Origin of the sequence: Flavobacterium xylosi, from assembly GCF_042787345.1 — a bacterium.
In the GTDB taxonomy this organism is placed as follows: domain Bacteria; phylum Bacteroidota; class Bacteroidia; order Flavobacteriales; family Flavobacteriaceae; genus Flavobacterium; species Flavobacterium xylosi.
This window is the reverse complement of sequence record NZ_JBHZPZ010000009.1, coordinates 1-165,169: the sequence shown is the minus strand read 5'-3', so window position 1 is coordinate 165,169 and position 165,169 is coordinate 1. Positions and strand designations below refer to the sequence as shown.

The 165,169-nt window shown below is 33.2% G+C and carries 138 protein-coding genes, 4 tRNA genes, 1 other RNA gene and 2 pseudogenes; 74 read left to right on the top strand and 71 right to left on the bottom strand.

Features of this window, described 5'->3' with window-relative positions:
• Positions 1–108: pseudogene (locus ACFX5E_RS16250) on the top strand (IS30 family transposase); the annotation flags it as partial.
• 293 nt (positions 109–401) lie between these two features.
• On the opposite strand, the gene thrC reads toward ACFX5E_RS16250, so the two are convergent.
• Genes thrC through thrA form a run of 3 tightly spaced genes read right to left on the bottom strand, consistent with a single transcriptional unit; the run spans position 402 to position 5,146 of the window.
• A complete protein-coding gene (thrC, locus tag ACFX5E_RS09470; RefSeq protein WP_379854958.1) occupies positions 402–1,691 on the bottom strand; it encodes a threonine synthase in 1,290 nt (429 codons plus the stop codon).
• 44 nt (positions 1,692–1,735) lie between these two features.
• On the bottom strand, positions 1,736–2,659 hold the full coding sequence (locus ACFX5E_RS09465) for a homoserine kinase (RefSeq protein WP_379854957.1): 924 nt from the start codon (positions 2,657–2,659) through the stop codon (positions 1,736–1,738).
• Between the two features lie 39 nt (positions 2,660–2,698).
• On the bottom strand, positions 2,699–5,146 hold the full coding sequence (gene thrA / locus ACFX5E_RS09460; protein ID WP_379854956.1) for a bifunctional aspartate kinase/homoserine dehydrogenase I: 2,448 nt from the start codon (positions 5,144–5,146) through the stop codon (positions 2,699–2,701).
• Positions 5,147–5,824: 678 nt separating this feature from the next.
• On the opposite strand from thrA, the gene hutH reads away from it, so the two are divergent.
• From hutH to ACFX5E_RS09445, 3 genes are read left to right on the top strand one after another with little or no spacing between them, the layout of a single operon-like run.
• Positions 5,825–7,339 (top strand): histidine ammonia-lyase, encoded by a 1,515-nt coding sequence (gene hutH, locus ACFX5E_RS09455; protein ID WP_379854955.1) that lies wholly within the window; start codon positions 5,825–5,827, stop codon positions 7,337–7,339.
• A gap of 47 nt (positions 7,340–7,386) precedes the next feature.
• Positions 7,387–8,031: a DUF47 domain-containing protein gene (locus tag ACFX5E_RS09450; protein WP_379854954.1), complete on the top strand. Its 645-nt coding sequence runs from the start codon at positions 7,387–7,389 to the stop codon at positions 8,029–8,031.
• Positions 8,032–8,058: 27 nt separating this feature from the next.
• Complete coding sequence (locus tag ACFX5E_RS09445) at positions 8,059–9,405, top strand: inorganic phosphate transporter (RefSeq protein ID WP_379854953.1); 1,347 nt, start codon at positions 8,059–8,061, stop codon at positions 9,403–9,405.
• Positions 9,406–9,505: 100 nt separating this feature from the next.
• On the opposite strand, the gene ACFX5E_RS09440 is transcribed toward ACFX5E_RS09445, so the two are convergent.
• From ACFX5E_RS09440 to ACFX5E_RS09430, 3 genes are all read right to left on the bottom strand, one after another.
• Positions 9,506–10,015: a DUF421 domain-containing protein gene (locus ACFX5E_RS09440; protein ID WP_379854952.1), complete on the bottom strand. Its 510-nt coding sequence runs from the start codon at positions 10,013–10,015 to the stop codon at positions 9,506–9,508.
• Between the two features lie 18 nt (positions 10,016–10,033).
• Positions 10,034–11,407 (bottom strand): 30S ribosomal protein S6--L-glutamate ligase, encoded by a 1,374-nt coding sequence (gene rimK, locus ACFX5E_RS09435; RefSeq protein ID WP_379854951.1) that lies wholly within the window; start codon positions 11,405–11,407, stop codon positions 10,034–10,036.
• A gap of 139 nt (positions 11,408–11,546) precedes the next feature.
• Positions 11,547–14,093: an ATP-dependent Clp protease ATP-binding subunit gene (locus ACFX5E_RS09430; protein WP_379854950.1), complete on the bottom strand. Its 2,547-nt coding sequence runs from the start codon at positions 14,091–14,093 to the stop codon at positions 11,547–11,549.
• Between the two features lie 256 nt (positions 14,094–14,349).
• Here ACFX5E_RS09430 and gyrA point away from each other — a divergent pair, with 256 nt between their 5' ends.
• The 3 genes from gyrA to ACFX5E_RS09415 all read left to right on the top strand — a co-directional run bounded on the left by gyrA (position 14,350) and on the right by ACFX5E_RS09415 (position 19,738).
• Complete coding sequence (gyrA, locus tag ACFX5E_RS09425; RefSeq protein ID WP_379854949.1) at positions 14,350–16,974, top strand: DNA gyrase subunit A; 2,625 nt, start codon at positions 14,350–14,352, stop codon at positions 16,972–16,974.
• Positions 16,975–17,021: 47 nt separating this feature from the next.
• Complete coding sequence (locus tag ACFX5E_RS09420) at positions 17,022–18,290, top strand: tetratricopeptide repeat protein (protein WP_379854948.1); 1,269 nt, start codon at positions 17,022–17,024, stop codon at positions 18,288–18,290.
• Positions 18,291–18,673: 383 nt separating this feature from the next.
• On the top strand, positions 18,674–19,738 hold the full coding sequence (locus tag ACFX5E_RS09415) for a hypothetical protein (protein ID WP_379854947.1): 1,065 nt from the start codon (positions 18,674–18,676) through the stop codon (positions 19,736–19,738).
• Positions 19,739–19,760: 22 nt separating this feature from the next.
• Here ACFX5E_RS09415 and ACFX5E_RS09410 read toward each other — a convergent pair whose 3' ends face one another.
• Both ACFX5E_RS09410 and ACFX5E_RS09405 read right to left on the bottom strand, forming a co-directional pair.
• On the bottom strand, positions 19,761–20,522 hold the full coding sequence (locus ACFX5E_RS09410; protein WP_379854946.1) for a C40 family peptidase: 762 nt from the start codon (positions 20,520–20,522) through the stop codon (positions 19,761–19,763).
• 72 nt (positions 20,523–20,594) lie between these two features.
• Positions 20,595–21,773 carry an acetyl-CoA C-acyltransferase gene (locus ACFX5E_RS09405; protein WP_379854945.1) on the bottom strand — a complete coding sequence of 393 codons (1,179 nt, stop codon included), beginning with the start codon at positions 21,771–21,773 and terminating at the stop codon, positions 20,595–20,597.
• Positions 21,774–22,003: 230 nt separating this feature from the next.
• Here ACFX5E_RS09405 and ACFX5E_RS09400 point away from each other — a divergent pair.
• The 3 genes from ACFX5E_RS09400 (at position 22,004) to ACFX5E_RS09390 (ending at position 22,276) form a co-directional block, all read left to right on the top strand.
• Positions 22,004–22,087: transfer RNA gene (locus tag ACFX5E_RS09400), tRNA-Ser, on the top strand.
• Positions 22,088–22,104: 17 nt separating this feature from the next.
• Positions 22,105–22,179, top strand: a tRNA-Pro gene (locus ACFX5E_RS09395).
• A gap of 23 nt (positions 22,180–22,202) precedes the next feature.
• Positions 22,203–22,276 (top strand) — tRNA-Arg (locus ACFX5E_RS09390).
• Positions 22,277–22,728: 452 nt separating this feature from the next.
• Here ACFX5E_RS09390 and ACFX5E_RS09385 read toward each other — a convergent pair.
• Positions 22,729–22,938, bottom strand: coding sequence for a hypothetical protein (locus ACFX5E_RS09385; RefSeq protein WP_379854944.1), 210 nt, complete (start codon positions 22,936–22,938; stop codon positions 22,729–22,731).
• 147 nt (positions 22,939–23,085) lie between these two features.
• Between ACFX5E_RS09385 and ACFX5E_RS09380 the strand changes: the two genes are divergently transcribed.
• From ACFX5E_RS09380 to ACFX5E_RS09360, 5 genes are all read left to right on the top strand, one after another.
• Positions 23,086–23,763, top strand: coding sequence for a response regulator transcription factor (locus ACFX5E_RS09380; protein ID WP_379854943.1), 678 nt, complete (start codon positions 23,086–23,088; stop codon positions 23,761–23,763).
• Complete coding sequence (locus ACFX5E_RS09375; protein WP_379854942.1) at positions 23,756–25,024, top strand: sensor histidine kinase; 1,269 nt, start codon at positions 23,756–23,758, stop codon at positions 25,022–25,024. The genes ACFX5E_RS09380 and ACFX5E_RS09375 overlap by 8 nt, the downstream gene beginning before the upstream one ends.
• Positions 25,025–25,095: 71 nt before the next feature.
• Complete coding sequence (locus ACFX5E_RS09370) at positions 25,096–27,504, top strand: TonB-dependent receptor (RefSeq protein WP_379854941.1); 2,409 nt, start codon at positions 25,096–25,098, stop codon at positions 27,502–27,504.
• A gap of 120 nt (positions 27,505–27,624) precedes the next feature.
• Positions 27,625–27,843 (top strand): hypothetical protein, encoded by a 219-nt coding sequence (locus tag ACFX5E_RS09365; protein ID WP_379854940.1) that lies wholly within the window; start codon positions 27,625–27,627, stop codon positions 27,841–27,843.
• 232 nt (positions 27,844–28,075) lie between these two features.
• Positions 28,076–28,732, top strand: a complete 657-nt coding sequence (locus tag ACFX5E_RS09360; protein WP_379854939.1) for a M15 family metallopeptidase — start codon at positions 28,076–28,078, stop codon at positions 28,730–28,732.
• On the opposite strand, the gene ACFX5E_RS09355 is transcribed toward ACFX5E_RS09360, so the two are convergent.
• The 9 genes from ACFX5E_RS09355 to tsaD all read right to left on the bottom strand — a co-directional run bounded on the left by ACFX5E_RS09355 (position 28,733) and on the right by tsaD (position 38,063).
• Positions 28,733–29,299: a hypothetical protein gene (locus tag ACFX5E_RS09355; RefSeq protein WP_379854938.1), complete on the bottom strand. Its 567-nt coding sequence runs from the start codon at positions 29,297–29,299 to the stop codon at positions 28,733–28,735.
• A gap of 2 nt (positions 29,300–29,301) precedes the next feature.
• On the bottom strand, positions 29,302–30,483 hold the full coding sequence (locus ACFX5E_RS09350) for a THUMP-like domain-containing protein (protein ID WP_379854937.1): 1,182 nt from the start codon (positions 30,481–30,483) through the stop codon (positions 29,302–29,304).
• Positions 30,484–30,485: 2 nt separating this feature from the next.
• Positions 30,486–31,577 (bottom strand): AI-2E family transporter, encoded by a 1,092-nt coding sequence (locus ACFX5E_RS09345; RefSeq protein ID WP_379854936.1) that lies wholly within the window; start codon positions 31,575–31,577, stop codon positions 30,486–30,488.
• A gap of 75 nt (positions 31,578–31,652) precedes the next feature.
• Positions 31,653–32,603 (bottom strand): zinc metalloprotease, encoded by a 951-nt coding sequence (locus ACFX5E_RS09340; protein ID WP_379854935.1) that lies wholly within the window; start codon positions 32,601–32,603, stop codon positions 31,653–31,655.
• A gap of 205 nt (positions 32,604–32,808) precedes the next feature.
• On the bottom strand, positions 32,809–33,759 hold the full coding sequence (locus tag ACFX5E_RS09335) for a zinc metalloprotease (RefSeq protein ID WP_379854934.1): 951 nt from the start codon (positions 33,757–33,759) through the stop codon (positions 32,809–32,811).
• Positions 33,760–34,290: 531 nt separating this feature from the next.
• Entirely contained in the window at positions 34,291–35,238 is a 948-nt protein-coding gene (locus ACFX5E_RS09330; protein WP_379854933.1) for a zinc metalloprotease, read from the bottom strand.
• A 425-nt stretch (positions 35,239–35,663) separates the two neighbouring features.
• Entirely contained in the window at positions 35,664–36,302 is a 639-nt protein-coding gene (locus ACFX5E_RS09325; protein WP_379854932.1) for a DUF4159 domain-containing protein, read from the bottom strand.
• A gap of 27 nt (positions 36,303–36,329) precedes the next feature.
• Complete coding sequence (locus ACFX5E_RS09320; protein ID WP_379854931.1) at positions 36,330–37,037, bottom strand: 16S rRNA (uracil(1498)-N(3))-methyltransferase; 708 nt, start codon at positions 37,035–37,037, stop codon at positions 36,330–36,332.
• A 3-nt stretch (positions 37,038–37,040) separates the two neighbouring features.
• Positions 37,041–38,063, bottom strand: coding sequence for a tRNA (adenosine(37)-N6)-threonylcarbamoyltransferase complex transferase subunit TsaD (gene tsaD, locus ACFX5E_RS09315; protein WP_379854930.1), 1,023 nt, complete (start codon positions 38,061–38,063; stop codon positions 37,041–37,043).
• 206 nt (positions 38,064–38,269) lie between these two features.
• Here tsaD and ACFX5E_RS09310 point away from each other — a divergent pair, with 206 nt between their 5' ends.
• The 4 genes from ACFX5E_RS09310 (at position 38,270) to ACFX5E_RS09295 (ending at position 46,045) form a co-directional block, all read left to right on the top strand.
• The gene (locus ACFX5E_RS09310; protein ID WP_379854929.1) at positions 38,270–42,706 is read left to right on the top strand and encodes a translocation/assembly module TamB domain-containing protein; all 4,437 of its coding nucleotides are present in this window, start codon (positions 38,270–38,272) and stop codon (positions 42,704–42,706) included.
• A 313-nt stretch (positions 42,707–43,019) separates the two neighbouring features.
• Positions 43,020–44,006 carry a 6-phosphofructokinase gene (pfkA, locus tag ACFX5E_RS09305; protein WP_379854928.1) on the top strand — a complete coding sequence of 329 codons (987 nt, stop codon included), beginning with the start codon at positions 43,020–43,022 and terminating at the stop codon, positions 44,004–44,006.
• 75 nt (positions 44,007–44,081) lie between these two features.
• Positions 44,082–45,086, top strand: coding sequence for a type I glyceraldehyde-3-phosphate dehydrogenase (gene gap, locus ACFX5E_RS09300; protein WP_379854927.1), 1,005 nt, complete (start codon positions 44,082–44,084; stop codon positions 45,084–45,086).
• Between the two features lie 107 nt (positions 45,087–45,193).
• The gene (locus ACFX5E_RS09295; protein WP_379854926.1) at positions 45,194–46,045 is read left to right on the top strand and encodes an N-acetylglucosamine kinase; all 852 of its coding nucleotides are present in this window, start codon (positions 45,194–45,196) and stop codon (positions 46,043–46,045) included.
• Positions 46,046–46,174: 129 nt separating this feature from the next.
• Here the strand turns inward: ACFX5E_RS09295 and ACFX5E_RS09290 are convergent, their stop codons facing one another.
• A complete protein-coding gene (locus tag ACFX5E_RS09290) occupies positions 46,175–46,555 on the bottom strand; it encodes a RidA family protein (RefSeq protein ID WP_379854925.1) in 381 nt (126 codons plus the stop codon).
• Positions 46,556–46,688: 133 nt separating this feature from the next.
• Entirely contained in the window at positions 46,689–49,436 is a 2,748-nt protein-coding gene (locus ACFX5E_RS09285) for a putative LPS assembly protein LptD (RefSeq protein WP_379854961.1), read from the bottom strand.
• An 82-nt stretch (positions 49,437–49,518) separates the two neighbouring features.
• Here ACFX5E_RS09285 and ACFX5E_RS09280 point away from each other — a divergent pair, with 82 nt between their 5' ends.
• From ACFX5E_RS09280 to ACFX5E_RS09220, 13 genes are all read left to right on the top strand, one after another.
• Complete coding sequence (locus ACFX5E_RS09280) at positions 49,519–50,688, top strand: N-acetylmuramoyl-L-alanine amidase family protein (protein WP_379854924.1); 1,170 nt, start codon at positions 49,519–49,521, stop codon at positions 50,686–50,688.
• A gap of 50 nt (positions 50,689–50,738) precedes the next feature.
• Positions 50,739–51,587: an N-acetylmuramoyl-L-alanine amidase family protein gene (locus tag ACFX5E_RS09275; protein ID WP_379854923.1), complete on the top strand. Its 849-nt coding sequence runs from the start codon at positions 50,739–50,741 to the stop codon at positions 51,585–51,587.
• On the top strand, positions 51,520–51,897 hold the full coding sequence (locus tag ACFX5E_RS09270; protein ID WP_379854922.1) for a hypothetical protein: 378 nt from the start codon (positions 51,520–51,522) through the stop codon (positions 51,895–51,897). Before ACFX5E_RS09275 ends, ACFX5E_RS09270 begins: the two co-directional genes overlap by 68 nt.
• Before the next feature lie 50 nt (positions 51,898–51,947).
• Complete coding sequence (locus ACFX5E_RS09265) at positions 51,948–52,913, top strand: MlaD family protein (RefSeq protein ID WP_379854921.1); 966 nt, start codon at positions 51,948–51,950, stop codon at positions 52,911–52,913.
• Positions 52,914–52,918: 5 nt separating this feature from the next.
• Positions 52,919–54,256 (top strand): 4Fe-4S dicluster domain-containing protein, encoded by a 1,338-nt coding sequence (locus ACFX5E_RS09260; protein WP_379854920.1) that lies wholly within the window; start codon positions 52,919–52,921, stop codon positions 54,254–54,256.
• 81 nt (positions 54,257–54,337) lie between these two features.
• Positions 54,338–55,129: a (Fe-S)-binding protein gene (locus ACFX5E_RS09255; RefSeq protein WP_379854919.1), complete on the top strand. Its 792-nt coding sequence runs from the start codon at positions 54,338–54,340 to the stop codon at positions 55,127–55,129.
• Positions 55,130–55,185: 56 nt separating this feature from the next.
• A complete protein-coding gene (locus ACFX5E_RS09250) occupies positions 55,186–55,668 on the top strand; it encodes an ABC transporter ATPase (protein WP_379854918.1) in 483 nt (160 codons plus the stop codon).
• Positions 55,669–55,681: 13 nt separating this feature from the next.
• Positions 55,682–58,672: a glycoside hydrolase family 3 N-terminal domain-containing protein gene (locus ACFX5E_RS09245; RefSeq protein ID WP_379854917.1), complete on the top strand. Its 2,991-nt coding sequence runs from the start codon at positions 55,682–55,684 to the stop codon at positions 58,670–58,672.
• A 159-nt stretch (positions 58,673–58,831) separates the two neighbouring features.
• Positions 58,832–59,452: a phosphatase PAP2 family protein gene (locus tag ACFX5E_RS09240; RefSeq protein WP_379854916.1), complete on the top strand. Its 621-nt coding sequence runs from the start codon at positions 58,832–58,834 to the stop codon at positions 59,450–59,452.
• A gap of 42 nt (positions 59,453–59,494) precedes the next feature.
• Entirely contained in the window at positions 59,495–60,694 is a 1,200-nt protein-coding gene (locus tag ACFX5E_RS09235) for an MFS transporter (protein ID WP_379854915.1), read from the top strand.
• Positions 60,678–62,696, top strand: coding sequence for a heavy metal translocating P-type ATPase (locus tag ACFX5E_RS09230; RefSeq protein WP_379854914.1), 2,019 nt, complete (start codon positions 60,678–60,680; stop codon positions 62,694–62,696). The genes ACFX5E_RS09235 and ACFX5E_RS09230 overlap by 17 nt, the downstream gene beginning before the upstream one ends.
• Positions 62,697–62,761: 65 nt before the next feature.
• Positions 62,762–63,895: an N-acetyl-alpha-D-glucosaminyl L-malate synthase BshA gene (gene bshA, locus ACFX5E_RS09225; RefSeq protein ID WP_379854913.1), complete on the top strand. Its 1,134-nt coding sequence runs from the start codon at positions 62,762–62,764 to the stop codon at positions 63,893–63,895.
• 37 nt (positions 63,896–63,932) lie between these two features.
• Positions 63,933–64,358 carry a protease complex subunit PrcB family protein gene (locus tag ACFX5E_RS09220; RefSeq protein ID WP_379854912.1) on the top strand — a complete coding sequence of 142 codons (426 nt, stop codon included), beginning with the start codon at positions 63,933–63,935 and terminating at the stop codon, positions 64,356–64,358.
• 51 nt (positions 64,359–64,409) lie between these two features.
• Here ACFX5E_RS09220 and ACFX5E_RS09215 read toward each other — a convergent pair whose 3' ends face one another.
• From ACFX5E_RS09215 to ACFX5E_RS09175, 9 genes are all read right to left on the bottom strand, one after another.
• Positions 64,410–64,895, bottom strand: a complete 486-nt coding sequence (locus ACFX5E_RS09215) for a hypothetical protein (RefSeq protein WP_379854911.1) — start codon at positions 64,893–64,895, stop codon at positions 64,410–64,412.
• A gap of 155 nt (positions 64,896–65,050) precedes the next feature.
• The gene (locus ACFX5E_RS09210; protein WP_379854910.1) at positions 65,051–65,368 is read right to left on the bottom strand and encodes a hypothetical protein; all 318 of its coding nucleotides are present in this window, start codon (positions 65,366–65,368) and stop codon (positions 65,051–65,053) included.
• A 147-nt stretch (positions 65,369–65,515) separates the two neighbouring features.
• Complete coding sequence (locus ACFX5E_RS09205) at positions 65,516–67,336, bottom strand: BamA/TamA family outer membrane protein (protein WP_379854909.1); 1,821 nt, start codon at positions 67,334–67,336, stop codon at positions 65,516–65,518.
• Positions 67,337–67,369: 33 nt separating this feature from the next.
• Entirely contained in the window at positions 67,370–68,590 is a 1,221-nt protein-coding gene (locus tag ACFX5E_RS09200) for an AI-2E family transporter (protein WP_379854908.1), read from the bottom strand.
• Between the two features lie 188 nt (positions 68,591–68,778).
• Positions 68,779–69,315: a mechanosensitive ion channel domain-containing protein gene (locus ACFX5E_RS09195; RefSeq protein ID WP_379854907.1), complete on the bottom strand. Its 537-nt coding sequence runs from the start codon at positions 69,313–69,315 to the stop codon at positions 68,779–68,781.
• Between the two features lie 6 nt (positions 69,316–69,321).
• A complete protein-coding gene (locus tag ACFX5E_RS09190) occupies positions 69,322–69,906 on the bottom strand; it encodes a Maf-like protein (RefSeq protein ID WP_379854906.1) in 585 nt (194 codons plus the stop codon).
• On the bottom strand, positions 69,899–70,819 hold the full coding sequence (locus ACFX5E_RS09185; protein WP_379854905.1) for a geranylgeranylglycerol-phosphate geranylgeranyltransferase: 921 nt from the start codon (positions 70,817–70,819) through the stop codon (positions 69,899–69,901). The genes ACFX5E_RS09190 and ACFX5E_RS09185 overlap by 8 nt, the downstream gene beginning before the upstream one ends.
• A 75-nt stretch (positions 70,820–70,894) precedes the next feature.
• Positions 70,895–71,422, bottom strand: coding sequence for a KdsC family phosphatase (locus ACFX5E_RS09180; protein ID WP_379854904.1), 528 nt, complete (start codon positions 71,420–71,422; stop codon positions 70,895–70,897).
• Positions 71,406–72,179 carry a Rossmann-like and DUF2520 domain-containing protein gene (locus ACFX5E_RS09175; RefSeq protein WP_379854903.1) on the bottom strand — a complete coding sequence of 258 codons (774 nt, stop codon included), beginning with the start codon at positions 72,177–72,179 and terminating at the stop codon, positions 71,406–71,408. Before ACFX5E_RS09175 ends, ACFX5E_RS09180 begins: the two co-directional genes overlap by 17 nt.
• A 201-nt stretch (positions 72,180–72,380) precedes the next feature.
• Here ACFX5E_RS09175 and ACFX5E_RS09170 point away from each other — a divergent pair, with 201 nt between their 5' ends.
• Positions 72,381–75,590, top strand: a complete 3,210-nt coding sequence (locus tag ACFX5E_RS09170; RefSeq protein ID WP_379854902.1) for a cytochrome c biogenesis protein CcsA — start codon at positions 72,381–72,383, stop codon at positions 75,588–75,590.
• A gap of 237 nt (positions 75,591–75,827) precedes the next feature.
• Here ACFX5E_RS09170 and ACFX5E_RS09165 read toward each other — a convergent pair whose 3' ends face one another.
• The gene (locus ACFX5E_RS09165; RefSeq protein ID WP_379854901.1) at positions 75,828–76,613 is read right to left on the bottom strand and encodes an anti-sigma factor; all 786 of its coding nucleotides are present in this window, start codon (positions 76,611–76,613) and stop codon (positions 75,828–75,830) included.
• The gene (locus tag ACFX5E_RS09160) at positions 76,613–77,143 is read right to left on the bottom strand and encodes an RNA polymerase sigma factor (protein ID WP_379854900.1); all 531 of its coding nucleotides are present in this window, start codon (positions 77,141–77,143) and stop codon (positions 76,613–76,615) included. Before ACFX5E_RS09160 ends, ACFX5E_RS09165 begins: the two co-directional genes overlap by 1 nt.
• Before the next feature lie 230 nt (positions 77,144–77,373).
• On the opposite strand from ACFX5E_RS09160, the gene ACFX5E_RS09155 reads away from it, so the two are divergent.
• From ACFX5E_RS09155 to ACFX5E_RS09140, 4 genes are all read left to right on the top strand, one after another.
• The gene (locus ACFX5E_RS09155; protein WP_379854899.1) at positions 77,374–78,024 is read left to right on the top strand and encodes a DUF4331 family protein; all 651 of its coding nucleotides are present in this window, start codon (positions 77,374–77,376) and stop codon (positions 78,022–78,024) included.
• Between the two features lie 25 nt (positions 78,025–78,049).
• Positions 78,050–78,649: a DUF4331 family protein gene (locus tag ACFX5E_RS09150; RefSeq protein WP_379854898.1), complete on the top strand. Its 600-nt coding sequence runs from the start codon at positions 78,050–78,052 to the stop codon at positions 78,647–78,649.
• Between the two features lie 100 nt (positions 78,650–78,749).
• Positions 78,750–80,045 (top strand): tetratricopeptide repeat protein, encoded by a 1,296-nt coding sequence (locus ACFX5E_RS09145; RefSeq protein ID WP_379854897.1) that lies wholly within the window; start codon positions 78,750–78,752, stop codon positions 80,043–80,045.
• A 358-nt stretch (positions 80,046–80,403) separates the two neighbouring features.
• A complete protein-coding gene (locus tag ACFX5E_RS09140; protein ID WP_379854896.1) occupies positions 80,404–80,991 on the top strand; it encodes a glutathione peroxidase in 588 nt (195 codons plus the stop codon).
• A 188-nt stretch (positions 80,992–81,179) separates the two neighbouring features.
• On the opposite strand, the gene ACFX5E_RS09135 is transcribed toward ACFX5E_RS09140, so the two are convergent.
• Positions 81,180–82,130 carry a tRNA dihydrouridine synthase gene (locus tag ACFX5E_RS09135; protein WP_379854895.1) on the bottom strand — a complete coding sequence of 317 codons (951 nt, stop codon included), beginning with the start codon at positions 82,128–82,130 and terminating at the stop codon, positions 81,180–81,182.
• A gap of 92 nt (positions 82,131–82,222) precedes the next feature.
• The gene (locus ACFX5E_RS09130) at positions 82,223–82,720 is read right to left on the bottom strand and encodes a GNAT family N-acetyltransferase (protein WP_379854894.1); all 498 of its coding nucleotides are present in this window, start codon (positions 82,718–82,720) and stop codon (positions 82,223–82,225) included.
• Positions 82,721–82,815: 95 nt separating this feature from the next.
• Between ACFX5E_RS09130 and menD the strand changes: the two genes are divergently transcribed.
• The gene (menD, locus tag ACFX5E_RS09125; protein ID WP_379854893.1) at positions 82,816–84,477 is read left to right on the top strand and encodes a 2-succinyl-5-enolpyruvyl-6-hydroxy-3-cyclohexene-1-carboxylic-acid synthase; all 1,662 of its coding nucleotides are present in this window, start codon (positions 82,816–82,818) and stop codon (positions 84,475–84,477) included.
• A gap of 101 nt (positions 84,478–84,578) precedes the next feature.
• The gene (locus ACFX5E_RS09120; protein ID WP_379854892.1) at positions 84,579–84,920 is read left to right on the top strand and encodes a DUF2853 family protein; all 342 of its coding nucleotides are present in this window, start codon (positions 84,579–84,581) and stop codon (positions 84,918–84,920) included.
• A 171-nt stretch (positions 84,921–85,091) separates the two neighbouring features.
• Here ACFX5E_RS09120 and ACFX5E_RS09115 read toward each other — a convergent pair whose 3' ends face one another.
• Complete coding sequence (locus ACFX5E_RS09115; protein WP_379854891.1) at positions 85,092–86,444, bottom strand: M28 family metallopeptidase; 1,353 nt, start codon at positions 86,442–86,444, stop codon at positions 85,092–85,094.
• 306 nt (positions 86,445–86,750) lie between these two features.
• Positions 86,751–89,366, bottom strand: coding sequence for an ATP-dependent chaperone ClpB (gene clpB, locus ACFX5E_RS09110; protein ID WP_379854890.1), 2,616 nt, complete (start codon positions 89,364–89,366; stop codon positions 86,751–86,753).
• Between the two features lie 142 nt (positions 89,367–89,508).
• Between clpB and ytxJ the strand changes: the two genes are divergently transcribed.
• Entirely contained in the window at positions 89,509–89,898 is a 390-nt protein-coding gene (gene ytxJ, locus ACFX5E_RS09105; RefSeq protein ID WP_379854889.1) for a bacillithiol system redox-active protein YtxJ, read from the top strand.
• A gap of 86 nt (positions 89,899–89,984) precedes the next feature.
• Here ytxJ and ACFX5E_RS09100 read toward each other — a convergent pair.
• Positions 89,985–90,269: pseudogene (locus tag ACFX5E_RS09100) on the bottom strand (argininosuccinate lyase); the annotation flags it as partial.
• Between the two features lie 150 nt (positions 90,270–90,419).
• On the opposite strand from ACFX5E_RS09100, the gene ACFX5E_RS09095 reads away from it, so the two are divergent.
• Positions 90,420–92,024 (top strand): energy transducer TonB, encoded by a 1,605-nt coding sequence (locus ACFX5E_RS09095; RefSeq protein ID WP_379854888.1) that lies wholly within the window; start codon positions 90,420–90,422, stop codon positions 92,022–92,024.
• An 82-nt stretch (positions 92,025–92,106) separates the two neighbouring features.
• On the opposite strand, the gene argH is transcribed toward ACFX5E_RS09095, so the two are convergent.
• From argH to fahA, 12 genes are all read right to left on the bottom strand, one after another.
• Positions 92,107–93,387, bottom strand: a complete 1,281-nt coding sequence (argH, locus tag ACFX5E_RS09090; protein WP_379854887.1) for an argininosuccinate lyase — start codon at positions 93,385–93,387, stop codon at positions 92,107–92,109.
• 145 nt (positions 93,388–93,532) lie between these two features.
• Entirely contained in the window at positions 93,533–94,633 is a 1,101-nt protein-coding gene (locus tag ACFX5E_RS09085; RefSeq protein WP_379854886.1) for a M20 family metallo-hydrolase, read from the bottom strand.
• A 125-nt stretch (positions 94,634–94,758) separates the two neighbouring features.
• Positions 94,759–95,544 (bottom strand): acetylglutamate kinase, encoded by a 786-nt coding sequence (argB, locus tag ACFX5E_RS09080; RefSeq protein ID WP_379854885.1) that lies wholly within the window; start codon positions 95,542–95,544, stop codon positions 94,759–94,761.
• A complete protein-coding gene (locus ACFX5E_RS09075; RefSeq protein ID WP_379854884.1) occupies positions 95,534–96,538 on the bottom strand; it encodes an N-acetylornithine carbamoyltransferase in 1,005 nt (334 codons plus the stop codon). The genes argB and ACFX5E_RS09075 overlap by 11 nt, the downstream gene beginning before the upstream one ends.
• Before the next feature lie 94 nt (positions 96,539–96,632).
• Positions 96,633–97,403, bottom strand: a complete 771-nt coding sequence (gene proB, locus ACFX5E_RS09070; RefSeq protein WP_379854883.1) for a glutamate 5-kinase — start codon at positions 97,401–97,403, stop codon at positions 96,633–96,635.
• Positions 97,387–98,583: a glutamate-5-semialdehyde dehydrogenase gene (locus tag ACFX5E_RS09065; protein ID WP_379854882.1), complete on the bottom strand. Its 1,197-nt coding sequence runs from the start codon at positions 98,581–98,583 to the stop codon at positions 97,387–97,389. Before ACFX5E_RS09065 ends, proB begins: the two co-directional genes overlap by 17 nt.
• Positions 98,584–98,733: 150 nt before the next feature.
• Positions 98,734–99,870 (bottom strand): aspartate aminotransferase family protein, encoded by a 1,137-nt coding sequence (locus ACFX5E_RS09060; protein WP_379854881.1) that lies wholly within the window; start codon positions 99,868–99,870, stop codon positions 98,734–98,736.
• A 129-nt stretch (positions 99,871–99,999) separates the two neighbouring features.
• Complete coding sequence (gene argC / locus ACFX5E_RS09055) at positions 100,000–100,977, bottom strand: N-acetyl-gamma-glutamyl-phosphate reductase (RefSeq protein WP_379854880.1); 978 nt, start codon at positions 100,975–100,977, stop codon at positions 100,000–100,002.
• Positions 100,970–102,163: an argininosuccinate synthase gene (locus ACFX5E_RS09050; RefSeq protein ID WP_379854879.1), complete on the bottom strand. Its 1,194-nt coding sequence runs from the start codon at positions 102,161–102,163 to the stop codon at positions 100,970–100,972. Before ACFX5E_RS09050 ends, argC begins: the two co-directional genes overlap by 8 nt.
• 149 nt (positions 102,164–102,312) lie before the next feature.
• Entirely contained in the window at positions 102,313–102,930 is a 618-nt protein-coding gene (locus ACFX5E_RS09045; protein WP_379854878.1) for a GNAT family N-acetyltransferase, read from the bottom strand.
• A 475-nt stretch (positions 102,931–103,405) separates the two neighbouring features.
• Positions 103,406–104,590 (bottom strand): hypothetical protein, encoded by a 1,185-nt coding sequence (locus ACFX5E_RS09040; protein ID WP_379854877.1) that lies wholly within the window; start codon positions 104,588–104,590, stop codon positions 103,406–103,408.
• Between the two features lie 135 nt (positions 104,591–104,725).
• The gene (fahA, locus tag ACFX5E_RS09035) at positions 104,726–106,009 is read right to left on the bottom strand and encodes a fumarylacetoacetase (RefSeq protein WP_379854876.1); all 1,284 of its coding nucleotides are present in this window, start codon (positions 106,007–106,009) and stop codon (positions 104,726–104,728) included.
• A 109-nt stretch (positions 106,010–106,118) separates the two neighbouring features.
• On the opposite strand from fahA, the gene glyA reads away from it, so the two are divergent.
• From glyA to ACFX5E_RS08990, 9 genes are all read left to right on the top strand, one after another.
• Positions 106,119–107,393 carry a serine hydroxymethyltransferase gene (gene glyA, locus ACFX5E_RS09030; RefSeq protein WP_379854960.1) on the top strand — a complete coding sequence of 425 codons (1,275 nt, stop codon included), beginning with the start codon at positions 106,119–106,121 and terminating at the stop codon, positions 107,391–107,393.
• Between the two features lie 149 nt (positions 107,394–107,542).
• Positions 107,543–108,136: a MiaE family protein gene (locus tag ACFX5E_RS09025; protein ID WP_379854875.1), complete on the top strand. Its 594-nt coding sequence runs from the start codon at positions 107,543–107,545 to the stop codon at positions 108,134–108,136.
• A gap of 201 nt (positions 108,137–108,337) precedes the next feature.
• Positions 108,338–108,898: a helix-turn-helix domain-containing protein gene (locus tag ACFX5E_RS09020; protein ID WP_379854874.1), complete on the top strand. Its 561-nt coding sequence runs from the start codon at positions 108,338–108,340 to the stop codon at positions 108,896–108,898.
• A gap of 34 nt (positions 108,899–108,932) precedes the next feature.
• Complete coding sequence (locus ACFX5E_RS09015) at positions 108,933–109,385, top strand: response regulator (RefSeq protein ID WP_379854873.1); 453 nt, start codon at positions 108,933–108,935, stop codon at positions 109,383–109,385.
• 10 nt (positions 109,386–109,395) lie between these two features.
• The gene (locus ACFX5E_RS09010; RefSeq protein ID WP_379854872.1) at positions 109,396–111,192 is read left to right on the top strand and encodes an ATP-binding protein; all 1,797 of its coding nucleotides are present in this window, start codon (positions 109,396–109,398) and stop codon (positions 111,190–111,192) included.
• 27 nt (positions 111,193–111,219) lie between these two features.
• Positions 111,220–111,717, top strand: a complete 498-nt coding sequence (locus ACFX5E_RS09005) for a GNAT family N-acetyltransferase (protein ID WP_379854871.1) — start codon at positions 111,220–111,222, stop codon at positions 111,715–111,717.
• 125 nt (positions 111,718–111,842) lie between these two features.
• Positions 111,843–112,934 carry an efflux RND transporter periplasmic adaptor subunit gene (locus ACFX5E_RS09000; RefSeq protein WP_379854870.1) on the top strand — a complete coding sequence of 364 codons (1,092 nt, stop codon included), beginning with the start codon at positions 111,843–111,845 and terminating at the stop codon, positions 112,932–112,934.
• Between the two features lie 2 nt (positions 112,935–112,936).
• Positions 112,937–114,193: an ABC transporter permease gene (locus ACFX5E_RS08995; protein WP_379854869.1), complete on the top strand. Its 1,257-nt coding sequence runs from the start codon at positions 112,937–112,939 to the stop codon at positions 114,191–114,193.
• A gap of 2 nt (positions 114,194–114,195) precedes the next feature.
• Positions 114,196–114,876: an ABC transporter ATP-binding protein gene (locus ACFX5E_RS08990; protein WP_379854868.1), complete on the top strand. Its 681-nt coding sequence runs from the start codon at positions 114,196–114,198 to the stop codon at positions 114,874–114,876.
• Between the two features lie 4 nt (positions 114,877–114,880).
• Here the strand turns inward: ACFX5E_RS08990 and ACFX5E_RS08985 are convergent, their stop codons facing one another.
• Together ACFX5E_RS08985 and ACFX5E_RS08980 are read right to left on the bottom strand one after the other, a co-directional pair.
• Entirely contained in the window at positions 114,881–115,450 is a 570-nt protein-coding gene (locus ACFX5E_RS08985; RefSeq protein WP_379854867.1) for a pentapeptide repeat-containing protein, read from the bottom strand.
• 99 nt (positions 115,451–115,549) lie between these two features.
• Positions 115,550–115,984 (bottom strand): DUF6526 family protein, encoded by a 435-nt coding sequence (locus ACFX5E_RS08980; protein WP_379854866.1) that lies wholly within the window; start codon positions 115,982–115,984, stop codon positions 115,550–115,552.
• A gap of 213 nt (positions 115,985–116,197) precedes the next feature.
• On the opposite strand from ACFX5E_RS08980, the gene ACFX5E_RS08975 reads away from it, so the two are divergent.
• Positions 116,198–117,241, top strand: coding sequence for an NAD(P)-dependent alcohol dehydrogenase (locus ACFX5E_RS08975; RefSeq protein WP_379854865.1), 1,044 nt, complete (start codon positions 116,198–116,200; stop codon positions 117,239–117,241).
• A gap of 54 nt (positions 117,242–117,295) precedes the next feature.
• On the opposite strand, the gene ACFX5E_RS08970 is transcribed toward ACFX5E_RS08975, so the two are convergent.
• Positions 117,296–117,369: transfer RNA gene (locus ACFX5E_RS08970), tRNA-Arg, on the bottom strand.
• Positions 117,370–117,470: 101 nt separating this feature from the next.
• On the opposite strand from ACFX5E_RS08970, the gene ACFX5E_RS08965 reads away from it, so the two are divergent.
• On the top strand, positions 117,471–117,983 hold the full coding sequence (locus ACFX5E_RS08965; protein WP_379854864.1) for an adenine phosphoribosyltransferase: 513 nt from the start codon (positions 117,471–117,473) through the stop codon (positions 117,981–117,983).
• Here the strand turns inward: ACFX5E_RS08965 and ACFX5E_RS08960 are convergent.
• From ACFX5E_RS08960 to ACFX5E_RS08945, 4 genes are all read right to left on the bottom strand, one after another.
• Positions 117,973–118,119: an SsrA-binding protein gene (locus tag ACFX5E_RS08960; protein ID WP_379854863.1), complete on the bottom strand. Its 147-nt coding sequence runs from the start codon at positions 118,117–118,119 to the stop codon at positions 117,973–117,975. The two genes, ACFX5E_RS08965 and ACFX5E_RS08960, sit on opposite strands and share 11 nt — an antisense overlap.
• Before the next feature lie 78 nt (positions 118,120–118,197).
• Positions 118,198–120,081, bottom strand: a complete 1,884-nt coding sequence (locus ACFX5E_RS08955) for a M56 family metallopeptidase (RefSeq protein ID WP_379854862.1) — start codon at positions 120,079–120,081, stop codon at positions 118,198–118,200.
• Positions 120,082–120,150: 69 nt separating this feature from the next.
• Positions 120,151–120,519 carry a BlaI/MecI/CopY family transcriptional regulator gene (locus ACFX5E_RS08950; protein WP_379854861.1) on the bottom strand — a complete coding sequence of 123 codons (369 nt, stop codon included), beginning with the start codon at positions 120,517–120,519 and terminating at the stop codon, positions 120,151–120,153.
• A gap of 377 nt (positions 120,520–120,896) precedes the next feature.
• Positions 120,897–122,114, bottom strand: a complete 1,218-nt coding sequence (locus tag ACFX5E_RS08945) for an MFS transporter (RefSeq protein WP_379854860.1) — start codon at positions 122,112–122,114, stop codon at positions 120,897–120,899.
• A 234-nt stretch (positions 122,115–122,348) separates the two neighbouring features.
• Between ACFX5E_RS08945 and ACFX5E_RS08940 the strand changes: the two genes are divergently transcribed.
• The 5 genes from ACFX5E_RS08940 (at position 122,349) to ACFX5E_RS08920 (ending at position 126,323) form a co-directional block, all read left to right on the top strand.
• Positions 122,349–122,987: a DUF1684 domain-containing protein gene (locus ACFX5E_RS08940; RefSeq protein WP_379854859.1), complete on the top strand. Its 639-nt coding sequence runs from the start codon at positions 122,349–122,351 to the stop codon at positions 122,985–122,987.
• Positions 122,987–123,640 (top strand): TatD family hydrolase, encoded by a 654-nt coding sequence (locus ACFX5E_RS08935; RefSeq protein WP_379854858.1) that lies wholly within the window; start codon positions 122,987–122,989, stop codon positions 123,638–123,640. Before ACFX5E_RS08940 ends, ACFX5E_RS08935 begins: the two co-directional genes overlap by 1 nt.
• An 81-nt stretch (positions 123,641–123,721) precedes the next feature.
• A complete protein-coding gene (locus ACFX5E_RS08930) occupies positions 123,722–124,438 on the top strand; it encodes a tRNA threonylcarbamoyladenosine dehydratase (protein ID WP_379854857.1) in 717 nt (238 codons plus the stop codon).
• Positions 124,439–124,751: 313 nt separating this feature from the next.
• The gene (locus ACFX5E_RS08925) at positions 124,752–125,426 is read left to right on the top strand and encodes an HAD family hydrolase (protein WP_379854856.1); all 675 of its coding nucleotides are present in this window, start codon (positions 124,752–124,754) and stop codon (positions 125,424–125,426) included.
• Between the two features lie 51 nt (positions 125,427–125,477).
• On the top strand, positions 125,478–126,323 hold the full coding sequence (locus tag ACFX5E_RS08920) for a DUF2911 domain-containing protein (RefSeq protein WP_379854855.1): 846 nt from the start codon (positions 125,478–125,480) through the stop codon (positions 126,321–126,323).
• Between the two features lie 114 nt (positions 126,324–126,437).
• Here ACFX5E_RS08920 and ACFX5E_RS08915 read toward each other — a convergent pair whose 3' ends face one another.
• From ACFX5E_RS08915 to ACFX5E_RS08895, 5 genes are all read right to left on the bottom strand, one after another.
• Positions 126,438–128,159, bottom strand: a complete 1,722-nt coding sequence (locus ACFX5E_RS08915; RefSeq protein ID WP_379854854.1) for a sodium:solute symporter family protein — start codon at positions 128,157–128,159, stop codon at positions 126,438–126,440.
• A gap of 122 nt (positions 128,160–128,281) precedes the next feature.
• Positions 128,282–130,813, bottom strand: a complete 2,532-nt coding sequence (locus ACFX5E_RS08910) for a PIG-L family deacetylase (RefSeq protein WP_379854853.1) — start codon at positions 130,811–130,813, stop codon at positions 128,282–128,284.
• Between the two features lie 248 nt (positions 130,814–131,061).
• On the bottom strand, positions 131,062–131,514 hold the full coding sequence (locus ACFX5E_RS08905; protein WP_379854852.1) for a hypothetical protein: 453 nt from the start codon (positions 131,512–131,514) through the stop codon (positions 131,062–131,064).
• Positions 131,515–131,687: 173 nt separating this feature from the next.
• The gene (locus tag ACFX5E_RS08900) at positions 131,688–132,194 is read right to left on the bottom strand and encodes a hypothetical protein (RefSeq protein WP_073205931.1); all 507 of its coding nucleotides are present in this window, start codon (positions 132,192–132,194) and stop codon (positions 131,688–131,690) included.
• Positions 132,195–132,321: 127 nt separating this feature from the next.
• Positions 132,322–133,146, bottom strand: coding sequence for a UDP-2,3-diacylglucosamine diphosphatase (locus tag ACFX5E_RS08895; RefSeq protein ID WP_379854851.1), 825 nt, complete (start codon positions 133,144–133,146; stop codon positions 132,322–132,324).
• A gap of 194 nt (positions 133,147–133,340) precedes the next feature.
• Between ACFX5E_RS08895 and aroC the strand changes: the two genes are divergently transcribed.
• The 3 genes from aroC (at position 133,341) to ACFX5E_RS08880 (ending at position 138,201) form a co-directional block, all read left to right on the top strand.
• Complete coding sequence (aroC, locus tag ACFX5E_RS08890; protein WP_379854850.1) at positions 133,341–134,405, top strand: chorismate synthase; 1,065 nt, start codon at positions 133,341–133,343, stop codon at positions 134,403–134,405.
• A 67-nt stretch (positions 134,406–134,472) separates the two neighbouring features.
• Positions 134,473–135,759 carry a dicarboxylate/amino acid:cation symporter gene (locus tag ACFX5E_RS08885; RefSeq protein ID WP_379854849.1) on the top strand — a complete coding sequence of 429 codons (1,287 nt, stop codon included), beginning with the start codon at positions 134,473–134,475 and terminating at the stop codon, positions 135,757–135,759.
• 231 nt (positions 135,760–135,990) lie between these two features.
• Positions 135,991–138,201, top strand: a complete 2,211-nt coding sequence (locus tag ACFX5E_RS08880; protein ID WP_379854848.1) for a response regulator — start codon at positions 135,991–135,993, stop codon at positions 138,199–138,201.
• A 187-nt stretch (positions 138,202–138,388) separates the two neighbouring features.
• Here ACFX5E_RS08880 and ACFX5E_RS08875 read toward each other — a convergent pair whose 3' ends face one another.
• Both ACFX5E_RS08875 and ACFX5E_RS08870 read right to left on the bottom strand, forming a co-directional pair.
• Positions 138,389–139,642 carry a DEAD/DEAH box helicase gene (locus tag ACFX5E_RS08875; RefSeq protein ID WP_379854847.1) on the bottom strand — a complete coding sequence of 418 codons (1,254 nt, stop codon included), beginning with the start codon at positions 139,640–139,642 and terminating at the stop codon, positions 138,389–138,391.
• Between the two features lie 112 nt (positions 139,643–139,754).
• Positions 139,755–140,792 carry a formimidoylglutamase gene (locus tag ACFX5E_RS08870; RefSeq protein WP_379854846.1) on the bottom strand — a complete coding sequence of 346 codons (1,038 nt, stop codon included), beginning with the start codon at positions 140,790–140,792 and terminating at the stop codon, positions 139,755–139,757.
• A gap of 91 nt (positions 140,793–140,883) precedes the next feature.
• Between ACFX5E_RS08870 and ACFX5E_RS08865 the strand changes: the two genes are divergently transcribed.
• Complete coding sequence (locus tag ACFX5E_RS08865; RefSeq protein WP_379854845.1) at positions 140,884–141,768, top strand: hypothetical protein; 885 nt, start codon at positions 140,884–140,886, stop codon at positions 141,766–141,768.
• A 50-nt stretch (positions 141,769–141,818) separates the two neighbouring features.
• Here ACFX5E_RS08865 and hutI read toward each other — a convergent pair whose 3' ends face one another.
• Positions 141,819–143,057, bottom strand: coding sequence for an imidazolonepropionase (hutI, locus tag ACFX5E_RS08860; RefSeq protein WP_379854844.1), 1,239 nt, complete (start codon positions 143,055–143,057; stop codon positions 141,819–141,821).
• 11 nt (positions 143,058–143,068) lie between these two features.
• The gene (locus ACFX5E_RS08855) at positions 143,069–144,118 is read right to left on the bottom strand and encodes a glutaminyl-peptide cyclotransferase (RefSeq protein WP_379854843.1); all 1,050 of its coding nucleotides are present in this window, start codon (positions 144,116–144,118) and stop codon (positions 143,069–143,071) included.
• Between the two features lie 88 nt (positions 144,119–144,206).
• Here ACFX5E_RS08855 and ffs point away from each other — a divergent pair.
• From ffs to fsa, 3 genes are all read left to right on the top strand, one after another.
• An RNA gene (gene ffs, locus ACFX5E_RS08850) (signal recognition particle sRNA small type) lies at positions 144,207–144,304 on the top strand.
• A gap of 124 nt (positions 144,305–144,428) precedes the next feature.
• A complete protein-coding gene (locus ACFX5E_RS08845; protein WP_379854842.1) occupies positions 144,429–145,235 on the top strand; it encodes an SDR family oxidoreductase in 807 nt (268 codons plus the stop codon).
• Between the two features lie 159 nt (positions 145,236–145,394).
• Positions 145,395–146,051 carry a fructose-6-phosphate aldolase gene (fsa, locus tag ACFX5E_RS08840; protein ID WP_035672771.1) on the top strand — a complete coding sequence of 219 codons (657 nt, stop codon included), beginning with the start codon at positions 145,395–145,397 and terminating at the stop codon, positions 146,049–146,051.
• 126 nt (positions 146,052–146,177) lie between these two features.
• On the opposite strand, the gene ACFX5E_RS08835 is transcribed toward fsa, so the two are convergent.
• A complete protein-coding gene (locus tag ACFX5E_RS08835) occupies positions 146,178–147,839 on the bottom strand; it encodes an MFS transporter (protein WP_379854841.1) in 1,662 nt (553 codons plus the stop codon).
• A gap of 291 nt (positions 147,840–148,130) precedes the next feature.
• On the opposite strand from ACFX5E_RS08835, the gene nagB reads away from it, so the two are divergent.
• From nagB to ACFX5E_RS08820, 3 genes are all read left to right on the top strand, one after another.
• On the top strand, positions 148,131–150,068 hold the full coding sequence (gene nagB / locus ACFX5E_RS08830) for a glucosamine-6-phosphate deaminase (protein WP_379854840.1): 1,938 nt from the start codon (positions 148,131–148,133) through the stop codon (positions 150,066–150,068).
• 18 nt (positions 150,069–150,086) lie between these two features.
• Positions 150,087–152,117 carry a beta-N-acetylhexosaminidase gene (locus tag ACFX5E_RS08825; RefSeq protein ID WP_379854839.1) on the top strand — a complete coding sequence of 677 codons (2,031 nt, stop codon included), beginning with the start codon at positions 150,087–150,089 and terminating at the stop codon, positions 152,115–152,117.
• A gap of 186 nt (positions 152,118–152,303) precedes the next feature.
• Positions 152,304–153,923 carry an ABC-F family ATP-binding cassette domain-containing protein gene (locus ACFX5E_RS08820; RefSeq protein WP_073205878.1) on the top strand — a complete coding sequence of 540 codons (1,620 nt, stop codon included), beginning with the start codon at positions 152,304–152,306 and terminating at the stop codon, positions 153,921–153,923.
• A gap of 103 nt (positions 153,924–154,026) precedes the next feature.
• Here the strand turns inward: ACFX5E_RS08820 and ACFX5E_RS08815 are convergent, their stop codons facing one another.
• Positions 154,027–154,200 (bottom strand): hypothetical protein, encoded by a 174-nt coding sequence (locus tag ACFX5E_RS08815; RefSeq protein WP_379854838.1) that lies wholly within the window; start codon positions 154,198–154,200, stop codon positions 154,027–154,029.
• Between the two features lie 333 nt (positions 154,201–154,533).
• Here ACFX5E_RS08815 and pyrR point away from each other — a divergent pair, with 333 nt between their 5' ends.
• The 5 genes from pyrR to pdxH all read left to right on the top strand — a co-directional run bounded on the left by pyrR (position 154,534) and on the right by pdxH (position 158,141).
• The gene (gene pyrR, locus ACFX5E_RS08810) at positions 154,534–155,073 is read left to right on the top strand and encodes a bifunctional pyr operon transcriptional regulator/uracil phosphoribosyltransferase PyrR (protein WP_379854837.1); all 540 of its coding nucleotides are present in this window, start codon (positions 154,534–154,536) and stop codon (positions 155,071–155,073) included.
• Positions 155,074–155,128: 55 nt separating this feature from the next.
• Positions 155,129–156,055 (top strand): aspartate carbamoyltransferase catalytic subunit, encoded by a 927-nt coding sequence (locus ACFX5E_RS08805; protein ID WP_379854836.1) that lies wholly within the window; start codon positions 155,129–155,131, stop codon positions 156,053–156,055.
• A gap of 74 nt (positions 156,056–156,129) precedes the next feature.
• Positions 156,130–156,462, top strand: a complete 333-nt coding sequence (locus ACFX5E_RS08800) for a ribonuclease Z (RefSeq protein ID WP_379854835.1) — start codon at positions 156,130–156,132, stop codon at positions 156,460–156,462.
• Positions 156,463–156,535: 73 nt separating this feature from the next.
• A complete protein-coding gene (locus ACFX5E_RS08795; protein WP_379854959.1) occupies positions 156,536–157,441 on the top strand; it encodes a ribonuclease Z in 906 nt (301 codons plus the stop codon).
• 55 nt (positions 157,442–157,496) lie between these two features.
• Positions 157,497–158,141, top strand: a complete 645-nt coding sequence (gene pdxH, locus ACFX5E_RS08790; protein ID WP_379854834.1) for a pyridoxamine 5'-phosphate oxidase — start codon at positions 157,497–157,499, stop codon at positions 158,139–158,141.
• 220 nt (positions 158,142–158,361) lie between these two features.
• On the opposite strand, the gene ACFX5E_RS08785 is transcribed toward pdxH, so the two are convergent.
• Positions 158,362–158,541 carry a hypothetical protein gene (locus tag ACFX5E_RS08785; protein ID WP_379854833.1) on the bottom strand — a complete coding sequence of 60 codons (180 nt, stop codon included), beginning with the start codon at positions 158,539–158,541 and terminating at the stop codon, positions 158,362–158,364.
• Here ACFX5E_RS08785 and ACFX5E_RS08780 point away from each other — a divergent pair.
• On the top strand, positions 158,540–158,890 hold the full coding sequence (locus ACFX5E_RS08780; protein WP_379854832.1) for a CAP domain-containing protein: 351 nt from the start codon (positions 158,540–158,542) through the stop codon (positions 158,888–158,890). The genes ACFX5E_RS08785 and ACFX5E_RS08780 overlap by 2 nt on opposite strands.
• Before the next feature lie 403 nt (positions 158,891–159,293).
• Complete coding sequence (locus ACFX5E_RS08775; protein ID WP_379854831.1) at positions 159,294–159,797, top strand: CAP domain-containing protein; 504 nt, start codon at positions 159,294–159,296, stop codon at positions 159,795–159,797.
• Positions 159,798–159,859: 62 nt separating this feature from the next.
• Here ACFX5E_RS08775 and ACFX5E_RS08770 read toward each other — a convergent pair whose 3' ends face one another.
• From ACFX5E_RS08770 to ACFX5E_RS08755, 4 genes are all read right to left on the bottom strand, one after another.
• Positions 159,860–161,803: an OmpA family protein gene (locus ACFX5E_RS08770; RefSeq protein ID WP_379854830.1), complete on the bottom strand. Its 1,944-nt coding sequence runs from the start codon at positions 161,801–161,803 to the stop codon at positions 159,860–159,862.
• 5 nt (positions 161,804–161,808) lie between these two features.
• The gene (locus tag ACFX5E_RS08765; RefSeq protein ID WP_379854829.1) at positions 161,809–162,243 is read right to left on the bottom strand and encodes a tetratricopeptide repeat protein; all 435 of its coding nucleotides are present in this window, start codon (positions 162,241–162,243) and stop codon (positions 161,809–161,811) included.
• Between the two features lie 11 nt (positions 162,244–162,254).
• Entirely contained in the window at positions 162,255–163,163 is a 909-nt protein-coding gene (locus tag ACFX5E_RS08760) for a PorP/SprF family type IX secretion system membrane protein (protein ID WP_379854828.1), read from the bottom strand.
• Between the two features lie 164 nt (positions 163,164–163,327).
• The coding region (locus ACFX5E_RS08755; RefSeq protein WP_379854827.1) for an HYR-like domain-containing protein at positions 163,328–165,169 on the bottom strand (1,842 nt) is incomplete at its 5' end.

Below are 165,169 nucleotides of genomic sequence, written 5' to 3'. Positions count from 1 at the left end.
GAGAAAATTATAGAAATACAAGAGAAATTAAACAATAGACCAAGAAAAAGATTTAATTTTGAAACACCTAATTATATGTTTAATCAAAAAGTTGCATTTATAACTTGAATCCTGCATGATTAAACGGACCATATTTATAAATCCAATTTTTATTTAAATTGATTCCCTCTGTCATTATAGGTATTTTTATGTTATTGAATTCTTCAATTTTAAATTATGCTAGTTTTTAATTCATTTCAATAGTGCAAGATTATTGCAAAATTTAATCAAATTTAATGATTTTACTGACAGAAAGCTAATTTAGTTAATAAATGAAATTTCACTAGTTTCAATAAAAAAAACCGACTGAAAATTACTACTCAGTCGGTTTGTATTTTTATCTTGGTCTGGATATTGAAATGTTATGCCAAAAAAGATTTCAGTTCCTCATACGTTTTAATTTTTACGCTTACTTTTTCCTTTCCTAAAACACTTTCAATTTGTTTAGGAATCGGCAATTTTACGTTTAATGTTGGTTCAACCGTATCCAAAAACTTTATCGGGTGGGCGGTTTCTAAGAAAATACCAATTGCATTAGGGTGGTTTTGTAATTCTTTATTCAATCCAAGATACCCAACTGCTCCGTGTGGTTCTGCAATGTAACCGTCAGTGTTGTAAATTGTTTTCATGGCTTGTAAAGTATCTGCATCTGAGAACGTAAAGGATGAAAAATCTTTTTTGAACTGCTCCAAATCATTTTGATACATTTCCTGAATTCGGATAAAATTACTTGGATTTCCAACATCCATCGCATTAGAAATCGTTGCTATAGAAGGTTTAGGATCGTAAATTCCGTTTTCTAAAAATCGTGGAACCGTATCATTCACATTCGTAGCCGCAACAAAATGTTCGATAGGCAATCCCATTTTTTTGGCAATGATACCGGCGCAAATGTTTCCGAAATTCCCACTTGGGCAAGAGAAAACTAAGGGTTTGTTTTGTTTCTTTAATGCTTTATACGCGAAGAAAAAATAAAACATTTGCGGCAACCAGCGTGCAATATTTATCGAATTCGCCGAAGTCAGGTTTTTATGTTTTAAACTTTCGTCCAAAAATGCTTTCTTCACCATATCCTGACAATCATCAAAAACGCCGTCCACTTCAAGCGCTTTAATATTCTGCCCTAAAGTAGTCAATTGTCGTTCCTGAATATCGCTCACTTTTCCGGATGGATATAAGATAATGACTTCAACGCCTTTCACACCAAGAAAACCGCTCGCCACAGCACCACCAGTATCTCCAGAAGTCGCTACAAGAACGGTGTTTCTACTGTTTTTGTTGTCTTTGTTGAAGTAACCCAAACAACGCGACATAAATCGCGCGCCTACATCCTTGAAAGCCATCGTTGGACCATGAAATAATTCAAGGGAATAAATGCTTTTTTCGACTTCGACCACAGGGAAATCAAAACATAAAGTTTCGGCAATGATTTGTTTTAAAGTGGCTTCAGGGATTTCGTCACCCACAAATTGTTGGATCGCTTCAAAAGCGATTTCTTCGTTGCTTAAATTTTCGATTTTATCAAAAAAAGACTTTGGAAGCGGAGTAATTGTTTCCGGGAAATACAATCCTTTATCAGTTGCTAATCCTTGTATTACTGCTTCTTGAAAAGAAACGTTTGGTGCGTTATGGTTTAAACTGTAATATTTCATTTTTTTGTCATTGCGAGGCACGAAGCAATCTCCTTATTATTGTATTAACTAATTATTTTCATTCCCTCATCATTCACTTTAGAAACGTGAATTTCATACGGTAAATTCATGGTGTCATATACCGCGCTCATGGCTTTGGCTATCTTATCAGCGGTTTCCTTTCCTTTGCTTAAAGCAAAAATAGAAGGACCGGAACCCGAAATCCCGGAACCTAAGGCTCCATTTTCTAAAGCAGTTTGCTTTATTAAATCAAATCCTGGAATCAATACACTTCGTAACGGTTCTACGATTTCATCATGCAACGAACGTCCGATTAAGTCATAATCTTTGGTGTATAATCCGGCAATTAATCCGCCTACATTTCCCCATTGTATAATGGCACTTTTCAGGGAAACAGTTTGTTTTAATACCGAACGCGCATCCGAAGTTTTCAACTCAATTTGAGGATGAACCACGGTTGCGTACAATTCGGATGGACTTTCTATTTTGATAATGTCCAACGGATTTGAACTTCTTACCAACGTAAAGCCACCCAAAAGGGCAGGAGCAACGTTATCAGCATGAGCGTTTCCACTGGCTAGTTTTTCACCTTGCATCGCAAATAAAATCAGTTCTTTTCTGGTAAATGGTCTTCCCAATAACTCGTTGATTCCAAAAACGGCTCCCGCTGAACTGGCTGCACTGCTTCCAATTCCGCTTCCCGCTTTGATGTGTTTGTAGATTTCGATTTCGAATCCAAATTCGGTTTCAATGGCTTCCAACATAGCCAAAGCAGATACTCCGGCAACATTTTTTTCAGTTTCTAAAGGCAAGTCGGCACCCACAATTTTAGTGATGCGAATCCCTTTTATGTCTGATTTCCGAATAATCATTTCGTCACCTGCCGTTTCTAGACAAAGTCCAAGGACATCAAATCCACAGGATAGATTGGCGATTGTGGCAGGGCAAAATATTTTTATTTCATTCATAGTTTTTATTATTTGGTAGAGACGCGATTAATCGCGTCTTTACACATTTCCAATTCTGATTACATCAGCAAATATTCCTGAAGCGGTAACTGCAGCTCCGGCACCGGCACCTTTTATCAATATAGGTTGATCCACATAACGATCCGTAAAGAACAAAACAATATTGTCTTTTCCTTCCAGATTGTAAAAAGGATGATCCTTAGGAATGAATCGCAATCCAACATTTGCTTTTCCGTTTTCGAATTGCGCCACGTATTTCAAGCGGGAATCTTTGCTCAACGCTTCTTTATAAATAGTTTCAAAATGAGCCGCATGTGTTTTTAAGGATTCAAAGAAAGCTTCATTCGAAGTAGTATCCAAACATTCAGCAGGCATGAAAGATTCGTTTACAATCTCATCGATTTCCATTTTGTAACCACTTTCTCGAATTAGGATTAATATCTTTCTGGCAACGTCAATTCCGCTCAAATCAATTTTAGGATCCGGTTCTGTAAATCCTTGTACGCCAGCTTCTTTTACGACATCATGAAAAGTGTTTTTTTCGTCAAAATTATTAAAGATAAAGTTCAAACTTCCTGATAAAACAGCTTGAATTTTATTCACTTTATCACCAGATGCAATCAGATTTTTGACCGTATCAATAATTGGCAATCCAGCTCCAACATTGGTTTCAAACAGAAACGGAGCGTTGAATTGTCTGGATAGTTTTTTTAGTTTTTTATAATTGTCATACTCCGATGCACAAGCAATTTTGTTACAAGTTACTACGGCAATATTGCGTTTCAAATACTGTTCGTAGGTTTTGGATACGCTTTCATTTGCAGTAATATCAACAAAAATACTGTTGCGTAAATTGAGTTCTTTTACATTTGCAATGAACTTTTCTTTGTCAGCAGGTTCCCCAGTTTCTAGTAAAAACTGCCATTCTTTTAAAGCGATTCCATCCTCGTCAAAATACATTTTTCGGGAATTGGACAACGCAATAACGCGTAGGTTTATTTTCAGATTGTGTTTAAGAAATTTCTTTTGTTGGTTAATTTGTTCAATGAATTTCTCCCCCACATTTCCAACACCCATTACAAATAGGTTTAACTGTTTCGTGTTTTCTTCAAAAAAGTTTTCGTGTAAAGAATTCAAAGCTTTCTTAACGTCCCTTTCGTTGATGACCGCCGAAATATTTCTTTCAGAAGCGCCTTGGGCAATTGCTCTTATGTTTACATTATTTTTCCCTAAAGTGCTGAACATTCTTCCGCTTAAACCTTGGTGGTTTTTCATGTTTTCGCCAACCAAAGCAATGATGCAAAGGTTTTTTTCAACGATACAGGGATCAATTTTGTTTTGTAATATCTCAATTTCAAAAGCTTTGTTGATTGCCTCTTCAGCCACATCAGCATCCGAATTTAAAATTCCGATACAAATAGAATGTTCCGATGAAGCCTGAGTAATAAAAATTACATTGATATTTTGATGTGATAATACTTCAAAAAGTCTTTTGGATGAACCTGCAACACCAATCATTCCAGGTCCTTCAAGAGTAATTAAAGTTATATTATCGATATGGCTAATTCCTTTCACAGGATTTGTGTGAGCCATTTCCTGATTTGAAATATAGGTTCCTTCTGCTTCTGGTTCGAAAGTGTTTTTGATCAGAATTGGGATATTTTTTTTCAATACGGGTTGAATGGTTGGCGGATATAAAACTTTGGCACCAAAATGCGACAACTCCATCGCTTCCTGATACGAAATGAAAGCAATAGGTTGTGCTTGTTTTACAATTTTTGGATTGGCAGTATACATTCCGTTTACGTCAGTCCAAATTTCTAATTCGGATGCATTCAAGGCTCCTGCTAGAATTGCAGCTGTGTAATCAGAACCACCACGACCTAAAGTAGTATTTATGCCATCAAGTGAAGCGGCAATAAATCCGGGCATTACAACCACTTGATTCTCATTAGAAGCAAAAAAATCAGCAATTAATTGATTTGAAACTTCAAAATTTACGGTAGCTTTCCCGAAATGATTGTCGGTTTTTATTAATTCGCGACTGTCTTTATAACTGCTATTTTTTAGATTTTGTTTTAACGCTTCAGAAATTATGTACGAAGATAATAATTCACCAAAACTTAGAATAGTGTCCGAAGTTCTGTTCGATAATTCGCCCAAAAGAAAACAGCCATCCAGTAAAGTTTCAAGATGATTTACAATTCTTTTGACATGGCTTAACAAACTGCTTTGTTCGCTTACGGGAATAAATTCTTTTAAAGCATCTAAATGCTTTTTCTCTATTTCGGCAAGAATTTCTTTGAAAATTTCATCCCCGGCAGCTGCTTTTTGCGAAGCGAGTAGCAGTAAATCAGTGACTTTGCTAAAAGCAGAAACGACTACTATTAATTTTTCCTCTTGTGCTTTATTGATGACTATGTCCAGGACCAGTTTTATATTTTGTGCATTGGCTACCGAAGTTCCGCCAAATTTTAATACTTTCATTTTGTTTGTTTTATTTTATAAAAAAGGAAACACTATTTATACATCCAATATCTTTCCCCCTTTAAAAAAAAGAAAAATATAAAATAGGATTATATGTGAATTGTGTACCCCTAAGGGGTAGTAGTCGTTGTAGTTGTAAATGTAGAAGTAACAGAAATTGCAACCCAAATTTGAGTTGTTATCGAAGATTGATATTTAGTTCTATTAGCTGTCATTATGTTTTTCAAAAATACAGTTTTTTATAAAAAATGCAGCACTAAATTATGTTTTTTACGAATATTTCAAAAATTCAATTGCAATCGGATGAAAATTAGGTATTGTTTAATTTACTGGCTATTTATTGGAGCTATTCTTATAATTCTTTGAAATTTGAAGCTATTGACGAGTAATTTAAAGTGTTTTTTTAAACTTAAATTCTAATTTTATCTCTTTTTGTACTGGACTCTGTATGATTTTCTTTGATTTTAAATCAATAAATTAGGTTGATTTTTTTAAAATATGAATTGTAATCATTTGAAAACAAATAGAAAGAGATTTAAACAATTATAGTAAAGATAGGATTATTTGCATGAAATCTATGTATTAGGCTTTTTAAAACATGAATTTTAAATTATCAATAAAATATGTTGCTTTTTAATATTGATTTATTGAATTTTGGACAATTAAACACAACGTGAAATGGACAATACACATTATATAAGTACAGAAGTACTTTCTTTAGAAGCTCTGCATGAAATTATCGCTCACCATAAATCATTGGAGTTATCGGATGAAGCAAAAATTAATATCCAGAAATGCAGGGATTATTTAGATAAAAAAATGGAGACGCATTCAGCGCCCATTTATGGAATAAATACTGGTTTTGGGTCACTTTGTAATGTGAAAATCTCAAACGAAAATTTGTCAAAACTTCAGGAAAACCTTGTGAAATCGCACTCTTGTGGAACAGGTGAAGAAGTGCCAAATGAAATTGTTAAACTGATGTTGCTGCTTAAAATTCAATCTTTGAGTTATGGTCATTCAGGAATACAATTGCAAACAGTCGAACGTTTGATCGCATTTTACAATAATGATATTTTACCTATAATTTATACGCAAGGATCCCTGGGAGCCTCAGGTGATTTAGCTCCATTAGCGCATTTGTCATTGCCTTTATTGGGTGAAGGTGAAGTGTTTTTTGAAGGGAAGAAAGTCCATTCTAGTGAAGTTTTACAACATTTCAATTGGGAACCTATCGTTTTAAAATCGAAAGAAGGTCTGGCTTTGTTGAACGGGACGCAATTTATGAGTGCTTATGGGGCACATATACTTATGAAAGCTAATAAATTCTCCTATTTGGCCGATTTAATAGGTGCGATTTCACTTGAAGGATTTGATGGAAGAATTGAGCCTTTTAATGAATTAATCCATTTTATCAGACCTCATAAAGGACAGATTGTAACTGCTAATCGAATAAAAAGTATTCTTGAAGGTAGTGAAATTATTGAGCAGGAAAAAAAGCATGTTCAAGACCCATATTCTTTCAGATGTATGCCACAGGTTCACGGTGCATCAAAAGATGCGATTGATTATGTGAAAAAAGTTTTTAAAACAGAAATCAATTCGGTGACAGACAATCCCAATATATTTTTTGAAAGCGACCAAATAATTTCCGGAGGTAATTTTCATGGCCAACCATTGGCATTAGCATTGGATTTCATGGCAATTGCTTTAGCTGAATTAGGAAGCATTTCTGAGAGAAGGACCTATCAGTTGATTTCAGGTTTGCGCAGTCTCCCTGCATTTTTGGTGGATAATCCAGGTTTAAATTCAGGATTAATGATCCCACAATATACAGCTGCCAGTATTACAAGTCAAAATAAACAATTGGCAACTCCAGCAAGTGTAGATAGCATAGTGTCTAGTAACGGACAAGAGGATCATGTAAGTATGGGAGCTAATGCAGCTACAAAAGCGTTGCGAGTTATGGATAATTTGGAGCGAATTTTAGCTATTGAATTAATGAATGCTTCCCAAGCAATTGAATATAGAAGACCGTTGCAATCGAGTGATTTTATTGAAATGTTTTTAGGTGCTTATCGTGAAGAAGTGCCATTGGTAAAAGAAGATCGAATTTTGCATTACGATATAGAAAAATCAGTTTCTTTTTTGAACAGTTTTCAGATTGAAGACGATTTGTTGATATTAACCTAACGTTAACATAAAATAAAGAAGTATTTTTGCACTCTAAAATTAATAAAATGTCATTAAATAGTATTTTCCAATTTTTGGTTCCTAAAGATAAAAAATTTTTTCCTCTTTTCGAACAAGCTTCAAGTAATTTAATTGAACTGGCTTCTAATTTGCATGAAGCTGTAAATCTTCCATTAAAAGAGCGTGAAGTTCTTTTTCAAAAAATAGATATCTTAGAACAAAAAGGAGAAGACATAACACGTCAAACCAATCTTGAGCTAAGTAGAAATTTCATTACTCCATTTGATAGAGAAGATATCCATTCTTTGATTACTTCAATAGACAATGTTGCTGATTATCTTCATGGAGCGGCAAGCAGAATGCGTTTATATCAAGTAGATAAAATTACTAAGTCTATCAGGAAATTGACAGAAATCAATCTTGAAGCGTGTCAACATATTGATGTAGCGGTAAAAGAACTCAGAAATTTAAAAAATATCAAGAAGATTACTGATGCTTGTGCAAAAATAAACAAGCTGGAAAATAAATCTGATACTGTTTATAATAAAGCTGTTTTCGAAATCTTTGAAAATGAAACTGATGTAAAAAACATTATTAAATACAAAGAAGTTTTGTCAGTTTTAGAGTCAGCAACTGATAAATGTAAGAGTGTTGCCAGTGTTTTGGAATCAATTTCGGTAAAACATTCTTAATTTTTAAATTTCTTTTAAAAAATCATTATGACTTTACTTATTGTTATTATAGTTTTGGCTTTAATTTTTGATTACATAAATGGTTTTCATGATGCTGCCAATGCTATAGCTACAGTTGTTGCTACAAAGGTTTTAACTCCTTTTCAAGCCGTAGTTTGGGCTGCATTTTTTAACTTTTTGGCCTATTGGGTTTTTGGTTTAGGTGTAGCAAATACTGTTGCAAAAACAGCGGAAACCAGTGAAATTAATCTTACAGTTATTCTGGCAGGAGTTGTTGCGGCAATTGTCTGGAATCTAATTACTTGGTGGCAAGGAATTCCTTCCAGTTCTTCACATACATTGATCGGTGGTTTTGCAGGAGCTGCATTGGCACACGCTATCGCTGTTCATGGATTTGCTGATTATACAATCGTTGAAGAAGGTGTTGCTCATACAAGACACTGGTATAATATTGTAAGTTGGTACAAGGCAGGTAAAGACGGGGGTATGCCATCTGGGGTTTTTATCATTGCTGCTTTTATTGTTTTGGCACCATTATTAGGTGCTTTAATTTCCTATTTGATCTCAATATGGCTTTTGAATGCTTCTAAAAAAAGTATTTTTCCTAAAATTTTCACGTTGTCCTTAATGGTCTTGACAATTTGGTTTGTACAAGGTCAGATGGTAAATTATGCTGATATTGAAAAACCTCGTTTTGATTCTCATTTTTGGAGTGTTGTTTTTGAATCTCATAACATCAAATGGTTTTTGGTTGCCTTTATTATATTAACAGTAAGTTTGTTTTGTTTAATATTTAGCAGCTTAAATTTACACCAAGCTACAGCCTGGTTAAAGAAAATGCAATTGCTCTCCTCTGCTGCTTTTAGTTTAGGGCATGGAGGAAACGATTCACAAAAAGTGATGGGTATTATTGCTGCTGCCGTAGCAGTTTATATTCACACTAGCGGTGTCGATATTATTACCCTTCCTGATTGGTTGCAAGTAGTACTTCCAGATGATGACAAAGGTATAAAAGGCGCTATGCCAGGTTGGATCCCATTAGCTTGTTATACTGCAATTGCTGTGGGTACTTTAAGTGGCGGTTGGAAAATCGTAAAAACGATGGGTTCCAAAATCACCAAAGTCACCTCTTTTGAAGGAGTGGCTGCCGAGACTGCTGGCGCATTAACTTTGTACTTCACAGAACATTTTAAAGTGCCGGTAAGTACAACACATACTATTACAGGGTCTATTATTGGAGTAGGACTTACCAAAAGAGTTTCGGCGGTACGTTGGGGAATGACCGTAAGTTTATTATGGGCATGGGTTTTAACTATTCCGATTTCAGCTATTTTAGCGGGCTTAGTCTATTACGCTTTAAGTTTATTTCTTTAAAATATTTCGATAGTTATAATTCATAAAAAAACCATTCCTCAGCGAATGGTTTATTTATGAAAATAATATTGTAAACCATGAAAAATTTTAAGTACGAAGTTTAAACTATAATCTTTTTTCTTCTGATTTTTCTTTTATAATGGGTTTGTATAAGGTTTTTGTCTCCAGAAATGATACTTATATTTCCATCGATTTCTAACATTGCCAGCTTCACATCTTTATAATTTTCAACACCGTGTTCACGCATAGCTTCTTTTAGCTCGTCAGCAGTGATGTTTAATTTGCTTAAAGATTTAAAGTCTAAGTTTCCGTCATGAATTAGAATTTCTGGTTTTTCCTGCATAAAATCGCTAAAACCTTTATACTCGTACATCAATTTTTTCAAAACAAAATTGATAAAGAAAAGCACGGTTGCCGCTGCTAATCCTCCCCAAAGAGAAGTGTTATTTCCTACCATGGCATTTTGTACAGAATTGCTAATCAATAAAATTAGTATAACATCAGCAGTGTTTAACTGCGATAATTCTTTCTTTCCAAAAATCCGCAAAGCAATAATCATAAAAAAATAAACAGATACGCTTCTAAGTATAATATCAATATAGGTATTCATTTTTTATGACTATAAAAGTTATTTATCCAATTTGAAATTCTTTTCAATAGCTCTTATCATTTCGCCTGCAATATCTTTATTGGTAGCACCCTCAATGCCTTCCAGTCCTGGTGAGGAATTTACTTCAAGTAATAAAGGCCCTTTTGCAGAACGAATAATATCAACGCCTGCAACTTTTAGATCCATGGCTTTAGCCGCTTTAATTGCAATGCGTTTTTCTTCACTGGTTACTTTTATAATGGATGCCGTTCCTCCCAGATGGATGTTTGCTCTAAATTCACCGGGCATCGCCTCGCGTTGAATTGCAGCTACCACTTTACCGTCAATTACAAAACAGCGAATATCTTTCCCGTTGGCTTCTTTGATAAATTCCTGAACTAAGATATTAGCATTTAAACTTTTGAAAGCATTAATAACACTTTCAGCAGCTTTTTTTGTCTCCGCCAATACCACTCCTTTTCCTTGTGTACCTTCCAATAATTTTACAATCAGGGGAGAACCGCCAACCATTTTTATCAGGTCGTTAGTGTCTAAAGGCGAATTTGCAAAACCAGTGGTAGGAATATCTACGCCATGATTCAGTAATAGTTGCAAAGAATATAATTTGTCCCGCGATTGGGTAATTGCCGTAGAAGAATTTAAACAAAAAACTTTTAAAGCTTCAAATTGACGTGTCAAAGCACAACCATAAAAGGTAATACTGGGGCGAATTCTAGGAATAATAGCATCAAATTGATTTAAAATTTTTCCACCTCGGTAATGAATTTCAGGTGCTTTTGCATCTAATTTCATGTAGCATTCCTTGATATTCAAAAAGTGCATTTCATGACCCCGCATTTCACCGGCTTCCATAATCCTTTTATTGCTATACAATTCAGGATTACTGGCTAAAAGACCAATGCGTAAACCAGAACTTGCTTTTTCGGAATTTTTATAAAGTTCCTTCAAACTGTCAGATGTAGGCTGTCCTAAAAGATATTTTTGTTCCGGATCTACAAGAACTCTGCCGCTCATAGCTTCACGTCCTAAAAGCATTCTGAAACCCATTGAATCTCTATTAGTCAATGTCATTTCTATGGGCCATATCGAATCGCCAATTTTCAAGTTGGTTTGAATAACATAGCGTTGTTCTCTAAATCCGCTGGAACTTTTTACAATGCGTTTGTCAACCAATGGGGCCTCACAATGAATCACCGTTTTTAGGTTATTCTGAATAGGATTGATATCAAATTTCACCCAATTGGCTTCGTTTTTTATAAATGGCGCAATATTTATCGCGTGTAATGCGGATGTTTTTGCACCTGAATCGACACGGGCTTTTATTGTTGGAATTCCTAATTCAGGGAATGAACACCATTCTTCGCTACCCAGGATGACTTTGTTTTGAGACATAAATTGATTTTATTTAATCTATTTTTTTTAAATCAAATGTAAATATTTGTTTTCAAAAAAAGTTGAATTTGTGTAAAGAATAAACCCGCTATGTTATAAAAACTTAACGGGTTTATTTAATATTTAAAATTGAGATAAATTATAAATTGGTTGGTTCACCAGCTTTATGCACCTGTACAGTCAGTTCCTGTGCTCCATCTTCAATATCCATGAAAATTTCATCTCCGGAAGCAATTTTTGAAGTAATAATTTCTTCAGCAAGTGCATCTTCAACATATTTTTGAATGGCTCTTTTTAATGGTCTGGCGCCAAATTGTCTGTCAAATCCTTTTTCTGCAATATAAGCTTTGGCTTTGTCAGATAAACTTAGTTGATAACCCAATTCTGCGACACGAGCAAACAATTTTTTCAATTCGATTTCAATAATTAAATCAATATGATGTTTTTCTAAAGCATTAAATACAATTACATCATCAATTCTGTTTAAGAATTCTGGGGCAAAAGTTTTTTTCAATGCATTCTCGATGATACTTTTCGAATTATCATCGGCCTGAGCTACTTTGGCAGCAGTGCCAAAACCAACTCCCTGGCCAAAATCTTTTAATTGTCTGGCTCCCACATTGGAAGTCATAATAATTATAGTGTTTTTGAAATCAATTTTTCTGCCTAAACTATCAGTTAAATAACCATCATCAAGAACCTGCAATAACATATTGAAAACATCTGGATGTGCTTTTTCAATCTCATCCAATAGTACAACGCAATATGGTTTTCTACGAACTTTCTCTGTCAATTGTCCACCTTCTTCATATCCTACATATCCCGGAGGCGCACCAACAAGTCGTGAGATAGAAAATTTCTCCATGTATTCACTCATGTCAATTCGAATTAATGCATCTTCCGAATCGAATAGTTCTTTTGCCAATACTTTCGCTAATTGCGTTTTACCAACACCAGTTTGGCCAAGGAAAATAAAGGAACCAATTGGTCGGTTCGGATCTTTTAATCCGGCGCGATTTCTTTGGATAGAACGAGCAATTTTCATTACTGCTTCTCTTTGTCCAATCACCTTGCCTTCAATAAGTTCGGGTAGCTTCGCTAGTTTATTGCTTTCTGTTTGAGCAATACGATTTACCGGAATACCAGTCATCATAGAAACTACATCGGCAACATTGTCTTCTGTAACTTCAATTCTGTTATTTTTGGCATCTTCTTCCCATTGTTCCTGAGCAATTGCTAGGTCTTTTTCAATTCTTTTTTCGTCATCACGAAGCTTAGCTGCTTCTTCATATTTCTGTTTTTTGACTACAACATTTTTCAATTCCCGAACATCATCTAATTGGCGTTCCAAATCCAGTATTGCTTTTGGAACTTCAATATTGGTAATGTGAACTCTTGAACCTGCTTCGTCTAATGCATCAATAGCTTTGTCCGGCAAGAAGCGTTCCGACATATATCTGTCCGTTAATTTGACACAAGCTTCAATTGCTTCTTGTGTGTAAGTAACATTATGATGATCTTCGTATTTATTTTTGATATTATTCAAAATGGTAATAGTTTCCACAACTGAGGTTGGTTCCACAATAATCTTTTGAAAACGTCTTTCTAATGCGCCATCTTTTTCTATATATTGTCTGTATTCGTCTAAGGTTGTAGCTCCAATACATTGGATTTCACCTCTTGCTAAAGCTGGTTTAAACATATTCGAAGCATCCAAAGAACCGGTTGCGCCACCGGCACCTACTATAGTATGAATTTCGTCAATAAAAAGAATGATATCGTCATTCTTTTCTAATTCATTCATGACTGCTTTCATTCGTTCCTCAAACTGTCCACGATATTTTGTTCCTGCAACAAGGCTTGCTAAGTCTAATGTAACAACACGTTTGTTAAACAAGATTCTTGATACTTTCTTTTGAATAATTCGCAAAGCTAGACCTTCGGCAATAGCAGATTTTCCTACTCCTGGTTCACCAATAAGTAGTGGGTTGTTCTTTTTACGACGGCTCAAAATTTGAGAAACACGCTCAATTTCTTTTTCACGTCCTACAACTGGATCTAACTTTCCTTCTTCGGCCATTTCTGTTAAATCTCTCCCAAAATTATCTAAAACAGGCGTTTTAGATTTTTTGTTTGATTTATTGGCGGGATTATTAAAAGTTCCTTCTTTAAGACTGTCATCTTGTCCTGAATCGTCATTATACGATTCGTTTCTTGGCAAGTTTTCTAAAAATTCTTCGTCGTTTGGAGTCATATTTAAATATTGTTCTTTAGCTATATCATAATCAATTTTAAGTTTATTCAATAGCTTGGTTGTTGGATCGTTTTCGTTTCTTAAAATACATAACAATAGATGTGCTGTACTAATAGAGGAGCTCTGAAATACTTTTGCTTCAAGAAAAGTGGTTTTCAGCGCTCGTTCTGCCTGACGTGTCAAATGCAAGTTTTTCTTTTCTACATTGACTTCAACGCTAGGGCTTGCCGGACTTAGAATTTCTACCTTTCTGCGTAAATGATCTAGATCAACAGCTAAATTATTCAAAATTTGAATTGCTTTCCCATTACCATCTCTTAAGATACCCAGCATCAGATGTTCTGTTCCTATAAAGTCATGACCCAAACGCAAAGCTTCCTCTTTGCTATAGGTTATAACGTCTTTTACTCTTGGTGAAAAATTATCATCCATAATATATATTTGATACTGTAAATTTAGTGAATTAGTGATTGAAAAACAAAAACCGTTCCTTCAACAACTACTGTCAGCTAATAGACAAAAATATTAATAATATTAGAGTTAAATTTTACATAATTTATTAACTAAAAGAGAAGGAAAATTTGTTAATAAATCATTGAAATAAGTAGTCTAAAAGAGGTTCAGAAATTTCAAAAAGACGTATATTGGCACGTTTTGAAACTAATATAATTTTTTAATATAACAACTTATGTCTGAAGGAGAAAAGTTAATTCCTATTAACATTGAAGATGAAATGAAAACAGCTTACATCGATTATTCGATGTCAGTAATTGTATCAAGAGCACTTCCAGATGTCAGAGATGGCTTGAAACCAGTACATCGAAGAGTACTTTATGGAATGCATGATTTGGGAGTAAACTCCAGATCTGCCCACAAAAAGTCAGCAAGAATTGTCGGGGAAGTTCTTGGAAAATATCACCCTCATGGAGATACCTCTGTTTATGATGCCATGGTTCGTATGGCACAGGAATGGAGTTTACGTTATTTATTGATTGACGGTCAGGGTAACTTTGGTTCTGTAGATGGTGATAGTCCTGCAGCGATGCGTTATACTGAGGCTAGAATGCGTAAGATTTCGGAAGAAATCTTGGCGGATATAGATAAAGAAACCGTTGATTTTAAATTAAATTTTGATGATACTTTAGAAGAGCCAACGGTTATGCCTACTAGAGTTCCTACCTTATTAATTAATGGGGCAACAGGAATAGCAGTGGGTATGGCAACGAATATGCCACCTCATAATCTTACTGAAGTAATCAATGGTACATTAGCCTATATTGATAACAATGACATTGAAATAGATGAATTGATGAACCATATTAAAGCTCCGGATTTTCCTACTGGAGGTATAATATATGGATATGAAGGCGTTCGTGAAGCATTTAAAACCGGGAGAGGACGTATTGTAATGCGTGCCAAAGTTGGTTTTGAAGAAGTGGATGGTCGGGAGTGTATTATCGTTACCGAAATTCCGTACCAAGTGAATAAAGCGGATATGATCAAACGGACTGCTGATTTGGTAAATGATAAAAAAATAGATGGTATCGCTAATATCCGTGATGAATCGGATAGAAACGGGATGCGTATCGTTTATATTTTGAAACGTGATGCCACGCCAAACGTAGTTTTGAATACGCTTTATAAATTTACGCAATTACAATCTTCATTCAGTGTAAACAATATTGCAATTGTAAAAGGTCGTCCGCAAATGTTGAATCTGAAAGATTTGATTCATTATTTCGTTGAGCACCGTCATGATGTGGTGACTCGCAGAACGCAATTTGAATTGAAAAAAGCAGAAGCAAGAGCGCATATTTTGGAAGGTTTGATTATCGCTTCTGATAATATTGACGAAGTAATTGCTTTAATCAAAGCTTCAAAAAGTACGGAAGAAGCAAGAGAGAAATTAATCGAAAGATTCAAATTATCTGATATTCAGTCTCGTGCTATTGTAGAGATGCGTTTGCGTCAATTGACAGGTCTGGAACAAGACAAGTTAAGAACCGAATATGAAGAAATTATGAAGCTAATTGAGCATTTAAAAGCTTTGTTAGCCGATGTAAATTTAAGAACGGCTTTGATAAAAGAAGAACTGGAGGAAATTCGTGAAAAGTACGGAGATGAACGTCGTTCTGTAATTGAATATTCTGGTGGAGATGTTAGTATTGAAGATTTAATTGCTGATGAAAATGTGGTAATTACAATTTCTCATGCAGGATATATTAAACGTACCAACCTTACAGAATATAAAACTCAGAATAGAGGAGGAGTTGGACAAAAAAGCGCTGGAACAAGAGATCAAGATTTCTTAGAGCACATGTTCGTGGCAACGAATCACCAATATATGATGTTCTTTACTCAAAAAGGTAAATGTTTCTGGATGCGTGTCTACGAGATACCAGAAGGAAGCAAAACAGCTAAAGGTAGAGCAATTCAAAATTTAGTAAATATTGAAAGCGACGATAAAGTAAAAGCATTTATTTGTACTCAGGATTTAAAAGATCAAGAATACATTAAGAGCCACAACCTTATTATGGTAACTAAAAAAGGTCAGGTTAAGAAAACATCTTTGGAGAAATATTCTAAACCTAGAGTAAATGGTGTTGCTGCAATTACCATTAAGGAAGGGGATGAATTATTAGAAGCAAAATTAACCAATGGAGAAAGTCAAATTATTTTGGCTGTGAAATCTGGTAAATTAGTTCGTTTTGAGGAAACTAAAACCCGTCCGATGGGAAGAACTGCTTCGGGAGTTCGTGGAATTACACTGAAAGACGATACTGATGAAGTTATTGGCATGGTTACTGTAAATGATATGAGCAGTGAAATTTTAGTTGTTGCTGAAAATGGTTACGGAAAACGTTCAAGTCTTGATGAATACAGAATTACAAACCGTGGAGGTAAAGGAGTTAAAACTTTAAATATTACGGAGAAAACAGGTAAACTTATTTCTATAAATGCCGTTACTGATGCGGATGATTTGATGATTATCAACAAATCTGGATTGACTATTAGAATGGCTGTTGAAGATTTGAGAGTAATGGGACGCGCTACACAAGGAGTGAAGTTAATCAACATTAAAGGAAACGATTCGATTGCAGCGGTTACAAAAGTAATGAAAGACGATATTGCTGAAGTGATTGTTGATGAAGACGGAAATGTTATTGAATCGGAAGCAATCGAAAGAGTTAAGCCGATCTTAGAAGTTCTTGATGATGAAGGAACGGAAGAAGACGAGGAAGAAGATGATTCTGAAGAGAGTGAAGAGGATGAAGAAGATGCTGATGACAACGACGCTGACGATGAAGCCTAAAAATAAGAATGTAAACAAGAATAATTATTAAACAAAAATAGAATATTATGAAAAGTAAATATGTAATACTTGCATCAGCATTATTGATATCAGTAGCTACTTTTGCTCAAAAAGACCAAATTAAAGCTGCTGAAAAAGCGATTAAAGGTGGTAATTCGCAAGAAGCAGTGAATATTTTGATAGCTGCCGAATCCGCTTCTGCAACTGCTCCAGATGCTGAAAAAGCACAATTTTTCTTTGTTAAGGGAAATGCGTACTTAGATTTAGCAAATAAAAAAGTTGATACAGATAAAAATCTTTCTCTTGCTGCAAAAGCATACCAAGATTTAATCTCAGTTGAAAAAACTAGCGGAAAAATGAAATTTTCAACGCAAGCAGCGGCTTCTATTACTGAAATAAAGTTTAAATTAATAAATGCTGCAATTGCAGATTCTAAAATTGACAAGCATTCAGATAGCGCTAAAAAATTATATGATGCTTATTTATTAGATAAAAAAGACACTATTAATTTGTATTATGCGGCTTCTACTTATGTAAATGCTAAGAATTATGACGAGGCTCTTAAGTTTTATGAAGAGTTGAAAACTTTGAATTATTCTGGAAAGGGAACTAGTTATTTAGCTATGAATAAGTTAAGTGGAGAAGAAGATCTTTTTACAACTGCTGCAGAAAGAGACAGAATGGTGAAATTGGGAACTCACGAAAAACCAAGAACGGAAGCTACACCTTCAAAAAGAGGCGAGATATATAAAAATATGGCTTTAATTCTAGTTGAAAAAGGAAAAACAGAAGAGGCTAAAAAAGCAATAGCAGCTGCCAGAGTTGCTAATCCTGAAGACACTTCATTAATTCTAACGGAAGCTAATTTATATTTGGAAACAAAAGATTATGATACTTATAAAAAATTAATTTCAGAAGTATTGCAAAAAAATCCTAATGATGCTGATTTGATATTTAATTTAGGTGTGATCAGTTATAATGCTAAGAACAATGCTGAAGCTGAAAAATATTATTTGCAAGCAATAAAAATAAAGCCAGATTATGTAAATGCATATCTTAATTTAGCTACTATGAAGTTGGATGCTGATAAAAATCTGTTTGACGAGATGAGCAAATTAAGTAATTCAGAAAAAGACAATAAGCGTTACTTAGTTCTTAAAAAACAAAGAGAAGCGGTTTTTATGGATGCTTTACCTTATTTAGAAAAAGCAAGTGAACTGGATCCTAAAAACACGGAGGTTAAAAATACCTTGTTAAGCGTTTACGGAGCTTTAGAAATGACGGAAAAGAAAAAAGCGTTAAAAGCTAAAATGTAAATATTTATCTTAAATTTTTTGGTTAGATATGTGTATGATTTTAATCTAAAAATTTGATAAAAAACCTCCTAAAGTTTGCTTTGGGAGGTTTTTATTTTAAAATTGGAAAGGCTTGAAAATAAAAGCGCAAAAAATGATAGTTTTTTTATTACAAATAAGCTTTTTTTTATTAAAAAAATATTAGTTTTTACTTGAAAAACAAAAAATAAATTATATTTTTAGAAAAAAAAGTACAGAAAAATTTATCGAATTTTTAATCAATGTTTAACTTTAATTTCTTCTCATTTAAAAAATGTATTATTTAATTTAAACGCAAATTTCTAACCAATATTTTGCAAGAATAGCCTTAGAATATTAACCAAAAGCCAAATCCCCAAATTTTTATGAAAACTAAGTTTTTAACAATCATCTATTTTTCGTTTTTTTCAATAACCTGTTTTTCGCAAAAAAACGAAATAAAATCTGCTGAAAATGAGTTTAAGAATGGTAGATTCCAGCAATCAATAAACATATTAAATAATGCTGAGTATTTAATTTTTAACGCAGAAGAAGCTGATCAATCCGAATTTTATAATTTGAAAGCTAAAGTTTTAACTGGTTTGTTTGAGACAAATATTGAACCAAGTAAAAATATTGCTCTCGCAATTGCGGCTTATCAAGATTTAATTGCAGCTGAAAAGGCATCGGGTAAATTTAAATATTCGGTTCTTGCAATAGAAGCAATAAAAAAAATAAAAGCTGATTTATTAAAAAGTGCTATTGCAGATATTGAAGCAAAAAGGTTTTCAGAGGGAGCAAGTAAGATGCATAGTATTTATTTGGGTAATAAAAAGGATACTATAAATTTATATTATGCAGCATCTTACTATAAAGATGCGAAAGATTATACTAACGCTATAAAACTTTATGAAGAATTAGAGATGCTTAAATTTTCTGGAAAAGGGTTAGGATATTATGCTGTGAATAAAGAAACCGGTGTGGATCAATTTTTCAACTCCATTTTATCTAGAGATTTGAGTGTAAAAGCTGGAACCCATATAAAACCAAGAGTAGAAAAATTACCGTCTAAAAGAACTGAAATTTACACAAATATGGCTTTTATTTATCTTAACAAAAAAGATTTAGACAAATCAGAGTGGTGCAATAATAAAATATTAGAAATTAATCCTAAAGATCCTAGTGCCTATTTAAATTTAGCCTACTTGAAAATTGATGCGAAAAAGATTGTTATGGACGAGATGAGTAATCTAGGTACATCTGCTAAAGATATGAAGGTTTACGATGAGCTGATTATTAAAAAAGATAATTTAATTATAAAGGCAATATCTTATCTGGAAAAAGGTAATGTGGCAATTCCTAATGATCAGGATATTTATAAATTACTATTAAATTTATATAGAGCTATGGACATGACGACGCAATATAATGCGCTAAAGGCACGTATTTAATTCAGGGGAATAGCATGCCGATTTAAATAATTTTTTTTATTACTCTTAGTTTGTGAGTATGTCTGTTTATTTCGGCATTGTAAATCCCTAGATGATCTAATCGGTCAATTCGAACTTTGCCACTTGCATGAATAATATAATTGTCATCCATAATTATCCCTACATGGATAATATTACCTTCATCATTGTCAAAAAAAGCCAAATCTCCAGGTTCGCTTTCTTCAATAAAACTTAAAGCTTCCCCTTGTGTTGATTGTTGTGAAGCATCCCGTAATAATTTGTATCCATTGAGTTTGTAAACCATTTGGGTAAAACCAGAACAATCAATGCCAAAAGGAGTTTTTCCTCCCCAAAGGTATGGCGCATTCAAATACATAAAAGCGGAATTAACCAAGCATTCTTTGTCTTTTTCTCCACTGGTTTTTGTTCCTTCAAAATCAAAATTTGAAATATTTATCTCGTTGTGATTTATAAAAGACAATGAGGAGCCTAAAGGAATTGGCATTAATAAACTAGAAGGAGCGGTTACATATTCTATCAAATCTGCATTTAGAATGATTGCTTCTGCGGATAATTGATTAAAACTTGTTTCAGAAATTAATTGAAATTGTTTAGAATCAACCCAGCCTTCATAACCATCATATTGCATTTTGATATGAGACCACTGCTTAAGCTGTTCCAAAATTTCAAAATGTTCGCCAAATAAAACTTGAGAAACTATTTCACTTTTATCGCTGGCTTCAAACCGAAGTGGGATCATAGCAAGATTACAAATTCCAAACATTTAGGGTAATTTATGAGTTAAGAATTATGAGTTATAAGTTTTAAAACTCATAACTCATAACTTATAATTATTTTAGGCTCTTTCAATAACAATTGCTGAAGCACCGCCGCCTCCATTACAAATTGCGGCTGCACCAATTTTACCATTATTTTGTTTTAAAACATTCAATAATGTTACAATGATTCGAACACCGGAGCATCCTAGTGGATGACCTAAAGATACGGCGCCACCGTTTACATTTATTTTACTGTTATCTAATCCTAGAATTTTTGCATTGGCTAAGCCTACAACAGCAAAAGCTTCATTAAATTCAAAATAATCAACATCATTTATTGATATTCCAGCTTTTTCTAATGCCTTAGGAATTGCTTTTGAAGGACTTGTAGTAAACCATTTTGGTTCTTGCGCCGCATCAGCATAGCTTTTTATGTAAGCCAATGGTTTTAATCCTAAAGCTATTGCTTTTTCTTCGCTCATTAATATTACTGCTGCTGCACCATCATTTATTGTTGAGGCATTCGCAGCGGTTACCGTTCCATCTTTGGTAAAAACTGGATTTAATGTTGGAATTTTATCTAATTTTACGTTAGAAAATTCTTCGTCTTTAGAAACGATAATTGGATCTCCTTTTCTTTGAGGAACAGGAACAGGAACTACCTCATTGTCAAATTTTCCTTCTTCCCATGCATTAGCGCTACGCTCATACGATTGAATTGCGAAGTTATCTTGTTCTTCTCTTGTAAATTTGTATTCAGATGCACATAAGTCCGCACATACGCCCATAGCGCTGTTATCGTAGGCGTCAGACAATCCGTCTCTTTGCATTCCGTCAATCATGGTTGCTGGACCAAATTTTGTTCCGTTTCTCAAATGCATGTAATGCGGAATCATACTCATGTTTTCCATACCACCGGCAACAACAATCTCGGCATCACCGCACATAATTGCTTGTGCACCCAGCATTACTGATTTCATTCCAGAGGCACATACTTTATTAACGGTAGTACAAGTCACACTATTAGGCAAACCGGCAAATATAGCCGCTTGACGAGCAGGAGCTTGCCCAACTCCGGCTTGTACAACATTACCCATAAACACTTCGTCAACTAAATTTGGGTCTAGATTAATTTTTTCCAAAGCACCTTTTATAGCAACCGCACCTAATCTTGGCGCAGGAACTGTAGATAATCCTCCCATAAAACTTCCGATAGGTGTTCTAACGGCAGAAACAATAACAACTCTTTTGTTCATGATATATATAATGTTAGTTTATGTAGCAAATTTAATCTTTTTTATACAATTTCATATTTTGATTGCATCTTAATATTTTTTTTAATATTAATGTAACCCTATATGTTTGATTGTGAAGTGTTTTTATAAAAAGACCGAAAAATTTTAAAAAAAAGCCCTCAAATACTTGTGGGTAACGTAAAGATGTCTTAAATTTGCAACCGCAAAACAGGACACGTTTCCTTGAGTTTGGAGGGGTGCCAGAGTGGTAATGGAGCAGTTTGCTAAACTGTCATCGAGTAATCGGTGCCAGGGTTCGAGTCCCTGTCCCTCCGCTTAATTTTTTGCACTTCGGGGTGTAGCGTAGCTCGGTTATCGCGCCTGCTTTGGGAGCAGGAGGCCGCAGGTTCGAATCCTGCCACCCCGACTAGATTCTTTTACATGAGCAATGGAGGCATAGCTCAGCTGGATAGAGCACCTGCCTTCTAAGCAGGCGGTCGAAGGTTCGAATCCTTCTGCCTTCACTTAAACCGATCAAGTATATTTTTATATATTTGGTCGGTTTTTTATTTTTATATTATTGATTTTAGATTACTTACTTTGTTTTTGTTTCAGTGTTGCATTTTACATTTTTTTTCTGTAGACCAATGAATTCCTGGGTCTTTTATACTTAATTAGTTGTAAATCAGATTGTTATTATCTTATTTTTTTCTTTTTTACTTCAATTTGTTCAAATGTTTTTTAGGGTAGGCAACAGGGTTCGAACCATTTTTAAATAACTGATTTACAAGGTTTTGTTTTTTAATAAGATGCGATAAATAGAAAAAGGTGAGCGAATAAAGCGGTGATTTATAAAAAAATAATTTTCAAAAGCATGCATCTAAAATTTGAACCTGTAAAGAGTAAGGAAAAAATAGTTTTTACTTTATTTTCATACACCTAACAGTTTTTTGGATTGTCATGTTTTGAATGAAATTTAAATTCCTAATAAAATTATCTTCTTAACAAGATAGACAATTTCAGATGCAATTTTTGGCGAGAGAGTCAAACCATCTGATTGGGACTGACTAATAATTTTTAAATATTTTTCTTCAGCCTCTGGAACTCTAGGATCAATATTTTCAAAATCCAGATATTTAAGATTCGTCTTAATATTAAAAATGATTTTCAAAGGAGTACAAAGCATATCTTCAAAATTGCCATCTCTTATTTAAAATAATTTTAAATTGTTTATTGTCAGAATTCTGTAAGCGAAAAACTCAGTTAAATTTAGAAATAATAATTTAATTCCTAAATTCAAATTTCATTCAAAATTGAATTGTTAATTTGCAATATGAAAATTCTAATTATCGAAGACGAAATCGAAATTGCCAATAGCATAAAAAGTTATCTAAAATCAAATGATATTCATTGCGAAATCGCAGGTACGCATCAAACGGCTTTAGACAAAATTACTATGTATGATTATGATTGTATTTTAGTGGATCTAATGCTTCCGGGCGGTGATGGATTTAGCATTTTGAAGGAATTGAAAAAATTAAACAAATCAGATGGGATTATTATAATTTCCGCTAAAGAAACTTTAGAAACTAAAATCGACGGATTCAATCTTGGAGCAGATGATTATTTGACGAAACCTTTTCACCTTTCAGAGTTGTTGGTCAGAATTCAGGCTTTGGTTAGAAGAAAAAAATTTGACGGAAACAATACAATTGAATTCAATGAAATCGAAATTGATACTTTAGCTAAATCTGTAAAAATTGGGAAAAAGAAAATAGAATGTACCAAAAAAGAAATAGATTTATTATTGTTTCTAATTGGGAATAAAAACAAAGTTTTATCTAAAAGCGCCATTGCTGAGCACCTTTCAGGTGATATGGCAGATATGTTAGACAATCACGATTTTGTATATGCACACATAAAAAATTTGAAAAAAAAACTAAACGATGCCGGAAGCAATGATTACATAAAATCGATTTACGGAATTGGTTATAAATGGAACAATGAATAAAAGATTATTACAGACTACTCTAAAATACTATGTTTTATTTTCTCTACTAGTGATGCTATTGGCAGCGCCACTATTCTTTTTTATCACTCAATTACTGTATCTGCACGAAACAGATGAATCTTTAATACTTCAAAAAGAGGAATTCGAGTTGTTATATGCTCCAGAGTTAAAAGATAACGATATTGCGGTTTGGAATAAATGGAATAGGAATATAAAAATAGATAAAGTTCAAAAAATAATTTCTAGCGACACGCTGTATAGCCTTAGTTATTATAACAATTTAGACAAAGAAAACGAACCCTATCGCGTGCTTAATTCTCCGGTTATAATTAATAATAAGCCTTATCTTTTTTCTGCAAGAATAAATCTTGTTGATAATAAGGATTTTATTATCAGTATTTTAATGGTGTTTACTATGATTATTTTAATTCTTCTGGTTGGATTATATATCATTACCAAAAGATTATCTATTAGGCTTTGGAAACCATTTTATGACACGCTCGAGCAAATTGAGAAATTTGAAATCGATAAAAATTCCCATCCAAAATTAGCTGAAAATTCTATCGAGGAATTCAATCGACTCAATCAGGCAATAAATAAATTAATTGAAAAAAATACCCGCATTTATAAAAGCCAAAACGAATTTATTGAGAATGCGGCACACGAACTGCAAACACCAATAGCTATTTTTAAAGGAAAATTAGAAACACTATTGCAAAGAGACGATGTTTCGGAAGAACAATTTGAAATACTAGACAAATTAAATGATACAACGACAAGGCTAAACCGATTAAATAAAAACCTGTTGCTTTTATCAAAAATAGAAAGCAAACAATATAACATTCCTGAAAAGGTTCTTTTAATTGAGGGTATCACAAATCAATTAGATTTTTTTAAAGAACAGGCATTAGCAAAAAACATTAACATAAATACCGCTTTAGAAGCGAATACATTCGTCGAAATGAATTTGTTTTTGTCTGAAATCTTGATAAGTAATTTATTTATGAACGCAATTAATCACAATACTGCTAATGGAAGTATTAATGTTGTATTACATAATAATTCATTAGTTTTTTCAAATACAGGGATATCTAAATCGCTCGAAACAGATAAATTGTTTGAACGTTTTTCTAAAGTAAATCCATCCTCGAAAGGAAACGGCCTGGGATTATCAATAATTAAGAAAATTGTAGAAAACAATAATTGGGAAGTTATTTATAGGTATGAAGATGAGCTGCACATTTTCGAAATTCGATTCTAAAATTCAATATTTCTTCAAACTCTATTTGCAATTTTGTCCTTAAAATTTTAATAAAGAATAAAAATCAACACATGCGAATAAAAATAATAGTACTATCATTTCTAATACTGTCAATTTCAGATTTATTAGGACAAAACAAAGCGGTCACACTGTCCGGAATTACAAAAGATAAAACCTCAAAAGAGACTTTGCTTTATGTAAATGTACTCTTAAAAAACTCAAAGGATAGCGTTTTGATTGCAGGAACTGTTACCAACGAAGAGGGCAGGTTTTCATTTGCGAATGTAGTTTCTGGAAATTACTTTTTAGAGTGTACACTTGTTGGATACAAAACAAAAAACCAACCTATTTACGTAGGTTCACTTTCTGAATTTCTAGATGAGGGAACCATTGAATTGGAAAAAGATGCTACTGTTTTAAATGAAGTTGTGGTCGTTTCAAAGCAAGAACTTATCAACTTGAAAATGGACAAGAAAACTTTTTCTGTGGCAGATAACATGAGCCAGAGTGGTGGTTCTGTTTTGCAAACAATGCAAAATTTGCCGGGCGTTTCCGTGCAAGACGGGAAAGTACAAATAAGAGGCAACGATAAAGTAACCGTATTAATTGATGGAAAACAAACCGCATTAACAGGATTTGGGAACCAATCGGGCTTAGATAATATACCCGCCTCTGCGATAGAAAAAATTGAAATCATTAACAATCCTTCTGCAAAATATGATGCCAACGGAAACGCTGGAATTATAAATATTATTTACAAGAAAAACAAAAAAGAAGGATTCAATGGTAAAGTGGGTTTTGCCACTGGATTGGGCTCGCTATGGGAAAGGAAAGAAAATTTACCAACGATTCGACCACAATACTCAGTAACGCCAAAAATTAATCCGACACTATCACTTAATTATCGAAAAAACAAAATTAATGCTTTTTTTCAGGGAGATTACCTTTATACAGAAACGCTCAATAAAAATGAGTTTGTAACGCGAACCTATACTGATGGAACTATTATTAATCAACAATCCAAAAGAAATCGCAATACTCATTTCACTACTATAAAAACAGGAATTGACTGGAATATTAACGAACAAAATTCACTTACCGTTTCGGGTTTGTTTGGAACCGAAAAAATAATTGACAACGGAGACCAACCCTTTTTTAATGAAAATTATTCGCAACGATTGCGACTTTGGCAATTTTTGGAAGACGAATTAAAAACCACCGCTATGGCTACTGCTGCATACCAACACAAGTTTAAAGAAGCAGGACGATTGTTAAATATTGGTTTCAATTACACGTTTCACAGAGAGGATGAAAAATATTTTTTTGAAAATATTTTGCCAACGTATACTGGAAAAGATGCTTTCAAATTGGTATCAGATGAGAAAGTAGCCGACTTCAATATTGATTACATCAAACCCTTAAAATACGGAAGATTTGAAACCGGTTTTAAATTCAGAAAAAGAGATATTCCAACCAATATGCAGTTCTTTCCCGGAGCAAATTCTCCAATAGATAGTGGAGCTGGCGGTCAAGCAACTTACAAAGAAATTATTCCGGCCGTGTATGGAAATTATATTTTTGAAAACAATAAAATTGAAGCAGAAGTGGGTTTGCGTGTGGAATATGTAGATTTGCAATACAATATCAATCCGGATCATAATACCTATAAAAGCGACGGTTACAGCTATACCCAACCTTTCCCAAATGTGCGATTGGCTTATAAAATCGATAACAATAATAAAATTTCATTATTTTACAATCGTAGAGTAGACAGGCCAAATGAAGTCGATATTAGAATATTTCCAAAATACGATGATGCAGAAATCATAAAGGTTGGGAATCCTGCTCTTCGTCCGCAGTTCACCAATTTATTAGAATTGGGTTATAAAACGAACTTAAAAAAAGGATATTTCTATTCGGCAGCGTACTACCGATTTGCAAATGCTACTATAACTCGAATTGCATCGACAGTTCCAGACAGTAATTTAATTTATGCGATCTTCCAAAATGCAAATAAAAGTCAGAATACAGGGATTGAAATGGTTCTTTCGCAAGATATTGTAAAATGGTATTCATTCAACTTCAACTTAAATGCGTACCACAATCAAATTAATGCTTTTACAGTTCAAAATTTATATCCACAACCCAATACTTTTTCAGCGGAGCAACAAGATATTTTCTCTGGAAATATAAAGTGGAACAATACCTTGCACGTATCCAAAAAAGTAGATGCTCAAGTAACTGCTATATATTTGGCTCCTGATATTATTCCGCAAGGAAAAATTGCTTCCCGATTTTCTATAGATTTAGGTATAAAAAAATCAGTCCAAAATGGTAAAGGAGAATTTTTCCTGAATGCAACCGACCTTTTCAATACATTGGTGATCAAAAAAGAAATTATAGGTCAGGATTTTAATTACAGTAGCACCGATTATTACGAAACACAGGTAGTTCGATTAGGTTATAATTATAAATTTTAAATAAAAAATACGGTAAAACGATATGTAAATGCCTAATAATACCTAAACGTTCTCTTATTAGAAATTACTTTCAATAGCTTTTTGTAATCTTCCAGACCATGATTTAGCAGCTTGTGATTTATGCATCGATGCATTTTAAAAACGAAAAATCATGTAACTTTAGAAAGCGAAAATACTTTACAAAATGGAATTTATGCTACTATCTCAATTATTCCAATAGCGGAACCAACAGAAGGATTCTTGCTATTTCAGGACGGAACAATTTTAAAAAAAGGAGAGTTCCATTTCGGTGACTCTCCTTATAATATCAGTTATAAATTAAATGATTTAAACAATTAGAAATTTATTTATTAGAGGTGTGTCCCAATTAATACTATTATCATTTCAAATGTATTTAGTACCTCTGCATTTCAAAACAGTCGGCCAATAGTTTCAAATCTTCTAGTAAAAGTTTCGAATTTTGTACCATAAGGTTCGCTTAAACCGATACTTTAATTAGTATCGGTTTTTTTAGTTTTTTATATCTTTTGTAAATACTTAAATTATCTTATTTTTATAAAAAATCATTTTTATGGCTTCCTACTTAAAATTTGGCATACTTTTTTGTTCTCTTTTTGGAATGTTTTCCTGTAAATCACAAGCTGTAAGTACTAAAATGGAAGAAAAAATTACTTCTATTAGTGATACTACCTTTGTGAATTTAAAAGACTATAGTCAAGATTTTGTGTATGACATGAAATACGCGACAACTGATAATTTCTTAAAATCAAAAGTATATGATTGTGCAGAATGTTTTTTGCGTTTAAAAACAGTTAAGGCATTGATTGAGGCCAATAAAATATTCATTAAACAGGGTTACAAAATCAAAATTTTTGATTGTTACCGGCCTTTAGATATTCAGAAAAGAATGTGGAAAATTGTATCTAACCCTGAATATGTTGCAAATCCTGCCAAAGGTTCAATCCATAATAGGGGTGGGGCTGTCGATATCACTTTGGTTAATATTGATGGTGAAGAATTGGAAATGGGAACTCCTTTCGATTTTTTTGGTAAAGAAGCGAGTCATAATTATGCGGACTTATCCCGACAGATTAAAGGAAATCGACTGTTGTTAAAAAGAATAATGACAGAGACTAACTTTAACTCATTTGACTCTGAATGGTGGCACTATAACCTGAAATCAGGATTGAATGATAAGATTTCAAATGTAAAATGGAACTGTGATTAATTATTCGATACACTTGATGGTATTAATGAAGAATTTTTCGGGCTGGTAAACCACATTGTTTAACTCAGAAGTGAATTCTTTTTTGATCACGTAATCTTCGATATCTGTTAAATATTTAATTCTCATCAACGATACAGGTGAATTTTTTAATTCTTCAAAACTATCTTTCGTAAACATAAAGTTGCCCGTAATTACTCGATTGTCAAAATTTTTGTCATCGCGAATCAAAGAGCCACAATTTTCTTCGTCAATATGAATTAAGGTAATTATTTTTCCATTGTTTAACTGTAAAAATAATTTCGAATTTATATCAAAACAATTGGCTTTCAGGAATCCTTTACTTTTTTGAATCAATTGGATAGTCAAAGTAGGGAAACCGTCTGTTACTGCCAAGGAATAAAATATATAACTGGAATTTCCAGCAAAATTTTTCTCGTAAATCATATATTCTTTTGTCGATTTGTAAGTCCCCAAAGAATCGGTAATATTTTCGCTATATTCACATGTTTTTTGAGCAAATGAAGTAAAGCTTATCAAGAATAAAGTAACGGCAATTAGTTGTTTCATTTTTATTTTATTTTGCTGCAAATTAAAACTATTTTTTGATTATTTTCATCAGTTGTAAAAAAACAATATAGATTTCCTCCGTCTTTTATTTTCCATTTTTTTCGAATGCTTTCTGCTTTATCAGGGAAATTTCTGGTAGTTATATTGGCTTGTTTATCTTCTAAATGTATTTTCATCTCTGTTTTATTGTACGGTATCGCATTTACAATCTCAAAGATTCTTCCCGGGAAAGCTATTAATCCTTCGGAGGTATATAGATGCGAAAATTTATGAAGCTTGTTAATCGTAAAAAAAGTACTCACTTCATCAAATCCTCCTGATTTCATAATGGCGCTATTGGGCTCATACAGATACTTTTGAGGCAAACTAAAATGGGGTAATTCTGATTCTTCGTTTAATTCAAATTCAAAGGTTTCTGTTTTGTTCTTAACGATATTAACCGTTTTGATCGTAATTGGTCCCTCATATTCCTGGTGTAATTCCCATAGCAGTTCTTTTACTTCGTTTTCTAAAGCTATAATATGAATGTTTGTAACATTTTTAAGTTCTAATAAACCGGCTGTAATGTCAAGCAGAGGAGCTGTTTTTATTAGAATTGAATCCGAATTTTTAAAATAGAAATCGATATTTTCTGGAACATTAGGTAAGCAATCTTTGAGCATGAAGACTTTGCCTTTGGCATCATTTCTTCTGGAAGGATCAATGTAAATCCAATCCCATTTTTTGTTTAATGACGTTAAAGTGGCTAAGCTGTCTCCTGAATAACAAGTGATATTCTTTGCATCCAATTGCTCAAAATTGTGTTTGACCAAATTTGATAAATCTGGATTAATTTCGCAATGGGCAACTGCTTTTATTTTTTTTGAAAAATAATAATCATCTACACCAAAACCTCCAGTCAAATCGATTAAACTAGCCCCGGAAACAATAGTAGATTTGTACAAAGCTGTTTTTTCGGAAGAAGTTTGTTCAATTGAAATTTTAGCGGAGTAAATAATATTTTTTGTCGAAAACCAGGTTGGGAGTTTTTCTTTAGATTTTGTTTTGGCTTCTATTTGATTTAAAATAGAAATCCATTCCACTTTTGGAAAAGGATTTTTTTGCAACGCTAATTTTGAAATAGAAGCTCCAATATTTTTTTTTATAAATTCCTGAATTTCAGAATTTAGAAGGTTTAAATCCAAAATTAAATATCTTTAGTTAATAGTTGAATGATTTTGTTTTCAGGAAAGAATTCTTTCCCAATCACTTTTATTATGGTGTACAAAGGAACAGCCACAATCATTCCTAATATTCCGAAAAGGAAACCTGCAATCAGGATAACAAGAAATATTTCCAGGGGATGTGAGCTGACACTTTTAGAAAAAATAATAGGTTGTGATAAATTATTATCGATAATTTGAACAATCCAAAAGCCAACTAAAACATAAATGGTGGTCGGTAAAATTTCTGATTGGAAATCACTTCCCAGGTTGCTTAACATTGTTAGAATTGCCGCTAAAACGGATGCTATCAGAGGACCAATATATGGGATAATGTTTAAAACCGCACATAAAAAGGCTATGACAAGGGCATTTGGAACTCCAAAAATGAACAATACAATTAGGTATAAAAGGAATACAATAAATAATTGAAGTAATAATCCAATAAAATAGCGTGACAACAAGTGGTTTATTTTTTCTAAAGAATTTAAGATCTGATCTTCATGGCTATTTGGGATTAGTTTTTTTGCTCCTAAAATGAACATTAATCGGTCTTTTAGAAAGAAAAAAGTAATAAATAGAACGGAACCTACTGCCACACCCAAACTACTAATTGTGCCTAAAATTGTATTTAAAAAGTTAGGAATGAAATTAAAATTTATTTTAGAGGTAATGTTTGCTTCCTTTAAAACTTGCGCAGAATCAATCTGGTGATTATCTAAAAAAACAGTGATTTGATTGATTAACTGGATTATGTTTTTTTCAATTTCACCAGTGTTAAGAAGTGATAGGTTTTGTCCTTGAGATAAAATCAAAGGGACGAACATCATTATAAAACCGAATATGATTAGTGTGAAAATAAACAAAGTTGCTATTGTTGCAAAAATATGATTGAACTTCAATCGCTTTTTAAAAAAGTCTAAAATAGGATTTCCTATTAATGTAAGTATGAATGATACAACAAGGTAAATCAATACGGATTGAATTTGATAAAAAAAGTACAATACTAAACCGCAGAAAGTTATGGTTAATAAAGCTCTAAGAATCCCGTTTGAAATAGTTTTTGATGTAATCATATCTTTATATTAGATTGTAAATATAAAAAAACTCGCTAACAAGTAGCGAGTTTTGAATTCTAAAATCTTAAAAAATTATATACCGAAACCTGATCGTGCTCCGCCTGAAACGAATAAAGCAGACATCCTCGCTTTTTGACCGTTAGTAAACATAAACATACCTTTATCGTCAGTATAATCCATATAATTCATGGTCATTTCATTATGAATTGGAAGGCATGTGCTTACGAAAGGATAGGCAGGTACACCAAAGTTTGCAGTTTTGTGAATAGGAGTGTCAGATACTAAATCGTTTCCACAAGACGCATCGCCCCAGATATGACGAAGATTCATCCAATGACCTACTTCGTGTGATGCAGTTCTACCTAAATTATAAGGAGCACTAGCGGCGCTTGATAAGCCAAAATAGAAGGAATCGACAACAACTCCATCAGTTGAAGAAGAGCCTCCTGGAAATTGTGCATAACCCAAGATTCCACCTCCTATTGTACAAGCCCACACATTTAATGTTGTTGTTGGAGAAGTAGGATCTAATCCTCCTCTTTTTAAATTTTTCATGGCATCTCTGGTCCCCCACGAAGTTTTAGTAGTTGATTTTCTGTTAATCTTAACTAATTCAAAAGTGATATCTACGTTTGCTCCGACACCTGAAAACTCAGCAGGAATGCTTTTGAAATCAGAATTCGTTGCGGTAAAATCTTTATTTAATACATTAATTTGTGATTGTATTTGACTATCAGAGATATTTTCTGCAGCAGTTCTATACAATACATTTACTACTACTGGAATTACTACTTTACCATTTACCAAACGATTCTCTAATATCGATTTTTGTGTAAAAGCTTCAATTTGGTTCATCCTTAGTGCTAAGGTTGGATCAGCTTTCAATTGTTCCGTTAAGACGTCCTGTGAAGCACATGTTCGTCGTGCAACAGCGTTTGTTGTGGAGGAAGTTAATTCTGTTTGGTCGTTTTGACAAGAAAATAATATCAAAAAAGCTGTTGCAGTTAAAATAAAATTTTTCATAATAGTAGTTTTTAGATTTTAAATAACTGTATATCAGATAAATAAACAACTAATTTACGATTATTATTTATTAAAATTATAATTATAAGCTTATAATTATAATTTACTACATTTTGTCAGCAAAGAAATCAGGATTCTCTAAAAGTTTAACCAAAAAAAACTCGCTAACAAGTAGCGAGTTTTATATTCTAAAGTCTAAAAAAAATTATATTCCGAAACCTGCTCTTGCTCCACCTGAAACAAAAATTGCAGCCATTCTTGATTTTTGACCATTAGTGAACATGTACATTCCTCTGTCATCTGTGTAATCCATGTAGTTCATGGTCATTTCATTATGAGCAGGTAAACATGTACTTACGTAAGGATATACAGGTACTCCAAAGTTTGAAGTTTTGTGAACTGGAGTGTCAGAAACTAAATCACTTCCACAAGAAGCATCTCCCCAAATGTGACGAAGATTCATCCAGTGGCCTACTTCATGAGTCATTGTTCTTCCCAAGTTATAAGGATAAGCTCCCGATCCTGATAATCCGAAATATTTTGAATCGACTACAACACCATCAGTTGCTAAAGAACCTCCAGGAAACTGCGCGTATCCTAAGATTCCACCACCAACTGTACAAGCCCACATATTTAGTGTTGTTGAAGGCGATGTAGGATCTAAACCTCCTTGTTTTGTTTTTTTCATTGCATCTCTAGTTCCCCATGAAGTTTTGGTCGTAGATTTTCTAATTACTTGTTCTAATACAAAAGTAATATCAATATTTGCAGCAACACCAGCAAACTCAGCAGGAGTACTACTGAAATCAGGGTTTGTTGCAGTGAAATCTTGGTTTAATACATCAATTTGTGATTGTATTAAAGCATCAGAGATGTTTTCTGCAGCAGTTCTGTATAATACATTAACTACAACTGGAATTACTAATTTACCATTTACTAAACGGTTTGTTAACATTGCTTTTTGTGTGAAAGCTTCAATTTCGTTCATTCTTAAAGCTAAAGTAGGGTCAGCCGCCAATTGAGCCGCAAGCACTTCATTTGAAGCACAACCACGACGTGCTATTGCACTTGTTGCTAATTCTGTAGATTCTGTTTGGTCATTTTGACAAGAGAAAAGCATTAAAAATGCCGTCGCAGTTAAAAGAATTTTTTTCATAATTAATTGGGGTTACTTGTTATAAATTATTGGTTTTGGTTAATAATAATGCAATTCTATAACATTTATTTCACAAAAAAAAATAATATTTAAAAAAAAATTAACATTCATATCGTTTTTGTAAAATTAGTTTACCCCTTGTAATGGATTATCTTACAATTAGAAAATTAATATAACTTTTTAACTTAATAATTATCAAATATTGTGGTATTTGTTATAATAATTCAACAATATAATTTTAATTTTTAGAAAATGAAATGTTATAAATATTCAGCTTTTGTGTAATTAAACCATGAAAAAAAGGAATGTTTTTTAATTTTCTGAAATTAATTTTTATTTTTTCTAGTATAGTAACTAGTCTCTTAAAAACTAAATAAAAGGTATTAATATCAGGAATAAATAATTAAAAATATAGTTTATACCGTTTAATATTTTGCAATAAAGATTATAATATTTTTTTTTTTGGCTTATAATTTTTCAAAAAAAAACCCGCTAACTAGTAGCGAGTTTAAGAATCTTAAATTTTAAAAACTATATTCCGAATCCTGATCTTGAACCACCTGATACGAAAATAGCAGCCATTCTGGATTTTTGACCGTTAGAAAACATATACATTCCTCTATCATCAGTGTAATCCATATAGTTCATTGTCATTTCTACCGGGGTTCCAGTACAAGTACTGTAATGTGGGTAAGCAAGAACACCATAGTTAGCAGCATTGTGTGTAGGAGTGTCAGATACTAAATCGCTTCCACATGTAGCATCACCCCAAATATGACGTAAGTTCATCCAGTGTCCTACCTCGTGTGTAGCAGTTCTCCCCAAATTAAAGGGTGCTGTTACTGTTCCTGTAGCTCCAAAAGCATTGTTATCCATTACCACTCCATCAGTAGATGATGCACCTCCTGGAAATTGAGCATAACCAAGAATACCACCACCCATATTACATGACCACATGTTTAAAACAGTTGTCGGTGTAGTTGGAACAATTCCAGTTGCTGATCTTTTCATAGCATCATCTGTAGACCAAGATGTTGTAGTGGTAGATCTTCGCACTACATTTTGTAATACAAAAGAAATTCCAACATTCGCTTTTACTCCAGAAAACAAAGCCGGTACCGATGAATAATCAGAATTCAAAGCATTAAAATCTTTATTTAATACATCAATTTGAGATTGAATCTGTGTTAATGAGATATTCTCTGCAGTTGTTCGGTATAGAACATTTACCACAACTGGAATCTCAACTTTTCCATTTACTAACCTATTTGTCAGTATTGCATTTTTGGTAAATGCTTCAATTTCGTTCATTCGTAAAGCTAAAGTAGGATCAGCTTTTAATTGAGCAGCTAATACATCTTGTGATGCACAACCACGTTTGGTAAGAGCAGAAGCATTTGGCGTTATTGTTTCAGTTGTGTCATTTTGACAAGAGAAAAGCATTAAAAATGCAGTTGCTGTTAAAAGAATTTTCTTCATAATTTTTGTTATAAAATTTTGGTTTTGGTTAATTATTTAACAATTTTATAACAATTATTCGATTAAAACAAATAAAATATGATTTTAATTTATTGGATGCCGTTTTATAAGGTGTTTTGGCAAATACTTTTATTTGGGTGGTCTGATTTGAAATCTGCCAGAGTGGCTATTTTTTTGGAATATTATATATTTTTGGAATCTGAATTTCTTTAGTAGACTTAAAATTAACTTTAGTTTTGGAGGCTAAAAACTTTTTCAATTTTATTCAGATAATCAATTAAATATTCAATTATTTACTCTAATGGAATGTATTTGTAAATAATTTTTCGAGAAGTCCTATTGATTTAGATAATTTTAAATGATAACTTTTGCTTAAAAAAGTGTTAGGTGTAAAGTTTTTTTAAAATTAAGCAATTGGAATTCAATTAATTATTAAATATATAATTTATAATATTAGCACCCATTTTCAGGGCTTTTTCCCGAACATCAACAGGGTCATTATTTACTTCTGGGTCTTCCCATCCGTCGCCTAGATCACATTCATAAGTGTAGAGTAATACTAGTATGTTTTCTATAAATATTCCAAAAGCTTGTGGTCGTTTTCCATCATGCTCATGAATTTTGGGTAATCCACCTGAAAAAACATACGGTTTTTGAAAAATTACATGATTGGCAGGAATTTCAACTAAATCATTATTGGGAAATATTTTTTTGATTTCTTTTCGAATATATTGATTCATTCCGTAATTATCATCAATGTGAAGAAACCCACCAGCTGATAAATAATTTCTAAGATTAATTGCATCACTATCGCTAAAAACTACATTTCCGTGACCCGTCATGTGAACGAACGGATAAGAAAGTAAATCGGGACTGCTTGGTTCAACAGTTCCTGGTTTGGGTTTTATTTTAGTGTTTATATTTGCATTGCAATATTTTATTAAATTGGGCAATGAAGTTGGATTAGCATACCAATCTCCACCGCCACTGTATTTTAATAAAGCTATTTCCTGTGAAAATGAAGAAATAGATACTAATAATAATATGTAATATATTTTTTTCATAACTATCTTTCAGGAAATTATAAATTATTAATTTTCATTTACAAAAACTACACTGTGACAAGCCACAATGGCAGCGGTTTCAGTCCGTAATCGGGTATTTCCCAAAGAAACAGGAATGTAATTGTTTTCTATCGCAGCTTCAATTTCTTTTTCTGAAAAATCACCTTCAGGACCTATTAGAATTGTAATATTTTCATTTGGCACTAAAACTGATTTTAATGTTTTTTTATCCGTTTCTTCGCAATGCGCTACCAATTGTAAACCTTCATTTTTGAGTTTTACAAACTCTTTGAAAGTCATGGCACTATTCAGTTTTGGAAGATATAACTGATTGCATTGTTTCATTGCAGTCAGTATTATTTTATCGAATCGTTCCGTATTAATTAGTTTTCGTTCCGAACGGTCGCATATAATAGGAGTGATTTCATGAATACCAATTTCAGTTGCTTTTTCAAGAAACCATTCGAATCGATCATTCATTTTAGTCGGAGCAACGGCTAAATGCAAATGATATTTTGAAGGTGCTGACTTTTCGAAAGAAATAATTTTTACCGTGCATTTACTGTCAGAAGCTAAAGTAATTTCGGTTTTGAATAATAAACCTAAACCATTGGTAACATATAGAATATCAGTATCTTTTTTTCGTAATACTTTAATAATATGTTTGCTTTCTTCTTTGTCAAAAGAAAAGTTTTCAGTAGTCTCGTTAATATTTATATTGTAAAATAATTGCATAATTTAGAATTGTATTCTTGCCTTAGAAACGACAGATGACGTTTCGAAAATTTCAGTTAAAAATTTTTGGTAACCTACAATTCCAATCATTGCAGCATTATCCGTAGTGTATTCAAATTTAGGAATAAATGTTTTCCATCCGTATTTATTCTCCGTTTCTTTTAATGTTTTTCGGATTCCAGAATTTGCAGAAACGCCTCCTCCGATTGCAATTTGTTTTATTCCTGTTTCTTTTACAGCCAATTTTAATTTATCCATTAAAATTTCAATTATTGTAAATTGAATGGAGGCACAAATGTCGTTCAAATTTTCTTCAATGAAATTGGGGTTTTCAAGTTTTTTCTTTTGGATAAAATATAAAATTGCCGTTTTTAATCCCGAAAAACTAAAATCCAATCCTGGAACTTTTGGCTTTGTAAAAACAAAAGCTTTCGGATTCCCTAATTGAGCGTATTTATCTACCAAAGGGCCGCCGGGATAAGGGAGGCCCAGTATTTTTGCACTTTTATCAAAAGCTTCACCAACGGCATCATCAGTGGTTTCTCCTATAATAGTCAGGTCAAAAAAATCATTCACTTTTACAATTTGCGTATGACCTCCACTAATCGTCAAGGCCAAAAATGGAAAAGTGGGCTTATCAAATCCTTCTTCATCAATAAAATGAGCTAATATATGCGCGTGCATGTGGTTTACGGCAATCAAAGGGATTTTCAAAGCTAATGCTAATGATTTTGCAAATGAACTTCCTACAAGTAGTGATCCCATCAATCCGGGTCCTTGGGTAAATGCGATTGCTGATAACTGTTCTTTTTGTATATTTGCTTTGCGAAGCGCAGCGTCAATTACCGGAACTATATTTTGCTGATGTGCACGGGAAGCAAGTTCAGGAACCACACCGCCATATTGAGCATGAATTAGCTGATTCGCAACAACATTTGACAATACTTTATCGTTTTGTAAAATAGCGGCAGCTGTATCATCGCATGAACTTTCGATGGCAAGAATAAAAACCTCAGGATTTTGCATAAAAAGGCACAAATTTTGATTTATATTTGACGAACCGATTTTAAAATATTTATTTGTACGGCGGAGCCAAAATTAAAGAATTTTTATTAAAGGAATGCTGTTTCCAAAAGCAAAATCAAATTTTATAAAATTTAAAAAAATATAGGAGTATCAAAAAATTTAGAAAAATAGTATTTCGTTCTATACTTGGACTTATCCTACTTTTATTGGTACTTGGTATTGCGTTGAGCACTCCTTTTGTTCAAACGAAAATTGCGCAATATTTTGTCCGAAGTCTTAATAAAGATTTTAAAACCAATATAGCAATTGATGAAGTTGCCATATCGATTTTTGGTGGTATAAAGTTTAAAAAAGTTTTAATTCTAGATCATCATCAAGACACTTTGATTTATTCGAACCGAATTAAAACCACTATTTTAGAGGGAAAAAAGCTATTAGACGGCGATTTAATTTTTGGTGACTTGCGTTTGGATGGATTAATTTTTAATCTGAAAACCTATAAAAACGAGAAATACTCTAATATAGATAAGTTTATTGCTGCTTTTGAAACCGGAAAAAAATCAAAAAAGCATTTTTTATTAAAATCGTCTAAACTGCACGTTTATAACGGGCATTTTATTTTAACAGATGAAAACCGGCAAACTCCAATATCAGTTAATTTTACTAAATTAAATGCTTCTGTAATTGATTTTCAATTGTATGGTTCAGATGTTACTACCATAATCAATAAAATGTCCTTTCTGGACCATCGCGGTTTATATGTTGAAAATTTAAGTTCAAAATTCAGTTACTCTAAAAAGAGCATTAAACTTGAAAACCTAGATTTATTAACTAGGGGATCGAAGTTAAAAGGAACGGTATATTTAAATTACAAAATAGAGGATTTCTCCAATTTTACTGATAAAGTTCAGTTTAATATAAAATTGGATACTGCTTCAATAGCTTCAAATGACATTCGATTTTTTTATAAAGAATTAGGTAAAAACCAACACTTCTTTACCAAAGCAAATATCAAAGGAACGCTGAATGATTTAAGAATAAATAAGTTAAAATTAATTGATTCTAAGAATACTCAGATAAGAGGAGATGTAAATTTCAAGAATTTATTTGCAAATAAGGATCATGGATTTTATATGTACGGTAAATTTAACAAACTTTCTTCCAGTTATGATAATCTTATAGTAATACTTCCGGACATTCTTGGGAAAAAGTTGCCCACTACACTAAAAAAATTAGGAAAATTTACTGCCGTCGGTACTACTCATATTACGACTAGGACAATCGATGCTGATTTTTCGATGATAACAGAATTGGGGAAAGTAACGTCTAAATTGCAAATGAAAAATATTGACGTCATTGATAAAGCGTCTTATATTGGAAATGTTGTTTTGGAAGATTTTGACATCGGTACTTTATTTGAAAGAAAAGACATTGGCCGTGTTAGTTTCGATTTAGATGTAGATGGAAAAGGTTTTAAAGAAAAATATTTAGACACTTCGATCAAAGGTGATATCAGTCAGATTGATTATAACAATTATACCTATAGTAATGTAGTGGTAAATGGTAATTTTAAAATGCCAAATTATACAGGGCAGCTTTCAGTAAATGACCCTAATTTAAGTATGACTTTTGATGGTCTATTGGATTTAAGTAAAAAAGACAGCAGGTACGATTTTCATATTAATGTTGAAAATGCGGATTTACATAAATTAAATTTTATAAAAGATTCTATATCTATTTTTAAAGGAGATGTTGTAGTTCAAGCCTCAGGGAATACGATTGAGAATCTTCAGGGAGATTTGTATATCAATAAAACCTATTATCAAAATGTAAAAGGAACCTATAATTTTGATGATTTTGCAATAAAATCCAGTTTCGATCAAAATAGAGTACGAACTATAGTTGTAAATTCTCCAGATGTTATGGAGGGTGAAATTGTTGGTAAATACGAATTTAGCCAATTAAAAAACATGATAACTAATTCGTTAGGAAGTCTATATGCGAATTACAAACCCAATAAAGTTAAAAAAGGACAATTTCTTAAATTTGATTTTACCATTTTTAATAAAATCATTGAAATATTTTATCCGGAGATTTCAATTGGACCTAATACTACTGTAAAAGGAAATATTAATTCGGATAATCAAGAGTTCAAACTCAATTTTAATTCACCGCAGATTAAAGCTTCAGAAAATACATTTGATAATATAAGAATTTCTGTGGATAATAAAAACCCTCTTTATAATGCTTACATTGAATTAGATAGCATAAAAACGAAATATTATAAAATACGAGATTTTAGTTTGATAAATGTAACATTGAAAGATACCTTATTCTTTCGTTCTGAATTTAAAGGAGGAGATCAAGGAGAAGATTATTTTAATCTGAATTTATACCATACCATTAATAAGGACAATAAAAATGTTGTTGGAATTAGTAAATCGGAAGTTAAATTTAAAGATTACTTGTGGTTTTTGAATGAGCAAGAAACACCGGATAACCAAATTGTTTTTGATAAAGAATTTAAGAATTTCAATATCGATAATATAATATTGTCGCATGAAGAACAGGCAATCTCATTGATGGGGGATTTAAATGGCCCTTCCTACAAAGATCTAAAATTGAGTTTTAAGGATGTCGATTTAAATAAGATAACACCCGAAAATAAACAGTTTGTTTTTAATGGAAATATTAATGGCGAAGTACATTACAAGCAAAATAAAAATGTTTATCAGCCTACAGCTTCGATTGAAATTGATCATTTAAACATGAACAAAACCGATTTAGGGCTGTTAAATTTTAATATTGAAGGAGATGAAAACTTTAAAAAGTTCACGATTAATTCCACTATTGAAAATGAAAATATAGAGTCTTTTAAAGCAAACGGAAATTTTGAAATCGTTAATAAAGAAACGGTTCTGGATCTAAAATTAAAATTTGATAAATTTAATTTGGGTACATTAAGTTCACTTGGTGGGGATGTTTTGTCTAATATCAGAGGTTTTGTTTCGGGAAATTCCACTATTCAGGGAAATCTTAAAAAGCCGGATATTAATGGGCGTCTGTATGTTGACGATGCCGGATTGACTATTCCGTATTTGAATGTAGATTATGCACTGAAAGATAAAACAATAATTGACCTTTCTGATGAACGGTTTTTGTTTAGGGATAATACACTAACAGATACTAAATATGGAACAAAGGGATCTTTAAACGGAAGTATTCAGCATAAAAATTTTTCGGATTGGAAATTAGACTTAACTATAAATACTAAAAGACTTTTAGCCTTAGACACAAAAGACAGTGATGATGCAGCTTATTATGGCACTGCATTCATAGATGGTACGGCAACCATCAAAGGACCTACAAATGGGCTATTTATTAAAGTTGAAGCAAAATCTGAAAAAGGAACGACCATCAAAATTCCTATCAACAATGCCCAAAGTGTCAGCGATAATAGTTTTATTCATTTTGTTACTCCAAAGGAAAAGTTTAATATCGAAAAAGGCATCATTGAGAATACCAGAAATTATAAGGGACTCGAATTAGAATTTGATTTAGATATAACGCCGGATGCCGAAGTAGAAGTCATTTTAGATAGAAATACGGGCCACGGAATCAAGGGCAAGGGTTTTGGATCTTTATTATTTAAGATAAACACACTAGGTAAATTCAACATGTGGGGAGATTTCCAGGCTTATGAAGGGAGTTATAACTTTAAATATGGTGGATTGATTGATAAGAAATTTGCCGTAAAAAAAGGGGGGTCAATTTCATGGGAAGGGAATCCAATGAAAGCCCAATTAAATTTGGAAGCAGTATATAAAACTACCGCAAATCCTGCCGTACTTTTAGAAAATTCGTCCTTTAACTCAAAAGTACCGGTTGAAGTTATAATAGGTGTTCGCGGAGATTTGACAAGTCCGGAACCTGATTTTAATATTGAATTTCCAACGGTCAGTAATGTTTTAAAATCGGAGATTCAATACAAATTAAATGATAAAGATGTAAGACAAACTCAGGCTTTGTATTTATTATCTTCAGGAGGTTTTTTAAGTCCGGAAGGAGTTAATCAATCTGATTTTTCTGGAAGTTTGTTTGAAACTGCCACAAGCTTATTAGGAGGTATAATACGTACGGATAATGAGAAATTTAAAGTAGGCTTCAATTTTGTTTCTGCTGATAGAAGAATCGGACGTGAAACAGACGGAAGATTTATAGCTACCATTTCATCAAAAATTAATGAAAGGATTACAATTAATGGAAAAGTAGGGGTTCCTTTTGGTGGAATCAATGAATCAGCAATTGTAGGAGATGTTGAAGTGCTTTATCGAGTCAATGAAGATGGAACCATGAATTTGCGTCTTTTTAATAAAGAGAATGACATTAATTATATAGGACAAGGAATTGGTTATACACAAGGTTTAGGGGTTTCTTACGAAGTGGATTTTGATACCTTTAAAGAGTTTGTCAATAAAATATTCAAAAGCCATAAATTAGGAGTTGAAACCGCACCTAATCCTGATATAGAAGATCAAGATTCTGATCCATCCCCTGATTTTATAAATTTTTCGAACCCTAAAAAAGCAAAAACTAAAAAACCGGATAGCAATCAGGAAGCTTTGGCACCTGAAGAGGATTAGTTTAAATTGATTATTGTATTTCTATAAAATATTTTAGATTGATACGGGTGCTTTTACCTTAGAAACAATTACCATCATTTTTAGTTCTTCCATGCACTTTTCCTAAAAACGCAATCATTAACTATCTTTAACTGTTAATTATCAAAAAATAATGGATTTTTATTTAATTTTGTTAAATAAAACTGATATTTTTTTGTTTTTTTTAAAACTTATTAACGAAAACGTTTGAATTTAGAAGGCTGTCCTAATTTATTAATAACTCGGCTCTGAAAGTGCTGAATGTTTGTTAATTTTACACTTTAATACTTAAATAATGCCAAAAACAATAAAAAAGGTTGGTGTTCTAACCTCTGGTGGTGACTCGCCGGGAATGAACGCAGCGATACGTTCAGTTGTTCGAACATGTGCTTATCATAACATAGAATGTATAGGGATTTATAGAGGATATCAAGGAATGATTGAAGGTGACTTCAAAGAAATGGGACCTCGAAGTGTAAATAACATTGTTAATAAAGGAGGAACGATTTTAAAATCGGCTCGTTCTACTGAATTTAGAACTCCAGAAGGCAGAAAAAAAGCCCATGAAAATCTTGTGAAAGCAGGAATTGATGCTTTGGTTGTAATTGGTGGTGACGGAACTTTTACTGGTGGTTTGTTATTCAATAACGAATTTAATTTTCCGGTAATGGGAATTCCGGGAACTATCGATAATGATATTTTTGGAACGAGTCATACTTTAGGGTATGATACTGCATTGAATACCGTTGTTGATGTAATTGATAAAATTAGAGACACTGCAAGTTCGCACAACCGATTATTTTTTGTGGAAGTAATGGGAAGAGATGCGGGTCATATTGCTTTGAATGCCGGTATCGGTGCTGGAGCAGAGGAAATCCTTATTCCTGAAGAAGATTTAGGATTAGAACGATTACTTGAATCCCTTCAAAAAAGTAAGGCTTCGGGTAAATCATCCAGTATAGTTGTTATTGCTGAAGGTGATAAAATAGGTAAAAACGTATTCGAATTGAAAGATTATGTTGATGCAAATTTACCTGAATATGACGTACGCGTTTCGGTTTTGGGTCATATGCAACGCGGTGGTTCACCATCTTGTTTTGATAGAGTTCTGGCAAGTAGATTAGGGGTAAAAGCGGTAGAATCATTATTGGAAGGCAAATCAAATTACATGGTTGGTTTACAAAATGATAAGGTAGCGTTGACACCATTGGAACAAGCCATAAAAGGGAAAACAGAAATTGATAGAGAGCTATTAAGAGTTTCAGACATCATGTCTACATAAAAAAAGTGAAGTTTATTGTGAGGAAATTAGACTTTAAATGAAGTTAAAGAAAAATAAACAAAAAAATTAATCAAAATGTCAAAAGTAAAATTAGGAATAAACGGTTTTGGAAGAATTGGAAGAATTGTATTCAGAGAGTCTTTCAACAGAGATAATGTAGAAGTTGTGGCTATAAATGATTTGTTAGATGTAGATCATTTAGCTTACTTATTAAAATATGATTCCGTTCACGGTCGTTTCAATGGAACGGTTGAAGTAAAAGAAGGAAAACTTTTTGTAAACGGAAGAAACATTCGTATTACTGCAGAAAGAAATCCTGCAGACTTAAAATGGAATGAGGTAGATGTTGATGTTGTTGCTGAATGTACCGGTTTCTTTACTACTATTGAAACTGCAAATGAGCATATAAAAGGTGGAGCCAAAAAAGTAATTATTTCTGCTCCTTCTGCTGATGCCCCTATGTTTGTTATGGGTGTGAATCATGAATCGGCAAAAGCGTCTGATTTAATCGTTTCTAATGCATCTTGTACTACTAACTGTTTAGCTCCATTAGCAAAAGTTATTAATGATAATTTTGGAATTGTTGAAGCTTTAATGACTACTGTTCATGCCACAACTTCAACTCAAATGACTACTGACGGACCTTCTAAAAAGGACTGGAGAGGCGGACGTGCGGCTTCATGTAACATCATCCCATCTTCTACAGGTGCTGCAAAAGCAGTTGGGAAAGTTATTCCTGCATTGAACGGAAAATTAACCGGAATGTCGATGCGTGTTCCTACAACAGATGTTTCTGTAGTGGATTTGACTGTAAAAGTTGAAAAAGAAACTTCTTACGAAGAAATTATGGCAGTATTGAAAAATGCTTCTGAAACTACAATGAAAGGTATCTTAGGATATACGGAAGATTTAGTTGTTTCTCAAGATTTCGTTTCTGATTCGAGAACATCTATCATTGATGCTAATGCAGGAATTGGATTAAATTCCACTTTTTTCAAAATCATCTCTTGGTATGATAATGAATATGGATATTCAAGTAAATTAATTGATTTGTCTGTGCATATTGCAGGTTTGAAATAATTATTTATATTTATAAAAATCCCGTTATCTTTACATTTAACGGGATTTTATTTTTTTGTTCAATTTTACTAAAAATTGAAATCCCTAAACCAATTAAAACCCAAAAAATGAGATTAATAGTTGATAGTGGTTCTACCAAAGCCGATTGGATTGCGATAGATGAAGAAGGCAAAGTATTGTTTACGACGCAAACATTAGGTTTGAATCCTGAAATACTAGAAAAAGATGAAATCATTGAGCGTATAAACGATCGTTTTGATATCTTACAAAATAAAAAAAATACCACCCATTTGTTTTTTTATGGAGCGGGTTGTGGTACTGATAATATGAAATTGATGCTTTCGCAAATTTTTCAAGAGTATTTTTCTAATGCTATTATTTCTGTACACGAGGATACGTATGCCGCAGTATATGCTACAACTCCCAAAGGAGAGAAAGCAATTGTTTCTATTTTAGGTACTGGGTCAAACTGTAGTTATTTTGATGGGAAAGAATTGCATCAGAAAGTGCAATCATTGGGTTATATAGTTATGGATGATTGTAGCGGGAATGTTTTTGGAAAGGAATTAATCAGAAAGTATTATTTCAACAAAATGCCTAAAGAATTGGCTGTTGAATTTGAAAAAGAATACGATTTAGATCCTGATGCAGTTAAAAGTAAATTATACAAAGAAGCAAACCCAAATGCGTACTTAGCGACATTTGCAAAGTTCTTAATTCAACATAAAGACACTGAGTTTTGCAGAAAAATCATATTCAAAGGAATGAAATCCTTTGTAAAAAATTATATTAAACAATATGAAAATTGTAAAGAGGTGCCTATTCACTTTGTAGGTTCTATAGCCTTTTATTTGAAGGAAGAATTACAAGAAACCTTTGATAAATATGAATTGAAATTAGGCAATGTTCTGAGAAGACCAATTGATGGTCTTATCGCTTATCATATTGCTAATAAATAGTTTTCAATAACTCAGTTCAGTTTTCAGTTTTTTTTTTTAAACACTGCTAATTTACTTTAAATTAGTAGTGTTTTTTTAATTTATATTCGATAGTATCCAGTGACTTAGAACTATTTTAATTACTGATCACTAAAGAATAGCAATCATTGAAATTTCCACATTTACGTTTTTTGGCAAACAAGCCACCTGAACCGTTTCACGCGCTGGAGCGGTTTTTTCGTTGAAATAAGCACCGTAAACAGTATTTATTTTACCAAAATCATTCATGTCCATTATGAAAATAGTTGCTTTCACAACGTTTTCAAATGTCATTCCCGCAGCTTCTAAAACTGCTTTCATATTTTGCATCACTTGTTGAGTTTCGGATTCAATTGAATCCGTAACTAATTCACCGGTAGCCGGATTAATGGAAATTTGACCTGATGTATACAGCGTGTTTCCCTTAAGAACAGCTTGATTGTAAGGACCGATAGGTGCAGGAGCATTCTCGGTAAAAATTATTTTTTTCATAAAATGAATAGATTATATTTTTAAATATTGCTTTGAAAATTAATGTAGATTCATCATTTTCTGTTTGTAATAATGTAAAATAAAGGTTGAGCTGCTTTTGAAATTAAAGTATAATCAAATAATCGTTGAGTAATTATCTATTGGTTCTACTGCGTTTATCCCATTTAATATCACTTAACACTCCTGCTTTGATTCCAATAAAGAAACCCCAGTTCGCATTCTCTCCAAATGGTGTCCAATTGAAATCCATTCTCCAGCTTAATAAATCTCTTTCAAAACGAAATTGAGTAAATGTGACTCCTTTTTGAACAAAATCATAACCGGTTGATACACCAGCTTTCCATTTAGGTGTGATGTCTGCATTAGCTGAAACCATTATTGAATTCCCGATGATTTTCTTTTCTCTATTGTTATTTCCATAAGTAAGTGAATAAGCAAAAGTCATGTCCCAGGGTAACTTGGCACTAAAAAACTCCGATATTTTGTCCTCTTCATTTTCTTCTTCATCACCAAATTGACTTTTTCTGTTCTCTCCTAAATCAGTATTTGTTCCAAATAAATCATCTTCACGACCACCGTTTCTTTCACTTTGAGTATTTTTTTCTTTCTTGGTCGTATCCTTTTCTTTGCTGGATATGGCATAATTCAAAGTCATATTTGCACTTGTCATTCGGAATAAACTTCCGCCATTATCAATATTAAAAACGTTGATTCTCGTTCCTGAATTATCAATTGCATAAGGGTCTAATGTGGCGCCAAAATTCACATTCATTTTGTTCTCCAATAGTTGTGTACCACCGCTAACTCTAACTGGCGCAAATGCAAGAGAGGTTACTCCGTCGGCATCAAAATTGTAACTGGTAGAAAGATTCAAATTATTAAGAAGCATTATTTTTTTAGGTTCCGTCTTTGTTGAGTCCTTATCATTAACTTTTGCTTCAAATGTATTGCTTAAATCAAAGCCCATGGTATTAGAGTTAGAATTTCCGGGTGCTCCAAAAATCCCAGTTTCAAATCGAGAATATTCTTTGATCATAGTTCCGGTAGCATCAGCAGAATAGGTATCGTAATATTTTTCAAAGCTAGGAGTATAGCCATAGGAAAGGGATGGTCGCATGACGTGTCTGATAGATTTTATTTTTTTATCATCACCAAAATTAAAAGTTCCATAGATCGTAGTTCCTAAACTGGATGAAAACGAATACGTTCTATAGGCATCAAAACCGTTTACAGTATTATCTACCACTTTACTTTGATCTGTATCATATTCCTTTTTAATCGTTTTGGTGTACCATACTTCTCTATAATTTAAGGAGCTGGAAGCACTGAAATATTTAAATAATTTAAAATTAGTACTCAAAGGGATCGTATGTTCCATACCCATTTTAGCATCTCTAAACATTTGTGGTTTAAAGAACAAAGAATCAGTAGTTATGATACTATTTTTTCCGCTTAAATTATATTGCAGGTTGATATTCTTGAAAAAACCTTTTTTGACACCATCTTTCCCTACAAATGGATAAATACGATCAACACTTACCTGAAGTGTAGGCAACGTCATGTTAATTTCTTCTGTTTGTGTGTTCTGTGAGTGGGTTGCAGTCAATGAAATTCTGACTTGTGGTACTGTGTTGAATATTTTACTGTATGAAATAGAGGAACTTAATGTATTATTGAGATTGGAACCAACATTTGCCTGATTTATGGATTGCTTAAAATATTTGCTGCTTCCTAGATTCACAGAAGCCGAAAAACTAGAATTTGGGTTCGATTTAGAATCTTTGGCATGTGACCATTGTATGTTATAAATTTTTTGTTTTGAATAATCAGGAAACCCTCTTTCACTGTTAATCAAATTTTCAAACCGTACATTGAAGTTACCTCTAAATTTATATCGTTTGGCATAACTGGATTCAAAACGCATTCCATAACTACCATTAGTGTAATAATCACCTAAAACGGTTAAGTCATAATTATCGCTGAGTGCAAAATAATAACCAGCATTTTGTAACGAAAAACCTCTGGTATTTGAATCGTTATAACTGGGTAAAATTATTCCGGATAAGCTGGTTTCTTTACTCATAGGAAAAAAAGCAAAAGGTAAAGCAATTGGTGTTGGGACATCCGCAATAACCATATTAGTAAGCCCTGTAACTACTTTTTTACCAGGAATAAACTTCACTTTTCTCGTTTGGAAATAGTATTCCGGATTATCTACATCTTTTGATGTGGTGAATCGAGCATTCTTTAAGAAATAAACAGAATCATTTTCCTTTTTTGTAATTTCTGCTTTTATTTTAAATTCCCCTTGATCAGATCTTGAATTCCAAATCAAAGCTTTTTTAGTTTTAAAATTAAACCGAATGGAATCAGGCTCTACAACATTGCTTCCTTGTTTGAAATTTGGATATTGAGTATAAATTCCTGTGGAATCTTTTATCCGACCGGCATAAACTTCATTCTTTTCATAGTCCATCACGATGATACCGGATTTTAGTTCTATGTCTTGATAATATAGTTCAGCCTTGTTATATAAGGTAATAAGTTTTTTCTTTTGATCAATCTTAGCGTAATCTTCGGCTTTATATTTTACTTTACCATCAAGAAATACTTTTTTTGGTTTTGTAGTGTCGATTTTTATAGAATCACTTTCTTTTTTTATAATTGTAGTCGATTTTCCGGGATTAGGAACAGTAGTTTTGGAGCTATCTGTTTGTTTTCTAGTAGGTATAACTGTTGTTTTTTTTGTTATACCTTGAGAATATAATTTACCCGATCCAAATGATAGGAAAATTGATAATAAAACGATATTAAATAAGTTTGTATGCAAAGGTTTAAATGCTATTTTTGTAAAGTTATGGCCTGTTTTTTGACACGTCAAACTTACATATAATTTTTTGTCAAAAATAATCAAATAAAGGATTTATGACGCTAGAGTTTTAATTAAATTAATTTCAAGAATTATGCATATTACATTTAAAATTAAAATACTGGTTACTTTCTTTCTAACGGCAGTTTCTTTTTCGGCCTATAGCCAATCTAATGTTTTTAGAGTAACATTAGATGCAGGACATGGCGCCCATGATTTTGGTGCTGTCTATAATGGTCACGTCGAAAAAAACATAGCCTTGGCTGTGGTGCTTAAAGTTGGAAAAATTTTGGAGGCAACTCCCAAAGTAGATGTGATTTATACTCGAAAAACAGATGTATTTATTGATTTAGTGGAACGTGCCAATATTGCTAATAGAGCTGATGCCAATATTTTTGTTTCGATACATTGTAATGCGAATAGAAATACAGCCGGATTTGGCACAGAAACGTATGTAATGGGTTTGAGTAAAGTGGCTTCTAATATGGAAGCGGCTAAAAAAGAGAACTCCGTAATTACTTTAGAAAAGGATTATAAACAGAAATATGAAGGGTTTGATCCCAACTCTCCTGAAACCATGATTGGAATGACCTTGATGCAAGAGGAATATTTAGATAACAGTATTTCATTAGCCAGTAAAGTGGAAGATGCATTTGGAGCTTTAGGTAAAAAAATTAGAGGAGGCGGAGTTAAACAAGCGCCTTTTATGGTACTTCATAAAGCGTATATGCCCCGAGTGTTGATTGAAATGGGGTTTATTTCTAATTTTGAGGAAGGAAATATTTTAGACTCTGAAGAAGGTCAAAATGAAATTGCAACAGCTATTGCCTCGGCTATCATTAGTTATAAAAACGAGTATTATGGAAATGGAGAACCTGAAACTTTTGATACTAAACCATCACAAAAAATTATTGAAAAACCAATAAGAGATACAGTAGCTCTTGTGAAGCCTAAATTAAATTTTAATGCTGCGGAACAAAAAACAGCAGCTCAAGGAACAGATAATTCACCAGCTTTATTTAAAGTGCAACTTTCGGCAAGTATTAACAAACTTGAATTACAGCCTAGAAATTTCAAAGGTTTGAAAAATATTTCGATGGCATATGAGAATAGCGTTTATAAATATATGTACGGGGAAACTGCTGATTATGAAGAGGCAAAAAAACAATTGCAAGAAGCCAAACAGAAAGGGTACAATTATGCTTTTTTAATTGCATTTAAAAACGGCAAAAAAATCAGTATTCAAGAAGCAATTAAAAATTAATTTATCAATAAAAGTTTTTCATTTTAAATTTATAAAAAAACACCTGAATTTTGAAAATATCTAGAGAAATTAAAACCACCTTACTACTTATATTTTTGTTTTTTTCTTTAAATATTATTTCTCAGTCTAGTCGTAATTTTGTAATTATTTTAGATGCAGGACATGGTGGGAAAGATCCAGGTAACTCTTACAATGGTTTTGTTGAAAAAGACATTGCTCTTAAAACTACATTAAAGGTTGAAAAATATCTTCAAAGAGATTCCGATATTCAAGTTATTTATACCAGAAAAAATGATGTTTTTGTAGAATTACGAGAAAGACCGAAAAGAGCAAATAGCATTGATGCTAATTTGTTTATTTCTATACATTGCAATTCTGTTAAAAGTCCAACTCCTTATGGTACTGAGACTTTTGTAATGGGTTTGGCTCGAAGTAATACTAATTTTGAAATAGCCAAAAATGAAAATTCAGTAATATTATTAGAGAAAAATTATAAAAAATCATATAAAGGTTTTGACCCTAATAAACCGGAAACTCTGATAGGCCTAAAAATTTTGCAAGAAGAATATCTGAACAGAAGCATTAGTCTGGCATCAAAAATCGAAAAAAATTTCACTCAAAAATTGAATAGAAAATCAAGGGGTATTAAACAAACACCTTTATGGGTTCTAGATGCTGCTTATATGCCAAGCGTATTGATTGAATTAGGTTTTTTGTCCAATAAAGAAGAAGGACTTTACCTGAATTCAGAATCAGGTCAAGATCAAATGGCCGAAGCCATTGCTACAGCCATTATTAGTTACAAAAAACAATATTTTGAAATTGAATTGGATGAACCACTATCTGAACGCTCAACGAAAAATCAAAAAAAAAGACACTTCAACTACTTTAAAAGATAAATCATTCAGAGAAACGGTATCAGTACAAAAAAAATCAGCGAATAAAGAAACGGCAGGAGTGGTTTTTAAGGTTCAAATAGCAACTTCAAAAAAAAGCATCAAATTAATACCGGTTAATTTTAAAGGGTTGAAAAATGTTTCATTATCAACAGAGAACGGAACTTTTTATAAGTATAATTATAGTTCTACATCAGACTATGCTACAGCAAAACGCAATTTAGAAATTGCAAAATCAAAAGGTTTTCCTTCGGCTTATCTGGTAGCTTTTAAAAACGGAGAAAAAATTAGTGTGCAAGAAGCCGTTAAATAATTATAACAAGTTTAAAATTTTATATTAAATTTGTGCAAAATACTTAAATTTTGAAAATAACAAGAGAAATTAAAACTGCCGTACTAGTTATTGCATCTATATTATTATTTATTTGGGGCTACAGTTTTCTAAAAGGAAGAGATCTTTTTGCAAATTACAAAACTTTTTATGTTGAGTATAAAAATGTTGAGGGATTAGCCACATCCTCGCCTGTAACCTTAAACGGTCTAGTGATTGGTAAAGTGAATAGCATTGCATTAAATCCTGAAAATGGAAATCTATTAGTTGAACTTCAATTAAAAACTGATTTCCCAATTTCTAAATCCAGTGTAGCTACTATTTATGAGCCAGGATTTATTGGAGGAAAGCAAATTGGTATTTATCCTAATTTTGAAGATAAAACAATAGCCGAGGATGGTCAAAGACTGCGTGGAGATGTGAAATTAGGTCTTACTGAAAAAGTGGGTGATCAATTAGCTCCAATTCAGGATAAATTTGAAAAAATAATGCTTCATACTGACCAACTAATAACAGGTATTAATAATGTTTTAGATAAAAAAGGTCAAGAAGATTTGAAAGTAAGTTTATCAGAGTTATCTAAGACTATAGAACAATTTCATAAAGCATCTGCGAGTGTAAATACATTATTGGATGAAAACAAAGTTCAAATAAAAGGTGCTGTTACGAATTTCAATAAAATTTCGGGTGATTTTTCTAAAATATCAGACTCATTGAATAAAGCTGATTTAGGAAAAACAATAAGAAATCTAAATAAAACATTAGTAAGAGTTGACGGTATAATGAGTGGTTTAGAATCTGGAAAGGGTTCTATGGGTAAATTATTAAGCGATGAAGCCTTCTATGAAAATTTGAAAGCGACAACTAAAGAATTAGAATTATTATTGCAAGATATAAGATTAGCGCCAACAAGATATGTCAATGTTTCTTTATTCGGAAAGAAAAATAAGCCATATGTTGCTCCAAAAAATGATTCAATAATAAAAACAAAAAACTAGCAATTATGAGCTATTTAGACAATGTATTATTTGCCATATTATTGGTTATAGGTTTTGGATATTTTTATAATAATATTAGAAAAATTATTAGAAATATAAATCTAGGTATAGCAGTTAACAGAAAAGATAACGCTAAAGCACGTTGGAATAATATGGCCATGATTGCTCTTGGGCAGTCTAAAATGGTGAAAAGACCAATAGCTGGAGCACTCCATATTGTAGTATATGTTGGTTTTGTAATAATCAATATAGAATTATTAGAAATAATCATTGACGGTTTATTTGGAACTCACAGGGTTTTTGCTTTTTTAGGACCAGTATATGATGTATTGATAGCTTCTTTTGAAATATTAGCAGTATTAGTTTTAGTTGCTGTAATTGCTTTTTGGACAAGAAGAAATATTATAAGATTAAAGCGATTTGCAAGCTCAGATTTAAAGGGTTCTCCTAAAAATGACGCCGATTATATTCTGTATTTCGAAGTTGTTTTGATGACTTTATTTTTGTTGATGAACGCATCAGATTTGCATTTACAAAACATTCCCGGAGGTTTTTCTCATTTTATTAAAGCAGGTTCATTTCCTATAAGTCAGTTTATCGAGCCTTTATTTAACGGAATGTCAAATGAATTGGTGATGCTTCTTACCGAAATATTTTGGTGGTTGCACATCACCGGTATTTTGATTTTTATGAATTACTTGTACTTTTCAAAACACTTACATATATTATTGGCTTTTCCTAATACTTATTTTGCAGATCTAAATCCTCAAGGTCAATTTGATAACTTAGAATCCGTTACCAAAGAAGTAAAGTTGATGATGGATCCAAACGCAGATCCATTTGCAGCAGCGCCACCAGCTGGTGAAAATGAAGTGCCAAGTAAGTTTGGAGCAAGTGATGTACAAGATTTAAATTGGGTTCAATTATTGAATGCTTATACTTGTACAGAATGTGGTCGTTGTACTTCCTCATGCCCAGCTAATATTACAGGAAAAAAATTGTCTCCTCGTAAAATTATGATGGATACTAGAGATAGAATTGAAGAAGTAGGTAGGAATATAGATGCAAATAAAGGAGTTTTCATTCCGGATAACAAATCATTGTTAAACGATTATATTACCCCAGAAGAACTTTGGGCATGTACTTCTTGTAATGCATGTGTAGAGGAATGTCCAGTAAGTATAAGTCCGCTATCAATAATTATGGATATGCGACGTTATTTAGTTATGGAACAAAGTGCCGCGCCAATGCCAATAAATGCGATGATGACCAATATAGAAAATAATGGTGCACCATGGCAATACAATCAACAAGACCGATTGAATTGGAAAAACGAAAACTAATATTTTACAGTTTAATTGCTTATTCGTTTAAACGTTTAACTGAATCAACAATCATTGAGTAACCGAATCAATAAAAAAATCATGTCAGAAAATTTAATAGTGCCAACGATGGCAGAAATGCTAGCTCAGGGAAAACAACCAGAAGTTTTATTTTGGGTAGGTTGTGCAGGGAGTTTTGATGATAGAGCAAAAAAAATAACAAAGGCATTTGTGCGAATTTTAAATCGTACGAATGTTTCTTTTGCAGTTCTTGGTACCGAAGAAAGTTGTACTGGAGATCCTGCAAAAAGAGCTGGAAATGAGTTTTTGTTTCAAATGCAGGCCATGATGAATATTGAGGTTTTAAATGCATACGAAGCAAAAAAAATTGTTACAGCTTGTCCGCATTGTTTTAATACTTTGAAAAATGAATATCCTGAATTAGGCGGAAAATACGAGGTAGTTCATCATACGGAGTTTTTGAAATCGCTATTGGATGATGGAAGACTGACAATCGAAGGAGGACAATTTAAAGGAAAGCGAATCACTTTTCACGATCCGTGTTATTTAGGAAGAGCTAACAATGTCTATGAAGCGCCAAGAGATTTAATTCTTAAACTGGATGCCGAATTAGTTGAAATGAAGCGTTCTAAAGCGAATGGATTATGTTGTGGTGCCGGTGGTGCACAAATGTTTAAAGATGCTGAACCTGGAAATAAGGAAATCAACGTTGAAAGAACCGAAGATGCATTAGAAACAAAACCGGATATTATTGCTGCAGGTTGTCCTTTTTGTAATACAATGATGACTGATGGTATTAAAAATAAAGAAAAAGAAGGTGATGTAAAAGTTATGGACATTGCAGAGTTAATAGCTAATGCGCAAGATTTGTAAGCAATCTTAATTAAAATCTTCAATCTAAAATTTGCAATCTAAAATCAAAAATCATCATGTACGTTCCATTTGAAAATTTACCCGAAGAATCTAAAATCTGGATTTATCAATCAAACAGAAAATTTTCGGATGCCGAATTTTCTGAAATAGAAACTGCCTTGCAATCCTTTCTTGAAAGTTGGGCTGCACACGGAACAAGTTTGGTATCATCGTATCAATTAAAATACAATAGATTTATTATAATTGCCGTTGATCAGGATGTTCAGGCTGCAACAGGATGTTCAATTGATTCATCTGTTGACTTTATTCAAAGTCTAGAACAAAAATACACTGTCGATTTATTGGATAAAATGAATGTGACTTTCAAATTAGGCGAGCATATTGCGCATAAGCCTTTGATCGATTTTAAGAAAATGGTCAAAGATAAAGCCGTTACTGAGAACACAATTGTTTTCAATAATTTGGTTAATAATATAGAAGAATACAATGAATCATGGGAAGTTCCAGCTATTGACAGCTGGCATAGTCGCTTTTTTTAAACAAAATAGTTCAATGAAAAAAATAGGCATCAGAATTGTTTTATTTTATGTCCTGTTTCTTTTTGTTGCCGTTAGTTGTGTTGGTACAAAAATTAATAAGCCTAAAAGAATTCTAACCAATATACCATCAAAAACAGGTGTTTCTGCTGATGATTTAAAAAATGCACCTACGCTTTTTGAGTTACCTCCTAAAGGGACTAAATGGGTAGATAGTATTTATAGTAAAATGACAATGGATGAACGAATAGGCCAGTTATTTATGGTAGCTGCTTATTCTAATAAAGATACGGTCCATTTTAATGCTATTGATAAACTAATTACTGAAAACAAAATTGGAGGATTAATCTTTTTTCAAGGTGGTCCGGTTCGTCAAGCGAATTTGGCTAATCGTTTTCAATCCAAGTCAAAATTTCCATTATTTATTGGTAATGATGCAGAATGGGGTTTGGGTATGCGACTTGATTCGACCTCTATATATCCTTGGAATATGACTCTTGGAGCCATTCAGGATATGAAATTGATAGAGAAAGTAGGTGTTCAAATGGGAGAGCAAAGTAAGCGATTAGGTTTACAATTTAACTTTGCGCCCGTTCTTGACATTAACACAAATCCAAGGAATCCTATTATAGGTTTTCGTTCTTTTGGAGAAGATAAATACAAGGTTACTGAACACGCCATTGCTTTAATGAAAGGGGTACAAAGTCAAGGTGTTTTTTCTACCGGAAAACATTTCCCCGGGCATGGTGATACAGAGACTGATTCCCATAAAGGATTGCCGACAATCAATTTCTCTAAAGAAAGATTGGAAGAGGTGGAGTTTTATCCTTACAGAAAAATGTTTCATGAAGGACTTTCTTCTGTTATGGTAGCGCACTTAAATGTTCCAAGTTTAGAATCCAGATTAAATTATCCTTCATCGATTTCCTATAATGTGGTTACGAATGTTCTTCAAAAAGAATTGGGTTTTGAAGGGCTTATTTTTACTGATGCTTTGAATATGAAAGGGGTAAGTAACTCAAATATTCCTAGCGAAATAAATTTTGAAGCTTTTATGGCTGGAAACGATATCTTATTATTTCCAGAAAATGTTCCTGTAGCAATTGATAAATTCAAACTCGCTTATTCAGCTAATTTAATAACGGAGGAAAGATTAGCTTTTTCTGTAAAGAAAATATTAAAATTCAAATACAAAGCGGGTTTAAATTCCTATAAGCCTATTGAGAAAGCTAATTTATATAAAGATTTAAATTCATCTAAAAATGAAGCTTTACAGTATGAATTATATGAAAATGCTGTTACTGTTTTAAAAAATAAGGCTTCTCTTTTACCTATAAAAAATTTAGAAAATCAAAAAATAGCCTATGTAAAAATAGGGGATGATCACAACAATTCTTTTGTTTCGACGCTGAAAAAATATGCGGATGTAACGGTTATTTCAGATACAAATTTGGATAGTTTACAAGTAAAATTGAAACCATTTACAACCGTAATTATTGGTTATCACAAGTCTGATGTAGCTTTTAAAAATGGAGAGTTAAATTCAGATGAATTGTTTAAAATCAATTATTTAGCCCGAAATAATAATGTTCTTCTGGATGTTTTTGCCAAACCATATTCCTTATTGCCTATAACAAATTTTGAGGATATTGAAGGATTGGTTGTTTCGTATCAAAATAGTGATATTGCACAAGTAGTTTCTGCTGAATTAATTTTTGGAGCTATTGTAGCCAAAGGAAAATTGCCGGTATCCATCAATACAAATTTCAAAGTTAATGACGGCTTAGCAACTGAAAAACTAAACCGATTGGGATTTACCGCTCCTGAAAATGTGGGGATGAATCCTGAAATACTGTCTAAAATTGATGCTATAGCGCAAAAGGCTATCAATGGCAGAATGACTCCCGGAATTCAGGTAGTTGTGGCTCGAAAAGGAAAAGTTATTTACCAAAAGTCATTTGGTTATCACACCTATAATAATGATTTGAAGGTTTTGGATTCAGATATTTATGATGTTGCGTCATTAACAAAGATTTTGGCTACTTTGCCAAATGTGATGCAACAATATGATCAGCAAAAAATTAATATGGAAACGACATTAGGAACAATGTCTCCAATCTTTAAAAATTCGAATAAAGAAAACATACGTTTCAAGGAATTATTATCTCATTATGCAGGACTTGTGGCTGGAATATCATTTTATAAGGCAACAATGGATAAATCGAAACTTTCAGAAAATTATTTCAGAAAAGTTTCGGAAGAGCAGTTTTCTAAACAATTAGGCGATAGTCTTTTTATAAGAAATGATTTCCATGACTCGATAATGAAAATGATTATTAAAAGTAAATTAGCTATTAAAAAGGAATACAAATACAGTGATCTTACTTTTATAATTCTTAAAGATTATTTAGAAAATACAACGGGTAAAAAATTAGACGATTTAATTCAAGAAAATTTTTATCAATCACTTGGGATGAATAATTCAAGCTTTAATCCATTGAAAAAGTTTGATAAAAACAGAATTCCTCCGACCGAAGTTGATTCTTATTTCCGTAAACAAGTTTTACAAGGTTATGTCAACGATTTATCGGCAGCATTAGAAGGTGGAGTTTCTGGTCATGCAGGTGTTTTTTCTAACGCAATGGATGTGGCTAAAATTATGCAATTGTATTTGCAGAAAGGGACTTATGGTAATCACCAATATTTTTCTGAGAAAACATTTAATGATTTCAATACCTGTTATTTTTGTGCCGAAGGGAATAGGAGAGGTATTGGATTCGATAAACCGCAATTAGGACTTGCCGGACCTACCTGCGGATGTGCATCAATGACTAGTTTTGGACATACCGGTTTTACAGGAACTATGGCTTGGGCAGATCCTGAAGCCGAAATAGTTTATGTATTTCTATCTAATAGAACTTTTCCGTTGTCTACTGAAAATAAATTATCTAAAGAAAATATTCGAGAAGATATTCAGGAAGTAATATATGAGGCGATTGTAAAATAGCGTAATTAAACACAATAATTAGCTTTAGGCCAATATGAAATTAGTAAACAATTTCATATTGGCCTATTTTGATTAAAAGGGCTTTTAAGATTTATTTTGAAACATTTAGTTAAAAATTGCTCCATGTATTATAGTATATTTGATTTGAAAATAAATACTATGAATAATAAGAGGAATGTGTTTAAAATAGGCTATTTAACGCTATTTCTTTTTTGCGTAACTTTTTTAAATGCACAAAATATAGACATCAATATTTTAAGAGATATTAATGTTAACAGAAATACATCTTTTGATCCCACTTTTAAGGTAATAACCAATAGTGCCGTTCCAATCAGCGTTGCAACTCCCATTATTATTTATTCCTTAGGATTGATAAAGAAAGACAGTACCATCAAAAAGCAAGCAATATTTATTGGAGAAACCTTTCTGGTTTCAGCATTTATAACAACTGCTTTAAAACGTACTATAAAGCGAGAGAGACCATTTGATACATATTCAGATATTGATCAGGCGACTTCGGCACCGGGTTATTCATTTCCTTCCGGTCATACTTCTACTGCTTTTGCAACAGCAACAACATTGAGTATGGCTTATCCAAAATGGTATATTATTGCGCCTTCTTTTGTATGGGCGAGTGCCGTAGGATATTCAAGGATGCACTTGGGAGTTCATTATCCAAGCGATGTATTGGCTGGAGCAATCATAGGAAGTGGTTCCGCTTATATAACATATAAAGCTAATAAATGGCTTAACAAGAAAAGGTCTAAAAAGGAAAGGTAATTGTAATTTAGGAATGAAATTATCATTTAAAAAAAAGGCAAAATGAAAATACTGAATTACATAACAAAAACAGTCTGGGTATTGTCATTGGTAAGTTTATTTACCGACACTGCAAGTGAAATGCTTTATCCTATAATGCCTATTTATCTTAAAACGATTGGTTTTTCAATTGTATTAATTGGTGTTTTAGAGGGATTTGCCGAAGCTTTGGCTGGATTAAGCAAGGGGTATTTTGGAAAGTTATCTGATAATTCCGGAAAACGAGTTCCCTTTGTGCAACTGGGCTACAGTTTAAGTGCTATTTCAAAACCCATGATGGCAGTATTTATCTTTCCGCTTTGGATATTTTTTGCAAGAGCAATTGATCGTTTCGGAAAAGGAATTCGTACTGGGGCAAGGGATGCTATTTTATCGGATGAAGCAACACCTGAAACCAAAGGTAAAATATTTGGATTTCATAGGTCAATGGATACGTTGGGTGCTGTTTTAGGGCCACTTATAGCATTGATTTATCTTTATTTTTATCCGAAACAATACAAAACGCTTTTTTATATCGCTTTTATTCCCGGTGTCCTTGCCGTATTAGCATCATTCTTGCTTAAAGACAAAATTAAAACCCATCCAATAGAAAAAAAGCCAATCTCTTTTTTTTCATTTCTTAACTATTGGAAAACAAGTCCGGAGCAATATCGAAAAGTAGTAATCGGGTTGTTGGCATTTACATTATTTAATAGTTCAGATATTTTTTTGTTATTAAAAGCCAAACAAGCGGGACTTAATGATACAAATGTAATTGGAGTTTATATTTTTTACAATTTAGTTTATGCGCTTTCGGCATTTCCAATAGGTATTTTAGCAGATAAAATAGGTTTAAAAAAGATGTTTATATTTGGATTATCTTTATTTTCCATAGTCTATTTTGGAATGGCTTTCAGTAAAAGTATCTATGCGATTTCGCTTTTCTTTTTTATTTATGGAGTTTATGCCGCCGCAACTGAAGGAATTTCGAAAGCATGGATCAGCAATATTTCCGATAAAAAAGATACCGCCACAGCAATTGGAACCTATTCGGGATTTCAAAGCATATGTACTTTAATAGCAAGTTCTTTGGCAGGATTAATTTGGTATCAATTTGGAGCCAATGCAACATTTATTATTACAGCTGTAGTAACACTTTTGGTTATTATTTACTTCTCTTTTTTTATAAAAGATAAAATTATTAAAAATGGCATCTCAAAATAAACATATGCCTGACGAGAAATGTTGCGCATTAGAAGAAAAAAAAGTTAATAAAACGAGCGAAGATGTAAGTTGTTGTTCTCATGATGAGCAAGAAAATCATTCTGACGATGACCACGACCATGACCATTCCAATGGGAGTGATAGTGTTTTTAAAATGTTTTTGCCTTCAATACTAAGTTTACTATTACTATTAACAGCAATTGCATTTGATAATTATTTTCCTCAAACCTGGTTCGTGGGTTGGGTTAGGATTTTATGGTTTTGCGTAGCTTACATTCCGGTAGGTTTCCTAGTGTTAAAAGAAGCTTTTGAGAGTATTCGTAAAGGCGACGTTTTTTCAGAGTTTTTTCTAATGTGCATCGCTACACTTGGTGCTTTTGGCATTGGCCAATACGCCGAAGGTGTTGCCGTAATGTTATTTTATTCTATTGGGGAATTATTTCAAATGTTAGCTGTAAAAAGAGCTAAATCAAGCATCAAAGCATTATTGGACCAAAGGCCGGATTCAGCAAACGTTATTGAAGGACTCGAAACCATTTCTAAAAAAGCTTCGGATATTACCATTGGTGAAATTATTCAATTAAAGCAAGGTGAAAAATTAGCTTTGGATGGAAAACTGCTTTCTGATTCTGCTACTTTCAATACAGCTGCATTGACAGGGGAAAGCAAACCCGATACCAAATCAAAAGACGAAATGGTTCTTGCCGGAATGATCAATCTCAACTCAGTCGCTGAAGTCGAAGTTACAGCCATTTTTACCGATAGTAAATTATCTAAAATTCTGGAAATGGTTCAGGAAGCCACTGCAAAAAAAGCTACAACAGAATTATTTATTAGAAAATTCGCCAAAATTTATACACCAATTGTTGTTTTTCTGGCCATTGGAATTTGTTTGCTTCCAATGTTATTTGTTGAGAATTACGTTTTCAAAGATTGGTTGTACCGAGCATTAATTTTCTTAGTAATTTCATGTCCTTGTGCATTGGTGATTTCTATTCCTTTGGGCTATTTTGGTGGAATAGGCGCAGCCAGTAGAAACGGAATTTTAATTAAGGGATCTACTTTTTTGGATATTTTGGCTTCTATTCAAGTTGTAGTTATGGACAAAACCGGAACACTGACCAAGGGTGTTTTTAAGGTGCAAAAAGTTGTTGCTATTGGAATTTCGGAAGCTGATTTGGTAAAATATACATCTGCAATCGAAACTAAATCAACACATCCTGTTGGTTCAGCTATAATTGAATATGCGAAGGACATTGTGAAAGACACTACTACAGTTACTGAAGTAGAAGAAATTGCAGGTCATGGAATGAAAGGGCTTGTAGATGGAAAAGAAATTTTAGTAGGAAGTGCTAAATTGATGAAAAAATTCGACATCAATTATGATACTGAAATTGACACGATACCATATACAATTATAGTAGTTGCTCTCAATCAAAAATATGTGGGCTATTTTATCATTGCTGATGAAATTAAAGAAGATGCAAAAGAAGCCATTCAGAGTTTACATAAATTAAATGTTCAAACGATTATGCTTTCAGGTGATAATCAAGCCATAGTTTCAATTATAGCCAAAGAGTTGAATATCGACCAAGCCTTTGGAGAATTATTACCCGAAGAGAAAGTTCAAAAAGTCTCAGAACTAAAAGAAAAGCATTTAAAAATAGCATTTGTTGGTGATGGAGTAAATGATGCACCAGTAATCGCTTTGGCAGATGTAGGAATTGCAATGGGCGGTTTAGGAAGTGATGCTGCAATCGAAACTGCAGATGTAGTAATTCAAAACGACCAGCCTACAAAAATTTTTACAGCAATAAATATTGGAAAAAAAACCAAACAAATCGTTTGGCAAAATATTGGTTTAGCTTTTTCTGTAAAATTCGTTGTCCTAATTATGGGAGCTGGGGGATTAGCCACTATGTGGGAAGCCGTTTTTGCGGATGTTGGCGTGGCTTTATTGGCAATTTTGAATGCGGTGAGAATTCAACGAATGAAATTTTAAATAAAAGTGTATTTCTCTAAAATTTCAGCCTAATTTTATTAATTTCGTTTCATTAAAATAAATACATGAAAATTGCAATAGTTTGTTATCCTACCTTTGGAGGAAGTGGAGTTGTCGCTACTGAATTAGGCCTTGAACTGGCTCGACGTGGCCATGAAATTCATTTCATAACTTATAGTCAACCAGTGCGTTTGGCTCTTTTAAATCCGAATGTGCATTATCATGAAGTTAATGTACCTGAATATCCTTTGTTTCTTTATCAACCTTATGAATTGGCTTTGTCTAGCAAGTTAGTGGATATGGTGAAGTTATATAAAATTGAATTGCTTCATGTGCATTATGCCATTCCTCACGCGTATGCGGGCTATATGGCGAAACAAATGCTGAAGGATGAAGGAATTAATATTCCCATGGTTACTACACTTCACGGAACGGATATCACTTTGGTTGGGAATCACCCATTTTATAAGCCTGCCGTAACTTTTAGTATCAATAAATCGGATTATGTTACTTCGGTTTCCCAAAGTTTGAAAGATGATACCCTTAAATTATTTAATATTAAAAAAGAAATCGAAGTTATTCCTAACTTTATTGAATTAGATAAAAATACTAACGATCCTAATACTCCATGTCGTCGTTCCGTTATGGCAAAAGGAAATGAACGTATTATTACCCATATTAGTAATTTTAGAAAAGTAAAACGAATTCCGGACATTATTAAAATATTTTATAACATTCAAAAGGAAATTCCTGCCAAGTTAATGATGGTGGGTGATGGTCCAGAAAAAGAGAAAGCGGAATACTTATGCCAAGAATTAGGCATTTTAGATAAGGTAATCTTTTTTGGAAACAGTAATGAAATTGATAAAATTCTGAGTTATACGGATTTGTTCCTGTTGCCTTCTGAAACGGAGAGCTTTGGTCTTGCTGCCTTGGAAGCTATGGCCTGGAGTGTTCCGGTAATTTCGAGTAATTCCGGAGGTTTACCGGAAGTGAATTTTGATGGAATTTCAGGCTATTTGAGCGATGTGGGTAATACCGATGAAATGGCCGAGAATGCTTTGAAAATTTTGAAAGATGATGAAACTTTAAAAAAATTCAAAGAAAATGCACTTACTATTGCTAAAAGATTTGATATCAAAAACATTTTGCCTTTGTATGAAGAGTTATATAAAAAGGCAATAAATCAATACGTATAAGATTCTATCTTTAAACCTTCTTAATTTTATTAAAAAAATGAAAAAAATTGCTCTTGTATTTTTAACCGTATTATTGTTTTCGTGTTCTTCCACTAATAAAACTATAGAAAAAAGGCCTTTGTTTGAAATCTTAACACAACAAAATGATGGTGGAGCTAGTATACGTTTTTTTGAAATTCTTTCGGAACCTAACGAAATTAAGATGCTTCAAGGGGATGAGAATTTAAAAAATAAAATTGGGCCGAATGATATTCAAACGTCAAATTTTGTTATTTTAAATATGGGACAAAAAACAACGGGAGGGTATAAAATAGGAATCGAAAATGTTGTTGAAACAGACAAGAATATAGTTATTACGGTCAAAGAAACTATCCCTGAACCAGGAGGTATGGTTACACAAGTTTTTACAAATCCTTTTTGTGTTGTTCGAATAAATTCTAAAAAAGAAATTATTTTTAAATAAAAAAAACTCCACTAGTGGAGTTTTTTAGTATTTGTAGGTTGCCATTAGAAATTAGTGTTTTCCGTTTCCATTGCCTTTGTCACCTTTTCCTTCTTTATGACCATTATTGTAGTTACCATTGTCACCATGATTTTCGTATTTTTTATCATTTTTACGGTATGAACCTATTGATTTTTGTGGTTTACCGTGATATCCTTTGTAATATTTAACTTTATGACTTTTAAAGTTACTGTATGGTCTAGATCCGTGGTAATCGTTTAGTACTACTTTATATCCATTATACAAGTTATAATTTCTATATGGTCCTGGCAAATATCTCGATCGAGTCCATGTTCCTCCATTTAAATAAATAAATTGTGTAGCTCTAATGTCATAATATGCTTGAACATCAGGTAAATAATAATAGTCTACGTTAGAATATCCTACCGGACCCCATGCTGGAGGTGAACCAATATTTACATTTACTGAAACTTGGGAGTGTATTGTACTTGAGGCAAAAAGGATTATTCCTAAGGCGATTAGTTTTAATGTTTTCATTTTTAAAATTTTTAATTAATATTCATGTTCTATTAACTTAATAAGCTAATGTTTTTATAAAGCCAACAATTGTGCCAAATAACTTAATTGGGACTTACTTTCAAAAAAAAAGAGAAGTTAATTAACCTCTCTTTTGCATATATTTTAAAGATTAATTACAACAAAAGAATCAATAAAAGGATAATGATGATAATTGCACCAACTGAAAAATAAACACCATTTCCTGTTGCTGCTAGCTCAGATTTAATTGCACGTACTTCTTTACGAAGTGCTTTTTTCTCTGAAGATTTCATGGAAGATTTATCCATTGCTTTAATTTCATCTAAACGATTTAACAAAACCTTTACCTCTGCAGGTACTTCTTTTGTAGTATTTGTTACTGTTGTTGGTGCTTTTTCAGCGGCCAAAATTGTAGTTGGAAAAGCACTTAATGATAATACCATCATCATTAAATAAAATGTAACTTTTTTCATTTTCTTCAAGGTTTTAGTTAAAATATTTTTATAATGTAAATATAAGAAAAAAAGGTAAATATATATTTATAGAATTTTATGATAAAATTACATAATTCACACTTTATTAAAAACGAATAAATTATGATTACAAGATTGAACCTTCCTTTATTTAAAAATTACTGTGCGCGGTTTAGCCAATTCAAAATCCTGAAAGCCAAAGTCAGTAGTTTCAAATGAATTAGTTTTAAAGATATTCTCACCAATATTAGGAATTGAAGGATAATAGGAAAGTGATATTTGGAAAGCACTGAAAACTAAAAAGTCATTATTTATAATAAATCCAACACTAACTTTAGAATATGCTTTACTGTTACCCAATCCTTTTTCAGCATTAGCAAGCATAGCAATTGAATAATTAAAGTAAGGATTCAATCGAAATCCCCACAGATCCCACGGAGAATACACTTGAGTCTGTAAAGTCAATATTAGTTTTTTTGTTCCATATTGAGCACTATTAAAACCATTAATTCCATAATTTTCATTTATGGTAAGTTGGTCCCCAATAGAATTTGCACGGTTTATTCCCAATATGAATTGTGGTTTAATAAACTGTCTTAATTTCCATTTTCCCAGATCAATCAAATTGGTGAAATAATTGGCCTGAAATAAAAAAGCAGTTTGGGTGGTCGTTGATTTGTCAAAAAAAGTGCCCAACTCAATATTGGTACTTAAAAAACCCCAAGGATAATAGTTTCCGAAAGAAGCTCGAGCACCTAAATAATAGCGTCCCTGATTGTTTTTATATTGATATCCGCCCGTTATTCCATATATTTTTCCAATGGGAACATCCTCGATGATGCCGTTTTTAAATATGTATTTATCTTCAACGAATTTTCTTGAAGTGAAGCCAATTCCCGAAAGAAGGAATTTTTCTGCTGAATAGAAATCGATAGGGTCATAGTCAATGGAAGGACTTTCAAGATATTTTATATTTAAAAATCGGCCTGATAGGATTAGATTTGTTGTTCTGTCACTTTCGGTATTCCCTTTAAAAATTTTAAAAGCACGGCCAATCCATAGATCTTGTGAATTATATCTGAAATTTAGTTTGGCATATATCAAATTAGAATCTTGAAGCGTATCTTTTCTAAATTGTTGGTCTACATAAATTCCACCGGCCCATTTTGTTAAAGGGGAATAAAAAGGACGTTCAATATTGATACTTTTCCCGTAATAATCATCTAAATCTATGAAATATCTTATGGTCGTTTTTATAAATGTATTTTTGATATTTGGAATGCTATAGGCTAAACTATAGGCGATTTTTCCATCACTGAACCGATTTCTAAATTTATTGTCAAATTCATGACCGGAACCTATAAAATTACGTTCATTCAAATCGAAAGTAGCTCTGGAGCTTGAAACAGAGCCTTTTGGGATCAAACTCCACGTATCCAAAACCCGAACGGAAACATCTACAGAATCGGGGTTGTTTTTGATTAGTTCCGAAGTTATACTAACTCTGCTAACATATCTTTGAGTTCTAATTATACGTTCGGACTCCTTTACTAATAGAGAATCTAATGGTTTGTTTTTTCGAATAAGTAATAAATTCAGAATTGCAAGTCTGTTGGTTTTAATGTGTATTCTGTTTCCTTCTCTTTCTGCCCAGTTTTTGGGTCTTTTTGTAGAATCAATTTCTGAAAATCCAAACGGGTCTAAGGTAATGATATTAATTTTTCTAATTATTTTGCCTTCAAAAGCTTGGTGTTTTTTTTGTACTACTTTTTTCTTTGCACCTTTTAGATTAACGGGTCTAAAAACTAATTTATGAACCAATCGCGTGAATTTATTTTTTTTAGAATAGGTTTGAATGTTTTTGTACACTTCGGAAGAATCTTTTTTGGGTTTGTCCACTTGCGAAAAAGAAACTTGAGAGTAACAGAATATCAAAAAGAATAATATAAGTTGTTGTTTTTTTAGCATCTAAAAAAAAATCTTTAAATTGTTTTAATTCTTTTAACTCTGAGAATTTGAGTTCTCATCATTAGTTCTATTCAGATCATTTTCAGTAGTTGTTTCTGTAAACATAGGAACAATAATATCTGTTTTGATTATGATTTTTTTTGCAGATGTTTCTGAATCAAAAAGTGGTAATTTAATATTGCGCCAAGTATATGTTTTTGGTAAATCATCTCCCATTAAATATCCCCAAGGTTCTAAATATTCTATTCTGTCAAAAATTACTTTTAGAATGGCAATTATCGGAATAGCCAAAAACATTCCAGAAATCCCACAAATTGCCGAGCCTATTATAATACCTACAATAGATACAAATGCATTTATTTGGACTTTTGAACTTACAACTAATGGGACTAATACATTGTTATCAATCAACTGTACAATTATGTTGACTACAATGACACCAATAATTATTGATAAATCAGGTGTGCCAGTTAGCGACGCTACAATACTTAAAGCACCTGCGAACAATATTCCAACGTAAGGGATTAAATTTAGAAGCCCGGTGATAATCCCCAATAAAACGGCATATTTAACACCTATTAACATGAATCCAACTGTAGTTAATACAGAAACCAGAATCATTTCTATAATTAAACCAACGATATAACTTTTTACAGCTACTTTTATTTGACACAATATATCCTGCAATTTAGGATGGTACTCTTTTTTTATCAATTTAGAAAAAAACAACATGAAATGCGTTCTGTACAAAAGGATTAAAAAAGTATAAATAGGAATTAAAATAAGGTTTAGGAGTGTATCCGTAAAGGACATTAAAGTCGTTCCTATCATTTCTTTTCCTTTTTCCATCGAATCCTCAGTAGCTGTGTCAAGATATTCTTTTTGTTCTCTTGAACTTATATTAAAATGTTCCCTGATATATTGTTGAATATTTTGCATGTGAATGGTAAAATTTCTTTCGATTTTATTAAAATCATTAGCAATCTCACTAATCTGAATTGATAGAAATGCAAAAAGTCCAATAAAAAATAAAATAAATAGCAAAACAGTAATCATAACTGCTATAACATGTGGAAAACGAAGTTTGTGTCTTATAAAATGAGCAATTGGTCGTAATAATATGGCAAATATAAAAGACAACAGAATTGGAATTAAGATTTCCTGACCGATATAAAAAATATAGCCAAAGCTAATCAGACTCAATAAAATCAGAGTAAGTTTTGCGTAGAATGGAAGTTTTATAGTGTCATTCATATTTTTCGTTGTATTTATCTTGTACTAAACTGTAACAAGATATAATTTAAAATTTAACAAGCAAATATGAGGTAATAAAAACTTTTACAGTTTATAGATTTTTTTTAAATTGTTATATAATTTACACATAAACACTAAAATGATTTATAACTGGAACCAAATTAAATTATATTTTCACAAAATTGCAATTAATCTATAAATTCTTTATCATCAAAATGATTTTTCAGTATTGAAATTCCTTTTTGCAAAAGTAAATTGTTAGGATAGATAACCTTTTCTCCGTCATCGGTTTTTAAGTACACATGAAAAGCCCCAATATCTTCGATTTCGGCTTCAAAAGGAAAATCTTTGTCATGAATTTTTATTATGTCGCCAATTTTAAACGGAAAAGAAAAGAACAAAATAATACCAGATGTGATGTTACTCAAAATAGACCATTGCGCAAACATGGCAACCCCTACAACAGTTGTAATAGAGGAAAGAGCAATAAAAATATCTTTAGTCTGCACTCCCCAAATTAAAACTAAAGCGATCAATACTAAAATATTAATAAATAAATGAATGTATTTGATTACTAAATTAGTTCGATGTTCAAGAGTGTGACTTGATTTAGCATAACGCCTTACTAATTTTGTAGTTATCAATCGTAATGAAATGTACACAATCAAAAGTATTCCTGAACCAATTAGTTCTTTTGTATAATCGAAAATTAGGTCTATATCCATGATTAATTAGGCTAATTTGCTTAAATATTCATACACTTTATCCGTTGGCATGCCCATCACATTAGCATAAGAACCTTCAATTTTTGAAACCCCGATAAAACCAATCCATTCCTGAATACCATAAGCACCCGCTTTATCAAACGGTTTGTAATTTTCCAAATAATAATAAATAGCTTCATCACTTAATTCGTTGAAAGTAACTTTAGTCAGCTCGTTAAGAACCGTTGTTTCTGAAGTAGTTTTAAAACAAACCGAGGTAATCACATCGTGAGTAGTATTCGACAATGATTTCAGGATTTCAAAAGCATCTTGCGGGTCTTTTGGTTTGCCCAAAGCCTTATTGTTATGCCAAACAATCGTATCACTTGTTATAAGTATTTCATTGGGCTTTAATTCGCCTTCAAATGCACTCGCTTTCAATTCAGCCAAATAATCTGTAATTGCTGATGCTTTTAATTCCGCAGGATATACTTCTTCGATTTCTTTTACCCGGATTTCAAAATCCAAATCTAGATCTTTAAAGAATTGTTGACGTCTTGGAGAACCCGAAGCAAGAATTAGTTTGTATTTTTTTAATTTATTTTTAAGCATTATAATTCATATTTATGGTGATTACAACAATAGATAAAATTCCGAAAAAAAGTATCCATTTTAGTAAAAAACTCAATTGAGAAAAGTCTTTTTTTGTTTTTGCATTCCAAATTTTCATTGTGAAATAGAGCAGTGGTCCCACAACAAAAATTAAGAAGTAAATAGTGGTGTAAATCAGTAGGAACAAATTGTTATAGATATAAAAAAGGATTGCTATTAAAGGGATAATACTTAATGCAAAAACTGTTTTAGTGGTTCTGTTAATTCCTATTGCTACCGGTAAAGTATTTATACCATAGTTATAATCGCCATTTACATCCTCTAAATCTTTAACGATTTCCCTAATGAAATTAAGGAAAAAAGTAAAAATAGCATAATCTAAAAGAATTGAAAATATAACAGCCATTTGCGCCTGATTTCCTTCATAAGTAGCGGGATATAAATCAAAAATCCCTATTATAACAACACTGAAAGCGAGCAATAAAGCCACAACAATATTGCCAATTAGAACCATTTGCTTTAAGCTTGTAGCATAAAGATAAAGCGTAGCGGCTATCAAAATAAATATAGAGGCAAAACCAGGTTTCATTATCACATTTGACAGATAAAATCCAATCCCCACACCAACACAATTAAGCACAACGTATATATTGTATGCTTTTGCTTCAGAGATGGATTTACCTACAACGACGTCCTTTGGTTTGTTATCATTATCCGTATTCTGGTCAACTATATTATTAATTACATAACCGCCTGCTGCAATCAAAACGGTTGATAATACTAATAATAAATATTGCCAATCTGCCAGTGACAATGGGATATTTTGAAATTTGAAAAAACCATATCTGAAAACGAGTTGCATAAATGCAAGCAGCAACAAATTTTGGTAACGGATTAGTTTTAGGTACTTCATATTTAGTGTTCAGTGTTGAGTCGCAGTCGCAGTTTTCAGTACTGAATGTGACTGAAAACTGCTACTGAAAACTATTTAATCGTGTTTTCCGTCAAAATGTTCCATCCATTTTCCTTGCACTTTCATGACTTGTTCAATCACGTCCCGAGCCGATCCTTTTCCGCCGTTTATATGCGAAATATATTTACAAATCCCCTTAATTTCAGGACTCGCGTCTTGCGGACAAGCAGGTAAACCAACTAATTTCATAACATGATAATCAGGAATATCATCTCCCATATACAAAACGTGTTCCGGATTTATATTGTAAACATCGGTATATTCATCAAAGGTTTCTACTTTGTTTGATGTTCCTAAATGAATGTCAGTGATACCAAGGTTTCTTAGTCGAACCCGCACGCCTTCATTACTTCCGCCTGAAATAATACATACATTATAACCGCTTTCTACAGCTGCTTTCATGGCATAACCATCACGAATATTCATGGTGCGCAGTATATCTCCTTCATTGGTTACAAAAACAGAACTATCGGTTAGTACGCCATCGACATCAAAAATAAAAGTGGTGATATCGTTCATTATTTCTTTATAACTTTTTGCCATTATGCTGTATAGATTGTGTTAGTGTTTTATAAATTTTCAAATGGTTCTCATCGGATAAAAAAGCTTTATGCGCTTCAATAGTAGCACTATCATTGCGTTTTGCCGGTCCGGTTTGTGCTTCCTCTGGCGAAAGTACCATTATTTTTTGAGCAGTTTCTGAAATTAGAGGTTTTAGAATTTCGAAAGGAACTTGATTTTCCTGACAAATTTCACTTCCTATTTGGTACAAATGATTGGTGAAATTATTGACAAATACTGCCGCGACATGCAATGCTTTCCGTTGTTCTGAATTAATGGCAAAAACTTTATCGGAAATCATTTTTGCCACCTTTTCCAATAATTGAAAATCAGTAGCATTTTCGCTTTCTAAACAAATAGGGATGGTTTTAAAATCAACTTCTTTGTTTTTGGTAAATGTCTGCAACGGATAAAATACGCCTTTTCGATTATCATCATCCAAAGCATTTAAGGGAATACTTCCGGAAGTGTGCACCACCAAACGATTTTTGAACGGAATTTGCGAAGAAACAGCAGCGATCGCATCATCAGAAACGGCTATGATATACAAGTCCGCTTCTTCCAAAGTCGCTAGGTCATCTGTGATTTTTTTTAAATCGAGCAGGTGAGAGACACTTTCTTTTTGTCTTGAAAAAACTTGAATCAAGTCGATTTCTGTCCCCATGTTTTGGGATTTTTGAAAAGCAGCAATTAAATGTTGTGCTACATTTCCAGAACCGATAATTATTACTTTAGTCATAGGGCAAAATTAGGAAAAAAATATGAACCGTTTTTTACTGTTTTTTGCAATAGTTTGCTAAGTATAATTAGTATCAAAATCATTTTTTTATCAGAAAACAAAAAGTCTTAATTTTGGATTAAATTAACAATTGAACGAATATAGAACTCAACATTTTTAAGTACTTTTGTGGCACTTTATAAGAAATAAAATACATTACAAATGATTAAAAAAATATTCTCTATTTTGTTCTCTACGCGATTAATGGCCATACTTTTCTTATCATTTGCAATTGCAATGGGCGTCGGAACTTTTATCGAAAGCAAATATAACACTGATACAGCAAAAATTTGGGTTTACAACGCTTGGTGGTTTGAAGCCATAATGGTGTTTTTTCTTATCAATTTCATAGGAAACATCAAGCGTTATCAATTATTAAAAAAAGAAAAATGGGCCACTTTATTACTCCATTTATCTTTTGTCTTTATTCTTTTGGGAGCTTTCGTAACTCGATATATTAGTTATGAAGGGATGATGCCCATTCGCGAAGGCGCTGCGGAAAATCAAGTTTTTTCAGATAAAACTTTTCTTACTGTTTTTGTTGACGGGGAATACAAAGGCGAAATGAAACGCAGAGTTTTTGAAAAACTTTTGTTGCTTTCGCCAGTTACCAATAATAATTTTTCTATCTCAGATAAATTTGCTGATACTGAATTCAAAGTAGAATATAAAAATTTTATTTTGGGTGCAAAAGAAATTATCAAACCGGATCCTAAAGGCACTTTGTATTTTAAAATCGTAGAAGCAGGTGATGGCGGACGTCATGAACACATGCTAAAAGAAGGTGAAATTCAAAACATACATAACGTATTATTCTCATTAAATAAATATACTGAAGGAGCAATAAATATCAATATTACCGGCAACACCAGCACCATCCAGACACCATTTGAAGGGAATTATATGCGTATGGCTGATAAATTACAGGGTAAAGTGAATAAAGGTGCTGCGCAACCATTGATGATGCGTTCTTTGTATACTATTGGAGAAATGCGCTTTGTATTCCCAGATCCTGCGGTGAAAGGTGTAATTGCGTATGAATCAAAAAATGATTTTAAGGAGAAGAATCATGAAGATGCTTTAGTTTTGAATGTTAGTGCAGATGGACAGCAAAAAGAAGTTACTGTACTAGGCTCTAAAGGTAAAATTGGAGAATCTAAAACAGTGAAAATAGGAAATATAGATTATACTTTATTCTACGGAAGTAAGGCGTATGTCTTGCCTTTCAAGATAAAACTAAATGATTTTATTGCCCAAAAATATCCAGGAACGGAGAAAAGTTATTCTTCTTTTGAAAGCAAGGTTACCGTTCAGGATTCAACTAAATCATTTGATGCCAGAATTTTTATGAATAATGTTTTAGATTATAAACAGTTTCGCTTTTTTCAATCTTCATTCGATCCTGACGAAAAAGGAACGGTTTTATCCGTGAATCACGATTTCTGGGGAACAGCGATTACTTACAGCGGTTATTTCATGTTGTTTTTTGCAATGATGTCGATTATGTTTACCAAGTATTCCCGTTTTGCTGATTTGAAACGAAAACTAGAAGTAGTAAAAGTGAAGAAGGCTAAGTTGCTTACAATTTTAGTTCTAATGCTTAGTTTTAATGGTTTCGCGCAGGAACAGGAACACAATCACGCAGATCATGAAGGACAGGCTCATACCGAAGCCGAAGCTGCACCTGCAACACATGCCAATCACACTAAAAAAGTATTGAGTCAGGACGAACTAAATGCTTTGATTACTAAATATAAAGTTCCGGAAGTGCATGCAGCAAAATTTGGAAGATTAGTTATCCAAGACGCTGGTGGAAGGATGAAACCTATTAATACGTTTTCTTCTGAATTGTTGCGAAAAGTAAGTCATGATGATTCTTATAACGGAATGAATTCTGATCAGGTATTTTTGTCCATGACACAATACGCGAGTTATTGGATTGAAATTCCAATTATCTATATCAAACCGGAAAACGATAGTATTCGTAAAATTATAGGAATTGATAAAGCGGCAAAATTTGCTCCTTTCGTATCTTTCTTTGACGAAAAAGGGAATTATAAGCTTTCTAAATATTTAGAAGAAGCATTCAAATCAGCAAATCCAAATAGTTTTGAAAAAGGTTTTATCGAAACTGACAAAAAAGTAAATCTGATGGAATCTGCGCTAAGCGGACGAATATTGAAAATTTTCCCAATTCCTGAGGATAAAAATAATAAATGGATATCTTACTTAGAATTGAATGAATCGGGATTGAAAGGAATGGAAGCTACCTATACTAAAAATGTATTGCCATTGTATTTTGGTACTTTGACTAATGCAGCTGAAACCAAGGATTATAAAACAGCCGATGAATTATTGGAAAGCATGAATGGTTTCCAAAAAAGATTTGGCAGAAAAGTGAGACCAAGTGAAGAAAAAATCACGACCGAAATACTGTATAATACATATGATGTTTTCCAGAAACTTCCTTATTGGTATATCTTAGCGGCTATTTTGATGTTGTTTTTTACGATTTTACAAATCTTTAAAGAGCGCAAAGTATTAACTATAGCAGTAAATACAATGCATGTTATAATAGGATTATTATTTGTATTGCATACTGCAGGTTTAATTGCCCGTTGGTATATTTCCGGTCATGCACCTTGGAGTAATGCCTATGAATCGATCATATATATAGCTTGGGCAACCATGTTCTTTGGTTTAGCATTTGATATAAAATCAAAATTGACTGTAGCTTCTTCAGCCTTTGTAACCGCGATGATTCTTTGGGCTGCTTATCAAAACTGGATTGATCCGGAAATTGCGAATCTGCAACCTGTTCTGAATTCGTATTGGTTAATGATTCACGTTGCGGTAATTGTGGCGAGTTATGGGCCGTTTGCATTAGGAATGATTTTGGGTACGGTTTCATTATTGTTGATTTTGTTTACCAATGAAAAAAACAAAGCCAAAATGGATTTGAATATTCAGGAAATCACTTATATTAACGAAATGGCTTTGACAATCGGTCTAATTATGCTAACCATTGGAAACTTCCTTGGAGGACAATGGGCCAACGAGAGTTGGGGGCGTTATTGGGGTTGGGATCCAAAAGAAACTTGGGCTTTAATTAGTATTATGGTTTATGCTTTTGTGATTCATGCTCGTTTTGTTCCGTCTTTACGTGGTAAATGGATATTTAACCTGATGAGTATGTTTGCTTTTATATCTATTTTGTTTACGTATTATGGAGTCAATTTTCACTTGGTAGGATTGCATTCCTACGCAAGTGGAGAAGCACATTCTTTGAGTTGGATTTGGTATTCTATTGGAGCAATTACTATATTTGGAGCTATTTCCTATCCAAAGTATAAAAAATACTATAAGAAATAGAGATTAGGATTTTTAACGGACTATATGCAATTGCTTTTGGTTTTAACCAACGAAGTTAATAGTTTTGTTTTTGTTGGCTTTAGTCAAAATAAGAATGCTGATTTTTGGCTAAAGCCAATTCTGTTTTATTATTCTGTCCGTTGGTTAAAACCAATGGCAATGAAAAAAGCATTAAATAAAAAAGGTTCAACCGCAAAGTTGAACCTTTTTTATTTAATTAGTAAGAAGAAGTACTATTTACACTTTTCCTAACGTATATAATTGTTCCATTGTAGGCGTTAAACTTCCGCCTTTAGGTTCTAATGTAATACCAAAAGCCTCAGCATCAGTTGCGTTATCTACAGCAAACATTTTTTGATCATTAACCTTGAAATTGTCCAATAATCCAATGCTTGTAGGAGTCAATGGATTCAGTTTTAATGCCCAAACTTGATATACCATTCCTTCTGGAGGTTCCGGTAATCCTGCTGCATCTACATAAACTACTTTAGTTTCTTTATTCCAATATACTTTAGCCGAAGATTCTGGTGCAACGGTTTGTCCGCCAAGTGCTACAACCGTATTTTTTGTATCTCTTACAACCGCTAAACTGGTTTCGCTTGCCGAATTTTTCAATTCTAAAGTTTTAAGATCTTTCTCGAGTTTTGATTTCTCGGAAGTAGCATTTACCACTTGATTATTGGTTTGCTCCATTTGATTGTATTGATAGCCAATGCCAACCAATAAAAGAACTGCAGCTGCCCAGCCGATGTATTGAGACCAATTTCTATTTGGTTCGAATTCAATTACTTTAGCGTGCTTAAGTTCTAATTTTTCTTTTATTTTTTCGAAATTCTCTGCAGAAATAAACGGTGAAAAGCTCGAAGATAAGGCTACGATAGCTTTTTCGATCGCAATGATTTCGTCGTTAATTTCTGGATTATTTTTTGCCATAGCGGCCACTTCTTCATTTTCGGTTTCAGAGAGTAAACCATAAACGTAGAGTTCTAAAATACCTGATTCTATATATTCTTTTGCTTCCATTATATTTTCAAATAATTTCTTAAATCATTAATACAGTTTCGATTATGCGTTTTAACGGTTCCCAAAGGAATTTCCAATTCATCGGAAGCCTCTTGCTGGGTATACCCTTTAAAAAACAGTAAATCTATTATTTGTATACATTTTGGCTTTAGTTTTTTTACAAATTCCTGTATACCAATAGTATCAATTTTATTGACGAGTTTGCTGCTGTCGTCAAATAGATGTACGAAATTATCTGAAGAAAGGTTTTTTTGACTGTTATTAAAATTTTTAGAACGCAGTTTGTCTATTGATGTATTGCGGGCAATATTTAGAATCCAAGTGTAGAAACGCCCTTTGCTTTCATGATAGGAATCTATATTTTTCCAGATTTTCACAAATACATCCTGAAGCACATCTTCGGCTTCTTCTCTATTTTTCACAAGGACATTGATTACTGCAAACAGGCTTTTTGAATACATATCATATAGATGGGTAAAAGCCTTTTCATCTTTCTTATTAATTAATACTAATAGTTCGTCTTGGGTCATATGCTTTTTATTTTGCTAATACAAACTTATACATTCTTACTCACAATTGACAAATTTTGTGAATAGCAACTTTAAAATAAAATAAAAATAGTAATAATTGTATTTTATTTAAGTATTTAAAATGCTGTAAATCAATTATTTGAAAAATATATTAATTTTTTTTATGATTTTTAAAACCAAACCGAATACAATCCCGTAAATGCTTAAATAACCTTTTAAATTATAACAAAATGAAAAAAACGAAAATGATATTAGGTCTATCGCTAGTGGCGGTTTCGGGCTTAATTTTAGTAGCTGCTGATCACGTTGATGCTCCAGCAGTAACAGGTAATGCAGCAGATATTACTGATTTGTACACTTTTCAAGGACAAGACACCAATAATCTTGCATTTGCAGTAAACACTCAAGGATTGTTAAGTCCTAATGCTACAGCTGCGGCAACATTTAATGAAAATGTTATGATTGAAATCAATATTGATAACACAGGCGACAATATTGAAGATTTAGTTATTCAAGCCATCAAAAGAGATGACAAAATGTATTTCTTCGGGCCTTACGCGCCAACATCAACAGGAACTTCAAGTTCCATTAAAACTATTGCAGCTTCAGGAAGTGTAACGATTTCTTCTTACGGTGCAACACCTTTAATTGCTGAGAAAAACGGAATGAAATTTTTTGCAGGACCAAGAGACGATCCTTTCTTTTTTGACTTAGGGCAATTTAAAGCTATCCTTGGAGGAACAGCTTCTGGATTCAAAAATCCTGGTACAGACACTTTTGCAGGAACAAATGTACTTTCATTAGTGGTTGAAGTTCCAAAAACAATGTTAGGTACTTCCAGCAAAATTAATGTTTGGGCTGAAACAAAGAAAAAACAATAACTAATTTTATTTAAAACATATAAACATGAAATCGAAGATTCACGAATTCAAAAACCTAAATATAAAAATCATGAGTACAACAAATAATTTCAAATTAATAGCTTTAGCACTAGTATGTGCGGTTGTTTCAGTAAATTGTGATAATAATGATTCAGATAATAATGCTGCAGTAAGCGCTGATTTTTCAGGAACATTTGTTCAACAAGATCAAATGGCCAGACCTGCAATAAACACCGTTTTTATAGCATCTGGGCAGCCTAAGGATGATTTCAATGCTGCAATTCCATCCATGATGGGCGCAAAATACCAATCTATTTTTCAATCTAGATTATTAGCTTTAAATGCAGGATATACTACAAATGCATTAGGTCAGACGGCACCGCAATTAACAGGTCTTCTGGCTACTGATGTATTGAATGTTGATAAAACTAAAAAAACAACATTCTTTGACGGAACAAATATTCTAACTGGTAGAGCTTTAGCAGATGACGTAATTGATGTAGAATTGTTGTTGATTTTTGGAGGACCAATGGGAACTTCAAATGCAGCACTTACCGCAGATCACGTAAATGCAAATGATAAATCATTCGGAGTTTCTTTCCCTTATTTGGCTACAGCCTGGTAATATTTAAAAAAAAAAAACAGAGTCCGAATAATTTAATTTCAACTCTGTTTTTTTTCTTTTCAAAACAAACAAACAAACAAACAAACAAACAAATCAGATTATGAAAACTTTAAAAATAATTCCATTATTTGTTTTTACAATCCTATCTCTTTTTAGTTGCGATTATAAACCAAAACAAATTACAAAAACAGTAGATTACAATAAATACCTAAATGTAAAAGATAATAAGTCAATGACTTTTGCCAATAACGAAATTGATTTTTGGCAAAAAAAATTCGATGCAGCTCCTAATCAAATTAGTTATTTAAGCATGTTAGCGTCTAATTATGCTACACTTTTTGAATATACAGGAAATATCAAATACTTGTATAAAACAGAATCATTGCTAACACAATCATACAAAACATATAATTATTCTAAGGTTTCTACTATTAGATCTTTGGCCAGAAATTATATTGCACAACACCGTTTTAAGGAAGCTTTAGGTTTAGCCAATAAAGCGCTGGCAATAGGCGAAGGAAAGAAGGAAACTCAAAAATTACTATTTGACATTCAAATGGAATTGGGGAATTATCCGGAAGCCGTAAGGAATTTGAACGCTATGCGAGATATGCGAGATTATGATTATCTTATTCGTCTGGCAAAATGGAATGATCACAAAGGCGATTTGAAAACAGCGATAACTTTTATGGAAAAAGCTAGAGATATTGCTGAGAAAGAAGATAATAAAGTGCTTAAAATCTGGTCCTATTCTAATCTAGGTGATTTTTACGGTCATGCGGGAAGAATACAAGAATCGTATGACAGCTATTTAAAAACATTGGCAATAGATCCTAATTATTCTTATGCTTTGAAAGGAATTGCATGGATTGTTTTTTCTCATGAAAGAAATACGGTAGAGGCAAAAAGAATAGTTGAAGCAATTGAGGTTACGCACAATACGCCTGATTTTTATTTATTGAAATCTCAAATTGCCCAATTTGAAGGAAATAAAGCCAAAGAAGTAGAAAACAGGAATGCTTATTTTACAATGCTAAAAGATAATAATTATGGCGCGATGTACAATAAATACAATGTTTTGATTTATGCTGATGCAAAAGAAACTGCTTCGAAAGCATTGGAAATTGCAAAAGTGGAAGTGGAACATCGTCCAACTCCTGATTCCTATGATTTATTGGCTTGGTCATATTTAAATACGGGTCAAAATAAAAAAGCGTTAGAAATCGCTCAAAAATATGTGGCCGGAAAAACATTCGAACCAAAAGTGCAATACCACTTGGCGATGATTTACAAATCGAATAAAGAAACTCAGAAAGTGCAGCCAATTAAGGAAGAATTACGTTCTAGTATTTATGAACTGGGACCTAACTTTGATAAAAAGGTAAATCAATTATAGTCCATTCGATGAAAAATATTTTTGTAATCTTAATCGCTTTCTTCGGAATGGCATCTTACAGCCAAATTTAAAAAGGGAAAGTAATGGATATGGACGGATATCCTATAGAGAATGCCGCCCCAGTTACTACAACTACAGACAATATTTAAGTTTTGTTGTTTATTTGTTTGGAAAACTGGTGTTTTGTTTGTCATCAGGCTTTTTTAACTTTTGTTTAGCGGAAATAAATTTTTAAGGAACAATTAATTGTTTTAATTTTATCGACAATATAACTATGAAATGAGCTGAACAAAAATTCGGTGATGTTACCGATATTTATATGCGATTCCATATTCAAAAAAAATAAATATATCTACGTATGAAAAATCTATTATTCTTAACATGTTCTGTGCTGTTTCTTTTTAGTTGTCAAAATCAGGCACAAACCAAAAAAACTAAATTAAATAAAAGCAATATTGTTATGGAAAAGGAAACAATTTATCAGTTCAAAGTAACCGATTTGTCAGGAAATATGTTTGATTTTGCATCTTTGAAAGGTAAAAAAGTAATGATTGTCAATACCGCTTCAAAATGTGGTCTTACTCCTCAATATAAAGATCTTGAAGCAATATATAAAGAATATAAAGACAAAGGATTTGTGATTGTAGGTTTTCCAGCTAATAATTTTGCTTCACAAGAGCCTGGAACAAACGAAGAAATTGCTGCATTTTGTCAATTGAATTATGGAGTCACATTTCCTATGATGGACAAAGTTTCTGTAAAAGGGGATGATATGGCTCCTATTTATCAGTTTTTGACTCAAAAAGCTAAAAATGGATTGCAAGATTCAACTGTAGAATGGAATTTTCAAAAATACCTAATCAATGAAAAAGGAGAATTAGAAAAAGTCATTTCCCCAAGAATATTAGTAACGGATCCGGAAGTATTGAATTGGATTAAAGTATAATTTACGGCCGCTAATTAGCCAATTTCAGAAAGTAAATAAGTTAAATGAGATTCTCAGTCAAATGAGAATCTCATTTTTTTTGTTGATAAATAAGAACTGATTATTCCCTAAATTTTAATCAGTAAGATATTAAGAATTATTTAGACCCGTTGCTTAATGAACCTTAATTTCTAAATGGTTTAATTTCTTTAAAACTTTTCATTTTTGAAAATTTCTGCAACAGCGGCTTCGTAATTCCGTATACTTTGCGCTTTTTTTATTTTTTTCAATACCTTATGCGGATTTGAAAACGTAGCGGAAAAATATTCCCATAAATGGTACATTTTCAGTAAAATATGTGTGGATCCTGATAATGACTCACTATAAATAGCATACAAAGTATCATGAAACGCACTGAATAATTCAATTTTGTTTGCAGGATATTCTAAAGTATTTTTTTTAATCATACTCGGTAAGAAAGGATCTGAAATTAATCCTCTTCCAATCATCCAGTGGTCTATGGAAGGAAAGCGTTCTTGCATTTCATGAAATTTAGCCACGGTAGTGATATCACCATTATAATACAATTTATGTTTCGTGTTGTCAATACATAGTTGAAACGCATCTAAGTTTACACCTCCTTTATATAATTGCTTCCCAATGCGCGCATGAATTGCAATATTCTTGATAGGGTAGTTGTCTAAAATAGGTAAAACATCAAGAATTTCTTCACTGTTTTCATAACCCAAACGCATTTTCATAGACACAATAATGTCAGATTCAGAATGTGCCCGTTCCAGAATGTGATTAATTTTCTCTGGATTGCTTATCAGACCGGAGCCCATTCCAGATTTGGTCACCATAGGATAGGGACATCCTAAATTCCAGTTCAGTTCTTTATAGCCTAATTCCCTAACATACTTTGCCACAAATAAAAATTCATCGGCATCATTTGTTATAACTTGCGGAATGACCTCTAAATCAAGATTGTTTTCAGGAAGAAGGTCGCGTTCATAAGAAGGTTTGATAACCATTTTTCCGTTCAAGCGGATATAAGGCGAGTAAAATGTGTCAATTCCTCCAAAAATTTTGTTTTGGGCATTTCTAAAACGAAAGTCGGTAAATCCTTGTAAAGGAGAGGAGAGCAATGTGTAATCCATACTATTTGAAAATGTGCAAATATACGACTTCTTTGTGCGGTAATGGTTTTCTTGGACTAACTATGTTTTTTTGAGTAATGGAAATTCCTTCTTTATTTTAGAATCAATTGCATAAAAACCAAGTCAAGCCAATGATCAAATTTGTAGCCTACTTCCCGAATAGTGCCCACCACTTTGAAACCAAATTTTTCATGAAAAGTAATGCTTCCTGCATTATCAGCATCAATGGCGCCAATCATAACATGATACCCTTGATTTTTTGCCAATCGAATCAATTCAGCCAATAGTTGTTTTCCAATGCCTTTCCCTATAAATTCTTGAGCAACATAAACGGAATGTTCTACCGTATATTGATAGCCATTTTTTTCTCTAAATTGTCCATAGGTAGCGTATCCAATTGTCCCATTTTCATATTCAGCTACAATTACCGGTTGATTTTTTGCCTGTTTTTGGTAAAACCATGATTTTTGAGTTTCAAAATCGTGTGGTTCATAATCATAATTAGAAGTGCTGTGAAGTATCTGATGATTCACAATTTCCAATATCGTATCTATATCAGCAAAAACAGCCGGTCTTATCTTAATTTCCATATCGAATCTATTTTCCCTACAAATTTAAGAAAACTATTTAAGATTAGAGAAAAACCTTTGCAACTTTGTATCTTTGTTCTTTTGAAACTAAAACAATGATTTACCCCAAAATACCTTTAGCACAAAGCATTATTCAGATTTGTTTAGCCAAAGGAATCACCACCATAATAATTTCCCCGGGTTCTCGAAATGCCCCTTTGACAATCGGTTTTGTAAACAATCCCGCTTTTCAATGTTACAGTATTGCCGATGAGCGTTGTGCCGCTTTTTTTGCACTCGGAATTGCGCAACAAAAAAAACAACCCGTGGCTCTGGTTTGCACTTCAGGTTCTGCATTATTGAATTATTATCCTGCTTTTGCGGAAGCATTTTACAGTCAGATTCCTCTGATTGTGATTTCTGCGGATAGACCGCAAGGCAAGATAGATATTGGTGACGGACAAACCATTCGTCAGGAAAATGTATTCGCCAACCATTCTTTGTATAATGCCAATTTAAACGAAGCAGTTTCAAAAGAAAATGATTATAAAATAAACCAGGCGATTGATATTGCTTTGGATAAAAAAGGACCGGTTCATATTAATGCGCCTTTTGAAGAACCTTTATACGAAACGGTTTCAGCCCTTTCTGTAGATGTAATGGTGAATGCTTTTGCAAATTTGAACGCATTGCCTGCAATAGAAAATTTATCTGAATTTGCTTCTATTTGGAACAATTCAACTCGGAAAATGATTCTTGTTGGCGTCAATGATCCCAATATGATTTCAGATAAAACAATCAATTTTCTTGCCGATAATCAGTCGCTAGTGGTGATGACAGAGACGACTTCTAATTTGCATCATCCCAATTTTATAAATAATATTGATACGATTATTACGCCTTTCACTTCGGATGATTTTGAGACTTTTCGTCCGGAAATCCTGCTGACTTTTGGAGGAATGATTGTTTCTAAACGTATCAAAGCATTTTTACGAAAGTACAAGCCCAAACACCATTGGCACATTGATACTTTGAGAGCGTATGACACTTTTGGAGTATTGACGAAGCATTTTAATGTTAACCCGAATTCTTTCTTTGAAGCTTTTTTGCCTTTGACTACGGCAATCAAAAGTGATTATTTCATAAAAATGGATGCAGTGCAAACTTTGCGAAAAGAAAAACATGAAACCTATTTAGCCAAAATTTCTTTTTCGGATTTCGTAGTTTTTGAAAAAGTGATTAGAAGATTACCAAAAAACAGTCAATTGCAAATCAGCAACAGTTCGGCCATTCGCTATGCACAATTAATAGACATTGATTCATCGGTTGAAGTGTATTGCAATCGAGGCACGAGCGGTATTGATGGAAGTACATCAACCGCTATTGGTGCGGCTGTCGCCAATGAAAAACAGACGATTTTTATAACAGGCGATATTGGTTTCTTATATGACAGTAATGCACTTTGGAACCAATACATCCCGAAAAATTTCAAGATTATTTTGATTAATAACGGTGGTGGGGGTATTTTTAGAATTTTGCCTGGCCATGAAGAAACTCCTGTTTTTAATACATTCTTTGAAACTTCACATTGTTTAACTGCCGAACATTTGGCCAAAATGTATGGTTTTGAATATAGTATTGCCAGTGATGAAACCAGTTTAGAAAATAGTTTAAATGCTTTGTACAGTCAGAATGATAAGCCAAGTATTCTGGAGGTTTTTACTCCAACATTAGAAAACGATAGTATTCTATTGCAATATTTTAAAGAACTGGTTTGATTTTAAAATTGTATAATTTTATTAAAAAAAACGATTGTTTTATGAATAAATGATTAAATTGAGATAGTTAAGAAAAATAATCAACTATTAAACTTTTATTTATGAGTGTAAGAGATGAATTAATTGTGAAGTATGCTTCCGATTTGAAAGACAAATGTGGCGTTAATCCAGACATGGATTTATTAACAAAAGTAACTATTGGTTGCGGCCCTTCGATTTATAATGATGATTCAGCGACTGTAGCCGGAGGCCAACAATCAGAATTGGACACAATAAAGAATAATTTTTTAATTAAGAAGTCAGGTCTGTCAGATGGCGCTAATTTAAATGCCGGAATTGATACCATAATGGAAAAATACGGGCGCTCTAATAAAAATAAATACAGAGCAGTAGTTTATTATTTATTAGCTGTTTATTTCAAAAAAGAGAGTGTTTATAATTAATACTTAAGTTAAATTTTTACCAGAAAAAAAGCGTTTGCCTCGGCAAACGCTTTTTTGTTTAGCACTTATTTTTATTAGTTATCCAATGGACTCTTAAACTCTTAATCTCATTGTATAAATTTAAAATCATACAGAATCTAAATATCTAATTATTCAAAATTTTCTGATATTTTAACGAATAGGAATTGGAAAAACCGGTAAGCTGGAATGACCTAATTCATCCACTGATTGTACTGCAAAGAAATAATTGTCTTTTGAATAGGGAATTTCGGCTTTTAAATCTTTGATAAAAATTGCTTTTTCCCAGTGTGGCGTTGCAGTTTCGCGGATAAGAATATGATAGCCATAAACCGGTTTGCCTTCCGGAGCACTCCAAACCAGAGTGGAGAAATTAGTCAGATCTTTTACTTCAATTCCTACGTTTGTAGGTGCTTTTGGAGACCAAGCCAGATTGCTGAAAGTGGCCAAGTTGGAACCTGTTATTTTTCTCAAATAGTCAAAATCCATAAATTCAGGAAGATCGCCGTATTTTATGTTGTTTTCTGTTCTTAGATTTTGATGCTGTTGATTGTAGTTTTCATTCCTTTCGCAAAAACGAATAGCAGTAAATCCGTTTTGGCTAAAAGGAGTGTGATCACCTCCGCGTAAAAATCGGTCATTTCTGTATACTAAAATAATGTCTAACTGCTCCACATATTGATTGGTAACTGTTTTGATGTAACGGGCTAATTGTCGCGAAGGACTGTCATTATCACGATTGGTAGCTTTACGCAATTTAGCTTCAGCTTCTGTTTCCAGAAAAGGTATCGTCTCGCTAAAAACCCTAACTTTAGTATTGTCTCTTACATTAGTACCGCTTGACAAACTGTTTCCAATCATATCGTTATTAATCATCGCAACGACATTCCATTTGGATTCTTTGGCAATATCGGATAAATGTTTTGCGCCATACAATCCTTGCTCTTCACCGGTTACCGCCACAAAAATCAACGTAAAAGGGAATTCCCGTTTGCTCATAATTCTCGACAATTCCATCATTGCGGCAACTCCTGAAGCATCGTCATTAGCACCAGGCGCATCAGATTTAGCATCCATCACATCAGTAGCACGGGAATCTAGATGACCGCTTATTATTAAAACGCGATCATCAGTTGGATCTGTACCTTTTAATGTCGCCATTACATTTCCGAGTTGGCTGTCAGCTGCAATGCGTTTTCCGTCGGCTTTAATCATAAAATAATCGATAGTTGACGAAAGTCTCCCGCCAGATTCCAACGCATATTTATCAAATTCAGACTTTACCCATCGCTGCGCCGCTCCAATACCTCTTGTACTGCTTTTGGTGTCACTCAATGTATGTCTGGTTCCAAAAGAAGCTAATTTGCGTACTGTTGCTTCCAGATTTTCAGCTTTTACCTCGGCAACCATTTTTTTGATTTCGGGATTGTCGATTGTAGTTTGTGCGTAATTGTTATGAGAAATGAATAGTAGTAGGAATAAAAAAAGAATTGAGGTTGGTTTCATTAATGGATTTTTTTAGTTTTCTCAAAGTTAAGGAAAAAGAAAATTAAATTGTCAGAGAAATTAGATTTTAGCATTTGTTTATCCATAGTAGGTACAATATTTTCAAGAGTAAATCAATTTGAAAAACCAAAAATTTCTATTCTAGCCCCGATGGGAGCAAGTATACCACGCTTTTGGGCGTGGATACTGCGGACAGCGGGACAACTCGTGATGAAAACCCATAAAGGTGCTGCTACTAAAAAAAAGTAAGGTATAAAAAAAACTAGCCTTTCGACTGATGTTTTTCAAATGAATTTATTTATTAAATTAAGAAACTAATTCGATCTGATTTCTAAAAACCAACTGCCCATTAAAAGCATCCAACAGAATAATACTGTCTGTTGTGATTTTTCCCGCTAGAATTTCTTTAGATAATTGGTTCAAAACATCCCTTTGAATGACACGTTTTACTGGTCTGGCTCCAAATTGCGGATCATATCCTTTTTCAGATAAATAGGCAATAGCTTCTGGAGTTGCATCCATCGTGATACCTTGAAGTGCTAGCATTTTGGTCACACTTTTCAGTTGTAAACCAACTATTTTGGTAATATTTTCATTGGTTAACGGCGTAAACATCACGATTTCATCAATACGGTTAATGAATTCCGGACGAACCGTTTGTTTCAATAATCCCAATACTTCCACTTTGGCAGCTTCGGTTGCGGCTTCTATGCTTCCTTTTATCCCAAAGTCTCGGGATTCGAATTTCTCTTGAATGATCTGGCTTCCCATATTAGAAGTCATGATGATAATCGTGTTTTTAAAATCGGCCAAACGTCCTTTGTTATCTGTCAAACGTCCTTCATCCAATACTTGTAACAAGATATTGAAGGTATCAGGATGCGCTTTTTCAATCTCATCCAATAAGATTACGGAATACGGTTTTCTACGAACGGCTTCCGTCAATTGTCCGCCTTCTTCATACCCCACATATCCTGGAGGTGCACCCACCAATCGGCTTACACTGTGGCGTTCCTGATATTCGCTCATGTCAATACGAGTCATCGCATTTTCATCATCAAATAGGTATTCGGCCAGGGCTTTTGCCAATTCGGTTTTTCCAACACCTGTTGTGCCAAGGAAAAGGAATGTTCCCACTGGTTTTTTCATGTCTTGCAGTCCGGCACGGCTTCTTCTAACCGCATCACTTACTGCTTGAATGGCTTCTTCCTGTCCTACGACTCTTTGATGTAATTCATCTTCCAGTTTCAGCAGTTTTTCTCTTTCACCCTGAAGCATTTTCATTACTGGGATTCCGGTCCATTTGGCCACGACTTCGGCTATATCTTCTCGGGTAACTTCTTCTTTAATTAGGGAAGTTCCAGATTGATTTTCCTGTAATTGTTTTAGCAAAACATCCAATCGTTCTTGGGCTTCTTTGATTTTACCGTAACGAATTTCAGCCACTTTTCCATAATCACCATCGCGTTCGGCACGTTCCGCTTCGTATTTGAAATCTTCAATTTCGGTTTTTACCGCTTGAACGTTATCGACAACATCTTTCTCTGATTTCCATTTGGCATAGATTTCGTTTCTCTCTTCTTTGAGGTTGGCCAAATCCATTCCCAAAATTTTGAGCTTGCTTTCGTCTTTTTCTCTTTTAATGGCTTCAATTTCGATTTCCAACTGCATTACTTTTCGATCCAAAACATCCAGTTCTTCTGGTTTAGAATTGATTTCCATGCGTATTTTTGAAGCTGCTTCATCCATTAAATCAATGGCTTTGTCTGGAAGAAAGCGATTGGTAATATAGCGTTGTGATAATTCGACGGCAGCAATAATAGCATCATCTTTTATCTGAACTTTATGGTGTGTTTCATATTTTTCCTTGATACCACGCAAAATTGAAATAGCACTTTCGGTATCCGGTTCTTCGATCATTATTTTTTGGAAACGTCTTTCGAGTGCTTTGTCTTTTTCAAAGTATTTTTGATATTCGTCTAATGTGGTTGCTCCAATGGCGCGTAGCTCTCCACGTGCCAAGGCAGGTTTCAGAATGTTAGCCGCATCCATAGCGCCTTCGCCACCGCCGGCTCCAACGAGTGTATGGATTTCATCAATAAATAAAACAATATCACCTTCGGCAGAAGTTACTTCTTTCACCACGGATTTCAATCGTTCTTCAAATTCCCCTTTGTATTTTGCACCAGCAATTAGGGCACCCATATCAAGAGAATACACGATTTTATCTCTAAGGTTTTCAGGAACATCCCCGTCGACAATTCGGTGTGCCAATCCTTCCGCAATGGCCGTTTTACCTACTCCAGGCTCACCAACCAGCATAGGATTATTTTTAGTTCTACGGGTTAAAATTTGCAATACGCGTCTAATTTCCTCGTCACGACCAATAACGGGATCCAGTTTACCGGCGCGGGCCAGTTCGTTCAGGTTTTTGGCGTATTTGTTTAATGAGTTATAGGTTTCTTCGGCAGAAGCGGAAGTCACACGTTCACCTTTCCTTAATTCTTCTATGGCTGCTTTCAATCCTTTTCCGGTTACACCCTGATCTTTTAATATTTGGGCAGCTTTGGTTTTAGAATCAAAAATCGCTAAAATTAAATGCTCCACAGAAACGAATTCATCGTTCATTTTTTGTGCAATAATTTCGGCTTCGTTCAGCGTTGTGTTTGCGGTTCTGGATAGCATAATTTCGCCACCGGAAACTTTCGGAAAACTCTGAATCGTGCTATCTAATATTTGAAGAAACAGCGGCACATTTACGTTTAATTTTTTCAAAATAAAGGGAGCCACATTTTCATCGACTTCAAAAATTGCCTTGAAAATATGTTCGTTTTCTATTTGTTGCTGTCCTAAAGTTTGAACCAATTGTTGTGAAAGCTGTATGGCCTCCTGAGATTTGATGGTGAATTTATTTATGTTCATGACTTTATATTTCTTATGTTATTTACTTAACTTTGCGAATCAATATTCAATATATATTCCAATATAATAATACAGACAAATTGACAGAAATTTCATGATTTTTATTATGTTTAAAGTCAAAATGTCTTAAAACAAGACAATTATGAGTTTTTTTAAAAATATGTTTGATAGTTCAGACGATAAGAGTTCAAACGAAAACAAAATTAACTGGAATGAACTAACCGATTTAGGACAACTGAATGAAATTATTTCTATTTCGAATGAAAAACCAGTGGCTATTTTTAAACACAGTACCCGATGCAGTGTAAGTAGGATGGCGCTGAAACAGTTTGAAAATGAGTTTAATAGCTTAGATAAAGTTACGCCTTATTTTTTAGATTTAATAGCGCATCGCGATATTTCTAATGAAATTTCAACTCGTTTAGGAGTGACGCATCAATCGCCACAATTGATATTAATTAAAGAAGGAAAAGCTGTTTATAATGTTTCGCATAGTGATATTGATGCGGACGAATTGGGTAAAAGAGTTTAAAAACCAACAGATTTAAATTTAAAGTATAAAAAAATCCATTCGTTGAAGCGAATGGATTTTTTTGTAATAATTATTGTGGTTTTGAATTAATAAGAATCGTTCATTTTATTTTTTATGGCATCCAAACAAAGATTGTTGATGCTTCCTTCGTGCGTATGTTTGGTTTCTTTTGGAGATTTAAAAGTACCATTTTCCAATTGTTCTGCAACGGCTTTATAAGCATCTCTAAAAGGCATTCCTGCAACCACCATTTCATTTAAAGTATCAACGGTAAACAAATAATTGTATTTTTTATCGTCTAAGATATGCTCTTTTACCTTAATGTCCTTGATTGCAAAAATAGCGATATCCAAGCAGGCTTTCATGTTTCGATTATGAAATTTTGTCAAGAATACTGTAATATTTGTAAAAATAACTTTGTTAATTTTTATTGGAATTTAAGTTGTTTTCCCTTTTAAATTGTTATTTTTGATTCGCTTATTAACTCAATGAAAATTCTATAAATAATACAAAATCCCAATATGAAAATACTTTTTTACCTGTTAGTAGTCACCTTTAGTTACTGTATGAATGGCCAGAATATAGCAACTAATTACGAAATAGGTAGTTTTGTTGATTATAATAAGAAAATTATTAACGGTTACTTTGATTTTGATTATGAACCTAAAATAGCACTTAATATTAGTTACTCAGCCGTAGAAAATTTTGAAAAAGGCAGTTATTATGACAACAATGGATTGAAAGTAAGTGGATTGTTGAAATATTCTCAAAGTGATAGAGCATTGAAGTTTAAATTAAATGAAAAAGATGAAGAAAAATCTATTACAGCAGATGAATCTAATGGATACATAATTGGTATAGATACATTTTCTGTAGTAAAAAATGTCATGGTTGTAAGTGTTTTTGGAGATAGAATTTCAGGTAAAAGTGAATTTGCAGAAAAGATTGAAAATGTCGCCGGAATGCAATTTTATAAATTTATGGCAGAAGGAGCAAGTGGAATTCCTTACTCTAAGTATATTGTAAAGATTAGTGATGATTCTGATTTTGTTACTTTTCCGTCTGGGGAAGGTAAATTTAAAAAGATGGCCGCCGATGTTTTTGGAAATGACCCGGTTCTGAAAACACAGATTGAAAATGGGAAATATGATGAGAAAGATATACCGTCTATCATAAAGATTTATAAGTACAGAAAGCTTTATAAAAGAGGGCATAATATTCTTTATAATTCTTTTAGAGATGAAACTAATAATCCTGATAAAAGTACTTATTATTCAAAAATAGAATCAGTAAAAGATTCTGTTTTTCATGTAACCCATTTTTTTAAAAACGATGTAAAAATTTATGAAGGTGATTTCACCTCTTTTTATCCTCATTATAAACAAGGTGATTTTTTATTTTATTTTCCCGACGGAGTGGTTCGAAGAAAGCTAAGCTATAAAAATAATAAGCATAAAAAAACAGTTGAATTTTTTGAAAATGGAAAAGTTCACAGGGTATATGATATTTTGGAATTTGGAACAATCATTTATAAATTAGTGTATAATGAAGATAATGTTAATGTTCTAGATGCAAGAGGGAGTGGTAGTGAAATATTTTTAGACGTAATTACAGGAAAAAAAATAACTTACGAATATGAAAATCAGAAATTAAAAAGCGCTTATTTCACAGATTTTAACGGAGAAAAAGTATATCAAGTTTGTGAGAATAATGCAGAAATTAAGAAGATTAAAAGTTTACAAAAATTAATTAAGGAGAAAGTAAACTATCCATTAGAATCTATTCAAAATAGCAATCATGGATATGTATTACTTAAATGTATTATTGATCCATCAGGAATTGTCTCAGAGATTAAACTAATTAAAGGATTAGATTCAGATTGTGATAAAGCGATATTAGATTTTTTAACTTGTTTTAAAACAGAAATTTATTGGAATCCCGGAAAAGTAGAGGGAAAGGCTATAAAACAAGAAATTATTTTACCGATAGATTTTTCAATAATCCAAACTTCATCATACAGGAATCACTATTATAATTTTAATACTTGGTTTTTTCAAAACATGATGATGCAGCAAAACATGATGATGCAGCAAAATATGATGAGAGCTCCGATGGGTAGATTTTGATTTTGAAAGGAATAATTAACTGAAAAACCTCGTTTAATATTTTTAAACGAGGTTTTCTTAAAATTTTATTGTGAAAAAATAACTAAAATGCTTCAGTCATTTTTTCTTTTATTTCTGCTAAACAAAGATTATTGATACTTCCTTCGTGTGTATGTTTGGTTTCTTTTGGTGATTGAAAAGTACCATTTTCCAATTGTTCTGCAACTGCTTTATAAGCATCTCTAAAAGGCATTCCCGCAACCACCATTTCATTTAAAGCATCAACGGTAAACAAATAATTGTATTTTTTATCGTCTAAGATATGCTCTTTTACCTTAATGTCCTTGATTGCAAAAATAGCGATATCTAAACAAGCTTTTAGGTTTTGAATCGCTGGAAACAATCCTTCTTTCAACAATTGTAAATCCCTGTGATAACCACTTGGAAGGTTATTAGTGATTAACGTAATTTCGTAAGGCAAGGCTTGAATTTTGTTGCATTTTCCACGAATCAATTCAAATACATCTGGGTTTTTCTTGTGCGGCATGATGCTCGAACCTGTTGTAAGATGCGAAGGCAAAGTGATAAAATCAAAATTCTGACTCATGTACAAACAAACATCCATCGCGAATTTCGATAGGCTAGCAGCTACGCTACTCATAGCAAAAGCGACCGTTTTCTCTGATTTTCCACGACTCATTTGAGCAGCAACCGAATTGAATTTTAAAGTTTCAAAACCTAATTCTTTAGTTGTGAATGTTCTATTGATAGGGAACGAGCTTCCGTAACCTGCGGCTGAACCTAATGGGTTTTGGTCCACAATTTTCAAAGCGGCATTCAACATCGTTACATCATCAATCAAGGTTTCAGCGTAAGCGGAAAACCACATTCCAAAAGAAGATGGCATAGCAATTTGAAGGTGGGTGTATCCTGGCAATAACACATTTTGGTGTTTTTCAGCTGATTCCATTAGCAAATCGAAAAGGCTTTTTACTTGCTCTTTCAATTCTTTGACGACATCTTTAAGATATAAATTAACGTCTACCATAACCTGGTCGTTACGAGAACGGGCGGTATGAATTTTTTTTCCGGCGTCACCTAATTTTACTGTTAGGAGGTATTCAATTTTGGAATGCACGTCTTCAAAGCTGTCTTCGATTTCGAATTTTCCGTTTGCAACGTCTTTTATTATTTCTTCCAAAGCCAAAACCAAAGAAACGGTTTCAGAGTCTGTTAAAAGACCAATTTGTCCCAACATTTTTGCATGTGCAATAGAACCTAAAGCATCATATTTTGCCAGAACTAAATCCAGTTCCCTGTCGTTTCCAACGGTGAAATGTTCGATTTTTTTATCGGTTGGTATTCCTTTTTCCCAAAGTTTCATATTGTGGATAATTAGATTTTTAGACTGTTAGATTTTAGCCCCGATAGAAGTGGAAATCCTTTTACTTTTTTTCTTTAAAAAATAAAAGATTGCAACGTATAGCGGGATTAGCTCCTGAAAATAATTAGGATAAATCCAAATTATTTTATTGTTTGAAAAAATCAGTTAGTATTTTGATATACAATTGAATTCCTTCTTCTATTTCGTTTATAAATATAAATTCGTCTGCCGAGTGTGACCGCAGGGTTTCTCCAGGTCCTAATTTCAAGGATTGACAACTCAAAACTGATTGATCCGAAAGGGTAGGCGAGCCATACGTGGTTCTTCCCAGCGCGATTCCGGCTTGTACTAATCCGTGTGCAACTGGAATAGATGACGCATTCAAATGCATCGAACGCGGCGTAACAATTACGTCGCGATTTTCTTTTTTAACTCCCCCTTCGGGGGTTGGGGGGCTTACGTTATCTAAAATTTCTTGATTATTATAGCAATCATTCACCCTGATATCGACAACCAAATGACATTCTGCAGGAACTACGTTGTGTTGTTTTCCGGCTGTGACTTGTGTTACGGTCATTTTTACGGGACCTAAAACCTCCGATATTTTTTCGAATTGATAGCTATTAAACCATTCTATAACGGGTATTGCATTGTAAATAGGATTATCCGGATTGTTGTGTGCGGCATGACTGGCTGTGCCTTTTACGATGACATCGAGTACCAATAAGCCTTTTTCGGCTACGGCCAATTGCATTAAAGTTGGTTCACCAACAATAGCACATTCCAGTTCCGGTAAATGTTGCAAAACGCTGTTTAATCCATTTTTCCCGCTGCTTTCTTCTTCGGCTGAAGCGACCATCACAATATTGTAAGGCAGTTTTTCATTCGAATAAAAATGTACAAAAGTGGCTAAAATAGAAACAAGACAACCTCCGGCATCATTGCTTCCCAGTCCAAATAATTTACCGTCTTTTACGATGGCTTCAAAAGGATCGTTGGTATAACCTTGGTTCGGTTTTACCGTATCGTGGTGCGAATTCAGTAAAAGCGTTGGTTTGGCTTTATCAAAATGCTTGTTGAAAGCCCAAACATTATTATTCTTTCTTTTGAAAGGGATATTATTTTGTTTAAACCAATTTTCGATTAAAAGGGCTGTTTGGTCTTCTTCACTTGAAAAAGACGGCGTTTCAATCAGCGACTTTAATAGTGCGATGGCTTCTTGTGTAAGGATTTCTATACTCTTCATATTTTATTTGCCACAAAGGCGCTATTTTTTGTTTAACCACGAAGGTCAGTTTTTGCCACGAAGTCACAAAGTCACGAAGTTTTTAAATCAGTTCTTTGTGCCCTAGCGTCTTTGTGGCAAATGAATTATAACTCAATGCTTGTACAAATTGCCTTAGTGTCTTGCAACATCCGGTGATGACCAATTTTTATTTTTTGAACTCCTTTAGATAAACTATTGAAACAGTTGTCTAATTTAGGAATCATACCGGAATGTATCGCTTTTTCGGCTTTTAATTTGGAATATAATTCTTGATTGATGTTTTCAATTACGGAAGAATCATCTTCGGCATCGAATAAAACGCCTGGTTTTTCGAAACAATAATTCAAAGTGACATCAAAAACTTCCGATAAAGCAATCGCTAATTCACTGGCAATGGTATCCGCATTCGTGTTTAATAATTGTCCTTCTCCATCGTGTGTTATCGCGCAAAATACAGGACTAATACCATTTGAAAGCAACGTTTCCAGTAATTGTGTATTCACTTTTTTGACATCTCCTACAAAACCATAATTGATTGTTGGGTGGTTTCTTTTGTCGGATTGAATTAAATTCCCATCAGCACCGGAAAACCCCATCGCATTGGTATTGTTAGCTTGCAATTGTGCAACGATATTTTTATTGATTTGGCCTGCATAAATCATCACAACTACATCAAGCATAGCGGCATCGGTGATGCGTCTTCCGTCAATCATTTGAGGTACTAAACCTATACTTTCGGCCATTTTAGTAGCTGATTTTCCTCCACCGTGAACGAGTACTTTATTTCCTTCAATCTTAGAAAAATCAGACAAAAATTGTGCTAATTCTGTTGGATTATCAATAATGTTTCCTCCAATTTTTATTATTACTACCGGTTTTTTATTTTCCATTCTTTTTTTCTTTTTTCTTTTTGCCATCGCTTGGAAGCTCCCCCTTTGGGGGTTGGGGGGCAAGTATTTTTTGCAACACTAATTGTGCGGCATAGGTTCTATTGTTGGCTTGTTCGATAACAATTGAATTTTCACTGTCAATCACTTCATCCGTAACAATTACATTACGTCTTACCGGCAAACAGTGCATGAATTTAGCATTGTTAGTCAGTTTCATTTTGTCGGCAGTTACAGTCCAATTTGGGTCGGAATTTGTAATCTGACCGTATTCCTTGTAATTACTCCAGTTTTTGGCATATATGAAATCGGCATTTTCGAAAGCTTTATCTTGGTTGTATTCAATTTTGGAATCTTTCGTGATTTCAGGATTCAGCTCGTAGCCTTCAGGATGAGTAATAACAAAATCAGCATCTTGTAACTGCATCATTTCCACAAATGAATTAGGGACAGCTTGAGGTAACGCTTTAGGATGTGGCGCCCAAGTCAAAACTACTTTTGGTCTGTGCTTTGTTTTGTGTTCCGCCATAGTTATTGCATCGGCTAGTGATTGTAATGGATGCCCTGTAGCACTTTCCATATTCACGACTGGAACAGTGGCGTATTTCAAAAATCCGGAAAGAACGATTTCGGCATTGTCTTTTTCTTTGTCTGCCAATCCGGCAAAAGCTCTTATAGCAATTATATCGCAATATTGAGAAACAACTGCTGCCGCTTCTTTGATATGTTCCGAAGCACCAGAATTCATAATGGCTCCATCTTCAAATTCCAATGTCCAACCTTCGCTGGTAAAATTCATTACCATGACATTCATCCCTAAATTAAGAGCTGCTTTTTGTGTACTCAAACGTGTTCTTAAACTGGAATTAAAAAACAACATCCCCAAGGTTTTGTTTTTACCCAGTTTTTTGTTTTTGAGTGGTTTTTTCTTGATTTTTAAGGCTTGTTTTACCCATTTATCGAGCGAATCTATGTTTTGTATCGAGATGTAGTTCATGTCTTATTTGTTTAATCGGTTATTTACTTCGTCAGTTCGCTTTGCTCGTGTGTTTAATCGATTAACCGAATAACCGATTAATCGCATTAACATTTTATAGAATTTTAGTAAAAGGTATTTCGTTTTTTAAAGCTTTTAAAATAAAATTGTCTTCCAATCCGTTGACTATCCAAGTTTCTATATTGGCTGCTTTGGCTATTGCCGAGGCTTCTATTTTAGATTGCATTCCACCAGTTCCGTGCGATGATTTCAAATCGCCAACCTCTTTTTCCAAAACTTTTAAATTGGTTACTAGAGAAATCGTTTCAGGAGCGGCATCATGGATGGATGCTTTGGTATAAATTCCGTTTGTATTGGTAGCGATAATCAGAATGTCAACATTTAATAAAACGGCCGTTAAAGCAGCTAATTTATCGTTATCGCCAAACCGAATCTCATCCGTAGCCACGGTATCATTTTCATTGATAATAGGAATGTAATTATTTTTGACCAACACATTGATGGTGTTCACGATATTCACTTTGGACTGTTCTTTCTCAAAATCAGAATATGATAGCAAACATTGCGAAATCAGCAATCCTAAATCGCTGAAGTTTTCATGATAAATCCGCATCAAATGAGGCTGACCAATCGAAGCCAATGCTTGTTTTACAAAAACATCTTTGTCTTGATTTTCCAGTTTTACAAATTGTTTGGCTGCAGCTATCGCACCGGAACTCACAATGATAAACTCGTAATCGTCTTGTAAAGCTGCTATTTGCATCCCAATATCTTCAATCTTTCCTCTCGAAATGTGATTGGTTTCTTTGGTTAACGTATTGCTTCCTATCTTTAATAAAATTCTTTTTTTACCTGATTTGTCCATTTCCGTAAATATACCACTTATTAGTAACTAAATGTTGCAATCCAATTGGTCCACGTTGGTGTAATTTGTCTGTGCTTATGGCTAATTCGCCACCTAAACCAAATTGTCCTCCATCAGTGAATCGAGTAGACGCATTTTGATAAACGGCTGCGGTATCTACATTTTCCATGAATTCCTGAGCAATTGCATCATTTTTTGTGATTATCGAAGCAGAATGTCCGCCACAATATTTATTTATTTTGTCAATCGCTTCTTGATTTGAATTGGTTGTTCCAATAACAATTTTATAATCTAAAAATTCTTCGTACCAAATTAAATCGGATTCAATCTGAGGAACTTTTGCTGCTTTTGAAATACTTTCATCTCCCAAAACAGTAACGTTTCTTTGTTGTAATTCGGTAACTATTTTCTTTGCAAAAGCTTCCCAATTGTCAAGATTTGTATCAATTAAAACTTTATCTAAAGCATTACAAACAGATATATTTGAGGTTTTTCCGTTAATAATAATATCAAGTGCTTTTTTTAAATCGGCTTCCTTATTTACATACACAAAGTTATTTCCTCGACCACTTATAATCACTGGGCAAGTGGCATGTTTCTTTACAAAAGCAATCAATTTCTCACCACCACGAGGAACGATTAAGTCCATCTTTTGTGTTGGTTTCTCTAAAAAGGCCTGCGTTTCTTCCCGATTGTAATTCAAGTATTCCACCCATTCTGAAGTAATATTGTTTTCTTGTAAAGCTTGATGCCACAATTCAACAATTTTCAAATTGGATAATAAGGATTCTTTTCCGCCTTTCAATAGAATTTTATTTCCGGATTTAAAAGCGATTCCACCTGCTTCAACAGTAACGTCAGGTCTGGATTCATAAATAATCATTATGGTTCCAAAAGCCGCTGTTTTATTGATGATTTTCATTCCGTTTTCATGGTCGAAATTAAAACGTTCTACGCCAACAGGATCTTCTTGACTTGCCAATTGTTGCAGGGATAAAATCATACCGTCAATTTTGGCATCATCAACCAATAAACGATTTTCCATCGCCAAGTCATCACCAGAATAATTATTTAAATCTTGTTGATTTATAGTCTTAAGATTGGCTCTTTCTTGTTCAAGAAGTTCGGCCATACTGCTTAAAACTGCATTTCGCTTTTCTATTGGTAATAAGTGGTTCATGGTTTTTTGGGTTACTATTTTAAAAAATATCTAAACATATAAGTCATGGAAGTTTTTAATTTTTGGTTAATTTTTATCTATCGAAAAGAAACTTTAAGTGCTATTGACTCACTTCTTCATAACCTTAAATGACTTATATGTTAAAAAAAATCATTTCAATTCTGCTAATGCTTCTTTTAAAGCTATAATAAAAGTGTCAATTGCTTCCTTCTTGATAGTCAATGGAGGAAGAATTCTTAATAAGTTTTTATTATTCGCATTTCCTGTAAAAATATGTTTGTCAATAATCATTTTTTTACGAAGTGTACTTACGTCAAAATCAAATTCCACACCTAACATTAATCCTCTTCCTTTTACTTTGATCACTTCAGGAACTTGTTTGATTGCTTCTAAAAAATAGGCGTAAACGTCATTTACGTTATCCATTAATTTTTGGCTTTCAAGCACATCCAAAACCGCTATTCCAGCCGCACAAGCCAAATGGTTTCCGCCAAAAGTAGTTCCCAATAGTCCATAACTCGCTGTGAATTTTGGAGAAATCAAGATTCCGCCAATAGGAAATCCGTTACCCATTCCTTTAGCGAGACAAATAATATCTGCTTTAATGTTATGATGTTGGTGTGCAAAAAACTTTCCGCTTCTTCCATATCCAGATTGTACTTCGTCCAAAATTAAAACGGTATCGTAAGCCTCGCATATTTTTTCTAATGCCTGGAAAAATTCAGTTGTTCCTTGGTCTAAACCACCAACTCCTTGAATTCCTTCAATTATAACAGAAGAAACATCTCCTTTTTTTAGTTCGTTTTCTACCAGCTTGATATTATTCAATGGTAAAAAAGTAACAACTTGTTGTGCATTGATAGGCGCAACAATTTTTTTGTTATCTGTAACCGCAACTGCTGCCGAAGTTCTTCCGTGAAAGGAATTGTCAAAAGCAATTACACGCGATTTATTATTGTGAAAAGAAGCTAATTTCAAAGCATTTTCATTGGCTTCAGCTCCAGAACTGCACAAGAATAAAGTATAGTCTTCCAATCCTGAAAGTTTACCTAATTTTTCTGCTAATTCTACTTGCAATGGATTTTGAATCGCATTCGAATAAAAACCAATGTTATCCAATTGATTTTTTAATTTGGCAACATAATCCGGTTGGGTATGCCCAATGGAAATTACTCCATGACCACCATATAAATCTAAATATTCCACTCCTTTTTCATCTGTAATAGTACAATCCAGTGCTTTTATGGGAGTGATGTTGTATAATGAGTAAACGTCAAATAAGTTCATAATAATCCTCCCCCTAACCCCCTCCGAAGGAGGGGGAATAAAAACTTGCAACGGGGGGTGTTGTTTTTATATTTATACTATTTTTTTACATTTCGTCTCCCTTCCCTTCGGGGAGGGTTGGGGAGGGGATTAAAATCCGCTTGGTTTCAAATGCAATCCTGTGGTTTCATCCAATCCAAACATTAAATTCATGTTTTGTATGGCTTGTCCTGAGGCTCCTTTTGTTAAATTATCAATTACTGATGTAATCAATAACCGGTTTCCTTTTTTCATTAAACTAATGATGCATTTATTTGTTTGAATCACTTGTTTCATGTTGATTCCGGTTGTGGTGATTGTTACGAAAGGTTGGTCTTTGTAAAAAGCCTCATATTTCGCGACAATATCTTCCAAACTTTCTTCGACTGTTGTGTATAATGTGGCGAAAATTCCTCTCGCAAAATCACCTCTATTGGGGACAAAAATCAATTCGTTTTTATAATCCGCTTGTAATTGATTCACACTTTGGTTTATTTCGCCCAAATGCTGGTGCTCAAAAGCTTTATAATGCGACATATTATTCGATCTCCAGCTAAAATGCGTCGTTTCTGAAGGTGAAACTCCAGCTCCTGTGCTTCCAGTTGTCGCATTGATATGAACGTCAGTCGTTAGCATTTCGTTTTTAGCCAATGGCAATAATGCTAGTTGAATCGCTGTCGCAAAGCAACCCGGGTTAGCGATGAATTGAGCGTTTTTGATTACCGCTTTATTCAATTCAGGTAAACCATAAACGAAAGTTTTGCTGTCAAAATCTTTGTCTTTTGTCAATCTGAAGTCATTTCCCAAATCGATAATTTTGGTATGACTCGCAAATTGATTTTGCTCTAAAAATGATTTTGATTTACCATGACCTAAACATAAGAAAACCACATTCACATTTGGATTTACAGTATCGGTAAAATTCATTTCGATATCGCCCATCAAATCATGATGCGCAACATGAAGTGGTTTTCCAGCATTTGTCGTGCTGTAAACAAAATCCAGCGTTGCATTGGGGTGGAACATCAATATTCTGATGAGTTCCCCCGCAGTGTAACCTGAACCGCCAATTATTCCAATATTAATCATGCGTCAGTTTGTTTACAGATGAAAATATGTTTTGGGCATTCCCCAGAATTTTGATAAATCCTTTGGCATCGTCAGATGTCCAAGCGTTGTTCATTTCTCCATATTGTCCAAAACTAGTATTCATTAAATCATTTTCAGATTCAATTCCGTCCAATGTAAAGTGATATGGTTTTAAAGAAAGGATAACGGTTCCATTTACCGTTTTTTGAGTGTCTTCCAAGAAAGTTTCGATGTTTCTCATTACAGGATCCAAAAATTGACCTTCATGAAACAACATTCCGTACCAGTTTCCTAGTTGTTCTTTCCAGTATTGTTGCCATTTACCCAGCGTATGTTTCTCTAATAAATGGTGTGCTTTGATGATGATTAAAGGCGCAGCAGCTTCAAAACCAACTCTTCCTTTAATTCCAATGATTGTGTCACCCACATGAACGTCTCTACCAATTGCAAAAGCACTTGCCAGTTTTTCAAGAACAACTATATTTTTTACCGGAGTATCCATTTTATTATTGATTCCTACTAATTCCCCTTTTTCAAAATGTAAAGTCACTTTTTCTTCTCCTTCTTTTTGTAATTGAGAAGGATAAGCCTCGTTAGGAAGCGGAAGATTTGATGTCAGTGTTTCTTTTCCACCAACACTTGTTCCCCACAATCCTTTATTGATAGAATATTGGGCTTTTTCCCAAGAATATTCTACGCCATTAGCTTTCAAATACGCAACTTCTTCTTGTCTTGATAATTTCAAATCACGGATAGGAGTGATGATTTCAATTTCGGGAGCGATAGTTTGGAAAATCAAATCAAAACGAATTTGGTCATTCCCTGCACCAGTACTTCCGTGAGCAATAGCATTTGCACCTACTTTTTTAGCATATTTAATAGCTTCCATTGCCTGGAAAACACGTTCCGCACTAACTGATAATGGATAGGTATTGTTTTTTAATACATTTCCATAAATCAAATATTTTATGGCTTTATCGTAATATTTATCTACAATAGTTAAATTAGTATGTTGTGCACTTCCTAATTCATAAGCTCTTTCTTCAATAGCGGCTAGTTCAGCTTCGTCAAATCCGCCAGTATTAATAAGAACGGTATGAACTTCGTATCCTTTTTCGTTCTTCAAATATTTTAGGCAATATGAGGTATCTAATCCTCCGCTATATGCTAATACAACTTTTTTCATGATTATTGGTTTTTTTTCCTCCCCTCAGCCCCCTCCGAAGGAGGGGGAGCCATTACTGGTAAAGGGTAATTTTTTTGTTGTGATTATTTTTTTTTCTCCTTGGCTCCCTTCCCTTCGGGGAGTCCCGAGGCTTCGGGAGGGGAGGGGACTTATTTTTTTAAGAAAAGCGCTTGTTTAATTAATTTTAATCTATTAAGAACTCTTATGTTAAATGGGTGTTTTGGCGGATCTTTTGGTTTTTCTTTTGGGTCAAACAGCATTCCGGTACACAAACACATCTTGTTTTCTTTGCTTTGCAAAATTTCAAAATTGGCGCAGGTTTTGCAACCGGACCAAAAAGTAGGATCTGTTGTTAATTCCGAAAAGGGAACTGGTTTATAACCTAAATCAGAATTGATTTTCATAACGGCTAGTCCAGTTGTAATTCCGAATATTTTAGCATCTGGGTATTTCTCCAGAGAATATTCAAATACTTTCGATTTGATTTGTTTTGCCAAACCTAAATTTCTGTAATCAGGATGAACAATCAATCCTGAATGTGCCACATATTTACCGTGTTCCCAACTTTCGATATAACAAAAACCAGCAAATTTTCCGTTGTCTAATGCGATAACGGCATCTTTGCTTTCCATTTTTTTCTGAATGTATTCAGGAGTTCTTTTGGCAATACCAGTACCTCTCAATAAGGCTGATAATTCAATGGTATCGCATATTTCTTGCGAATATTTATAGTGTTCTTGCTGAGTTATAATTATTGATATATTCATTTCAAGAGTTGAATTTTGAGTTATAAAATGAGTTGTAAGTTTGATCTGAAATACATTCTCTCTCGCATTGAAATAAGAAACTAAAATACGAATTTATAGTCCAATAAATTGAATAACAAAATATTAATAAAAAATGTATGCTGATTTTGGAATATACTATTCCAATGAGAAAAAAATGTGATTTCAAAACGGTAAAATGAAAAATGAATAAAAATAAAACAAAAGACTTTTGGAAACTATACTAATAGCATCCGTACTTCGGGAGAAGTAGTCGGTTTGTTTGTCCGTGAGATAGGAGTTATATTTATACTTGTGTTATTCATTGGTGCAAAAGTACACTAATTTTTATAACTCAATACTGATTTTGCATTTTCTAACAAAAAATAAAGGTATTGTTGTATTTTTTAAAATAAAAAAAACTCCTTGTGAAATTAGATTTCCAAGGAGGTTTTTGAGATAGAGTATTGCTAATTAATTAGTTTCTAAATGGGTTTCTAGAAATAATATCTTTTATTTTGGCTTTCAAATCTTCGCCGGTGTCATAAACCATTTGTTCATTGCTAGGAAAAGCTACAGATTTTTTGTCAAAATAAGAATAATAATTGTCGTCAGCGGCGCGTCTGTCACCTGTGTGCGTAGCAAAAATATTTTCGAATACAAACTCGCTGGTTATTGGGAAAGACTGTAGAAGTTGGTTGTTTCTAAAATTTAAGTAGTCCACTTTAGCAGTAATTTGGCAGGATTTAAACTGTCTGAATTCATAAATACGTACTGTTGCATTTCTCATATTATCCACCATCACGACTTTTCCTTTTTCGTCAACAACTTCTTTTCCGTTGGCATCGATCAGTTTTTTTACGCCATCTTTTATGATGCGTTCTTTTACAAATTCTTTCTCTTTGATTTGTTCGGGGGAAATATAAATTTGTCTAAAATTAATCATCATACCGCAATCATAATCAATACCTTTTTGTTTGTTGCTATGGTAAACCGTCCATTTATCATTTAATCCATAAGTGCTAAAGTCCAGTAAATCATTTCGTAAACCAACAGGAATAATCATGTTAGTTTCATTTTTGGTGTTCACAAAAACATAATCGTAACCTTTGAACTTTGCATCATCCATCAATTGCAAAACATCTTTGTAATTCGGGTTTATCTGATTCAAATAGGTCAAATCATCATACCCCTTTCGGAAATTCATTTTATCGGAAGTCAGCAGCAATTTTTTTGCATTAGCATATAAATAAGCGGACAATGCATTTTTGCTTTCTATAATCTGGTCGTTGTAGTTATCAAAAGGAAAAATGGCATTCCTGCCTTGATTTACCAGCCGTAAAGGAAGCAAAGGTTTGATTTTTTCCTGACGGTCATTCAATTGCAAATAGGTATTATATATTTTTTCCAATTGTGCCGGATTTGCATCTTTGGCCAGTAAATTTATAGCATTCAAATCGCGTTCTTTGGCTTTGGCGAAAGCCTCTTCGAGCAAATAAACATAATCCTGCTTGGCTTTTTTGTCTTTATTGGTGCGTAAATTTGAAACGGCATTATTTATAGCCTCATCGTAATTCCCGGAACTCAATAAATTCTGGGTTTGTTTAACGCCGCAAGAAGAAATAAGGACAAAGAAGGATAATAAAAGAGTAATTTTTTTCATAAGCATAAAATTCAGTAAATGTTTATTTGAAGCTGTAATCCTATTTTAAAATTGAAGTTTTAAAAAAATAACACCACAAAAAAACCTAACAAAAATAGAATAAATGTTAGGTTTTGAAGCGTATAATTTAATTTTTTATTTTCTCACAAATGGAGGCAGTAACTTACTGGAAACTTCACCAAAACCAATACGAACATGTCCGTTTTGACAGTATCCTTTCATGATTACGGTGTCATTATCATTGATGAATTTACGTTCTGTTCCATCATTTAATTGTATTGGATTTTTTCCACCCCAGGTTAATTCTAGCATCGAACCAAAACTGTCTGGAGTAGGGCCTGAAATAGTACCTGATCCCATCATATCACCAGAATTAACTCGACAACCATTGGAGGTGTGATGTGCTAATTGTTGGCTCATTGTCCAATACATATATTTGAAATTAGAACGAGAAATAACAGTAGGTTCTGCATGCTCGGGCTGGACCGCCACTTCTAAATTAATATCGAAAGAATGCTTTCCTTTTTGTTGTAAATAAGGTAACGGAGTTGGTTCTTGTTTTGGACCTTTAGTTCTAAACGGTTGTAAAGCATCCATAGTGACAATCCAAGGTGAAATTGAAGAAGCAAAATTCTTTGCCAAGAATGGTCCTAATGGTACATATTCCCATTTTTGAATATCGCGGGCACTCCAGTCATTTAATAAAACCATTCCGAAAATATAATCTTCGGCTTCAGTTATAAGGATATTTTCTCCCATAATATTGACATCGGTGGTAATAAAAGCAGTTTCCAGCTCGAAATCTACTAAGCGGGAAGGTCCAAAAACGGGAGTGGTTTCGCCATTTGGTAATGTTTGTCCCATTGGTCTGTGTACTGGAATTCCCGAAGGAACTATAGTAGAACTTCTTCCGTGGTAACCCACAGGGATGTGAAGCCAGTTTGGTAACAATGCATTTTCAGGGTCGCGGAACATCTTTCCTACGTTAGTTGCATGCTCTTTACTGGAATAAAAGTCTGTGTAATCACCTATTAATACAGGTAATTGCATTTCAACATCTTCCATTTTAAAGATCACAATATCTCTGTCTTTTGCGTTATCTTGTAATTTTGGATTTTTTTCATCAAAAATATCTCCAATTCGGTTTCTAACCAGACGCCATGTTTTTTGGCCGTCAGAAATGAAATCATTCAAAGTATCCTGCATGAACATATCGTCTGTGAGTTCAATACCTTCAAAATAATTTAACTGTTGCAAGGCTCCTAAATCAATTGCAAAATCTCCAATTCGAGTCCCTACCGTCACGATGTTTTCTTTTGTAAGAAAAACCCCGAAAGGAATGTTTTGAATAGGGAAATCGCTATTAGAAGGTACTTCTAACCATGACTTTCTATTAATATCGTTGGCTGTTATAGACATATTGATGTTAATTGTTTTGTTAAAAATTAATCATCAAATGTATTATAATCTAACTATTAACCAAACGTTTTTTTGTATTTTTGCATCATATTTAACGAAAATCAAAGAAATGCAACGCGACGAACAAATTTTTGACCTTATTCTAGAAGAACAAGAAAGACAAATTCACGGATTAGAGCTAATCGCTTCAGAGAACTTTGTAAGTGACGAAGTAATGGAAGCAGCCGGATCTGTTTTAACCAATAAATATGCAGAAGGATATCCTGGCAAAAGATACTACGGCGGTTGCGAAGTAGTTGATGTTATTGAACAAATAGCTATTGACAGAGCCAAAGAATTATTTGGTGCTGCTTATGCAAATGTGCAGCCACACTCTGGTTCACAAGCTAATACAGCGGTTTATCATGCTTGTATTAAACCTGGAGATAAAATTTTAGGTTTTGATTTGTCTCATGGTGGTCACTTAACTCACGGTTCTCCTGTGAACTTTTCAGGTCGTTTATATACACCTTCCTTTTATGGTGTAGATAAGGAAACCGGAAGATTAAATTATGATAAAATTCAAGAAATAGCTACTAAAGAGCAACCAAAATTAATCATCGCTGGAGCTTCGGCTTATTCTCGTGATATGGATTTTGAGCGTTTTAGAGTAATTGCAGACAGCGTTGGCGCTATTCTTTTGGCTGATATTTCTCATCCTGCAGGTCTTATTGCAAAAGGTTTGATGAATGATCCATTACCTCATTGTCATATTGTAACGACTACCACTCACAAAACATTACGTGGTCCTCGTGGAGGTTTAATTTTAATGGGTAAAGATTTCGAAAACCCATTTGGTTTAACCACTCCAAAAGGAGAAATCAGAATGATGTCTTCTTTATTGGATTTAGCTGTTTTCCCCGGAAATCAAGGTGGTCCATTAATGCATATCATCGCTGCAAAAGCAGTAGCTTTTGGTGAAGCTTTGAAAGATGAATTTTTTACTTATGCTTTACAATTACAAAAAAATGCTAACGCAATGGCGGATGCTTTTGTAAAAAGAGGATATGAAATCATTTCTGGCGGAACTGACAATCATATGATGTTGATTGATTTAAGAAACAAAAATATTTCTGGAAAAGATGCTGAAAACGCATTAGTAAGAGCAGAAATTACCGTTAATAAAAACATGGTTCCATTTGATGACAAATCACCATTTGTAACTTCAGGAATCCGTGTGGGAACTCCGGCTATTACAACTAGAGGTCTGGTTGAAGAAGACATGGAAACAATAGTAGAACTAATTGATAGAGTACTAATGAATCACACTAACGAAGATGTAATCGAAGAAGTGGCTAATGAAGTAAATGAAATGATGAGCGAAAGAGCTATTTTCGTATACTAATCAAAAAGTTTAAAAAAGTTTAAAGTTTAAGGTTTAAGGTTTTGTGTTTACGGAAAGTAGCCACAATTTTTTTAAACTTTAAACTTTTTTTTTCATTTTAACGGAATTTTAAACCTTAAACCATTTTTAAACTTTAAACAAAATTTACAATGTCTGTACTAAGATTAAAATTACCAACCGATCCGAGATGGGTGAATATTGTAGAAAAAAACATTGAAGAAATCTTGACGGATCATGCGTGGTGCGAACAAAAAGCCGCTACAAACGCGATTACCATTATCACTAATAACTCGGAACATCAGGATTTAGTTCAGGATTTATTGGCTTTGGCCAAAGAAGAAATTGATCATTTTGAACAAGTGCATAATATCATTATCAAACGAGGATTGAAGTTGGGGCGCGAGCGCAAAGATGATTACGTGAATGAATTGTATTTGTACATGAAAAAAAACGGGGACAGAAGCAGAGTTTCCAGTTTAGTAGAACGGTTATTATTTTCGGCAATGATAGAAGCCAGAAGTTGCGAGCGTTTCAAAGTGCTTTCAGAAAATATTCAGGATGAGGAATTATCGATATTCTACAGGGATTTAATGGAAAGTGAAGCGGGACATTACACAACTTTTATCACTTATGCCAGAAAGTATGGCGTAGGTATTGATGTTGAAAAAAGATGGAGAGAATGGATAGAATTTGAAGCATCCATTATAGAAAATTACGGCAAAAACGAAACGATTCACGGCTAAAATTCTTAAATTTTTCATTAATATTAAGAATTTATTCTATTTTTTTTAATGCTTTAAATCAATTATAAATCAGCGGTTTATAATTGATTTTGTTTTTTGTAAGCACTATGTTTGTTATTAATTTTAGTAATTTGTTACCGATTTATATTTTTTAATTTACATTTATATTTTTAAAGTTAACTCTAATAATTAGTAACTGCAATGAAGCTCAATTATAATTATGATGGAAATATTGCTTGCAGAACAATATTACAAGATCAATTAGAAAAATTAAATATAAGCTATCAATTACTGGATTTAGGTCAAATTGAAATTAGTGATGATATTTCCGAAGACAGTTTTGAGGAACTTCAATCTTCGCTCAACAGATTTGCTATTCATATTATTGATAACCCAAAAGCGCAATTAATCCAAAAGATTAAAGATGCAATAATTGAAATTGTTTATGATAAGGAAAAATTTCCTAATACAACGATTTCTCAATACCTGTCTGATAAATTGAACTATAGATATGGATATCTAACGAATGTTTTTTCAGAATATACGTATACATCCATAGAAAATTTCATTATTATTCAGAAAATTGAAAGAGCAAAAAAGCTCATTATAGAGGAAAAATTAAGTTTAACGGAGATTTCGTATGAGCTAAATTATAGTAGTGTGGCTTATTTGTCAACGCAATTTAAAAAAGTGACTGGATTAACGCCTTCCATGTTTAAAAGAGTTATAGACAAAAGAAGGAAATTATCTAATACAGAATAAATATAAATCACATAAATAATACACCAAATACGGTATGATTGCACATCAAGATCCAATGCATATTCTTTTAGCTGACGATGACGAAGATGATCGCGCTTTTTTTAGCGAGGCTATAACGGAGCTTAAAATGGATAATAAACTGACTTTATTTAAAGACGGTAAAGGTTTGATGGAATATTTAGTGCATCCTGATATCAAGTTGCCTCATATTTTATTCCTGGATTTAAATATGCCGGGCAAAACCGGAATAGATTGTCTAAAAGAAATTAGAGCAAATACTCGTTTTAAAGATATTTCGGTTGCCATATATTCTACATCATCATCAGAAAAGGATATTGAAGACACCTTTATTGAAGGTGCCAATATTTATATAAAAAAACCAAATGACTTTTCGATGTTGAAAAAAGTAATCAAAGAAGTCATAAATATGAATTGGCAATTTCATACATCAGGATTGAATATAGAAACTTTTTTCTTTAGCATTTAATAAAAAAGATATGAAATTTTTAAAACTATTTAAAAATTCTCAAGTATTCAAATTAGCCTTGGGTGTGGCTATTCTTGTGGTTTGTTATTTTGGATCTAAGTTTTTTTCTCAGATGCAACGGCTTACTTCAACACTGGAGTTAATTGCAAAATCCAACGAAACCCAATTAGAATTGGAGAAGCTTTTATCCATAATAAATAGCTACGATTATAGTTTACGAAATTATATTATTACTAAAGACGAATCCTACTTACAAAATCGATTTCTGAATAGAGGAATAATCGAGGAGGGAATAAAAAAATTAAAAGTGTTGACTGCCAATGATTCTTTAAGAAATAAAGATATTCTAACACTTGAAAAACTCATTAACTACAGGTTCAAATTATTCAGAGAAACATTAATTGCGGCTAAAAGTAGTAATGTGGATCAGTTAGGACTTAATTCTAAGTTGAAGAGAAGTAATGATTATACTGAAATGATGAAAATGTTTGTTTACAAAATCATTAATTCAGAAAGATTAAAAACTAAATTTCAAAATTCGAATCATCAATTTGAACTTCAGGATTCGTTAATGACTGCTTTTCTATTAATTATTCTGTCACTGCTAATCTTGTTGCTTTCATTTAATAAAACCAATGGTGATATTGAGGAGCTTAAGCAGGCGAATGATAAATTAATGTTGCTTAACGAATCATTTAATACTGCTGAAAAAACGGCCGGTTTTGGGCATTGGATGGTTAATTTAGAAACTAAGAAATATACTTTTTCAGATAATTTGTATCGACTCATGGGGGTTGAACCCAATGCATTTGAATCCAATTTAGAAAATTCAATCAAATACTTGCATCCTGATGATATAGAATATGTATCACAAGTCCATAAGGATTCGCTGGTAAATCATCAATCTACTTCTATTGTATTTAGGTTTTTAACAGCAACCAATGAGGTGAAATATATCATGGGTGTTGGGAGTTTCACCAAGGATGGAAACGGAGATTTGATTAAAATTGGGGTGAATTATGACATTACCAATGAATATAAAAAAACACTTGAACTGGAGGAAAACAATAAAGAATTAAAATATATAAATACAGAGCTTGAATCTTTTAATAATATTGTAAGTCATGATTTGCAGGAGCCACTTCGCAAGATTCAGATGTTTATCTCCAGACTAGAAGAAAAAGAATTTGATGCGCTTTCATCGCAAGGAAGAGACTATTTTTCTAAAATTAGAATTGCAGCTAACCGTATGCAAACATTACTCATTGATTTAGTTGATTATTCGCGAACAGTAAAAGGAGATAAAGTTTTTGTAGAAACGGATTTAAACAAAATTATTGATGAAACTCTATTAGATTTATCAACAAATGTGGAAGAGAAAAATGCAGTGATTCAAATTGGAAAATTGCCAACCATTAAAGCGATTCCTTTTCAAATTAAACAGCTTTTTATAAATTTAGTTTCTAATTCACTTAAATATAGTCAAGAAGATAGTGTGCCTAAAATTAACATTACTTCTCAAGTAATTACTGAAGAGGAAGTGTCTGAGTATGCAATAATTAATAAGGAGGATTACTATAAAATAGTAGTAGAGGATAACGGGATTGGATTCAAACAAGAATATGCCGAAAAAATATTTCTTTTATTCAAGCGTTTAGAAACCGATCCTAAATATTCAGGAACGGGACTTGGTCTGGCTATCTGTAGTAGAATTGTAGACAACCATAAAGGATTTATAAAAGTGAAAAGTAAGCCCAATGAAGGTGCTAAATTCCATGTTTTCCTTCCCAAAGGAGAATTGATTTAATTTTAATATTTTGCCTAAATAAACTCAATGCTAATACTGTCCGAAGCCACAATAAAAGATTTTAAAACAATTCAAGATGTTGCCTATAAATCCTGGCCAAGCACTTACGGTTCTATTTTATCGAAAGAGCAAATCGATTATATGCTCGATTTGTTTTACTCAGAGAAAACCCTACTTCAAAATTTAAACCAAAAAGGACATCGTTTTCTCTTGGTAAATGAGGGAGAAGTTTGCTTTGGTTTCGCTTCGTATGAACACAATTATTTAAACCAAAATTGTACTCGCCTGCACAAAATCTATTTGTTGCCTGAAGCCCAGGGAAAAGGAGCAGGGAAGTTATTAATTGATACTATTGAAAAATTAGCTAAAGAAAATCATTCTGTTGCTATTTCATTAAATGTAAATAAATTCAATAAGGCTCTTTCTTTTTATCAAAAAATTGGTTTTGAAATTATTTCTGAAGAAGACATTGAATTGGATTTTGGTTATTTGATGGAAGATTATGTAATGGAGAAACGATTATAAATGTTTTCAATTCTTAGTTTTTTAGACATAATTATGTAAGAATGAATCTGCTGTCAAAATATATATTTTCGTACATTTGATAGTAAGAATTTATCTAGATATATTCATGTTTTAATAAAAACAAAATGGATCTTAAATCAGCATCATTACTATATTTACTCTTTTTCAGTGTGTTTTCTTGTTCCAAAAAGGATTCTGCAGAAACAAAACCCACTTTAGGAGATGTTACAGAAAGCGTTTATGCGTCTGGAGTTATAAAAGCTGAAGGTCAATACACCGTTTTTTCAACTGTTAATGGAACGCTGCAAAAAATAAATGTGACTGCAGGAGAATCGATACATAAGGGACAATCGCTATTCGAACTAGAAAGTGAAAAAGCAGAATTGAATACGGAGAATGCTCGCTTAGCCTATCAATTAAGTCAACAAAGCAACAGCTTCATTCAGGATAAAATTGCTGAAATGGAGCTGAAAGTCCAGTCTGCAAGAGATAAACTAACCCTGGACGAATCCATTTATAATAGGAATAAAGTCATCAAAAACCAAGGTGGAATTTCTGAAGTTGATTTCGAAAGAGTCGAATTAGCGTTCAAAAGCTCCAAAGTCAATTATGAATCGACTAGAAAACAATTGGCACAACTCAAAGCACAATTGAAAAATGATCAAAATCGCAATAGCATAAATCTTAAAATCAATCAGAAATCACAAAATGACTTTACTATAAAAAGCGCTTTTTCTGGGCAGTTATTTGATGTTTTAGTGAAGGAAGGGACACTAATTAATCCTCAAATTCCTTTGGCTATTATTGGTAAAGCGAATTCATTTTTATTGGAACTGGAAGTAGATGAAAATGATATGGTTCGTGTCAACATAGGGCAACAGGCTTTTGTGACGATGAATAGTTATGAAGGTCAGGTTTTTGAAGCAATTATTGATAAAATTTACCCTATTATGGAGGAGCGTTCCCGCACTTTCAAAATTGAAGCTCATTTTGTAAATCCGCCTGAAAAACTGTATCCCAATCTTACCGCCGAGGCTAATATTGCCATTAAAACCAAAAAAAACGCAATGACTATTCCTAAAAGTTATTTGATTCAGGATGACTATGTTTTGGTAAACAAAGACGAAAAACGCAAAGTAAAAATAGGTTTAAGTGATTATCAAAAAGTAGAAATTTTAGAAGGTTTAAAAGCAGAAGAAACGATTTACAAACCCTAGTGATGAACTTTAAACTCATTTTAAATATTGCGATGCATCTACTCCAAGCCAGACTTAAGCAAACTGTTGTTGCGGCTGTGGGCGTCACTTTTGGTATTGCGATGTTTATTTCTTTAGTGAGTTTTATGAATGGTTTGAATGATTTGCTGGACGGATTAATGCTGAACAGAACGCCACATGTTCTTTTGTACAATGAAATAAAACCCTCAGAAAATCAACCGATACTATTATCCGAAAGGTATAAGGATAAAGCTAATTTCATACGTTCCATAAAACCAAAAGATATTGGAAAATCAATTTACAACAGCAAATCGATTATCAGTTATTTAAAAAAAGATTCTCGAATTTTAGATGTTGCGCCTAAAATTACTACTCCCGTTTTTTTTAATTCAGGTACTATAGAGATTTCGGGGTTGATTAATGGAATTGATATTCAGGCAGAAGAAAAATTATTTAAATTCAGCGATTATATTATTGAAGGGAATATTGCCGATTTATCGCAAAACAACAGTATAATAATTGGAAAAGGGCTAGCGGACAAAATGCTGCTCATAAAAGGTGATATTATAAAAATTACTTCTTCCAAAGGAAATTTGGCTTCTTTGAAAATTGTTGGAATTTCGCAAGTAGGAATTGCTGAAATAGACAATACGTTGAGCTATACCTCATTAGTCACAGCACAAAAAATATTGGGAGAACCCACCAATTATATTACGGATATTCAAGTCAAATTATATGATATGACTTCGGCTCCGGCTGTTGCCAAAGAATTTCATAACAAATTCAATCTCGATACGATTGATTATCAAACCGCAAATTCACAGTTTGAAACCGGAAGTACCGTGCGAAATATTATTTCCTATGCGGTAGGAGTGGTGTTGCTGATTGTGGCTGGTTTTGGAATTTACAACATTTTGAATATGATGATTTATGAAAAAATGGACAGCATTGCGATTCTAAAAGCAACCGGTTTTTCAGGTAATGATGTGAAATGGATTTTTGTTTCCCTCTCCATAATTATAGGTCTTACGGGTGGATTATTCGGCTTATTGTTTGGATATATTTTCTCCTCCATTATAGATATTATTCCGTTTGAAACGGCTTCATTACCCACGGTTAAAACCTATCCTATCAATTACAATCCGTTATTTTACATCATTGGAATCACTTTTGCATTATTTACAACCACAATTGCCGGACTTTTTCCTGCTTTGAAAGCCAGTAAAATAGATCCGGTAGAAATTATCAGAGGAAAATAAAAATGGAAAATAATAAAGTATTAGAGACTGTTGGTTTAAGCAAATATTTTTATGATCCTGTAAAATTTCAGGTCATAAAGGAAATTAACATGAGTATCAATCATGGTGAGTTTGTTTCGATAGTGGGAAAATCGGGTTGTGGAAAATCGACTTTGTTGTATTTACTTTCTACGATGGATACGGATTATGACGGCGAGATATTTATTCATAATGAACTTGTAACCGGGAAAACCGACAAAGAATTAGCATTAGTCAGAAATGAAAAAATAGGTTTTGTTTTTCAGTTTCATTATTTACTTGCCGAGTATAATGTCCTTAAAAATGTCATGCTTCCGGGAATGAAATTAGGTAAATACTCCAATCAGGAACTCGAACATCGGGCGATGGAACATTTAAAAACATTGGACATGGAAGACCAAGCACTAAAAATGCCAAATCAATTAAGTGGTGGGCAGAAACAGCGTGTGGCTATTGCTCGCGCTTTGATAAATGATCCGTTTATTATAATGGGCGATGAGCCTACAGGAAATTTGGACAAGAAAAACAGCGATTTGGTTTTTGATATTTTTAATAAATTGACCCAAGAACAAAATCAAACCTTACTAGTTGTAACCCACGATACTGATTTTGCCGAAAGAACAAATAGAATCATTACTATGGAAGACGGAAAAATAATTTCTTAAAATACTATTTGACTACAATTTCATGTTTGTAAAGCAATCCTTTTAATCCTTCTAAAGCAAAGACTGCTTTTTTTAATTTTGTTGTTTTTGGATCAATAGTGTAGTTATAGCTTGTTTTGAAATTAGCTTTGTTGGCAATTGCTTTTGCAAATTCAGAACGGTATAAATCGCAATTTTCAAATAATACTTCGGTCAAATCCGTGGACATGAAATCTACTGCAATTAGACTGCAATTGGTAAAGGATGTTCCTTTAATTTTCAGTGTATAAAATTTGGAGAAATCCAAAATACAATCGGTAAAAGCAATTTCGAAAATTAATTTGTCACACATGGAAAAATTAACGTCTTTGATTTCGCAACGATTGAAAGTCACGGTTCTAAAGGCTACGTAATTGATCTTGGCACCGCTAAAAGTACAATCATTAAAGGTGCAGTCAATAAAAGTAACGGACAAGAATACACATTGAGAGAAATTACAATTGGTAAACGTGCAACACTCAAATTCCTTAAAATTGACTTCTTCTTCGCTATAGATGATGTTGTTGTATTCAATATCTAGAAAATATTCTGGCATTTAGGGGTTTTAAATTCAGGTTTAAGGAGATTATTTTTCGCAACAAAGAAACAAAATTCGATAGGTATAGAATTCAGAATTTTAAATAATTATAAAATATTAAACTCTTTCATAATCTCCTTTCCAATTAATAATGGCTTTTTTAATTGCTTTTCCTGTGAGATTTTCGTTCAAAGTTCGTTCTATAAGTGCTGGAAGTTCTTTGTCGGGTGAAAACCGCAAGGCAAATAATTGGTCGTCATTTAATTGGTGTTCAAAATCCTCCAATCTTTTTGCTGTAATAGAAAAATAGCGGTACCGAAGCTCTAATCGCACGATTCGGTTTTGTAATGTTAAGGCATAATGTTGTCGCAACATAAATGCCAAACAAAATAACACAACGAAAATCCCACTTATAAAAGCCCAAATTAATTGATCCTCAGTTGTAAAACTAAAATAAATGCTGAAGGACAACAATGCAATTACAATTGGATAATAGATGAAATGATGCGGTGTATAATACCGAATGTGATTTTTATAAGATTGAGTTTCCATGATTTTCTTTTAAAGTTTTAAAGGTAGTCAAAACAACTTCTTTTGGATGAAACAAATTTTAAAATTGCCAAAAAAAATAGTATTAGATTCATTTTACTGTTTTTTTTGTTGACTATCAAGAGATTGTTACTTCTCTAAATTTTATAATTTTCTTCACAAAATGTATAACAACGAGTTGGAATAAAAGGATTAATTTTATTAAAAATTAAAATTATGATACAGACAAAAGGATATGCAGTGCAGGATGACAAGTCCGATTTGGCGCCTTGGAATTTTGAAAGAAGAGAAGTTGGGCCACATGATGTGCAATTTGACATTCAATTTTGTGGAGTTTGCCATAGCGATTTACACCAAATCAAAGATGATTGGGGGGGATCTATTTTTCCAATGGTTCCAGGACATGAAATCGTAGGTAAAGTTATAAAAGTTGGAAGTCACGTGAAAAAGTTTAAAGTAGGGGATTTAGCCGGTACCGGTTGCCTGGTAGATTCTTGCAGAACTTGTGAAAACTGTCAGGAAGGTTTGGAACAATTCTGTTTAAATGGAAGTACAGCAACTTATAATAGTTTAGAACAGGATAAAAAGACTCCGACTTACGGTGGCTATTCAAATACCATTGTCGTGCATGAAGATTTTGTCTTGCATATATCTGATAAGTTGGATTTGGCTGCCGTAGCACCTTTGCTTTGTGCGGGAATTACAACGTATTCGCCTTTAAAATTTTTGGGAGTAGGAAAAGGACACAAACTGGCAATATTAGGTCTTGGAGGTTTGGGACACATGGCAGTTAAATTTGGTGTTGCTTTTGGAGCCGAAGTAACTGTTCTCAGTACTTCGCCCGAAAAAGAAGCAGATGCTTTAAAATTGGGAGCTCATAAATTTGTTGTAACCAAAGACCCGGAGCAGCTAAAAAGCGTGACGGGGTATTTTGATTTTATTTTGGATACCGTTTCTGCCCAGCATAATTTAGATTTATATATTTCGCTTCTAAAAACAAAAGGAGTTCATGTTTGTATTGGCGTGCCTCCCGCACCCTATGAGATACACGCTTTCGGTCTAATTGGCGGTCGAAAAAGTATTGTAGGTTCATTGATAGGCGGATTACCGGAAACTCAGGAAATGTTAGATTACTGCGCTGAACATGGCATTGTTTCTGAAATTGAAATGATTGACATCAAATATGTTAATGACGCTTACGATCGAATGATAAAAGGGGATGTGCGTTACCGTTTTGTGATTGATATGGCGACATTGTAAAGAGGTTATAAAAGTAAAAACCCTAAACATTTCGTAATGTTTAGGGTTTTTTTGTGACCTTGACTGGATTCAAACCAGTAACCTCTTGAGCCGTAATCAAGTGCGCTATTCAGTTGCGCCACAAGGCCATTTTTTTGCTAGTAACTTATATGTTAAGCGTCTTAGCGGGTGCAAATATAGGGATAATTGTGTAATTTGCAAGTCTAAATTTATAAAAAAGTAAAAAAATATGCCACTTAAGAATTACATACGTGATATTCAGGGTTTTCCTAAAGAAGGAATTTTGTTTAAAGACATCACTCCTTTATTAATTGACCCACAAGCAAGGAATAAATGCCTTGAAATATTGATTTCAACACTGAAAGATAAAAAAATAGACAAGGTAGTGGGAGTAGAGAGCCGTGGCTTTTTCTTTGGGATGCTTATTGCACAGGAATTAAATGTAGGTTTTATTCCGGTTAGAAAACCTAATAAGTTACCTTACGAAACCATTTCAGCCGCCTACGATTTAGAATATGGAACGGATACTTTAGAAATTCACATCGATGCGATTCAAAAAGGAGATCGGATTCTGATTCACGATGATGTTTTGGCCACAGGAGGGACGGCAAAAGCGGTCTGTGAGCTGGTAGAACAATTAGGTGGCGAAATCGTGCAATGCAATTTCTTGATGGAACTGGCTTTTCTTAATGGAAGAGCAAAAATTAAAGGACAAGAGATTTTTACTGCGATTACTTATTAGCTAAAGCGCGAGTGGTCACATAATATTTGTAGCCGATAATCGCCATTTGCCATTTCTTGGCTTTAGCCAAATCCAATCGCTGTTTAGTAAAACTAGGTAAAATGACTTTGTTGATTTGTGCTAGGATTTTATACATAAGGTTTGTTTTGGACAAAGATATAAAAAAAGACGGTCTTGATGAGGGACCGTCTTTTTTGGTTATTTATAGGAGTTATTATTTTTTTCTTTCACGTTCCAAGTTAGAATGATATTCTTCCATTTGTTGTTCGTAAACTTTCATTTTTTTCTCAAAAGCTTCCATTTCTTTATTGAATGGTTCCATTTTCTTATCAAATTCTTCCATTTGCTTATCGAAATCTTCCATTTGAGGCTCCAGTTTTTTCATTTTAGCCTCGTAGTCTTCCATTTTATTTTCAAACTCTTTCCAAGCTTTTTTATCTCCTTTAATTGGGTCACCTTTTGGTGCTTTTGGTGCTTTGGGAAATGCAGGAGGAGTTGGAGTTTTAATATTAAAAACTGGTGGTGTTGGAGGCGTTGGAGGAACTGGTAAATTTCTCTCTTGAGAATATTGTACTCTATTGTTGGTTATAATTCGGATTGTTTTATCATCCTTATTTACATCCATTCTCTCAATTGTACTTTGATCTAAACGGTCTAATTCATTTTGAGATACTTTTTCGTTATTGATATAAATGTCATTCTCGGTAATCATTTTTCTATGATTATTAGTAATGATTCGGATTTCCTGTTTGTCATCATTCTTATTGACATTCATAGTCGCAATTTCATTAGGATCTAATTTATCCAAATCATCTTGACTTGCTTTTTTGCTGTTGATAAAAATTTCTTTTTCAGTTACTGACGGTGCATTTGGAGCAATAAGAATACTTTTTTGATTGATAATTGTTTCATCCGAACCAAAACTTACAGTAAGCATTCCATTATCATTTTTAGATATTATAATGCCAAATTCATTTATTGCCTCAGTTCCTTTCGTTTCCATTTTCTGTGCAATTTCTTTTCCCTTTTTCAAATCAACTTTTATAGCGATTAATTCGTTTTTGGAATTTCTTTTGATTCCAGAAAAAATAGCGATTATGGCATAGTTTTCTTTTAAAGTGCTAGATTTATCTTTTAATTCGCCATCGGTTGTATTTCTATTTATTTTGTAGATATCTACTAATTTTTCATCCGATTTTATAAGCTCTTTTGTAGTTTTATCAGACACTTTTTCCTGTGCAATTGTTTTAATTTGGAATAAGAATACAAATGCCGCTAATAACGGCAATACTAAAGCATACTTCCAGGAATTCCATTTTTTTGATTGATTTTTGTTTAACATAACGATTCGTTTTTTGATTAATGATTGATAAAAATGATTGGTAATGGCAACACAGTTCTCATGTGTTGTTATTTTTAAAAGCGTGAATTGATACGCTCTTTTGTCGGATATTTTTTTTGTGGCTTCATTATCTGCAATGAATTCAAGGTTCTGTAGAATTGCTTTTTTATAGCACCAAATGAAGGGATTGAACCAAAATACGATACAAAACAATCTCGAAATCAATACATCAACGGTATGATTTTGTTCACTGTGTACTTTCTCGTGTTCTAAAATATTTTCTAATTCGGAAGCAGTATATAAAGCCGAATTGTAAACGATGGTATTGAAATAGGAGAATGGTGCTACATTTTCTTTGATATCTATAAATTTAAAATCGGCTTGTTGTTGAATGAATTTTCCTTTTAGAACTGTATTCAAACTGTAAAAATCAAAAGCAAATTTGGCCAATAAAAGCAGTATTCCAATTCCGTACGAAAGAGCTGTAAGCAGTGGTAAATAATCTTCGAATGTTTTTTCTTCTGAATGATTAGTTATGGGAATTTTTGACCAATTGATAGGATCTGTGGTTGGTTCAATCCAAACTATCTTTGTGAAAATAATAAGCGGCAAAGTTGCTGATGTAATTAATCCAGCCAATAGAAACCAACGGTTACTGTTGAAAAAGGTTTCTTTTCGTAGCATTAAAAAATAAGCTAAATAAAATAGGGCAACCAGTCCACTGGATTTGATGAGATAAATAAACAGTGCTTCCATACTTTTATAGGTTATATTTTTTCAGGTTTATACTTTTTTGAATTTTAAAAAACAGTGCTTAAAAAAGAATTATTTCTTTTCTTCTTGATTTTCAATCATGGTCAGGATTTCACGTAATTCGGCTGCAGAAATTTTTTCTTCTTTGGCAAAATGGGAGACCATATTTTTATAGGAACTATTGAAATAATTATCAATTGCTGTGTTCATGAATCGTTTTCTATAATCTTCTATATTCACGATAGGGAAGTACTGATGAGTATTTCCAAAGGCATTGTGTGACACAAATCCTTTTTCTTCCAAGTTGCGTACAATGGTTGAAAGGGTGTTGTAATGAGGTTGTTCTTCAGGGATTTCGGCCATGACTTCTTTTACGAATGCTTTTTTTAGCTTCCATAAAATGTGCATGATTTCTTCTTCCTTGTTGGTTAACTTTTGCATGATTTTTTTATTTGAATCAAATGTACAACTATATTTATAGTTTGTAAACTATTTTTGCAGTTTTTTAACTAATTTTTTAGTTTTAGGCCTGTTTTGACTCCTAGATTAAGGGTTCAAGTTGCAGGTTTTTGATTATTTATGAAGTTAATTTGGAAAGATAAAAGTTCTTTGATTCAGAGTTATTGTTTTGAAAATGAGGCTGCGTGATGGATTACTTCACAATGCACTTATTTTCATAGGAGTTTAGTGAATTTCATTTGCAGCTAGCTACCAAAGTAGCGCGCATAGCCCGACCGCATTGATAAAAGGGGCAGTATAACCAGCTAGTTAGTTTGCCTCTTTTATCAATGGGGTCACGCCCAAAGTATTGAAAAGAATTATTTTTGTTCTATTTGAACGAGTTTTTGCAGCCAAATGCAACCCAACACAGAGAGAAGTCCTAAGGTGCCCATGAAAAACCAGTTGGTTTGGTAACCAAAATGTCCAATGAGTTCCAATCCAGTTTTAGAACTCGCAATATGCGCTAAACTGAAACTCATGGTAAACAAAGCCATGTAACGTCCTTTATGTCCTTTTGGGGCTCTGCTTAAAGCAAAAGAATTGGAAAAAGGAAAGATGAACATTTCCCCAAAAGTGATTATAATGATGCTTATTACGAGTATTCCCGCCCAGATATTTATCAAAAGCAGGTAAAAACTAATGGACATGAGTACGCAGCCCCAAAGGATAATTTTGAGTTTACTGATATCTTTTCTTTGGGTAAAACTGACAATTGGCATTTCCAAAAAGAAAATTAATAATCCGTTTAGCGATAGTAAAAGTCCGCTTTGAAATTCAGTTAAACCAAATTTCTCATTGTGATACAAGGGTAAAGTGGTGAAAAGTTGGAAGAACAGCATCGCTGTGGCAAAACATACAAACAGGAATATCCAGAATATTTTGTCCTTGAAAACGGAAGCAGGGATTTCGGTTCCACCATTAATTGTATTTAAATCGGCAGGTTTTTTGCGTTCTTTCACCAATAAGGCAAAAATCAAAATGGCGACGATACAAGAGCTTCCGTCTACCCAAAAAAGTCCGCTATATCCTAAATTCATGATGATTAAGCCACCCAAAGCCGGCCCTGCAGTAAAACCTAAATTTACGGCTAGTCGTACTAAAGTCAAAGCTCTGGTTCGATTTTCAGGTTTTGCATACGTGCCAAGGGAAACAAACATGGCGGGACGAAACATATCAGCTACGGTCATAATAACAAACATTCCTATACACAATCCCCAAAAAGTCGTAATGTATTGTATTATAAAAAACATGATTCCACTGGTAAATAAGCTGAAAACCATGATTTTATAGAATCCAATTTTATCAGATAATTTCCCTCCAAGCCAGGAACCCAGCATGGATCCAAAACCAAAAGCAACCATAATCCATCCCACTTGTGCGTAAGAAAATTGTAAATCTTCTTTCAAATATTTAGATAGAAAAGGCAAAACCATCGTACCGGCGCGATTGATAAAAGTTATCAAAGTAAGAATCCATACTTCTCTGGTGAATCCTCTAAAATTGTTAATGTAACGTTGGAAAGCGGTTTGGATCATATATAAAGTTATAATTTTGCAAAGGTAGAAAACTTTGTAGCGATGCGTCTTTGTTGCATTGTAACTTTTAAACTATTTTTGCATAAAATTATTTAGGACTACCCGCAAAGAAGACAAAATATTTTTTTTACCATTAAGAAATTAAGAAAATAAAGTTTTTATCCTTAGTGGACCTTAATTTCTTAATGGTTCAACGGAATAACTTTATTTTTGTATGTACCAACAAAATTTCCGATGATTATTATAGCGGAAAGTCAAAAAGATATAAATATGAGAACGCTATTTACTTTGTTTCTTTTGGTTCAATTGAATTTTGGCTTTGGCCAAGATAAATTTGATGTTTCGGCTGTTGCCAAATTTCAAAAAGTGATCAACTCGGAATATGCTGATGCAAAGACAAGCCCTTTGTCTGCGAAAGATTTGGCTGCATTCAAAGCGCTGGATTTTTATCCGATAAATGAGAAGTTCTATGTGACAGCAAAATTTGTCAGAACAAAAAAGGAAAAGCCGTTTGAAATGAAAACCACTGGGGAAAGAAAACCAATGTATGTAAAATATGGCGAAGCTCATTTTGTTTTAGATGGAAAAGATTTTAAACTGAATATTTACAGGAATATTGAGCTTTCAAAGAAAAAGGAATACAAAGACTATTTATTTTTACCGTTTTCAGATTTGACTTGCGGCACTGAAAGTTACATAGGCGGAAAATACATTGACATCAAAGTCCCTAAAGGCGAAACGATCGCTATCGATTTTAATACATCTTACAATCCGTATTGTGCTTACAGTCATAAATATTCGTGCCCAAAAGTACCTTTAGAAAACGATTTGAATATCGAAATAAAAGCCGGAGTTAAAAAATTTCACGACTAATGGAGTTCTTTAATTTACATACCCATAAATTCACGAATCAGTCCAATGTTTTGGAATTAGTCAATCAATATCCTTGGGAATTTGATGCAACGATACCGTATTATTCTATTGGAATTCATCCTTGGTTTATCGTTGAAGAACGATTAGAATCTGATTTTGAAATATTAGAGAGCAAACTTAAAGAACCAATTTGTATAGCTATAGGTGAATGCGGGCTAGACAAACGTATTGAAGTTCCAATGGAATTGCAAGTTTTGGTTTTCGAAAAGCAATTGCTTTTGGCGCAGCAATATCAAAAACCAGTAGTTATACATTGCGTTGCGGCTTTTCAGGAATTGATTGAAACTATAAAAAAATTAAAAATTACAGTTCCAATACTAATTCATGGATTTTCCAAAAGCGAACAGTTAGCAAAACAGTTGTTGGAAAACGGATTTTATATTTCGTTTGGTAAATATTTATTGCTCAATAAGGAACTAGATGCTGTTTTTAAAAGCGTTCCCAATAATCGATTTTTTTTAGAAACGGATACAGTTGAAGAAGGAATCGAAGCTGTTTATGAATTGGCAGCAAAATACAAAGGTATTTCGGTGGAAGAAATGCAGAATCTGGTGAACAGTAATTTTTTGGAAGTATTCAAGATTGAGCTATAATTGATTTAAGAATGCAGAGTAACGATTGTTGATTTCAGATTTTTGAGAACAACAAACTATAAACAATAAACTAAAAAAATAATGGCAGAATGGACAGAAAGAGCCGAACTTTTATTTAAAAAAGAAGGTTTAAATAGATTGCAAAATGCAAATATATTAGTCGTAGGACTAGGTGGTGTAGGATCTTTTGCTGCTGAATTTTTGGCAAGAGCAGGAGTGGGGAAAATGACAATTGTAGATGGTGATGTAGTTGATATTACCAATATAAACAGACAGTTACCTGCTTTACATTCTACCGTGGGACAACCCAAAGTTACTGTGGTTGGTGATCGATTAATGGATATAAATCCGGAATTGAAATTGACCCGCGTGCAGGAATTTCTTTCTCCAGAGCGCGCTTTTGAGATTGTTTCGGAGGAATTTGATTATGTTTTGGATTGCATTGATAGTGTAACTCCAAAACTGAATCTGATTATTGCAGCCAAAAGAAAAAGAGTGAAAATTATAAGCAGTATGGGTGCCGGAGGAAAGATGGAAGCTTCAAAAGTAAAGGTAACGGACATTACCAATACGGTCAATTGTTTCTTTGCAAAAACAATAAGAAGACGGTTAAAAGAATTTAAAATTGATAAATTGAAAGTCGTTTTTTCATCTGAAATTCAAGACGAAAGCAGTTTGAAAATGACCGATGGGTCCAATTTTAAAAAATCATTTTACGGGACAAATAGCTATATGCCAGGGTTATTTGGTTTATATGCGGCAGAAACGGTGATTCGATATTTACTTAAAAAAGAGTAGTTTTTTTAGTTGTCAGCTCGAAATGTCATTACCGTTAAAGATTCGTCAGTTCGAGTTGAGTAATAATTTGTGGTAGGAAATTTTTACGAAGTATCGAGAACCCTTACGTTTTGAATACTTCTAGATACAATTTTAAACATTAAAGCTATCGCATTAATGTTCAAAATTACTCGAAGTGACGGTTGAAAGTGCTTATTTAATAACCTTGGTTCGATCTATAATTAGCCAAAACTAATTGCCTTATGATTACATCTTATATTCTCATTCCCAGAAATTAATACTTAGAAACTATAGAATCTAATATTTTAAAAAAATGATACAAACCGTAATTTTTGATATGGACGGCGTAATTGTCGACACAGAGCCAGTTCATCGTTATGCTTATTTTCAGCACTTTGAAGAATTAAATATTGCAGTCACTGAAGATATCTATACTTCGTTTACCGGTTTATCGACTAGAAATGTATTTCAGAAATTGAAAGAAAGTTTTGAAATTAATCAAAAAGTTGAAGATTTAATTCAGAGAAAGCGCAGTATTTTTAATGATGCTTTTGATAGTAAAGAAGATTTAGAACTGCTGGAAGGTGTTGAAAACTTAATCAAAGAATTACACCAAAACGGGATGCAACTAATTTTGGCTTCTTCTGCTTCTAAAGTTACCATCGAGCGTGTTTTTCGTCGTTTTAAACTGCACGAATATTTTACTCATGTGGTAAGTGGTGAAGATTTTCCTAAATCAAAACCGCATCCTGCCATTTTTGAACACGCAGCCAGTTTATCGATTGCCCCAAAAGAAAATTGTATTGTAATTGAAGACAGTACGAACGGGGTCAGAGCTTCAAAAGCAGCCGGGATTTTGTGTGTGGGTTACAATAGCATTCATTCAAAAGACCAGGATTTAACGGAAGCAGATGTGGTGATTAATCATTTCAATGAATTAGGTTTTGATGCCGTTAAGAATTTAGATTCCAAATTAAGGAATAATTAACATTTGGGAATGACTGAATTTGTAAATTTGGACAACATAAAAACAGATACTATGAAAAACATTCTAATTGCATTTGCTATCATTATTGCAAACTTCACCATTGAGGCACAGGTGAAAACACCACAAGCCAGTCCAAAAGCAACGATCATTCAAACAGTTGGTTTGACCCAAGTTGAAATTAATTATTCCAGACCAAGTGCCAGAGGAAGAGCCGTTTTTGGTAATTTAATCCCTTTTGGAAAAGTGTGGAGAACTGGAGCTAATGAAAACACAACAATATCATTTAGTGATGATGTAGTTATTGATGGGAAAACTTTAAAAAAAGGAAAATATTCTTTGTTTACTGTTCCTAAAATTGAAAGTTGGGACATAATATTTTATTCTACTACTGATAATTGGGGAAATCCAGAAGAATGGAACGAAGCTAATGTAGTATTAAGAACTACCGTGAAAGAAGAAACTTTGCCAAAACCAGTTGAAACTTTTACTGTAGGAATAAGTGGTTTAGATAATAATTTTGCCTATTTAGAAATGTATTGGGAGAGTTCTTATGTTGCTTTAAAATTTGAAGTGCCTACTCAAAAAACGGCAACTGCAAGTATTGAAAAAGCATTGGGTGGACCAACTGCTGGTGATTATTTTTCTGCGGCACAATTTTTATTGCAATCAAATGGAGATGCCGCTAAAGCATTAGTTTATGTAAATAAAGCTTTAGAAATGAATCAGGAAAAACCATTTTATTATTACCGTTTAAAATCATTGATACAAGCGAAACTAGGCGATAAAAAAGGAGCTATTGAAACGGCAAAAATATCATTGGCTGCAGCTGAAAAAGCTAAAAACCCAGACTATGTAAAGATGAATAAGGAAAGCATAACAGAATGGAGTAAGAATTAATACTTTATTTCTTTAAATAAAAAAATCCCGTCTCGTTAATTTCGAGACGGGATTTTTATGTTAAATTAAACGATCAGTTTATAAAACGGGTTGCACTATATTAAATTTAAAATACTAGGCTAATGATTTTTCTTTTTTGAAAACAGTCCATTGCAATACTAACGAAATTATAATCGTTAACATTGCTCCAATGAAATTAAGCCATAGATAACCCAGTTTTTCTTCTCCGCTTGGAAAAATATAAATGGCATAATAGTAAATAATAAAAATTGTAATTTGACTGACTACTGCGCTATAAAATATAGCTTTAGAATGTACTTGTTTTATGTAAAAACCCACAAGAAAAATTCCAAGAACTGTTCCGTAGAATATGGATCCAATGATATTTACTAATTGAATCAGGTTTTCAAACAAGGTGCCAATACAAGCAAAAAGAATCGCTATAATTCCCCAAAGCAACGTAAAAAATTTCGTAGCATTCAGATAATGCCTTTCTGATTTTTCTTCTTTTAGGTTGCGTTTGTAGATGTCAATTGCAGTGGTCGACGCCAATGCATTCAGTCCTGATGCAGTTGAAGACATAGCCGCAGAAATGATTACCGCCAGTAATAACCCAATGAGTCCTTTAGGTAAATAATGCAAAATAAAGTGAAAAAATACGTAATCTTTATCGTTAGTTTCGCTACCGCTATCCGCTTTTAGAATAATTTCTTTAGCTCGGTCTCTTAAATCTTTTTCCTTATTGGATAAAGTAATTAATTCTTTTCGAAGAATTGGATTGTCATAATCTTGATTCAATTGGTCGATGTACAAAAGATTAATTACTTTTTTGTCTTCGGATAGATCGTCCAATTTTTTTTCCAGTGCATGATATTCTGCTTTAAAGGCGGATTTCTCTACTATTATTTTATTATTTGGATTAAAGTTTAATGGCACCGGATTGAATTGAAAAAAAACAAAAACCATAACCCCGGTAAGTAAAATAAAGAACTGCATAGGAACTTTTAAAAGACCGTTCATAATCAATCCCATTTGGCTTTCCCGAACAGATCTTCCTGATAAGTAACGCCCAACCTGAGATTGATCAGTACCAAAATAAGCCAAGGCGAGGAAAAACCCCCCTGTAATACCGCTCCAAAAAGTATACTTTTCTTCTGGATCTATTGAAAAACTAACAATATTCATCTTGTCATTTGCCCCGGCAATATGCAAAGCATTAGTAAAAGTCATATCATTTGGCAAGTAATGTAAAATCAGAAAAAAGGTGATTAACATTCCCGACATGATTACAAACATTTGCTGTTTCTGAGTTACGTTTACCGCTTTTGTTCCACCAGAGAAAGTATATATGATTACTAATACACCAATGATAATATTCATAATAGTAAGATTCCATCCTAACAATGCCGATAAAATAATGGCCGGTGCATAAATGGTCAGTCCAGTTCCTAATCCTCTCTGAAATAGAAAAAGTATTGCGGCTAGAGAACGGGTCTTAAGATCAAACCTTTTTTCGAGGTACTCATAAGCGGTATATACCTTGTATTTATGATAGATCGGGATAAAAGTTACACAAATAACGACCATGGCAATAGGGAGTCCAAAATAGAATTGCACAAATCCCATTCCGTCGTGATAGGCCTGTCCCGGTGTCGATAGAAAAGTGATCGCACTGGCTTGTGTTGCCATAACCGAAAGTCCGACAATATGCCAAGGGGTTTCGTTACCGCCAAGAATAAAATCTTCTACATTTTTACTTCCTTTGGTTTTCCAAGCGCCATAAATAACAATAAATAATAGTGTGACTATGAGTACAATCCAATCAAATAGTTGCATAAGTTAAGAGTATAAGTGCATTATTAGGTAAAAAATCAAAATATAGATGGCATTAACTACAAGAACCCAAGTGTAGTTTTTTTTCCAAGTTTTTATTTTTTTTGTTTCCATTTTGAATTGTTTTAATTCTTGATTTTTTGAGCAGGAATTTTTACGGGGGCTTTCAACGAAATGATGTTTGACAATAATCTAAAAGCACCTGAAACTCCTTCCGGTAATTCTCTGAAAAGACTTAAACCGGTATAAATATAATATCCTTTTCCGTACGGAGCGACTAATAATGCGCCATTTTTGGGAGTTTCTCCTTTGTCATTAGATGATAAAATAGGAGTAAAGGCTTTATCAAATTCATTAGGATAATACAATCCTTGTTCCTGTTTCCATCCTTCAAAATCCTTAGTTGTGATTTTATTTGGAGTGTTCAAAACCGGATGATTTGGAGCCAAGAAACGGACTTCAGTATTTTCCTCAGTTACCCGATCCCTTGAAATTTTCATTGGAAACGGAGCAATATTTGTGGCGACAATATCATCAGGAGTATTATATTGCACCAGCATTGTTTTTCCTTCTTTTACAAAATCAAAAAGTATGGATTGTTTATTTGCTAATTCTTGTACAGTGTTATAGGCTCTAACTCCAGTCATCACAACATCAAGATTGGCTAGTTTTCCGGGAGTTATTTCCTCGGGTTTAAGGAGTGTTACCTTGTAGCCCATTTGAGATAAACTTTTAGGCACTTCATCTCCGGCTCCCATTATGTAACCAATTCTCTCTTCATTAGTTTTTAAATCCAGTTTGATAAATTTTGCTTCAGCAGGTTTCAACACTTGTTGTTTCGTAATGTGATTGTAATCAATACTGATTTGGTCTTTATCATATCGCTTGTTATCAGCAACAGCAATGCTTTTGGCTACCGCTTCATCAATCTGATTAGGTGGAGTTACTTGAAAATAAACGATTTGTTCTGTCCCTTTTTTTTCTAAATTAAATGGAATTGATTTAGGTGCAACCACCCAGTTATTAGGTAATTCCAGAATTAAATCACCTTTTACAGCATCTTTTCCAGATTTTATTTTTACAGCTATTTCTTTATTTTTTCCATTTTTAAAAAGGGATATATTATCAAGAATACTTGTGGTTACTTCAGGAACAATATCTAAATAATTATACATTTCACCTTTTACATCATCGTTGTATTTGTAAACTACGGTGCGTTCAAACTGGATTTCAATTCCATTAATTAGGATATTAAATACGACCTTTAATTGTCGAATTATATCAGGAATTCCGATGTTTTTTTGTTCGGCTACGGTGTACATTCCAACTGTTCCTTTTTCTTTTAGCCAATACGGTTGCGTGTATTCCAAGGTTGAAGGCAATTGTAAATCGAGGTTTACCGATTTTAAAATATTAGTATCTAATACTTTATTTTGAAGCGTAGTTTTTTGTTCAGGCAAAGTGGTTAGACTTATTAATTGCATCGGAATATCGCTTCTGTTTATGGCTTCAAGTTTTAGTTTAACAGAACTGCCGGGAGTTGCTTCTTGATTTTGGGATACTGCTTCGAGATACAAACCGGAACAAGCGGCAATAATTTCTTTTATAGAAGTAGATTTTATAGTTGTCCAATGATTTTCGTCTAAAGATTGCATTATGGTATAGGCTTTAGCTAAATTTGGAATACTGGCTGAAGGATTGTTATAATCGAATTGAGAAGCTATAGTTGTCAATAATTCACCAATTGGTTTGCCTCCTTTTACACGATTCCAGCTCGTGTCGATCCCTTCAAAAATTGAAGTTTTGTTTTGCAGTGCTTCACCATTTATAAACTCTAAATATTCTGTTTCCTCGCCACGACTTCCTGTACTTCCAAAACCTTGTGACTGATGTCGGCTTCGGCTTAATGCCGCAATTTCCTGATTTGATTTGCCAACGGATGGATAATAAACGCCGGTTTGCATTTCAACTAAATTGGATTTATCTGCTGCATCAAATTTTTCTTTACTTCCGTAAAACCACCAAGAAGTATTGAAAAATTGGCGTTTGGGTTGCCACGGCTCTACTAATTGCAATTGTTCAGGAAAAACGGTTGGATTATTGGCTAAATCAAAACTTTCTGTGCTAAGTATGGCTGATGCCGTGTGATGACCATGTGTCGTTCCGGAGGAACGATGGTCAAACCGATTGATGATTACATCGGGCTGAAATTTTCTAATTGCCCAAACAATATCAGAAAGCACTTTTTGTTTGTCCCAAATTTCTAATGTTTCCTCAGGATTTTTAGAAAAACCAAAATCATTGGCACGTGAAAAAAACTGTTCTCCACCATCAATTTTTCGGGCTTCTATCAATTCTTGAGTGCGGATTACTCCTAATAATTCTCGCAATTGAGGGCCTATTAGATTTTGCCCTCCGTCACCACGAGTCAAAGATAAGTAACCGGTTCTTGCTTTTGTTTCGTTTGATAAATAGGAAATTAATCGGGTGTTTTCATCATCAGGATGGGCGGCTATATAAAGTACCGATCCTAAAAAATTAAGTTTTTGAATTTGGGCATAAATTTCAACAGAATTCAGTTTTTGGGGCTGTTGAGCGATTGTTATTTGAAAACAAAAAAGAAAAAGTATAAAGGTCTGTATATATTTATTTTGCATTTTTTTGAATTTAATTTGCAATAGCTCCAAATGTAGGAATTAATTAATTTTTTTTTGAAATGTTTTTGATTTTCTTTAAAAAAAGAAAAAGTATGTAACAAAAAAAGAGAGAACCAATCAAAGTTCTCTCTTTTTATCCTGTTTTCATGATAGACAATTAACTAGTCTCTACCATGACCACCACCATGTCCATTACCATGTCCGTTGTTACCACGTCCTTCATTTCCATGACCATTGTTACCACGTCCTTAATTTCCATGATTATCACGTCTTTGATTTGCATAGTTACCGCGATTTTCATGTTCTCTACGGTCATTATTTCGATAACCTATATTTCTTTGCGGTCTACCATGGTACCCTTTGTAATATTTCACTCTATCATTTCTGTAGTTCACATATGGTCTTGAACCATGATAATCATTCAATACTACTTTGTATCCGTTGTACAAATCATAATTTCTGTACTGTCCTGGCAAATATCTAGATCTGGTCCATCTTCCTCCATTGAAATAAATAAATTGTGTAGCTCTGATGTCATAGTAGGCTTCGACATCAGGTAAATAATAATAGTCTACTTCAGAATATCCTACAGGTCCCCATGATGGAGCTGTACCTATATTTAAACTTACTGAGACTTGTGCATGAATTGTACTTGAGGCAAAAAGGATTATTCCTAAGGCGAGTAGTTTTAATGTTTTCATTTTTCGAATTTTTAATAAGTAATCATTTTATATTAACTCTTTGTGTCAATACTTTTTCTGTAAATCCAAGAACTGTGCCAACAAATTTTAATTAACATTCATTGGGATAATTCTACTTATAAAAAAGAGAGCTCCAAAATGGAGCTCTCTTTCTTAAATATATTTTCTAAATATTAGAATTGGTATCTTAAACCCAAAGCAATATCAGAACCATAATTATTTTCATAATAACCGTTTCCACCAAATTCAGGTCTGAAATCCAAAGAGATCAATAATGGAATGTCAAAATTATATTCAATACCTATATCTCCAGCTGCAAATGCAAAAGTGTCATTATAGTGATTGTTGTTGTTATCATCATAGCTGTAGCTACCTAAACCACCACCAACACCTGCATACCAGTTGAAACCACCATCGATGTTCCAAACCCATTGGTATAATGCTGCCAATTTGATTGCATTGTCATCATAACCATTATTGTTATAGTTATTTCTGTTTCTCCAACCTAAATCTAATTCAAGTCTATTGTTTTTAGATAACCCTCTTTGATAAGAAAGTTCTCCACCAAAACCATTATTGCCTCCTAAACGTAGACCTAATGCATTTTTCGAAATATCTTGAGCCTGCGCAGTAAATGCTAATCCAACTAGCATTATTACTGATAAAATAATTTTTTTCATAAGTGATTTTTTGTTGTACAAAGATAGGTTTAAAGTCATTGAGTCAATTTACAAAATTTTTGTTAATTGTTATATAATTCCCACTTTTAGTAAGCTTTAAGATTTTTATAACGCAAAATAAAATATTTTACTTGGGAAATAGTATTGAAGCTATTAATTGATTGCTTAAAATGTCTTCCATTTCAAGCAGGTTTTCCTCTACAGGATAGTTAGCTTCAACATAACGATATAATTTCCATCGTTTTTTATTGTATTCCAATGCCGTTAAATTTTCTACCCAATCCCCTGAATTCAAATACATAGTAGAGCCATTTTTGTTTTCTTTCAGTACCATTTTAGGCTCGTGAATGTGTCCGCAAATAACATAATCGTATTTTTTTTCAATGGCTAATTCAGTGGCTGTTTTTTCAAAATCTGAAATGTGTTTGACGGCACTTTTCACACTTGCCTTTATTTTTTTAGAAAAGGAGTAAGCCTCTTTTCCTATTTTTAATAAACACCAATTTACAAATCGGTTCAAGAGGATTAAATAATCATATCCCATACCACCTAATTTTGCAATCCATTTCGAATGTTGTACAGAAGCGTCAAAAACATCTCCATGGAAAATCCACGCTTTTTTGTCGTCTAAATCCAGTATTAATTTATCTGCCAAAGTAAAATTTCCCATGTTCATATCGCTAAATTTTCGTAACATTTCATCATGATTTCCTGTTATATAATAGACCTTAGTTCCTTTGGTCGCCAAACTTATAATCTTTTGAATAATTTTTAAATGCGTTTTCGGAAAGTAGGATTTCCTAAATTGCCAGATGTCTATAATATCGCCGTTTAACACTAAAATTTTTGGTTTAATGGAAGATAGATAATTATAGAGCTCTTTAGCATGACTTCCGTAAGTTCCAAGATGTACATCAGAAATCACAACTACTTCAACTTTTCTTTTTTTCAATTGATCCTTTTTTGAATTTTAACAAATTAAGGATGTTATTATTACTTGAAATTTATTTAAAAGTTAAGAAATTGGACGATAGATTAATTTAAAGGCAATAATTATTAAAGTTTTCTTAAAAGTTTGTCCCTAAATATTGGGATAAACTTTTGAACTTTAAACTAAAATCATACATTTGTTCAAAACTAACTACAATGGCAGGAAATAGCTATGGAACCCTATTTAGAATTACAACTTTTGGAGAATCACATGGAGAAGCTTTAGGCGGAATAATAGATGGATGTCCTTCTGGAATAACGATAGATCTTGATGCAGTACAACATGAAATGTCTAGACGTAAGCCCGGACAATCAGCAATTGTTACCCAAAGAAAAGAACCGGATGACGTACAATTTCTCTCCGGAATTTTTGAAGGGAAAACTACAGGAACACCAATAGGTTTCATTATTCCAAACACCAATCAAAAATCAGACGATTACTCCCATATAAAAGATAATTACAGACCAAGTCATGCCGATTATGTTTATGAAAAAAAATATGGCGTTCGTGATTATCGTGGAGGAGGACGAAGTTCTGCTCGTGAAACTGCCAGTAGAGTTGTTGCGGGTGCCATTGCAAAACAAATGTTACCTGAAATTAAAATAAATGCATACGTATCATCTGTAGGGCCAATTTTTTTAGAAAAACCATACCAGGATTTGGATTTTTCTAAAACGGAGAATAATCCGGTTCGTTGTCCTGATGAAGCCATGGCGATAGTTATGGAGGATTATATTCGTGACATCCGAAAACAGGGAGATACCGTGGGAGGTACCGTAACCTGTGTGATTCAAAATGTGCCTATTGGTTTAGGAGAACCTGTTTTTGATAAACTTCATGCTGAATTGGGTAAAGCCATGCTTTCAATAAATGCGGTAAAAGGATTTGAGTTTGGCAGCGGTTTTTGCGGAGCTAAAATGAAAGGTAGCGAACACAACGATTTATACAATCCTGATGGAACCACTAAAACCAATCTTTCAGGCGGTATTCAAGGCGGAATCAGCAACGGGATGGACATTTATTTTCGTGTCGCTTTCAAACCTGTAGCCACTATTATGCAAAAACAAGAGTCATTGGATAATAAAGGAAATATTACAGAAATGACAGGTAAAGGTCGTCATGATCCTTGTGTTGTTCCGCGTGCAGTTCCTATTGTTGAAGCCATGGCAGCAATAGTTCTGGCAGATTTTTATTTGATAAACAAAATCTATTTAAAATAGCATTGCATACTCAGTATTTTGACGAGCTAAATCCTGAACCATAACCTTGAAATCAATTTTTACATTAATGAATACAATTACAACCAAGAAACCATCATTTTTTAAAGGCTTAACAGGTCAAATCCTAATAGCAATGTTTTTAGGTGCTGTTTTAGGAATAATCATTCATAATTCAACAGATGCAGCCACAGCCCAATCTTTTAGTGGTAAAATAAAAATGTTGGCAACCGTTTTTATTCGATTGGTCCAAATGATCATATCTCCATTAGTATTTACGACACTGGTTGTGGGAATTGCAAAATTAGGCGATATTAAGGCAGTAGGAAGAATAGGCGGGAAAGCCATGGGATGGTTTTTTACAGCCTCATTCATCTCGTTATTATTGGGAATGTTTTTTGTAAACATACTCGAACCAGGAGTTGGTCTTAATCTATCTAATGTTGATTTAGCATCAGCTTCAGAAGTTACAGCTAAAACACAAAGTTTGACTTTCGAAAATTTTATTGAGCATATTGTGCCTAAAAGTATTTTTGAAGCGATGGCTACCAATGAAATTTTACAAATTGTTATTTTTTCTATTTTCTTTGGTTTAGCAGCAGCAGCATTAGGAGATTATGTAAAGCCTGTTACAAATGCTTTAGATAAAACGTCCCACATCGTTTTAAAGATGGTAAACTATGTAATGAAGTTTGCTCCAATAGGTGTTTTTGGTGCCATTGCAGGAGTATTTGCAGTTAGAGATTTTCAGGAATTAGCCATAACCTATTTTAAATTTTTTGGTTCTTTCCTAATTGGTATTTCATCACTTTGGGTAGTATTAATATTGGTTGGTTATATTTTTCTAAAAAGCAGAATGACTGTTTTGCTCAAAAGAATTGTGAGTCCGTTAATCATTGCTTTTGGAACAACCAGCAGTGAAGCTGTTTTTCCAAAACTTACGGAGGAATTAGAACGTTTTGGAGTAAAAGACCGTATTGTTTCTTTCATGTTGCCTTTAGGTTATTCTTTCAATTTAGATGGAAGTATGATGTACATGACTTTTGCCAGTATTTTTATTGCTCAAGCCTACGGAATCGATTTAGATTTAGGAACACAAATGACCATGCTTTTAGTTCTAATGTTAACCAGTAAAGGTATTGCAGGTGTGCCAAGAGCAAGTTTAGTGGTAGTTGCCGCAACCTGTGGTATGTTTGATATTCCAATTGAAGGAATTGCATTAATTTTACCAATAGATCATTTTTGCGATATGTTTCGTAGTGCAACGAATGTTTTAGGAAATGCGTTGGCTACATCAGTTGTAGGTCAATGGGAAGCAGGTGATGAAAATGAGATGGAAACTGCAGAAATAATTTAAATATATTCTTTTAAAAAGAGCTATACAGCCCATTTGTTTTTCAAATGGGTTTTTTTGTGTCTTTTCATTAAATTTAAACTCTTCCTGCTAATATTTTGAGATTTAACAAAAGTTATAATTTATTATCGTGCTTATTTCATGGGTATTATGAAATATTTTTAAGAATATGTTTACAAATAATATTATTTTTTTATTATTATATTGTACATTTGAATCAATAAAAAACTATATATGTTCCAAATTAGAATTTTTTTATTGATAATCACACTAAACTTCATTAGTGTCAATTGTTATTCATTAACTAAACCATCCTCCAATAAAGAAATTGTTAGATTAACCAGACAAGCAGCTATTTATTATTCTAATTCTAATTTTGAAAAATCATTAGTGACTGCGAGACTTGCCTTACGTCATGCAATTAAATCCAAGGATGATAATCTTATCGCAAAGTGTTACAAAACCATTGGTGCAAATTTCGAGGAATTATCAGAATTTGACAAAGCTATTTTTTTTTACAAAAAAGGGCTTTCTTACGCTAACAACACTAATAATGATGCTATTGAATATATTATCAATAATAATTTAGGAAATATATATTGTTTTGAAAAGAAACAATATAAAAATGGAATTAATTACTATAAATCTTCATTGAAGAATTGTTACAAATTAGCAGACACCAGCAAAATAGTTGTAACAAAACTCAATATAGCATGGGCTCTTTTTGATATTGGCTTTTTTGACGAAGGCTTTCCATATTTGAAGTTTACCAATACCTATCATAAAAAATTTGGAGATGAAAGTACTATTGTAGCTTTAAATATGCTAAATGGCATGTATTATGCATCTAAAAAGGATCATAAAAATGCGGATACTTCTTTTTTAGAGGGAATTAATTTAGGGAAAAAAGGAAACGAGAAACTGGATCTATCCTATACTCATCAAGAATATTCTAAGTATTTGTTTAAAAATGGGAGCTATAAGAAAGCATATGAAAACTTAGCCCTTTATGATAAAATAACGGCTGATCTCTTGAATAAAAAGATGATTGATAAGGCAAATATGGCCGGTATTAATCTTCAGTTGGACGAATATAAAAGAGAGATTGAAAAAATTGAAACGGAAAAAGAATTGCAATTTCAAAGTTTAAGGAAATCCAAAATCATTGTCCTTTTGTTTATAATTGTTCTAAGTGTTTTATTACTTCTAATTTATACATTGCTTAAAAATAATAATTTCAAGAAAAAAATAAATACAGAGCTTTCATTTACTAATGACAAATTAATTATTGCAAAAGATAAAGCAGAAGAAGCATCAATATTAAAATCACAATTTGTCTCAACAATAAGCCATGAATTAAGAACTCCGTTGTATGGAGTGATTGGAATTACAAATATGCTCTTAGATGAACACAAAGAATTAGCAAATAGTCCACACTTGAATTCTTTGAAATTTTCAGCCAGATATTTATTGTCGTTGGTTAATGATGTTCTTCAAATTAATAAAATTGAGGAGAATAGAGTTATTCTTGAAAATTTGACATTTAATATTTCGGATGAAATAAATATGATTAAAAACTCACTTTTGTTTTTGGCCAAAAACAATAATAATATCATCCGTGTAAAAATAGCGCCTGAAATTCCTGAAAATTTAATTGGTGATAAATTAAGGCTTTCTCAAATCATTATAAATCTAGTGGGTAATGCTTTGAAATTTACTACGAATGGAGAAGTGGTAATTGAAGTAAATTTATTAAAAATAACGAATAAGTTTCATTTTATTGAATTCAAGATTAAGGATAATGGAGTAGGTATAGCCATTGAGGATCAAGATAAAATATTTGAAAAATTCGTACAAGTAGGAAGAAAAGAAGATGATTATCAAGGAACTGGTTTAGGACTGTCTATTGTTAAACGTTTGCTGAAATTGTTTGGAAGCGATATTTCTATCGAAAGTGCAGTAGGTGTTGGAACCGAATTTAACTTCACAATTGCTTTTGAATCGGACACTAATAAAACCAACGAAATAATAAATAATATTCAGGTTGATTTATCCTTAAATAAATTATTGAAGGTTTTAGTTGTTGAAGACAATAAGATCAACCAGATTGTAACTGAAAAAATCCTCAAAAAAAATAATTACACCTGCACCATTGTTGATGATGGGTTTCAAGCTTTGAAATTGCTGGAAGAAGAAGATTTTGATATTATATTCATGGACATTAATATGCCATTAATGAATGGGTTTGAGACCTCAAAAAGAATTAGGGATAAAGGGATAAAAACGCCTATTGTAGCACTTACCGCTTTTGATAAAGAAGAAATTACCGAAGAGGCTATTTCAGTTGGGATAAATGATATTATAGTTAAACCTTTTGATTCGAAAACATTGTTTAAATGTATTGACAATATGGGTTCTAAAAACTTAAGAAAAGTGAAATTATAGATTTTATTTCTAATAATAATTTCAGTGGTAATTTTTAAATTCCTTTAAAATATAAAAATCGTTAAATCAAAATGGAAAATTTAATAGTTCCAATGATTTAACGATTTTTAATTGTTGAAAATAAAATAAATATTCTATTTCTTATTTGATGGCATTTCGTTAAGGTCTAAATTTAAACTAAGATAGATTAATACCAACGTTTTTTATTCTGTTTTGAAACTTCAGATTTTCTTGACTTATGAGCACCACCACTTCGATTGGAGTTGTTTTGTTTTGCTCCAGGAGCCATTTCCGGGTTTCCTGAATGCCAGAGATAAGGATGGTCGCTTACAATTTTTACATCCACTTTTATCAGTTTTTGAATGTCTTTCCAATACGTATGCTCGTCTTTGCTGCAAAAAGAAATGGCAACTCCACCATTACCGGCACGACCGGTTCTACCAATTCGATGCACGTAGGTTTCAGGAATATTTGGTAAATCGAAATTGATAACAAATGGCAGTTGGTCAATATCAATTCCTCTGGCGGCAATATCAGTTGCTACTAAAACACCAATTTCTTTATTTTTGAAAGCATCTAAAACACGTTGTCGTGCATTTTGAGATTTGTCACCATGAATTGCTTCAGCAGCAATATTATTTTTTCGGAGTGCTTTAACAACATTATCTGCCCCGTGTTTGGTTCTTGAAAAAACCAGCACATCAGACAGATTTTCATTCTTAATTAAATGATATAATAAGTTTCTTTTTTCTGTTTTTTCAACAAAATAAACTCTTTGCTCCACGTTTTCAGCTGTAGAAGATACTGGAGAAACGTTAACAGTAACAGGATCTTTTAGAAACATTTCGGCTAATTCTCTTATAGCGATTGGCATTGTTGCAGAGAAAAGAAGTGTTTGTCTATTATTAGGTGTCAATTTCACAATTTTTTTGACATCATTTACAAATCCCATATCAAGCATTTGATCGGCTTCATCAAGAACCAAAGTATGCAAATGATCTAAATCAATAAAACCTTGCTTTACTAAATCGAGCAAACGTCCAGGAGTGGCAATCAAGACATCTACACCTTTTCTTAGTGTATCCACTTGTGGCACTTGAGAAACTCCTCCAAAAATCGTGAGTTGGACTAAGTTTGTATATTTTCCGTATTGGTCAAAATTTTGTCCAATTTGAACGGCTAATTCTCTTGTAGGCGTAATTATTAGGGCGCGAATTGGGCTTGCTTTTTTAGATGAACCTACAATTCTGTGCAATTGATGAATAATAGGAATGGCAAAAGCAGCAGTTTTTCCGGTACCGGTTTGTGCGCAACCAATCATGTCTCTACCTGATAAAACGATTGGAATAGCTTGTTCTTGTATTGGAGTTGCTTCTAAATAGCCTTGCTCAAATACGGCTCTTTGTATACTTTTTGAAAGTGAAAAATCTTCGAATAACATATTTTTAATATTAAATATCTTGTATTAAGTAAATAGATAGTGCTGCAAAGATAGTGTTATTTATCAATTAGGTTAATCGGTTATTCGTTTAACCGATTTATCGATTAAACAGTTAAACAATTTGTTGGTTCGATTTTATAAAATCAGTAACAAGATAACCAATGAGTTTCCCAATTAAATGATTGTTTTTATCTTCTCCTAAATCGGGCGCACCTTCGCAAATATGTAAATAAGTTGCATTTTTATATTTTGCGAAAAAAGAAACAAATTGGCGTAATTGTTCGACAGAGAAACCGCTCAACGTCATTGCGCTGCAGGCAATATTAGGAATAGCATCCAAATCAATTTCGATTCCGTAGAAATCATCATTTATGAATTCTAAAGCGTGTTCCATCTCTTGATTGAACTCTTTTTCCTTTCTAATATTAATACTGTCATACGTATTGTAGCGTACCCGATCTTCAATTTTTTTAATTATATCCAAAACACTTTTAGAGGTGTAGTTTTCGTGTAAACCAAAAATGAAATATTTTCTCAGAAATCCTTCTTCGAAGGCATAGGAAAAACCATTCCCGCTGTGTCGTCCCTCTAAAATTCTAAAATCGGAATGGGCATCAAAATTGATGGCATTTACCGGTTTGCCTTTGGCTAAAGCCGATCCTTTAATATTTCCGTACGAATTATTATGTCCTCCGCCAATGATTATCGGAGTTTTTCCTAATTTTACGATATTAAAAATAATATGAGAAACATCTTTATCTATTTGTGCCACTAATTGACTTAATTTGGCCCGATCATCAATGTCATTAAAATCTAAATGTTCAACATCTTTCATTTCTGTTGTGACATCTAATTGCCCTAAAACAATTAATTGATTTCCTTTGCAAAAACGGTTATGCTGGATATTTGCAATACTCTTTATAGCACTATCCCAAGCTGATGCAGCTCCTGGTCTTCCAAAATTAGCTCGGATGCCAATATCTTCGGGTATTCCAAATAAGACATATTTAGCTTCACTAGTTTTAAGAAACGCAATCGTATCAGTGTCTTTCGGCACTATTATCATTTTCTCTCCAAATTTTATTTCACCACTTCTATGGTTTGTAATTCTTGCAAGATCATTGGTTGTAAAAGGGATAATCTTTTCCATTGTTAAAAAAAAATAGTGTTAAAAATAATATAATTGTGTAAATTTACGTTATCAAGTCATTATATTACAATTTAATTATAAAAAATAAAAAATGGAAAATCAAAAAAGTAGCTCAAGTTTAAAAGCCGTTGTAGTGGTTTTAGCAGTTTTGTTAGTGGGAAGTTTGGTGTATATTTTTAAAATGACATCTGAAACAAATATTGTAAAAACAGAATTAAAGTCAACTTTAACCGAAAAGGAGACAGTAATGAAAGATTTACAAGGACTGAAATCTACTTACGATGCTGCAATAGCTGAAAACACTTCTATGTCCGATGAGTTAACTCTAGAAAGAGATAAAGTGGTGAACTTAATGAGTGATCTTAGTAAATCAAAAGGGGATGTAGCTTCTTTGGCAAAATACAGAACACAATCTATTGCTTTACAGTCAAAAATGAAAGTTATGATGGCTGAGAATGAAGGTTTGAAAAAAGAAAATACAACCTTAACTACGCAACGTGATAGTACAGTTGTGGTATTAGGAGAAGCTAAAAAATCCAATGAAGCATTAGCCGGACAAAATGAAGAATTATCTAAAGTGGTAGAAAAAGCAGCAAAATTAACTGTTTTGAATACGAGAGGTTCAGCTTATAAATTAAAAAGTTCTGGAGCAGAAGTTGCTACCGATAAAGCAAGTAGAGCGGATGTTCTTAAAATCAGTTTTACTATTGCTGAAAATCAAGTAGCGCAATCAGGGACTAAATCCTATTTTGTTCAGGTAATTGACAGCAAAAACAATGTTTTAGGAGACAAAAAAACAGAAAATTTTGGTGATAATATTCTAACATATAGTTTTGTGTCTAATGTTAATTATGAAAATAAAACAGTTGATGTTACAGAAAATTTACGTGGAAAAGACTTTCCAAAAGGGACTTATTTTGTAAACATATTTGATAAAGATCAATTGGTTTCTAAAACAAGTTTTACTTTAAAATAATAGTCTAAAGGATTCAATCAAAAAAAGAGGAACTTCCGTTCCTCTTTTTTTTATGCAAATATTTTTCCTTCTATGATTACAGTATCAATTAGATTACTGCCAAAAGCATAAGGTAATTGATAGTAAGAGGGAATAGGTTTTGTAATAATCAGATTGGCTTTTTTACCAATTGTGATACTGCCGTGGGTCTCAGAAATACCCATGGCATAGGCACCATTAAGTGTGGCCGCGTTGATGGCTTCCTCTGGAGTCATTTTCATTTTGATGCAAGCAGTTGCCACTACAAAATTCATATTTCCGGATGGAGTAGAACCTGGATTGTAATCTGTTGCCAGCGCTAAAGGAAGTCCCGCGGCAATCATTTCCCGCGCTGGAGTATATGGAATACTCAAGAAATAAGAACACGAAGGCAAAGCAACAGGCATTGTTTCTGTATTTTTTAGGGATTCAATATCTTCGGGTTTCATAATCTCTAGATGATCTACAGAAATCGCCTTGTATTTTATTCCAGCTTGAATTCCTCCAATAGAGTTGAACTGATTGACATGAATTTTTGGTTTTAAACCATATTTAATTCCGGCTTCCATGATTTGTTCCGTTTCTTCAACTGTAAAATATCCGGTTTCACAAAATGCATCTATATAATCAGCTAGTTTATTTTTGGCAATTTCAGGAAGCATTTCGTTAATGATTAAATCAATGTAGCCTTTATGGTTTGCTGCGTATTCTAATGGGAATGCATGAGCTCCCAGAAAAGTAGCTTTTATGGTTATAGGGTAATTTTGCGCTAAACGTTGAATTACGCGAAGCATTTTCAACTCTCCATCAACTGTCAATCCGTAACCTGATTTGATTTCGACAGCCCCAGTTCCTATACGCATGACTTCTTCCAGTCTATTTTTTGATTGGTCATAAATCTCCTCTTCAGTGGCTTCATTCAGTTTTTTTGCCGAATTTAAAATTCCACCGCCACGATTGGCAATCTCTTCATAAGTCAACCCATTTATTCTATCGACGAATTCTTGCTCCCTGTTCCCTGCATAAACTATATGGGTATGGCTGTCACACCAGGAAGGTAAAACCATTTTTCCGTCTGCGTCAATACACTTTTCGGGATTGATATTAGGTAAATCGTCCATTGAACCAAAATCAGAAATAAGGCCATTTTGAATTACCAAATAGGCATTTTTGATTGTTGGAAGAATCGCCATTTCAGCACCGGATACTTTCAAAATGGAAGAATCCCGAACCTGAAGTAATTCCTTGATATTGATGATTAAGGTTTTCATTTTTTATAAAATTACTCTGAAACCGTTATTTCAAACATTTTGTCCCAGTTTTTTCCGGTAACAAATATGGTTTTAGTTTTCGGGTTGTAAGCAATTCCGTTTAAATAATCTTCAGGAGTAACATTAATTAATTTTCTCAAACCTGACATATCTAAAATTCCTTCTACCGCACCATTGTTAGGATTTACAACCGCAATTGCATCTTTTTGCCATACATTGGCATAAATTTTTCCGTTAATCCATTCTAATTCATTTACAGATTTTATCTTAGAACCTCCTAAATACACATTGATATAATCAATCATTTTTTGGGTATTGGGATCCATTTTCCAGATTTTTTCTGTTTTGTCGGTTTGATAAATATATTTTCCATCATTTGTCATTCCCCAACCCTCAATATCTTTATCGTAAGCAAAGGTTTTTTCTAATTTTAATGTTTTTGCATTGTAAATAAAACCTGTTTTTTCTTCCCAAGTCAATTGATACATTTTATCATTTATAAAAGTAATCCCTTCTCCAAAATATTTGGCATCAAGATTAATTTGTTTATAAACTTTTCCTGTTCGATAATCGTATTTTCTAAAGTATGAATTGCCTTTTAATCCGGTGCTTTCATATAAAGTATCTTTATAAAATTCTAATCCTTCCGTGAAAGAGGTTGTATCGTGCGGAAACGTATTTACAATTTTGTAATTCAACAATTTTGGTTTCACATTCGAAACTAATTCGATTCTTGCTGTAGCTTCTGAGTTTTCACCTCCAAAATAAACTAAAGCTTTTAGGTTTTGGTAGCCTAATTTTTGGTCTTTTAATTCAAAAGTCAATTTTTCAAGACGTTTTTTTGAAGCTATTTTTTTATCATTGACATAATAAATAATACTGTCGACAGCCTTGTCATTAGGGTTTAAAATCGCTACTTGTAGTGACTCTTGAGGCTGATATTGTGCCTTAAAAGTAGTATTATCGATGGTAAATATAGAATTTTCGCCTTTTTTTGTATCGTTGCAACTTGCTAACGTAATTCCTAATAAAATGATAGATAGGAAGTTATAATTTTTCATAGTTTAAAATTTTAATACCCCAATATACAACGTTATTTTATAGGTGCAAAGGTATTGCGAAAATATAAAAAGTATTGTATATTTGCACCGGCAAGTCCTACACGACCAGCTCCTGCAGACTCCCCCAGGATGGGAACATAGCAAGGGTACGTGGTTGAGCGGTGCGATGTAGGTCGCTTGCCATTTTTTTTAATCTTCCAATTCGGAAGATTTTTTTTTGAATTATTTCGTACAAAAGTAGTCTTCCTTCGGGAGGATTTTTTTATTTTTGGACCTTTAGCATCATAAACATCAAGATATATCAAACAACATGAATAATAAAGTAGTTCTGATTACAGGAGGTTCATCGGGAATCGGAAAATCCATTGGTGAATTTTTGCATCATAAAGGTTTTATTGTTTATGGAACCAGCAGAAATCCGGAACGGGTTTTAAATTCGGTTTTTCCTTTAGTAGCTTTAGATGTTCGGGATACAGATTCCATTCATGCGGCTGTAGCCAAAATAATTGCGATTTCTGGAAGACTGGATGTTGTAATTAATAATGCTGGTGTTGGAATTACCGGACCATTGGAAGAAATTCCAATGCATGAAATCAAAAATAATTTTGAAACCAATTTCTTTGGGCCAATTGAAGTGATGAAAGCGGTCTTGCCACAAATGCGCACACAAAAATCGGGATTAATCATTAATGTCACTTCTATCGCAGGATATATGGGTTTGCCGTATCGAAGTATTTATTCGGCTTCAAAAGGAGCTTTAGAGTTGATAACCGAGGCATTGCGAATGGAAGTAAAGTCGTTTGGCATTCATATTACTAATGTTGCGCCGGGTGATTTTGCCACAAATATCGCTTCGGGACGTTTCCATGCGCCATTAATTACAGGTTCTGCTTATGAAATTCCTTACGGAAATACATTAAAAATGATGGATGAACATGTGGACAGCGGCAGCAATCCAAACGAAATGGCACAAGCGGTGTATAAAATTATCCAAACTCTGGAACCCGAAATTCATTACAAAGTAGGGGCTTTTATGCAAAAGTTCTCTATTGTTCTCAAAAGAGTCTTACCAGATAAAGTATATGAAAAAATGCTAATGAACCATTATAAGTTGTAATTTTGCACCGAATTTGCGTAAGGGATTGAAACGGTATCCTTTTTTATTATGCTGTGCGAAGCAAAAGCAGAAAAAAAAGATATAGTAAAAAGCCCGACCCGCAGTATTTACGGAGGGTTACGACACAATTATAAACACACAATTAAATATATAAATACTATGAAATTTTTTATTGACACGGCTAATTTAGCTCAAATTAAGGAAGCACAAGCATTAGGCGTTTTGGATGGAGTTACAACCAATCCATCATTGATGGCAAAAGAAGGAATTACTGGAAAAAACAGTATTTTGAAGCATTATGTAGATATTTGTAATCTAGTTGATGGTGATGTAAGTGCCGAAGTGAATGCTTTGGATTACGACGGAATGATTAAAGAAGGGGAAGAATTAGCTGATTTGCACGATCAAATCGTTGTAAAATTACCTATGACTAAAGAAGGAGTTATGGCTGCTAAATATTTCTCAGATAAAGGAATAAAAACGAATGTGACTTTAGTATTCTCTGCAGGACAGGCTTTATTGGCTGCTAAAGCGGGAGCTACTTATGTTTCTCCGTTTATTGGTCGTTTGGATGATGTATCTACAGACGGTTTGGCTTTGATCGAAGAAATCAGATTGATTTACGATAACTACGGTTACGAAACTCAAATTCTTGCTGCGTCTGTTCGTCACACAATGCACATTGTAAATTGTGCTAAAATTGGTGCTGATGTTATGACTGGACCACTTTCTGCAATATACGGTTTATTGAAACACCCTTTAACTGATATTGGATTAGCGCAGTTTGTTGCTGATTTCGAAAAAGGAAATAAATAGATTTAAGATTGCAGATTAACGATTTCTGATTTGAGATTTCGGTATAAACAAAAACTCCCATTATGCTTAGCAAAATGGGAGTTTTTTGGTTGGTTTGGTTTTTTGGTTTGTTATTCTATTTTGAAATTAGTGTCCTCCGCCAACTTCTATCTCATGTCCAATTCCTTGTTTTTTTAGTATTCCAATCACTTTCCAACCATAGAATGCTATAAAAGCGAAACATAAAACAGGAATGAAATAAGAATCGTGAATCCCAATAATATCGGATATTTTTCCTTGTAATGGCGGGATAATTCCACCTCCTAAAATCATCATTACTAAAAAGGCTGAGCCTTGAGAAGTGTATTTTCCTAAACCAGCGATTGCCAATGAGAAAATAGATGGCCACATGATACTTAAAAATAAACCACCACTCATAAAAGCATAGATTGCCGTTGTTCCAGTAGTGAATAAACCAATTAGCATTGCTATCATTCCCATAAGTCCAAAAATCATTAATGTTCTGGATGGATGATCTTTTCCTAAAAAGAAACCAGCGATTTGGAACAAGATTACAAATGCATAACCGTATAATGGTGTAATATCTTGACCTGAGATGGCATTTGCTCCTAAAACAACTCCAAAAGCTACGTAAGGAACTACGATAAGTAAAATTTTCTTTAATTGTGAAGATGGGTTGAATACTGAAATTGCTCCTGCCCAACGACCAATCATTAAACTTCCCCAATACATTGACATATACGGTGCTAATGCTGGACCCGCAATTTTACCAAAAGTATCCGTTTCTAATAATGATCCTAGATTACTGCCAATGGTTACTTCAACTCCTACATAAGTAAACAACGCTAACATTCCCAAAACTAGTTGTGGATATTTCATTGCTCCCCATCCTTCAGGATTTTTTTGTGCCGTAGTATTAGCGAATAGTAACCCGACAACTACAATTAATAATGTTGCAACAGTTAATCCTAAACCTAAATAATCCTTTTCTTTATTTTCTATAAAACGAGTTATAAACTCAGGATCTTCATAACGAGCAAATATATAAGCAAATATTGCTACTAAAATTACGGTAATTGCAATAAGCGTTTTCATTGCTTTGCTCGCAGGTTCAAAAGTAGAATCACTTTTTCCAGAAGGTAATTTTTTAGAAAAATAGAATAAAGCGGCAGCTAATAAGAATAAACCTCCAACAAATACATAAAGTATTCTCATGGAATCTAATGAGTTTTCTTTTTGAGCAAATTCTTCAATACTTACACCAGAAATAACTCCAAATAAAGCAAAAGAAACAACTATTGGTCCTATTGTAGTTCCAAGTGAATTGATTCCGCCCGCCAAGTTTAATCGGTTTGATGCAGTGTGTGCTTCTCCTAATGAAGCCGCGAATGGTTGTGCAGAGGTTTGTTGTAAAGAAAAACCCAGTGCCACTATAAATAAAGCGCCCAGAATAAATAAATAACTTCCTTGAGATACGGCCAAAATCATTAATAAAGCTCCAAAAGTACTGACTAATAAACCGTTGATAATTCCTTTTTTGAAACCCCAAGCATTTAAAATATCATTTTTTGCTAAGCTGCTAAATATAAAAAGGAGTAAGGCTCCTATGTAGTAAGCACCATAAAAAGCAAAATCGATAAGCTGACTTTGGAATTGGTCTAAACCAAATTTGGCTTTGCAAAAAGGGATAAAAACACCGTTTGATGCTCCTATAAATCCCCAAAAGAAGAATACCGTTATCAGTGTATAAAGAGCCGAATTATTCGACTTCGTTTGTTCTGTATTCATAGTTTTAGAATGTTTAGGGTTATTTGGGTTAAAATTAATACAAGACCGTAAATATATTTGTTAAGTAAATTAAAAAAAAATAAATTAGAATAATTTTTGTGAGAATTGTAGAATAATCACTATTTGTTATAAAAAGGCAATTTTTATCAAAATTTTTGTTGATTCAAATGAATTTTTGAAGTCGATTTATTTTAAAAGTTCCTTTTAACAAATACATGACATAAGTGATTGGAATCAATCCTACCGTTTTAAAAAAGCATATCTTTATCAATTAGTATTAAAAAGAACAAAATGAAAAGTGCTTTAGCAATTAAACCAGACATTAGTTATAAAAGTGCCGGTAAATTTGAAGAAACTAGATTTGAAAAGATTCACAACGAAATTTTCAAAAACTCAATAGAAGCTTCGGTAGTTGTTGCGCAAGAAATTGCCCACTTAATTAAGTCTAAACAGGAAAAAAACAAACCTTGTGTTTTAGGTTTAGCAACGGGCTCGTCTCCAATAAAGGTTTATGAGGAATTGGTACGAATGCACAAAGAAGATGGACTGAGCTTTAAAAATGTAATCAGTTTTAATTTGGATGAATATTATCCAATGACAAAAGAGAACAATCAGAGCTATCATTATTTCATGCACCAGCATCTCTTTAATCACATTGATATCAAACCGGAAAATATTAATATTCCAGATGGAACTGTTGCAATTGAAAACCTAAATCAATATTGTACTGATTATGAAATAAAAATAATAAATGCTGGTGGGATTGATTTTCAATTATTGGGAATTGGTCGTACTGGTCACGTAGGGTTTAATGAGCCGGGTTCCCACATTAATTCGGGAACTCGAATAATTACTTTGGATCATATTACCAGAGTTGATGCTTCCTCTGATTTTAACGGAATTGATAACGTTCCCAAAAGAGCCATTACCATGGGAGTGTCTACGATTCTGAAATCAAAAAGAATTGTATTGATGGCTTGGGGCCAAAATAAAGCAGAAATCATAAAAAGAACCATTCAGGGCGAAATCAGTTCTGAAATTCCTGCTACCTTTCTGCAAAATCATAGCAATGCAACATTTGTTCTAGATCAATCAGCAGCTTCAGAGTTAACCAGGTTTAAAACACCGTGGCTAGTTGGAGAATGCATCTGGACAGAAGAATTAAAACGTAAAGCTATTGTTTGGCTCTGCCAAGAAACAAAACAATCAATATTAAAGCTTACAGACCGCGATTACAATAACAACGGAATGTCTGATCTTTTGGCTTTAGAAGGTTGTGCGTATGATTTAAATATAAACATGTTCAATGTCTTGCAGCATACTATAACTGGATGGCCGGGAGGTAAGCATAATACGGATGATTCCAATAGACCGGAAAGAGCCATTCCTGCTAAGAAAAGAATAATCCTTTTTAGCCCGCATCCAGACGATGATGTTATTTCGATGGGAGGAACCTTTTCGAAATTAATAAAACAAGGGCATGATGTTCATGTGGTGTATCAAACCTCTGGAAACATTGCGGTGACTGATGATGAAGCTTTGAAATTTGCGGAAGTTTGCAACGATTTTGTAGGTAATAATGAAAGTAAAATCAATATTCAAGAGGTTATTGATTTTTTAAATAATAAAATCGAGAATGAAATTGATTCATTAGAAGTCCGAAAATTGAAAGGAATAATAAGACGCCGTGAATCTTATGCTGCCAGCAGATATATTGGACTAAAAGAGGAGAATATTCATTTTCTTGATATGCCTTTTTATGAAACGGGTCAAATAAAGAAAAACCCGTTAGGTCCTGAAGATATTGCCATTATTCAAGCTGTTATTGCAAAAATAAAACCCCATCAGGTTTTCGCTGCAGGAGATTTAGCAGATCCCCATGGCACCCATGAAGTTTGTCTTAATGCTATATTTGCGGCAATGAAACAACTCAAACCAGAATCCTATATGAATGATTGTTGGTTGTGGTTGTATCGTGGTGCTTGGCATGAATGGGATATTCATGAAATTGACATGGCCGTACCTTTGAGTCCAGATGAAGTTTTACTGAAACGACATGCTATTTTGTACCACCAATCGCAGAAAGACAGAGTGATGTTTCAGGGAAATGACTCCAGAGAATTTTGGGTGAGAGCAGAAGATAGGAATAAGCATACCGCTAAATTGTATGATGATTTAGGTTTAGCAGAATACGAAGCTATTGAGGCTTTTAAACGTTTTGATTATTAAAAGGAATATTAGAAACACATGAAATACATCTTAATCCTATTATTTATTCCTTTTTTGTCGAATGCACAAATAAAAGAGGAACATTTAGATCTTATGCCTTGGCCACAAAATATAGATTTGAAGGAAGGTAATTTTGCTTTAAGCAAAAGTTTTAAAGTAAATATTACAGGGAATCCCAATCCTCGAATTTTCATAGGAGCAACAAATTTTTTACGACGATTGGATGGCAGAACAGGACTGTTTCTGGAACAGGCTTTTATAACTAAAAACAATGAAGTTCCCGATGCAGAATTGCAAATTAATTGTGTTCGAAATGGGAAAGTAGGGTTAAATGAAGATGAAAGTTATCAATTAGAGATCCAGTCTAATAAAATAATGATTAATGCTACAACAGATCTTGGTGCGCTTCACGCTCTGGAAACGCTATTGCAAATGTTGCAAAATACAAGTATTTCATTTTATTTTCCAACGGCTATTATCACGGATTCACCAAGATTTACTTGGAGAGGATTAATGATAGATGCAGCAAGGCATTTTCAGCCTGTAGATGTTATTAAAAGAAATTTGGATGCAATGGCATCGATGAAAATGAATGTTTTTCACTGGCATTTAGCAGACGATCAAGGCTGGAGAATCGAAATTAAAAAGTATCCAAAACTGACAGAATTAGCTTCGGATGGGTATTTTTATACTCAGGAAGAAATCAAGTCCATTGTAAAGTATGCGGGTCAAAGAGGGATTCTTGTAATACCGGAAATAGATGTTCCGGGGCATGCTTCGGCATTACTTTCGGCTTTTCCTGAAATAGGAAGTAAAGTAAGCAATGAAGTTACCTATACAGTTGGGAGAAGGTCAGGAATTTACACACCAACCTTAGATCCGACAAATCCAAAAACATATCAGCTGTTAAGTGAGATTTTCGATGAAGTTTGTCCATTGTTTCCAGGGAACTATTTTCATATAGGCGGTGATGAAAATCAAGGAAAAGAATGGGATGCGAATCCTAAAATACAAGAATTTAAGAAGAAAAATGGATTGGCTAGCAATCATGAACTGCAGACCTATTTCACAATGAAATTGATTCCAATGTTAAAAAAACATAATAAAGAATTAATGGGCTGGGAAGAAATAATGACAAAAAACATGTCCAAAGAGGCTATAATCCATTCTTGGAAAGGCTTAAACGAAAGTGTTTCCCCAGGTGGATCTCTCATTGCTGCCGCAAAAAATGGTTACAAAACAGTTTTATCTAATGGGTATTACATAGATTTAATGCTGGGAATTCAAAGTCATTATTTGAATGATCCGATACCAAAAAACACTATTCTTACTGCTCAGGAAAAAGCAAGGATATTAGGTGGCGAAGCAACGATGTGGAGCGAATTGGTTACACCTTTGAATATTGACTCCAGAATTTGGCCACGAACAGCGGCAGTAGCGGAACGATTATGGTCTAATGAAAATGTTACCGATTTGAATAGTTTGCATAAAAGATTGAAAACAATCTCTTTTAGATTGGAAGAATTAGGTATTATGCATCTTAGAAATAAAGAGGTAATTTTAAGAAACATCTGTAATAATCAAGACTCAAAGGCATTGAGAGATTTTTCTAATGTTTGCGAACCATTGAAGGTTTATAAGCGCAACGGGGGAGGGAAAAAATACTTTATGTTTTCTCCATTGACTTTATTTGCTGATGCCTGCACAGCAGATGCTTTTGATGCGTATGATTTCGATATAGCGGTAAACAACTATTTAGAAAATAAAAACATAGAAAATCAAACTTTGGTAACTAATTTTTTTAGAAAATGGATTGCTATGGATGCAGATTTAATAAGTTTAAGTGCGAATGCTCCGCTGATTCAACCGCTTTTACCTTTATCCAAAAATCTGAAGGATATTTCGGAGCGACTTTTATTAGTTATAGAAAACAAAAAAATAGTCAATCCTGATGTACTGAATGGTTTATTAGAACAATTTAATTCCAGAAGCCCTGCCGATGTTGAAGTGGCAGTTTTAGCTAGTTTGAAAAAATTAAGTCAAGAATGAAATTTGAATAAATAATCACTAAAATTAAGGTTGGTTAGCTGCTAATTTTAAAGAAGATGGCTTTATAAAACTGTTGAATTTTCATCGAGTTTTATTGTGAATGCTATTTTAATGTTAAGCGCTATGCTACATATAAAAATTGGTATTTTTTTTGTACTTTTGCAAAAATTTTTATAAAAAATATTTATGTTAACAGTTAATAATTTATCGGTTCAGTTTGGCAAACGAATTTTGTTCGATGAAGTAAATACTACCTTCACACACGGTAATATATATGGAGTTATCGGAGCCAACGGCGCTGGAAAATCTACTTTTCTTAAAATAATTGCAGGTGAAATGGATCCTACTTCAGGACATATTCATTTGGAACCAGGAAAACGTATGTCGGTTTTGAACCAAAACCATAATATGTTTGACGAAAGCACCGTTCTTGAAACCGTAATGATGGGAAATAAAACATTGTACGCGATCAAAAAAGAAATGGATGCTTTGTATTTAGACTACAATGATAAAAATGCAGATAGAATAGGAGAGTTGCAAGTACAATTTGAGGAAATGAACGGTTGGAATGCTGACTCGGATGCCGCATCGATGTTATCAAATCTTGGAATTTCAGAAGAACACCATTACACTTTAATGGGAGATCTTGAGGGTAAAATAAAAGTTCGTGTCCTTTTGGCACAAGCGCTTTTTGGAAATCCAGATTTACTTATCATGGATGAGCCTACCAATGATTTGGATTTTGAAACCATTGCTTGGTTAGAGAATTTCTTGGCAAACTATGAAAATACAGTAATTGTAGTTTCTCACGATAGACACTTTTTAGACTCCGTTTGTACCCATATTTCTGATATTGATTTTAGTAAAATAAATCATTATTCCGGGAATTATACTTTTTGGTATGAATCAAGCCAATTAGCAGCTAAACAACGTGCGCAACAAAACAAAAAAGCAGAAGAAAAGAAACAGGAATTAGAAGAATTTATACGCCGTTTTAGTGCGAATGTGGCCAAATCAAAACAAGCTACTTCTCGTAAAAAAATGATTAGTAAGTTGAATATTTCGGATATAAAACCATCAAGCCGTCGTTATCCAGCGATTATTTTTGATCAAGAGCGTGAAGCGGGAGATCAAATCTTGAATGTGCAAAACTTGAGCGCTTCAATTGATGGAGATATTTTGTTTAAAGGAGTTGATTTGAATATGGCTAAAGGGGATAAAATTGTCCTTTTCTCAAAAGATTCACGTGCAACAACTGCATTTTACGAAATTTTGAATGGAAACCAAAAAGCGGATTCAGGTACTTTTGATTGGGGAGTTACTACAAACCAAGCCTATTTGCCAGTAGAAAATCATTCGTTTTTTGAGAGCGATTATTCACTTGTAGATTGGTTGCGTCAGTGGGTAAAAACAGAGGAAGAGCGTGATGAGGTTAATATTCGTAGTTTTCTTGGTAAAATGATTTTCTCGGGAGAGGAAGCTTTGAAAACCTGCAGAGTATTATCCGGAGGAGAAAAAGTGCGTTGTATGTTGTCTCGAATGATGATGGAACGAGCAAATGTTTTAATGCTTAATGAACCAACAAATCACTTGGACTTAGAGTCCATTACAGCTTTCAATAATTCATTGAAAAACTTCAAAGGATCTGTAATTTTTACCACTCATGATCATGAATTCTCCCAAACAGTTGCTAATCGTGTTATTGAATTGACTCCAAACGGAGCGATTGACCGTTATATGACTTTTGATGATTACCTAGATGATGAAAAAGTTCAGGAATTGAGAACTAAAATGTATACTATTTAAACAATAGTTTATCTCTATAAAAAAACGCCAACTGAGAAGTTGGCGTTTTTTGTAAATAGTAGTGTACTCCTTTTAACAAGTTCTAAATGCTGATAATATTTAATTATTTCTTACCGAAGACTTTGCTTATAATAAGGACAACAATGGCAATTATAGCAACCACGATAAAAATACCAACACCAACACCGGCTTTAAATATACCTTCTATTACTGAACAGCTTGTAAATGAAATTAACACTATCAACAGTATCAATAATCTTGTTATTTTTTTTTGCATGGGTTTTTAGTTTTTATTTACATAAAGGTACAAAATATGAGTATTGAACAGTTATATAATTTTTATAGTTTCTTGTGAAATTTCACAATTATATTAAAAATGACAATAAAATATTTGATTATAATTATCAGTCATTTTTTAAAAATAATTTTTATCCAATTATCACTCGGTATGTCTTGCCTTACAACCCATAAGCAAGAATCTTTAGAATATCTCTGGCATAAAGCGACAATGATTTCAATCTATAAATAATTTGTTTAGCTATTTTTGACCTTTATAATTAATCATAAATCGAAATTCGTATATTTGTACAACCAAACACTACACTTTACTATGAGTCAAAAAGTATTACTTACTGCAAAAGAAGTTACTATCATATTGCATCGTTTGGCCTGTCAGTTAATTGAAAAACACTTAGATTTTTCGGATACTATATTAGTTGGAATACAACCGAGAGGTGTTTTTTTAGCAGAGCGTTTAAAAGAGATATTAGAAAAAGAGTACCAAACTCCTGAAATTCAATTGGGTTATCTGGATATTACCTTTTTCAGAGATGATTTTCGCAGAACAGATAAACCATTAGAAGCAAATAAAACTAAGATAAATTTTATCGTTGAAAATAAAAAAGTCATTTTTATAGATGATGTTTTATTTACCGGTCGAAGTATAAGATCGGCTTTAACTGCTATTCAATCTTTTGGAAGACCTTCTGAAATAGAGTTGCTGGTTTTAATCGACAGACGTTTCAGCCGAAATTTACCCATACAACCCGATTATAGAGGAAGACAGGTAGATGCTATAAATAATGAGAAAGTTAAGGTGAGTTGGAAAGAAAATGAAGGTGAAGATGCCGTTTATTTGATAACAAATTAGATTTGGAATAAGTTTAAAATCTAACTATTTAAAGAACTAATAATCGTAAAAAGAAATGAAAGAATTAAGCGTAAATCATTTATTAGGTATAAAATACATCAACAAGAATGATATTGACTTAATTTTTGAAACAGCCGATCATTTTAAAGAAGTCATCAACAGACCAATAAAAAAAGTACCTTCTTTACGAGATATTACCATTGCAAACATTTTTTTCGAAAACAGTACCAGAACAAAACTTTCTTTTGAATTAGCACAAAAAAGATTATCGGCAGATGTTATTAGTTTTTCGGCAGCACAATCTTCTGTCAAAAAAGGAGAGACACTAATTGATACCGTAAATAATATCCTTTCGATGAAAGTAGATATGGTAGTCATGAGACATGCTAATCCAGGAGCCGCTTATTTCCTATCCAAAAACGTAAAGGCAAGCATAGTAAACGCAGGTGACGGAGCACATGAACACCCAACGCAAGCTTTATTAGACAGTTATTCGATTAGAGAAAAACTAGGAGAAGTGGCTGGTAAAAAAGTAGTTATTGTGGGTGATGTTTTACATTCCAGAGTAGCATTATCTAATATATACGCTTTGCAAATGCAGGGTGCAGAAGTGAAAGTATGCGGACCTAAAACATTAATTCCAAGATACATTGAATCGCTTGGAGTAACGGTGGAACCTAATTTAAGAAAAGCACTGGAATGGTGTGATGTGGCCAATATGTTGCGCGTGCAAAATGAGAGAATGGATGTAAACTATTTTCCTTCAACAAGAGAATATGCGCAGCAGTATGGAGTTGATAAAACATTATTGGATTCACTCAATAAAGAAATCGTTATCATGCACCCAGGACCTATTAATCGTGGGGTTGAAATCACAAGTGAAGTTGCTGATTCCCAACAGTCTGTAATTTTGAATCAGGTAGAAAATGGGGTAGCGATAAGGATGGCAGTTATTTATCTTTTGGCTTCAAAAATTCAGTAATTTTATTGAAAAACTTAGTAACTTAGCTATTAAAAAAAATTCGCGATTTTGCATTCTCTGAAATTAATAAAAAAATGAAAGTAGATCAAAAAACCCACACGATAACCATTAGAGACACACAAGGTGATTTTACCTCTTTTTTGATGAAAGTTACACATCAATATAAAACATTCGAAAAGCATAATCTAATTATTGATCTTTTGCTTTATAAAGACTTTTCTACAAATGACATCAAATTATTTATGCCATTATCAAAACAGCATAAAAAAGCAAAAAAATCATTTGTTGTAGTCACCTCAGATTTTGATTACAATGCAGTTCCAAGTAAATTAACGGTTGTGCCTTCGTTATTAGAAGCGAATGATATCATTGAAATGGAAGAGATTGAAAGAGATTTAGGTTTTTAAATTAATGTATTCGGTTATTTGTTTAACCGTTTAATTGATTTGAAAAATTACACAATAATTGATACACCATAACTTGAAACTAACAATTCTTGGTTGCTACGCAGCTACACCTCGCACTTTTACCAATCCCACCGCACAGATTTTAGAAATTAAAAACAGACTTTTTTTAATTGATTGTGGAGAAGGTACTCAAGTGCAATTGCGTAAAAACAAAATCAGGTTTTCAAAGATTAATCATATTTTCATTTCGCATTTGCATGGCGATCACTTTTTTGGGTTGGTCGGATTAGTGTCCACTTTTACATTATTGAATAGAACAACCGATTTGCATATTTATGGTCCAAAAGGAATTAAAGAAATCATCAAGTTACAATTGCGATTATCAAATTCCTGGACTAATTACGGCTTATTTTTTCATGAATTAGAATCTGCAGAAAGTGAAGTAATCTTTGAAGATGAAAAGGTTATGGTAAAAACCATACCATTAAAACATCGAATTTACACCAATGGTTTTTTGTTCCAAGAAAAAATAGGGGAGAGGAAACTTAATTTAGATGCTGTTCAAAATTATGAAATTGACACTTGTTATTATCAAAAAATAAAAAACGGAAAAGACATTGCCCTTGAAGACGGGAGAGTAATTGAAAATGATAAATTAACTTTTGATCCCGTTCCGGCAAAGAATTATGCTTTCTGTTCTGATACAGCGTATAATGAATCTATAATTCCAATTATTGAAAATATAAATGTTTTATACCATGAATCTACTTTTTTGCAATCAGAAGAAAATTTAGCTAAAAAAACATTGCATTCTACTGCAAAAGAAGCGGCAATGATTGCATTGAAAGCTAACGCAAAGCAATTAATTTTAGGACACTATTCCACTCGATATGAAAGTATCGAATTTTTTAAAGAAGAAGCCGAAACTATTTTTCCAGAAGTGCTTTTATCCGATGATGGAAAAAGTTTTGAGTTTTAAATACGCACATTAATTTAGGTTAAAATATTAATACGCTAACAAAAAAATCAAAAACATGGAAGATTTAAGTCATTACAGAAAATCTTATGAAAAGAGTGAGTTATTGGAATCTAATATTCCTGAAGACCCCATTAATCTTTTTAACAGGTGGTTTCATGAGGTAGAAGATTTTGGTGGAAACGAAGAAGTTAATGCCATGACTGTTGCAACTATTGGTTTAGATGGGTTTCCACGATCAAGAGTTGTACTGTTGAAAAAATTTACTGAAGAAGGATTTATATTTTATACCAATTACAATTCAGAAAAAGGGAAGGCAATTGCCGAAAACCCTAAAATATGTCTTTCTTTTTTTTGGCATACGATGGAACGCCAAGTTATTATAAAAGGAATTGCCCAAAAAACGACTGAAAAGATTTCGGATAATTATTTTGAATCCAGACCAGACGGAAGTAAATTAGGCGCTATAGTTTCCAATCAAAGCGAAGTAGTTCCTTCACGTTCTTTTTTGGAAGAAAATTTAAAACAGTTAGAAAATGATTATGAAGGAATTGTAATTCCAAGACCGGAGCATTGGGGAGGATTTTTGGTTACTCCTGTAGAAGTTGAATTTTGGCAAGGAAGACCCAATCGTTTGCATGATCGAATCAGGTATAAAAGTCAGGAAGATTTTTCTTGGAAAATTGAGCGTTTATCTCCCTAAGGTAAGAAAGCACATATTAAATTACTGATAATGTGTATTTTAACGTTTTTTTTTGTTGCGGTTAAGTATTAAAATATGTAGGTTCGCATTATATTTATAAACTCCTTAAAGAAGTTTCTTACGATCTACTTTAAACTTAATCTACTATTATTTTGAAATTTAAATCTCTTCGAGCGCTATCACTTATTGCTTTGATATTCGTAATGAATTCATGTACTGATTACACTTTTCCTGAAACTCCAACAGCTGTTGCTGCAGCAAACCCAACTACAGTTGCTCCCGTAACACCATCAGCAGTTGCTCCCGCACCAGCACCAGCACCAGCACCAGCACCAGCACCAGCTTCGTCAATAACAGTTGCAACAATATATTCTTTTAGTGCTTTAGAAGTAGAAATCATGGATTTGATAAATACTTATAGAATTAGTGTTGGCTTAAAAGCTTTAATAAAAACAAATTACATATCTTATAAGGCTGAAGACCATAACAAGTATATGATTGCCAACAACGTAATAAATCATGATGGTTTTGATGCACGTTATATAGATATTAAGAATGTTTTAAGAGCTACTGGTATGGGCGAGAATGTAGCCTTTAATTATATTTCTGCTAAGGCTGTTGTAGATGGTTGGTTGGCTAGTCCTGGTCATAAGGCAAACATTTTAGGTAATTTTACTCATTTTGGAATTTCAGTACGTCCGGATTCAGCTGGTAAAAAATATTACACCAATATTTTCGTGAAAATATAAGTTAATTTAGAGGCTGTCTTTTCCGAAAAAGATAGTCTCTTTTTTTTATAATTTAAATTCTGTATTTATTTTTTCAATGATAAGCTTTATCTAAATCCAATATTACAGTATATCTAAATTAGATTTAACACCTTGTAGCCTAGTTGTTTGGTAAGAAATATAGTATGTAGATTCCTGTTTAATTTTTACTTATAACCTAACAAAATCACTCTAAATAAACTGGTTTATTTGTTGTTAATGTAAGAAATATACATAATTAGTTGTTTTTTTAATGTAGTTCATCGATTTTATTTGGTATTTTAACGATAAAAAATGTAGTTTTAAATATTAGTATGCAAAATATTTGTTAACATATTAAAGAAGTTTGCCCCACAATCTACTTTAATCTTAAACTACTACTTTTATGAAATTAAATCTGCTCCGTACGTTATTGCTTGTTTCAGTGGTATGCATTTTGAATTCTTGTTCTTCTGATAGTGCTACATCATCTACATCAGATACTTCATCTTTAAAGGTAGCTGAATACAGTTATACTGCAACAGAATTACAAACAATGGATTTAATAAATAATCATAGAATTAGTATGGGTTTAAATCCTTTGGAAAAAATTAATCACATGTCCTATAAGTCAGAAGAACATGTCAATTATATGATTACTAATAATGTAGTCAATCATAATGATTTTGTTGCTCGTTCTGAAAATATAATAAAAGTTTTAGGTGCTAAAACCGTTAGTGAGAATATAGCATATAATTATAGTACTCCTCAAGCAGCTCTGAATGCATGGTTAGCAAGTACAGGACATAAAGAGAATATTGAAGGTAATTTTACTCATTTTGGTATTTCAATTAGAGCGAATCCAACGAATGGTAGAAAATATTACACTAACATCTTTGCAAAAATATAAGTTGAATTTTTTATTTTGGAATTAGAGGCTGTCTTCCCCAAGTCGCAGCCTCTTTTTAATTTTTACAAAGCAGTAATTATAAATTCACTTCTTCTGTTGAGTTGATGCTCTTCTTCAGTACATGTCACATTATCTGTGCATTTGTTTACGAGTTGATTTTCACCATATCCTCTTCCAGTCAACCTATTAGAATTAACTCCATTTTTGATTAACCATCCTATCGTAGATTTAACCCTTCTTTCAGATAATTCTTCATTGTATTTGAATGTTCCTCTACTATCTGTATGCGAACGGATATCCAACTTCATGGTAGGATTTTGATTTAAAACGTCTAATATTTTTTCTAAATCTAAAGCCGCCTCTTCTCTAATGTTAGATTTATCAAAATCAAAGTAAATCATTTTTATTTCAAAGCATTTACCTAAATCATCACCAATAGTCACTTTGCATTTTGCTTTTTCCAATGTGAGAGGCAAATACGTTTTTCCATTTGTTTCAGCAATAGTTGCTTTTTGTTCTTTGGTGGTGTATTCTGGTTTTTCAACTCTCACATTATAGGTTTTTCCACATTCCACCTCAAATGTATAATTCCCTTTATCATCAGAAACAGTTGTTTTAATAAGATTAAATAGACTATCATAAAGGCTGATTTTTGCATCAATGAGTGGTTCTTTTGTAACTAGATCGGTTATCTCACCATACAATAATTGCTCGCAAATTAGCCTTTTAGTTTCCAAGAATTTATAAATATCATCATATCCCTGACCGCCATCTCTATTGGAACTAAAAAAGCCTCTTCTTGATTTTGTATCAATCAAATAAGCAAAGTCATCTTTGGGAGAATTTACATCTGCACCCACATTTTTAACTTCACTGAAAGTTCCATCGGCATTTATTTTGGACATAAAAACATCCAATCCTCCAAGACCTGGATGGCCGTCTGATGCAAAATAAATCTCATTTTCATCATTTACAAATGGAAAGGTTTCTTTGCCTTCAGTATTAATTGTATTTCCGAGATTTTGCGGAGTCCCAAAACTGTCATCCTCATTAATTGTCACCTTAAATAAATCAGACTGGCCTAATGTTCCCGGCATATCCGATGCAAAATATAAAGTTTTCCCATCAGGACTTAAAGCGGGATGGGCTGTACTGTAATTGTTACTGTCAAAAGACAATTCAGTTACATTGGACCATTTATCATTCACCAAAATGGCTTTGTATATCTTTATTAAAGTAATGTCATTTCCGTCTTTCCCTTTTTTGCCATCGAGATAGTTGTTACGGGTAAAATACATTGTATTCCCATCAGCAGTAAAAACAGGAGAGGCTTCATGGAATTTTGAGTTTACGTTTTTATCAAACTTTTTAGGTCCTGCCGGAGCCATATTATTTCCTAAATCGGCAGAATACAAATTTGTAAAGGGTTGACCAGTCCATGAGTTAGTTCTGTGTCCCAAACTTCCTGTATCTCTAGCCGATGCAAAAACAATCTTGTTTGAATAGATTGCAGTTCCATAATCAGAGTATTTAGAATTGATGCCTGCATCTTCTACTTGATATCTTCCTGAATTGGCTTTGATGGCCTCTAAATAATTGGGATTTTCTTTAAAAAGTTTTCCTCTACTGTCGTTTCCTGATTTTTGAATGAATTTTTGTAACATTTCATCCGCCTTTTCATTTTGGCCTATAGAACGTAAAGATTGGGCATAGCGGTAGTAATATTCTGCTTCCAAATCAGTGTCTGCCTCCATAGCGAATAATTCACCGTACCATTTAGCGGCCTTATCCAGTTCACCATTGAAGTAATAGGCATTTCCCAATTTTTTAAACATATCAACGGATTTATATCCTTTTTCAGCCACCCTTTCATAGGTTTTTATTGCATCAACGTAGGCGTAGCTGTCATATTTTTTGTCGGCTGCAGTTACCCTTGCTTTTTGGGAGTAAATGTTAACTGAAAAAACACTTACTATTGTTATGTAAAGGAGTATAATATTTTTCATAATAATTATTTTTTAGAAGAATCGTGGAGTAATGATTTTATCTTTTTTTGATTTTTTTTAGAAGATATTGCTTCTAATTTTTGTTTTAATTTTTCCAATACTTCATTGGCTTTACCGTCTTCACCTATAAATATTAAAGACTGCGCATATTGATTATAATATTCCGGTTCTAAATCACTAGTGATTTCAAATAATTCACAATACCATTTCGCCGCTTTATCAAGTTCAGTAAATGAGTAATAGGAATTTCCTAATTTTTGAAACAGATCCACTGATTTATATCCTTTTTCCGCAATTCTTTCATAGGTTTTTAAAACATCGATGTAAGCATATTTGTCATTTACTTTATTGGTTACATAAAATTGTTCGTTTTGGGAATAAATTTTAAATGAAATAAAGCTTAGTGTTGTTATTATGTAAAGAATCATATTATTTTTCATATTAATTGATTTTAGAAGAATCTCGGAGTAATGATTTTATTGTTATTTTTAAATAATTCATAACGCAGAAATATTTCATGCGAACCGGAATTATAGTTGTTTAAATTGGTCGTTTCATGATCATAACCGTATCCTATATATAAACCTTCTGAAACTTGAAAACCAACCATAGCACTCAAAGCCGCACTCCATCTATAGGCGACTCCCACTACGAATTTATCTATAAACATAAAGTTTGCCGATACATCCGCTTGAAGAGGAGCTCCCTCAACCATTTTGGTCAATACCGCAGGTTTGAATTTAATATCATTAGTCAAGTCAAATACATAGCCTGCAATCAAGTAATAATTGATTTTTTCTTTAAAAATAGCCACTTCATTATCATCGTAACGATTAGTTTCTATAAAGTTAGGTACCGAAAACCCTACATAAGCCTTATCAGAATGTAAATAAACACCAGCACCAATATTAGGTGTGAATTTATTACTATAATCACGTAGGCTACGATCATCATCAACTGGATTCAGTCTGGAGACATCCAAATCGAATAAATTGGCAGTTACTTTGATCCCAAACGAAAGTTTAAAAGTCTCCGAAGTAGGGATGGTGTAGGACAAATCTGCGGATATAGTGTTCTCGTGTGTAGGACCTATCTTATCATTAATGACAGAGACTCCTAATCCCAAATTATTTGCATTTAATGGCGTATTTACAGATACTGCATTAGTAACCGGTGCGCCATCTAGCCCTACCCATTGGGTGCGATGTAAGGCAAAAATACTTAGCACTCCTCTTGATCCTGCATAAGCGGGATTAATATTAATGGTGTTGTACATATATTGTGTAAATTGAGCATCTTGTTGAGCAAAACTTACCATGGCTGTAAACATCAAAACGAAAGAAAATAGTTTTGTTTTCATAGTAGATATTTATTATTTTAAATTAGCTATCGAACGAATTAATAAAGAGTTCAACAGATCAAATTGATAACATTCTTAGCGTTTATCATTTTGAAGATAGGAGCAATGGATTCTATTTTAATAATAACCTGAGGACAAATGAGTCCTCAGGTGTTTAAATTTAATTATTTTGTAAGGTATAAATACCCGTCTTTTTTATTGGTCTGAATATTACCATTACCGTCTATTGAAGTATAATTCAAGATGTAAAAGTATGTTCCAGTAGGCAAACCAGAGGACTGACTTACAGTGGATCTACCTTGAGAAATACCGTTAAAAACCCTGCTTGCATTATTATAATCGGTAGTATCAAAAACCAATACTCCCCAACGATTATAAATTTCAACCGTATTGGTAGGGTAACAGTTAATATCGTCAATATTATCGATAATAAAATTTTCATTTATTCCGTCTCCATTAGGGGAGAAAGCGTTATGAACCAATACCACACCACAAGGCAACACTATACCTCCACACGTATCATCAATGGTCATGTTTACTCGAATAGTTCTAGGACAATCGGCATCAGCAATTTTATATTCGAAAACATAAGGAGGATTTTCTGGAGTTGTAATTGGAAGACCAAAAACCGTAAGTACATCTCCTTGTAAGACTGCAGCATTATTTACTGCTGTCCAAGTTCCGGTAGTAGGAGTTCCAACAGGTAATAGACTAGATAGATTGACCGTTGTCACTTCTCCATTATTACAAGCTGTGCTTGGTATTGTGACCAGACTATTTGTAACAGATACATTAACAATCTGAGTAAATGTGGATTGGTTTCCGCAAGTATCGGCTACATTCCATGTTCTCACAATTGAATAAGAGTCTTGTGTTCTGATAAAGCTTACTATGGGGAATGGTGGCTGAGGTAAAACAACAGCCGAACAATTATCTACAAAAACAAGTGCCGGTATTGGAGGAATAGCATCACAATTGACATTTACAGTTGCACTAAACTGAGTTGTAGTTGTAGGGCCAGTTGTATCCTGAACGTTTATAGTTTGGGTTGCAGTAGATGAATTTCCACAAGCATCTGTAGCGGTCCAAGTTCTGGTTACAGAATAAGAACCCGCACAAGTTCCATTAGTTTTCACATCAGCTGGAGTCAAAGTGAAAGTAGACCCACAAGCGTCAGTGGCAGTTGCTTGAGTAAACTCAGGGGTTGCAGGACAAGATATAGTTGTAGTTGCAGGCAATGGATTGATTACCGGAGCAGTTGTATCCTGAACTTTTATAGTCTGGGTCGCAGTAGATGAATTTCCACAAGCATCTGTAGCGGTCCAAGTTCTTGTTACAGAATAAGAACCCGCACAAGCACCATTGGTAGTCACATCAACTGGAGTCAATTCGATAGTAGAACCACATTCATCCGTTGCAGTTGCTTGAGTAAACTCAGGGGTTGCAGGACAAGAGATAGTTGCAGTTGCAGGCAATGGATTGATTACCGGAGCTGTGGTATCCTGAACGTTTATAGTTTGGGTTGCAGTAGATGAATTTCCACAAGCATCTGTAGCGGTCCAAGTTCTGGTTACAGAATAAGAACCCGCACAAGTTCCATTAGTTCTCAAATCAGCTGAAGTCAAAGTGAAAGTAGACCCACAAGCGTCAGCTGCAGTTGCTTGAGTAAACTCAGGGGTTGCAGAACAAGATATAGTTGCAGTTGCAGGCAATGCATTGATTACCGGAGCCGTGGTATCCTGAACGTTTATAGTCTGGGTTGCAGTCGATGAATTTCCACAAGCATCTATAGCGGTCCAAGTTCTGGTTACAGAATAAGAACCCACACAAGCACCATTGGTAGTCACATCAACCGGAGTCAATTCGATAGCAGAACCACAAGCGTCAGTTGCAGTTGCTTGAGTAAACTCAGGGGTTGCAGAACAAGATATAGTTGCAGTTGCAGGCAATGCATTGATTACCGGAGCCGTGGTATCCTGAACGTTTATAGTCTGGGTTGCAGTCGA

Coding starts and splice junctions, on each gene's coding strand:
- ACFX5E_RS08995 (WP_379854869.1), top strand. CDS start 112,937: ATGAACTTTAAACTCATTTTAAATATTGCGATGCATCTACTCCAAGCC.
- argC (WP_379854880.1), bottom strand. CDS start 100,977: ATGATTAATATTGGAATAATTGGCGGTTCAGGTTACACTGCGGGGGAA.
- bshA (WP_379854913.1), top strand. CDS start 62,762: ATGAAAATTGCAATAGTTTGTTATCCTACCTTTGGAGGAAGTGGAGTT.
- hutI (WP_379854844.1), bottom strand. CDS start 143,057: ATGAAAACCTTAATCATCAATATCAAGGAATTACTTCAGGTTCGGGAT.
- argB (WP_379854885.1), bottom strand. CDS start 95,544: ATGGAAAATAAAAAACCGGTAGTAATAATAAAAATTGGAGGAAACATT.
- ACFX5E_RS08855 (WP_379854843.1), bottom strand. CDS start 144,118: ATGAAAAATTATAACTTCCTATCTATCATTTTATTAGGAATTACGTTA.
- ACFX5E_RS08885 (WP_379854849.1), top strand. CDS start 134,473: ATGAATACAATTACAACCAAGAAACCATCATTTTTTAAAGGCTTAACA.
- ACFX5E_RS08800 (WP_379854835.1), top strand. CDS start 156,130: ATGAAAGTAGATCAAAAAACCCACACGATAACCATTAGAGACACACAA.
- ACFX5E_RS09410 (WP_379854946.1), bottom strand. CDS start 20,522: ATGTTTGGAATTTGTAATCTTGCTATGATCCCACTTCGGTTTGAAGCC.
- ACFX5E_RS08815 (WP_379854838.1), bottom strand. CDS start 154,200: ATGCAAAAAAAAATAACAAGATTATTGATACTGTTGATAGTGTTAATT.
- ACFX5E_RS09085 (WP_379854886.1), bottom strand. CDS start 94,633: ATGAAGAGTATAGAAATCCTTACACAAGAAGCCATCGCACTATTAAAG.
- ACFX5E_RS09320 (WP_379854931.1), bottom strand. CDS start 37,037: ATGCAATTATTTTACAATATAAATATTAACGAGACTACTGAAAACTTT.
- ACFX5E_RS09325 (WP_379854932.1), bottom strand. CDS start 36,302: ATGAAAAAAATATATTACATATTATTATTAGTATCTATTTCTTCATTT.
- ACFX5E_RS09235 (WP_379854915.1), top strand. CDS start 59,495: ATGAAAATACTGAATTACATAACAAAAACAGTCTGGGTATTGTCATTG.
- ACFX5E_RS08975 (WP_379854865.1), top strand. CDS start 116,198: ATGATACAGACAAAAGGATATGCAGTGCAGGATGACAAGTCCGATTTG.
- ACFX5E_RS08880 (WP_379854848.1), top strand. CDS start 135,991: ATGTTCCAAATTAGAATTTTTTTATTGATAATCACACTAAACTTCATT.
- ACFX5E_RS08875 (WP_379854847.1), bottom strand. CDS start 139,642: ATGTTATTCGAAGATTTTTCACTTTCAAAAAGTATACAAAGAGCCGTA.
- ACFX5E_RS09135 (WP_379854895.1), bottom strand. CDS start 82,130: ATGGATTACACATTGCTCTCCTCTCCTTTACAAGGATTTACCGACTTT.
- ACFX5E_RS09155 (WP_379854899.1), top strand. CDS start 77,374: ATGAAAAAAACGAAAATGATATTAGGTCTATCGCTAGTGGCGGTTTCG.
- ACFX5E_RS09115 (WP_379854891.1), bottom strand. CDS start 86,444: ATGAAACCAACCTCAATTCTTTTTTTATTCCTACTACTATTCATTTCT.
- ACFX5E_RS09130 (WP_379854894.1), bottom strand. CDS start 82,720: ATGGAAATTAAGATAAGACCGGCTGTTTTTGCTGATATAGATACGATA.
- ACFX5E_RS08905 (WP_379854852.1), bottom strand. CDS start 131,514: ATGAAAACATTAAAACTACTCGCCTTAGGAATAATCCTTTTTGCCTCA.
- ACFX5E_RS09345 (WP_379854936.1), bottom strand. CDS start 31,577: ATGATTACATCAAAAACTATTTCAAACGGGATTCTTAGAGCTTTATTA.
- ACFX5E_RS09015 (WP_379854873.1), top strand. CDS start 108,933: ATGATTGCACATCAAGATCCAATGCATATTCTTTTAGCTGACGATGAC.
- ACFX5E_RS08945 (WP_379854860.1), bottom strand. CDS start 122,114: ATGATCCAAACCGCTTTCCAACGTTACATTAACAATTTTAGAGGATTC.
- thrA (WP_379854956.1), bottom strand. CDS start 5,146: ATGAAAGTATTAAAATTTGGCGGAACTTCGGTAGCCAATGCACAAAAT.
- ACFX5E_RS09040 (WP_379854877.1), bottom strand. CDS start 104,590: ATGAAAAAAATTACTCTTTTATTATCCTTCTTTGTCCTTATTTCTTCT.
- ACFX5E_RS09280 (WP_379854924.1), top strand. CDS start 49,519: ATGCATATTACATTTAAAATTAAAATACTGGTTACTTTCTTTCTAACG.
- pyrR (WP_379854837.1), top strand. CDS start 154,534: ATGAGTCAAAAAGTATTACTTACTGCAAAAGAAGTTACTATCATATTG.
- ACFX5E_RS09050 (WP_379854879.1), bottom strand. CDS start 102,163: ATGAAAAAAGTTGTATTAGCATATAGCGGAGGATTAGATACCTCATAT.
- ACFX5E_RS08910 (WP_379854853.1), bottom strand. CDS start 130,813: ATGCAAAATAAATATATACAGACCTTTATACTTTTTCTTTTTTGTTTT.
- ACFX5E_RS09120 (WP_379854892.1), top strand. CDS start 84,579: ATGAGTGTAAGAGATGAATTAATTGTGAAGTATGCTTCCGATTTGAAA.
- ACFX5E_RS08985 (WP_379854867.1), bottom strand. CDS start 115,450: ATGCCAGAATATTTTCTAGATATTGAATACAACAACATCATCTATAGC.
- ACFX5E_RS08765 (WP_379854829.1), bottom strand. CDS start 162,243: ATGAAAAATAATATGATTCTTTACATAATAACAACACTAAGCTTTATT.
- proB (WP_379854883.1), bottom strand. CDS start 97,403: ATGGACAAATCAGGTAAAAAAAGAATTTTATTAAAGATAGGAAGCAAT.
- ACFX5E_RS08925 (WP_379854856.1), top strand. CDS start 124,752: ATGATACAAACCGTAATTTTTGATATGGACGGCGTAATTGTCGACACA.
- ACFX5E_RS09375 (WP_379854942.1), top strand. CDS start 23,756: ATGAATAAAAGATTATTACAGACTACTCTAAAATACTATGTTTTATTT.
- argH (WP_379854887.1), bottom strand. CDS start 93,387: ATGAAACTTTGGGAAAAAGGAATACCAACCGATAAAAAAATCGAACAT.
- ACFX5E_RS09290 (WP_379854925.1), bottom strand. CDS start 46,555: ATGAAAAAAATAATTTTTACCGAGAATGCTCCTGCACCTATCGGTCCT.
- ACFX5E_RS09140 (WP_379854896.1), top strand. CDS start 80,404: ATGAAAAATCTATTATTCTTAACATGTTCTGTGCTGTTTCTTTTTAGT.
- ACFX5E_RS09220 (WP_379854912.1), top strand. CDS start 63,933: ATGAAAAAAATTGCTCTTGTATTTTTAACCGTATTATTGTTTTCGTGT.
- ACFX5E_RS09150 (WP_379854898.1), top strand. CDS start 78,050: ATGAAATCGAAGATTCACGAATTCAAAAACCTAAATATAAAAATCATG.
- ACFX5E_RS09440 (WP_379854952.1), bottom strand. CDS start 10,015: ATGAATACCTATATTGATATTATACTTAGAAGCGTATCTGTTTATTTT.
- ACFX5E_RS09415 (WP_379854947.1), top strand. CDS start 18,674: ATGAAAACTAAGTTTTTAACAATCATCTATTTTTCGTTTTTTTCAATA.
- ACFX5E_RS09260 (WP_379854920.1), top strand. CDS start 52,919: ATGAGCTATTTAGACAATGTATTATTTGCCATATTATTGGTTATAGGT.
- ACFX5E_RS09095 (WP_379854888.1), top strand. CDS start 90,420: ATGAAAATACTTTTTTACCTGTTAGTAGTCACCTTTAGTTACTGTATG.
- ACFX5E_RS09180 (WP_379854904.1), bottom strand. CDS start 71,422: ATGGCAAAAAGTTATAAAGAAATAATGAACGATATCACCACTTTTATT.
- ACFX5E_RS09405 (WP_379854945.1), bottom strand. CDS start 21,773: ATGAACAAAAGAGTTGTTATTGTTTCTGCCGTTAGAACACCTATCGGA.
- menD (WP_379854893.1), top strand. CDS start 82,816: ATGATTTACCCCAAAATACCTTTAGCACAAAGCATTATTCAGATTTGT.
- ACFX5E_RS09215 (WP_379854911.1), bottom strand. CDS start 64,895: ATGAAAACATTAAAACTAATCGCCTTAGGAATAATCCTTTTTGCCTCA.
- ACFX5E_RS09245 (WP_379854917.1), top strand. CDS start 55,682: ATGAAAAAAATAGGCATCAGAATTGTTTTATTTTATGTCCTGTTTCTT.
- fsa (WP_035672771.1), top strand. CDS start 145,395: ATGAAATTTTTTATTGACACGGCTAATTTAGCTCAAATTAAGGAAGCA.
- ACFX5E_RS09210 (WP_379854910.1), bottom strand. CDS start 65,368: ATGAAAAAAGTTACATTTTATTTAATGATGATGGTATTATCATTAAGT.
- gyrA (WP_379854949.1), top strand. CDS start 14,350: ATGTCTGAAGGAGAAAAGTTAATTCCTATTAACATTGAAGATGAAATG.
- ACFX5E_RS08825 (WP_379854839.1), top strand. CDS start 150,087: ATGAAATACATCTTAATCCTATTATTTATTCCTTTTTTGTCGAATGCA.
- ACFX5E_RS09190 (WP_379854906.1), bottom strand. CDS start 69,906: ATGCTTAAAAATAAATTAAAAAAATACAAACTAATTCTTGCTTCGGGT.
- ACFX5E_RS08900 (WP_073205931.1), bottom strand. CDS start 132,194: ATGAAAAAAATTATTTTATCAGTAATAATGCTAGTTGGATTAGCATTT.
- ACFX5E_RS08820 (WP_073205878.1), top strand. CDS start 152,304: ATGTTAACAGTTAATAATTTATCGGTTCAGTTTGGCAAACGAATTTTG.
- ACFX5E_RS09250 (WP_379854918.1), top strand. CDS start 55,186: ATGTACGTTCCATTTGAAAATTTACCCGAAGAATCTAAAATCTGGATT.
- ACFX5E_RS08990 (WP_379854868.1), top strand. CDS start 114,196: ATGGAAAATAATAAAGTATTAGAGACTGTTGGTTTAAGCAAATATTTT.
- ACFX5E_RS09010 (WP_379854872.1), top strand. CDS start 109,396: ATGAAATTTTTAAAACTATTTAAAAATTCTCAAGTATTCAAATTAGCC.
- ACFX5E_RS09340 (WP_379854935.1), bottom strand. CDS start 32,603: ATGAAAAATTTTATTTTAACTGCAACAGCTTTTTTGATATTATTTTCT.
- ACFX5E_RS09065 (WP_379854882.1), bottom strand. CDS start 98,583: ATGAACCACTTATTACCAATAGAAAAGCGAAATGCAGTTTTAAGCAGT.
- clpB (WP_379854890.1), bottom strand. CDS start 89,366: ATGAACATAAATAAATTCACCATCAAATCTCAGGAGGCCATACAGCTT.
- ACFX5E_RS08845 (WP_379854842.1), top strand. CDS start 144,429: ATGAATAATAAAGTAGTTCTGATTACAGGAGGTTCATCGGGAATCGGA.
- ACFX5E_RS09355 (WP_379854938.1), bottom strand. CDS start 29,299: ATGAAACAACTAATTGCCGTTACTTTATTCTTGATAAGCTTTACTTCA.
- ACFX5E_RS09200 (WP_379854908.1), bottom strand. CDS start 68,590: ATGAATGACACTATAAAACTTCCATTCTACGCAAAACTTACTCTGATT.
- ACFX5E_RS08805 (WP_379854836.1), top strand. CDS start 155,129: ATGAAAGAATTAAGCGTAAATCATTTATTAGGTATAAAATACATCAAC.
- ACFX5E_RS09380 (WP_379854943.1), top strand. CDS start 23,086: ATGAAAATTCTAATTATCGAAGACGAAATCGAAATTGCCAATAGCATA.
- ACFX5E_RS09060 (WP_379854881.1), bottom strand. CDS start 99,870: ATGAACTTATTTGACGTTTACTCATTATACAACATCACTCCCATAAAA.
- pdxH (WP_379854834.1), top strand. CDS start 157,497: ATGGAAGATTTAAGTCATTACAGAAAATCTTATGAAAAGAGTGAGTTA.
- thrC (WP_379854958.1), bottom strand. CDS start 1,691: ATGAAATATTACAGTTTAAACCATAACGCACCAAACGTTTCTTTTCAA.
- fahA (WP_379854876.1), bottom strand. CDS start 106,009: ATGTCTATAACAGCCAACGATATTAATAGAAAGTCATGGTTAGAAGTA.
- ACFX5E_RS09365 (WP_379854940.1), top strand. CDS start 27,625: ATGCATCGATGCATTTTAAAAACGAAAAATCATGTAACTTTAGAAAGC.
- ACFX5E_RS08935 (WP_379854858.1), top strand. CDS start 122,987: ATGGAGTTCTTTAATTTACATACCCATAAATTCACGAATCAGTCCAAT.
- ACFX5E_RS09255 (WP_379854919.1), top strand. CDS start 54,338: ATGTCAGAAAATTTAATAGTGCCAACGATGGCAGAAATGCTAGCTCAG.
- ACFX5E_RS08930 (WP_379854857.1), top strand. CDS start 123,722: ATGGCAGAATGGACAGAAAGAGCCGAACTTTTATTTAAAAAAGAAGGT.
- ACFX5E_RS09025 (WP_379854875.1), top strand. CDS start 107,543: ATGTCTGTACTAAGATTAAAATTACCAACCGATCCGAGATGGGTGAAT.
- ACFX5E_RS09370 (WP_379854941.1), top strand. CDS start 25,096: ATGCGAATAAAAATAATAGTACTATCATTTCTAATACTGTCAATTTCA.
- ACFX5E_RS09360 (WP_379854939.1), top strand. CDS start 28,076: ATGGCTTCCTACTTAAAATTTGGCATACTTTTTTGTTCTCTTTTTGGA.
- ACFX5E_RS08870 (WP_379854846.1), bottom strand. CDS start 140,792: ATGGAAAAGATTATCCCTTTTACAACCAATGATCTTGCAAGAATTACA.
- ACFX5E_RS09270 (WP_379854922.1), top strand. CDS start 51,520: ATGAACCACTATCTGAACGCTCAACGAAAAATCAAAAAAAAAGACACT.
- ACFX5E_RS08760 (WP_379854828.1), bottom strand. CDS start 163,163: ATGAAAACAAAACTATTTTCTTTCGTTTTGATGTTTACAGCCATGGTA.
- ACFX5E_RS09230 (WP_379854914.1), top strand. CDS start 60,678: ATGGCATCTCAAAATAAACATATGCCTGACGAGAAATGTTGCGCATTA.
- ACFX5E_RS09205 (WP_379854909.1), bottom strand. CDS start 67,336: ATGCTAAAAAAACAACAACTTATATTATTCTTTTTGATATTCTGTTAC.
- ACFX5E_RS09000 (WP_379854870.1), top strand. CDS start 111,843: ATGGATCTTAAATCAGCATCATTACTATATTTACTCTTTTTCAGTGTG.
- gap (WP_379854927.1), top strand. CDS start 44,082: ATGTCAAAAGTAAAATTAGGAATAAACGGTTTTGGAAGAATTGGAAGA.
- ytxJ (WP_379854889.1), top strand. CDS start 89,509: ATGAGTTTTTTTAAAAATATGTTTGATAGTTCAGACGATAAGAGTTCA.
- ACFX5E_RS08920 (WP_379854855.1), top strand. CDS start 125,478: ATGAAAAACATTCTAATTGCATTTGCTATCATTATTGCAAACTTCACC.
- glyA (WP_379854960.1), top strand. CDS start 106,119: ATGCAACGCGACGAACAAATTTTTGACCTTATTCTAGAAGAACAAGAA.
- ACFX5E_RS09420 (WP_379854948.1), top strand. CDS start 17,022: ATGAAAAGTAAATATGTAATACTTGCATCAGCATTATTGATATCAGTA.
- ACFX5E_RS09175 (WP_379854903.1), bottom strand. CDS start 72,179: ATGACTAAAGTAATAATTATCGGTTCTGGAAATGTAGCACAACATTTA.
- ACFX5E_RS08960 (WP_379854863.1), bottom strand. CDS start 118,119: ATGTATAAAATCCTAGCACAAATCAACAAAGTCATTTTACCTAGTTTT.
- ACFX5E_RS09005 (WP_379854871.1), top strand. CDS start 111,220: ATGCTAATACTGTCCGAAGCCACAATAAAAGATTTTAAAACAATTCAA.
- ACFX5E_RS09450 (WP_379854954.1), top strand. CDS start 7,387: ATGTCATTAAATAGTATTTTCCAATTTTTGGTTCCTAAAGATAAAAAA.
- ACFX5E_RS08775 (WP_379854831.1), top strand. CDS start 159,294: ATGAAATTAAATCTGCTCCGTACGTTATTGCTTGTTTCAGTGGTATGC.
- ACFX5E_RS08980 (WP_379854866.1), bottom strand. CDS start 115,984: ATGGAAACTCAATCTTATAAAAATCACATTCGGTATTATACACCGCAT.
- ACFX5E_RS08770 (WP_379854830.1), bottom strand. CDS start 161,803: ATGAAAAATATTATACTCCTTTACATAACAATAGTAAGTGTTTTTTCA.
- nagB (WP_379854840.1), top strand. CDS start 148,131: ATGAAAAGTGCTTTAGCAATTAAACCAGACATTAGTTATAAAAGTGCC.
- ACFX5E_RS09195 (WP_379854907.1), bottom strand. CDS start 69,315: ATGGATATAGACCTAATTTTCGATTATACAAAAGAACTAATTGGTTCA.
- pfkA (WP_379854928.1), top strand. CDS start 43,020: ATGCCAAAAACAATAAAAAAGGTTGGTGTTCTAACCTCTGGTGGTGAC.
- ACFX5E_RS08955 (WP_379854862.1), bottom strand. CDS start 120,081: ATGGAAGCACTGTTTATTTATCTCATCAAATCCAGTGGACTGGTTGCC.
- ACFX5E_RS09045 (WP_379854878.1), bottom strand. CDS start 102,930: ATGAATATATCAATAATTATAACTCAGCAAGAACACTATAAATATTCG.
- ACFX5E_RS09295 (WP_379854926.1), top strand. CDS start 45,194: ATGAGATTAATAGTTGATAGTGGTTCTACCAAAGCCGATTGGATTGCG.
- ACFX5E_RS09145 (WP_379854897.1), top strand. CDS start 78,750: ATGAAAACTTTAAAAATAATTCCATTATTTGTTTTTACAATCCTATCT.
- ACFX5E_RS09335 (WP_379854934.1), bottom strand. CDS start 33,759: ATGAAAAAAATTCTTTTAACTGCGACGGCATTTTTAATGCTTTTCTCT.
- ACFX5E_RS09020 (WP_379854874.1), top strand. CDS start 108,338: ATGAAGCTCAATTATAATTATGATGGAAATATTGCTTGCAGAACAATA.
- ACFX5E_RS09240 (WP_379854916.1), top strand. CDS start 58,832: ATGAATAATAAGAGGAATGTGTTTAAAATAGGCTATTTAACGCTATTT.
- hutH (WP_379854955.1), top strand. CDS start 5,825: ATGGACAATACACATTATATAAGTACAGAAGTACTTTCTTTAGAAGCT.
- ACFX5E_RS08965 (WP_379854864.1), top strand. CDS start 117,471: ATGCCACTTAAGAATTACATACGTGATATTCAGGGTTTTCCTAAAGAA.
- ACFX5E_RS09165 (WP_379854901.1), bottom strand. CDS start 76,613: ATGGAAGCAAAAGAATATATAGAATCAGGTATTTTAGAACTCTACGTT.
- ACFX5E_RS08950 (WP_379854861.1), bottom strand. CDS start 120,519: ATGCAAAAGTTAACCAACAAGGAAGAAGAAATCATGCACATTTTATGG.
- tsaD (WP_379854930.1), bottom strand. CDS start 38,063: ATGCAAAATCCTGAGGTTTTTATTCTTGCCATCGAAAGTTCATGCGAT.
- ACFX5E_RS09075 (WP_379854884.1), bottom strand. CDS start 96,538: ATGAACTACATCTCGATACAAAACATAGATTCGCTCGATAAATGGGTA.
- ACFX5E_RS08835 (WP_379854841.1), bottom strand. CDS start 147,839: ATGAATACAGAACAAACGAAGTCGAATAATTCGGCTCTTTATACACTG.
- ACFX5E_RS09170 (WP_379854902.1), top strand. CDS start 72,381: ATGATTAAAAAAATATTCTCTATTTTGTTCTCTACGCGATTAATGGCC.
- aroC (WP_379854850.1), top strand. CDS start 133,341: ATGGCAGGAAATAGCTATGGAACCCTATTTAGAATTACAACTTTTGGA.
- ACFX5E_RS08785 (WP_379854833.1), bottom strand. CDS start 158,541: ATGATTTCTACTTCTAAAGCACTAAAAGAATATATTGTTGCAACTGTT.
- ACFX5E_RS08915 (WP_379854854.1), bottom strand. CDS start 128,159: ATGCAACTATTTGATTGGATTGTACTCATAGTCACACTATTATTTATT.
- ACFX5E_RS09160 (WP_379854900.1), bottom strand. CDS start 77,143: ATGACCCAAGACGAACTATTAGTATTAATTAATAAGAAAGATGAAAAG.
- ACFX5E_RS08865 (WP_379854845.1), top strand. CDS start 140,884: ATGGAAAATCAAAAAAGTAGCTCAAGTTTAAAAGCCGTTGTAGTGGTT.
- ACFX5E_RS09385 (WP_379854944.1), bottom strand. CDS start 22,938: ATGCTTTGTACTCCTTTGAAAATCATTTTTAATATTAAGACGAATCTT.
- ACFX5E_RS09330 (WP_379854933.1), bottom strand. CDS start 35,238: ATGAAGAAAATTCTTTTAACAGCAACTGCATTTTTAATGCTTTTCTCT.
- ACFX5E_RS09430 (WP_379854950.1), bottom strand. CDS start 14,093: ATGGATGATAATTTTTCACCAAGAGTAAAAGACGTTATAACCTATAGC.
- ACFX5E_RS09185 (WP_379854905.1), bottom strand. CDS start 70,819: ATGAAGTACCTAAAACTAATCCGTTACCAAAATTTGTTGCTGCTTGCA.
- ACFX5E_RS09445 (WP_379854953.1), top strand. CDS start 8,059: ATGACTTTACTTATTGTTATTATAGTTTTGGCTTTAATTTTTGATTAC.
- ACFX5E_RS08940 (WP_379854859.1), top strand. CDS start 122,349: ATGATTATTATAGCGGAAAGTCAAAAAGATATAAATATGAGAACGCTA.
- rimK (WP_379854951.1), bottom strand. CDS start 11,407: ATGTCTCAAAACAAAGTCATCCTGGGTAGCGAAGAATGGTGTTCATTC.
- ACFX5E_RS08780 (WP_379854832.1), top strand. CDS start 158,540: ATGGATTTGATAAATACTTATAGAATTAGTGTTGGCTTAAAAGCTTTA.
- ACFX5E_RS09465 (WP_379854957.1), bottom strand. CDS start 2,659: ATGAATGAAATAAAAATATTTTGCCCTGCCACAATCGCCAATCTATCC.